The following is a 230,686-nucleotide window of genomic DNA, read 5'->3' as shown; positions in this document are numbered from 1 at the left end:
CCCCACAGGCTGTAACCGACGATCGTCGCGATGAACGCGAGGTAGAGAATCGCGAACACGGACACGAGCGGGATCGACGCGAGACTCGCTTCGATGCGCGCCGGCCCTTCGAAGATCAGCGAGAGCGCGAGGAACGGCAGCGGCGGAATCAGGCTGCCCCACACGACGAGCGAAAGCAGATCGACCTTGCCCATGCGCTTGGTCACGACATTGCCGAGCGCCCACATCGCGGCCGCGGCGAGCGTGAAGAGAAAACCAGCGAGGGTCATCGCGTGGCCGCCGCGCATGCCGATCAGCGCGAGCCCTGCCGCCGCGATCACGAGTCCGGCGACATTCGCCGCGCGGATGCGCTCGCCGAGAAACATCGACGCGAAGATGAGCGTGAAAAACGCCTGCGCCTGCAAGACGAGCGACGCGAGCCCGGCCGGCATCCCCACATACATGCCGTAGAAGAGCAGCGCGAATTGCCCGAGGGAAATGGTGAGGCTGTAAGCGAACAGCCAGCGCAGCGGGATTTGCGGGCGTTTGACGAAGAACACCGGTAAGGCGGCGAACGCAAAGCGCAGTGCGCCGAGCAGCATCGGCGGGACACCGTGCAATCCGAGTTTGATGACGACGAAATTGACGCCCCACGCGACAATGACCACCGATGCGATCAGCAAATCCTTTGGCGACATCGCCCTTCCCCTTGTGTCATGTGCATGTTGGCGAGTCGTAAAGTGTAGCGGAGCGCGCGGCGGCAGGCTTGTCGGATGCCGCGCGGCATGACGAAGGACGCAAAAAAACGCCCGCGCCGGTATCGGCGCGAGCGCTTTCTTCGGCGTGCCGGAACGGCGCTTACTTGCTCTGGCCGCTATCCGTCGCGGAGTTGTTTCCGGTTTCCGCGGCCGGCGTCTTCTTGGTCCCTGCATGCGCCGACTGCTTGTGCATCTTGTGCTTTTTCTGCGTCATGGGAGCCGCCGAATTATCGGTGGCATCGTTGCCCATCGCGCCCGACGAATTGCCCGACGACGTCTGCGCGAATGCGCCCGTCGCGGTGGTAGCGGCGACGAGACCCGCGGTAATGGCGATCAACAGCTTGTTCCTGTTCATGGCGAAGCTCCTATCGAGGTTGCGAAAGTTGCGTGAAGCCGCACGCGGACTGATGAGCGCGGCGACGTAAAAAACGAGAGCCTCGGCGGCACGCCTGCGCCGCCCGGAATCGGCCGGTAAAATCGACGATGACACTCGCGCCATTCCGGCGCGCGATCTTTCCATCGGAATTCGCCATGCCATCGCCGCTCCGCGCATTGCTCAAGCCTCACGAACACGACGTCGGCGGCCTCATGGTGCGTCGCGTGCTGCCCGCGCTCGCGGCGCGCACCGTCGGACCCTTCATTTTTTTCGACCACATTGGTCCCGCAACGCTCGTGCCCGGCAAGGGTCTCGACGTGCGCCCGCATCCGCATATCGGACTGGCGACGGTCACGTACCTCTTCGACGGCGCGATCATGCATCGCGACAGCGTCGGCTCGGTGCAGAAGATCGTGCCCGGCGACGTGAACTGGATGACCGCGGGCCGCGGCATCGTTCATTCCGAACGCACGCCCGATGAAGAACGCGCGTCCGGCCAGACGATGCACGGCATCCAGACCTGGGTCGCGATGCCGGCAGCGAGCGAGGACATCGAGCCTGCGTTCGAGCATCACGCCGCGTCAGCGCTGCCGCAGATCGAGCGCGATGGCGTCACGCTGCGCGTGATCGCGGGCACCGCGTTCGGCGCGAAGGCGCCCACGCGCACGTTCTCGCCAACGCTCTACGTCGCCGCGCAGTTCGCGGCCGGCAGCGCGATCACGCTTGATACCGAGCACGAGGAACGCGGCGTCTATCTCGTGAGCGGCGATCTGTCGATCGACGGCGAAGCGCTGCCCGAACAGCAGATGGCCGTGCTCGCGCCGGGCGCGAACGTGAAGCTGCACAGCACGAACGGCGCGGTCGCGATGCTGCTCGGCGGCGCGCCGCTCGACGGCACGCGCTTCATCGAATGGAATTTCGTGTCGAGTTCGCGCGAGAAGATCGACGCGGCAAAAATCGCATGGAGCGAGCAGCGCATGGGCCACGTGCCCGGCGAGACCGAATTCATTCCGCTGCCGCCACAGCGCCGCGAAAATCGCGCGCCCGAGGCATGACGCGTGCGTGCGCGCTTGAGAGTCACGCGGATCGTCCCCATCTGTTTGGGATAGACCGCAAGCATTAGGAGAAAACGCATGGATACGACCCTCGCCACCTTCGAGCACGACGTCATCAACGCGTCGATGCTCGCGCCCGTGCTCGTGGATTTCTGGGCGCCCTGGTGCGGCCCGTGCAAGACGCTCGGGCCGATGCTGGAGAAGCTCGAAGCCGAAGCCGCGGGAAAGTGGAAGCTCGTCAAGGTGAACGTCGATGAGAACCAGGAGCTGGCCGCGCATTTTCAGGTGCGCAGCATTCCGCACGTGGTCGCATTCGCGGATGGCCGCCCGGTCGATCAGTTCATCGGCGTGCTGACGGAAGGCCAGTTGCGCGAGTTTCTCGACCGCCTCGTGCCCGATGGCGCCGACGCCGAGCGCCACGCCGCGCAGAGCGCATGGGCCGCAGGCAACCGCAAGCAAGCGATCGATACGATCAAGGCGGCGCTCGCGCTCGATCCCGGTTACGACGACGCGCGTCTCGATCTGATCGAATGGCTGATCGCGGAGCGCCGCATCGACGAGGCGAAGGAAGAGGACAAGCTGCTGTCGCCGAAGACGACGCAAGGCATCGATGCACGCTACAACGCGCTGAAGACCGAGCTCGACGCCGCCGATGCGGCAGCGGACCTGCCGCCCGCCGACGCGCTCATCGACGCGGTCAACGCGAATCCCGACGATCTCGACGCGCGCTTCGCGCTCGCCAACCGCCTGATCGCGGGCCGCGATTACGGGGGCGCGCTGGAGCATCTGCTCGCGATCGTCGTGCGCGATCGCGCCTTCATGGACGATGTCGGCCGCAAGACGATGCTTTCCGTGTTCGAGCTTGCCGCGAATCAGCCCGATCTCGTGTCGCAATGGCGGCGCAAGCTGAGCGCGGCGATCAACTGATCGCGTGCTTCAATTGAAAACGGCCAGCTTTTGAAGCTGGCCGTTTTCGTTTCAGGCCGCGCGCTTCGCCAGATCGCGCAGCACGAACGCAGCGGCCGCGAAGCCGAAGCTCGCCGTCACGCACACGCTCGATCCGAATCCCGCGCAATTGAGGCCGACCGGCCCGGCGTAGCCCGCGCCCGTTTCGAGATGCTCCGCGCCTTCGCTGATATCGCACGCGGGTGCTTCGGGATAGATCAGCGGTTCGTCGGAATAGACCGCGCTCACCTTGAAACGCGCCTTCGGCCCGCGCGGAAAGCCGTGCATCTTGCGCAACTGGCCGCGCACTTTCGACAACAACGGGTCCTGAATCGTGAGCGCGAGATCGTCGATGCGAATGCGCGTCGGGTCCAGTTGGCCGCCCGCGCCGCCGACGGTGATGAGCGGCTGCTTGCGCGCCACGCACCAAGCGATGAGCGCGGTTTTCGTGCGCACGCTGTCGATCGCATCGACCACGTAATCGAAGCCGCCGCCGAGCGTCGCATCGAAATTGCCGGGCTCGACGAAGTCCTCGATCTGCCGCACGTCGCAGGCCGGATCGATCATTTTGATGCGCTCGGCCATCGCCGTGACTTTCGCCTTGCCGTAGTTGCCGTCGAGCGCGTGAATCTGCCGGTTCGTGTTGCTTTCGGCGACATTGTCGAGATCGATCAGCGTCAGCTTGCCGACAGCACTGCGCGCGAGCGCCTCGGCCACCCACGAGCCCACGCCGCCGATGCCGATCACCGCGACATGCGCCCTTTCGAACGCGGCGAGCGCGGGTGCGCCGTAGAGGCGCGCGATGCCGCCGAAGCGTCGGTCGCGATCGGCGGCGTCTTCGGCGGACGGCGTTACAGCAGTTTCGGATGAAGCGTTCATGGCGTGCGTGGATGAAACCGGGTACGTTGAAAGCAAACTAAAAGCCGGAAAAATGCAGCGCCGTTGTGCGGCGTCAATCAACGCTTACAGGCGGCTGTCGAGTGTGCAAAGTTGGGTGGTCGATCATGCAAAATGCGGGCGAATTGCGTATTCTGCCTTATCGAAACCCTGGACGTGATAGCTGCAAGCGCCGCACCGCCGGCCCGCAACAGGTCCATGGGTAATCAGGGCAAGATCGTTTCACCTTGGCTATACTGACCCGACTGTAGCGCTTGCATAAAATGACCACTCTCGCAGACCTTCGCAAAAACTATTCGCGCGACGCGCTCGATGCGACCGACGTCGACCCGAATCCGGTGAGCCAGTTCCAGACGTGGTTCGCCCAGGCACTCGATGCGAAGCTGCCCGAACCGAATGCCATGACGCTTGCGACCGTCGATTCGCAAGGCCGTCCGTCTGCCCGCATCGTGCTCATCAAGGGCGTCGATGAACGTGGCTTCGTTTTTTTTACCAATTACGATAGCCGCAAGGGCCGCGAACTCGCCGCCAATCCCGCAGCGAGCCTGCTGTTCCACTGGATCGAACTCGAGCGCCAGGTGCGCATCGAGGGCCGCGTCGAAAAGACGAGCGATCAGGAAAGCGATGCGTATTACACGTCGCGTCCGCTCGGCTCGCGCATCGGCGCATGGGCCTCGGATCAGAGTCAGCCGCTCGAAAGCCGCGAGGCGCTGGAAGCGCGCGAACGCGAGATGATCGCCAGATATGGCGACGCGCCGCCGCGTCCGCCGCACTGGGGCGGTTATCGCCTCGTGCCCGACAGCATCGAATTCTGGCAGGGACGTCCGTCTCGGCTGCATGACCGCATCGTCTATACGCGTGATGACGCGGGCGCAGCGTGGCGAATCATGAGACTCGCGCCGTAAGGCACAAGAGCGCGAGCACAGGAAGCAACCGAGATCGCAACGGCAACGAACATGAAGGCGCGAGCCTTCCCTTGATTTTCTTTAGCGCGGAGAAACAAGCATGTTCTGGGAGAAAAAGCTGACGCAGTGGGTTGAGGAAGTGCGCGACCGGGCCAATCTGCCCGCGCGGCTCGTGCTGTGGGATGGCCAGCAGCACGATTTCGGCCAGTTCGCCGCGCCTCAGGTGACGCTGCATGTGAAGAGCGCGACTGCGCTGCCCTATCTGCTCGAACCGAGTCTCGACAATCTCGGCGAAGCCTATGTGAAGGGCAAGATCGACATCGAGGGAAAGCTGTCCGACATCATCAACATCGGCTATTCGCTCGCGAAAAGCACGGTCACGAGCGCAAGCAAGCTCGCGCGCGTACGGCGCTACTTCAATCACTCGAAGACGTCGGACAAGAAAGCCATTCAGTACCACTACGATGTGTCGAACGAGTTCTATCAGCTCTGGCTCGACAAGAACATGGTCTACTCCTGCGCGTACTTCGAGAATGGCGACGAAGACATCGATACCGCGCAGCTCAAGAAAATCGATCACATCCTGACGAAGATTCAAGTTCAGCCGGGGCATCGTCTGCTCGATATCGGCTGCGGCTGGGGCGCGCTCGTGATCCGCGCGGCGCAGAAGTTCGGCGCGAAATGCGTGGGCGTCACGCTCTCCGAGAACCAGTTCAGGCTCGCGACCGAGCGCGTCAAGGCGGCGGGACTCGAAGACCGGATCGAGATTCGCCTGCAGGATTACCGCGACATTCCGGGGCAATTCGATCGCATCACGAGCGTCGGCATGTTCGAGCACGTCGGGCGCAAGAACCTGCCGGGCTACTTCGCGAGAATCCGCGAACTGCTCGTCGATGACGGCATCGCGATGAATCACGGCATCACGTCGTCGGATGCCGACAGCGGCGAGACTTCGCTCGGCGGCGGCGAGTTCATCGACAAATACGTGTTCCCGGATGGCGAGCTGCCGCACATCAGCCTCGCGCTCGAATGCATGCAGCGCGGCGGGCTGGAAGCGCTCGACATCGAAAGTCTGCGGCGCCATTACGCGCGTACGCTCGACATCTGGGCCGACAGGTTCGAGGAGCACGCGGAGAAAGCGAAGACGCTCGTCGACGATGAGCACTTCCGCATCTGGCGCGTGTATCTCGCGGGCTGCGCGTATGCGTTCGAAAACGACGACGTGTCGATCTATCAGGTGATCTGCCGCAAGGCGGGGCGCAGCGCGACGACGCTGCCGTGGTCGCGCCGATATATCTACGAGAAGGCGCTCTGAACCACGAGCCGATCCACATCGAAACGGGCGAGCCGGAAGATCAGTTCGATCTTTTCGGCGCGCCTGCGACCGCTTCGGCGGAGCCTGTAAAGGCACCGAAGCAAGCGAAACCACGCGGCGTCCTGCCCGCGCCTGTGCAGCCCGAACTCGAATCACTCGCGAAGCGTCTGCCCGACGCGATACACCTCGGCACATCCACGTGGTCCTTCCCGGGCTGGCGCGGCGTCGTCTATGGCGACGAGTATTCGAACACGAAGCTTTCCCGCGACGGACTCACCGCCTACGGCGTGCATCCGCTCCTGAAAAGCGTGTCGATCGACCGCTCGTTTTATGCGCCGCTGTCGCTGGCCGAGTACGCGCGCTACGCATCGCAGGTGCCGGAGCATTTTCGCTTCATCGTCAAGGCGCCCGCCTCCGTCATCGATGCCTTCATTCGCGGCGAACGCGGGACGCCCGACGCGGAGAACCCCGCGTTTCTGAACGCGCGGATCGCCATCGATGAGTTCGTGACGCCGTGCATCAGCGGTCTCGGCGGGAAGGCGGGCGCGCTCGTGTTCCAGTTCTCGCCGCTGCCCGATGCGATGATCGTCGATCCGGCGAGCTTCATCGAACGGCTGTCGGCGTTTCTGCAAGCGCTGCCGCCGCTCGAAGGCGAGTCGTGCTATGCGGTCGAAATCCGCGACGCGGTCATGCTGACGCCGCGCTTCATCCGCGCGTTGCGCGAGGCGAACGTGCGCTATTGCATCGGCGTGCATGCGCGCATGCCGGACGTGCGCCGTCAGGCGAAGGCGCTCGCGTTGCTGGACGAAGAAAGTATGGGACCGCTCATCGTGCGCTGGAGTCTGCACAGCGGCTTTCGCTATGAACAGGCGAAGGCGAAATACGAGCCGTTCGACAAGATCGTCGACGAAGACCGCGACACGCGCGAGGCGCTCGCCGAACTGGCGGCCCGCTATGCAATCGCGGGCCAGCCTGTGGTGATCGCGGCGAACAACAAGGCCGAAGGCTCGGCGCCGCTCACGTGCTTCGAGCTCGCGCGCGGCATCGCGGAGGAATGCGAGCGCGCACGGAGCGACTAGAAGCGCATCACGCTTTCAGCCGATGCGCGAACTTCTTGCGAAACTTCGCGACCTTTGGCCCGACGACCGCCGCGCAATAGCCCTGATTCGGATGCTGCGCGAAATAGTTCTGGTGATACGCCTCGGCCGGATAGTAGTCGTCGGCGAGCGGCACCACTTGCGTGACGATCTTGCCGCCGAAGACATCCTCGCGCTGCAGTTCGTCGATGACTTCGAGCGCGATCTTGCGTTGCTCGTCCGAATGCGTGAACACGGCCGAGCGATACTGCGTGCCGACATCGTTCCCCTGCCGGTTGAGCTGGGTCGGATCGTGCGTCGCGAAGAAGATTTCGAGCACTTCGCGATAGCTGATAACGGACGGATCGAACACCACCTTCACGACTTCCGCGTGACCGGTTTCGCCGTCGCAGACCTGCTCGTACGACGGATTCACCACCTTGCCGCCCGCATAGCCCGATTCGACCGACTCCACGCCCTGCACCGCGAGAAACACGGCTTCGGTGCACCAGAAACATCCGCCGCCGAGCGTCGCGGTTTCAACTCTCGCTTGTTGGCTAGTTTGGGTCATAAGGCGCAACTCCTCATCAAGTGCATGCGGCCATGCCGCGGATCATGCATATGGATGCATCCGGCCGTTTCTTCAACCATCCGGATACGATGAGTCGAGCTTACTGGGTTTGGCCGCGCGGCGCAGAATGCCCCCTCGCCGCAGAAAACTTGCTGCGGGAATACGGTCATTTGGCGGCCGGCGACTGCCGATTCCGATAGAATCGAGACAAATCTCCAGCTTTTACATGACTTCTGAAAAGGTTCTTCCGACTGAAGCGCGACGCGCGGCCGGCTCGGCAGCACACGACACACTCGACCGCCCATTTGCCTGCTCATCTGCCAAATGACACGCGCCAAAAGCCCTAATTTCGACCCGACCGCGTTTCGCGCCGCGCTCGGCCAGTTCGCGACCGGCGTCACGGTCATCACAACGCGCACCGAGTCCGGCCAGTTGATCGGCATCACCGCGAGTTCGTTCAACTCGGTATCGCTCAATCCGCCACTCGTGTTGTGGAGCCTCGCGACGAAATCGGCGTCGATGCCGGTATTCCGCGCGAACAGCCACTACGTGGTGAACGTGCTCGCGTCGTCGCAACTCGACCTGTGCCGGCGTTTCGCCACGGTCAAGGGTGACCGATTCGCGGGCGTCTCGCACGCCGCCGGCGACACCGGCATGCCGGTGCTCGACGGCGCGCTCGCGTGGTTCGAATGCCACAACCGCAGCCGCTACGACGAAGGCGATCACGTGATTTTCGTCGGCGAAGTGGAGCGATGCGGCGTGCGCGAAGACGCGACGCAAACGGCGCCGCTCGTCTTCCACGCGGGCGGCTTCCACACGCTGGGAACGCTGGAATAAACGCTCAGGGCGTGTGCGGGCGTCCCGGCTGCTCGATCAGCGCGACCGGCACGCCCGCGTCGTCTTTCATCGTCTGAAGCACGATGTTCGAGCGGATGTCGATTACGCCGGGCGCCTTGTATAGCTTCGACAGAATAAAGTCGGAGTAATGCTTGAGGTTGTGCGCGAGCACGCGCAGCACGTAATGCGTGTCGCCGGTGACGACGAACGCGCCGACCACTTCCGGCCATTCGCGCACGGCTGCCGCGAACTTCTCGTGCCAGTTTTCCTGGTCGTTGCGCATCGAGACATGGACGAACGCCTCCAGTTCGATGCCGAGCCGCTCGCGGTCGAGGCACGCGCGATAGCTCGCGATCACCCCTTCCTCTTCCAGCAGCCGCATTCGGCGCAAGCACGCTGACGGCGAGAGCGAAATGCGCTCCGCCAGGTCCAGGTTACTGATCCGTCCATCTTCCTGCAGTACCGCCAGAATTCGGCAATCTGTTGCATCGAGCGTGAAGCCGGTCATTTTTGAGTCCCCTAGCCCGTTTCATCGAATTATGTTCTAAGCGCGCCACTTTTGGGTGGTTATTTCGCAAGCACGTTTCGAGATAACGCGACTATGATTTGACGCATCTTCACAAATTCTGCTAGGGCGCGTCATGACGCTTCTGGACATTTCTCCGCCGATCGACACCGCCACGCCCGTCTGGCCGGGCGACACGCCGGTCGGCATCGAGCGCGTGTGGCGCATGGAGGCGGGCTCGCCGGTCAATGTCGCGCGTCTCACGCTCTCGCCGCACACCGGCGCGCATGCCGACGCGCCGCTTCACTATGACGAGCACGGCAAGCCGATCGGCGCAGTCGCGCTCGATACGTACATCGGCGAGTGCCGCGTTCTGCACTGCATCGGTGCTTCGCCGCTCGTCACGCCCGATCACGTCGCCGCGCATCTCGACGGCATTCCGCCGCGCGTGCTGCTTCGCACGTATGCGAACGCGCCGCTCGACGCGTGGGACAGCGCCTTCGCCGCCATCGCGCCGGAAACCATCGACTTGCTGGCCGAGAAAGGCGTGAAGCTCATCGGCATCGACACGCCCTCGCTCGATCCGCAAGACTCGAAGACGATGGACGCGCACAAGCGCATCCGCGCTCACGGCATGGCGATCCTCGAAGGCCTCGTGCTCGACGCCGTCGCGCCCGGCGATTACGAACTGATCGCGCTGCCGCTCAAATTCTCGACGCTCGATGCGAGTCCGGTTCGGGCCGTCCTGCGTCCGCTTTCCTGATGATCTTCAAATATATGGACTTTTCGATGAAACATCGTGACGAAGCAGCGGCGCTCGACCGCGACGATCCGCTCGCCGGCCTGCGCGACCAGTTCGCATTGGTCGACGGCGTGATCTATCTCGATGGCAATTCGCTCGGCGTGCCGCCCAAAGCGTCCGCCGCGCGCGCCGCCGACGTGATCGCCGCCGAATGGGGCGAAGGCCTGATCCGAAGCTGGAACACGGCCGGCTGGTTCGCGCTGCCCAAGCGTCTCGGCAACAAACTCGCACCGCTGATCGGCGCGGGCGAAGACGAAGTGGTCGTGACGGACACGATTTCCGCGAATCTTTTCAAGATTCTGTCGGCCGCGCTCAAGCTCGCGAACGAGCGCGATCCGAAGCGGCGCGTGATCGTCTCCGAACGTTCGAACTTTCCGACCGATCTGTACATCGCGCAGGGTTTGATCGAGCAGCTCGATCGCGGTTACGAGCTGCGTCTCGTCGACGATCCCGCGGAATTGCCTGCCGCAATCGACGAAAACACCGCGATCGCGATGATCACGCACGTCAACTACCGCACCGGCTACATGCACGACATGGCCGCGCTCACGCAGACGATTCATCGCGCGGGCGCGCTCGCCGTCTGGGATCTGGCGCATTCGGCGGGCGCGGTGCAGGTCGATCTGAACGGCGTCGGCGCGGACTACGCGGTGGGTTGCACGTACAAATATCTGAACGGCGGACCGGGCTCGCCCGCGTTCGTGTGGGTGCCGAAGCGTCATCAGAACGCGTTCTCGCAGCCGCTTTCGGGTTGGTGGGGGCACAAGAAGCCGTTCGAGATGAACCCGGTGTATCGCCCGGACGACGGCATCGGCCGCTTTCTTTGCGGCACGCAGCCGATCGTGTCGATGTCGCTCGTCGAATGCGGGCTCGACGTGTTCCTGCAAACGGACATGCAGACGCTGCGCCGCAAGTCGCTCGCGTTGAGCGATCTGTTCATCAGACTGGTCGAGGAACGCTGCGGCGAATTCCCGCTCTCGCTCGCGACGCCGCGCGAACACGCGCAACGCGGCTCGCAGGCGAGCTTCGAGCATCCGAACGGCTATGAGGTGATGCAGGCGCTGATCGCGCGCGGCGTGATCGGCGATTATCGCGAGCCGCGCATCCTGCGCTTCGGCTTCACGCCGCTCTACACGCGCTTCGTCGATGTGTGGGACGCCGTCGAAGTCCTGCGCGACGTGCTCGCGACCGAAAGCTGGCGCGCGCCCGAGTTCGCCGAGCGCGCATCGGTGACCTGAGAGGAACGTCGATATGAGTAATTCACAAGGTTGCCCTTTCGGACACGGCGCACCGGCCGCCACGCAGGAAAAAGGCTGGCACGACGCCAAGCTCGATTTCTCCGATTCGATGAGCTATGGCGACTACCTCGGCCTCGATTCGATTCTCAACGCGCAGCATCCGCTCTCGCCGGATCACAACGAGATGCTGTTCATCGTGCAGCATCAGACGAGCGAGTTGTGGATGAAGCTCGCGCTCTACGAGTTGCGCGCGGCGCTGGCGGCCGTGCATCGCGACGAACTGCCGCCCGCGTTCAAAATGCTCGCGCGCGTGTCGCGCATCTTCGAGCAACTGGTGCAGGCGTGGAACGTCCTCGCAACGATGACGCCCTCCGAATACACCGCGATGCGCCCGTATCTCGGGCAGTCGTCGGGATTTCAGTCGCATCAGTATCGGCAGATCGAGTTCATGCTCGGCAACAAGAATGCGCAGATGCTCAAGCCGCATGAGCATCGCCCGGAAATTCTCGAACAGGTGCGCGAGACGCTCGAAGCGCCCTCCTTCTACGACGAAGTGATCCGCCTGCTCGCCCGGCGCGGCTTCGAGATCGATCCGGCGCGGCTGAATCGCGACTGGTCGCAGCCGACGACGCACGATCCTTCCGTCGAGGCGGCGTGGCTCGCGGTGTATCGCGATCCGTCGCATCACTGGGACTTGTACGAGATGGCCGAAGAGCTCGTCGATCTGGAAGACGCGTTCCGGCAATGGCGCTTCCGGCATGTGACGACGGTCGAGCGCATCATCGGCTTCAAGGGCGGCACGGGCGGCACGGCGGGCGCGTCTTATCTGCGCAAGATGCTCGATGTCGTGCTGTTTCCGGAGCTTTGGCACGTCCGCACGGTGCTTTGAAGCTTCAGGCGAGACGCGCGGCCAGCGCCTTCAGCCTCGGGCCGATCGTCTCGCGAAAATACGCCTCGTCCATCGACGACGCCGGCCCGCTGCTCGACAGCACGAGCCAGCGTCCGTTGCGCAGATCGCGAAACGGCGCGGCGATGGCGTTGACGTCGTCGTGCCAGTCGCGGAACGAATAGCAGCAGCCGTCGCGCGCGAAATCCTCGATTGCGCGGCGGGCGGCATCGACCTTTGCCTCGCCTTCGTTTTTCCCGAGTTCGTCGAACAGCGCCTCGCGCGCCGCCGGTTCCTGCACGGCGAGATACGCGCGGCCCATCGAACTCGTGAGCATCGACAGGCGCGAGCCAGGCGCAAGCCCGAGCGTCAGCGCCGTCTCGCTGCGGATGGTTTCGAGATAGATCATGTCGAGCCCGTCGCGGCAGCCGAGCGATACCGCCGCGCCGATCTCCCGCGCGAGCGCGCGCATGTGCGGGCGGGCGAGTTCGAGCGTGTCGGCGCCCGCGAGCAACGTGAATCCGAGCGACAGCACGCCCGTGTCGAGCGCGTATTTGCCCGCGGGTTCGTCGAAGCGCAGATAGCCGAGCGTCGTCAGCGTGTAGGCGAGACGGTTCACCGTCGCCTTCGGCAAACCGGTGCGATCGACGAAATCGCGATTGCCCAACAGCGACTCGCCCGGGCGGAACGCGCGCAGCAAATCGAGCCCGCGCGCGAGTGCGACGACGAACTTGCGCTCGTCGATCTCTTCGGACGATAAATGGCGCGATGAAATCGACGCTGAATTTCGGTTGGAATCGGCTGGCATCGGGTGATAAACTCCAAACTGGATTTGCAAAACATTGTTTCGCTTAGCGGAACTCATGTCAAGCGCCCCGCGCGCCGGCGGAACGGACAGACCTGCATGGATCCCGACACGCTCCCGGCGCTTTTCGATGAAATCAGGAGATAGCACATGGCCGACGCCGCCCGATTCAACTGGGAAGACCCGCTCTTGCTGGATCAGCAACTGACCGAAGACGAACGCATGGTGCGCGACGCCGCGCGCGCTTACGCGCAGGACAAGCTACAGCCGCGCGTGATGCAGGCGTTTCGCGAGGAAAAGACCGATCCGGCGATCTTCCGTGAAATGGGCGAACTGGGTCTGCTCGGACCGACGATCCCCGAGCAATACGGCGGTCCGGGCCTCAACTACGTGTGCTACGGCCTGATCGCGCGCGAAGTCGAACGTGTGGATTCGGGTTATCGCTCGATGATGTCGGTGCAATCGTCGCTCGTGATGGTGCCGATCAACACATTCGGCAGCGAGGCGCAGAAGGAAAAATATCTGCCGAAGCTCGCACGCGGCGAATGGATCGGCTGCTTCGGCCTCACCGAGCCGAACGCGGGTTCCGATCCGGCCAGCATGACGACGCGCGCGAAGAAAGTGCAGAACGGCTTTTCGCTGTCCGGCACGAAGATGTGGATTTCGAACTCGCCGATCGCGGACGTGTTCGTCGTCTGGGCGAAGCTGGAGGAAGACGGCCGCGACGAAATTCGCGGCTTTATCCTCGAAAAAGGCTGGAAGGGTTTGTCGGCGCCGGCGATTCACGGCAAGGTCGGCTTGCGCGCGTCGATCACCGGCGAAATCGTGATGGACGAAGTGTTCGTCCCCGAAGAGAACATCCTGCCGGACGTGCGCGGGCTCAAGGGTCCGTTCACCTGCCTGAACTCGGCGCGTTACGGTATTTCGTGGGGCGCGCTCGGCGCGGCCGAAGCGTGCTGGCACATGGCGCGGCAATACACGTTGGATCGCAAGCAGTTCGGCCGGCCGCTCGCGGCGAACCAGTTGATTCAGAAGAAACTCGCCGACATGCAGACGGAAATCACGCTCGGCCTGCAAGGCGTGCTGCGCCTCGGCCGGATGAAGGACGAAGGCACTGCGGCTGTCGAGATCACGTCGATCATGAAGCGCAATTCATGCGGCAAGGCGCTCGATATCGCCCGGCTCGCGCGCGACATGCTCGGCGGCAACGGCATCTCCGATGAATTCGGCGTCGCGCGTCACCTCGTGAATCTCGAAGTGGTCAACACGTATGAAGGCACGCACGATATTCACGCGCTGATTCTCGGCCGCGCACAGACGGGCATTCAGGCGTTCTTCTGAACGAGCGTAGTTCGCAATCGGGAAGGGCCGGCGCGGTTGCGTCGGCCCTTTTGCTTTTCGTCGTTTGTAACTTTCGATTCGCGCCTGAAACTTTTACGGGTCAGATCGTATCCATTCCAGACGATGTCCATGCATCGTCGAGGCGCGAGCGACTGGAACGGAACCTGCGTAAATCCACGCGGCAGGATGCACGCCTCCTCGTCAGCGATCCCATCTTTGGTTACGATGCCCGTAGCCTTACCGATTGGAGCCTTTTATGTCAGAAATTAACAAGGAGCGATTCATGTCGGATATCAAATCTGTACTCGCTGACGCCGAAGATCTCTTGAAGCAAGCAGCTACCGCCACCGGTGAACGCGCTTCCGAATTGCGCGAGACAGCCCTTACCCGCCTGAAGCAAGCGAAGGAAAAAGCCGCGGACGCACAGGTCGTGGTGATCGAACGAGGCAAGAAGGCCGCGCGCGCCACCGACGATTACGTGCACGAGCATCCGTGGGCGTCCATCGGCATTGCGGCGGGACTCGGCATGGTGATCGGGCTTCTGATCAACCGCAAATAAAGCCGTCTTGCCGGGTCAATGGCCCGCGGATTGCTAACCCGCTTCTTGTCGCGGTCCCCGCTGGACTGAACCGCGAGCGCCCTGCCCGGGCGCGCGGCTCGACACTCGCACCGGCCGGCCGCTTCACGCGCCGACCGGACCCACAAAAAAGCGGCACCAACGCGCTCCTCGCATTCAAGCCATGACGACCGATCGGCCCACGCAGCAATCGTCCCCCGGACCGCTGCGACGAATTCTGAGCTCCGCCTTCGCCATCTTCGAGACGCGCCTTGAACTCATCGGCATCGAGCTTCAGGAGGAAAAGGAGCGGCTCATCGGCGTGCTTTTCCTCGGGCTCGCCGCCATGATGCTCGCGATGATGGCGCTCATATCTCTCACGGTGCTGATCGCCATCTTCTTCTGGGACACCTATCGCTGGCAGGCGCTCGGCGGCATCACCCTTCTGTATGCGCTGATTGCAATCGCATGCGGTCTGCGCGCGCGCAGCAATCTGCTCGATGCGCCGAACATGTTCGACGACACGCTCGCCGAATTCCGCAAAGACCGCGACACGTTCCGCTGATCTCCGCGCCCGACATAAGCCATGAGCCAAAACGACGACACCTTCAGAGCGCCCAAGCGCGACAAGATGCAGAAACTGCGCACGCCGCACATGCGCGCGCTGCGCAAGGAACTGCTGATCGCCCGTGCGGATGTCGAACGCATGGAAATGCGGCAAGCCACACTTGACCTCCGCGCGTCGGTCACGCACTTCAGTTTCCTGCGCTTTCTGATGCCGGGCGGCGGCGCGCGCCGGTGGGGCAAGCGCCGTGCGTCTCCGGGCGGTATCGGCGGCATCATCAGTTCGCTGCTCGGCTCGGGCAATATCGGCGTGCTGCTCAAGCAGTATCCGATCGTCGGCTCGGTCGCCTCGCTCGTGCTCACCAAGCCGGTGCGAACGAAGCTGCTGCGCAGCGCGAAGCCCGTGCTCAAATGGGGCGGCCTCGCGCTCGCCGGATGGGAAGGCTGGCGCATCTATCAGCAGATGAAGACCGCCACGCCCGACGCGCCCAGCGACGCCGCCGATCCCACCGTGTTCTGACATCGGCAATCAGCCCTTTCCCGCCCAGCACGTCGCCGACTGCGCCGCATCGAGCGGATCGGTCGTGCCCGGCGTGTGATTCCAGCGTAGTCCGGTGGCGTCGATGACGAAGGCGCCGCAGCCGTCCTCGTACATCGGGCCCGCCGCGATGGGCACGGCCTCGACCGCGTAGCCGCCGTTCGTCGACGATTCCGGCAGCACGGCGACGCCGATACACCGGTGCGCCATTCGAAGGCGCCTGATCGAGTCCTGCGCTCAGCGTGATGGCATCGACACTCTCCGATGTCTGCGCGAGCCGCGCCGTTTCGACGAACTGAACGGCCCGCGTCAACGCCGACGCGGCATCGACGCGATGCGCCTTCGCCACATGCGTCCGATACGCGGGAACGGCGAAAGTCGCGATGATCGCCGCGACGGCCAGCGCAATCATCAATTCAAGCAGGCTGAAGCCTTTCTCTTTCATGTCGATCCTTCAAAACGGCCGGGCGACGACGCGCCGCCAGTGACTTGTGCTCGTGCCGTCCGCAACCTCGATCCGAAGCTGTAGCCAGGCTTCGGAATCGGGCGTCGCGCCGAAACCGCGCGCGGTGATCAGATAGGACGTGGCCGTCCATGCTTCGATCAGGCACTGCGGCGCGCGGCGCGCGTACGGCCATGAGGCGAACGGCGCGATTGCGGCGGCGGAAGGTCCTTCGAACGATGTCTTCATGCGCCATCGCGATGGTTCGTCGTTCGGCGAGGGACTCGTCGCGGGCAACGCGAGCGCCAGCATCCGGCTGCATCGGATGAGCGCGCTGTCCGCTGCATGGAAGGCCTGCACGCGCTCGCGCGTCGCGACGGCCGCGCGTGTCGCCACGAGCGATGCCTGGAGCCAGGCGCTTGCGGTGACCAGCATCATCGCGGCGAGAACCAGGACGATCGGCAACGTGGCGCCGCTTGAACGTGAACGGCGCTTCACGGCGCGTCTCCGGATGCGCTCGCCGGCGCATTGCGAATCGCGACGCGCCGCCAGAATGTCTGGCGCGCGCGGCCGTCGTCGGCGAAAGCGGGCGCGCCGGTGCAATCGACGTAATTCGTTCTGCGCTTCGTCTGCGTGGCGAAACCGCGCACGAGCACGCAAATGTCGGCGGCGTAGGCATCGCGCCAGCGCTCGCGCGCGACCGCCGACGCGTCCAGCGCCGATGGCGAGCCCGTCAGCCAGTACATCACCCGAAGCCGCTCGATTCCTTCGACGACGGGTTGCGCCTGCCTGCCGCCGCCCTCGCAGTAAAGCTCGGGTTCGCCGGACGAACTGCTGGCCTTCGCGTAGAAGCGGTTCGTGACGAAAGCATCGGCCACGGTCTGGCCGATGCAATCCGTCGGCACGCCGCCGCTTGACGCCCACGTGGACACGACGTCGGCGGAATAGCGGATCTGCACGCCATCTGAACGGCTCGCAAGCGCTTCGCACGAGGCAGCCGTATCCGCGCCGACGACGCGGCCTTGCGCGCAACCGAAGATCGGTGCGTCGGCGTTGGGGCCAAGGTTCGATGCAAATCCCGCCATCTGGATCTGCTGGCCGAGCATGTCGAGCGCGATCGATCCGGCGTCATGGATGCGCGCGGCGTCAGTGGCGCGCTCGAACGCGACGCGCTGCGCCCGATAAAGCGCCAACGACGCGCTCACGATCACAATGCCGAGCGCGAGCGCGATCGTCATCTCCAGCAGCGTATGGCCGCGCGATCCGAAGAGGCGTGGAGTCATCGCGCGAACGCCACCGAAATGCACGACGTGAGCGGCCTGGCGAGCGGTTCGGGACACGGATCGGACCGGTCGTCGGCGCGCCAGCTCACCGTGGCGATGTGCACGCCGTCGGCGCGATCGAACACCGCGACGTCGCCTGCCGGCAGCATCGACGACGCCCTCGCCTGCCATTGCGGCACGATAGCCGCGCGGTCCGCATCGCCGCGCACGCCCTCCGCGACCGAATCCGCGATGAGCGCCGCGCGTTCCCGCAGCAGCGCCGCACGCTCGCCGCGCGCCAGTGCGCTCTGCACCGCGACCAGCCCGAGCGCGGTCACGGCCGTGAGCGCAAGCGCGATCATCACTTCGATCAGCGAGTCGCCGCATTGCGCGCGCTTCATGCCGCCGCTCCGCAACCGCCCGGCGTCATGCGCGCCCGGCCGCCTGCCGCGAGCCGTATGCATCGGCGCGACGCGGAATTCGCGGCGGAATCGGCGCCGCGCGGAGCGAAATCGAAGCTGCGAAATCCGCCGATCACCTGCCCGGCGGGCGGCGTGAAAGACAGTTCGGTCGATGTCGCGGCGACTGCAACCGACGTCATCGCCGGCTGCATGCGCAGAAGCGTCGAAACGCCGTCGCGATCCACGAACACGCCCCATCCGCACGACCAGTCCGTGACGCCGGCCTCGCAGCTTCGTCCCGCCGCGAGGCAATGACGCGACGCGTCGATCCGGCATAGCGTGACGCGCGCGCCGCGCCTGACCGATTCGGCACGCGCAAGCGAAAGCGTGGAAAAAAGCGAGCGCGCCCGCGCATCGACCTGATCGCGCACCTGCCACGCGACGAACGACGGCGCGGCGAACATCGCGAGGATCGCCATGATGGCGAGCACCACGCACAGTTCGACGAGCGTGAAACCTTGGTTTGAAGCGTTGAACATCTGCATTCCTCATCGATCTGATCGGGCCGAAAGACGCAATCTAGCGAGAAGGAATGCGCGCCGCCATTAGCCGAATGGCCGAGTGTTCACGCGATCCGATGCCCGGCACACTGCGCGAGCGAAGTGCAGGAATTCAGGCTTGGGAGAGAAACGATGCGGAAAGGATCAGCGCTTGCGCGAAGTCGATTTCTTCGGCGCGGCACGCCGGAATTCATCGAGCACGTCTTCGAATTCGGAGACGTCTTCGAAACGCTTGTAGACGGAGGCGAAACGCACGTAGGCGATGGTATCGAGCTGTCGCAACTCGTTCATCACGAGTTCGCCGAGACGTTCGCTCTGCACTTCGCGCTCGCCGCTGCCGAGCAACTGATACTCGATGCGGGACGCGGCGGCGTCGATCGCGTCGGCTGCGACCGGGCGCTTTCTCAGCGCAAGCTGCATGCTCGCGACGATCTTGCGACGGTCGAACTCGGTGCGGCTGCCGTCCTTCTTGACGACGGACGGCAGCGCCAGTTCGACACGCTCATACGTTGTGAAGCGCTTGTCGCACGAGGGACAGCGCCTGCGCCGCCGAATGGCCGCGCCATCCTCCGACACGCGAGAATCCACGACCTGGGTATCTTCGTGTCGGCAGAATGGGCAGCGCATCGGCGTTGGGCTCGCGAATTAACGGTAGACCGGGAAACGCTTGGTCAGATCGGCCACTTGCGCGCGCACGCGCTCGATGGTCGCCTGGTCTTCCGGATTGTCGAGCACGTCGGCGATCAGGTTGCCCACGGTCTCCGCTTCCTTCACGCCGAAGCCGCGCGTGGTCATCGCCGGCGAGCCGAGTCGCACGCCGCTCGTGACGAACGGCTTTTCCGGATCGTTCGGAATGGCGTTCTTGTTGACCGTGATGTGCGCGGCACCGAGTGCGGCTTCGGCGGCCTTGCCGGTGATCTTCTTGGCGCGCAAATCGACGAGCATCACGTGGCTTTCAGTGCGGCCCGACACGATGCGCAGACCGCGTTTCACCAGCGTTTCGGCCAGCACGCGCGCGTTATCGATCACGGCTTGCTGATACGTCTTGAACTCCGGCGACAGCGCTTCCTTGAACGCGACGGCCTTCGCAGCGATCACGTGCATGAGCGGTCCGCCCTGAATGCCCGGGAAAATTGCCGAGTTGATCTGCTTCTCGAACTCGGCCTTCATCAGGATCACGCCGCCGCGCGGGCCGCGCAGGCTCTTGTGCGTAGTCGTGGTGACGAAGTCCGCGTGCGGCACCGGGTTCGGATACACGCCCGCTGCGACGAGACCTGCGTAGTGCGCCATGTCGACCATGAAGTAAGCGCCGACACTCTTCGCGATCTTCGAAAGACGCTCGAAGTCGATCTTCAGCGCAAACGCCGACGCGCCCGCGACGATCAGCTTCGGCTTGTGTTCCTTGGCGAGCGCTTCGGTCTTTTCGTAGTCGATGTCTTCGGCTTCGTTCAGGCCGTAGCTCACCACGCTGAACCACTTGCCCGACATGTTGACCGGCGAGCCGTGCGTGAGGTGACCGCCTTCGGCGAGGCTCATGCCCATGATCGTGTCGCCCGGCTTGAGCACGGCGAAGAACACGCCCTGATTGGCTTGCGAGCCGGAATTCGGCTGCACGTTCGCCGCTTCGGCGCCGAAGAGCTGCTTCACGCGGTCGATCGCGAGCTGCTCGACGATGTCCACATATTCGCAGCCGCCGTAATAGCGCTTGCCCGGATAACCTTCGGCGTATTTGTTCGTGAGTTGCGAGCCCTGCGCGGCCATCACGGCCGGGCTCGTGTAGTTTTCCGACGCGATCAGCTCGATGTGATCTTCCTGGCGACGGTTTTCCTGCTCGATCGCCTTGAGCAATTCGGGATCGACATTGGCGAGGGTACTTTCGGCTCTGTCAAACATACGTTTTCCGTGAGTTCAAAACAGGTTGACCGGATCGCGCGTGCGCCACGTTTGATGCAGACGCAAAAGACGCTGGAAACCGATGGAGTCCAGGCGCGACGGATAGAGGATGAATCCGGTTTCGCGGAACGGACAGCCACCGGCAACGCAACGACGGCGTGCGGATCTCAGCTGCCCAGGCGAACGGCAAAACGACGCTCCGCGCTTCCTGGTGGGTCGCTCCACCTTGAATCCGAAGATTCTATCGCCAGTCACGCGGGGTTTGAGCGTTGTAGTTTAATGGGCGGGCAGGCTTTAGGCAACCGGCTTCCGGCGCGATCCGGCATGCCTGCAACCACGCTTAAAGCACGATCGTTCGCGCTCGCGATTGCTTGCCGCGCCGCATCAATGGAAGTACCCTTTGCGCCGTCGCCGGATGTGCTCCGGCTTTACTCATTTCACCCCATTCGGAGTCCGCTCATGATCGTTTTCGTCACCGGCGCGTCGGCCGGATTCGGCGCTGCCATCGCCCGCACTTTCGTGAAGGGCGGCCATCGCGTGATCGCTGCCGCGCGTCGCAAGGAGCGCCTGGTCGCGCTGTCGAACGAACTCGGCGACGCGCTCCTGCCGGTCGAACTCGACGTGCGCGATGAAGATGGGGTCCGCAACGCCATCGCCTCGCTGCCCGAGGCGTTCGCCCAGATCGACGTGCTCGTGAACAACGCCGGCCTCGCGCTCGGTCTCGAACCCGCGCAGCGCGCGAACCTCGACGACTGGAAAGGCATGATCGAGACGAACTGCACGGGACTCGTCACCGTCACGCATGCGATCCTCCCCGGCATGATCGAGCGCAATCGCGGGCATGTGTTCAATATGGGATCGGTGGCCGGCACGTATCCGTATATCGGCGGGAACGTGTACGGCGCGACCAAGGCGTTCGTGCGGCAGTTCAGCCTGAACCTGCGTTCCGACGTCGCCGGCACCGCCCTGCGCGTGACCGACATCGAACCGGGGCTCGTGGGCGGCACCGAATTTTCCAACGTGCGCTTCAAGGGCGACGACACCAAGGCGGCGACCGTATACAAGGACGTGCAGGCGCTGACGCCCGAAGATATCGCCGATGCGATCTACTGGATCGCCACGCGTCCGGCGCACGTGAATATCAATGCAATCGAGATGATGCCGGTCGCGCAGACGTTCGCACCGTTGCAAATTCACCGCGGCTGATTCGGGTATATGCCCAAGGTTTTGGCAGTCGTGCTTCCGGTTCCGGTAAAATGCCGCCGATGAATATTTGTCAAAAAGCGAGCCGGAGCGGGCCGATCAGCCTCCGCGCGAGCGGAGCGGCGCAAAGGTGAGTGATTCGTTGACTTTCGATTGGCCGGTTCGGGTGTACTACGAGGACACCGACGCCGGCGGCATCGTCTTCTACGCGAACTACCTGAAGTTCTTCGAACGGGCGCGCACCGAATGGCTGCGCGCGTGCGGCATCGACCAGCAGCGTCTCGCAGAGTCGAACGGCATCGTGTTCGTCGTGCGACGCACGTCCGTCGAATACGCGTCGCCGGCGCGTCTGGATGACGTCATTCGCGTCGTGAGCCGCATCGAGCGGCTCGGGCGTGCATCGGTGGATTTTCATCAGGAAGCGTGGCGCGACGGCGTGCTGCTCGCGAGCGGCGACATTCGCGTCGCTTCGGTGGATCGTGCGTCGATTCGTCCGGCCGCCATTCCCGACGGCGTGCTCGACGGGTTGAAGCGCGGCCCAAACGCCGCTCCCGTCATCGCGTCATGCGGCACGAATCCGGATCGGGCCTGAACGATGAACGCATCGCACCCCGAAGCGAACCAGGGCATCGGTAACAGAGGAAGCACTAACGAGCATGAGCCGGTCAAGGCACGGCTTTCGTTTGATTCACATCCCTTTCACGAAAGCATGATGCTTTGAGCGGACGCCCCTTGCGGGACGTAACAGCGGACCTTTATGAACAATACACAAGACCTGTCGATCATTTCTCTCGTCATTCACGCGAGCCTGCTCGCGCAGGCGGTGATGGCGCTGCTGCTGTTGCTGTCGCTGCTGTCGTGGACCTTCATCTTTCGCAAGTGGTTCGCGATTCGTCGCGCGCGCGCGCAAACCGAGCGTTTCGAGCGCGATTTCTGGTCGGGCGGCGACCTGCAGGCGCTGTATCAGAGCGCGGCGAATAATCGCCACACCATCGGTGCGCTGGAGCGTATCTTCGAATCCGGCATGCGCGAATTTCTGAAGGGCAAGGAGCGCCGCATCACCGATCCGGGCGCGATCCTCGACGGCTCCCGCCGCGCGATGCGCGCCGCGTTTCAGCGCGAAATGGACGTGCTCGAGGCGAATCTCGCGTTTCTCGCGTCGGTCGGCTCGGTGAGTCCGTATATCGGTCTGTTCGGCACCGTCTGGGGCATCATGAATTCGTTCCGCGGACTCGCCAACGTGCAGCAGGCGACGCTCGCGAACGTGGCGCCGGGCATCGCCGAGGCGCTCGTCGCGACCGCGATCGGCCTCTTCGCCGCGATTCCGGCCGTGGTCGCATACAACCGTTACGCGCACGATATCGACCGTCTGGCGATCCGCTTCGAAACCTTCATCGAAGAGTTCTCGAACATTCTGCAGCGTCAGGCGCACTAAGCAAGGAGTCCGCGATGGCAGGCCCCATTCGTTCCAGCATGCGCGGCAGCTCGCGCCGCGCGATGTCCGATATCAACGTCGTGCCGTATATCGACGTGATGCTCGTGCTACTCGTCATCTTCATGGTGACGGCGCCGCTCGTTTCGCCGTCCATCATCAATTTGCCGACGGTCGGCAATGCGCAGCCGCAGGAGCAGCAGCCGCCGCTCGTCATCAACATCAAGGCGGACGGCAGCATGAACGTCCGCTACAAGGAAGAAGGCGGCGCGACGCAGGAGCAGAAGATGTCGAAGGAAGAGCTGAACACCTTCGTGCTCAATCGTCAGGAATCGCATCCGGATCAGCCCGTCGTGATCGCGGCGGACAAGACCGTGAAGTATGAAGTCGTGATGAACGTGATGTCCGATATGAAGGCGCGCGGCGTGAAGCGCGTCGGATTGCTCGTCAAATCGCAATGACCCTTTTGCACAGGCAGACACGCGCATCGTCCGCGCGACCGATTCGCCCGCCGCGCGAGCGCGGCACGGGCAAGGCGTTCGCGCTCGCGGCGTTGATGCACCTGCTGCTCGGCTGGCTGCTGTACCACGGCATCAACTGGCAGAACAACACGCCCGCAGGCTCGGAAGCGGAAATCTGGACCGAGATTCCGGACACGTCCGCGCCGACGCCCCGCCCCGCTCCGCCACCGCCCACGCCGGTGAAGGTGCAGCCCGCGCCGCCGCCTGCAAAGGACGAGGACGCGGATATCGCGTTGCAGGAGAAAAAGCGCAAGCAGCAGGAAGCGGCCGCGCGTGAAGCGCAGCTCGCGGAGCAGCGTCGTCAGCAGGAGCAGGCGCGTCAGGAAGCGGAAGAGAAGCGCCAGCAGCAACTCGCCGCCGCGGCCGCTACCCAGAAGGCCATGCAGGACAAGCAGAAGCAGATCGAGCAGCAGCGTCAGGCCGAACTGCAGAAGCAGCAGCAACAGAAGGCGCAGCAGGACAAGCAGCGTCAACAACAGCAGGCCGAAGCGCAGAAGCAGGAACAGCTCAAGGATCAGAAGGAACAGCAGGAAGCCAAGGCGAAGGCCGATGCACAAGCCAAGGCCAAGGCTGAAGCCGACGCCAAGGCAAAGGCGGCTGCGCAGGCGAAAGCCAAGGCCGATGCGGAAGCGAAGGCCAAGGTCGATGCGGAACGCAAGGCGCGTCTCGCGCAACTGCAAGGTCAGTTGGGCGGAGGAACTGCGGGCAGCGGCGAAGGCCTCGCGAAGAGCGGCACGGGCAAGGGCGCGGGCGGCAATGCGACCTCGCCGGGATACGCCGAGAAGGTGCAGCGACGCGTGCGGCCGAATATCGTGTGGGCGGGCGAGACAGCCGGGCTCGAGACTGTCGTGTCGGTGCGTTGCTCGCCGACGGGCACGCTGCTGTCGGCGAACATCACCCGCTCGAGCGGCAACGAGCAGTGGGATCAGGCGGCCTTGCGCGCAGTGCAGCGCTCGGATCCGATGCCGGTGGACATCGACGGCAAGGCTCCGGACCGTTTCACGATTACGCTGCGTCCCGCAGGAGGCTGATCGTGCTTGAAAAGCTGCACTGTAAGCCGGCATTAAGCAGCGGGAACGAATTGTGCGAGCGCGGGTCTGTTCTGCAGTCCGCGGACACTTGAAAACGCTTTTATCTGGAACCTATACAGCATGAGTTTGATGACGAAGCTTGGCCTGAAAACGCTGGTTGCGTCCTGCCTGATCGCAGCCGGCACCGCCGCACACGCCCAGTTGAACGTACTCGTGACCGGCGTCGGTTCGACCCAGTTTCCGATCGCGACAGCCAATTTCGCCAATGAAGCGAGTTCTCCGCAGCAGGTCAGCGCGATCATTCGCCAGGATCTGCAACGAAGCGGCAAGTTCACGAATATCGACGCGGGCGGCACGCCGGTGTCGGAGACCGATTCGGTCGATCTCGGCGCATGGAAGGCAAAAGGCGCGGACGCGTTCGTGTCGGGCAGCGTGAACAAGCTGCCGAACGGCCAGTACGAAGTGCGCTTCCGCCTCTACGACACCGTCAAGCAGCAGAATCTCGGCGGCCTGTCGCTCGTCAGCGCCGAAAGCGGCCTGCGCATGAGCGCGCACAAGATCGCTGACTACATCTACGCGAAGCTGCTCGGCGGCCGCGGCGTATTCGCCACGCGTCTGTCCTATGTCATTCAGACGGGCGGCCGCTATCAATTGCAGATTTCGGATTCGGACGGACACGACGCGAAGATCGCCCTGTCCAGCCCGGAGCCGATCATCTCGCCGGCGTGGTCGCCGGACGGCACGAAGGTCGCATACGTGTCGTTCGAAAAGAAGAAGCCGGTGGTGTACATCCACGATCTGCCGACGGGACGTCGCGTGGTCGTGTCGAATCAGAAGGGCAACAACAGTGCCCCGGCGTGGTCGCCTGATGGCCGCAAGCTCGCGGTCGCGCTCTCGCGCACCGGCAACACGCAGATTTTCGAAGTCAACGCAGACGGCTCCGGCCTGCGCCGTCTGACGCAAGGCAGTTCCATCGACACCGAGCCGTACTACTCTCCTGATGGCAACTCGATTTATTTCACGAGCGATCGCGGCGGCCAACCGCAGATCTACAAGATGCCGGCGGCGGGTGAAAGCGCCGGCGCGGCCCAGCGGGTCACGTTTGCAGGCGCGTACAACACGAGCCCGCGCGTGAGTCCGGACGGCAAGCAACTCGCGTACATTTCGCGCACTGGCGGCGGCTTCAAGCTTTATCTGCAGGACCTCGCGTCCGGCACGGCGACGGGGCTGACCGACACGACGCATGACGAATCGCCGAGCTTCGCGGCGAATGGTCAGTACATCCTCTACGCCACCCAAGTGAACGGACGTGGCGTGTTGGCAGCCGTTTCGACCGACGGTCGTACGCGGCAAGTCTTGTCCGTACAGGGCGGTGTGGTGCGCGAGCCGTCCTGGGGTCCGTTCATGCAATAAGTCCAGCAATAACGTTTCACAAACAACGTTCAGCTACAACACAAGGAGAGGTACCATGATGTCGAAACTTCGTATCGGCCTGGCAGTTGCGATGGTCGGCGCATTGGCGGCGTGTCACTCGGGCGTGAAGCTCGACGAAGGCCAGAACAAGGGTGCAGTCGGCACGCAGCCGAACCCGACGGACGTGAAGCAGGTCAACATCGACCCGCTGAACGACCCGAACAGCCCGCTCGCCAAGCGCAGCATTTTCTTCGACTTCGACAGCTACGCCGTGAAGGACGACTATCAGCCGCTGCTGCAACAACACTCGTCGTACCTGAAGAGCCATCCGGAGCGTCACGTCCTGATCCAGGGCAACACCGACGAGCGCGGCACGAGCGAGTACAACCTGGCGCTCGGCCAGAAGCGTGCGGAAGCCGTGCGTCGCGCGATGTCGCTGATGGGCGTCGCCGATACGCAGATGGAAGCCGTGAGCCTCGGCAAGGAAAAGCCGACGGCGACGGGTCACGACGAATCGTCGTGGGCACAGAACCGCCGTGCGGACCTCGTGTACCAGCAGTAATCAACTTAACGTAACCAGTCACGGGTGAGTCGCCCTATGTTGTATCGCTTTCCCTTGCTGCGCCTGGCCGCAGCCGCGTGCGTACTCGGTTCGACGATGCTGAGCGTGCCTGCGCACGCCGGCGTCTTCGACGACACCGAAGCGCGTAAAGCCGTGCTCGACCTGCGCACGAAAACTGACAGCCTGTCCAGTCAGTTGCAGGCGGCCCAGCGCACGATCCTCGATCAATCGAACCGTATCGACCAGCTCAATCAGCAGGTCGCCACGCTTCGCGGCCAGAACGAGGATCTGGCCAATCAGGTCGGAACGCTGCAGAAGCAGCAGAAGGACTATTACGCCGACCTCGACGCGCGCTTGAAAAAGTTCGAGCCGCAGCAAGAGACTGTCGACGGCGTGACCGGTTCAGTGCAGCCCGGCGAGACGGAAGCGTTCAACGCAGCGTCGACTCAATTCCGTAACGGTGACTACAAAAATGCCGCGGCGTCGTTCAAGGCGTTCGTGGCGAAGTATCCGCAGAGCCCGTATCAGCCGACGGCGCGGTACTGGCTCGGCAATGCGCTCTACGCGCAGCGCGACTACAAGGGATCGACGGCGATCTGGCAAGACCTGGTGAAGAGTTATCCGACGCATCCGCGAGCGCCCGAGGCGTTGCTCGCAATCGCGAACAACCAGATCGAGCAAGGTCAGAAGGCGGCTGCCAAGCAGACGCTTCAGCAGATCATCTCGCAGTACGCCGGTACGGAAGTCGCGCAGACCGCGCAGAGCAAGATGTCGCAGGTGAAGTAAGCGAAGCGTCATCGTTTCGCGCCTCTCGAGGAGAATGCCCGCGGGCAATGAAGCCGCGGGCGTTTTTCTTTCGAGAATCAGGCTGTTCTTCGACGAACCGGGTTGACGGTTCTCGGAATTTGAGACTATAATTTTGCCTCTTTCGGGTCGTTAGCTCAGCTGGTAGAGCAGCGGACTTTTAATCCGTTGGTCACAGGTTCGAATCCCGTACGGCCTACCAAAGAAATCAAGCAGATAGCCCGGTCATTGCGACCGGGCTTTTTGTTTTTGTGCCTCCGCCTCAAGCCGGTCCATGCCCCGCGCATCGAGACACGAAATGTCTCAACCCTTCCTATAATCGGAGTCATTCCCGCCTATCCCCGCGCGCCATGACCTCCAGCCTCGACGAAGCCATCCTCCGCGTGTTGCCCACCGAACGGGACGCGACCGCCTGGCTCTCGACGCCCGAAATCCGCAGGCGTCTCGAAGAGCGCGGCCATCGCGTCGGCTATACGAAGAAGGTGCAGCGCCATCTGACCGCACTGGAAGCCGATGCGCGCGTCGTGTCGATGCTCAACGGCCGCGAGTTGCTCTGGCAGCGCAAGCCGTGGCTGCACGGCCTGCAGGAAGGCGTCAGCGGCCTGATGAGCGCGTCGGAAGCGGTGGCGTTCCACATCCTTCAGCGCTTCGCGGGCAACAAGCTGCCCAACGCCGTGACGCGCGACATCGATCCGCTCTTCAAGGCGGCCGAATCGCGGCTGTCGCAGGAAAAGGCGGACAGCCGCATCTATCGCGCGTGGGCGGACAAGATCGATTCCGTCGACGGCTCGTTCACGCTGATCCGTCCGAAGCTGCGGCCGGAAATCTTTCAGACTGTCGCGACCGCCACTTTCTTCGAGCGTGAATTGCTCGTGCAATATCGCCCGGCGTATAAGGCGGAGCAAAAGCCCGAACAAGGCAACGATCCGAAGACGAAAACACTCTGGCCGCTCGCGCTCGTCGAATCGGCCGGCGTGATGTACATGGTCGCGCAGGATCCGAGTCGCGCGCCGCGTCCGGAGAAAGGCGAGACGGAATGGATGCGCACGCTCTACCGGCTCGATCGCATTCGCTCGGTGACGGAGTCCGGCGAATCCTTCACGTACCCCGAAGATTTCAAGCTGCGCAAGTACATCGAGACGCAGCAGGTATTCGACTTTCTGCCCGAGCCGCCCGTGCTGCTCGAACTCGCTTTCGAAGGCAATGCGGGCAATCAGTTGCGCGAATCGCCGATGTCGAAGGATCAGCAGATCGACGCCCTTCCCGATGGCCGCATGAAAGTCACGGGCACGGTCACGCCGAGTCTCAAGCTGCGCTGGTGGCTGCGCGCGCTGGGCGCGGGCGTCGAGATTCTCGCGCCGCAAGGTCTGCGCGATGAATTCGCGGACGACTATCGCAAGCTCGCGAGCCGCTATGGTCAGGTAGACGCGCAATGAACGACGCCGCGTTTTTCGAGCAGGCGGCCGAATGGATTCGTCATGCCGACGGTCTGCTGATCACCGCGGGCGCAGGCATGGGCGTCGATTCCGGACTGCCGGATTATCGCGGTCCCGAAGGCTTCTGGCGCGCCTATCCGGCGTTGCGGCATCACGGATTTTCGTTCGAGGAGATGGCGAATCCCGAGGGCTTCGTTCGACATCCGCGGCTCGCGTGGGGCTTCTACGGGCATCGGCTCGCGCTGTATCGCGCGACCGCGCCGCATGACGGCTTTCACGTGCTGAAGCGCTGGGCCGCGCGCATGTCGCACGGCGCGTTCGTCTTCACGAGCAATGTCGATGGCCAGTTCCAGCGCGCGGGCTTCGCGCCCGAGCGCGTCGCCGAATGTCACGGCGCGATCGACTCACTGCAATGCATCGACGCCTGCACGAACGACATCTGGTCCGCCGACAGCTTCGATCCGATCGTCGACGAGACGCGCTGCGAGCTCGTCAACGCGATGCCGCGCTGTCCGCATTGCCACGCGCTCGCGCGTCCGAACATCCTCATGTTCGGCGACTGGAACTGGATCGACACGCATTCGGCGCGGCAGGAGCAGAGGCTGGCCGCGTGGCTGCATGACGTGGAAAACCTCGTGGTCGTCGAACTCGGCGCGGGCCGTGCGCTGCCGACGGTCCGGCGCTTCAGCGAGCGCAACGGGCCGCGCGTCATCCGCATCAATCCGCGCGAGCACGCGATTGCACCGGGCTCGAGCGTGGGCATCGCCGGCGGCGCGCGCGAGACGCTGATGCGCCTCGACCGCATGCTTCAGCCCATGTAACGCACGTTGACCTGCGGCCCGAACACGTCGCGCACGATATCGACCAGATGATCGTGGTGGCTCAGAAAAATCACCTGCGTGCGTTTCGCGATCTGCGCGAGCACGCGCAGGCCGGCGCGCGCGCGGCCATCGTCGAAATTGATGAACAGATCGTCGGCGACGAACGGCAACGCCGACGCCTTCTCACCATGCTCTTCCAGCGCCGCCAGCCGCAGCGCGAGATACAACTGATCGCGCGTGCCCTCGCTCATTCCGGCGATATCGACGTGTTCGCCGCTCGCACGAACCGCCGACAGCGCCATCGGCTGCCGGTCGTAATCGACGACGAGCCGCGAAAAGGTATCGAGCGTGAGCGCCGAAAATATCGCGCTCGCGCGTGAGAGCATCGGGCCCTGCCGACGCTCGCGATAACGGTCGATCGCCCACTTGAGCAGCGTCGATGCGGTCTCGACTTTCACGAAGCGCTCGGCGGCATCGGCCATTGCGGCAAGCGCTTCCTGGCGCTTCGCTTCGGCACGCGCTGCATTCGCTTCGCCCGAAATGGCGTCGAGTTCGCGACGTGCGGCATCGAACGCGGTCGTGGTTTCGTTCGCGATTCGCACCGACTCGGACAGCGCCGCCCCGATGCGCGAAAGCTCGGCAGGCACGTTCGGCATGTCGGCGCCCTCCACTTCCGCGACGAGTTCGTCGAGCGACAGGCCATCGCCGCCCTTGATGAGCGCGGCGCGCGCGTCGTCCACCGCCGCGATCAGCGCGCGCTTTTTCTGCGATTGCGCGATCAGCGCCTGAAGCACGTCCGGCGTATCGACGCCGGCCAGATCATAGAGCGGACGCAGTGTCTCCTTCGCCTGTTCGACGTCGGCACGCGTCTGGTTCACCTGCTCGCTCGCCGACGCATGCGCCTTCGTCAACCGCTCCCGCTCGGCATGCGCCGCGCATGCGCGATCGAGACGCGCTGACAGTTCCGTCGCGATTGTCTTCGCGCCTTGCGTCGCGAGCGATTCATCGAGTTCGCGCGCGAGCTGCGACGCATCGGCGTCGAGTGCGGCGAGCGCCGCGCGCATCGCGTCGATCTGGCCAGTGCGCGTGGTTTCGATCTGCGTCAATTGCTCGCCGATCTTCTTCACGATATCGATGGCCGCTTCGGCTCCGGCCAGCGAATCCGACGCGTTCGCGAGGCCCGCCTTCGCGATGGCCGCCGACCACTCGCGCTGCCAGCGCGCGTACGATTCTCGGGCCGCTTTCGCGACGCCCTGCCGCGCGATACGTTCGGCCTGGGCTTCGTCGAGTTGCGCGGCGACATTGCGGCGCGTCACCGTGGCTTCGTCGATGGCCGCGATATGCGCCTCGGCCATGTCGCACAGCATGTCGAGGCCGGCGTGCGCATCAGTGTGCGCGCCCGCCTCGAAAAGATGTCGCGCGAGCAAGTCGCGGCGCGTATCGGCGTCGGCGGATTCGCGCGCGAGTTCCTCGGTGCGCGCGTCGAGCGTCTGCGCCGCGAGCAGTGCCTTGTCGCGCGCGGCGATCCACGACGGCGCATCGTCGAGCGGCATGTCCGCGATCTGCGATTGCGCGGCGAGCGCGCGCCAGGCGTCGTCGAATGTCGTCAGCGCCGCTTCGGCTTCGCGCACGCTTTCCTCCCGCCGCGCGAGCGTCGATGCCTCGCTTGCGACACGCCGTTTCAGCGCCGCGAGCTGCGTCGCGTGACCGACCGATCCGAGCTGACGATCGGCGAGGTCGTCGGCCGCGTGCATCGTGCTTTCGAAGCCGGACGCGCCTTCATCGAGCGTGATATCGCCGGACCGGATCGCAGTCCACGCTGCATCGCGCGACGCGCGCGCGGCGTGAACCTGATCGCCCGTCACGACATCGTGCGCTTCGACGAGCGCATCGAGTTCGCTGCGCGTCGCGTGAAGCGTGTCCTGCGCTTCCTTCTCGCGATCCGTGGCAAGGCTCAGCCGCGACGCGAGTTCCTGACGCTGCGTGCGCAACGCGGCGATGCGCTCGGCCGCCGGCAGCGTCATCGTCTTCAATTCCGCGATTGGCCGCGACCATCGGCCAAGCGAGGCGATGCCCGCGTCGAGCGTCTGCTGCGCGTCGCGCGTCGCGTCTTCGAGGCGCTCTTTCGCCGCGCCCGAATCGCGATACTTTTGCGCGGCACGCAACGCGGCACGCAGACCCGGCGGCACATCGCCGCCCGCGATCGCCGCGAGCTTCGCTTTCAGCGTGTCGATCTGCGCAGCGCTTTCGTCGGCGGCCTGATCCGCGTTGCGCGCGGCGAGTTCGAGTTCGCCGCGTTCGAGCATCAGGCTCGTGACCGTCTGGAGCGCGAGCGCGCCGGGCATCGTGCGGCGCACGTCCGCTTCATCGTCCGGCCAGCCGAGTTGCGCGCCGTCCTGCGCGATCTGGCGCAGACGCATCGCGACTTCCTGTTCGAGCCGGGCAATATCGGTCGCGTGATGCATGCAGCGCTGCTGCGTGGCGTCGAGCGAACGGATGCGCGCCTCTGCGGCGAGCAGCGCGTGATCGATGTGAATCGCGCTCAGTTCGGCGTGCAATTGCCCGGCTGCTTTCGCGTGCACGTCGAGCGCGCCTTGCGCCGTCGCGAGCCGCGTGAGCGCGTTTTGCAGCGTCGCCTCGGCGTTCGCGGGCAAATCGACGACTTCGCCCAGTTCGCGCAACTCCGCCGCCTTCTCGCGCCACACGTTCAGAAACGGCGCGACACGCCGCACACGCTCCAGCTTGCCGCGCTGCGCTTCGAGTTCCGCGCGATGTGCGTCCTGCTCGCGGCGCTTTTCCTCTGCCTCTTCGACGGCGACATGCGCGCGCGTCCACTTCGCGGTTCGCACGCTGGCGAGCTTCAGTTCGTCGGTGGCTTCGTCGTATTGCTTCCGGCTGATGTTGTACGCGCAGCCTGACTTGCGCTTCGCCCACAAGCTGTCGGCTTCGTCCGCGAGACGCTGGCGCACGTCGCCGAGACTCGCGATGCCTGCCGCCGACTGGAACAGCACCTGCCCGACATCGCTCGACGCGTCGAGGATGCTCTGTCCGCCGCGAATCAGCGCCGTGTGATCGAGGCAGTACATCTGCTCGAAGAAGCTCTTGTCGGCGGCGCCGAGATACGTCGCGAGCGCATCGGCGGGAAGCGCGTCGCCGTTCGGCGCACTGAGCGACGATTTACGGCTCTTCGTGCGATGAAACGCGAAAGCTTCATCGCCCGTTTCGATCGACGCGCCGAGCCGCAAGTCGCTCTGCGGATGCACGAACGCGAGCGGCGAGCTGTGCGGCATGCCGAAGAGCAACTCGGAAATCGCGTTCTTGATGGTCGATTTGCCGGCCTCGTTCGGACCGACGACGAAGTGAAAGTCATGCTCCGCCGCCGGAAACTCGACGGCGTGATCGGTGAACTTGCCGTAGCGAATGAGTTCGAGCTTGCCGATGCGCATCGCTTACTCCGCGTCCGCCAGTTGCGCGATCAGCCCGGAGCGCACTTCGCCGACCAGCTTCGCGAGTTCGCCGTTGCGCACGTACTCGAGCTCGGGCACGGACTTCTGCAATTCGCTCGGCGCCTGCGATGCCAGCGCGATGAGTCTATCTTTCAGCATGCTCAAAAACTCCGGGTCGGACTCGGCTTCGATCAGCAGACCGTGAAGATCGGCGAGCGCATCGGTGCGGCCCGTCGACGGTTCGCTGTGCGCGAGCGGCTCGGTCGCGATCTTCACTTTTTCGAGCCACAGACGGTCGTGGCTGATCGCTGCGATCTGCGCGAGCACTTCGGCGCGCAGTTGCGTCTCCAGTCCGAACAGTTCGCCGTGCGCGCCGGTCGCGCCGGTGATCGTCACGCGCACCGCGTGCGGCACGGACGACGCCGCCGCTTCGACGAGCGCCTCAAGTGCGCGTCCGACCGCGAGCGCGACTTCATCGAGCGTGCTCGCCGACGATGCATCCACCGTGACCGCTTCCCAGCGCAGCACGTCGATGAAAAGCCGCTCGACGCTCACCTCTTCCGTGTCCGACACCGTGATGAGCACCGCGCCGCGCCGGCCCGTCTCGCGGATGTTGCGTCCTTGCAGATTGCCCGGAAACACGATGGTCGATGCGTCCTGCCAGATCGCGTAATCGTGGACGTGGCCGAGCGCCCAGTAGTGATATTCCTTCGCGTGCAGTTCAGCGACGGAGCACGGCGCGTAACTCGCGTGCATCGAGCCGCCTTCGAGCGCGGTATGCAGCACGCCGATGTTGAAGTACCCCGCGACAGGAGGCGGATACGCGGTGACGAGATTCGTCGTGACCGCCTTTTCCTTGAAGCTATGGCCGTGCAACGCGACCTTCAGATTGTCGATGCGAAAGGTCTGCGGCTTTCTCGTCGAGAACGTGTGGACGTTGTCGGGCAATTGAAGCTGACTCGTCATTTCGCTTTCGGCGTCGTGATTGCCGAACAGCACGTAGACCGGAATGCCCGCGCGGCGCAGGCGGCCCATTTCGCGGCAGAAGAAGATGCCCGTGTTGTGATCGCGCCAGGTGCCGTCGTACAGATCGCCGGCGATCACCATGAAATCGACCTGTTCATCGACCGCCACCGACACGAGCTTCGAAAAGGCTTCGCGCGTGGCGTTGCGCAGCATGTCGGCGGGTGCGTCCGTGTAGGCGGAAAGGCCGTGCAGCGGGCTATCGAGGTGAATATCCGCGGCGTGAATGAAGCGCATGCTGTCTCCGTCAAAGGATGTCTTTCTGCCCGGACGATGGGACGACGATCATAGCAGCCGATCCGGACACATCGCGTCCCGATCGAAGTTGCGCATCCGGGACGCCGAATGTCCCGCGCCGCTCGCAGAATCGGCCGTTCGGATTCAACGCGACACGAGGATAGCGATGAACGAAACACTCGAGCGGCACGCCACGATCACGAGCCCTTACACGCCGAGGAATGTCGATGCCGCGATCGTGCATCTGGAGCGCGTGCTGTCGGCGGAAGGCGCGAATTCGCTGTTCGGCCAGACCTACTGGCGCACGCGCGTCCAGCAGGTGAGCGCGACGCGCGGCCTGCAACACGGGCAGCGCGCGCGACTGGAACGGCTGATGAAATTGCTGTCGGATGTGGGCTGCGTTCAGGCCTTCGAGCGCTGAACCGTCTGCGCCAGCGTGACGAATTCCGCCACCGGCACTTCTTCGGCGCGGCGCGTGAGATCGAAGCCGAGGGCGTCGAAATCGATCGTGTCGCGATACGCGCTCAGGTTGTTGCGCAACACCTTGCGACGTTGCGCGAACGCGGCCTTCACGACATCGGACAGCACGGCTTCATCGACTTCGGGCAACTCGTGCGGCGCGAACGGAATCATGCGCACGATCGCGGAATTCACCTTCGGCGGCGGATTGAACGACTCGGGCGGCACGTCGATGAGCTTGTCCATCACGTAGCGGTATTGCAGCATCACCGAGAGACGTCCGTAGTCCTTGCTCGCGGGTTCGGCGATCATGCGATCGACCACTTCGTCCTGCAGCATGAAGTGCTGATCGATCACCTTGTGCGCGAACGCCGTCAGGTGAAACAGCAGCGGACTGGAAATGTTGTACGGCAGATTGCCGACGATGCGCAGCGTCGGCTTGTCGTTGTCCTCGCCTTCAAGCGCGAGCGACGCGAAATCGAAATCGAGCGCATCGGCGGAATGCACGACGAGCCTGTCGCCGAAACGCTTTTCCAGACGGCCGATCAGATCGCGGTCCAGCTCGACCGCGTGCAGCGGCGACTCGGGCGTGGCCAGCCGCTCGATCAGCGGTTCCGTGAGCGCCGCGAGTCCCGGCCCGATCTCCACCATGCGCTCGCCCCGCTTCGGCGCGATCACATCGACGATGGAATCGATCACGCCCTGATCGACGAGGAAGTTTTGCCCGAAGCGCTTGCGCGCGAAATGGCCTTGATGTTTGGTCGACATACTCGTTTGAATGAAGCGGCCGCGCAGCGCTGAATCAGGCCGCGCGTTTGTGGCGCGCCATGGTGACGGCGGCGTCGATCGCGGCGATCATGCTGCCCGGATCGGCGCGGCCCGTGCCGGCGAGATCGAGCGCGGTGCCGTGATCCACCGACGTGCGGATGATCGGCAAGCCGAGCGTTACGTTGATGCCCTCGCCGAACGTCGCGTATTTCAACACCGGCAAGCCCTGGTCGTGGAACATCGCGAGCACGCAATCGGCGTCTTTCAGATAGCGCGGCTGGAACAGCGTGTCGGCGGGATACGGCCCGGGCGCGTCGATGCCGAGCGCGCGCGCGCGTTCGAGCGCGGGCGTGATGACGTCGATTTCCTCGCGACCCAGATAACCGTTCTCGCCCGCATGCGGATTGAGACCGGTGACGAGAATGCGCGGCGCGCGCAAGCCGAAATGCGCGCGCAGATCGTGATCGATGATGGCGAGCGTTTCGACGAGGCCGTCGATGCTGAGCGCCGCGGACACATCCTTCAGCGGCAAATGCGTGGTCGCGAGCGCAACGCGCAACGGACGCTCGCTCGATCCCGCCAGCATCATCACGACGCGCGGCGTGTTCGTGCGCTCGGCGAGGTATTCGGTATGGCCGGTGAAGGGAACGCCGGCATCGTTGATCGTGCTCTTTTGCAGCGGCGCGGTGACGATGGCGTCGAAACGGCCGGAGACAGCGCCGTCGATCGCGGCATCGAGCAGAGTCAGCACGTAGCGTCCGTTCGCGGCATTCAGCTTGCCGGGTTCGGCGGGCATGGCGAGCGCGTGATGCTCGATTTCGACCGTGCCGTGCGCCTCGGGCCAGCCCGCTCCGGCGCGCGCTTGGAGCAGCGCGCGATCGCCGAGCACCGTGAAGTGCGCCGACGGCCAGCGCTCGCGCGCCTGCCTGAGCGCCGCCGCCGTCAGTTCCGGGCCGACGCCGGCCGGCTCGCCGGTCGTAATGGCGATGGCGAGCGGCCGGGCGTCGGCGGTGCTCATGTTGTTACTGCGGCAGGGCAGCGATGCCCTTGTACTGCACGTACGCGGTGTCGCGCAGTTCGCGCAGCCAGTCGGAATACGCCTGCTCGGCCTTGCGCTGGCCGATCGCCTGACGCGCGATGTCGAGCTGCTGCGACGCCGATCCTTCCGCTTCGCGACGGCCGAGCACCTGAATCAGGTGATAGCCGTACTCGCTTCGCACCGGATCGCTGACGGCGCCGTCCTGGAGATTGTTCATCGCGCGCTCGAACTCGGGCACGGTCTCGCCCGGGCTGATCCAGCCGAGATCGCCGCCCTGCGACGCCGAGCCGTCCTGCGAATACGTGCGCGCGAAGTTGGCGAAATCGCCGCCTGTCGCGACTTGCTGCTTGATGTCGAGCAGTTTCTGGCGTGCGGCTTGTTCGGACATGCCGTCCGACACGCGCAGCAGGATGTGGCGCACGTGCGTCTGCACGAGCTTGGGCGCATCGGCGGCGGTGCCCTGACTCGCGCGGCGATCCACCAGCTTGATGATCTCAAAACCGCCGTCGGTGCGCAAAAGCGTGGGGACGACCTGGCCCGGACGCAACGTCGACACGGCATTCACGATGCCCGTCGGCAACGTGCCGGGCGTGCGGAAACCGAGGTCGCCGCCCTTGCTGGCGTCGGTGTCCTGCGAGTTCTGCTTGGCGAGCTTCGCGAAATCCTCGCCGCCTTGCGCCTGCTTGAGCACGGCGTCGGCCTGGGCCTGCACCTTCGCGACTTCGCCTTGAGGCGCGTCCGACGGGAGCTTGAACATGATGTGCTGAAGGCGCAGATCGCTCGTATTGCGGGCGCCCGGCCCGCGCTGGCTGGCGATGTAGTTCGCCACTTCGCCGTCGGACACGGTGATCTTGCTGTCGACTTCCTTCTCGCGCAGCTTCGAAAGCGTGAGCTCCGTGCGTGCATCGCGCGTGAAGGTGGACCAGGGCACGCCCTGCGCCTCGATGCGCGAGCGATACACGTCGAGCGTCATCTGGTTTTGCTGCGCGAGACGCGCGAGCGTACGGTTGACGGTGGCATCGTCGATGGCGATGCCGTCTTCCTTCGCCTTCTGAAGCTGAATGCGCTCGAGCACCATCTGATCGAGCACTTGCCGCTGCATCTGGTCCGCGGGCGGCACGGGCGCGTTCTGCTGCTGGAGACGCTTGACGATGAGCGTCGTGCGGTCTTGCAGCTCGCGCTGCGTGATGACGCCGTCGTTCACCACCGCGACGACTGAATCGGCGACCTGCGCATTGCGATTCGACAACGCCTGCGCACCGGCCGGCGAACTCAGGATCAGCGCGCCAGCGAGCACGCCCGCTGCGATTGCCGTCGATCGAAACATATTCACGTTTGCCACAGATACTCCATCAAATACGGGCTTCACCCGTTCGTGTCCTGCTTGAATGTGCTGCACTGCGCGGCTCCTGGCCGCTCTTCACTGCCTGACGTTGGATGCCGCACGCGACCGCCCGTTCCGGCCTTACTCGTAATCGCTGTACCGGGAGAGCGGCGGCGCCGCTGGCGGCGGCGGCTGATAACCCTGGACGCTCGCGCGGAACGCGCTGACGAGACCGTTGTCGACGTTCGACAAGCCCTTGAACGTCAATTGCGCGAGCACGCGCGTGCCCGACGAAGGCTGGCCCTGCGTGTTCACGCCGTTGGCGTAACGCTGCATGCCGAAGCCCAACGCCCAGCAGTCGGCATCGTACTGGAAGCCCAGGAGCCCGTCGACGAGACGATGGCTCGCGAGATCGTAATTTACGCGGCCGACGGCATAGAGGCGATTCGTGAGCGGCCACTCGGCCGACAGCAGGATCTGGTTGATCGGCTCGTTCACCAGCGTGGTCTGGTTCGAACGCGTGTAGCGGTAGCCGATGTTGATCACCTTGCGTTCCGCCGGACTGAACGCAAAACCGACGCTCGAGCGCACGAGCTGGTTGTTGTCCACATTATATTGGAACGCGGTTTCCGAAGCGAAACCAGCCCCCAGCTTGATGGCCGCGCCCGCGATCAGATCCGAGTGCTTTGCCTGTTCGGGCAACTGGCCCGGCGTGATCGTGACGCGCTGACTCTGGAAATAATACTGCTGCGCGATGACGAAACGCGCGCGCTCGTCGCCCGTCGCCGGATTGATGAAGCGCGTCGTCAGGCCTGCCGTGATGCGGTTCGCGTCCGCGATGCGGTCGTTGCCGACGAATGTGTTCGGCGTATAGATCTCGGCGAGGCCGAAGTCGGCTTCGGCGGTATCGAAAATCGGCGCGAAGTCCTGATTGTGATACGGCGTGTAGACGTAGTAGAGCCGCGGCTCCAGCGTCTGGATGTAATCCTGGCCGAAGAGCCGCACCGAGCGGTCGAACACGAGGCCCGTGTCGAAGCTGACGGTCGGAATCGACTCGGTGAAATTCTTCGGCTGCCCCGTCACCGGCGGCGACGAGCCCGCCACCTGGGTCGTCGCGATATGGCTCAGGTCGTACGACGCGAAGTGCCATTGCACCTTCGGCGTGACGAAGTAACCCGGCGCGTTGATCCCGTAACTCAGATACGGGTTGAAGTACAGGCGGTTGCCGTCGGTGGCGCCGTCGGTCGTGATCGTGAAGCGCGTCGCGTCCAGTTCCGCGCCGTAGTCAAAGCCGCCGACGTTGTACTTGCTGTACTGAACGTTCACCTGCGGCTCGCGCGCGTAGGGCGGAACCGACGGCTGCAGCGTCTGCCAGCGCTGTTCGCGCGCGAGCACCGACCACGGGCCGTTGTTGTACGTGAGCCCTGCTTCCTGCTGATACAGCAACTGCGTGCCGTTCAGGAACTGATTCGACGCGTTGCCCAGGTCTTCCGGATATTGATCGTCCGAAACCTTGTTGTAATTGACATAGCCGCCGAAGCCACTGCCGAAGTTCTGTCGATGCTGCCAGAAGATCGCATAGCGATTCGTGTGCGTCTGGCGGTCGTCCGGCAGATAGTCGCCGGTGAACGACCCGGAATACGTGGGCGACAGATACCGGTACGTCGCCTCTCCGAGTACGCCGCGCCGCGTCATGATGCGCGGCGTGACGGTCAGATCGCGATTCGGCGCGATATTGAAATAGTACGGGATCGTCGCTTCGAAGCCGGTCGTCGAGCTGAGCGAGAAGGTCGGCGGCAACAGGCCGCTGCGACGATCGCTCGTGAGCGGAAACGACAGCCACGGGCTGCCGAAAACCGGCACGCCCTGGAAGAACAGCACGCCGTTATGCGCGACGCCCTCTTCGGCGCCGGTGTCGAAATCGAACGAGGTGCCCTTGATGTACCACGCCGGATCGGATTCGCACTGACAGGCGGTGTAGGTGCCGTGATCGATGCGCGCGCGCTCGTCGTCGATCATGTCGGCGCGCTCGGCGCTGCCCGAGCCGCCCGTCACGTTGAAATGGTACTTCGGGTTCGTCATGAACCCTTCGTTGGCCTCGACCTTCAGATGCGCTTCCGGACCGATGAACGACACGCCGTTGTTGATCAGCCTGACATTGCCGAAAGCATCGGCCATGTCCGTATCCTGGTCGTAATGCAGCGCGTCGCCCTTGATGACCGTCACCGTGCGCCGGATCTCCGCCGATCCCTTCGCCGCCATGTCTTCATCGGTGGTGCCCGTCGCCTTGTCGCTCAGGAGGAACGTCGAAGGCTGCTGGCCGTTCTGCAGCGGGCGCTCTTCGAGTTGCGGCGCGAGGCGCAGACTGCCGGGGCCGTCGAGCGGCTGAGGATACGCCGCGTCGCCCGAGAGCTGGGCGTGCGCGAGAGCCGGCATCAGGCCCGGAACGGATAGAAGCGCGACGACGAGCCGCCGCCTGCGTGGCTGAGCGTCGCCTTGGATTTTCGATACGGGAAACTGTCGTGGCGGCATGTATGGGTGGCGGTTCGATCCCGTTCGCGTCCCACGCGCCGATGCCGCCGGGCAGGCGGCCGCGCCCTTTCCGCAGTCACGAACTTGACGGTCCGTTGCTAAGCAGGGACGACACTCGATCGAACGGTGACGCTCACAGTCGTCGGGGGCCTGGCGCCAGGCGTGAAACGGATCGCTTAAAAAAGTCGTGGGGTATTATATGGCAAGATGTTTGGCCCCTCGAATTTATGACGCATATTCCTTCCGACGCCCGCCTGAATCAGCTCTGCTCGTGGCTTGAAAATTTCGCCGGACGCTACCGGCTGAATGTCGCCAGTCTCGCCCCCGCTTCCGCCGATGCAAGCTTCCGTCGCTATTTCCGGCTGGAGAGCGATTCGGAGCATGGCAAGACGCTCATCGCCGTCGATGCGCCGCCGCCCGAGAAATGCCGCGAGTTCGTGCAGGTTGCCGGGCTGCTCGAAGCGGCGAACGTGCACGTGCCGAAAATCCTCGAAGCCGATTTCGACGCCGGCTTCATGCTCGTGACGGATCTCGGCACCACGACTTACATGTCCGTTCTCGACGAAAAAAACGCGCGTCCGATGATGCGCGCCGCGATCGACGCGCTGATCCGCTTCCAGCAAACCGCGCGCGAAGGCGTGCTGCCGCCTTTCGACGAGGCGTTCCTGCGGCGCGAGATGGAGTTGATGCCCGAGTGGTTCATCGGCCGCCATCTGGGCCGCGAAGTCACCGCCGACGAACGCAAGACCCTCGACCACACCTTCACGCTGCTCGTCCAGAGCGCGCTCGCCCAGCCGCAGACCTTCATGCTGCGCGATTTCATGCCGCGCAATCTGATGGTGTGCGAGCCGAATCCGGGCGTGCTGGACTTTCAGGACGCGGTGTACGGGCCGATCACGTACGACATGGCGTCGTTGATGCGCGACGCCTTCGTCAGCTGGGAAGAAGCCTTTCAACTCGATTGCGTCGCCTATTACTGGGAACGCGCGAAGAAGGCCGGACTTCCCGTCGATGCGGATTTCGGCGAGTTCTACCGTCAGCTCGAATGGATGGGCCTGCAGCGGCACATCAAGGTGCTCGGGCTGTTCGCGCGCATCCATTATCGTGACGGCAAGCCGCAATATCTCGCCGATCTGCCGCGCTTCATCGGCTATGCGCGCAAGGTCGCCGAGCGCTACGCGCCGCTGTGGCCGTTCGCGCGTCTGCTCGATTCGCTGGAAGGCCGCGCGATCGAAGTCGGTTACACCTTTTGAGTTCACGATGACGCACGCTTTGAAAACGGCGATGATCTTCGCCGCCGGCCGTGGCGAACGCATGCGCCCGCTCACCGATACGTGTCCGAAACCGTTGCTCGAAGTTGCCGGCAAATCGCTCCTCGTGTGGCAGATCGAGCGCCTTGCGGCAGCGGGCGTCGGGACGATCGTCATCAATCATGCGTGGCTCGGCGAGCAGATCGAGGCCGCGCTTGGGAACGGTTCGCGCTGGGGCGTCGAGTTGCGGTATTCGCCCGAGACCGAGGCGCTGGAGACGGCGGGCGGCATCGCACAGGCGCGGCGTCTGATCGGGGACGGCGTGTTTATCGCGGTCAGCGGCGACGTATTCTGCGATTTCGATTATTCGACCTTGCGCGACCACGCCGAAGCACTGAGGGCGCGCGCGGAACCCGGCATGCATCTCGTGATGGTGCCGAATCCGCCGTTTCACCCCAAAGGCGATTTCGCCTTGCGCGACGGCGTGCTCGCACTCGAAGGCGAGCCCCGTTACACCTTCGGCAACATCGGCCTGTATGACACGCGCATGTTCCGCGATCTCGCGCCCGGCGCGCGCCGCGCGCTGACGCCGTACTACCGCGAAACGATCGCGGCCGGGCGCGCGAGCGGCGAACGCTACGAAGGCCGCTGGGAAAACGTCGGCACGCCCGCGCAACTTCGCGCACTCGACGACGAACTGCGGACCCGCTGAACGGCGGCGCGCGCCGGGGATTGGGACGCATCCGATGGTAAAATGCGCGGTTCTCCCGTCTTTTCCTTCCGGCCGCGCCCGCAATCATGTCCGATACCCGTCCCGATACCCTCTTCGCGCTCACCGCGCTCTCGCCGCTCGACGGCCGCTATGCCGCCAAGACAGAAGCCCTGCGCGAATGGCTCTCCGAAGCCGCGTTCATGCGGCATCGCGTGACGGTCGAGATTCACTGGCTGATCGCGCTGTCGCGTGCCGGTTTCGCCGAAGTGCCGCGCTTTTCCGAAGCGTCCGAGCAATTCCTGCTGAGCCTCGCCGAGCGTTTCACCGCGCACGACGCCGCGCGCATCAAGGACATCGAGCGTGTCACGAATCATGATGTGAAGGCCGTCGAATACTGGCTCAAGGAGTCGGTGAAGGGCCAGCCGGAACTGGAACGCGCGAGCGAGTTCATCCACTTCGCGTGCACGTCTGAAGATATCAACAACACGTCTCACGGCCTGATGCTCGCCGGCGCGCGCGAACACGTGATCCTGCCGGCGCTGCGCTCGGTGTACGAGCGCCTCGTGAAGCTCGCGCACGCGCAAGCCGAACAGCCGATGCTCTCCCGCACGCACGGCCAGCCCGCGAGCCCGACGACGCTCGGCAAGGAAATCGCCAATGTTGCGGCGCGTCTTGCGCGCGCGATCCAGCGCATCGAGAAGGTCGAACTCCTCGGCAAGATGAACGGCGCGGTCGGCAACTTCAACGCGCATTTGTCGGCGTATCCGGAATTCGACTGGGAGGCGTTCTCGAAGGATGTCGTCGAGAATCGGCTGAAGCTCACGTTCAATCCGTACACGATCCAGATCGAGCCGCACGACTACATGGCCGAACTGTTCGACGCGGTGGCTCGCGCGAATACGATCCTGCTCGACCTCGATCGCGACGTGTGGGGCTATATCTCGCTCGGCTATTTCAAGCAGAAGCTAAAGGCCGGCGAAATCGGCTCGTCGACGATGCCGCACAAGGTCAACCCGATCGACTTCGAGAATTCGGAAGGCAATCTCGGACTCGCAAACGCGACGCTGCGCCATCTCTCCGAGAAGCTGCCGGTCTCGCGCTGGCAGCGCGATCTAACGGATTCGACCGTGCTGCGCAATATCGGCGTCGCGTTCGGCTATTCGCTGCTTGCATACGACGCGCTGATCCGCGGTCTCGACAAGCTCGAAGTGAACGCCGCGCGCCTGAACGAGGACCTCGACAACACATGGGAAGTGCTCGCCGAGCCGGTGCAGACGGTGATGCGCCGTTTCGGCATCGAGAATCCGTACGAGCAGTTGAAGGAGCTGACGCGCGGCAAGGGCATCACGCGCGAGGCGCTGCAGACGTTCATCGCGGGTCTCGCGATTCCCGCCGACGCGAAGAAGCTGCTGCTGGAAATGACGCCGGGTTCGTACATCGGCAAGGCGGTCGAGTTGGCGAAGCGGATCGCCTGACGCCCGCCACGTCCCGGCAATGAGAAAGGCCCCACGTTTTGCGACGTGGGGCCTTTTCTCTTGCTGAATCGCGCGTTCAGCGCGTCTTCAGTTCCTCTATCACGATATCGACGATTTCCTCGGGCGTGTGCTCGATGCTCACGATGATCGCCTCGTCCTCGCCCGGCGGTTCGAGCGTTTCGAGCTGGCTCTTGAGCAGCGACGGATCGAAGAAGTGACCCGTGCGCGACCCGAGCCGATCATGCAGGACCTCGAACGTGCCTTCCAGATAGACGAAGCACACATCCTTGTCGTTCTCACGAAGGACGTCGCGATACGAGCGTTTCAACGACGAGCACGTAAACACCGCCGTTTCGCCCGCGCCCTGCTTCTCTTCGATCGCGGCGCGAATCGTCTTCAGCCACGGCCAGCGGTCTTCGTCGGTCAACGGTATGCCCTTGTGCATCTTCTCCTTGTTGGCGGCGCTGTGAAACGCGTCGCCGTCCGTGAACGAGCAGTGCAAGCGCTCCGCCAGCAATTCGCCGATGAGAGACTTGCCGGCCCCCGACACGCCCATTGCGATCAGAATCATCGAACTCTCCTTACACGAACGCCGCAAGCACGAAGGTCAAACCGAGTCCCATCAAGGAAATGATCGTTTCGAGCAGCGACCAGGTCTTGAACGTCTGTCCGACCGTCATCCCGAAATACTCTTTGATCAGCCAGAAGCCACCATCGTTCACATGCGAGAAGATCAGCGAGCCGGAGCCGGTGGCGAGCACCAGCAGTTCCGGGCTCGTATGGCCGCCCGCCGCGGCGGCGATCGGCGCGACGATGCCGCATGCGGTCGTCATCGCGACTGTCGCCGAACCCGTCGCGAGACGGATCAGCGCGGCGACGAACCAGCCGAGCAAGAGCGGCGAGAGGCTTGCCGACGACGCCGTCGCGACGATCTGCTGCGAGATGCCGCTATCGCGCAGAACCTGGCCGAAACCGCCACCCGCACCGACGATCAGCGTGATGCCCGCGATCGGCGCAAGGCACTCGCCGCAGAACTTCTGAATCTGCTCGCGGTTGAAGCCCTGCCTCGCGCCGAAGGTCCAGAAGCTGACCAGCACGGCGATCAGAAGCGCCATATCCGACTGGCCGATAAAGCGCAGCAAATCGTTCGGCAATGTTTTCGGCGTGAAGACCAGATCCGCCCAGCTTCCGATCAGCATCAGAATCACTGGCAGCAGGATCGTGAACAGCGTGATGCCGAAGCTCGGCAGATCGTGCTTTTTCTCGGTGTCACCGTGTTTTTGGGTGAACTGGTCGGCGAGCGCGTTGGCATCCGGCAGTTTGATGTATTTGTGAATCAACAGCGCGAACAGCGGGCCCGCGACGATTGCCGTCGGCACACCGACGATCAGACCGTACGCGATCGTCTTGCCGATATCGGCGTGATACGCCTGCACCGCGAGCAATGCGGCCGGGTGTGGGGGAATCAGACCGTGCACGACCGAAAGGCCCGCGACCATCGGCAAGCCGATCAGCAGCAGCGACTTGCCGGTGCGTCGCGCGACGTTGAACGCGATCGGAATCAGCAGCACGAAGCCCACTTCGAAGAACACCGGCAAGCCGACGATGATCGCGACGACCATCATCGCCCAGTGGATGTTCTTTTCGCCGAACAGATTGATCAGCGTATTGGCGATGCGCTCGGCGCCGCCCGATTCGGCCATCATCTTGCCAAGCATCGTGCCAAGACCCACGACGACGGCAATATGGCCGAGCGTGTTGCCGTTGCCGGTTTCGAACGACTTGACGATTTTGTCCATCGGCATGCCGACCGCGAGGGCCAGCAACACGGACACGATCATGAGGACGAGGAACGGGTAAACCTTATAGCGTGCGATCATCAGGATCAGAACCGCGATCGCGATCACCGCGTAGAGCAGCAGCATGCTCCCGTGGACGGCTGGCATAACGCCTCCTTGATTTTGTTGAGGTTTTTTGCGCTATGTATGCGTTTGCCGTCGCTGCACTGCACATACGAGCAATGTCCGGCAAGCGCGAACACGGCGCTGGGCAACGGAATTCTACTTGTAAGCGAGGCGATTGGCCGGGGAAATGGCCTTCTCGAAATTATGCGCGACTCGCACGGCTGTTCGCTCGAAGTACGCGACACGCGAAGCAAAAAAAAACCGACGTTCAACGAACGTCGGTTTTCAGAAGGACGATGCGAGCCGCAGCGGCTCGATCATTCGATACGCATCAAGCCGCCGGCTTCGATGGCGATCCGCCAGCGCATGTGAAGTTAAGCTCGCGCGCGCTGCTTCCACCCAGTCTGAGTTTCGAATTGTCGAGCGCCTCAACGACCATGACTTGTTGATCTTTGCAGATGCGTGAAGCCTCTGACATGCACGATTTTTGCGACTCGAATATGCCCGAGCAAGTGACGCGATATGCCTGCGGCTGCTGGGCGACATTCAGCTTGCGCGCCGTGTAAGTGATACCCGTATCCGTCGTGCAAGCAGACAGCACGCCGATAGCGGTAAAAACGGAGAGAAGAAGTTTGGACATCTTGATTAGCTACCTAAATCGGTTCAAAGAGCTCGGCTCCCGGGCGACCGCATGACTTCGCGGTCGCCCGGGCAGTCCCGAGCGTGAGCCCGGGACGTTCGCCTTACCACCGATACGACGCGTTGGCACCGTAGACCGTGCCGCTGCGGCTCGAACCCGCGCCGGCCTTCAGTACCAGGTTCTGGGTGACGCGCAGATTCAGTGCGACGGCTGCAGCCGCATAGCCCTGATACGTTGCACCGCCCACACCGACCGACATCAACTTGTCCTGATCGATGTTCGGGATCATCGCGAGGGCGGTGGCCGCCGCGATACCCGAGTAGGCGCTACGGCCCACTTCGGCGACCGCGCCTTGCATGCCGCTCACCATGCTGTCCGTGTAGCTGTTGGACTGCGCGACCGCATCGTTCAGTTGGTTGACGTTGACCAGATCCGTATCTTGCGTACCGATCGCCACGTTAGTGATCTGACGCTCGTGACCTGCTGAGCCGACCGAGACCGTGTTCGAACGATCCGCGACCGAGCTCGCACCCAGCGCGACCGAATCATCCGCGGTTGCATGGCTGCCCGCACCGATGGCTACCGCGCCAACACCGCTGGCGACCGCGCTTGCGCCGTGTGCAACCGAGTTCGCACCCGTTGCCTGAGCGTTCGTGCCGCTCGCCGTTGCATGCGTGCCGCTTGCGACTGCTGCTTCCGAAGCACGGTCACCGTCCGCGGCAAACATCGGGTCGTCTCCGACCGAGACATTGGCAACCTTACCGGCCAATGCGTCCAACTGGGCCTTGTTGATCAGGTCCGTCGGCGCAAGACCAGTAGAAACGCCGTGGATGACCGTGCCGTCCTTGCCCGCCAGCGTGATATTGCTGTAGTCGGTGCTTCCGTCCTTCAGCGTGTCGAACGTCACAGCCGTCTTCGGCTGGCCATTCGTGCCGTCCTTGTACAGGCTGGTTGCCTTCAACTGACCCACCGTCGCCACGTCGTCGTTGGCGATACCGTCGGCGATGTTCGTGATTTTCAGTTTGTCGGTCGAATTACCGAAGGACACGGTGTTCGCCTGATCCGCCACAGCGTTGGTCGCGAGCGCTACCGAGTTATCAGTTGTCGCACTAGCGTTACCGCCGATCGCGATCGAGTTCTTGCCAGTCGCCGAAGAGTCGGCCAGGACCGAGTTGGCGTGGAAGTACTTCATGCCCTCACCGTTGACCACGCTGCTCAGCGAGGTCGACATGCTCGTGACCCCACTGGCTACCGTGCTGATGCTCGTCGATATCGAGCTCAAGTTCGTCGACATCGAGCTCACGCCTGTGGACAGCGAACCAAGGCTCGTGGACATCGAAGTTGACAGCGAGCTGAAACCCGTCGACAGCGAGTTAATACCCGTCGACAGCGAGTTGACACCCGACGACACTGAGTCGATACCCGTCGACAGCGAGCTGGCACCCGTCGAACTCGACGTGGACAGCGAGCTGATGCCTGTGGACAGCGAGTTCACGCCCGTGGACAGCGAGCTGACCGCCGTGGAGGCCGAAGCCGACAGCGAGCTGACACTCGTGGACAGCGAGCTCACGCTCGTGGAGGCCGAAGTCGACAGCGAGCTGATGCCCGTCGACACCGAGTCGATACCCGTGGACAGCGAGCTGAGCGCCGTCGAGGCCGAAGCCGACAGCGAGCTGATCCCCGTGGACAGCGAGCTCACGCCCGTGGACAGCGAGCTGACCGCCGTGGAGGCCGAGCTCGACAGCGAGCTAATGCCTGCGGACAGCGAGCTGATGCCCGTGGACAGCGAGCTCACGCCCGTGGACAGCGAGCTGATCGCCGTCGAGCTCGACGCGGACAGCGAGCTGATGCCCGTGGACAGCGAGCTCACACCCGTGGACAACGAGCTGATGCTCGTGGAGGCCGACGCGGACAACGAGCTGATGCCCGTGGACAGCGAGCTCACACCCGTGGACAGCGAGCTGATGCCCGTGGAGGCCGAGCTCGACAGCGAGCTGACATTCGTGGACAGCGAGCTGACCGCCGTCGAGGTCGAACTCGACAGCGAGCTCACGCCTGTGGACAGCGAGCTGAGGCCCGTGGAGGTCGAAGCCGACAACGAGCTCATGCCCGTGGACAGCGAGTTGAGACCCATCGAGGTCGAAGCCGACAGCGAGCTCAACTGACCGAAGTTCACCGCGTCCGGATTCTCCGTGCCGTCAGCCACGTTCGTGAGCTTCACCGGCGCCGCGCCCGAGCCACCCAGCGTGATCTTCGAGTGCGAGGCGTCGTCGTAGATCACCGCGTTGGCCAGGCCCGTGGACAGCGAATTCACCGCCGTGGAGGCCGAACTCGACAGCGAGGTCAGACCCGTGGACAGCGAGCCAATGCCCGTGGAAGCCGACGCCGACAGCGAGCTCATCCCCGTGGACAGCGAATTCACGCCCGTGGACAGCGAGCTGATGCCCGTGGAGGTCGAAGCCGACAGCGAGCTGATGCCCGTGGAGGCCGACGCCGACAGCGAGTTCATACCGGTCGACAGCGAGCTGATGCCCGTCGAGGTCGACGCCGACAGCGAGCTGATACCCGTGGACAGCGAGCTGATGCCCGTGGAGGTCGAAGCCGACAGCGAGCTGATACCCGTCGACAGCGAGCTGAGGCCCGTGGAGGTCGACGCCGACAGCGAGCTGATACCCGTCGACAGCGAGCTGAGGCCCGTGGAGGTCGACGCCGACAACGAGCTGATGCCCGTGGACAGCGAGCTGAGGCCCGTGGAGGTCGAGGCCGACAGCGAGCTCACGCCCGTGGACAGCGAGTTGATGCCCGTGGAGGTCGAGCTCGACAGCGAGTTCATACCCGTGGACAGCGAGCTCACGCCTGCCGACAACGAACTCACGCCAGCGGAGAGCGAACTCACGCCGCTCGACAGCGAGCTAATACCCGTCGAGGTCGAGCTCGACAGCGAGTTCATACCCGTGGACAACGAGCTCACGCCTGCCGACAACGAGCTGATACCAGCCGAGAGCGAGCTCACGCCGCTCGACAGCGAGCTGATGCCCGTGGAGGTCGAAGCCGACAACGAGTTCATACCCGTGGACAGCGAACTCACGTTGGTCGACAGTGAGCTGATGCCAGCCGAGAGCGAGCTCACGCCGCTCGACAGCGAGCTGATGCCCGTCGAAGTCGAAGCCGACAACGAGCTCATACCCGTCGACAGCGAGTTCACGCCGGTGGACAGCGAGCTCACGTTGGTCGACAACGAACTGACGCTCGCCGACAACGAGCTCACGCCTGCGGAGAGCGAACTCACGCCTGCGGAGAGCGAACTCACGCCGCTCGACAGCGAACTCACGCCGCTCGACAGCGAGCTGATGCCCGTCGAGGTTGAGCTCGACAGCGAGTTCATACCCGTGGACAGCGAGCTCACGCCTGCCGACAGCGAGCTGATGCCTGCGGAGAGCGAGCTCACGCCGCTCGACAGCGAGCTGATGCCCGTGGAGGCCGAAGCCGACAGCGAGCTCATGCCCGTGGACAGCGAGCTCACACCTGCGGAGAGCGAGCTCACACCTGCGGAGAGCGAGCTCACGCCGCTCGACAGCGAGCTGATGCCCGTGGAGGTCGAGGCCGACAGCGAGCTCATGCCCGTGGACAACGAACTCACGCCGCTCGACAGCGAGCTGATGCCCGTGGAGGTCGAGGCCGACAGCGAGCTCATGCCCGTGGACAGCGAGCTCACGCCGCTCGACAGCGAGCTGATACCCGTGGAGGTCGAAGCCGACAGCGAGCTCATGCCCGTGGACAGCGAGCTCACGCCTGCGGACAGCGAGCTCACGCCGCTCGACAGCGAGCTGATGCCCGTCGAGGTCGATGCCGACAGCGAGCTCATGCCCGTGGACAGCGAGCTCACGCCTGCGGAGAGCGAGCTCACGCCTGCGGAGAGCGAACTCACGCCGCTCGACAGCGAGCTCATGCCCGTGGAGGTCGAGCTCGACAGCGAGCTCATGCCCGTGGACAGCGAGTTGATGCCCGTGGACATCGACGTGAAGCTGGAGGACAGCGAGTCGAAGTTACCGCTCGAGCTCGAGATGGCCGTCGACATCGAGTTGAAGCTCGTCGAGGTCGAGTTCGACAGCGAGCTCAACTGGCCGAAGTTCACCGCATCGGACTGGCTCGTGCCGTTCGCCACGTTCGTGAGCGTCACCGGCGAATGGCTTGAGCCACCCAGCGTGACCTTCGAGTGCGTGGCATCGTCGTACATCACCGCGTTGGCCAGGCCCGTGGACAGCGAGTTCACCGCCGTCGAGGTCGAGCTCGACAGCGAGCTGATACCCGTGGACAGCGAGTTCACGCCAACGGAGAACGAGCTCACGCCAACTGAGAGCGAGCTCATGCCCGTGGAGGTCGAAGCCGACAGCGAGCTGATGACCGTGGAGGTCGAAGCCGACAGCGAACTGATACCCGTGGACAGCGAACTGATGCTCGTGGAGGCCGAAGCCGACAGCGAGCTGATACCCGCGGACAGCGAGCTCATGCCCGTGGAGGTCGACGCCGACAGCGAGCTCATGCCCGTGGACAGCGAACTCACGCCCGTCGACAGCGAGCTGATGCCTGCGGAGAGCGAGCTGATGCTCGTCGAGGTCGAAGCCGACAGTGAGCTGATACCCGTGGACAGCGAGCTCACGCCAACGGAGAGCGAGCTCACGCCGCTCGACAGCGAGCTGATGCCCGCGGAGGTCGAGGCCGACAGCGAGCTCACGCCTGCGGAGAGCGAGCTCACGCCTGCGGAGAGCGAGCTGATGCCCGTGGACAGCGAGCTGATGCCTGTCGACAGCGAGCTGATGCCTGCGGAGGTCGAGGCCGACAGCGAGCTCACGCCTGCGGAGAGCGAACTCACGCCGCTCGACAGCGAGCTCATGCCCGTGGAGGTCGAAGCCGACAGCGAGCTCATGCCCGTGGACAGCGAACTCACGCCTGCGGAGAGCGAACTCACACCGCTCGACAGCGAGCTGATGCCCGTGGAGGTCGATGCCGACAGCGAGCTCACGCCTGCGGAGAGCGAGCTCACGCCTACAGAGAGCGAACTCACGCCGCTCGACAGCGAGCTCATGCCCGTGGAGGTCGAGCTCGACAGCGAGCTCATGCCCGTGGACAGCGAGTTGATGCCCGTGGACATCGACGTGAAGCTGGAGGACAGCGAGTCGAAGTTACCGCTCGAGCTCGAGATGGCCGTCGACATCGAGGTGAAGCTCGTCGAAGTCGAGTTCGACAGCGAGCTCAACTGGCCGAAGTTCACCGCATCGGACTGGCTCGTGCCGTTCGCCACGTTCGTGAGCGTCACCGGCGAATGGCTCGAGCCGCCCAGCGTGACCTTCGAGTGCGTGGCATCGTCGTACATCACTGCGTTGGCCAGGCCCGTGGACAGCGAGTTCACCGCCGTCGAGGTCGAGCTCGACAGCGAGCTGATACCCGTGGACAGCGAGTTCACGCCAACGGAGAGCGAGCTCACGCCAACTGAGAGCGAGCTCATGCCCGTGGAGGTCGAAGCCGACAGCGAGCTGATGACCGTGGAGGTCGAAGCCGACAGCGAACTAATACCCGTGGACAGCGAACTGATGCTCGTGGAGGCCGAAGCCGACAGCGAGCTGATACCCGCGGACAGCGAGCTCATGCCCGTGGAGGTCGACGCCGACAACGAGCTCATGCCCGTGGACAGCGAGCTCACGCCCGTCGACAGCGAGCTGATACCCGTGGAGGTCGAGGCCGACAGCGAGCTCATGCCCGTGGACAGCGAGCTCACGCCGCTCGACAGCGAACTGATACCCGTGGAGGTCGAAGCCGACAGCGAGCTCATGCCCGTGGACAGCGAGCTCACGCCTGCGGAGAGCGAACTCACGCCGCTCGACAGCGAGCTCATGCCCGTGGAGGTCGAGGCCGACAGCGAGCTCACGCCTGCGGAGAGCGAGCTCACGCCTACAGAGAGCGAACTCACACCGCTCGACAGCGAGCTCATGCCCGTGGAGGTCGAGCTCGACAGCGAGCTCATGCCCGTGGACAGCGAGTTGATGCCCGTGGACATCGACGTGAAGCTGGAGGACAGCGAGTCGAAGTTACCGCTCGAGCTCGAGATAGCCGTCGACATCGAGGTGAAGCTCGTCGAGGTCGAGTTCGACAGCGAGCTCAACTGGCCGAAGTTCACCGCATCGGACTGGCTCGTGCCGTTCGCCACGTTCGTGAGCGTCACCGGCGAATGGCCCGAGCCACCCAGCGTGACCTTCGAGTGCGTGGCATCGTCGTACATCACCGCGTTGGCCAGGCCCGTGGACAGCGAGTTCACCGCCGTCGAGGTCGAGCTCGACAGCGAGCTGATACCCGTGGACAGCGAGTTCACGCCAACGGAGAGCGAGCTCACGCCAACCGACAGCGAGCTCATGCCCGTGGAGGTCGAAGTCGACAGCGAGCTCATGCCCGTGGACAGCGAGCTGATGCCCGTGGAGGCCGACGCCGACAGCGAGCTCATGCCCGTGGACAGCGAGCTCACGCCGGCCGACAGCGAGCTCACACCGCTCGACAGCGAGCTGATGCCCGTCGAGGTCGAGGCCGACAGCGAGCTCATGCCTGCGGACAGCGAGCTGATACCCGTGGAGGCCGACGCCGACAGCGAGCTCATGCCGCTAGACAACGAACTGAGACCCGTCGAAGCGGACGCAGACAGCGAACTGATGCTCGTCGAAATCGAGTTCGACAGCGAGCTCAGACCCGTCGACAGCGAGCTGATGCCCGTCGAAGTAGACGCCGACAGCGAGCTCATGCCCGTCGACAGCGAGCTCATGCCCGTGGACAGCGAACTCACCCCGGCCGACAGAGAACTCACGCCCGTCGAGAGCGAACTCATGCTGGTCGACGTGGAAACCGACAGCGAGCTCAAGCCCGACGACAAGGAGGTGATGCCGGTCGAGACCGATGTCGACAGCGAGCTCAGACCCGTCGACAGCGAGCTGATACTGCTTGAGGTCGAACCCGACAGCGAGCTCAGACCCGTGGACAGCGAACTCGCCGTCGTGGAAGTCGAGATGGAGAGGCTGTTCAGACTGCTGTTGGTCGTGCTCAGACCCGTCGACAGCGAGTTGACGCTGCTCGACGCCGACACGGACAACGACGTGATCACTTCAGGACCTGATGTCGACAGAACGGTCGACAGCGAGTCGAACCCCGTCGAAATGGAGGTCGACAGCACGCTCAACTGGCCGAAGTTCACCGCGTCGAGCGGGCTCGTGCCGTCCGCCACGTTCGTCAGCGTCACCGCCGGCTTGCCGGAGCCACCCAGCGTGATCTTCGAATGAGCAGAGCTGTCATACATGACCGCGTCTTTGACCACGGTAGAAAGACCGCCGACGGTGCTGTTCGCGGTATCCAGGCCTGTCGACAGAACACTCACGTTGCTATCGGTCGTGCTCAGTCCCGTCGACAGCGAATTCGCCGCAGCGCTCAGGCCGCTCACCGTCGAGTTGACCGAATCGAGCGATGTCGACACGCTCGCGGTTCGACCGTTGACCGCGCCGAGACCGGTCGACAGCGTCGCGATGCCCGTCGAGGCGGAAGTCGACAACGTGTTCAAACCGGTGGAGAGCGTCGTGACCTTGCTGTTGGTCGTGCTGAGGCCGGTTGAAAGTGAACTGACCGCCGTGAAGACGGTGCTCAGTTCGGTCGACAGCGTGCCGGTACTGCTTTGCAGCCCAGTCACAGCGGTGGTGACCGTGCTCAACCCGCTCGAGACGCTCGCGACCGAACTATCCACCGTGCCCAGATTGGTCGAGAGATTACTGGCCGCGCTGTTGGTCATGCTCAGTGCGGTCGAGACCGAGTCGATGCCTGTCGATGCGGAACTGGACAACGAGCCCATGCCAGTCGACAAGCTGTCTACGATGTTCGTGGTGGTGCTCAATCCGGTCGAGAGGCTATCTGCTTTGCCACCGACCGTGCTGAGGCTTCCGGAAAGCGTACTCACCACGCTATTGGTCGTGCTCAGGCCCGTGGAAAGACCGCTCACCGACGAAGACAGCGAGCTGACGGTGCTGTTGGTCGTGCTCAGGCCGCTCGCCACGCTCGCCACCTGATTATTGGCCGTGCTTAGACCCGTGGACAACGAAGTCACATTGCTGTTAATCGTGCCTAGACCCGTCGAAAGACTGGTCACGCGGCTGGTCACGCTATTGAGCGATGTGGAAAGCGACGTGACGCCCGTCGACGTCGACGCCGACAGCGAATTCAGATTCGTGGAAAGCGTATTGACGTTCCCTTTGGTCAAATTCGAAGCGGTCGAAAGATTGTCGGCGCGCGTGGCGACGGTGCTCAGGCTCGCCGAAACAACACCAACCACACTGCTGGTCGTGCTCAGGCCCGTGAACAGCGCGTTCACAGTATTGGACTGGCTCGCCAGCGAGCTGTTGGCCGTGTTCAAACCCGTCGACATCGAATTCGTCGCGCTGTTGAGCGTGCTGACGCTGCTCGACAGCTGACTGACCGTGCTCAGCGTCGTGTTGACGCCAGTCGACATCGAGCCGACCGTGGACGACATGCTACCGACCGTGCTCACGGTCGTGCTGACGCTACCGGCCAGCCCCGCAACGGCACTGTCCGTATTCGCGAGACCAGGCGCGAGCGGGATAATTGCGTCGTTCGTCGTGCTCAGGCCGGTTGCGAGCGTATCCACGCTGCTTTTCGCCGTGCTCAGGCCGGTGGAAACGGATGCGACGCCCATGTAAGCGGACGTCGACAGTGAGTTCAGGCTCGAGGAGAGCGTGTTGACCGTGTTGCTGGCTGTGCCGACGTTGGTCGACAGCTGACTCACCGTGGAATTGGCCGTGCCCACGCCGCTCGAAAGCGAGTCCATCGACGTGGCGGCCGTGCCGAATCCGCTGGACAGGCTGGTCAGCGTGCTATTGGTCGTGCTCAGGCCGCCCGTTGTCGTGGCGACGGCGCCCTGAGTCGTACTCAGGCCCGTCGCAAGGGAGTTGACGCTCGTAGCGGCGGAACTGGACAAGGTATCCATGTTTGTCGAGAGCGTCGCAGCCTGGCTGTTCGCTGCGCTCAGACTTGTCGACAAACTGTTGACGTTGCTGTTGGTCGTGCTCAGGCCGGTCGACAGCGAACTCACCGCGCTGTTAGCCGTGCTCAGACCCGTCGACAGCGAATTCGCCGCGATATTGGCCGTGCTCAGGCCAACCGACAGCAAGTTCGTGGTGCCGAGCCCGCTCGACATGCTTGCCACCGCGCTGCTGACAGTGCTCAGACTGCCAGAGAAACCGCCCACTGCGCTATTCGCCGCGCTCAGACTGAGCGATACGCTGCCCACCCCGGTCAGCACCCCAGATTCGACTGTCGAGAGAGCTGCCGCAGAAGTCGAAACAGAATTCAACGCCGGAGACAGCGTGCTCACCGCGCCCTGGGTCGTGCTCAGTCCCGAGGAAAGGCTCGTGACCTGGCTGACGATCGTGCTCGCCGAGCTCGAGAGACTGCTGACTTTGGCTGTGGTCGTACTTACGCTCGTAGACAGGCCGGATACGGTGCTACTGAGCGAGCCGACGCCGATGGCGAGCGCGGCAGCGGTTGTGGAAACCGAACCCAGCCCGGTGGAAAGCGTTGAGAGGCCCGAGCTTTGGGACGACGAGAGCGACGTGACACCCGTCGAAATAGAGACGGACAGCGAGTTGAGATTCAAATCACTGCTGCTAATGGACGCACCCATCCCATTCGCCATCGAGGCAGAGTTGGCGATGGAACTGCCCAGCGTGCTCGCCACCGTCGACAGACTCTGCGACATGGAACTGAACGCCGTGGACAGCGAGTTCAGGCCGGGCGCAGGATCCTTCGTGAGCTGCGTGCTCAACGAGTTCACCATGGTCGAGGCGCTAGAAGACAGCGACGTCCAAAGGCCCGGGATCGGCGCCATAGCCGTTGATAACGTTGTGATTCTGGAGGAAGTCGATATTGAGACGCTTTGGAGCGCTGTCGAGACCGACGTCGACACGGAGAAGAGCTGGCTGCCATTGATCGCATCGAGACTACCGCCCACTATCGCGCCATTGCTCACGTTCGTTAATTTGCTTCCCGAGAATGAAATTACGCTCGAGTTGAAAGTAAGCGTCTTATTCGCGACGAGTCCCATTTGGATGGTACTGTAGAGATAAAGACCAGTTCCGGTTGCCTTGGCCCCGGTCGGAATGTAATTGGGCATGACTTCGCCGTCGCCAGCATTAACGGTGAAGGAAATTGGCCAATAAGTCGTGCTGCCGCCATTGCCATTCTCCGCCATGTAGCAATTAGCCCCTAGGCTACCCACGGCCGTGGTGCTACTCATCCCGTATCCGTATCCAGGGGTGCCTAAACATGTAGCGATCGACGGGGAGTTCCAATCCACGACGGCGTAAGCTGGCGCTGCCCCCCCGGTAAAACCGAATAGTGCCGCCACGGAGGCGCCAAGTCCGGCCGCCAAACGCGTCCTCTTTAACGGCATTTCCCCTGCCGCAACCTCTTCCAGGTCAACCGCCCCGCGGCCTACGCTGTCAGACGCCTGCTTACCACGAGCCATCGCCGTTTCGGCAACCGCGACAAACGTTCCTACACTCTCATTCCAAATACTGCGGTATGACTTATTCATAAACCGATTGACTCACTTCGTGCAAAGCGGCGCTTGCAGAAAGAAAAAAGGAAACACCTTTGACTGCGACACAGAATATGCCAACGCGTATGTGACCTGAAGCGGACATATCCTAAAACCCGCAAGCCTCCACGATCGCTAAATTCGGGAATTATCTGATTGCGAACTACCTGTGCTCGCACAATCAAACGATTGGCCAGCAATCCACTAGCGCGACTCATTTACACTTTTCGAATGCCATCAACATAACGGGACGCACTCGCACGTTCACTTGGAACCATCCTGCCCGTCGCTTACCTGACGTCTGCTTTGAAAGTAAAAATGCGATATATATACAAAACATATATATCGCAGGAATTGTTGGGTTTATTGCCCTTGTGAAGTCCCGAGCCGTTAATGGAACCAGGGCACGGCTGAATCATTGCACCGGCTGAACCCATGAATCGTGATTCAGAGTCTGGGCGATCGCACAACCGAACGACCGCCCAGACACGCTGACTTCCTACTTCAGACGACCTGTCTTACCACTGGTACGCAGCGCCGGCGCCGTACACGTTGCCATTGCCGCTGATACCCGCGCCCGCCTTCATCTTCAGGTTCTGCGTGATGCGCACGTTCACACCGAGGGCCGATGCACCGTAGCCCTGATAGCCAGCACCACCCACGCCAACCGCGATGACCTTGTCCTTGTCGACTTCAGGAATCATCGACAAGGCCGTCGCCGCAGCAACACCCGAGTAAGCCTTGCGCTGAACATCGGTGATCGCGTTTTGCAGTTGACCCACGCGCAAGTCGGTATAGGAATTGGCTTGCGTCGTTGCCTGATTCAACTGGTTCACGTTCACGGCATCCGTGCCTTGCGTACCGGCGGCCACGTTGGTGATCTGACGCTCGCCACCCGCCGAGCCGATCGACACCGTGTCCGCACGATCCGCCGTCGCGTTCTGGCCCAGCGCAACGGAGTTATCCGCTGTCGCCCGGCTGCCTGCGCCGACGGCCGTCGCACCGTTGCCGCTGGCGACCGCGCCTGCACCGTTCGCGACAGAGTTCGCGCCCGTTGCCTGTGCGTTCGCGCCGCTTGCCACTGCGTGCGTACCGCTCGCCTTGGCTGCTTCCAGCGCGCGATCACCGTCTGCGGCGAACATCGGGTTCGAGCTGACAGACAAGTTGGTGATCGCGTCGGTCACCTTGCCCAACTGACGCATGTTCACTGCATCCGTCGCGGCCGTGCCGTCAGCAACGTTGTGGATAGCCGTGCCCGAGGTGTCGTTACCCAACGTGATGCCGCTGTAGTTGGTCGTGCCGTCCTTGTTGACGTCGTACGTCACGGCAGTGCGCGCCTCGCCGTCCGGGCCAAGCAGACCGGTCTTCTTCAACTGGCCAACCGTCGCGGCATCGGTATCGGCGACACCATCGGCCACGTGCGTCAGACGAAGGTTGGGGCCGCTTCCGCCTCCGAACGACACGGTGTTCTCCTCGTTCGCTACCGAGTTGTTACCGATCGCCACGGAGTTGATTGCGTTAGCCTGAGCGTTGCTGCCGATCGCGATCGAGTTCACGCCCTTCGCTTGCGAGTCAGGCGCGTTTTCGTCAATGTTGGCGTGGAAGTACTTGATGCCCTTGCCGCCGCTGATCGAACTCAACGATGTCGAAATGCTCGAAATGTCGTTGATCACAGTGCTGACCGTGGTCGAGATCGAGTTGATTCCCGTCGATATCGAGTTAATGCCCGTGGACAGCGAACTGATGCTCGTGGACGTCGAGGTCGACAGCGAGCTGAAACCCGTCGACAGCGAGCTGATACCCGTCGACAGCGAGCTAATGCCCACGGACAACGAACTCACACCTGTGGACAGCGAGCTGATCGCCGTCGAGGTTGAGGTCGACAGCGAGCTCATACCGGTAGACAGCGAGTTCACACCCGTGGACAGCGAGCTGACCGCCGTGGAGGCCGAGCTCGACAGCGAGCTGACACTCGTGGACAGCGAGCTCACGCTCGTGGAGGCCGAAGTCGACAGCGAGCTGATGCCCGTCGACACCGAGTCGATACCCGTGGACAGCGAGCTGATCGCCGTCGAGGCCGAAGCCGACAGCGAGCTGATACCCGTGGACAGCGAGCTCTGAGATTGACCCGCCAAAACGGACACCTATCCTTTAGGAAAAAGGGGGTGCCAAAATGGGCAAGCATCGAGCACCGTACCCGGCGGAGTTCCGGGCTCACATCGTCGAGCTGGTGAAGGCGGGGCGAACACCCGAGGAGCTAGCGCGAGAGTTCGAGCCTAGTGTGCAGACGATAATCAACTGGGTGGCGCAGGCGGATATTGACGCCGGCGTGCGTCAGGAGGGGTTGACCACGGCTGAGCGCCAAGAACTCACCCGTTTGCGCCGCGAGAATCGGCAATTGAAGACGGAGCGCGACATTCTCTCTCACGCTGCAGCCTGGTTCGCCCGCGAGACAGGAGCCGTATCCTCGAAGGATACGGATTCATGAGAGCGAATCAGGCCCGTTGGCCCGTTGCCACGATGGCCCGGCTGCTGGGAGTCTCGACCAGCGGCTACTACGCGTGGCTGGTGCGGGAGCCATCAAAGCGGTCACGTAGCGATGCTCAACTACTGACGCGCATTCGTACGTTGCATGCGAGTTCACGAGGTACGTATGGGGCGCCGCGCATCCATGCGCAACTTGCGCGCGAGGGAGTGCACGTGGGACGCAAACGAGTCGCGAGCCTGATGCGCATCGCGGACCTACGGGGAGCAAGCCGACGGCGCTGGCCACGTACAACGCGCCAGCGTGCCGGGGCACGGCGCGCGCCGGACCTCGTGCGCCGGCACTTCAATGCGGAAGGGCCCAACATACTGTGGGTCGCAGATGCCACCTACATTCCGACAACAGAAGGCTTTCTCTTTCTGGCTGTGGTGCTTGATGTCTTCAGCCGGCGCATCGTCGGCTGGGCGATGTCGAACCACTTGTACACCGAACTGATGTTGCGCGCGCTCGACATGGCCCTCCAGCAGCGACGTCATGAGGGCGTGATTTTGCATTCCGACCAGGGGGCCCAATACACATCCATCGCCTTTGGGCGACGCTGCCGCGAAGCCGGCGTGCAGCCGTCGATGGGTACAGCCGGCGACGCGTACGACAATGCGATGTGCGAATCCTTCTTTGGGACACTTGAAGCAGAGCTCCTGTCGCGCGAACACTTCGCGACCCATGAACAAGCACGGAGGCGCATCTTCTCCTTCTTGGAAGGCTGGTACAACGTACGCCGCCTGCATAGCAGCATCGGCTATTGTTCGCCGCTCGAATTCGAAAACCTGAGCGCGAAGACAAAAACCGCATCACCCTACGAGTTGTCCACCGACGGGCAGCGTCGTGGTCGTGAGAAGCGACCCGCTGCCCGTCCGTGGACAACTCGCGACTCAACGCTTAAGGGAGGCCGGACCACGACAAATCTTTAACTGCAAATCTGTCCGTCGGACCGGGTCAATCTCACTCACGCCCGTGGACAGCGAGCTGACCGCCGTGGAAGCCGAGCTCGACAGCGAGCTAATGCCTGCGGACAGCGAGCTGATGCCCGTGGACAGCGAGCTCACGCCCGTGGACAGCGAGCTGATCGCCGTGGAGCTCGACGCGGACAGCGAGCTGATGCCCGTGGACAGCGAGCTGATGCCCGTGGACAGCGAGTTGATGCTCGTGGAGGCCGACGCGGACAACGAGCTGATGCCCGTGGACAGCGAGCTCACACCCGTGGACAGCGAACTGATGCCCGTGGAGGCCGAGCTCGACAGCGAGCTGACATTCGTGGACAGCGAGCTGACCGCCGTCGAGGTCGAACTCGACAGCGAGCTCACGCCTGTGGACAGCGAGCTGAGGCCCGTGGAGGTCGATGCCGACAGCGAGCTCATGCCTGTGGACAGCGAGTTGAGACCCATCGAGGTCGAAGCCGACAGCGAGCTCAACTGACCGAAGTTCACTGCGTCCGGATTCTCCGTGCCGTCAGCCACGTTCGTGAGCTTCACCGGCGCCGCGCCCGAGCCACCCAGCGTGATCTTCGAGTGCGAGGCGTCGTCGTAGATCACCGCGTTGGCCAGGCCCGTGGACAGCGAATTCACCGCCGTGGAGGCCGAACTCGACAGCGAGATCAGACCCGTGGACAGCGAGCCAATGCCCGTGGAAGCCGACGCCGACAGCGAGCTCATCCCCGTGGACAGCGAATTCACGCCCGTGGACAGCGAGTTGATGCCCGTGGAGGCCGAAGCCGACAGCGAGCTGATGCCCGTGGAGGCCGAGGCCGACAGCGAGTTCATACCGCTCGACAGCGAGCTGAGGCCCGTGGAAGCCGAGGCCGACAGCGAGTTCATACCCGTGGACAGCGAGCTGATGCCCGTGGAGGCCGACGCCGACAGCGAGCTGATACCCGTGGACAGCGAGCTGAGGCCCGTGGAGGTCGACGCCGACAGCGAACTGATACCCGTGGACAGCGAGCTGAGGCCCGTGGAGGTTGACGCCGACAACGAGCTGATGCCCGTGGACAGCGAGCTGAGGCCCGTGGAGGTCGAGGCCGACAGCGAGCTCACGCCCGTGGACAGCGAGTTGATGCCCGTGGAGGTCGAGCTCGACAGCGAGTTCATACCCGTGGACAGCGAGCTCACGCCTGCCGACAACGAGCTCACGCCAGCGGAGAGCGAACTCACGCCGCTCGACAGCGAGCTAATACCCGTCGAGGTCGAGCTCGACAGCGAGTTCATACCCGTGGACAGCGAGCTCACGCCTGCCGACAACGAGTTGATACCAGCCGAGAGCGAGCTCACGCCGCTCGACAGCGAGCTGATGCCCGTCGAGGTTGAGTTCGACAGCGAGCTCATACCCGTGGACAGCGAACTCACGTTGGTCGACAGTGAGCTGATGCCAGCCGAGAGCGAGCTCACGCCGCTCGACAGCGAGCTGATGCCCGTCGAGGTCGAAGCCGACAACGAGTTCATACCCGTGGACAGCGAGCTCACGCCTGCGGAGAGCGAACTCACGCCGCTCGACAGCGAGCTGATGCCCGTCGAAGTCGAAGCCGACAGCGAGTTCATGCCCGTGGACAGCGAGCTCACGTTGGTCGACAGCGAACTCACGCCTGCGGAGAGCGAACTCACGCCAGCCGAGAGCGAACTCACGTTCGTGGACAGCGAGCTCACGCCAGCCGAGAGCGAGCTCACGCCACTCGACAGCGAGCTGAGGCCCGTGGAGGTCGAGCTCGACAGCGAGTTCATACCCGTCGACAGCGAGCTCACGCCTGCGGAGAGCGAACTCACGCCAGCCGAGAGCGAGCTCACGCCGCTCGACAGCGAGCTGATGCCCGTCGAAGTCGAAGCCGACAACGAGCTCATACCCGTCGACAGCGAGTTCACGCCCGTGGACAGCGAGCTCACGTTGGTCGACAACGAACTGACGCTCGCCGACAACGAGCTCACGCCTGCGGAGAGCGAACTCACGCCTGCGGAGAGCGAACTCACGCCGCTCGACAGCGAGCTCACGCCGCTCGACAGCGAGCTGATGCCCGTCGAGGTTGAGCTCGACAGCGAGTTCATACCCGTGGACAGCGAGCTCACGCCTGCCGACAGCGAGCTGATGCCTGCGGAGAGCGAGCTCACGCCGCTCGACAGCGAGCTGATGCCCGTGGAGGCCGAAGCCGACAGCGAGCTCATGCCCGTGGACAGCGAGCTCACACCTGCGGAGAGCGAGCTCACACCTGCGGAGAGCGAGCTCACGCCGCTCGACAGCGAGCTGATGCCCGTGGAGGTCGAGGCCGACAGCGAGCTCATGCCCGTGGACAACGAACTCACGCCGCTCGACAGCGAGCTGATGCCCGTGGAGGTCGAGGCCGACAGCGAGCTCATGCCCGTGGACAGCGAGCTCACGCCGCTCGACAGCGAGCTGATACCCGTGGAGGTCGAAGCCGACAGCGAGCTCATGCCCGTGGACAGCGAGCTCACGCCTGCGGACAGCGAGCTCACGCCGCTCGACAGCGAGCTGATGCCCGTCGAGGTCGATGCCGACAGCGAGCTCATGCCCGTGGACAGCGAGCTCACGCCTGCGGAGAGCGAACTCACGCCGCTCGACAGCGAGCTCATGCCCGTGGAGGTCGACGCCGACAGCGAGCTCATGCCCGTGGACAGCGAGTTGATGCCCGTGGACATCGACGTGAAGCTGGAGGACAGCGAGTCGAAGTTACCGCTCGAGCTCGAGATGGCCGTCGACATCGAGGTGAAGCTCGTCGAGGTCGAGTTCGACAGCGAGCTCAACTGGCCGAAGTTCACCGCATCGGACTGGCTCGTGCCGTTCGCCACGTTCGTGAGCGTCACCGGCGAATGGCTTGAGCCACCCAGCGTGACCTTCGAGTGCGTGGCATCGTCGTACATCACCGCGTTGGCCAGGCCCGTGGACAGCGAGTTCACCGCCGTCGAGGTCGAGCTCGACAGCGAGCTGATACCCGTGGACAGCGAGCTCACGCCAACCGAGAGCGAGCTCACGCCAACTGAGAGCGAGCTCATGCCCGTGGAGGTCGAAGCCGACAGCGAGCTGATGACCGTGGAGGTCGAAGCCGACAGCGAACTGATACCCGTGGACAGCGAACTGATGCTCGTGGAGGCCGAAGCCGACAGCGAGCTGATACCCGCGGACAGCGAGCTCATGCCCGTGGAGGTCGACGCCGACAGCGAGCTCATGCCCGTGGACAGCGAACTCACGCCCGTCGACAGCGAGCTGATGCCTGCGGAGAGCGAGCTGATGCTCGTCGAGGTCGAAGCCGACAGTGAACTGATACCCGTGGACAGCGAGCTCACGCCAACGGAGAGCGAGCTCACGCCGCTCGACAGCGAGCTGATGCCCGTGGAGGTCGACGCCGACAGCGAGCTCATGCCCGTGGACAGCGAACTCACACCTGCGGAGAGCGAGCTGATGCCCGTGGACAGCGAGCTGATGCCTGTGGACAGCGAGCTGATACCCGTGGAGGTCGACGCCGACAGCGAGCTCATGCCCGTGGACAGCGAGCTTACGCCGGCCGACAGCGAGCTCACACCGCTCGACAGCGAGCTGATGCCCGTCGAGGTCGAGGCCGACAGCGAGCTCATGCCTGCGGAGAGCGAGCTGATACCCGTGGAGGCCGACGCCGACAGCGAGCTCATGCCGCTAGACAACGAGCTGAGACCCGTCGAAGCGGACGCAGACAGCGAACTGATGCTCGTCGAAGTCGAGTTCGACAGCGAGCTCAGACCCGTCGACAGCGAGCTGATGCCCGTCGAAGTGGACGCCGACAGCGAGCTCATGCCCGTCGACAGCGAGCTCATGCCCGTGGACAGCGAACTCACCCCGGCCGACAGAGAACTCACGCCCGTCGAGAGCGAACTCATGCTGGTCGACGTGGAAACCGACAGCGAGCTCAAGCCCGACGACAAGGAGGTGATGCCGGTCGACGCCGATGTCGACAGCGAGCTCAGACCCGTCGACAGCGAGCTGATACTGCTTGAGGTCGAACCCGACAGCGAGCTCAGACCCGTGGACAGCGAGCTCGCCGTCGTGGAAGTCGAGATGGAGGCTGTTCAGACTGCTGTTGGTCGTGCTCAGACCCGTCGACAGCGAGTTGACGCTGCTCGACGCCGACACGGACAACGACGTGATCACTTCAGCGCCAGCAGTCGACAGAACGGTCGACAGCGAGCCGAACCCTGTCGACACGGAGGCCGAAAGCACGCTCAACTGGCCGAAGTTCACCGCGTCGAGCGGGCTCGTGCCGTCCGCCACGTTCGTCAGCGTCACCGCCGGCTTGCCGGAGCCGCCCAGCGTGATCTTCGAATGAGCAGAGCTGTCATACATGACCGCGTCTTTGACCACGGTAGAAAGACTGCCGACGGTGCTATTCGTCGTGCTCAAACGTGTCGACAGGACACCCACGTTGCTATTGGTCGTGCTTAGTCCGGTCGACAGCGTGTTCACCGAACTCGAAAGCGCGGTGACATTGCTGTTGACCGTGCTGAAGCCGGTCGACAGGCTGGTGATTGCGCTGTTCGCCGTGCTGAGGCCAGAAGACAGGGAGTTGACGCCAGTCGACACCGACGTGGAAAGCGTTGCCTGGCTGGTCGAGAGGCCATCGACAGTGCTGTTGGTCGTGCTCAGGCCCGCCGACAGCGAATTCACGACGCTGCCGGTCGTGCTCAAACCTGTCGAGAGCGAGCCCACCGTGGAGGACAGGCTCGTGACCGTGCTGTTGGTCGTGCTCAGACCCGTCGACAGGCTACCGACCTTGCTGTTGGTCGTGCTCAGGCCCGTCGACAGGCTGCTGACCGTGCTGTTGGTCGTGCTCAGACCCGTCGACAGCGAGGTGATGCCTGTAGAGGCTGAAGTCGAGAGCGTGCTGAGACCCGCCGACAGGCTGGTGACCTTGCTGCTGGCGGCGCTCAGGCCCGTGGACAGACTGTCCACCTTACTGCCCGTAGTGCTGAGGCCGGTTGAAAGGCTGCTGACCGTGGTGTTGGTCGTGCTCAGACCCGTCGACAGCGTACTCACCGAGTTCGAGAGCGTGTTCACTGTGCTATTGGTCGTGCTCAGACCTGTCGACAGGCTGCCAACGTTGCTATTGGTGGTGCTCAGACCCGTCGACAACGAATCAACCTTGCCGCCGGCCGTGCTCAAACCGCTCGAAAGGCTGTCAACGTTGCTGCTTGCCGTGCTCAGACCGCTCGACAACGAAGTGACACCCGTCGAGGTGGACATCGACAAAGAATTCAGACCGGTGGAGAGTGTACTCACCGTGCTATTCGTCGTGCTCAGGCCCGTCGACAAGCTATCCACTTTGCTCGAGGTCGAGCTAAGGCCGGTGGACAGACTGCTGACCACGGTGTTGGTCGTGCTTAGACCCGTTGACAGCGAACCGACGCTGCTCGACAGGCTGGTGACGTTGCTGTTGGTCGTGCTCAGACCGGTCGACAGGCTGTCGACCTTGCCGCTGGCCGTGCTCACGCCGGTCGACAGCGAATTGACTGTATTGTTGGTCGTGCTCAGCGCTGTGGACATGCTGTTCACGCCGGTCGACATCCAGTTCACCATGCTGTTCGTGGTGCTCAACCCGGTCGACAGGGAACTGACGGTGCTCTTTGTGGTGCTCAAGCCGGTGGACAGCGAACTCACCGTGCTGTTGGTCGTGCTAAGACCCGTCGACAGACTGTTGACCGCGCCGTTGGTCGAACTCAGACCCGTCGACAGTGAGGCGATGCCTGTGGAAGCAGACGAAGAAAGCGAAGTGAGACCCGTGGACAAGCTCGTCACGGTGCTGCTGATCGTGCTCACGCCGGTTGAGAGCGAATTCACCGTGGCCGTGGTCGTACTCAGGCCCGATGAGAGGCTGCCTGCCTTGCTGTTGACGGTGCTCAGGCCCGTGGAAAGGCTGCCCGCCATGCTGTTCGCGGTGCTGAGACCCGTGGAGAGGCTACCGATGCCGCTGTTGGCGGTACTCAGTCCCGTCGAGAGGGAATTGACGCCCGTCGACATCGATGCCGACAACGTCGAAAGGTTACTCGACAAGCTGGTGACCTTGCTGCTCGTGGTGCTCAGGCCTGTGGACAGGCCGGATACCGTACTGTTGGTCGCACTCAGGCCAGTCGACAGCGAACTCACCGCGCCGCTGGTGGCACTCAGGCCAGTCGACAGCGAGCTCACCGTGCTGTTGGTTGTGCTCAAGCCAGTCGACAGCGAGCTCACCGCGCTGATGGTCGTGCTCAAGCCGGTCGACAGCGAGCTCACCGCGCTGGTGGCCGTGCTCACGCCCGAGGAAAGCGAATTTACGGTGCTGTTGGTCGTGCTCAGGCCAGTCGACAGCGAGCTAACCGCGCTGTTCGCTGTGTTCAGGCCAGTCGAGAGACTCGTTACGGAACCGGTCACGGTGCCGAGTCCCGTGGAAAGACTGCTTACCGAACTGTTGGTGGTGCTCAGGCTCGTGGAAAGAACGTTGACGGAGTTCTGCGTGGTACTCACGACGCTCGAAAGACTACCCACCGTGCCGGTGGTAGTACTAACAACCGTGGAAAGATTGTCAACCTTGCTCGACGCCGTGCTCACGCCGATGGAGAGGCTACTTACCACGCTGTTCGTCGTGCTCACGCCGGTCGAGAGCGAATTGATTCCGGCAGAAACCGACGTGGACAACGTGGTCAAGCCCGTGGAGGCCGAGGTAGAAAGGGAACTCAGGCTGGTGGACAGGCTCGTCACCTTACTGCTGGCAGTACTGACCGTGGTCGACATCGAGGCAACTGCCGTCGACACAGACGTCACCGTACCCGCTGTGCTCGTTGAAAGGCTGGTCCACGCCGTCGAAATCGAGTTGAGCCCGGTCGACGCGCTGGTCGAGACGGAGTTCAAGCCCGTAGACAACGAAGTCACCGCGGTGGACATGCTCGACGTCGCGTTAACCACGCCCGTGGACATGGAACTGACCGCCACGGACATTGAGTCGAAACCGAACGAGATCGACGAGATCGTCGTACTTACCGACGCAGACAAGCTGAACAACTGCCCACCGTTCACGGCATCCATGCTGGACGCATTAATCGATCCAATCCCAACGTTGCTCAGCGTGCGATTGCTGAATGAGATCGTGGGAGCATTGAACATGATAATGCCCTGTGTCTGCAGGACCATGTTTCCATCAGCGCCCACCCTGATGTAGTTGTTGGAGTCGCCCTCTAGCAAGACACCGCTAAAATTCGGGCCCAAGAAGCTCGCCGCACAATCGGTCGTCCCGGCCCCGAATCCAGTAGCGTTAAAGCCGTTACTTGATGGACTTGATCCACTTGAGCAGGCTGAGAAACTGGCGCCACCCGCCGCCCAGGCACTCGAACTGCCAAGCAGTAGAGCAGCGGAAGCGCCAACGCCAACCGCCGCAAGCAAGGCAAGCTTCGGGCCAGTGTCTCTGCCCTTACGGACGAACGCGTCAAGGGCTTCTTGACCGCCTTCCGGGTCGCATACCGCGCCGCCAGAACTCTTTTTGCCACGCGCCATCGAGGTCTCCGCGACCGCGACAAACGTCCCTACCTTCTCATTCCAGATACTGCGGTATGACTTATTCATAAACCGAATTGACCCACAAAAAAACGATCGTCTTTTACAAAACAAAAAAGGAAGCACCTTTGACCACGGCACAGAATATTCGGGAGCACAACGTCAATGAAGCGGACATGTCCTAAATTCAATAGACCGCAGCATCTGTGCAGCAAAACTGCGACACATTTTTTAGGATAAAACTTATTTACGGCGGTTAATTTGCATAACTTACTATTTGACTAATAAATCTCTGCTCTCGGTTCGCCAGATTCACAATTTCCCAATGAATCCGGCAAAAAAGGTGAATCGCTTTATTACGAAGCGGGTCCGCGAAGAACAAAATGCGCCATGTCTGATCGTCCGATCAGACATGGCGCATAGACAACTTTGAACGGTTGCTTAGAAAAACGTCGGTCTAGCGCATCGGCTTTTTGATGAGTGCGTCGAGCAATCCGGTGTAGCCACCGACCAGGGCAGCATTATCCGGCAGATAACGCGCGATCAGCGAACGCTGCTTATCCCGATATTGTGCGAGCTGCGAATCGTGTTGGTCGATGGCCTCGACGACCCGTCGCGCGCCGTCGTTCACGTCGTTATCCTTATAGTAGTAACCGAGATCCGTGCACAACGTGGCGTTGTGAACCAGCGGATATCCCTGCCAGCACACTTCCAGATAAAAATAGTTCAGCGGATTTTCCCACTGGTGCGACACGATGATGTCCGTGTTCTCGGCCAGAAACGTCGGCGTGTCGAAGCGGCCGAGAAACACCGCCTTGTGATTGCGCACGATATCCAGTTGGTTCATCAGCGCGATGAACTCACGACACTCTGTGGCGAGGTGTTGCGCGTTCGTCACCTGAAGCAACTGAATGTCGTTCGGCCGCTCTCGATACGCCATTTCCGCGATCATCGTCGGATAAAGACAGAATTTCACAACATTGATGTTCGGCTCCATCACGCTCAGGCGACGCGGTCCCGCTTTCGGCTGATACTCGCCCGAACGCGGTAACGACGCGGTGCGAGCGTTGAGGAACATCGGGCTCCAGATAAACGGCACGACCTGCGCCGTCTGACGACGCATCACCTCGAAATACGGCGCGCTGATGTTCGCTACCTGCGGAATCATCCAGATGTCGTCGTAGCGCTGGTTCACGAACAGGTTGTCGCCGAAGCTCGGCTTGTTGAACAGAATCGATTCCATCGCATGGACGTATTCGAAACCGCAGCAATACGAAACGAGGCGCGCGCCGCGTTGCTTCAGATATTCCGTAGCGTTCGAATCGATCTGACCGCCGAGCTCGATCAGCACGTCGATATTGTCTTTCGCGCCATCGAAAGTGACTGTGGGCCAGCGCTCCAGGTCCCACGGCAGTTGCTTCGTGATTGCCACATGTGTCGTATTGACGAGCACGACGCTCTCGACGTTCGGACAGTTCTTAAGTGCTTCAGCGAGAAAGACCGCGTTCTGCTTGATACCGTTGTTCCACAGCGTCTCGGCCTCGTGAAACAGACCGATGGTGATGCCAATTCGCAGCTTTTTCATTCCAAGTAACTCCATTGCCTTGCAGCAAAATGCCTGAATCTCGAACTCACGCTCTCGCGTAGACCGCTTCGATCGCCTCGGTATACGTCCGCACGTTTTGTTCGTTTTCCGGATCGAGCGTGTGAAGGAACTTCTTCGCCGTCGCGCGGTAACTGTCGAGATTGGCGTCATGCTCGGCAAAGGCGCGAAGCAACGCGCGACCACCCTCTTCGCAATCGAAATCGTGATAGCGGTATCCGCAGTCACCGATCAGATGCGAGTTGTGGATCAGCGGATAGCCGCCGTAGAGCGCCTCGTAATACACATAGTTCTGCGGGTTTTCCCACTGATGACTGACCACCGCGTCGACGGCACTCGGCACGATCTGAGCGAACGGAAAACGCCCTTCAAAATTGCCAAGGCCGTGCTTCACGTAATCGAGGCTCTGCGCGAAGCCTGCGAACGCCGCGTGATCCTTCAGCTTGAACGTGTTGTACGCCCACACACGTTCGAGCATGTCCGGATTCTCGCGATGCGCCACATCGCAAGACAGCATCGGAATGTAGCTCGTTTTCACCATGCAGACGTTGGGCTCGAAAATGCCCACTCGCCAGCGGCGGCGACCGGGCTGATAACCGAACTTCAGCCCGTTCGGCAGCTTCGCGGCTTCGCGGTCGAGGACGACTGGGCTCCACAGGTGCGGCATGAGCTTGACGGGCGCACGAAACAGCGTTTCAAAGTACGGTTTGCAGCTGACTTCGTATTCCGGCAGCGTCCAGACTTCATCGTAAGGCGCACCCGAAACGAGCAGCGCGTGCTGAAGGTTGAACACCATGCGTTCGATGTCGATGACGTAGTCGTTGCCCACGCGCATCGTAATGATCTTGCCGCCGCGCTCGCGGAACTTTACCGACCATTCCTTGTTGAGCTGCGCGCTCATTTCGATCATCACGTCGAGCTTCGACTGCGCCGTTTCCATGTCGATGAGCGGCACCGGCGAATCGGAAAGGAAGCGCTTCGCGTCTTCAGGACCACCGTCGCCGCCGCCCGTTACCAGATAGGTCGACTTCACGCGCGGCGAGCGCATCAACAACATCACGAGATAAAGACAATTCTGAAAAATGCCGTTTTCCCAAAGCGATTGCTCGCCCTTGCGGATGTAAATGGAAACGCCGACATTGATCCGCTCCGGCATGCGGGACTTGCTTTGCTTGTTCATACGCCTACCTCGAGCTTGCTTCCCTGGCAAAGATTGATCAACCGGTCTGCGAACGCATCCAGGTTTGCTTGATTGAACGGATTCACCGTATCGATGACGCGCTGCGCGTTCGCGCGATATGCATCCAGATTGCTGTCGTGCTCGTGGAAGGCGCGCAGCAATTGACGACCCCCCTCTTGCGCGTCGAATCCCGGGAAGTAGTAGCCCGCGTCCTTGAGCCACGGCGAGTTATGGATCAGCGGATAACCGCCGTAGAGCACATCGAGATACAGATAATTCTGGTCGTTGCCCCATTGATGCGACACGACTGCATCGGCGTATTGCGCCATGAAACCGGCGATGTCGTTGCGGCCGTGGAACGTCGCCTTGGAATCCTTTACGAGATCCAGCGAGTTGGCCATGTACATGAGCGTCGGGTGATCCTTCATGTGCATCGAATTGAGCACATGCATGGCTGATACGCTCGAACGATCCGCACGATAGGCTTCCTCGCAGGCGAGCATCGGAATGCTCGACGTTTTCACCACCGAAATATTCGGCTCGAACATTGCAACCCGAAAACCTTGCGGCTGGATGGCCGGCTGCGCCGACGCGTCCGAGCGGCGCTCATAGCCGTAGCGCAGACCATGCTCTTCGACCTCCGCGATACGCTTTTCGATGAACTGCGGATGCCAGATGAACGGAATGAGATGCACAGGGCAGCGATGCAGCGTACGCATCATCGGGACGGACAGACGGTCTTTCGACATCAGCCAGACCTGGTCGTAACGGTCCGGACGCATCACATGGACGGGCTTGTCAAACACCGGCGCCTCCACGAGTCCGACGTATGGCTGGCCGCAGCAGTAATACGCGACTTTCTTGCCACGCGCGCGCATCAGATCGAGCCATTGCGTGTCGAGCGCGCCGCCCATTTCGAAGATGACGTCGACGGCATCGGTCGCATCCGGAGTGCGCATGATGCGCAGGCCTTTCGACGCGGCGTCGACTTGCGGCGGCAATGCGTTCTGGTCGCCCACGTCGATCAGTGAAACGCTCTCGACGAAAGGAAGCTTCTGAAGTGCTTCCGACAAAAAAATCACGTTCTGACCCAGGCCGTTCTGCCAGATGTTTTGGCCTTGATGCGTGACGACTGAAATTCCGACTCGAATGGTCATCGGATTGGCATCCTGAAAGAAGACGAAACTACGCTTTTGGAAAAAGAGGTTCCGCGGTAACTTGATCGCGGCGACCCGCAAGGACTAAGGCAGCGGGCGGCGTGGCGTTGCTGGACATATGCAGCAGCGGCGGAAGTAAGGAGGTTTCACGCAAAGTGCGCTGAAATTTCCTAATTGAAACGCTTCCGCGTCTTGATATATCGGGGAACTTCTGAAACCTAAATATATAGAAGAAGCGTTGAAATTCCCAGCACATCCAAGACAATTGAGAACCTTCTTATCTCAGTCTTAAAGAAATTCAAACCGTCTTAATCGCCGTGATTTTTGCAATTCGAATTAATCCGATTCGCAAAACAAAAAAATGGTGAGCGAACTCCGAGGCTTCAGGCAGAGCGAGTGAGGGAATAGAGTCGAACAGGAAATCAGGCCGAAAAAAAAGCGCGCCGGACCGCTCACACGGTCACGACGCGCCTTCTGATGCCAGGACGGAAAGCTTACCGGTGCGGCGCCAACTCGCTGGCTGCGCGTGCAAGACGCGTGACTTCTTCCCAGTTCTGCGCGGCGAGCGCGGACTTCGGCGTCAGCCAGGAACCGCCGACACACACCACATTCGGCTGCGCGAGAAAGTTGGACGCGGTTTCAGCCGTGATGCCGCCCGTCGGACAGAATTTCAGATTCGGGAACGGTCCGTAGAAAGCCTGCAGCATCGGAATGCCGCCCGCCTGTTGCGCCGGGAAGAACTTGACGATCTCGTAACCCAGTTCCATCGCGGCGATGATATCGCTCGGCGTCATTACGCCCGGCAGCAGCGGCAACCCTGCGTCCTGCGCGGCCTTGTGCATGTCCTTCGTGAGACCGGGCGACACCCCGAACTGCGCGCCCGCCTTCTTCGCCTGCGCGCAATGCTCGGGCTTTGTGATGGTGCCCACGCCGACGACGATATCGTCCGCCAACTGGCTCGCGCGCTCGATCGCGCCGATGCCCGCTGGCGTGCGCAGCGTGATTTCCAGCACTTTCACACCGCCCGCATGCAGCGCGCGCGACACCTGTTCACCTTGCTCGACCGTTTCGAACGCCAGCACCGGAATCACCGGGCCCAGACGCACGATTTCGCTTACCGATTTCATTTGATGCGACTCCTGTTTTTGGTGCGGCGCCTTGTGGTCTATCCGCGGGTTCTCGACGTTGCGATGTTCAATGATGCGTGGCGTGCGCCTTGTTCAGCGCCGATGCCGCGGCGCGCGCGTTATCGCGAAGCGGATTCCTCTCCTGCGGGGCCGCCGCGCCGTTCGCCCCGTCGTGCGCGGACATTGCGCCGATCAGCGCGCCGAACACCGACGCGCCCTCTTCCGCCGGCAGCGCCGCGCTACGGAACACGCCGAACAGCTCGCGTCCGAATCCTGCTTCGTTGTCCGCCTGATGCAGCGGCGCCTGCACTTCGCGCGATGCCCACTCGTTCGCATCGATCTCGATGTCGAGCACGCCGGCGGGCGCGTCGATCACGAGCATGTCGCCGGTGCGGACTTTGCCGAGCGGCCCTTGGAGGAGCGCTTCGGGCGACACGTGAATGACCGCCGGCACCTTGCCCGACGCGCCCGACATGCGCCCGTCCGTGACCAGCGCGACATGGAAGCCCTGATCCTGCAGCACACCGAGCAACGGCGTCAAACGATGCAGCTCGGGCATGCCGTTCGCCCGCGCGCCCTGGAAGCGCACCACGGCGACGAAATCGCGCTTCAACTCGCCCTTGTCGAACGCTTCCTGCACTTCCTCTTGCGAGTTGAACACGATGGCCGGCGCCTTCACCACGCGATGCTCCGGCGCGACCGCCGAAATCTTGATGACGCCGCGCCCGAGCTTGCCCTGCATCAGACGCAGCCCGCCGTCCGGCTGGAACGGCTCGCCGATACCGCGCAGCACCTTGGTGTCGTGGCTTTCAGGCGCGCCGTCGACCCATTGCAATTTGCCGTCGATGAGCTTCGGCTCCTTCGTATAGTGCGAAAGTCCCTTGCCCGCGACCGTCTGCACGTCTTCGTGCAGCAAGCCGCCCTCGAGCAGATTGCGCACGAGGAACGCGACGCCGCCCGCCGCGTGGAAATGATTCACGTCGGCCTTGCCGTTCGGGTAGATCTTCGCGAGCAGCGGCACCACTTGCGAAAGCTCGTCGAAATCGTTCCAGTCGATCATGATGCCCGCCGCCCGCGCGATCGCCACGAGATGCAGCGTGTGGTTGGTCGAGCCGCCGGTCGCCAGCAGCGCGACGATGCCGTTCACGATCGCCTTTTCATCGACGACATGGCCGATAGGCGTGTAGTTGCCGCGTTCCAGCGTGATATCGAGCACGCGACGCGCGGCTTCGGCCGTGAGTGCGTCGCGCAGAGGCGTGTGCGGATGCACGAACGCCGCGCTCGGCAGGTGCAGCCCCATCACTTCCATGAGCATCTGATTGCTGTTGGCCGTGCCGTAAAACGTGCAGGTGCCGTGGCCGTGATACGCCGCCGATTCCGCTTCGAGCAGCGCGGCGCGATCGCATTTGCCGGTCGCGAATTCCTGACGCACCTTGGCTTTGTCGTCGTTGGTGAGGCCGCTCGTCATCGGGCCGGCGGGCACGAAAATGGTCGGCAGATGACCGAACTGCAGCGCGCCGATGGCGAGCCCCGGCACGATCTTGTCGCAGATGCCGAGGCACAGCGCCGCGTCGAACATGTTGTGCGTGAGCGCGACCGCAGTGCTCATCGCGATGACTTCACGCGAAAAGAGCGACAGTTCCATGCCGGCGTTGCCCTGCGTGATGCCGTCGCACATGGCGGGCACGCCGCCCGCGAATTGCGCGACGCCGCCGTGCTCGCGCGCCGCCTGCTTGATGATGTCGGGGAAGCTCTTGTACGGCGCATGCGCGGACAGCATTTCGTTATAGGACGACACGATGCCGATGTTCGGCTCGCGAATCGTCTTGATCGCTATCTTTTCCTCGCCTTCGAGCCCGGCGAAACCATGCGCCAGATTCGCGCACGAAAGCGCGCCGCGCGCCGGAAACTTGCCGTGCGCGGCATCGATGCGCGCCAGATATGCGGAACGCGTCGGCTTGCTGCGCTCGATGATGCGGTCGGTGACTTTTTTGAGTTGCGAATGCGGGGAAACCATCGAAGCTCCTTCGTCTAACGCCCGGCGCGCCTGCCGTCGAGGTTGGGTGGAATGTTGCAGGGAACGGCGTTCGAATCGTTGTCGTGCGATATTGCCGTGTTTCGCGATATTAGTAGAAAAACTACACGCTGACAATGAGGATTCGTGCCTCACTATTAAGTGACCGCATGGATCGAATCACTTATAGAGAAACGATCTACGGGAATTCCCTTAGTTTTCGACGGCACGTTCTGTAGTATTTGTACATGATCGATCTTCGGATATAGTCCAAGCAATTTTCAGCATAGGCGAGATTTCCGATGTTGCTGTCTCAAGTCGAAGCGAAGCGCGAGCAAATGCGGCCGTCGGAGCGCAAGCTGGCTGACTACGTGCTCGAAGCACCGCGCGAGGTACTCGACCTGTCGATGACCGATTTCGCCACGCGTGCCGGCGTCAGTCAGCCGACCATCGCGCGGTTCTGCCAGGCGCTCGGCTTTTCGGGCTTCCGGGAATTCAAGATCCGCCTCGCTCAAAACATAGCAGCGGACGTTCCCACCGTTTATCGCGATGTGCGCACGGACGAGCCGCCCGCAGGCGTCGCCGCGAAAGTGCTCGACCGGACCATCGGCGCGCTGATCGCCGTGCGCAATTCACTGTCGTCGGACAGCGTCGCGGCGGCTATCGCGATCCTCGCCGATGCGCGTCGCATCGAGTTCTACGGCGCGGGCGGATCGGGCATCGCCGCGCTCGATATGCAGCACAAATTTTTTCGGTTGGGCGTACCGTCTGTCGCATACTCCGATCCGCATACGTACACCACTTCCGCCGCACTGCTTGGCGCGGGCGATGTCGTCGTCGCGATTTCCAATACCGGGCGCACCCGAGACATTCTCGACGCGTGCAGATCGGCGTTGAACGGCGGCGCAAGGGTCATCGCGATCACGCACGGCCACTCGCCGCTCGCGCGCATGGCCACGGTTGGATTGTTCGCAAATGTCGATGAAGACACCGACATTTTTTCGCCGATGACATCGCGCGTATCGCATCTCGCGATCGGCGACATTCTGGCGGTTGGGCTGGCGCTGGCCCGCGGCCCCGCGCTGGCGGACAAGCTTGCCGAAGCGAAGGACGTGCTCGAAGGACGGCGGGTGGGAGCGTAGGCAGCGAAGGCTGCGTCCCCTTCAAATGAGGGGCGAATGATGGCCTATGCTGTCCATAATCTCGATCGTTTATCTGGATCCCCATGAACAGTTCGTTCTCCGTCGAGCGTTTCGAATCTTGCGTCCACGGCGGTAAGCCGGATGAAGCCATCGCGCAGCTTTCCGAGCTCAATGCATTGCTTCATAAAACACCGTCCGTTGATTTGCTGACTTTGACAGCGCCTTCCAAAGCATGGCCACGTCCGAGTAGAGAGTCGTTGCTTGAACGGTTCGCCTCTCGCATGGCGGCCGCCATCACCGCCTTTCTCGCGAATACCGAATTTTCGCTCACGGAAGCGCAACTCGCGCGTCTGTCAGGCTCTCGATCACTCATCCAGCACTTGCTCGGCGCCGCTCCCCTCAAGAATGCGGATCATGTCGCGCGCCGATTCCTTCCGGCCATTGAAGAAGACGGAACCGTTCGGCTCCCGTTTCCCGACGCGGTGAAGAGGCTCGGTCTTCTGTGCAATTCCGAATCCCTCCTGCCAATCGACTATTCCGCATGCATGCAGGTGGATCCGGTCGCCACGCTCAACCTGGCTATCGCGACGGCCGGTGAGATTCTTCCCGGCAGTGCCCACGCGCACCGCAAGCGCGAAGCACTTCTTGACTGGCTCGTCGAAGTTGTCGACGAACTGAACGATCTCCGGTGCATCGAGATGGGTGCATTGATCAACCTCTACATGTATTGCACCTATGCCGAGATCGAACACCGGCACGCGATCAAACGAAGCATCAATAAGCTCGTCCGCAGGACGCTCGCGAGCACAGGACTGGCTGATCTGGACACGGAACTCAGCGGCTCTCGACGCGCCGCCCGAGCGCGGCCGCTCATGCTCGTCGTGCTGGAATACTTTTCGGACGGCCATTCGATCATGCGCACTCATTCCCGCACGTTGTCGGCCGCACGCACCCATTTCGACGTTGTGGCGATGTGCGAAGCGGACGCTATCGGTAGTCTCGGACGCGAGGCTTTCACGCGCGTGATCGACTTGCCTAAGGACCAGGGCTTCGTGCCCAAGCTCGCCGCCGTTCGCAAATTCGCGGAGGCGGAATGCCCCGACGTTCTCTACATGCCCAGCGTGGGCATGTCATTATTGTCGGACTGTGTGTCCAACATGCGCCTCGCGCCGTTGCAGATCGCAGGATTGGGCCATCCCGCCACCACGCACTCGGAATGCATCGATTATGTGAGCGTCGAGGACGACTACGTCGGCGACCCAGCGTGTTTCAGCGAAGCCCTTCTTAGGCTTCCGAAAGATGGCCAACCCTACCGGCCTTCGCCGTTGATGGAAGCTGTCGCGCCCCGGAAGAAGAAGGCGGAAGGACGCGTCGATATCGGCATCGCCGCGAGCCTGATGAAACTCTCACCGAGCTTTATGGAGGCGTGCCGGCAGATTGCCGCACGCAGCAGCGTGCCGCTTCACTTCCATTTTCTGACGAGCGGCGGCGACGCCGTCACGATGATGCATCTGGCGAAGGTGGCCAGACAGGCGATCCTCACGAACAATGGAACTGTCGTGCCACATCAGGACTACATGGGTTACGTGAACTATCTCAACGACATGGACATGTTCCTGAGCCCGTTCCCTTTCGGCAACACGAACGGCATCGTGGACGCGTTCTCAGTGGGACTGCCGGGCATCTGCAAGACGGGCCGTGAAGTGTTCGAGCGGATCGACGGCGCGATGTTCATGCGCGCCTATATGCCCGGCTGGATGGTCGCGGAAACCGTCGAGGAATACGTCGAAGCCGCAGTGCGACTCGCGAACAATCACGAAGAGCGAGAATCGCTGCGCCGCTACATGCTCGAAAAGAACGTGGTGCAGCGATTCTTCGAAGGGCGTCCGGAAGTCTTCGGTGAAATGGTGCTCGATCTGGTCAACGAACAACGCCTCAAAACGGCTTGATCACCACGAGCAAGGTCGCGCCCAGCAGTCCAAGCACCGGCAGTTCATTGAACATTCGATACCACTTGTCCGAGCGCTTGTTTTCGCCACGCTGAAACGTGTGCAGCAAGCGCCCGCAATACGCGTGATAAGCGATCAGCAGAACGACGATGGTCAGCTTCGCGTGCAGCCAGCCCTGTCCCGCGCCGATCCCGACGACGAGCCACAGCCACAGCCCGCACGCGAGCGCGGGCACCGCGATGAACGTCATGAACCGGAACAGCTTGCGCGCCATCAGTAACAGACGCGCGGTGGCGGCGGAATCGGTTTCCATCGCGAGGTTCACGAAAATACGCGGCAGATAGAAAAGCCCCGCGAACCACGAAGCGACCAGCACGATATGCAGCGATTTGATCCAGAGCATCGTTCTTCTTGTCGACTCGCGCTTATTGACGGACTTCGCCGCGCCCCAGCACCACGTACTTGAGCGATGTCAGCCCTTCGAGACCGACCGGGCCGCGCGCGTGCAGTTTGTCGTTCGAAATGCCGATCTCCGCGCCGAGGCCGAATTCGAAACCATCGGCGAAGCGCGTCGATGCGTTCACCATCACGCTCGCCGAATCCACTTCGCGCAGGAAGCGCATCGCGCGGTCGTGATCTTCGGTGACGATCGCGTCGGTGTGATGCGAGCCGTAGGCGTTGATATGGTCGATGGCTTCATCGAGGCCGCCGACGATCTTGATCGACAGCACCGGCGCGAGATATTCCGTGCTCCAGTCTTCCTCGGTCGCATCGACGAGCCCGCCGATTTTCGCCGCTTCGAGCACGGCGCGCGCTTGCCCATCCACGCGCAGTTCGACTTCCTTCGCCTGATAAGCGCGGGCGAGTTGCGGCAACGACTGTTGCGCGATGCCGCGCGCGACGAGCAGCGTTTCCATCGTGTTGCAGGTGCCGTAACGATGCGTCTTCGCGTTGTCGCAAATGACGGCTGCCTTCGCGAGATCCGCGCGATCGTCCACGTACACGTGACAGATGCCGTCGAGGTGCTTGATCATCGGCACGCGCGATTCTTCCATCAGTCGCGCGATCAGGCTCTTGCCGCCGCGCGGCACGATCACGTCGACGAATTCGGTCATCGTGATGAGCTTGCCGACCGCCGCGCGATCCGCCGTCCCGACGACCTGCACCGCATCCTGCGGCAAGCCCGCCGCTTCCAGTCCGACGCCGATCAGCTTCGCCAGCGCCGTGTTGCATTCGAGCGCCTCGGAGCCGCCGCGCAGAATGGTCGCGTTGCCCGATTTGAGGCACAGCGCGGCCGCGTCGATGGTCACGTTCGGCCGCGATTCATAGATGATGCCGATCACACCGAGCGGCACGCGCATCTGACCGACCTGAATGCCGCTCGGACGGAATTTGAGCCCGCTGATTTCGCCGATCGGATCGGCCAGTGCAGCCACTTGCCGCAAGCCTTCGACCATCGTATCGATCGCTTTGTCCGAGAGCGTCAGGCGGTCGATGAACGCCGCATCGTGGCCCTTCTCGCGCGCGCGCGCGAGGTCGCGGCCGTTCGCTTCCTTGAGCGCTTCACGCTCGCGTTCGATGGCGTCCGCCACCGCGTTGAGCGCCGCATTTTTCGCCGCCGTCGACGCCCGCGCCATCGCGCGCGACGCCGTGCGCGCGCGTCGACCGAGGTCGGTCATGTATTGATCGATGTTCATCGTGAGTCTCTTCGGTGATCCGCTTTCTTGAGCCGCTTTCAGGGCCGAAGCGTCGGTGCATTCATTCTAAGCTGTTGCGCGGATTGCAACAGCGTGTGACAGAAGCGTTCTAGCGACGCGGTCGTGGCGCTGGCGCGGCCTGCCCCGGCTTGCCGCCGTGCGCGACCGCCATCGCGAGTTCGAACATGCCGGCCCACGGGTCCGGCGGTGGCTCGCTGCCGCGCTTTCCGGTGCTTCCGGAAAGCCCTTTCACCTGACGGTCCAGTCGCGCCGCGAGCGACAGCGCCTTTTCGAGCGCCTCGTCCGTCACGCGCGAGAGCGCCGGGCCGATCAGCCGTTCGCGCGGCCCCCACACGCGGTTCTCGCGCATGAGCGTGGCGAGCGGCTTGCCCGCCGCGACGCCGCGCTTGATGCGCAACAGCGTGCGCACTTCCTCGACGAGCGCCCACAGCACGAGCACGGCGGCTTCGCCTTCGCCCTTCAGACCGTCGAGCATGCGCGCGAGGCGACCGACATCGCCCGTCAGCATCGCTTCGTTGAGCTTGAACACGTCGTAGCGCGCGACGTTCAGCACGGCGTCGTGAATCTGCTCGAACGTAAGCACGCCTTCGGGATACAGCAGACCAAGCTTCTGAATTTCCTGATGCGCGGCGAGCAGATTGCCTTCCACCCGTTCCGCGATGAACGACAGCGCGCGCCGCCCTTCCTCGCCGGGCGCGACGCGCTGCCCTTGCTGCGCGAGCCGCTGACCGACCCACATCGGCAATTGCACGCGTTCGACCGGATCGATCTTCAGCGCGACGCCCGCGCCGAGCAGCGCGGTGAACCACGCCGACTTCTGCGTCGCGCCGTCGAGACGCGGCAGGGTGACGAGCGTCACGACGTCCGGATTATCGGCACCGGCGAGCGTCTTCAGCGCTTCCGCGCCTTCCTTGCCGGGCTTGCCGGTTGGAATACGCAGCTCGATAAGCTGACGGTCGCCGAAGAGCGACATCGACTGCGTGGCGCCGATGAGCGCGCTCCAGTCGAAACCGCGCTCGACAGTGAACACCGTGCGATCCGTGAAGCCGCCCGCGCGCGCGGTGGCCCGGATGCGGTCGCACGCTTCCTGCGCGAGCAGATGCTCGTCGCCGTAGACGACGTACAGCCCCTTCAGGCCTTTCGCGAGGTGCGCTTCGAGCGCGTCGAGCTTCAGTTGCATGATGCTGGCGAGCGCGCGATCAGAGCGGCGGCACCGGCAGCGGCGCGCGCGGCGCGACGCCTGGCGTCTGCTCGCCCGGCGCCGGATGCAGCGAACGCACCGTCGCGAGACGGCGGGTCAACTGGTCGACGGCGTCGTTGCGCATGTCGTTGTAAAGCAGTACGGATTCCTGGCCCTTTGCAAGCGTGTATTGATCGCTGTAGGTCATCGAACGATTCAATACGATGGCGCTCGGCGGAATCAGCAGCGTGCCGTCCGCGCCCATCAGCGAGTAATTCACGCTGTACACGAGCTCGTATTCCTGCACGACGCCCTGCGCGTTCAGGCTCAGCGTGCGCAGACCCGTCCCTTCGGACAAATTGAGCGTCGCGTCCGGCTTCTCGAAAGGCTTGACGATCACCGTGTCGCTGCCGCCCTGAACCATGCGCTCGAGGCGCGCGACCATCTGCGGCGCGCCGCCCGTGATCGCGAGCCGCTTGAACGCATAGTCCTGCTGCCCACGCAGTTGAAAGCCGCATGCCGACAGCGCGGCCGCGCCGCCCACGAGCGCAAGGAACGAGCGCCTGCTTACGCCTTTCTCGACGGCTTTCCCGGTCACATCGACTCCCCTGGTTTTGCGCATCAGACGACCACGTTGACGAGACGCCCCGGCACCACGATCACCTTCTTCGGCGCGCGGCCCTCCGAAAACTTCGCAAACATTTCGTGCGCGATCGCGGCCTTTTCGATGATTTCGCGCGATGCGTCCTTCGCGACCGTCAGCGCGCCGCGCACCTTGCCGTTGACCTGCAGCACGAGCTCGATCTCCGATTGCTCGAGCGCGGCCTCGTCGACCTTCGGCCAAGGCGCGTCGAGCAGCGGGCCGAATTCCTTTTCGTAGCCGAGTTCCGACCACAACTGGAACGTCACGTGCGGCACAACGGGATACAGCACGCGCAGCAGCACGCCGAAGGTTTCATTCAGCACGCCGACGCCCGCGTTCTTCGCGCCATCGACCGCGTTGAGCATCTTCATCGCCGCGGACACCACCGTGTTGTACTGCAGGCGGCCGTAGTCGAAATCGGCCTGCTTGAGCACGGTGTAGATTTCGCGGCGCAGCGTTTTGTCCGCATCGTTGAGCGCCGATGCATCGAGCTTCGCGTGCTGGCGCAGCGCATCGGCGTTGTCGTGCGCGAAATGCCACACGCGGCGCAGGAAGCGGCTCGCGCCTTCCACGCCCGCGCCCGACCATTCGAGCGACTGCTCCGGCGGCGCTGCGAACATCACGAAGAGGCGCGCGGTATCCGCGCCGTACTGATCGATCAGCGTTTGCGGATCGACGCCGTTGTTCTTCGACTTCGACATCTTCTCGACGCCGCCGAGCACGACCGGCTGACCGTCGGCGTTGAGCGTCGCGCCGGTCGGACGGCCCTTGTCATCGTGCGCGACGGTGACATCGAGCGGGTTGTACCAGGTCTTCTTGCCGGCCGCGTCTTCGCGATAGAACGTTTCGTTCAGCACCATGCCCTGCGTGAGCAGATTCTTCGCGGGCTCGCCGAACTTGATGAGGCCCATGTCGCGCATGACCTTCGTCCAGAAACGCGAATACAACAGGTGAAGAATCGCGTGCTCGATGCCGCCGATGTACTGATCCATCGGCATCCAGTAATCGGTGCGCTCGTCGACCATCGTCTGCGCGTCCGGCGCGCTGTAGCGCGAGAAGTACCAGGACGAATCGACGAAGGTGTCCATCGTGTCGGTTTCGCGCTTCGCCGCCGCGCCGCATTTCGGGCACGCGCAGTTCAGGAACGCTTCGGACTTCGCGAGCGGATTGCCCGAGCCGTCCGGCACGAGGTCTTCCGGCAGCACGACAGGCAGATCCTTTTCCGGCACCGGCACGTCGCCGCAGCTCGGGCAGTGGATGATCGGAATCGGTGTGCCCCAGTAACGCTGGCGCGAGATGCCCCAGTCGCGCAGGCGCCAGGTGATCTGCTTGTCGCCGAAATCCTTCGCCTTGAGATCGGCGGCGATCGCGTCGATCGCTTCCTCGGTGGTCATGCCGTCGTACTTGCCGCTGTTGATGAGACGGCCCGCGGTCTTGTCGCCGTACCACTCTTCCCAGGCATCGGTCGAATAGGACTTGCCTTCGATGTCGATCACCTGATTGATGGCCAGGCCGTACTTCTTCGCGAAGGCGAAATCGCGCTCGTCGTGCGACGGCACACCCATCACCGCGCCTTCGCCGTAGGACATCAGCACATAATTGCCGATCCAGACTTCGACCTGCGCGCCCGTCAACGGATGCGTGACGAAAAAGCCGGTGGGCACGCCCTTCTTTTCCATCGTGGCGACATCGGCTTCCGCCACGCCGCCGCGCTTGCATTCGTCGATGAACGCCTGCAGATCCGCGTTGTCGCGCGCGAGGCGCGTGGCGAGCGGATGTTCCGCCGCGACTGCCGCGAACGTGACGCCCATGATGGTGTCGGCGCGCGTGGTGAAGACGCGCAGCAGTTTCGCTTCGCCGTCGATTTCATACGGAAAGCCGAAGTTCACGCCGAAGCTCTTGCCGATCCAGTTCTGCTGCATGATCTTGACGCGCTCGGGCCAGCCGAGGCCTTCGAGATCGTCGAGCAACTGGTCCGCGTAATCGGTGATACGCAGGTAGTACATCGGGATTTCGCGCTTTTCGACGAGCGCGCCCGAGCGCCAGCCGCGCCCATCGATGACCTGCTCGTTCGCGAGCACGGTCTGATCGACCGGATCCCAGTTCACCGTGCCGGTCTTCTTGTACGCGATGCCCTTTTCCAGCATCTTCAGGAACAGCCACTGGTTCCACTTGTAGTAGTCCGGCGAGCACGTGGCGACTTCGCGCGACCAGTCGATGGCGAGGCCCATCGACTGCATCTGCTTCTTCATGTACGCGATGTTCTCGTACGTCCACTTCGCCGGCGGCACGTTGTTCGCCATCGCCGCGTTCTCGGCAGGCATGCCGAACGCGTCCCAGCCCATCGGCATCAGCGTGTTGTGACCGTTCATGCGCAGATAACGGTACATCACGTCGTTGATGGTGTAGTTGCGCACGTGACCCATGTGCAGCTTGCCCGACGGATACGGCAGCATCGAGACGCAATAGAACTTGGGCTTGGCCGACGTCTCGGTCGTCCGATAGACGTCGTTCGCACGCCAGTTGCTCTGCGCGGCGGATTCGACGTCGGCGGGTACGTATTTATCGTGCATGGTGTGGTTTGGCTTTCGGCAAATGCTGGGAACGGACATTGGAACCAGCCGCATCGATATGAGCGGCGAGTCCAGGCGCTGCGGCATTGCTGACACGGCGCGGCGTCGGAATTCGGGTCTGCCGGCTTCTGCAAGGCCCGCCGAACGGGGAAAAACGCGATTATACCGTTCGATGCGCGGCAACTCGCGCGCTTATCGCGCGGGCGCCTGTGCCTGCGACCGCGCGGGCTGCGTGACGAAGCCTATGCGCTCCAGCCCCGCCTGCTGCGCCGCGCCCATCACCTGCGCGATGATTTCGTAGCGCGTCGCGCTCGACGCTCGCAAATGCAGCTCGGGCTTTTGCGCCGTCTTGCCCGCATCGGCGAAACGCGCACGCATCTGGTCGAAGCTGACGGGCGTGTCGTTCCAGAAGAGCTTGCCGGCGTCGTCGATGGAAAGCGTGATGGTTTGCGGCGTCTCGCGCGCGGGCTGCGACGCGACTTTCGGCAGATCCAGCCGGATCGCGTGCGTGAAGAGCGGCGCCGTGATGATGAAGATGACGAGCAGAACGAGCATGACGTCGATGAGCGGCGTCATGTTGATGTCGGCCATCGGCTGGCCGTTGGATTTCTTGTCGAGTCCGCCGAAGGCCATCGCCGCGCGCTCCTAGTCGGCCGGACCGCAGACGAACGCGTGCAGATCGTGCGCGAAGCCGTCGAGCTCCTCGGAAATCTGCCGCACGTAGCGGCCGAGCACGTTGTAGGCGAGCACGGCGGGAATCGCGACGACCAGCCCGAACGCCGTCATGATGAGCGCCTCGCCGACCGGCCCGGCGACGTTTTCGATCATCGCCTGCCCGCTCGACGCGATGCTGACCAGCGCGTGATAAATGCCCCACACGGTGCCGAGCAGGCCGACGAACGGCGCCGTGCTGCCCACCGATGCGAGCAGAACCTGGCCGAATTCGAGTCTGCGTTGCGAGCGGAGCAACGCATGACGCAGCGCGCGCAGGACGCGTTCGCTGCGCTCCACGCGAGCGAGCAGCGCGCCGGGCATTTCAGCTTCCGACGCGCGCCACGCGGCTTCGGCGAGCGGCAGAAACACGCGCTCGCGATCGGCGCGCTGCAATGCGCCGATCCCGTCTTTCAGACTGGACGCCTGCCAGAAACGCTGTAGCGCACGCGGGCCTTGCCATTTCGCACGCGCGAGAATCCACGCCTTCACGAGCAGGAAGCACCAGCTCGCGAGCGACATCGCGAGCAGCAAGCCCGCGACCGCGTGCGTCACGGCATCGCCGGATTGCAGATAGTGGATTACGCCCGTTGCGGCCATCGTCGCGAAGATGAATCAGCGCAGGCCGAGGACGTCCTGCATGTCGAAGAAGCCCTTGTCGTGCCCTTGCAGGAAGCGCGCGGCGCGCAGCGCGCCTTGCGCATAGGACAGACGGCTCGCCGACTTGTGCGTGATCTCGATACGCTCGCCGATGCCCGCGAAGAGCACCGTGTGATCGCCGACGATATCGCCGCCGCGAATCGCGGAGAAGCCGATGGTCGACGGATCGCGCTCGCCCGTCACGCCTTCGCGCGCGTACACGGCGCAGTCCTTCAGATCGCGGCCGAGCGCTTGGGCGATCACCTCGCCCATCGCGAGCGCGGTGCCGGACGGCGCGTCGACCTTGTGCCGGTGATGCGCCTCGATGACCTCGATGTCGTAGCCCTGCGCGAAATGCTTCGCCGCAAACTCGAGCAGCTTCAGCGTGACGTTCACGCCGACGCTCATGTTCGGTGCGAACACGACGCCGATCTTCTCGCCCGCCTGCTTCAACTGCGCCTTCTGCTCGTCCGAGAAACCCGTCGTGCCGATGATCATCTTCACGTTGTGGCGCAGCGCGGCTTCGAGATGCGCCATCGTGCCTTCGGGGCGCGTGAAGTCGATCAGATAATCGGCGTCGGCGAACACGCGCTCGATGTCGTCGGTCAGCAAAACGCCCGTGGTTTTGCCAAGGAAAGCGCCCGCGTCCTGCCCGAGTTGCGGCACGCCGGGCCGGTCGAGCGCGCCGGCGAGCTGCGCTTCGGAATCGTTGAGAACGGTTTCGATCAGCATCCGGCCCATGCGGCCCGACGCCCCGGCGATGGCGATCTTCATGGCAGTCTCGTGTTGAACCGCGCGCAACACGCGCGATGGATGATGCGGATTGACGATGCGGCTGAAGCGGCGCGGCGTGAAAACGCGCAGCGCGGCTTCAGCTTCAAACGGCTGAACTGCTTACTGGCTTTGCTGCGGCAGATAGAACTGCGCCTGGCCGCCCGCATTGGCCGGCGCCGGCGATGTACCCGCCGGACCGACCGCGCTGCTGTCCGGAATGTTGATCGTCTGCGGGCGGCGCTGCAATTGAATCTGCGAGTTGCTGCCGCTCTGGCCGCTCGATCCGGGCGCGCCACCCGCCGTCTGCGGCACGTTCACGCGCACCGACGACTGCGTGCGGCCCGTCGGCGTGTCGATCTGCGCCGTTGCGCGATTGGCTGCCTGCGCGGCTTGCTGATTGGCGTCGCCCGCAAACGCGGCCGCGGTATTCGGCTGCGTGGACGGCTCGCCGGAAGGCGCGGTCACCGCCGCCGTCGATGCCACCGCCGCCGATGCCGCCGCGGGCGCGGCCGCCTTCGCGACCTTGACGCCCTTGTCGCCGTCGATCTCCGCGAGCAGTTCGAGGTTGGACGGCAGGTTCTCGCCGCCCGACCAGCTCACGACGCGATCGCTCGCGAAGTTTACGACGAAGTCACGCTGCTGGACGATGGACGTCGATCCGCGTTTGAAATAGAACACATAGTCCCAGCGATCGGCGTGGAACATGTCGGTCAGAAGCGGCGTGCCCAGAAGCTGCTTCACCTGATCACGCGACATGCCGACCTGCATCTGGCTCGCCGCTTCCTGCGAAACGAAATTGCCTTGCACGACCGTGATCCGATACGGTGTGATGCTTTGCGCGATCTTCTGCGTGACGCTGTCGTACGCCGAGCAGCCGGCGAGCAATGCGGCCAAGGTTGCTGCGATCACGGTTCCCCGCATGCGACGGCTCTCCCTGCAATTCGATAAAGATTTGGAAAACATTTCACCTTTCACGCGAGGCGCTCCGAGGTCGCGCTCTTTTCATCCAATTCTCCTTGCGTCCGCACGGGATGTCGGGAATTGGAAAAACGCATTACTATGAGAACCTTGAATTGTACTCTAGGGATGCCTAGCCATGACCAATCCCGCCGATCTCAAAAATATCGGGCTCAAGGCGACCCTGCCCCGCCTCAAGATTCTCGAAATTTTTCAGCATAGCCCGGTGCGCCATCTGACCGCCGAAGACGTGTATCGAAGCCTGCTCAACGAAGAGCTCGATATCGGTCTCGCGACGGTTTATCGCGTGCTCACGCAGTTCGAGCAAGCCGGCCTGCTGTCGCGAAGCAATTTCGAATCGGGCAAGGCCGTGTTCGAGCTCAACGAGGGATCGCATCACGATCACCTCGTGTGCATCGACTGCGGCCGCGTGGAAGAGTTCTTCGATGCCGAGATCGAACGCCGTCAGCAATCGATCGCGAAGGATCGCGGCTTCAAGCTCCACGAGCATGCGCTCGCGCTGTACGGCGCATGCACGAAGGAAAACTGCCCGCACCGCAAGCATTGAGGTTCGCGCGCCGCTCGTCGGCGCGTGGATGTGAAAACCGCCGTCCATCGGCTCGATGGACGGCGGTTTCGTTTCGTCTATACGTTTCGTGTCCTGCGTCTGCGATCGATTCGCAGTTGCATTACGATTCGCGCGACGTGTCTCAAGCGGCGTGCACTTCGTGTTCGATCAGTGTGTATCGCTCCGGCAGATCGATCTCGTCGCAATTCGGCAGATCGCCACCGCGATCCACGACGATGAAATCCGCCGCTTTGTCGAGCACTATCAGCGGGTGATGCCAGACGCCGCGCGCATAGTTCACGCCCTGCCAGCCGCGTGCGTAAAACGCGCGCATCGCGGCGGGATCGAACTCGCCCGCAGGCGCGACGACCACGAGATAGCGCACGTCCGCGAGCGGCACGAACGCCTGACTGCCGAGCGGATGCCGCTCCATCATCGAGATCACGACGGGCTGCGGGCGCGGTTGGCCGCGAAACACGTTGATGAGCGGCCGCCCTCCGCTTTCGAAACCGACCTCCACGTTGGCAAGATCGTGGAAGCGCTCGGTCGTGCCCGCGTTGATCGGAAAATGGCGCGCGCCTTCGAGTTCGATGACATCGCCGAACGGGGCGAAGGCTTCGCGCGTCAGCGGTTCCAGCGTCAGCGTTCTCATTCGATCTCTCCGAAGATGCGCAGCCGCGACACCCCGCCATCCGGATAGATATTGAAGCGCACGTGCGTCACCGGTCCGAGCGCGGCGATCTCGTTCTCGAAGCGATGCACGTTGTCCATCGAGAGCTTTTGTTCGCCGAGCAGCACGGGCCAGAACATCGCCTGCGTGACGAGCGACTCATCCGTGCCGCCTTTCACGCGTGCCGCCTGCAGCGAGCAGCGATCCGGATAGTTGCCCTTGAAGTGCGCCGTATCGACTTCGATCGCGCGGATCACGCCGGGATTCGCCAACGCGACGATCGCCCAGTCATTGCCCGGCTCGCGACGCCGACGCGTTTCCCAGCCGTCGCCCATGTTCACGCCGCGCCCAGGCATCAGCATCTGCGACGCGGGACCGAAGTGCTGATTGTTCGCCGCGACGAGATACGCGCCGTTTTCGATCGCCGCGAGATCGAGCAGCGTGCCGCGTTCCACGCGCGAGAAATCCGTCTTCGGCTGTCCGTAGACGCGCAGCCGCGCGATGCCGCCATCGGGATAGATGTTCACGCGCAGATGCGTGTATGCGCGCGTATCGCCGATCTCGACATAGTGATGATGATTACCCTGCAGCGTCGTCGCCGGCACGATCTCGCGCCAGTCGCCGTCTTCCTGCGGATTGCCGCGTTCGCTGTAGCACGCTTCGATCGACGCAGCCGGCGGGAAATTGCCGGTGAAGTGGCTCGTATCGATATCGATGCCGTGAATCACGCCCGCACGCGCGAGCTTGACGATGCAGTAGTCATAGCCCGTCGTGCGCTTGCGGCGCGTCTCCCAGCCGTCCATCCACTTGCCGTGCTCGTCGTACTTGCCGGGAATGAACACCGCGGGTTGCGGCTCCAGCATGCGCTCCTTCGGCGCGAAGAATTCGTCGGTGGCGAAGAGCGCCTGCGCGCCGAGCCGCGGGTCCGCGAGGTTCATGTAGCGGCGGGCGAAAGCGGGAGCGTCTGCGTCGAGAATCGGGTTGGCCATTTCAGTTTCCTTCGGTTGCGGTGAATCAAACTGCGTGTGCGTTTTCATGACCGTGACCGTGCGCGGCTTCCGGCGCGGCGGGCACGAAGCGGTATTCGGCGTCCTGGTCGAGCACGCGCTTGGCGCGCGCCCGGTCGATGTCTTTCTCCCACACGGCGACGACCACCGTCGCCACGCAGTTGCCGATCAGGTTGGTCACGGCACGCGCGATGCCGACGAACCAGTCGACCGGCAGGATCAGCACGAGGCCGAGCACGGGAATCGCGGGAATCGCGGAGAGCGTCGCGGCCAGGATCACGATGGCCGAGCCGGGAATGCCGTGCGCGCCCTTCGAGGTCACCAGCGACACGAGCACGACGACGATCAGGTCATGCAGCGACAGCGGCGTGTTGGTCGCCTGCGCGATGAAGATCACCGCGAGCGTGAGATAGATCGAGAAGCCATCGAGGTTGAACGAGTAGCCGGTCGGAATCACGAGACCGACGGTCGAATCCTTCACGCCCATCCATTCGAGCTTGCGCATGATCTGCGGCAGCACGGCATCCGATGAAGCCGTGCCGAGCACGATCGAGAGTTCTTCACGCAGATAGCGAATGAGCTTGAAGATCGAGAAGCCCGCGAGGCGCATCACCACGCCCAGCACGACGAACACGAACAGGAAGCAGCTCGCGTAGAACACCATGACGAGCAGACCCAGTTGCTTGAGGGACGCGACGCCGTACTGGCCGGTCGTGAACGCGATCGCGCCGAGCACGCCGAGCGGCGCCAGCTTGATGATGAACGCCATGATGCGGAAGAACACGTTCGACAGTTCGTCGATGAAAACCGTCACGCGTTGCGCCTTGTCGCCGAGCATCGAGAGCGCCGCGCCGAACAGGATGGCGAACACGAGCACTTGCAGGATGTCGCCTTTTGCGAAGGCATCGATCGCGGTGTCGGGGATGATCTTCAGCAGGAAACCCGCGGTGTCCTTCAGGCTCTTCGCGTGCTCCGTGTACGTGGCGAGCGACGCCGCGTTGAGCGTATGCAGATCGATATTCATGCCGACGCCCGGACGCGTCACCCACGCGAGAATCGCGCCGATCACGAGCGCGATGGTCGTCATGATCTCGAAGTAGATGACCGCCTTCAGTCCGACGCGCCCGACCTTCTTCAGATCGCCCGCGCTCGCCATGCCGCTCACGACCACGCAGAACACGATCGGCCCGATCACCATCTTGATGAGCTTCAGAAAGCCGTCGCCCAAGGGCCGCAACGATTGGCCGAACTGCGGAAACAGCGCGCCCACCACGATGCCGATAACCAGCGCAATCATTACCCTGCCGAACAGCGAATTTAGAAATCTCGACACGACCGTCTCCTCGTGTAATGTCTCAGGACCCGAGCAACTGTTCCGACTGGTCGGACCAGTGCTGTGATGTGGAATATTAGAAAGCCGATATATCCCCGTCAAGGAAGCATTCGTAGCGGTATACCCTGTTCGATCCGGGCACGAAAATGCGCGCGAAACGGTCGTTCACACGCGCTCGCGGCACGCGCATACAATGGCGGTCAGACCGGCCAATACTGTTTTCTTCCTATGAAAAACGTCCCGCATACCGTGACCGACGCCGCGATCGCAACCATTCGCGAACGCATCGAATCGAGCATGTACCCGGTCGGGAGCTTGCTGCCGGCGCAACGGCAACTATCCGAGGAACTGTCGATCAGCCGGGCGTCGCTGCGCGAGGCGCTTTCGACGCTCGAAGCGCTCGGCATGCTGCACATACGGCCGGGCAAGGGTGTGTATGTCAACAACGCGCAGGCGAGCACCGCGCATCCGTGGCGTTTCGCGGATCAGGCATCGCTGCCCGACACGTATCAGATGCGCTTCGCGCTGGAAGGATTCGTCGCGCGGCTCGCGGCGCATTCGATCGGCGATTCGGACATCGACTGGCTCGACGACAATCTCGATTCGCTGCACGGGGCGCTAACGGAATCGGCGCTCGAAGAAGCCGCGCAACTGGACTTCGCGTTCCACATGCGCATCGTGAGCCTCGCGGGAAACGCTGCGATCGAATCGATCCTGCGCGGCAGCGCCGACATCATGAAGGAAAGCCAGCGCCTGCCGTTTTATCGGCGCGAACTGGTGCTGTCGACGTATCACGAGCACGCGATCATCATCGAAGCGTTGAAGGCGCGCGACGGAGAGAAGGCCGGCCGCGCAATCGAAGGGCACATCGTCAATGCGGCGCAGCGCGCGGGCGTGCATTTTCCGGTGCCGAACAGATAAAGCACGGCACTTCCCGATGGGTTCGCGGTCTCAGCAAGGGCCGTGCGTGATGGAGGTTTCTATCCGCTTGCGCTGCCCTGCAATTGGCGAACATCAAGAGGAGCAGCGTCGATGGACATGCAACAACTCGTTTCAGAATTTCTATCTTCAGAGCACGGCGCGCAGGCCACACAAGCGCTGACCGACCAGGGCTTCAGCCCAGAAGACAGCCAGCAAATGCTCGGCACGGCTGCGGAAACCGCACATGCGCACGCCGAAGAGCAGAGTCAGGGCTTGCTCGGCGATCATCCCGGCAAGAGCTTTTTCGCCGCGTTCGCCGCAGGGCTCGTGCGAGGCGACGGCTTTCTGAAATCGATGGAAGAAGGCGGCGAAGGCGTACTCACGGGGCGCATCGCCGAATCGATCGCGGCGCGCATGGGAATCGATCCCGGCACGGCATCGAGGGTTGCGGCAGCGGCGACGCCTTACGTCGTGTCGTTCCTGCGAGAGAAGCTCGCCTGAAGCAGTCACGCAGACCGAAGCACCAAAAACAAAGCCGCTCCGAGGAGCGGCTTTGTCGTTTCAGCGGGCTGAAACTTACCTGGCCTTACTTGGCGTTGGCAAGCGCGACAGCCGTATCCAGCATGCGGTTCGAGAAGCCCCACTCGTTGTCGTACCAGCTCGACACCTTCACGAGACGGCCCGAGACCTTCGTGAGCGTGGAGTCGAACGTCGACGAAGCCGGGTTGTGGTTGTAGTCGATCGATACGAGCGGCGCATCGTTGTAGCCGAGCACGCCCTTCAGCGCGCCTTCCGACGCTTCCTTCATGATCTTGTTGACTTCCTCGACCGTCGTGTCGCGCGCGGCGATGAACGACAGATCGACCACCGACACGTTGATCGTCGGAACGCGGATCGCGTAGCCATCCAGCTTGCCGTTCAGTTCCGGCAGCACGAGGCCGACCGCGGAAGCCGCGCCCGTCTTCGTCGGAATCTGGCTATGCGTGGCCGAGCGCGCGCGGCGCAGGTCTTCGTGATACACGTCCGTCAGAACCTGATCGTTCGTGTAGGCGTGGATCGTGGTCATCAGGCCATTCACCAGACCGATCTTGTCGTTCAGCGGCTTGACGAGCGGCGCGAGGCAGTTCGTCGTGCACGATGCGTTCGAGATGACCGTATCGGACGCCTTCAGCACGTTGTGGTTCACGCCGTACACGATGGTCGCGTCCACATCCTTGCCGCCCGGCGCCGAGATGATGACCTTCTTCGCGCCGCCCTTGATGTGCGCGCTCGCCTTTTCCTTCGTCGTGAAGAAGCCCGTGCACTCCATCACCACGTCGACCTTCAGCTCGCCCCACGGCAGTTCGGCCGGGTTGCGGTTCGCCAGCACGCGGATCTTGTCGCCATTGACGACGAGGTAATCGCCGTCCACCGACACTTCGCCCGGGAACTTGCCGTGCGCCGTGTCGTATTGCGTCAGGTGCGCGTTGGTCTTGGCATCGCCCAAGTCGTTGATGGCGACGATCTCGATGTCATGCTTCTTGCCGTTCTCATAGAGGGCGCGCAGCGTGTTGCGGCCGATACGGCCGTAGCCGTTGATTGCAACGCGAATCGTCATGGTCTATCTCCTTGGCTTAAAAAAACCTTGCTTCGCTGAGATCAATGCTTACGCGGCGAGAACGGCCTTTGCCGTCTTGACCACGTTCTCCACCGTGAAGCCGAAATGTTTGAACAGCGCACCCGCCGGGGCCGACTCGCCGAACGTGTCGATGCCGACCACGCCACCTTCGAGGCCCACGTACTTGCGCCAGAAATCCGTCACGCCCGCCTCGATCGCCACGCGCGCCACGCCCTTCGGCAGCACGCGCTCGCGGTATTCGGCGTCCTGCTTGTCGAAGACGTTCGTGCAGGGCATCGATACGATGCGCGCGCCGATGCCTTCCTTCGCCAGCGCCTCGACCGCTTCCATCGCGAGCTGCACTTCCGAGCCGGTCGCGATGAGGATGATCTTGCGCGCGGGGATATCGTCGTTCCAGTCGCGCAGCACGTAGCCGCCCTTCGCGATGTTGGCGATCTGAATATCGTTGCGCGTCGAGAATTGCAGATTCTGGCGGCTGAAGATCAGCGTCGACGGACCGTGATGCGCGATTGCATGCGTCCACGCGACAGCCGTTTCGACGGTATCGGCCGGGCGCCACGTCTGCAGATTCGGGATCAGGCGCAGGCTGGACACGTGCTCGATCGACTGGTGCGTCGGACCGTCTTCGCCGAGGCCGATGGAATCGTGCGTGTACACGAAGATCGAGCGCGACTTCATCAGCGCGGCGACGCGCAGCGCGTTGCGGCTGTAGTCCGAGAACGTCAGGAACGTGCCGCCGAACGGACGATAGCCGCCATGCAGCGCGATGCCGTTGATGGCCGCACTCATACCGAACTCGCGCACGCCGTAATTGATGTGATTGCCCCACTGGATGCCCGAAGGATTCGCGTTTTCCGCGTCTCCTGCGGCACGCACCGCTTTGGAAGCCTTCCAGTTGGTGAGGTTCGAGCCGGTCAGGTCGGCCGAGCCGCCGAGCAGTTCCGGCAGCGCCGCAGCCAGCCCTTCGATCGTGTTCTGCGACGCCTTGCGAGTCGCGATCGTCTCGCCCTTCTGGTTCGCATCCTCGATGATCTTCGCGGCCGCTTCCGCCCAGTTCGCCGGCAGCTCACCGGTCATGCGGCGCGCGAATTCGGCGCCTTCGCCGGCGTACTTCGCCTTGTATGCGTCGAATGCCTTGTTCCACTCGGCTTCGGCGTGCGTGCCTTGTTCCTTCGCGTCCCACGCCGCATACACTTCCTGCGGAATTTCGAACGGACCATAGTTCCAGCCGATGGCCGCGCGCGTCGCCGCGATTTCCTTGTCGCCGAGCGGCGCGCCGTGCGCGTCGTGGCCGCCCGCCTTCGTCGGCGCGCCCTTGCCGATGACCGTGCGGCAGCAGATCAAGGTCGGCTTGTCCGACTTCTTTGCGGCGGCGATGGCGGCATCGACCGCATCGACGTTGTGGCCGTCCACCGCGCGGATCACGTTCCAGCCGTAGGCTTCGAAGCGCTTCGGCGTGTCGTCGTGGAACCAGTGCTCGACGTGGCCGTCGATCGAGATGCCGTTGTCGTCGTAAAGGGCGATCAGCTTGTTCAGCTTGAGCGTGCCCGCGAGCGAGCAGGCTTCGTGCGAGATGCCTTCCATCAGGCAGCCGTCGCCGAGGAACACGTACGTGTAATGGTCGACGATCTTCGCGTCAGCCTTGTTGAATTCAGCGGCGAGCAGCGCTTCGGCGAGCGCCATGCCGACCGCATTGCCGACGCCCTGGCCGAGCGGGCCCGTGGTCGTCTCGACGCCGGCCGTGATGCCGTATTCCGGATGGCCCGGCGTCTTCGAATGCAACTGGCGGAAGTTCTTCAGTTCGCTCATCGGCAGGTCGTAGCCGGTGAGGTGCAGGAGCGAATACAGCAGCATCGAACCGTGACCGTTCGACAGAACGAAACGGTCGCGATCGAACCAGTGCGGGTTCGTCGGGTTGTGCTTCAGATGGCGCGACCACAGCGCGACGCCGATTTCGGCCATGCCCATCGGCATGCCGGGGTGACCGGAATTGGCTTGTTGAACGGCGTCCATGGCGAGCGCGCGGATTGCGTTGGCCATGAGGGCGGTCTGGCTGGAGGTCGGGAGCGTCATGTCGAGTCTGGGCAGGTCCTGAAATGATCCGCGGTGCTTCTCTGGCAGTACTTCTCACTCGAGCCGGACCCGCAGGACACAACGTTTTCAGGACCGGAACGACGAGAAACGACGAGGATCGGGAGGCCGTCATTCTAACAGACCGGTCCGATTGACACGCGCCTGTAAGGCGCGAGTCCGGTGCGGCCGGACGTCCCGGCGCGCTGGCATGTTCCGTGCAAAACACCGTCGGCGATTTGCGGGAACCGCTGCGCGTCGCGTGCGTCGCAAGCGAAACCACAGTGTCACGACATCGTGACAACGCGTGACATTACACGGTAACGCGCGCCGCCAACGGACGTTCATCCGGCGAAATCCGTCCGGCGCGCCGACTTTTTGCAAGTTGCCTGCCGCTCCATTGTTCGTACGGCTTCATGGCAAAATGTTTCCCATGTGCAGCAAGGCTTCAAGGAGTGCTTTCGATGACCGACCCTCGCCCCGCCGACGTGCCCTGGCTGACTCCGTATCTCACCGTGCGCGACGCACGCCTGAGCATCGCGTTCTACGAGAAGGCGCTCGGCTTCGCGGTGCGCGACAGCGTGAACGACGACGGCACTGTCATCCATGTCGAGATGACGTATCGCGGGCAGTTGATCGTGATGTTCGCGCCCGAAGGCGCATACGGTTCGCAGGCGCGCACGCCAAAGAGCTCGGGGCAGATGGCGCCGCAGTCGTTCTATCTTTATGTCGATGACGTCGACGCGACTTTTCAGCAGGCGCTCGCCGTCGGCGCGAAGCCGCTCATCGAGCCGCAGGATCAGTTCTGGGGCGACCGTTTCGCCCAGATCGAAGACCCGGACGGCTATCGCTGGGCGATCGCGCGCCATCTGCGCTGAAGCGCCGCGTCGCCGGCAGGCGTCACCACTATCCGCGGACAGAACGTTCGCGATCGACCATTCATGCCACGTTTTCATGTCGACGGTCCGCTCTTCGTGGGCCAAACCCTCTCTCTTCCCGATGACGTCGTGCGTCACGTGCAGGTGCTGCGCCTGCAAACCGGCGATCCCGTCACGCTCTTCGACGGACGCGGCGGTGAATATCGCGGCGAGCTGATCGATATCGCGAAGCGCGCCGCGACCGCGCGCATCGACGAACACAGCGATCGCGAAGCCGAGCCGCCGTATCGCCTGACGCTCGCGCAGGGTGTCGCAGGCGGCGACAAGATGGACTGGCTCATCGAGAAGGCGGTGGAACTGGGCGTGGCGACCATCGCGCCGATCACCGCCGAACGCGGTGTCGTGCGCCTATCCGGCGAACGCGCGCTCAAGCGCCAGGCTCACTGGCAGGCGCTTACGCGCGCGGCATGCGAGCAGTGCGGACGCAACCGCGTGCCCGATGTCGCGCCGCCACGCGATCTCCACGCCTGGCTCGCCGATCTCCCCGCCGCCATCGATGGCGAACTGCGCCTGCTGCTCTCGCCGCGCGCCGACGTGAGCTTCGCCTCGCTGTCGGCCGATGCGCCGCGCGGCCCCGTCACGTTACTGATCGGACCGGAAGCGGGTTTCTCGCCCGGTGAAGAAAGCGCGATCATCGATGCGGGATTCTCCGCGCTCGGACTCGGCCCGCGCGTGCTGCGCACTGAAACGGCGGGCATCGCGGTGCTCGCGGCGCTGGCCGCGCGTTGGGGCGGATGGTGATCCGCCCGGCGCACACAAACGAAAACAGCCCGATGGACGCGCGTCGCCGCGTCCATCGGGCTGTTGCTTGTCTCGACCGGCGCGTTCGCGCCGGCCGCGCTGATCAGACGAACGAGTAGAAAACGCGGAAAGCCACTTTCCTTTCGGCCCAGAATTCCGCCGCGTCGCGGAAGACGTCGAGCAGGACTTCGCGGCCTTCCTTATCGAACTTCTGCGCGATAGGCAGTTGTTCGAGCACGATCACGAAACCCGGTTGCGAGCCCGCCTTGTGGACGAGATCGGTGAGCGAATCGTAGAGCGCGTCGTAGTTCTTGCCAAAGTGCTTCGGAAACAGAAACGACGTGGCGATGGTCTCCAGCACTTCCTGCTTGCTCTGCGCCTGCCCGAGATACGCGTAGAGGAAATGCTGGCCGAGGCGGTTCGCCTCGTCCGCGAGATCCTGCACGCGGAACGCGCGAATCGACTGAACGATATTCGGCCTCACCGTGGCGAACATCGTTTCCGGATCCTCGTGCGGATGGCCCTCCTCAGGCCTTGTCTCGTCGTCCGGTCTGTTGTCGTGTTCTGTCATGCGTAGCCGCAGTACTCGCTGAAACAGGTTGCCATCGCCGGTGGCGAAAAGATCACTCGCGACGCTGTGGTCGTGCGCGTAGATGTTGTCGCTCATGCCGTAAATCCTGTAGTTAATCCGCAATCCGTTTGAAAGTGGCGTAGTGGTCGTCTGTGTAGTAGCAGTCATCGACCTGCTTCTTCGGGCCGCCGCACACGATCCGGCGCGCGCCGCGATCCCTCGCGCGAGGCGTGGGAACCGTGTATTCGTGGTAGTAGCCGCGTGGATGCCGCGGAAGCAAACGCTCGCGATTGCCGAACACGACGCCGTCCTTCTCGTAAGGGAATGGGCCACCCGTTTCGATCAGCCGCAAGGTCGCGACCGCCTGCCTCGGCAACTGCGCAATCTGGACGGTGGCCAGTCCGTCACGCTTGCGCTCGCCGGTCGCGTCCGGTTGCCGTACCTGCGCCTCCCGGACCGGCTCTGCCGGCGAAACCGGCGCCGTACTCGTGGACGCAACCGGTTCCTGACCGCCGCTTCGAGGTTCATCCTTGCCGCACGCTCCCAGAAGGACGCTCAGAGCGACGAAAAAGGAGAGTCCTCGCGCGCGTGTCACCAAACGGCTGCCCTCCCGTTGCACCAGAATCCGGCGACCATGAAAGATGTAAGGGTATCGCTAATGACAGGGCGAAGCAACGTTGGGCGGAAAATCGGAATTTTTTTCTCAGTTTGGCGGAAGCCTGCCATTTCCGGTCGACCTGCCATTCGACAATTTAGCCCAATTCTGAGAGATTTTTATCTTAAACAGGATAATACTTTGTTCGTGGGATCTTGAAGCCTCTGGATGAGCCGCCTCACTCATCGCCAGCTTCACGGCATTGCGCTCCGCCGACGATCCCGCGTTTCGCGGGTTAAAGCAGATACCCCCTTTTGCTTTTTCTCGGGCGTGCCGTGGACACACGGCACGCTTCTTTTTCGCCCAGACAAAAAAACGCGGCGGGCAAGCCCGCCGCGTTTCATCTCTTACCCAAGCTCCGATCAGCGCGCCGCCGACGCATCCGCCACCAGCAACGCCGTCATATTGACGATCCGCCGCACGGTCGCCGACGACGTCAGCACGTGAACCGGCTTCGCCGCGCCGAGCAGGATCGGCCCGATCGCGATGCCGCTTCCCGCCGCCGTCTTCAGCAGGTTGTACGAGATATTCGCCGCGTCGATGTTCGGCAGGATCAGCAGGTTCGCGTCGCCTTCGAGCGTCGATTCGGGCAGCACTTCCTTACGCAGACGCGCATCGAGCGCGACGTCGCCGTGCATTTCGCCGTCCACATCGAGATCGGGCGCGCGCTCCTTCAGGATCGCGAGCACGTCGCGCATCTTCTGCGCGGTCGGCGCGTTGCTCGTGCCGAAGTTCGAATGCGACAACAGCGCGATCTTCGGCACGATGCCGAAGCGCTTCACTTCTTCCGCCGCAAGCATCGTGATTTCGGCGAGCTGCTCGGGCGTCGGATCGACGTTCACGTGCGTGTCGACCAGGAAAATCTGGCGGCCCGGCAACACCAGCGCGTTCATCGCCGCGTAGACCTTCGCGCCTTCCTTCTTGCCGATGACCTGATCGATGAAGTGCAGATGACGATGCGTCGTGCTCACCGTGCCGCAGATCATGCCGTCGGCTTCGCCCTTTTGCACCAGCATCGCGCCGATGAGCGTCGTGCGGCGGCGCATTTCGAGCTTCGCCATCTGCTGGCTGATGCCCTTTCGCGCCATCATCTTCGCGTACGACTGCCAGAAGTCGCGATAACGCTCGTCGTGATCCGTATCGACGACCGAGAAATCGACGCCCGGCGCAAGACGCAGCCCGAACTTCTGGATGCGCTGCTCGATGACCGCCGGCCGGCCGATGAGTATCGGCTTGGCGATCTTTTCATCGACGGCGATCTGCACCGCGCGCAGCACGCGCTCCTCCTCGCCTTCCGCGAACACGATGCGCTTCTTCTCCGACTCCACGCTGCGCGCGAGCTGGAACACGGGCTTCATCGTCGTGCCGCTGTGATAGACGAACTGCTGCAGATGCTGCTCGTAGGCTTCCATGTCCTCGATGGGACGCGTCGCCACGCCGCAATCCATCGCGGCCTTCGCCACCGCCGGCGCGATCTTCACGATGAGGCGCGGATCGAAAGGCTTCGGAATCAGATATTCCGGACCGAACGACAAATCCTGAATGCCGTAAGCCGTCGCGACGATATCGCTCTGCTCCTGCCGCGCGAGTTCCGCGATCGCGTTCACCGCCGCGATTTCCATTTCCTTCGTGATCACAGTCGCGCCGACATCGAGCGCGCCGCGGAAAATGAACGGGAAGCACAGAACGTTGTTGACCTGGTTCGGATAATCCGTGCGGCCGGTGGCCAGCACCGCGTCCGGACGCACTTCGAGCGCGAGTTCAGGCAGGATTTCCGGCGTCGGATTGGCGAGCGCGAGAATCAGCGGCTTCGCGGCCATCTGCTTGACCATGTCCTGCTTGAGCACGCCGCCAGCCGAGAGACCGAGGAACACGTCGGCGCCTTCCATCACTTCGGCGAGCGTGCGCGCGCTGGTTTCGCGGGCGAACAGTTCCTTGTCCGGGTCCATGAGCTCGGCACGGCCCTTGTAGACCACGCCGGCAAGGTCGGTCACGTAGATGTTCTCGCGCTTCATGCCGAGATCGACGAGCAGATTCAGGCACGCCAGCGCCGCCGCGCCCGCGCCCGAGGCGACGAGCTTCACTTCGCCGATGTTCTTGCCGACCACCTTCAGACCATTGGTGACCGCCGCCGCGACGACGATCGCGGTGCCGTGCTGGTCGTCGTGGAACACGGGAATCTTCATGCGCTTGCGGCATTCCCGCTCGACGATGAAGCAGTCCGGCGCCTTGATGTCTTCCAGATTGATGCCGCCGAAGGTCGGTTCGAGCGCGGCGATCACATCGACGAGCTTGTGCGGATCGCTTTCGTTCAGCTCGATATCGAACACGTCGATGCCCGCGAACTTCTTGAAGAGCACGGCTTTGCCTTCCATCACCGGCTTCGACGCGAGCGGCCCGATGTTGCCGAGACCCAGCACGGCCGTGCCGTTCGACACGACGCCCACGAGGTTGCTGCGCGCGGTGAACCGCGCGGCGTTCAGCGGATCTTCAACGATCGCTTCACACGCGAACGCGACGCCCGGCGAATAGGCCAGCGCGAGGTCGCGCTGGTTGATCATCTGCTTGGTGGGCGCGATCGCGATCTTTCCGGGGACCGGGAATTCGTGATAGTCGAGTGCAGCTTCGCGCAACTTGGTATTGGCGTCAGTCGTCATAAGGCGGGCTAGCAGTGCGGGATTTAGAATGGAAGTTCGAACGCATTGTAGCGCCATTCAGAGACGGTTTCGGACCGCGCTCCATGCATTTCGGCTACAAGTGCCATGACCGGAAAAGGTCTGATCGCCTCGCGGGGCAAGGCTCGCGGCACATCGTTCGATTTTTTCGAGATGCAGGACGAAGGCTTTCGGGCTTTCCTGCACGTCCTGCGCTTTTCTCTTGCAGCGCACAAAAAACCTATTCATCGCCGACGATGCTCTCCGAGTTTTCACTGATCGACCGATTCTTCGCACGCCGCGCGACGGCGCCCTCGCCACGTCATGACGACGAGGCCGCGACGCCGCTCGGCATCGGCGACGACTGCGCGCTCATCGCGCCGCCCGCCGGCCATCAGCTCGCCATTTCGACGGACATGCTGGTCGAAGGCCGCCACTTCTTTGCCGATGTCGATCCATACGCGCTCGGCCACAAGGCGCTCGCGGTGAATCTGTCGGACCTCGCCGCGATGGGCGCGAAGCCGCACGCATTCACGCTCGCGCTCGCGTTGCCGCGCGCCGATGAAGCATGGCTCGAAGCGTTCAGCAACGGCCTCTTCGCGCTCGCGGAGCGGCACGACTGCGCGCTCATCGGCGGCGATACGACGAGCGGTCCGCTCAACCTCTGCATCACCGTGTTCGGCGACGTGCCGCATGGCGCGGCATTGCGCCGCGACGCCGCACGGCCCGGCGACGACATCTGGGTGTCGGGCACATTGGGCGATGCGCGCGCGGGACTCGGCGCGATTCGCGGCGAATGGCGCGCGCCCGATGACGACGCCGCCGCGGACTGGAAGCGCGCGCTGGAGCGGCCCGAGCCGCGCGTGGCGCTGGGCCTCGCGTTGCGCGGCGTGGCGCACGCGGCGCTCGATATCTCCGATGGCCTCGCCGGCGATCTCATGCACATCCTGAAGCGCTCGGGCGTTCGCGCCGTCGTCGATGCCGATGCCGTGCCGTGCTCGGACGCCGTGCGCGCGCTGCCCGACGCCGCGCGCCGCGCCTGCACGCTCGCGGGCGGCGACGACTACGAGCTCTGCTTCACCGCGCCCGTCGATGCGCGCGACGCGCTCGCGAATATCGCGACGAGCGTGAAAGTGCCGCTGACCCGCATCGGTACAATCGAATCATCCGGTGCGCCGGGTATCGCGTCTATCGCCTGGCGCGATGCCTCGGGCGCCCCGCTCTCTCTGACGTTGCAAGGCTTCGATCATTTTCATGCAGACTGACCCGACACTCGCGGGCGAATCGAACGATTCGCGCAACCCGCCGCGCGCCGCGCCGCGCAAGGCGAGCGCGCGCTTCATGCTCACCCATCCGCTTCATATTCTTTCGCTCGGCTTCGGCAGCGGCCTGTCTCCCATCGCGCCCGGAACGGTCGGCACGCTGTTCGCGTGGGTGTCGTTCGTCGTGTTCAATCCGCATCTGACGGTCGCCGAGTGGGGCGCGCTGATCGTCGCCGGTTTCATCGCCGGATGCTGGTTCACCGGCTTCACCGCGAAGAAGATGGGTATCGCGGACCCGTCGCCGGTGGTGTGGGATGAGATCGTCGCGTTCTGGCTTGTGCTGCTGCTCGTCACGCCCGCGACCTTCACCGGTCAGTTGTGGGCGTTCATCGTGTTCCGTTTCTTCGACATGGTGAAGCCGCCGCCCATCCGCTATTTCGACCGCCATTTGAAAGGCGGTTTCGGCATCATGTTCGATGACCTCGTCGCGGCGTTCTTTACGCTGCTCGTGATCGCGCTCTGGCGCATGACCGCCTGATATTTCAATTTTTCGAGAAGACCGCCATGCCAACCGACACCGTCGTTCACCAACTTGCGATTCGCGTCGGCAACAAGCTGCGCGACGAACGGCTGATGCTCGCCACCGCCGAGTCGTGCACGGGCGGCATGGTCGCGACCGCCATCACCGATATTTCCGGCAGCAGCGCGTGGTTCGAGCGCGGCTTCGTCACCTATTCGAATCTCGCGAAGGTCGAGATGATCGGCGTGCCGGCCGCGTTGATCGAGCAGCACGGCGCGGTGAGCGAGCCCGTCGCGAAAGCGATGGCCGAAGGCGCGCTGCGCAACAGCCGCGCGCAGGTGTCGGTCGCGATCACCGGCGTCGCGGGTCCGGCGGGAGGAAGCGAAGCGAAGCCGGTGGGCACGGTGTCGTTCGCGTGGAGCAACCGGCTGGACACCGGCGTCGAAACGCAACTGTTCAAGGGCGATCGCGAACAGGTGCGCGCGCAGGCGGCGGCGCATGCGCTGCGCAAGCTGCTGGAGTTTCTGGATCGGAACGAACGGTGAAACGCAGCGACATCGCATGACAGAATCAAACAGCGAGATGGCCGATCCGGCCACATACACCAGAGATCAGGTGGCCCGCTGGATGGGCCCGAAGACCATCGGCAAGGCGCTCGGCTACGTCCGCGATGTCGGCGATATCGTCTTGATGGGGAACGTCCTGCAAGCGGAAGTACAGGGGACGCAACCGGAGCCGTACCAGGTAGAGATCGAATTGAGGAAGAGCCGGCCGTACGGCTACTGCTCCTGCCCGGTCGGATACGAGTGCAAGCATATCGCGGCGACGTTGCTCGCCTGGCTGGAGCGAAAGGAAGCCGCTGAGCGAAGCGGCTTGAGCCCGGGCGTCGAGCGGTGGCTGTCGGGCGTTCGCGCCAAGGTCGAGGCGACGCGGCTGGCGCAGGCGAAAGCGGCGCGGCCCGCAACCGGCGCGGTGTATCAGATTGTCTACGCGCTCGTGCCGTCCCTGCGCGGTAGCTTCGGTTTCGAACTGGTGACGCTCAAGGCGCGGCTCAACGTCAATGGTGAGATTCGCGCGACAGAAAGCTGGTACCCGAACTATGCCGCCTGGAAAAGCCCGCCGAAATTCGTGAACGCGGAAGACGAAGCGATCATTCGTGCGCTCAGAACCGAGCGCGGCTTTTCGAGCAACTGCTACGAACTACTCGGCAAGCGCGGCGCGGTGGTCTGGCAGATGATGCTCGCAACGGGCCGTCTCTACTTCGAGTCGAACGCGAATGCCCTGCAGTTGAAACAGCCCTTGCGCGAAGGCGCGCGCCGCCGCGGGACCGTCGAATGGATTCCGCGCCACGACGACATGATTTTCGCGGCGCTCGAAACCGAGCCGGAAGGCGGCATCGTGCTGCCGACCGAACCGCCGTGGTATTTCGACGGCATCGCGAAGGAAAGCGGACTCGTCGAAACGCAGATTCCCGATGAACTGCTCGCCGACTATCTGGCGATGCCGATGCTGACGCTCGAGGAAGCGAACATCGTGCGCGCGACGCTCGCCGAATTCGCGCCTGAGCTGCCCGCGCCGCCCGGCGACGGCGACACGGGAACCCGCATGATCGACGTCGCGCCGGTGCCCGTGCTCACGCTCGACACGCTTCTGCTCGACGCGCCTCGCAGGCTGAATACGCCGCCGGCGGAACTCGACATCGCCCGACTGGATTTCGACTACGACGGCATCACGATTTCAGCGCACAGTTCCGAGACGATCCTGCGGCTGCCGGACGGCCAGCGCGTTCGCCTCGCGCGCCGGGACGATTTCGAGAACGCGTGCTGGAATCGTCTGGCCAAGGCTGGGCTGAAGTCCATTGGTGGCGTGCAAGACCTTCACGACGATTCGCCCGACGCCGGCGGCTTCATCATGCCCGCGCGCGACGCATGGACTGCGTTCATCGCGGAACAGTTGCCTGCAATGCGCAAGGCGGGCTGGCGCGTCGTCATCGTGCCAAATTCGCGTTTCGATGTCGTCGAGATCGACGAGATCGAGGCGGCCGCGCGCGCCGCCGAGAACGGCTGGTTCGATCTCGAACTGGGCATCATGGTCGAGGCGGAACGCGTTCGGCTCGAACCGCTTCTCGCGGAACTCTTCGCCCGCGACCGCCGCTGGCTCGGCGGCGCGATCGACAAGATCGACGATGCGCACGCCGTCGAATTCCGCACGCATGCGGGCAGGCGCTTCAGCGTGCGCGCCGCGCGGATCAAGCCGCTCGTGCGCGCGCTGATCGATCTGTTCGACCGCGCCGACTTCAACGCGGATACGCCGCTGCGTATCTCGGCGCTCGAAGCCGGCCGTCTCACCGACGCCGATGAAAAAGTGCGCTGGCAATTCGACGGCGATACATCGATGGTCGGACTCGTGCAACGGCTGCGCAAAGCCGCTGGCCCGCGCCGGATCGACGTGCCGCGCGGCCTGCAAGCGACGCTGCGCGATTATCAGCGCGAGGGCGTCGACTGGATGCAGTTCCTGCGCGAGCACGAACTCGCCGGCGTGCTCGCCGACGACATGGGCCTCGGCAAGACGGTGCAGACGCTCGCGCACATCCTCGTCGAAAAGGAAGCCGGTCGGCTTACGCAGCCGGCGCTCATCGTCGTCCCGACCACGCTCGTCAACAACTGGCAGGAAGAAGCACGGCGTTTCGCGCCCGGACTCAAGGTGCTCGATCTGCACGGGCCGCAGCGGCACGAACGGTTCGCGAGCATCGCGGAGCACGATCTCATCGTCACGACGTATCCGCTCGTCTGGCGCGATCACGAGGCGCTGTCCGCGCACGACTATCACCTGTTGATACTCGACGAAGCGCAGTACGTGAAGAACGCTTCGAGCAAGGCGGCGGGCGTGATCCGCACATTGCGCGCGCGGCATCGCCTGTGTCTTACCGGCACGCCGCTCGAAAATCATCTGGGCGAGCTCTGGTCGCAATTCGATTTCCTGCTGCCCGGTTTTCTCGGCACGCAAAAGGACTTCGCGGCTCGCTGGCGCAAACCGATCGAGAAGTACAACGACCCGACGCGCCGCGACCTGCTCGCGCGCCGGATTCGCCCATTCGTGCTTCGTCGCCGCAAGGACGATGTCGCCACCGAACTGCCGCTGAAGACCACGATCGTGCGCAGCGTCGAACTGGAGGGCGCGCAGCGCGATCTCTATGAAACCGTGCGCGCGGCGATGCAGAAGAAAGTGCGGGACGCCATCGAGAAGCAGGGTTTCGCGCGCAGCCATATCCTGATGCTCGACGCGCTCCTGAAGCTGCGGCAAGTGTGCTGCGATCCGTCGCTCGTCAAGCTGCCGGGCGCGAAGAAGACGCAGGAATCGGCCAAGCTCGCGCTTTTGCTCGAGATGCTGCCGAATCTCATCGAGGAAGGCCGGCGCGTGCTCGTGTTCTCGCAATTCACGGGCATGCTCGCGATCATCGCCACGGCGCTCGATGAAGCCGGGCTCACGTACGTCACGCTGACCGGCGAGACCGCCGATCGCAAGACGCCCGTGCAGCGCTTTCAGGCGGGCGAGGCGCCGATTTTCCTGATCAGCCTGAAGGCAGGCGGCGTCGGACTGAACCTGACCGCCGCCGATACCGTGATCCACTACGATCCGTGGTGGAATCCTGCCGCCGAGAATCAGGCGACGGATCGCGCGCATCGCATCGGGCAGGACAAGCCGGTGTTCGTGTACAAGCTCGTCGCGACCGGCAGCATCGAAGAAAAGATATTGTCGATGCAGGAACGCAAGGCAGCGCTCGCGGCGGGCATCCTGTCCGAGGACGCGCGCGCCGTGGAGAAGTTCTCAGCCGAGGACATCGACGCGCTGCTCGCGCCGATTCCCGATGCCTGAACCGGCGCTCAGCGGTAGGCGTTGATCGTGTCGCGTGTCTTCTTCGCCGCTTCGGCGGCGGCTTGCGCGTAGTCGTCGTCCTTGCCCGCGTAGATGATCGCGCGCGACGAGTTGATCAGCATGCCCGCGCCGCTCGCGGTGCGGCCCGCGCGCACGGTCGCTTCGACATCGCCGCCTTGCGCGCCGATGCCCGGAATCAGCAAGGGCATATCGCCGACGATCCCGCGCACCGTTTCGATTTCCTTCGGAAACGTCGCGCCGACGACCAGCCCGAGCTGGCCGCTCGCGTTCCACTTTTCCGCCGCGAGCGTCGCGACGACCTGATACAGCGGCTTGCCATCGGTGGTGAGGAATTGAAGATCCGAGCCGCCCGGATTCGACGTGCGGCACAGCACGATCACGCCGCGGCCTTCATGCGCGAGATACGGCTCGATCGAATCGAAGCCCATGTACGGATTGACCGTCACGGCATCCGCGTCGTAGCGCTCGAACGCTTCCTTCGCGTACTGCTCGGCCGTGCTGCCGATATCGCCGCGCTTCGCATCCAGAATCACCGGAATGCCGGCGTGCTTCTCGTGGATGTGCGCGATCAGCGCTTCGAGCTGATCTTCCGCGCGATGCGCCGCGAAGTACGCGATCTGCGGCTTGAACGACGACGCATACGGCGCAGTCGCATCGACGATGGTCTTGCAGAACTCGAAGATCGCGTCGGCGCGTCCGTTCAGGGCGCCGGGAAATTTGGCGGGTTCCGGGTCGAGGCCGACGCAAAGAAGCGATTGCGTCCGCGACCACGCGGCGTTGAGGGTCTGGATGAAGGACATGGCGGGATTTTGTTGAACGTCGATGCCACGCATTTTAACGTGCGCGGCATCGCTTCCCTTTTGCGATCAGCGCGCAGCGTCCCGCGCCCGCGCCTTCGCTCCGGCTCGCGTGCGCGGCCTCGAGCGCCGCGCCGCTTCCCCGGTGCGCTCGACGGTGAACCGAAACTCGCGCGACAGCCGCTCGCCCGGTTCGAGCACGGTCATCCCGTGCGCTTCGCCGCCGCCGGGCAGATTCACCGCGTTGATCGGATGATCGACCGGCTCGAAGCAGAAAAAGCTCTCGCCGGGCGGCGCATACAGCACGTAGTAATCGGTGTCCGCGGCGATCGTGAGCGACAGGCGGCGCTTCGGCCACAGCACGCTCGTGCGGCCGCTCCAGCCGGTGAACGCGTTGTTGACCATCTCCGACGGCATCGGATACGCGACGCCGAATTGCCACGCGGGCGGCGCGGGCACGTGGCGCACCGGCAGCCAGTCGTCGCCGCAGAGCCACACGCCGCCTGCCGCCGCGGACAACTCCGTGTCCGCCTCGCGCATCAGGAACGGATGCAGCCCGAGGCCGAACGGCAGCGCTTCGTCGCCGGTATTTTCCACGTCGAGCGTCACGGCGAGCGTGGCTTCGTCGAGCGTGTAAGTCTGCGAGGCGCGAAAGGCATACGGCTTGCCGTCGCTGCGATCGAGCGTGAGACGCACGCGCGCGGACGTTTCCTCCGCGACCTCCCACGCGCCGAGCCAGCCATCGCCATGTAACGGCAGCGGTTCGCCGGCGCGGTTGCACGGCACGTCGATCGATCGTCCTGAAAACTGAAAGTGCCCATTGCCGATACGGTTCGAGTACGGCAGAAGCGGATAGCACGCGAGCTGATTCGGGTCCGTGTCCGGACCGGGATCGACGCACGGCCGGAAGATCGGCACCAGCGTGCCCTGATGGCGCCAGTCGAAACGCGTGATCCCGCCGCCGAGCGACGGCGCGAGTTCGAGCCGCAGATGCGCGTTGGCGAGCGTGATGCAGCCATCGACATCGCGGCCGCCCATTGCGACCATCGCGGTGCCGGGGCCGGGGCGGATCGGTGGTTCGGTTGCGGCGGCGAGCCTCGAACGCCGCGCGTTCGCCTGTGCCTTGGACTTCGATGCAGGATTCGGTCTTTGCTCTGTGCGCGCAACAGCCATGACTCGTGCTCCATCGAGAGGCGAAGAACCCGGCGTCGCCGGGGTGTGCCGGGCGGCGCGTCGGTCGCGCGCCGCCTCGCTATTTTTCGTTACGCCTTGCCTGCAAATACTGCTTCGGCGATGCCACGCGCGCCGGGTGTCGCGACGAACACGCCGCCTGCGTGCGCATCGCTTTTCAGCGCGTCATCGGCGAGTCCGATGCGCGCGCTCGTGATGAACAGCGTGCCGAAGTCCGCGCCGCCGAACGCGGCGCAACTCGGCTGCGCGGTCGGCACATCGATGCGCGCGGTCTCGCGGCCATCGGGTCCATAGCGCACGACGCGCGCGCCGCCCCACTGCGCGTTCCACAGGCCGCCATCGGCATCGACGATCGAGCCATCGGGCACGCCCGTGGCATCCGTCAGCTCGACGAACACGCGATCGTTGGCGAACGTCGGATAGTCGCAGACGCGGATCTGGCGCGTCGGCGAATCGCAGTAGTACATCGTCGCGCCGTCGGGCGAAAAGCCGATGCTGTTCGAAATCGCGCAATTGCCGAGCGGCAGGCGCTCCAGCGACAGATCCCGGTTCAGCCGATAAAACCCGCCGATCGCCTGCGCATCGTCGATATCGTGCTTCGTGCCGAACACGAAGCGCCCTTCGCGGTCGCAGCGGCCATCGTTGAGACGCGTCGGCAGATCGGCTTCGACTTCCATGATGGTGTCGATGTTACCCGTCGCGATCTCGTAGAACGCGAGCCGCGACGCGAGGCCGAGGAGCAGAAAACGCGTATCGGCGCAGGGCGTGAAGCAGCCGAGCCGCTCGGGCATCGCGAACGATTCGCTCGCGCCGTCGCGCGGATCGTAGCGCCACAGCTTCTCGCCTTCGATATCGGTCCACCAGAACGTGTCGCTCGCGGCGCACCATGTGGCGCCTTCGCCGAGCGAGCATTGGCTGTCGATCAGAAGCTGCGCGCGAGTCGAGTTCATCAGGCCCATCCTCCGTCGACGACGATGTCTTGCGCCGTCATCATGCTGCTGTCGTCCGAAGCGAGGAAGAGCGCTGCGCGCGCGAGATGCACGGGCAGCAGTTCCCCGCCGATGCACTGGCCCTGCTTGATCGCTTCCTTGCCGGCCTCGTCGAGCCACAGACGCTTTTGCTTCTCGGTCATCACCCAGCCCGGCACGAGCGTATTCACGCGGATGCCGAACTTGCCGAGATCGCGCGCGAGGCCGCGCGTCATGCCCTGCACCGCCGATTTCGACGTCGTGTAGACGGGAAAGTTGCCTTGCTTGAGCATCCAGCTGATCGAGCCGAGATTGATGATGGAGCCGCCGCCCAGGCGCTTCATGTCTTCGATCACGGCCTGAGCCGCGAAGAACTGATGGCGGATGTTGACCGCGATGGCTGCATCGTACGATTCGGGCGTGACGTCCTCGATAGCATGGCGCTTGTCGTTGGCGGCGTTGTTGACGAGCACGCCGATTGGGCCGAATGCTGCGCGGACGTCTGCGATGCCTTTTCTCAATGCGTCGATGTCGGTGAGGTCGACGCGTAGGAACATCGGGCGGGTCTGGTTTGGTGTCAGGGCTGCGCCCAGACGGTCGGCCAGCGCTTCGCCCGCGTCAGTGTCGATGTCGAAGAAGGCGACTTTCGCGCCCTGATCGAAGAAATGTTCGACGAAGCCCTCGCCGATGCCGGTTGCGCCGCCCGTTATCAGGACTGTTTTGCCTTCCAGGCTTGGGTATCTTGCTAATGATTTGTTGATGGGGGGCATGGGGGTTCGTCTCTTTTGCTTGCGCTTCTGTGGTGGAATCCTGCGTTCGTGTCGGTTTATTAGCTCTGCCCCTCCCCGGGGCGGGGGTCACTTTCTTTGCTGCTGTGTATAGACCGGAGACATGGGTAACAGGTGTGTCAGGACATGGGTAACACATTTAGCTCCTTTTGCCGCGTCCCTTCAAGCTGATGGTATCGATTCGTTGATGAGCGAAGTACACGTCGTAGCAGCCGTCGGTTTCGCTACAGGCGCGCAACGCGATGGGCAGCTCAGCCAGCGCACTTGAAACCTTGAAGCATTGCGACTTGAAGCGCACCTCGCCGTTGATGCCCACGCGAAGCACCACGTCTGCGTCGCCGTACTCGATCGGCGGCAGACGCTCCGGATACGCTCGCGGGCTGGGTTGATAGCGCGAGATCGGCGTGGCCATGCCCAGCGCCTGATGCGGGCGCTCGTGGTTGTACATCTGGCGCCACGTATCGAAGGCTTGCTGGATACTCTTCAGGCTCTTGAAGTGTCGACCCGCGAGCAGTTCCGCCTTCAGCGTCCGATGAAACCGTTCGTCTTTACCGTTGGTCTGCGGATGCCCGGGCCGGCTGTACGAAGGTCGGATGCCCAGGCGGATCAGCCAGATCGCCAGCGCAGTCAGTTGTCCGGGTCGCGCAGGGCTGCCCCATGGCGGACCGTTGTCCGCATTGATGCGCAGCGGCAACCCGTAACGGCGAAACACCGCGCGCAAGTGCTCACGCACGACCCGCGTGGGCGTGCTGCCACACGCATCGAGCGCCAGATCGAAGCGCGAATGATCGTCCAGCACCGTGAACGGCAAGCAGCGTCGTCCACTGTCGAGTTCGATATAGCCCTTGAAATCCATCTGCCACAGATCGTTGGGATGCTCGTGTTCAAAGCGCTGCCAGCGCAAGGCCTCGGTGCTGCTCTCAGCGGTGATCAGGCCTTGCCGATGCAGGATGCGCGTCACGGTGCTCGGCGAAGGCGTCTGAGCGCAACCCAGATCGCTCAGGCGCCTGGCAAGCTTGGCCGCCCCCCAGGCGGGATGCGCTTGACGCAGTTCGACCACGCGTGCCTCTACTTCGGCATCGGTACGCGAGGGGCTATGCACGGGCCGTCGGCCCTGATCGGCCAAAGCGGTGTCGCCTTGCTCGAAGCGCCTGATCCACTTGTACCCCGTCTTCGCGCTGATGCCGTACTGGCGACACAAGGCGCGCCGATTGGCCCCTTCTCGGGTGGCGAATTCCACGAATTCAAGCCGCAGTTCCATGATGTCTTTGCTATCCCAGGTCATGATCTACTCCGGACGAACCATTCGTCCGAAGTGTTACCCATGTCCTGGAACAGGTGTTACCCATGTCTCCGGTCCATACACTGCTGCAAAGAAAGTAACCAAAGAAAGCAGCTCGTTTAAGCCCGCGGTCACACGCACGTTGACCATGCTTGCCAGCCCGCGGTGGCCCTCGCCTAAGTGTCGCCCTCGTAGGACTAACTGGGCTTGGCTCGCGCACGGTCTGTCGCCTCGTGCCGCTCCACTGACCGGTTCAGCACCAAATAGCTCCGGCCCGCTACGCGGCCGATGGGTCAATCGGGTTTGCGTGCGCTTCTTCTTCGACGGTTTCCCTTGCATACCCGGCGGCAGCGCGTAGCGCTGTGCCGAAGCTCTTTCGTGCTGAACCAGCGCCGTAAAACACCTAGCTTGTCAGACCGTGCGCGAGCCAAGCCCGGTAAGTCCTTCGAGGGCGACACTTAGGCGAGTGCCACTGCGGGCTGGCACGCGTGGCCAAACTGCGTGTGACCGCGGGCGGTGAGAAGCTGCTTTCTTTGGTTACTTTCTTTGCAGCAGCAAAGAAAGTAACTGCCGCCCCGCACAGGGGCAGTGCTAATAGACCACCGCGAAAGCAAGCTTCCACGAACCCGAAGCACACTAAAACCAAAAACCCTCAATCCCTCGACCCACGATTCTTCAACTGATCGAGCAACACGGCAGCGAGCAAGATCGCCCCCCGCACGAGGTACTGATAGAACGCATCGATATTCAAAAGATTCATGACGTTCTCGACCGTGCCCATAATCAGCACCCCGATCACGACACCCGAAATCGTCGCCCGGCCGCCGAGCAGCGAAACGCCCCCCAGCACGCAAGCCGAAATCACGTTCAGCTCAAAACCCTGAGCAGCATTCGGCTGCCCCGAAGTGATCCGCGAAGCGAGAATGACACCCGCCAGCGCCGTCACCGCGCCCTGAATCAAAAAGATCCAAACCCGCGTGCGCTCGACATTGATACCCGCGAGCCGCGACGCTTCAGGATTCCCGCCGATCGCCAATGTATTACGTCCATACACCGTCTGGTTGAGCAATACGCCAAAAACGATGAAGCACGCAAGCGTCACCCAGATAGGCAGGGAAATCCCGACCATCGACAAACTGCCGAGCGCGATGAACGTATCCGACGAAACACCCACCGCCTGCCCGTGCGACACGATGAACCCGAGCCCGCGCACGATCTCCATCGTCGCCAGCGTGGTGATCAGCGCGTTGATGCGCAGATAGGCGATCACCGCGCCGTTCACGAAGCCGATCACCGCGCCCGCCGCCACCGCCGCGACGATCGCGATCGCGGTGTTGTCGGTCGCGTTGAGCACCATCGCGCAGAGCACGCCGGCGAACGCGATCGTCGAACCGACCGACAAGTCGAAGTCGCGCGACGCGAGACAGAACATCATCGTGCACGCGACCATGCCGATCTGCGAGATCGACAACGCCAGACCGAGCATGTTCTCGATCGAGAAGAAGTGATCGACGGTCAGCGACATCGTCAGGAACATGACGACGAAGATCACAATCAGGCTGTATTCCGTGATCTGTTGCCACCACTTCTGCTTGTCGTTCTTTTGCGGGATCAGCGCGTTCGCGACGGTCTCGGTCGCCTGCCCCACGATGTTTTCTCTTGCTTCCATGATTCGCTCCTCTTGTCCTTACGCCGCTTCGGCGACGCTATCGCTCTGCGGCAGCGCGAGACTCAGCACCGCCTGTTCATTCGCCCTGTCGCGCGGCAGTTCGCCCGCGATCCGCCCCTGCCGCATCACGACGATCCGGTCGGACACGCCGAGCACTTCCGGCAACTCCGACGAAATCATCACGATCGCGCAGCCGCGCTCGGCGAGCTGATAGATCACGTTATAGATTTCATGTTTCGCACCGACGTCGATGCCGCGCGTCGGTTCGTCGAGAATCACGACCTTCAGATCCGGCTCCGCGAGCCAGCGCGAAAGAATCGCCTTCTGCTGATTGCCGCCCGACAAAAAGCGGATGCGCTGCTTGCGGCTCGGCGTCTTGATCTTCAGAAGCTGAATGAAGCGCTCGGCCGTCTGCGCCTCCTTCTTGCGATCGAGAAACAACCCGCCGCGCAGATAGTGACGGCGGCACGAGATGTTGATGTTCTCCGCGACCGTCGCCATCGCGACAATGCCTTCTTCCTTGCGATCCTCCGGACACAGCACGATGCCGTGGCGGATCGCCTCGCCGGTGCTGCGAACCTTGATCGGCTGGCCGTCGAGCGTGATCGTGCCGTCCTTCTTCTTGTCCGCGCCGTAGACGAGATGCATCAGTTCGCTGCGGCCCGCGCCGACCAGACCGAAGAAACCAACGATCTCGCCGCGCTTCACCTCGAAGCTCACGGGCGCGCTCAATGCGTCACCCAGCACGTTCTTCACCCCAAAACGCACCTCGCCCAGCGGCCGCGCGCGATAGTCGTAGATGTCGCTGATTTCGCGGCCGACCATTTCCTGCACGAGCGTTTCGCGCGGCACGTCCGCAAGCGCCAGATGCGACGCGATCTTGCGGCCGTCGCGGAAAATCGTGCACGCGTCGCACAACTCGTAAATCTCGTCCATGCGATGCGAGATGTAAATCAACGCGCGGTTGTCCGCCTTGAGATCGCGCACGAGCTTGAACAGCACTTCCGTCTCGCGATGCGACAGCGAACTCGTTGGTTCATCCAGCGCGATCACGCGCGCGTTGCGCAACAGCGCCTTGCAGATTTCCACCATCTGCCGCTGCGCGATCGACAGCTTGCGCAGCTTCGCGTTCGGATCGAGATCGACGCCCATCGCCGTCAGCCGCTCGCGCACGTGCGCTTTCGCCGCGCGCTTGTCGACCCAGCCGAGCCGGTTCGGCAGCGCGCCGAGCAGCAGGTTCTCGGACACGGTCAGGTCCGGCACGTACTGCAATTCCTGGTGAATCACCGCGATGCCCGACGCGATCGAAGCCGCCGCGCTCGCGAAATGTACTTCGTTGTCGTCGATGAGCACGCGCCCCGAATCGGGCTGATACTCGCCGCCGAGAATCTTGAGCAAGGTCGATTTACCCGCGCCGTTCTCGCCCATCAAGCCGTGAACTTCGCCGGCGTTGACGTCGAACGACACGCCGTCGAGCGCGCGCACGCCTGGAAACACCTTGCCGATATTGTCAAAACGCAGCGTCGCTGACACATCGCCTCCTGGTTTCTTGCGGGCCGCATCGTCGAGACGCGGCCCGCCATTGCACTTTTAGTTCGACGCCAGACCCATTTGCTGGCGGACCGAGGCCACGTTCTCACGCGTAGCCAGCATGCCGGTCGTGAGCGTGAGCGGCGGCGGCGCCTTGCCGTCCTTGATCCACGCGTACATCAGCTCGGACGTCTCTTCGCCGTGGCGCTTCGGGCTGATGATGACGGTGCCGTAGAAGCCCGTCGGATTCGGCTTCTTGAACTCGTTCAACGCCGAGTCCGAACCGCCGATGCCGATGCCGATCATGTTGTCCGCCTTGAAGCCGCGCCCTTCCGCCGCGCGCACGGCGCCGAGCACGCCCTCGTCGTTGAGCGCGTAGGCAACCCAGTGCTTGTACTGCGGGTTCTTCGTGAGCGCGATGTTCGCGGCATTGAACGCGTTCTCGGTGTCGGTCTTCGCCTGCGGCGCGGCGACGATGTTCGCCTTCGGGAAGCCCGCGGCGACGAGCGCATCGGTCGCGCCGCTCGTGCGGTCATGCGCGGTCGGCAGTTGCTCGTAGGTCACGTCGATCGCGCCGACATCCTTCATGTCCCAGCCGCGCTTCTTGATTTCGGCGGCGATGCCGTCGCCGACCTGCTTGCCGATGTTGTAGGCCGAAATGCCCATGTGCGGCACGGCTTCGATCGGCTTGCCCGAACCGTCGACGAGGCGGTCATCGACCGTCATCATCTTGAGCTTGTCGGCCTTCGCCTTCGCGACGATGCCCGGCCCGAGCTTCACATCCGGCGTGCAGATGATGAAGCCCTGCGCCTTTTGCGCGGCGAGGTTGTCGATCGCGCTCATCACCTTTTCACCCGACGGCGCGCCGATCTTCACGAGCGTGAAGCCCTTCTCCTTCGCGGCCATTTCGGCGAATTTCCACTCGTCCTGGAACCACGGTTCTTCCGGCTGCTTCACGAGGAAGCCGATCTTGACGTCGTCGGCGGCCTGCGCGACGGGCGCCGCGATCATGGACGCGCTCGTGGCCGTGGCCGCGGCGATCAGCGTGAGGAACAGTCTGCGTTTCATCTTTTGTCTCCCGACTTTTTCCGTTATCTCAAAGATGCCCGTATGCGGGCGCTACGAAGGTGTGTGGCCGCGTCTTGTTGTCGTGATGTCGCACCGCGGCCAGTGCGTCATTCTTTTGTGCCTAGTCGTGATAGAGAGCGGAGCGCCCGCCATCGACCGTGATGCAGCTCGCGTTGATGAACGGCGCCTCGTCCGATGCGAGGAACACCGCCGTCATCGCGACTTCCTGCGGCTGGCCGATACGCTTCATCGGCTGAAGATCGAGCGTCGCCTGGCGCGCGGCCTTCGGATCGGCTTGCGAATCCCACCAATCCAGCGTCAATTGCGTTTCGATGTAACCCGGCGCGATCGCATTCACGCGCACGTTGTTCGGCGCGTATTCGATGCCGAGCGCGCGCGTCAGTCCGATCACGCCGTGCTTCGCCACCGGATACGGAAAGCAGCCGGGAATGATCTTGAAAGCGTGCGTCGACGCGATATTCACGATGCTGCCGCGCTCGCGAGCGACCATGCCCGGCAGCACCGCGCGGCAGCCGTTCCACACGCCGTCGAGATCGACGGCGAAACAGCGGCGCCAGTCGTCGTCGGTCATCGTGAGCGGATCGCAGAACACGTTGATGCCGGCGTTGTTCACGAGCACGTCGAGCGGTCCCAGCGAAGCTTCGATATGCCCGACGGCCTCTTTCACCTGCGCGCTCTGCGTCACGTCGGTCTGCACCGCGATCACGCGCGCGCCGCTCACTTCCGACGAAATGCGTTCGGCCGTCGCGCGCGCCGTTTCGATATCGAGTTCCGCCAGCGCCACCGACGCGCCCTCGCGCGCGAACGCCAGCGCGATCGCCGCGCCGATGCCGCGTCCCGCGCCCGTGACCATCGTCACTTTGCCGGCGAGCCGGTTCATTTGATTTCGCCTCGCGCTTTCGCGAGTCCGTCGATGAACGCCTTCGCGTGCGACGCGGTCACTTCCGCGCTCTGGCCCGGCTTGTACAGCGCGGAGCCGAGGCCGAAGCCGTTCGCGCCCGCGCTCAAAAACGGGCCCATGTTGTCCGGAGAAATGCCACCGACCGGCACGAGCGGCACTTGCTGCGCGATCACCGCGCGCCATGCCTTCGTCACGGTCGGGCCGAGTTGCTCAGCGGGGAACATCTTCAGCACGTCCGCGCCGTTCTTCAGCGCGAGAAACGCCTCGTTCGGCGTCGCGACACCCGGCGCGCACGCGAGACCTTGCGCCTTCGCGGCGCGCACGACATCGGCGTCGCTGTGCGGCATCACGATGAGTTCGCCGCCGGCGGCTTTCACGCTGTCGACGTAACTCGGATGCAGCACGGTCCCCGCACCGACGATCGCATCGGCGGGCAGCGCCTGACGGATCGCCGCGATGCTGTCGAACGGCTGCGGCGAATTGAGCGGCACTTCGACGATGCGAAAGCCCGCTTCGTACAGCGCGCGGCCCTGATCGGCGGCATCGGCCGGCGTCACGCCACGCAGAATCGCGATCAGCGGGCACGCGGCGAACGCCTTCGCGAGACCGCCGTGCATGCCGTACGGCGCGGGCAAATTGATGGGAGGCTGCATTGTGTCGACTCCTTTTCAGGCCGTGCGCACGGGCGCGGCGACGAGCCCGGCGCGCGCTGCAATTCGATAAAGGCCGCGCTCGGTGGCCTGCGCGACGGTCGGCGCGTCGTGGCAACCGAAGCGCGCGAGCGCGGCGCGATAGCGGTCGCAGAGCGCGTCGTTGCCGATCAGGCGCAAGGTCTTGCCCGCGAGCGCGGATCGTTCGCGCGTGAGCACTTCGTTCAGGCCGCGCAGCTCGTGGCCGATCAACAGCCCCGACAGATAATCCGGCTGCTGCTCGCCCGTCAGCTGACCGGTGAGGCCGAGCGTGCGCGTGGTGAAGATCGTTGCAAGCACGCCTGCGTGACCGGCATCGCGCGCCGTATCGACGCCGCGAATGAACGCCTGCTCGTCGTGCGACGCGCCCGGCTGCATCGTGCGGCCGAGAATCGAGTGATCGCGCAGCGCAGCGAAGGTCTCGCCCGTCATGAAGGTGTAGAAGCGCTCGATGCGCTCGTCGCTCACGAACGCCCATTTCGCGTGCGTGCCCGGCAGGCCGATCAGCGCGCCGCCCGACGTTCCGAGCGACGGCTCGCTCGCCAGCGCCCCGAAAATCTGCGTCTCTTCACCGCGCATCACGTTGGGCAACACGCCGCGCTCCAGCACGCCCGGCACGACATGCACCTCGACGCCACGCGCCGCCTTCACCGTGACGATGCCCGCGACGAGCGCATCCGCGCCGGCTGGCGTTTCGACGTACGGCGCTTCCACCCAGCCCTGCGCGCTGCCGACCATGCCCGCCGCGATGACGGGCAACGGCGCGGCAAGCGTCGCATGCGCATCGAGCCACGCGCCGCAGGTTTCCTCGAACGCCTGATCGAAGCGGCCCGCGGGCAGATTCATGATGCCGGCCGGCGATGCGCGCGTGTCGAGCACGGCGCCGTCCGCGCCCAGCAGATAGGCGCGCAGCGATGTCGTGCCCCAGTCGAGCGCGATGAGCGCGGGCGTGGAAACAGATGCGTTCATCGCTTGATCCTGCGGGCCGCCAGCGGGGCGCGCCAGCCAAGTTCCTCGGAAATCGCGCGCGCCTCGCGCTGCACGACCGGAATCAGTTCTTCCATGCGTTCATGCGGCATATAGGGAATCGTGCTCGCCACCGACAAGGCCGCGACGATCGCGCCCGACGCATCGCGCACCGGCGCGGCGACGCAGCGGATCGATGCCTCGTTTTCTTCGAGATCGAACGTGAAGCCGCCTTGCGAATAACGCGTCATGCGCTGCAGGAAGGTGTCGAAGTCAGGGCGGTTGTCGGGCTTGAAGCTCGTTTTCGCGAGCACGCGATGCGACGCTTCGAGCAGCTTTTTCCACGTGTTCGATTCGAGGTCGAGCATCATCGCCTTGCCGATGCCCGTCGATGCGAGCGGCATGCGATGCCCGACGCGCGAGCGCATCTCCAGGCCGCGCGTGCCGGGAATCTTGTCGATGTAGAGGACGTCGTCGCCGTCGCGCACGCCGAGGTGAATGGTGTCGTGCGTGTGTTCCGCAAGCACTTGCAGATGCGGGCGCGCGACCGCCGTGAGCGGCATCTGTTCGAGCGCGATCGTGCCCAGTTCGATGAGCTTCGGCCCGAGCAGATAGCCGCCCTGCACCTGGCGAAGATAGCGCGCCTGCACGAGCGAGCTGACGAGCCGATGCGTCGTGCTGCGCGTCGTGCCGAGCGCCGCGCCGAACGAGCGCAGATCGCGCGCGCCGTTCGCGGCGGCTTCGAGAATTGCGAGACCGCGCAGGAGCGTTTGCGTGCCGGCCTGCTGCGGCGTGACATCGACAAGCGCGCTCGGCAATGCGATCGCATCGGGATCGGGCGTGTGCTTCGTCCCGCTTGCGCCGTTGCGCTTCACGTTCGGGCCGCTCGCGTGCGCGGATTGCGCTTCGGCGGCATCGGTTTCAGGGTTCTGGAATTTGGTCATGGCGCGGTTCTCGATCACGATGCGCGTCGGCTGGCGCTAGCGGGCGCCGTGGCGCGCACTGCCGGACGAACGTGCGAATCGTGTGAAGAGGCCCGCGAGCGCGGACAGGCGATCGAGTGCATGACGTGTCTCCGTTGTTCTGGTCGTGCGCGCCGCAGAGTCTCTCCGGTCGTCGCTCGCATGTGCCGTTCAGGCTTTGGTCGGATTGTAGTTCGGGCTCTTCAAATTATTCAATATGTGATCGTCATGCTCAGATAATGGGAGAAAATCTGACCGCCGATAGCACTCCAAACACAAAAAAGCCCTGATATATCAGGGCTTTACATTGTTTAGTTTCGCAAACTGAATTTCATTGCGGCAACTCCGCCGCACCCATTCGGCGCGCGATGACGCGTGAACGCTGCGACAGATACGGCGCGTTGCGATGATCGTCGAAATACTTGGGCCGCGGCAGCATCACAGCGAGCCGCGCGCTCTGTCCGACCGACAGATTCGCCGCCGACGTCTTGTAGTAATACTGCGCCGCCGCCTGCGCGCCGTACACGCCGTTGCCCCACTCGACCGAATTCAGATAGATCTCGAAGATGCGTTCCTTGTCCATCCAGAATTCGAGCATCCACGTGATGACGAGCTCCTCCGCCTTGCGCACATAGCTCTTCTCGCGCGACAGAAAGAGATTGCGCGCGAGCTGCTGCGAAATGGTCGAACCGCCCGCGACGATTTTTCCGCGCGCCTTGTTCTTCTCCCACGCCTGAAGAATGGCGTCGGTTTCGTAGCCGTTGTTGTTGACGAAGTTGGCATCTTCCGACGCGATGATCGCGCGCTTCAGGTTGCGCGAAATCTGGTCGTACGGCACCCAGGTGCGCTGCAGCGACACGCCGGGATGCGTCTTCGCGAGCGTCCATGCATCGGAGCGCATGAAGGCCGTCGGGCCGGGATTCACGACCGTCCAGATGCCGATCTGCGCGAAGAAGTAGAGTTGCGTCGCAATGAATGCGATGCCGAGCACCGACACGCCGTACAGGATCCATCGCGCCGGGCCGAGACGCACCGCCTTGTGCACGCGTGGCGCGCGGCTCCCGATCGGCGCGGTGGTCATATCAGGCTTTGGCTGCGAGCGTCTGGCGCAATTCGCGCAGCACCGCGCCGCCGTCCGGGCGCACGCCGCGCCAGATAAAGAACGATTCGGCGGCCTGCTCGACCAGCATGCCGAGGCCGTCCGATGCGCGCGCGCCGAGCTTCGACGCGTGCTGCATGAAGACGGTCGGTTGCGCGCCGTACATCATGTCGTAGGCGAGCGTGCCCGCGCCGAACGCGCTGTCGTCGCAATCGGGCAAGGCTGCGTCGAGGCTGCCCGCGGTCGCGTTGACGATCACGTCGTAGCGGCCCGCTTCCGCGCTGTCGGCGCCGCCGCCCGCGAAGCGCACGCCGCATTCGGCCGCGTTTTGCGCGAACTGCTCGACGAGCTGATGCGCCTTCGCCGCCGTGCGATTGACGATCGTGAGCGCCGCCGGTGCGCGATCGAAGATCGGCAGCACGACGCCGCGTGCCGCGCCGCCCGCGCCGAGCAGCAGAATGCGCGCGCCCTTCAGGCTCACGCCGAGATTCACCTCGATGTCGCGCACGAGGCCGACGCCATCGGTGTTGTCGCCGCGCACGCCATCGGGACCGAAGGCCAGCGTGTTCACCGCGCCCGCCGCCGCCGCGCGCGGCGACAGCGAATCCGCGAGCGCGTGCGCTTCGAGCTTGAACGGCACCGTGACGTTCATGCCGCGTCCGCCCGACGCGACGAAGTTCTTCACCTCACGCTCGAAGCCGTTGAGCGGCCCGAGAATGCGCCCGTATTCGACAGGCTCGCCGGTCTGCTCGGCGAACTTCGCGTGAATCCACGGCGATTTGCTGTGCTCGATCGGATTGCCGATCACCGCGTACTGATCTTTCATGGCGTCGGTTCCTGCGCGTTGTCCGGCGTTTCCGGTTGTGGCTGTTCCGCCGACGCTTCCGCCTGCGCTTCGGCTTCGCTTTCGGCGGAAAGATCGTCGGTCTCGATGATCTCCTCTTCGGCTTCCTCTTCCTCCACCGGCGCGCTCGCGGACGGCGCATCGATGACGTGCAGCAGACGGCACGACGCCTCGACGGTCAGTTCATCGATCGACACGACTTCCAGCATCAGACGCGTGCCGCGCGCATGCACGCCGAGGCCCGGCACGTGCAGGATCAGCGGAATTTCTTCGAGCCGGACGAGATCGTCCTTGATGACCGACGCAGGAACCTGCTTCCGGTTCTCCTGCTTCAGCCAGCGCAGACACCAGAAATACTCCATGCGGCGCTGATGATCGGCGTACGCGGTGTAGGTGTCGTCGAAGCCCTGCACGACGGCGAACAGATCCGCGTCCTTCGGCTTGAACGGCGCGGCGAGCTTGGCCGTCACGCCGTGCTGCACGCACGCGAGCAGTTGCCATTGATTGACGAGATCGACGTAGCGGCGCAGCGGCGACGTGCTCCACGCATATTGCGCGACGCCCAGCCCTTCGTGCGGCGCGGGCGTCGTCTGCATGCGCGTGCGCTTCGGACCGGGACCGCCGAAGCCGCGCTGCGAGCGATAGATGCCCGGCACGCCGTGATCGTCGAGGAATGCGCCCCACGACGAATTAGCGAGAATCGCGAGTTCCGCGACGATCAGATCGAGCGGCGAACCGCGACGGCGCGGCGTGATCGTGATGTGCTCGCCATCGACATAAAAATTGAAGTCGTTGTTGCGCTGCACTTCGCGCTTGAGACCGTAACTCGCACGCGCCTGCTGACGCTTTTCGAAGAGCGCCTGCGCGAGCGGCCACAGCACCGCGATATCCGCCTTGTGCGCGTAATCGCCCGTGCCGGCGGCGAGGCTTTCCTCGGTGACGAACGCATCGAGATGGTTGTGGCGCAGATTGCTCTTCACGAACACGCGTTCGGCGCGCGTTTCCGTCGCGACGATTTCCTGCGTTTCGCGATTCACGATGATGTACAGCGACAGCGCCGGACGCAGCCCGCCTTCGCCGAGCGTGAACACATCCACGACGTTGTCCGGCAGCATCGTGATCTTGTCGCCGGGCATGTAGACCGTGGAGAGACGCCCGCGCGCGATCGCATCGATCATGTCGCCGCGCGTGATGCCGAGCGCCGGCGCCGCGATGTGGATGCCCACGCGCACGCGGCCATCGGAGAGATGCTGGACGGAGAAGGCGTCGTCGATTTCGGTCGTGGTGACGTCGTCGATGGAAAAGGCTTCGACATTCGCTTCCGGCAAATCTTCGGGCAACGGACCCGGCTGCACCGACGGAAAGCCGGTGCCGTGCGGAAAGTATTCCGACAGAAAGCGCGCCTCGTGCAACGCGCGCGGCGACGCGATGCCGCCGCATTCGAGCATCAGCCGCGCCTGCGAAATGCCGCGCGCGGCCGCCGCTGCTTCGAGCGCCTTGTACTCGATGGAATTCTTGTCGGGCTTCGTGAGCAGGCCGAGCGCCTTGTCCTTCAGCGCGTCGGGCAGCTTGCCCGCCTTCAGGTCGTCTTCGTAACCCTGCTGCACGAGCGCCTGCTGACGCTTGCGCTCCAGCCCTGCGAGCGCCATCTGCAATTGTTCCTGCGGCGCGCGCTGATACTGGCCGCGCCCCTTGCGTCGGAAATAGACCGGCGCGCCGTGCATGCGCAGCACGAGCGCCGCGCGTTCGGTCGGACCGAATTTGTCGCCGAAATAGTCCGCGCCAAGTGCAGCGAACGGAAATTCGTCTTCGGGCGCGCATTCCCACAGAAAGTCGAGATCGATTTCCTGCGCGATGGCGTCGGCTTCCTGCATCAGGTCGCCGGCCGCGGGTTTGTCGAATTCGATCAGCACGTCTTTCGCGCGCACCTTGGCGCGCCGCCCGCCCGGCAACTCGACTTGGAACGCGTCGCCCTGCTTGGACAACACCGATCCGGCCTTGAAACTACCCGATTCCTCGAAGAAAACGTTCACTCAATACTCTCGTAAGACGGTGGACCGGGCCGCGTGATTTGCGCCGGTGGTTGAATTGGTGTGACGCCGCGTGCTCACGCCGCCGCCGGCGCGACGAGCGGTGGCGGCGCCTGATCGCAAAACGCGATGACATCGGCGAGATAGGCCGGGAAGTCGCTGATCGCGTGATCGCCGCCCTGAATCAGCGTGGTCCGCACGCCGGGATAGTGGTCGAGCATCGTGCGGTAATCGAGCACTTCGTCGCCCGTCGCCGCGATCAGATAGTAGCGCTCCGGCCGCGTGATCGAGTCGATCGCGAGCGCGCGCAGTTCGTCCAGATGACTCGGCAATACGGTGATGCTGCCGTCGCCGTGCCACAACGGCTGCTCGCCGAGATAGTGGCTCAGATCGCGATCGGGCATCACCGCCGGATTGAGCAGCACGGCGCGCCAGCCGTGTTTCTCGGCAAGATACGTCGCGTAGTAGCCGCCGAGCGAACTGCCGACGACGGTCACATCGCCCGGCTTCTCGTCCGCGACGAGCGATTCCGCCAGCGCGACGGCATCGAACGGCGACACCGGCAGCATCGGGCACTGCCATTCGCCGAGCCGCCCGAGTTCCGCGAGACGCGCGTGCATCACGCGCGCCTTGAAGGATTCGGGCGACGAGCGAAAGCCGTGCAGATAGAGAATCACGAATGTCCTCCCGCGCCACGCGCGGATAGCGCGTCGAGCAGCTTCTGATGGACGCCGCCGAAGCCGCCGTTGCTCATCACGAGCACGTGGTCGCCGGGGCGCGCGGCGGCCGTGACCGCCTTCACCAGAGGTTCGATCTCGTTGAATGCCCGCGCCTTGTCGCCGAGCGGAGACAGCGCCTCGGCGAGATCCCAGCCGAGCTTGTCGCGGCCTTCACGCGCGCCGTAGCCGAATACCAGATCCGCGCTTGCGAGACTCGCGGGCAATTGCGCCTTCATCGTGCCGAGCTTCATCGTGTTGGAGCGCGGCTCCAGCACGGCGAGGATGCGCGCATCGCCGATTCGCGTCCTCAATCCGGCGACGGTGGTGTCGATCGCGGTCGGATGATGCGCGAAGTCGTCGTAGACGGTGACGCCGTCCACGCTGCCCTTCACTTCCATGCGCCGCTTCACGTTGCGGAAGCTAGAAAGCGCCTTGACCGATTGCGCCGCCGGCACGCCGACCGAGCGCGCCGCCGCGATCGCCGCGAGCGCGTTCATGCGGTTGTGCTCGCCCTGCACCTGCCAGTCGACGACGCCCTGCCGCTCGCCCTCCCAGTACACGGCGAAATGCTCATCGACGGTCGCGCCCTGCTCGACGGGCAACGCCTGCCAGCCGCCGTCGACGCCGAAGCGCTCGACGCCCGACCAGCAGCCGCGCGTCAGCACGCGTTCGAGCGCGGTCTCGCGCCCGTTCGTGACGATGCGCCCGACGCCCGGCACGGTGCGAACAAGGTGATGGAATTGCGTTTCGATGGCGGCGAGATCGGGGAAGATATCGGCGTGATCGAATTCGAGGTTGTTGAGCACCGCCGTGCGCGGCCGATAGTGGACGAACTTCGAGCGCTTGTCGAAAAACGCGGTGTCGTACTCGTCGGCTTCGATGACGAAGAAGCTCGAATCGGTCAGACGCGCCGAGATGCCGAAATTGAGCGGCACGCCGCCGATCAGAAAGCCGGGGTTCATGCCCGCGTCTTCGAGCAGCCACGCAAGCATGGAGCTCGTCGTGGTCTTGCCGTGCGTACCCGCGACGGCGAGCACCCATTTACCGTTCAGCACGTGCTCGCCGAGCCACTGCGGGCCGGACGTATATGGCAGCCCGCGATCGAGAATGGCTTCCATCAGCGGATTGCCGCGCGTCACGACATTGCCGATGACGAATAAGTCCGGTTCGAGCGCGAGTTGCTCGACGCGGTAACCTTCGATCAACTCGATGCCCTGCGCTTCGAGCTGCGTGCTCATCGGCGGGTAGACGCCTGCGTCGCAGCCGGTGACCTTGTGGCCCGCCTCGCGCGCCAGAACGGCCAGTCCGCCCATGAAGGTGCCGCAGATGCCGAGGATGTGGATGTGCATAAACCGTGTCGCGCCGCGCGGGCGATTGAGATGCAAAAACAGGAACGGCGCCGTTCGTGGGCAAACCCGTGCAGAAAGGCGCCTGAAGGCGCATATTGTAACCGAGCACGCCTGGCGCTCTTTCGCTGGCGCGAGCGTGCCGCACCGAGTCCGCAAAAGGGCCGTCCGAGCTTATCTAGTATCATTCCGGCATGGTTCGCAAATCACATTTCGATCCGCAGCGCGTGCGCGAGGAAATCGCGATTGCCGCCGCGAGAATGATCGCCGAGGACGGGCTCGACTACTCGACCGCCAAGCGCAAGGCTGCGCGGCAGGTCGTCGGCGAGGCGAAGATCGGCGGCGAGTTTCTGCCCGATAACGATCAGATCGAAGAGGAAATCCGCGAATATCAGGCCATTTTCCAGAGCGAGAGCCAGCCGGTCGTGCTGCGGCGCATGCGCGAAGTCGCACTCGAATGGATGGAACGCCTGAAACCCTTCGACCCGTATCTGACGGGCGCGGTGCTCAACGGCACGGCGGGCGAGCATTCCGATGTCCATCTGCAATGCTTTTGCGACAATCCGAAGGAAGTCGCGATTTACCTGCTGAACGCAAACATACAGTACGACGTGTCGGAAACGCGGCATTTCGCCGGTCGCGGCTATGTCGAGACGCTGAGTTTTCTTCATCGGGTGCGCAACGAGGAGCCGACCGGCGTACACATTGCGCTCTACGGCACCGATGATCTCCGTGGCGCCGTGCGCGCGGACGGTCGCGGACGCCTTGCGCGCGCGAACGCCGCGGCGGTGCGCACGCTGCTCGATCATCGCGATGATGCCCCGCCGCTGGAAATCGGCGGCTGATCTTTTCTCTGGACGCTCATGAAAAGCATACGCATTCTGGCGGCCCTCGTGGTCGCGGTCGCCGCGACCGTCGGCGGCTTTTACGCGGGTCACGTATTTACCGGCGGCGATAGCGTCGCCGCGACCCCGGCGAGCGGGAACGCCGTCGATCAGCTCTGGAAAGCAACGCCGCCGGGCGCTTCGGGCACGTCCGTGCCGCTCGCGTCGTTCAAGGGCAAACCGGTCGTCGTCAATTTCTGGGCGTCGTGGTGCGGACCGTGCGTGAAGGAAATGCCCACACTCTCCGCCATGCAGCGCGACTACGAGAAGAAAGGCATCAAGTTCATCGGACTTGGCGTGGATAGCGAGAAGAACGTCAACGACTTCCTGAAAAAGGTGCAGGTCGCGTATCCCGTCTATGTCACCGGTTTCGGCGGCGCGGATCTTGCGCGTAGCTTCGGCAATAACGCGGGCGGCCTGCCTTTCACGGTCGTGATCGACGCGAAGGGGCAGATCCGCTCGACAAAACTGGGCGAAGTCGATCCGGCGGAGTTGAAGCACACACTCGACAGCCTGTAAAAATTCGCTGTCTGTAGGCTGCGACTTGCATTAAGTAAGCCGCAAGTTAGGGTACAGTACACCGATCTTGCGGGAAATTGAGTCGGTCATGCGGCGTGGAGCGGTAATTTGTCCCACAGTTTCGGAAGGCGCCGCACGGGAAAACTAGACAAAATTCTCTAAACGGCGCTAAAGTGCGCCGAATTCCGCACAACCCGAAGCGACTATGACAACTCTGCCGGTGCCGCGTGGCCACCTCGCCGTCAAGTCCGACATCCGTGAAAACGATGACGGTCGCCGCAGGGCATCCGCAGGCGTCGTGCGCTGGCAGTTCGGGCGCGCACATCAAAGCGACCACGCCGAAGCGTTCGACATGAACGCCCGCGGTGTGCCGACCGATTCCGCCGCCGTCGTTTCCGTCGGCGCTTGCACGGGCGCGGGAGTGCGTGCGCGCGTCGGCCTGCTGGCCGCGCAGGCTCGCGGCTGAGCAGTTCAGAACACCCACAAATCAAGTCAAGCACCGGGCAACCCCGGTCTCCAAGTATTGAAAGGGGATTTTTCGATGGACCTTCGTAAACTGAAAACGCTGATCGACCTCGTCTCGGAATCCGGCATCTCGGAGCTGGAAGTGACGGAAGGCGAAGGCAAGGTTCGCATCGTCAAGAACGCCGCGCCTGTCTACATGCAGGCGCCGCAACAGTACGCGCCGCAAATGCAGGCGCCGGCCGCGCCGCACTTCGCGGGCGCGGGAGAAGGTGCGCCGGCCGCAGCGGCCGCGCCGGTGGCAGCCGTGCCGCAAGGTCACATCGTGACCTCGCCGATGGTCGGCTCGTTCTACCGCGCGCCGTCGCCGGGCGCGGACCCGTTCATCCAGGTCGGCGATACGGTGAAGGAAGGCCAGACCCTGTGCATCATCGAAGCGATGAAGCTCTTGAACGAAATCGAATCGGATAAGGCCGGCGTCGTGAAGGAAATCCTCGTCGAGAACGGACAGGCGGTCGAATACGGCCAGCCGCTCTTCGTGATCGGCGACTGAAGGCGCATCGGGCCGTGCGGCGGATGCGGTCTGCATCGCCGTCGCACAGCTTCACCGCGCCGGCGCGCAGAGCAGCATCGATCCGTCGAGAAGCGCGCCGCCGATTGGATCCCCGAGGGCCGCTCGCGCGAGCCCGTTGATGAGCCGACCCACTATGTTTGAAAAAATTCTCATTGCGAACCGCGGCGAAATCGCGCTTCGCATCCAGCGCGCGTGCCGCGAGCTGGGCGTCAAGACAGTTGTCGTCTACTCGGAAGCCGACAAGGAAGCGAAGTACGTCAGGCTGGCCGACGAAGCCGTCTGCATCGGACCGGCGCCATCCAACCTCTCGTACCTGAACATGCCGGCGCTCATCAGCGCGGCCGAAGTCACCGACGCCGAAGCCATCCATCCCGGCTACGGCTTCCTCTCCGAAAATGCCGATTTCGCCGAGCGCGTCGAGCAATCGGGCTTCACGTTCATCGGTCCGCGTCCCGAGACCATCCGCCTGATGGGCGACAAGGTCACCGCCAAGCAAACGATGATCAAGACCGGCGTGCCGTGCGTGCCGGGTTCGGAAGGCGCATTGCCGGATGATCCGCGCGAGATCGTGAAGATTGCGCGCACGGTCGGCTACCCCGTCATCATCAAGGCGGCGGGCGGCGGCGGCGGGCGCGGCATGCGCGTGGTGCACACGGAAGCGGCGCTCGTCAACGCGGTCAACATGACGCGCGAGGAAGCGGGCCGCGCCTTCGGCAACCCGCAGGTGTACATGGAGAAGTTCCTCGAAAATCCGCGCCACATCGAGATCCAGGTGCTGTCGGATTCGTTCCGCAACGCGATCTGGCTCGGCGAGCGTGACTGCTCGATGCAGCGTCGTCACCAGAAGGTGATCGAGGAAGCGCCGGCGCCGGGCATCGCGCGACGTCTCATCGAGCGTATCGGCGACCGCTGCGCCGACGCCTGCAAGAAGATGGGCTATCTCGGCGCGGGCACCTTCGAGTTCCTGTACGAGAACAACGAGTTCTACTTCATCGAGATGAACACGCGCGTTCAGGTCGAGCATCCGGTGACGGAACTCATCACGAGCGTCGATATCGTTCAGGAACAGATTCGCATCGCGGCGGGCGAAAAGCTGTCGATCCGCCAGAAGGACATCCAGTTCCGCGGCCACGCGATCGAATGCCGGATCAACGCGGAAGATCCGTTCAAGTTCACGCCGTCGCCGGGACGGATCACGTCTTGGCATACGCCGGGCGGCCCGGGCATCCGCGTGGATTCGCATGCGTACGCGAGCTATTTCGTTCCGCCGAACTACGATTCGATGATCGGCAAGCTGATTGCCTACGGCGCGACGCGCGAGCAGGCGATCAACCGCATGCGCATCGCGCTGTCGGAAATGGTCGTGGAAGGCATCTCGACCAACATTCCGCTGCATCGCGAGATGATGATCGACGCGAAGTTCGTCGAAGGCGGCACGAGCATCCACTATCTCGAGAACAAGCTGGCCGCGCGTCAGGCGGCGGTCGCCGAAGAGTCCTGAAGCACAGCGAAGCAAGAGAGCACGAGACACGAGCATGAGTTACCGGGAATTGATCGCCGAGCTGGATCGCGAGCACGCGGAAGCGCTGTCGGACGCGCTGCTTGACGTCGGCGCCTTGTCGGTGTCCGTCGAGGACGCCGACGCCGACACGCCCGACGAGCAGCCGCTCTTCGGCGAGCCGGGGCTCGTGCCCGAGAAGCGTGCGTGGAACCGCTCGCGCGTCGTGGCGTTGCTCGCCGAGGACGCCGATCCCGACGTGCTGCTCGCCGCGGCCGCGAACGAAATCGGCCTGGCGGCGACGCCCTCTTTCACCGTGCGCGACGTCGAGGAACAGGACTGGGTGCGTCTCACGCAGGCGCAGTTCGATCCGATTTCCATCGGCGAGCGTATCTGGGTCGTGCCTTCGTGGCACGACGCGCCCGACCCGAGCGCGCTCGTGCTCGAACTCGATCCGGGGCTCGCATTCGGCACCGGCAGCCATCCGACTACGCGCCTGTGCATGGAATGGCTGGAGCAATCCGTGCGTCCGGGGCAATCGCTGCTCGACTACGGCTGCGGCTCCGGCATCCTCGCGATTCTCGCGAAGAAGTGCGGCGCGGACCCGGTCGTGGGCATCGACATCGATCCTCAGGCGGTCGAGTCGGCGCGTCAGAACAGCGAGCGCAATCGCGCGGACGTGACCTACGGTTTGCCCGACGCGTGCCCCGCCGGCGAATTCGATATCGTCGTCGCGAACATCCTCTCGAATCCGCTCAAGCTGATGGCGTCGATGCTGTCCGCGAAGGTGAAGCCGGGCGGCAGAATCGCGCTGTCGGGCGTGCTCGCACGGCAGGCCGACGAGGTCGCGGCGGTCTATGCCAAGTGGATCGACATCGGCGTCTGGCGCGAGCACGAAGGCTGGGTATGCCTCGCGGGAACGCGGCGCGAAAGCCTTTAGAATAGCGCCATCTTCCACGAATAGGCCGTCAGGCCAACGGCACTTCTATATGGCGCTGGCAACCCGCTGCCCTCACTGCGAAACCGTGTTCAAGCTGGACCCGCACCTGCTCGCGCCGCACGACGGCCGCGTGCGCTGCGGCCACTGCCAGGAAGTTTTCGATGCCGCGCATCATCGCTTCGAGCTTCCCGATGAACCGGCTGCGGCAAGTGTCGCTCAGCATGCCGCGATCATCGACGATGATGTCGCCGTCGGCCCCACGACCAGTTCGGGCGCCGGCCCCGCTCCCGATGCGCCGACGCACGTGACGGCCTTGCCCGACGCTCCGCTGAAACCGCGGCCCTTCGCACCGCGCAATCTCGATCTCAACGCAACCGGGCCGGCAAGACATGCCGCTACGCCTTCTCTGCCGGCGGGCGCCAAACCCTCCGGCGTGGATAGCGAGCGCACGATCTACGGCGATTCCCCCGCGTTCGCGGGTGCCTCGGGGCAAACGCGGCCTACGCCGCCGCGCACGGAGCCGGCGCCATCCGATGCCGCGAACGAGCCGTCCGCGCTGCCCGGCGAAGCGGGACGCCTGAAGCAGTTCATCCGCGTGGGCGCGCCGCATGCCGATGCCGCGAATTCCGCGCAAGGCGGCGTCGATGCGCCGCTCGGCGAGCCGCCCGTCGCGCCCGTTGCGCCGTTCGCTCCTGTCGACGATCGCGCCGAGCCGTTCATCGGACCGGTTCATGAGCAGGACACACCGCCCGTGCAGCCGACGCCGGAACCGCCCGCGGCACCCGCATGGCGCGACGACGCGGAACCGGGCTTCGTCGGCAAGAAACCGCCCGCGCCGGTTCGCCGTGTCAGCGCGAACGAAGCGTTTCCGGTCATCCGCGAATCGCGCGAGCAGCGAGAGTTGCGCGCGCCGGCGCGTGTCGGCTCGGGGAAAGCCATGCGCGTCGTGGGCATCATCGTCGCCGTGCTGCTGGCGTTGCTGTTGCTCGTGCAACTCGCGTGGTGGCAACGCGAATCCGTGATGGTCTTTGTGCCCGCCTCGCACGCGCTCTATTCGGACGTCTGCGATCAGATCGGCTGCACGATCTCGCCGCCGCGCGACATCGACGGATTGCAGATCGAGAGCTCCGGTCTGCGTCAGGTCGACGGTCCGCACAAGCTCGAATTGAAGCTGTCGCTGCGCAATCGGCTGGATGTCGCGCTTGCGTATCCGGCGCTCGAACTCACACTGCTCGACGACAAGAACAACGTCGCGATCCGTCGCGTGCTCTGGCCGCAAGATTACGCGCGAGCGGGTACGATATTCGCCGTCGGCCTTCCGCCGCAAAGCGCGCAGCCGGTCGTCGTCCGGCTGGATACCGGCGACGCGGTCGCCGCGAATTACCGGGTTCAGGTCTTTTATCCGTGATCACGGCCTCGCGCCGTTCATCGCGCGCAAGGCTCCGAACCGAGTGCCACACGACGCGCGTCCCTGCCCTCACGGCTCGGCACGCGCGATTTTCCCGTCAGCATCTGACAATTCTCTGGAGCGCAACATGAGTCAAGTTACCCTCGGCGGCAATCCCATCGACGTCAGCGGCACCTTTCCGGGCGCAGGCCAGCAAGCGTCCGAATTCACGCTCGTCGGCGCCGATCTCGGCGACATCAAGCTCGCGAACTTCGCGGGCAAGCGCAAGGTGCTGAACATCGTGCCGAGCCTCGACACGCCGACCTGCGCCACCTCGACGCGCAAGTTCAACGAAGCAGCCGCCGGCCTGAACAACACGGTGGTGGTCGTCGTTTCGGGCGACCTGCCGTTCGCGGCGAAGCGTTTCTGCACGACCGAAGGCATCGAAAACGTCGTGACGGCCTCGACGTTCCGCGGCCACGAGTTCGCGCAAGCGTACGGCGTCGACGTGACGAGCGGCCCGCTCAAGGGCCTGACGGCCCGCGCGGTGGTTGTTCTGGACGAGAACAACAAAGTGCTGCACTCGGAGCTCGTGCCTGAAATCAAGAACGAGCCGAATTACGACGCAGCGCTCGCCGCACTGAAGTAATTCTTTCGGCGGACCGCTCTCGACCGGAGCGGTCCGCGCATACGAGGCGCGGGGAAAAGCTCGCCGCGCCTCGTATGCGCATTTTTTCCTCGGCACCTATTCTTAAGGACGTTCGCCTTGGCTACGCTCATCTGCGGCTCGCTCGCCTACGACAACATCATGACCTTCCAGGGCCGCTTCGGCGACCATATCCTGCCGGATCAGGTGCACATGCTGAACATCAGCTTCCTGGTGCCGACGATGCGGCGCAACTTCGGCGGCTGCGCGGGCAATATCGCCTATGCGCTGAAGCTCCTGGGCGGCGATCCGAAGATCATGGCCACGCTCGGCGCGGCGGATTCGCAGCTCTACGTCGACCGGCTCGACGCGCTCGGTCTGTCGACGGAATACGTGCGCGTGCTGCCCGATCAGCACTCGGCGCAATGCTTCATCACCACCGATCTCGCGAACAACCAGATCACCGCGTTCCACCCCGGCGCGATGATGGAATCGCACCTGAACCGCGCCGATGAAACGCGCGGCATCTCGCTCGGCATCGTCGCCCCCGACGGCGCGCGAGGCATGCGCGAACACGCCGAAGGACTGGCCCGCGCCGGCGTGCCGTTCGTGTTCGATCCGGGTCAGGGACTGCCGATTCTCGACGGTGTCGAACTTTGTCGCATGATTGAACTCGCCACCTACGTGGCGGTCAACGATTACGAAGCCAAGCTGTTGAGCAACAAGACCGGCTGGTCGATCGAAGACATCAAGAGCCGTGTCGATGCCCTCGTCGTCACACGTGGCGAACACGGCGCGCAGATCTATCATGACGATGGCGTGCTCGACGTTCCCTCCGTGAAGGCGCATCAGGTGGTCGATCCGACCGGCTGCGGAGATGCATTCCGCGGCGGCCTGCTGTACGGCATCGAAAACAAGCTTGGCTGGGAGAAAACGGGTCGTCTCGCGAGTCTGATGGGTTCGCTGAAAATCGAACATCAGGGACCGCAAACCTACGCGCCGACGCGCGCCGAAATCGAAGAACGTTTCAAACAGGCTTTCGGAAACAGCCTGTTCTGAGTGATTGGAGTGAAGGAATGAAAACGGTAAGTCGTATCGCGCTTGCAATGGCGCTCGTCGGCTCGGTCGCGCTGACGGGCTGCGCCTACAACAGCAGTTCTTCGGACGTTTATACGGCGTCGCAGGCGCAGCGCGAGGAAACGGTGCGCATGGCCACCGTCGAAAGCGTGCGCGGCGTGAAGATCAGTTCGAACAACGGCCAGCCGACCGGCCTCGGCACAATCGGCGGCGGCGCGCTCGGCGGCGTCGCGGCGGCCAGCGCGATCGGCGGTGGCAATGGCTCGATCATCGCGGGCATCATCGGCGGGCTGGCCGGCGCTGTTGCGGGTAACGCGGTCGAGAACAGCGTCGCGATGAAGAACGGTCTGGAGATCACCGTGCGCCTCGATAACGGCGACATGCGCGCGATCACGCAGACCGCGAACGGCGAAGTCTTCCAGGCGGGCGAGCGGGTGCGTCTGCTGTCGAGCGGCGGCGTCACGCGCGTGACTCACTGAACTGAGGCGGCACTGACGTATTCGGCGGACGAATAGCCGCCGCAAGGCGAGCACGTCGTCCGGCGCGAGCGCATGTATCGAAAGATGCATGCGCTTTTTCTTTGGCCGCGCGAAACGAGCGGAAGGCGCGCGATGAAATTCGTTCGCCGAAACGAAAAACCCGCCGCCAGATTTCCGGCGACGGGTTCAGGCCGGGTAGGCTTACCCGGACTAAGGGCACAGCGCGCTGTGCCTGGGTGTCGCGTACTGCGAGAGCTTACGGACGGCTGCCCGTCGGGAACGGCCATGCCGCTGCCGGGTTCAACGCCGTCTTGACCGCAGCGGCCGGAGCCGGAGCAGGCGCCGATACGGTCGTTGCCGTCGTTGCGGGAGCAGCAGCCGTAGTCTTCTTCGCAGCAGCGGCCTTCTTGGCCGGAGCTTTTTTCGCGGGGGCCTTCTTCGCAGCGGGAGCGGCAGCAGGGGCAGGCGCAGCGGCTGCGGTCTTCGCAGCAGCCTTTTTCGCAGGAGCCTTTTTCGCAGCGGCCTTCTTCGCTGCGGCCTTCTTCGCGGGCGCCTTCTTCGCCGCGGCCTTCTTCGCAGGCGCCTTCTTGGCTGCGGCCTTCTTCGCGGCTACCTTCTTGGTCGCGACTTTCTTCGCAGCGGCTTTCTTCGCAGGCGCCTTCTTCGCCGCGACCTTCTTCGCTGCAACCTTCTTCGCCGCTACTTTCTTTGCTGCGACTTTCTTGGTTGCCACTTTCTTTGCTGCAACCTTCTTCGCCGCGACCTTCTTGGCCGCTACTTTCTTCGCTGCAACCTTCTTCACAGCGACCTTCTTGGCGGCAACCTTCTTCGCCGGTGCGGCCTTCTTTGCGGTGACTTTCTTCGCTGCAGCCTTTTTGGCGGCGGGTTTTTTCTTGGCAACTGCCATGGTTTTTCTCCTTCAGGTTTTCAGATGAGAGTCAGTTCAAACTACACCCTTCGTCAAAACCCGCTTCCCACGCGTCGCCTCTCACAGCGCACGCTACGAAGCGGATTATTCATCGGCGTACGCTGATCCCACCTGCTTACGCTAATGAATACGGCAAGGCGCGCCGTGCCCCGAGGCACCGCGCGCCAAATTGAGTCAGCACCGCATCTTCGCGGCGCCGGCCATCGCTTGATCGAGCCAGCGCGCATGCCGCTGGCATTTTCCGGGGGGAAGTTTGCCCATCCCATTGAAGGGATCGCAAAACGCCTGTCTTTCATTCGTGCCGATAATCGGCTCGCCAAGTCAGTAGGCGCACTTTGCATCGGGCGACCGTTCTCCTAAACCTTGTCGATCAGGCGCGCGTGAGCGACACGCTGCTGCCTGACCGTCCCATCGATTTCGTCTGCAACACGTCCTGGATTTTTATTATTCCCAGGTCAGCGCGCCGCCGGTTTGATACTCAATCACGCGTGTCTCGAAGAAGTTGCGTTCCTTCTTCAAGTCGATCATTTCGCTCATCCACGGGAACGGGTTTTCCTCGTTCGGGAAGAGCGGGTCAAGCCCGATCTGCTGGCAGCGCCGGTTGCAGATGAAGCGCAGGTAGCTCTTGAACATCGACGCGTTCAGGCCGAGCACCCCGCGCGGCATGGTGTCTTCAGCGTAGCGATATTCGAGCTCCACCGCCTCCTTGAAGAGCTCGCGGATCTCGGCCTTGAATTCGGCGGTCCACAGTTGCGGCTCTTCGAGCTTGATCTGGTTGATGAGGTCGATGCCGAAGTTGCAGTGCATCGACTCGTCGCGGAGGATGTACTGATACTGCTCCGCCGCGCCCGTCATCTTGTTCTGGCGACCCAGCGCCAGAATCTGCGTGAAGCCGACATAGAAGAACAGACCTTCCATGATGCAGGCGAACACGATCAACGACTTCAGCAATTTCTGGTCCGCTTCCAGCGTGCCGGTGGTGAATGCCGGATCGGTCAGCGTCTGGATGAACGGAATGAGGAACTCGTCCTTGTCGCGAATCGACTTGACTTCGTGATACGCGTTGAAGATCTCGCTTTCATCGAGACCCAGCGATTCGACGATGTACTGATACGCGTGCGTGTGGATCGCCTCTTCGAAGGCCTGGCGCAGCAGGAACTGGCGGCACTCCGGAGCGGTGATGTGACGGTACGTGCCGAGCACGATGTTGTTCGCGGCGAGCGAGTCCGCCGTGACGAAGAAGCCGAGGTTGCGCTTGACGACGCGACGCTCGTCGTCCGAGAGACCGTTCGGGTCTTTCCACAGGGCGATGTCGCGCGACATGTTCACTTCCTGCGGCATCCAGTGGTTCGCGCAGCCGGCGAGGTACTTCTCCCACGCCCACTTGTACTTGAACGGCACGAGCTGATTGACGTCGGTCTTGCCGTTGATGATGCGCTTGTCGGCGACATTGACGCGCGCTTCGCTCTGCGCGGCGATCACGCCGGCGGACGGTGTAGCGGCTGCGGGCGGAACGAAGCCATCGGAGAAGATGTTCGTCGAGTTAGCCTGAGCAGTCTGATGGGTAGCTTGATGAGCTTGCGCGAATTGCGCCGTGCCTTGAGCGTTGCGCAACGTGTTCTGTTGCGAAGCGCTCGAGGGAGCTACGGCAGTGGTCTCGTCATCCCAGTTGAGCATAAATTCTCACCATCAATTTAGATCGGTTTGTACCATCTTTTCATGAGCGATAAAAGAGTTTGCTCATGAAAATTCTCGTTTTCATGCGATTTAGATTCGACGTTGCTACCTGCATACAACACTTGGCTCGCAGCCGTGTGTGTGAAGCTCGATGCGACATCTGTTGAATCGTGTGTGAAGCGGTCCTGATCGAGTGACTTCGAAGGCATCGCAACGTGCTTGCGCGTGGCTTCATCGATGTCTTGAAAGCCTTGTCCCACGGTGCTTTGCGGCCGACGTGCGATGCATGATGCGAAGCACGTCGTGTTTTGCTGCGAGCATGAGCGCGATGACGAGTGTGCGATCTCGAACGCATCGAAGCGTGGCTCGCTTCGCTCATCGATCGATGTCTCTCGACGACACTCGATGCGATGCAAAACATGTGTCGAGAAGCGAGCGGCTTGCTACCTTCACTCGCGCTCTTCGATGAGCTTCGATGCTGTTCATCGAACACGCGCCGCGTCACTCGAAACACCCTCGGACGAGTACGTCGAGGCGCCTGCTCTTGCCTGCCGCGTGCTTCGAATTCGTTGCCGAAGTTTAGCATTTGGCGTCTCTTGTTTCCACAATATCTTGTGCTTGCAAAACGTGTCGATACAACCTATAGCGCGTTTACGCGGCGATCCGTTTCGACGAAAAAACTCATCGGCCTCGCAACGGATCGAGCAGCGAGCGCAGGTTGTTATGGTCGATCTCATGCATCAACGCGAGCAGCTTGCCGAGCTTGCCCTCTGGAAAACCCTCACGCGCGAACCACGCGAGATAGTGACCGGGCAGATCCGCGATGAGCCGATCCTTGTACTTGCCATAGGGCATCGTCTGCGTGACGAGCCGTTGCAGATCCAGCGGGTCCATCGTTTCTTCACTCCTCGTTCAATGTTCATCGCAGCACGCAACGCGCTTCGATCGCTCAGCGACTGCTCCATATCGGTGCCATAATCGCCGCTCTTGCCGCCAAGAGTTGATCGCGATTCACCATGCCGCTTGCCGTCAAAGCTTTCATTGCCCCTCTCATCGTCGCGTGCGCGATGTTCATGGAAAGCGTCGACGCCAACGTGATCGTCACCGCGATTCCTGAAATGGCGCGTGCCTTCGGACGCGATCCCGTCACATTGAAAGTCGCCGTCACGAGCTATGTGCTCGGGCTCGGCGTCTTCATACCGATCTGCGGCTGGGTCGCTGACCGCTTCGGCGCACGCGCCGTGTTCCGTACGGCTATCGGCGTGTTCGTCGTCGGCTCGCTGCTCTGCGCGGCCTCCACGTCGCTCGGCCCCTTCACCGTCGCGCGCTTCATCCAGGGCGTCGGCGGCGCGATGATGGTGCCGGTCGGCCGCATCATCATCTTCCGCTCGGTGCGCCGCTCGGAGTTCATTCGCGCGATGAACTACCTCTCGGTGCCCGCAATGCTCGGACCCGCGGTCGGTCCGTTGCTCGGCGGCTTCATCACCACCTATCTGCACTGGCGCCTGATCTTCTTCATCAACATTCCGATCGGCATCGCCGGCATCTATCTGACCAACCGCTACATCGCCAACTCGCACGAGGACCATCCGGGCCGGCTCGACTGGTTCGGCTTCTTCCTCTCCGCGAGCGCGGGCGTGCTGCTGTTGCTCGGGCTCTCGCTCGTCGGCGGCGAACTGATACCGCAACGCACGGCATTCGCGATGTGCGTAGCCGGCGCGCTGATGGTCGTGCTGTACTGCATCCACGCGCGCCGCTCGGAGAAGCCGCTGCTCGACTTGCGCTTCTTCCGCGTGCCGACGTTTCAGGCGAGCGTCCTCGGCGGTTCGATGTTTCGCATCGGGCTCGGCGCGGTGCCGTTTCTTCTGCCGCTCGCGCTGCAGGAAGGTCTCGGCATGACCGCGTTCAAGTCCGGCGCGATCACCTGCGCGTCGGCGTTCGGCGGCATGTTCATGCGCTCGCTCGCGTCGCGCGTGCTGCATCGCTTCGGCTTCCGTCAGACGCTCTTCTATAACGCGGCGCTGTCGGGCATCGCCATCGCGGCGTGCGGCTCGTTCTTCCCCGGCACGCCGACCTGGGTAATCTGGGCTGTCGTGCTGCTCGGAGGCTTCTTCCCTGCGTTGCAGTTCACGAGCCTCAACTCGCTCGCGTATGCGGAGATCGAAACGCGCGATGTCGGGCGCGCGACCAGCCTTGCCAGCTTCGTGCAACAGGTGTCGCTTGGTCTTGGCGTGACCATCGCGGGGATCACGCTCGAACTCTCGCAATATCTGAACGGTCATGCGAGCGTGCAATGGTCCGACTTCTGGCCTGCGTTCGTTGTCGTCGGGTTGTTCTCTTTTCTTTCGATGCCGATTACCGCGCGGCTCGCGCATGATGCAGGGACGGAGATTTCGCGTGGCACGCGGGGGTGAGGTTGTTGCTTCTTTTGCGGTCTTGCTTCTTCCGTTACCTCGCCGCTTGCTCAGTAGCCGCCTCCCCGGCGGAGGGGTCACTTTCTTTGCTGCTGCAAAGAAAGTAACCAAAGAAAGCAGCTATCCCCAGCCTAAGCACTTCACACCGGCCGCGGCACAGGCGATTGGCCTAATGGCCCGGCAGTAGCGAGTGCCCCCACAAGCAGATAAGGGCTTGGACCGCGCACGGTCTGACTCATCGCGCCGCTTGCTTCACTGGTTCAGCACCAAATAGCTCCGGCCCGCTTCGCGGCCGACCGATTAATCGGGTGCGCGCGCGCTTCTTCTCGACGGCTTCCCTCGCATACCCAACGGCAGCGCGTAGCGCTGTGCCGAAGCTATTTGGTGCTGAACCAGCGCCCGAAAACAACTGGCTTGTCAGACCGTGCGCGAGCCAAGCCCGATTGGGCCTGTGGGGGCGACACTTAGGCGAGTGCCACTTGCGGCTGGCAAGCATGGCCAACGTGCGTGTGACCGCGGGCGGTGAGAAGCTGCTTTCTTTGGTTACTTTCTTTGCAGCAGCAAAGAAAGTAACCCCCGCCCCGGGGAGGGGCAGTGCTAATAGACCGACACGAAAACGGGATCCGGCGAAAACAACCGCGAAACCAACGGCGAAAAAAAACCGGCACCGACCACTTCCCTCACGAAGAAGAAAGCACCCGGCACCGGTCCTCAGAGACCGCTTCAACCCACGCTTATTGGCAAGCCTCGCACTCGTCGAAGCCAGCATCCCCCGGACGCATCATGCAAACGGGACCATCGGCTTCGGGCGCCGGCGCTGCTTCCACTGCAGCGGCATTGAAGCCACCCGCGTTCGACGCGCCACCCGACACGCCACCGAACCCGCCCTGCGCACCCGATGCGCCCGACCCGCCATCGCCCGACGGCACGGCATTCAGCGCACCGTGCGCCACGGTCGACTTCTCGACGTGCGTCGCCGCCATCGTACGGAGGTAATACGTGGTCTTGAGGCCGCGAATCCACGCGAGCTTGTAGACCTCGTCGAGCTTCTTGCCCGACGCGCCCGCCATGTAGATGTTCAGCGACTGCGCCTGATCGATCCACTTCTGACGGCGCGACGCCGCTTCGACCAGCCACTTCGGATCGACTTCGAACGCCGTCGCGTAGATTGCGCGCAGATCCGCCGGAATGCGGTCGATGCGCGAGAGCGTGCCGTCGAAGTACTTCAGGTCCGACACCATCACTTCGTCCCACAGCCCACGCGCCTTCAGGTCACGCACGAGGTAGTCGTTCACGACCGTGAATTCGCCCGACAGATTCGACTTCACGTACAGGTTCTGGAAGGTCGGCTCGATGCACGCCGACACGCCGATGATGTTGGAGATCGTCGCCGTCGGCGCGATCGCCACGCAGTTCGAGTTGCGCATGCCGTAGGTCGAGATGCGCGAACGCAGTTGCGCCCAGTCCATCGACTCCGACGAATCCACTTCCACGTAACCGCCGCGCGCGTCCGCCAGCAGCTTCAGCGAATCCTGCGGAAGAATGCCGCGATCCCACAGCGAACCGCGATACGTCGCGTAACGGCCGCGCTCTTCCGCGAGTTCCGTCGACGCGTAGTACGCGTAGTAGCAGACGGCTTCCATCGAACGATCCGCGAACTCGACCGCTTCGCCCGACGCATACGGCGTGCGCAGCAGATGCAGGCAGTCCTGGAAGCCCATGATGCCCATGCCGACCGGACGATGCTTCAGGTTCGAGTTACGCGCCTTCGGCACCGCGTAGTAGTTGATGTCGATGACGTTGTCGAGCATGCGCATCGCCACGCTGATGGTGCGCTTCAACTTCGCGTGATCCAGCGCGTAGCTGCCGTCGGCCTGCTTCACCATGTGCGCCACGAGGTTCACCGAGCCGAGGTTGCAGACGGCGATTTCCGTCTCGCTCGTGTTCAGCGTGATTTCCGTGCACAGGTTCGACGAATGCACGACGCCGACGTGCTGTTGCGGCGAGCGCACGTTGCACGGATCCTTGAACGTGATCCACGGATGGCCCGTCTCGAACAGCATGCCGAGCATCTTGCGCCACAGTTGCGCGGCCGGCAGCTTCTTGAACAGCTTGATCTCGCCGCGTGCGGCTTTCTCTTCGTAAGCCACATAGGCCTTCTCGAAGTCCGCGCCGAACAGATCGTGCAGATCCGCGCAGGTCGACGGCGAGAACAGCGTCCAGTCGCCGCCTTCGACGACGCGCTTCATGAACAGATCGGGAATCCAGTTCGCCGTGTTCATGTCGTGCGTGCGGCGACGGTCATCGCCCGTGTTCTTGCGCAGTTCGAGAAATTCCTCGATGTCGAGGTGCCACGACTCCAGGTACGCGCACACCGCGCCCTTGCGCTTGCCGCCCTGATTCACCGCGACGGCCGTGTCGTTCACGACCTTCAGGAACGGCACGACACCCTGCGACTTGCCGTTCGTGCCCTTGATATGCGAGCCGAGCGCGCGCACGCGCGTCCAGTCGTTGCCGAGGCCGCCCGCGAACTTCGAGAGCAGCGCGTTTTCCTTCAGCGCTTCGTAGATGCCGTCGAGATCGTCGGCGACGGTCGTCAGATAGCACGACGACAACTGCGAGCGATGCGTGCCCGAGTTGAACAGCGTCGGCGTCGACGACATGAAGTCGAACGACGAGAGCACGTTGTAGAACTCGATCGCACGCGCTTCGCGGTCGATTTCGTTGAGCGACAGGCCCATCGCGACACGCATGAAGAATGCCTGCGGCAGTTCGATGCGCGTGCCTTCGACGTGCAGGAAGTAGCGGTCGTAGAGCGTCTGCAGGCCGAGGTAGCCGAATTGCAGATCGCGGTTCGCGTCGAGCGCGGCGCCGAGGCGCTTCAGGTCGAATTGCTGGAGCTTGTCGTCGAGCAGGCCGGCTTCCACGCCGCGCTTGATGAAGAGCGGGAAGTACTCGGCGTAACGCTCGCCCATTTCGGCTTGCGTTACTTCATCGACGAGAATTTCGCGGCGGATCGTGTGCAGCAGGATGCGCGCGGTGACCTGGCTGTACGCCGGGTCCTTTTCGATCATCGTGCGCGCGGCGAGGATGGCCGAGTCGTAGACCTGGCTCATCGGCACGCCGTCATACAGGTTCTTCACCGTTTCGGCGACGATCGGCTCGGCCGACACCGCGTCGCCGAGGTTCGCGCATGCGGAGACGATCAGCGCCTTCAGCGCGTCGAGATCGAGCGGACGCGTGACGCCGTTGTCCGTCACGTTGATCGCGCCTTCGTGCGGCTGCGCGCTCTGCGCTTCCGAGCGCTCTTGCGAACGCTGCTGCGTGCGCTTCTCGCGATACAGCACGTACGCCCGCGCGACGTTGTGCTCACCGCCGCGCATCAGCGCGAGCTCGACCTGATCCTGAATGTCTTCGATATGGAACGTGCCGCCATGCGGACGGCTGCGCACGAGCGCGCGCACGACGGCTTGCGTCAGTTGCTCGACGAGTTCGCGCACGCGCGCCGAAGCCGCGCCCTGGCCGCCGTTCACGGCGATGAACGCCTTCGTCACGGCGATCGCGATTTTCGTCGGCTCGAACGACACCACGCTTCCGTTGCGACGGATGACCTTGTAGTCGGCATACGTCGTGTTCGGCGCGAGCGCTTGTGCCGCGCCCGTGGCCTGCGCACCGCCCATCGGCTGTGCGGATGCGCCTTCGAATGAAGTCGTGGCGTTGTCGGTGGTTTGCATGTGCAAAACTCCTGGTGTTCGAATGGTGCGGATGATCCGCGGATTTATCACTTATGCCGCGCGCGTCACGAGTTCGTCATGAAGGTCACGCGGTGTTTTGGCGGTAAGCCAGGCTGTGAGTACAGCAGGCTGGAAACACGAATCGCGGCGCTTACGGCCCGCATTGTTATTGGCGTCTCATGCGGTGCCCGCGTTGGCGCGCGGTGTCGGTCGACGCAATTCGCGCTTGCTTGCATGCCTTCTTCACGGTGCTGCTCGCTGGCGCCCGATGCGCCCGACGCCTCTCTCCTCGCAAAGAGAAACCGTCTCGCGCATCGCCCCGGGCCAGCCAAACTTCTCTACGCCGGAAAGCTGGCGGCGCCGGCTCATGGGAGCGGGCGCCGCTTCAACAACACAAGATATAGTGCAAAGTACGTCTTTCGGCACCAAGTATAGTGGACATCCACGCAGTCTCAAAAAGGTTTATTTGCCTCTGGTCCGGCGTTGCGGGGTTGACTTTTGCTAGCGCAAAGCACGGCAAGGCATCGCGCGCGACCCTGCTGCGCCGCAACGAGAAAGACCTTACGCAGCGCTCAGATGTTGAACTGAAACGGGAAGAATGAAGGCGGCAGCGCGCTGTCGTGGCGCAGGCGCGGCCAGTCGAAGTGCGGACCGGGGTCCGTCTTGCGGCCCGGCGCGATGTCGGAATGTCCGGCCAGCGCGTCGATCGGATAACGCTTCACGACGATGCGCACGAGCGCGACGAGCGCGTCGTATTGCGCGTCTTCGAACGGCATGCGATCGCTGCCTTCGAGCTCGATGCCGATCGAAAAATCATTGCAGCGCTCGCGTCCGCAGAACGACGAAACGCCCGCATGCCACGCGCGTTCGTCGCAGGAGACGAACTGCTCGATCGCGCCGTCGCGACGGATCACGAAGTGCGCCGACACGCGCATGCCGCGCAGATGATCGAAGTACGGATGCGCATCGTGATCGAGCTTGTTGAGGAAGAAATCAGCGATCGAGTTCGTCGTGAAATCGTCGGGCGGCAGGCTGATGTTGTGCACGACGATGAGCGTCGGCGCCGCGTCGCCGGGACGCGCCTCGAAGTTCGGCGACGGCAGTCGCGTCGCGCTCGTCAGCCAGCCTTGCGCGTCGATATGCGGATCGCCTTTCCTGACGACGTGCATGTTCATCGCGCGTCGCGGCCGGTCGGACGGCTCGCGTAATGGCGCGCGTGATCGGCGCAGCAGAAGCGCTCGCCCGCGACGACGATCGACTCGCTGCGCGGCGTGTGCACGCCGCATTGCGCGCAACGGATGAGCGGATCAGCAAGTTGCGGCGCGCTCGCGGCCGCGCCATTGTCGTTGCCGTTGCCATTGCGCGCACGATGCGCGCCGCTGGCGCCGCCCGCGGTCGCGCCGCCGGCTTGGGCCTCGCCCTGTTGCGCGCGCTCGTTGGCGCGGCGCAGCTTCTTCAGGACCCACTGGCTCACGAAGAAGAGGACGATCAGAAAGAAGAAATTTCGCATCGAATGAATGCCGTTAAAGAGTGCGTCCGTTCAGACCTTCAGGCGCTCAGACGACCGCGCGATGCAGCAGCACTTCGAACACGAAGCGGCTGCCGACATACGCGAGCAGCAGCGCGGCGAACGAGGCCAGCACCCAGCGCAATGCCGCGCGTCCGCGCCATCCCGAGATGCGGCGCGCGGTGAGCAACGCGCCAAACATCAGCCAGGAGACGAAGGCGAACACGGTCTTGTGATCGAAGCGCAGCGCGCGATCGACCAGTTGCTCGTTGAACGCGATACCCGACACGAGCGTGAGCGTGAGCAGCACGAAGCCGGCCGCGATCAGGCGGAACAGCAGCTTTTCGAGCGTCAGGAGCGGCGGCAGCGTATCGAGCCAGCTCGTGAGCCAGCCGTTGCCCGTATGACGCGTCGCCATGCCGCGCATGCGCTGCAGACGGCGTTCGAGCATCAGCATGAGCACGGCGTGCAGCGCGGCGATCGCGAAGAGTCCGTACGCGATGTTCGCGATCAGGAAGTGCAGCTTGAACATCGGCGCGGCGGAGTACGACAGCACGCGCACGCCGCCGAAGATGAGCGGCAGCAGCGACGCCACGCACGCGAGCGGCAGCACGAGCAGCCGCAGGCCGTCGAGCGGAAAGAAAAAGCTTTCGATCCAGTAGATGCCCGCGCCGAGCCAGAACATCGCGGACAGCGCGAACGCGAAGCCGAAGACCATCGCGTTCTGGGGAAAGATCGTCGTGTGCAGCAAGAGGCCGTGCACGAGCAACGCTACTAATAATAGAGCGCGGCCCAGTCCGCCCATGTCCGGCGACATTTTCCGCGCCGGTGCCATGCCCGAAGGCACGCCCGCCAGCGCCGGCTCCACGGCCGTGTGGCGATGCGCGCGCCACCCCGCTACGGCAAGTCCGCCGTAGAGAAGCGCAGTGAGGGCATACAGTACAATATCCATGTTCGAAGTTTACACTAGGCCCTTGAATCGCGACGTTTTCCCCCTTGCGGCGACGCGGGGCGCAGAGTCGTTTTGCGCTGAAAAAGGGCCGCATTCTCTACCTTTCCCCCATGCTCGATAATCTCACTCAACGGATGGCGCGCGTCGTCAAGACGCTGCGCGGCGAGGCCCGGCTCACCGAGGCCAATACGCAAGAGATGTTGCGGGAAGTGCGGCTCGCGCTGCTCGAAGCGGACGTGGCGCTGCCGGTCGTGCGCGAGTTCATCGCGAAGGTGAAGGAAAAGGCGCTCGGCGAAGAAGTCGTGTCGAGCCTCTCGCCGGGTCAGGCGCTCGTCGGCGTCGTCCAGAAGGAACTGACGGCGGTGATCGGCGGCGATTACGAAGGCAAGGCCGCCGAACTGAATCTCGCCGTCGCGCCGCCCGCCGTCATCCTGATGGCCGGACTGCAGGGCGCGGGCAAGACCACCACGACCGGCAAGCTCGCCAAGCTTCTGCGCGAGAAGAGCAAGAAGAAGGTACTCACCGTTTCCGTCGACGTGTATCGCCCTGCCGCTATCCGCCAGTTGCAGACGGTGACCGAGCAGGTCGGCGCGGACTTCTTCCCGTCGGAGCCGGATCAGAAGCCTGCCGACATCGCGCGCGCGGCGATCGACTGGGCGAAGCGCCACTATCACGATGTCGTGATCGTCGATACGGCCGGCCGTCTCGGTATCGACGAAGCGATGATGAACGAGATCAGCGAGTTGCACGCGCTGCTCAAGCCCGCTGAGACGCTCTTCGTCGTCGATGCCATGCTCGGTCAGGACGCGGTCAACACCGCGAAGGCGTTCAACGACGCGCTGCCGCTCACCGGCGTCGTGCTCACGAAGCTCGACGGCGATTCGCGCGGCGGCGCGGCGCTTTCCGTGCGGCACGTCACCGGCAAGCCGATCAAGTTCGTCGGCGTCGCGGAAAAGCTCGACGGGCTCGAAGTCTTCCATCCGGATCGCATGGCGAACCGGATTCTCGGCATGGGCGACATTCTCGCGCTCGTCGAGGAAGCGCAACGCGGCGTCGACAGCCAGGCAGCGCAAAAGCTCGCCGACAAGGTCAAGAAAGGCGGCGACTTCGACCTGAACGACTTCAAGGCGCAACTCTCGCAGATGAAGAAGATGGGCGGCCTCTCGTCGCTCATGGACAAACTGCCCGCGCAGTTTCAGCAAGCCGCGCAAGGCGCGGACATGAACAACGCGGAAAAGCAAATGCGCCGCATGGAAGGCATCATCAACTCAATGACGCTCCAGGAGCGCGCGAAGCCGGAACTCATCAAGGCCGCGCGCAAGCGCCGCATCGCCGCGGGCGCGGGCGTGCACGTTCAGGAAGTGAACCGCATGCTCAACCAGTACGAACAAATGCGCGGCATGATGAAGAAGCTCAAGGGCGGCAATCTGCAGAAGATGATGCGCGGCATGAAGGGCATGTTGCCTGGCATGCGCTGATCTCAGTACCTCGAACCCGCGTTTTCGCGCGTCGCCCGACGCGAAGGAAGCGCGGGTTTATCATATGGCGCACGCCGCCGTTTTTTTCCACACTAAGAAGTCAGCCTCTCCCCCGCTTTCCCTATGAATCGCGAAGAAGCTCTCCATATTTTCAGCCACTCCGAAGAGATCGTGACGGCTGACGAAGTCAACGCATCGATCGGCAAGATGGCCACGGCCATCAAGTCGGCGACGCAAGACGACTTCCCGCTCGTGCTCTCGGTCATGGGAGGCGCGGCCGTGTTCACCGGCATGCTGCTGCCGCATCTCGACTTCCCGCTCGAGTTCGATTACATCCACCTGACGCGCTATCGCAACGCCATCAAGGGCGGCAGCGAGATGCAATGGCGCGTGGCGCCGGCGGAATCGGTGAAGGACCGCGTCGTGCTCGTGCTCGACGACATCCTCGACGAAGGCGAAACGATGGCCGCGATCCGAGACCGCATCATGGCGATGGGCGCGAAGACGTTCCTGTCCGCGGTGCTGTGCGAAAAGATCATCCCGAAGGCGAAGCCGCTGCGCCCGGATTTCTGCGGATTCGAGGTGCCGGATCGCTACGTGTTCGGATGCGGGATGGATGCGAAAGGTTACTGGCGGAATTTGCCGACGATTCGCGCGCTGACGGAAGGCGCGTAAGCGCTCTTCGAAGCGACGTAAAAAAAGCGGCCTCGGCCGCTTTTTTCATAGCTGATGCACGAAAGTGCGTATTCCCGTGAGAATCATCTCGACGGAAATCGCCACGAGCACGAGTCCCATCAACCGCTCGAACGCCGTGACCGCACGCTCGCCGAGCCACTGCTGAATCTTCTCCGCGAGGATCAGCACGATCGCGCAGACGATCATCGTCACGGAAAGCGCGCCGATCCATTCGAGCATCTTGCCGGGTGCCTGCGAAGTCAGCAGCATCACCGTCGCGAGCGCGGACGGACCCGCCAGCGCCGGAATCGCGAGCGGCACGATCAGCGGCTCGCCGCCGCGCGAATCGCCGCCCATCGGGCCATCGGGATGCGGAAAGATCATCCGCAGCGCGATGAGAAACAGCACGATCCCGCCGCCGATGCGCAACGACAGATCCGTGAGGTTCATCGCGCGCAGAAAGCGATCGCCCGCCAGCATGAACACCAGCAGGATCACGAACGCGATCGCGACTTCCCGCAGGATCACCACGCGGCGCCGCTCTTTGGCGACGCCGCGCAGCGCGTTGATGAAGATCGGAATGTTGCCGAGCGGATCGGTGATCAGCAGCAGAAGGATCGTCGCCGACAGGAAGTTGTACTGCATTACTTCCCGAGCGCGGCCCGCACTTTGGCCATCACGACGTCGGCCGCTTCATCGACCGGCAGCAGCGTGGCTTCGGTATCGCGACGGCTCTGATACTCGAGCTTGCCTTCCTTCAGCCCGCGATCGCCGATCACGATCCGATGCGGCACGCCGATCAGTTCCCAGTCCGCGAACATCACGCCAGGACGCTCGCCGCGATCGTCGAGGATCACGTCGATGCCCGCTTGCTGCAGCGTCGCGTAGAGCTTGTCGGCCTGCTCGCGCACGGCGTCGCTGCGGTCATAGCCCATCGGGCAGATCACGACTTCGAACGGCGCGATGGCCTCCGGCCAGATGATGCCCTTGTCGTCGAAGTTCTGTTCGATCGCCGCGCCCAGCACGCGCGTCACGCCGATGCCGTAGCAGCCCATCTGCATCGGCGCGGGCTTGCCGTTTTCGTCGAGGAACGTCGCGCCCATCGAATCCGAATACTTCGTGCCGAGCTGGAACACGTGACCCACTTCGATGCCACGGCAGATTTCGAGCGTGCCCTTGCCGTCCGGCGACGGATCGCCCGCGACGACGTTGCGGATGTCCGCCACTTCCGGCTCGGGCAGATCGCGGCCCCAGTTCACGCCGGTCGTGTGGTAATCGACCTCGTTCGTGCCGACGACGAAGTCGCTCATGTTCGCGACCGTGCGATCCGCGATCACGCGCACCGGCTTCTTTGTGCCGATCGGACCGAGATAGCCCGGCGGCGTGCCGAACCATTCGATGATCTCGGCTTCCGTCGCGAAGCGATAGCCCGCGAGGCCGGGCAGCTTGCCCGTCTTGATGTCGTTGAGCGAATGATCGCCGCGCAGCATCAGCAGCCAGATCGTGGGCTTGGCGCCTTCGTTGTCGGTTGCGAGAATGATCGACTTGATGGTCTTTTCGAGCGGAATGTTCAGAAGCTGCGCGACCGCCTCGCATTTCGCGGCGCCGGGGGTCGGCGTCTTCTTCAGTTCTTCCGTGGGCGCGGCGCGCTGCGCGATGAGCGGCAACGCATCCGCGGCTTCGACGTTCGCCGCGAAGTCCGAGCTCGGGCAATAGGCGATGTCGTCCTCGCCCGTGTCCGCGATCACGTGGAATTCGTGCGAGCCGCTTCCGCCGATCGAGCCGTTGTCCGCCGCCACCGCGCGGAACTCCAGGCCGATGCGCGTGAAGATGCGGACATAGGCTTCGTACATCTTGCGATACGACTCGGCGAGACCGTCGCGGTCCTTATCGAAGGAATAGGCGTCCTTCATGATGAACTCGCGGCCGCGCATCACGCCGAAGCGCGGGCGGATCTCGTCGCGGAACTTCGTTTGAATCTGATAGAAGTTCACCGGCAACTGGCGATAGCTCTTGATCTCGCGGCGCGCGATATCGGTGACGACTTCCTCGTGTGTCGGGCCCATCACGAAATCGCGCTCGTGGCGATCCTTGAAGCGCAGCAGTTCGGGGCCGTACTGCTCCCAGCGGCCCGACTCCTGCCACAGTTCGGCGGGCTGCACGGCGGGCATCAGCAGTTCGAGCGCGCCCGCGCGGTTCATCTCTTCACGCACGATGGCTTCGACCTTGCGCACCGAGCGCAGCCCGATAGGCATGTAATCGTAGATACCGCCCGCGACACGGCGGATCATGCCGGCGCGCATCATCAGCTTGTGGCTGACGATCTCGGCGTCGGCGGGAGCTTCTTTCAGGGTGCCGATGAAGAAACGGGATGCTTTCATTCAAATTTTCCAAATGCGGCGCGCGCTTCGGAGCCGTTGCGGCGCCGGAGCAGGCGAAACGAGGGTGAACGACGGAAACGGTCGACGGCTCTTGCAAGGAAGAAGATTTTGCCGTCTTCCTCGTGGCCTGGCAAAGCGCCTTGCACCCTGCTCGGGAAACGTGCCCCGAATTCGGGTTCGTGCCGGTGCGCGGGGTCCGTTAACTGTTTATAATCAAAGCAATTTTAAAGGATTTGAAGGTGGCTGTATGCTGGATCGTGAAGGCTTTCGCCCGAACGTCGGCATCATCCTCTTGAACGCGCGCAACGAAGTGTTTTGGGGCAAGCGGCTGCGTGAACATTCCTGGCAGTTTCCGCAAGGGGGCATCAAATACGGTGAGACCCCTGTGCAAGCGATGTATCGGGAGTTACACGAAGAAACCGGCCTGTTACCGGAGCATGTGAAAGTTGTCGGTCGCACGCGCGACTGGCTGCGTTATGAGGTGCCGGACAAGTTCATCAAGCGCGAGGTGCGCGGACACTATCGCGGTCAGAAACAGATCTGGTTTCTGCTGCGCATGGTTGGACGCGATTGCGACATCTGCCTGCGTGCGACGGACCATCCGGAATTCGATGCCTGGCGCTGGAACGAGTATTGGGTGCCGCTGGACGCGGTCATCGAGTTCAAGCGCGACGTTTATCAAATGGCTCTCACCGAGCTGTCCCGCTTTCTGCGGCGAACCAACTCCCGCGGCGAACGCGGCGAGCGAGCCGCGCATCATGGGCCGCGCTATCCACGCGTGCTCCAGACGATGACCATCGAAGCACCTGCCGTTACTGCCTCCGGCGCGGCGGTTCAGGCAGAATGCACGGTCAGCGAAGAAGTGCATCTGATCGTGCAGCGCTCATCGTGAAACCGAGCGTACGACTGATCGCTGCGGTTCATCGCGCACTTTGACACTCAGCACGACTTCGATCGATGGCACGGCGAACTTCTCGCCGTGCCGTCTCGCTTTGTTCCGCCGGGCGGGCGCTTCGCGTCCCGCGCGCATGTTTCCGGGAAGACCCAATTGAAAGTGAATGCCTCACTCGCGGTAATCGCGGCATCCGCGGCAGCGCTTGCCGTGCTCGCCGGCTGCTCCAGCAACAAGAGCCCGTCCACACAGGACGACGGCGTCTTCACCTATCTGCTCGACCGCAAGTCGACCTGGGCCGAAGATAAGATCGACACGATGCCGCCTCTGCCGCAAACGTCGAATCTGATCGCGTTCAACGTATCGCAGAACACGCCGCTCACCTTTGCCGTCGACAAGACGACGCTTACGGTCGGCAAGGATGGCGTCGTGCGTTATGTGATCGTCGCGACGAGTCCGGCGGGCGCGCGAAACGTCAACTACGAAGGCATTCGTTGCGACACCTACGAATGGCGCCGCTACGCGAGCATCAACGACGATCAGAACGGTTGGGATCAGGGTTCCGCGTTCGACTTCAAGCGCATCGAGAACGGCGAGCTGAACGCATATCAGGCGGCGCTCTATCAGGACTACTTCTGCGCAAGCAAGCTGCCCGCCGGCGATGCGAAGCAGATCGTCAACAACATCCAGTACAAGCGCACGCAGACCTCGATCAATCTGCGCTGATTTCAGAGCGCGCCAGAATGCAAAAGCCCGCTGGATCAGCGGGCTTTTTTGTATCAGACGAGCACCAGGTTGTCGCGATGGATCAGCTCGGGCTCCAGCATATAACCAAGCACCGTTTCGATCTCGCCGCTCGGCCGCCGATGAATCAGCCGCGCCTCCGAACTGCTGTAATTCGTGATGCCGCGCGCGACTTCCTGCCCCTGATCGTTGACGCAGGCGATGACCTCGCCGCGATCGAACGCTCCCTTCACGTCGATCACGCCGATCGGCAGAAGGCTCTTGCCGTCGGCGGTGAGCTTCTGCACCGCGCCGTTGTCGATCACGACGTGGCCGCGCACCTGCAAGTGATCCGCCATCCACTGCTTGCGCGCCGCGATGCGCGCGGTGCGTGCGATGAGCTGCGTGCCGATCATCTCGCCCGATGCGAGGCGCGTGAGCACATCGGCTTCGCGACCGCTCGCTATCACCGTGTTCGCGCCGCTGTGCGCCGCGCGCTTCGCCGCGAGAATCTTGGTCAGCATGCCGCCGCGTCCGAGGCTTGAACCCGCGCCGCCGGCCATCTGCTCGAGCTCGGGCGTGCCGGCATCTGCCTGCTCGACGAGCGTCGCGTTCGGGTCCTTGCGCGGATCGGCGGTGAAGAGACCGCGCTGATCGGTGAGGATGACGAGCGCATCGCCTTCGATCAGATTCGCGACGAGCGCGCCGAGGGTGTCGTTGTCGCCGAACTTGATTTCGTCGGTGATGACCGTGTCGTTCTCGTTGATGATCGGCACCGCGCCCAGACGCAGCAGCGTGAGCAGCGTCGAGCGCGCGTTAAGGTAGCGTTCGCGATCGGCGAGATCGGCGTGCGTCAGCAGAATCTGCGCGGTGCGGATGCCGTGCGCGCCGAAGCTGCTTTCGTAGACCTGCGCGAGACCCATCTGTCCGACGGCGGCCGCGGCCTGCAATTCGTCGATTTCACGCGGCCGTTTGGTCCAGCCGAGCCGATGAATGCCTTCCGCGATCGCGCCCGAACTCACGAGCACGACTTCCTTGCCCTGCTCGCGCAGCGCCGCGATCTGCGACGCCCAGCGCGAGATGGCCGCATGGTCGAGTCCGCGTCCGTCGTTGGTGACGAGGCTGGACCCTACTTTCACTACGATTCGCTTCGCAGCGGCGATGACGGAACGCATCGTGCGCTTTCTCCTCGTGGTTGCTTTATTCCTTCGCTGCGTCGTCGCGGAAGCGCACGTCGGCGGCGAGATCTTCCGCTTCCGCCGCGCGTGATGCGTCCGAATGCTGCGAGATGTAGTCGTAGATCGCGTACGTGAGCGCCTCGCAGCCCTGGCCCGTCAGCGCCGAAATCTCGTAGACCGGACCGTCCCACTCGAAGCGCTCGACGAAATCGGCGATGCGCGCTTCGCGCTCATCCTCCGGCACCATGTCGAGCTTGTTCAGCACGAGCCAGCGCGGCTTCTCGTAGAGCGCCTCGTCGTACTTGCGCAGTTCGTTGACGATGGCCTTCGCTTCCGCGACCGGATCGACGTTTTCATCGAACGGCGCCATGTCGACGAGATGCAGCAGCACGCCGGTGCGCTGCAGGTGACGCAGGAAACGATGCCCGAGCCCCGCGCCCTCCGCCGCGCCTTCGATCAGGCCGGGGATGTCCGCGATCACGAAGCTCTTGCTCGGACCGACGCGCACCACGCCGAGATTCGGCGCGAGCGTCGTGAACGGATAATCCGCGATCTTCGGCCGCGCGTTCGACACCGACGAGATGAACGTGGATTTTCCCGCGTTCGGCATGCCGAGCAGACCGACGTCGGCGAGCACTTTCAGCTCGAGCCTGAGCATGCGGCGCTCGCCCGGCTTGCCGTCGGTCTTCTGACGCGGCGCGCGGTTCGTGCTCGACTTGAAATGCAGGTTGCCGAGGCCGCCCGCGCCGCCCTGCGCGATCAGCACTTGCTGATTGTGCTCGGTCAAATCGGCGATGATTTCGCCCGTTTCCTGATCCGAAATGATGGTGCCGACCGGCATGCGCAGCGTAATGTCGTCGCCGCCCTTGCCGTAGCAATCCGCGCCGCGGCCGTTTTCGCCGTTACGCGCCTGATGCTTCTTGGAAAACCGATAGTCGATCAGCGTATTGATATTGCGATCGGCGACTGCGTAGACGCTGCCGCCGCGACCGCCGTCGCCGCCGTCCGGCCCGCCGAACGGGACGAACTTTTCGCGGCGCATCGACGCGCTGCCATCTCCTCCGTCGCCGGCGATGACTTCGATCCTCGCTTCGTCAATGAACTTCATGCGTTGCTCCGTCCCGTGTATTGCAGCTATTTTGCCGTGACCTGACGTTGCCGGTCACCGATATCCTTGAATTCGCCCGATGCGCTTCTTTTCAGTGCATCAAATGAAAAAGGCCCCGCGAACTTCGCGGGGCCTTTTTTCGGTCCTGAAGCCCGTGCGTAAAATTTACGCTGCCGGGACGACGACGACCGTGTGCTTCTTCGCAGCGCCCTTGGTCACGAACTTGACGTGACCGTCGGCGAGCGCGAACAGCGTGTGATCCTTGCCGATGCCGACATTCTCACCCGGATGCATGCGCGTGCCGCGCTGGCGAACGATGATACCGCCCGCGTTGATTGCCTGGCCGCCGTACACCTTCACGCCGAGGCGTTTCGACTCGGAGTCGCGGCCGTTGCGGGAAGACCCGCCTGCTTTTTTGTGTGCCATTTCATTAGCTCCTTAACCGATATCTGTGCGGAACGATCACGCCTTAGGCGTTGATCGCGTCGATGCGCAGTTCGGTGTAGTTCTGGCGATGGCCAGCGTGCTTTTGATAGTGCTTCCGGCGACGCATCTTGAAGATGGTCACTTTCTTGTGACGACCTTGCGACACGACGGTAGCCTTGACGGAAGCCCCACCCACCAGCGGCGTACCGAACTTAATCGATTCGCCTTCGCCTACTGCGAGAACCTGGTCGAGCGTGATTTCAGCGTCAATGTCTGCCGGTATCTGTTCTACTTTCAATTTTTCGCCAACGGCAACCTTATACTGCTTGCCGCCGGTTTTTATGACCGCGTACATTGAGAACCTCACTCAAAATTCTTTTTCCACGCACCACGCGGGGAAAACACGCGATTATACATAGGGTTACGCTCGACGTCAAAGTCCTGTGACGTCTCCCGCGCGCGGGAAGCGCCGCGCGATCCGGATCCCAACCTCGGCGAAAACGAAGCGAATCGTGTCCGAATTCCGCCGACGTCGCGCGAATCGACACAGCCGAGTCCCGTCGTCTGTCGGATTCGCCTTATAATCCGCCGGATTACCTTTACTGCCGATCATGTCGTCCACCGCCACTTCCTCCCCCAACGCCGCCGCGCTGCTCGCCCCGATTGCCGAGGACATGCAGCACGTCAATCGCGTCATCCGGCAGCGCCTGGCATCAGAAGTGATGCTGATCAACCAGATTTCGGAGTACATCATCGGCGCGGGCGGCAAGCGGCTGCGTCCGGCGCTGCTGCTCCTGGTTTCCGGCGCGCTGGGCGACACGACCGGACATCGCCACGAATTGGCCGCCGTGGTGGAGTTCATCCATACGGCGACGCTGCTGCACGACGACGTCGTCGACGAATCCGATCTGCGCCGCGGCCGCAAGACGGCGAACGCGCTGTTCGGCAACGCGGCGAGCGTGCTGGTCGGCGACTTCCTGTACTCGCGCTCGTTCGAAATGATGGTGAGCGTCGGCAAGATGCGCGTGATGGAAATTCTCTCCGTCGCGACCAACATCATTTCCGAGGGCGAAGTCCTGCAGTTGCTCAACATGCACGATCCGGACGTCGACGAAGCGCGCTACATGCAAGTGATCCGCTACAAGACGGCGAAGCTGTTTGAAGCGGCCGCGCAGCTCGGCGCGGTGCTCTCGGGCGCGGATGCGCGTACCGAGGCGGCGGCGGCGGAATTCGGCCGGCGCATCGGCACGGCGTTCCAGATCATGGACGACTGGCTCGACTACACGGGCACGCCCGAATCGATGGGAAAAAACGCCGGCGACGACCTTCGCGAAGGCAAACCCACTTTGCCGCTCATCTATCTGATGGAGCACGGCACGCCGGAGCAGGCGGCGCTCGCGCGCGAGGCGATCGAACAAGGCGGCACGGATCGCTTCGAGACGATCTTCGACGCGATCACCACGTCCGGCGCGCTCGACCACACGCTGGAACGCGCGCGAAAGGAAGCCGAGGCAGCGGCGAACGCGATTTCTTTATTTCCCTCTTCCATCTATAAAGAGAGCCTGCTAGAATTATGTTCTTACTCGACGTCGAGGCAGTCTTAAACGAGACTGAAACAACGTAAGAGTCCAAGTTGGTCGGATTCGGGGTGTAGCTTAGCCTGGTAGAGCGCTACGTTCGGGACGTAGAGGCCGGAGGTTCGAATCCTCTCACCCCGACCAGAATTGCAAAAACCCGCATGGTCCGCCATGCGGGTTTTTTATTTCCGGCAGCGAAACCGCGTACGCTTGCCGAACGGCCAGAGCGGGCTTTCCTGCCCCGTCTGATATATTGCCTCCCATCTCCGCCCCTACTCGATCACCGCGTGGACAACCTTCCCTTATGGGCGCAAATTTGCGCCATTTTTCTGCTTCTCTTCCTTTCCGGCTTCTTCTCGATTTCCGAAACGTCGATGATGGCGCTCAATCGTCATCGCTTGAAATATCTTGCGAGCCAGGGGTCGCTACGCGCGCGCACGACACAAGGGCTGCTCGCAAAGACTGACCAGCTTCTCTCCGTGATCCTGATCGGCAACAACCTGATCAACACGATCATCCCGGTGCTCACGACATCGATCGCGCTGCGCACCTTCGGTCATAACAATCTCGTTCTCTCGATCACGACGGGCGTCATCGCGTTTCTGATCATCGTGTTCGCTGAAATCGCGCCGAAGATCGTCGGCGCAACGTATCCCGAGAAAGTGGCGCTGCCCGCGAGCCTCGTGCTCGCGCCGCTCATGCGCATCGGGCGGCCGCTGATCTGGTTCGTCAATCTGTTCGCCAACGCGATTCTCGCCGCGCTCCACATCAACACGAAAAACAAGCGCGATCAGCGGATTTCGCCCGAAGAACTGCGCACCATCGTGCTGGAAACCGGCAGCTTCATGCCGACCAAGCACCGCAGCATCCTGCTCAATCTGTTCGATCTGGAGAACATCACCGTAGACGACGTGATGATCCCGCGCCGGCGCATCGAAGCGCTCGACTTCGACGCGCCCTTCGAGCAGATCCTGCATCAGCTCGAGACGTGCTATCACAACAAGCTCGTCGTCTTTCAGGGCGATATCGACCGGGTGCTCGGCATCCTGCATGTGCGCAAGACGCTGTCGGCGCTGCATAATCAGGAGCTCGAGCGCGATACGCTGCGCGAACTGCTCACCGAGCCTTATTTCGTGCCGGCCGGCACGCCGGTGTTCCAGCAACTGCAGTACTTCCAGGAAAGCGGCCACCGCATCGCGATCGTGGTCGACGAGTACGGCGAGTTGCAAGGGCTCGTCACGCCCGAGGACATCATCGAGGAACTGATCGGCGAGTTCACGACGACGATTCCGCGTGGCGCCGGTTCGCGCGGCGGCTGGGACGAGAATGGCGAGTGCATCGTCGCGGGCAGCATGCCGCTGCGCGAACTGAACCGCTGGCTGCATCTGACGCTGCCGACGGACGGCCCGAAGACGCTCAACGGTCTGATTCTCGAAACGCTCGAAGATATTCCGGACGGCGACGTGTCGGTACGCATCGCGGACGTGACCGTCGAAGTCATGCGCAGCGACGATCAGGCGATCCGCACCGTCAAGATTTTCAAGCCGCTCGGGCCGCCGAAACGCGCGCTGCGTTAGCCATTCGGACGACTGGGCGCGAGCGATCGCGGGCGGGATGATCGGATCATCTCGACCCCGACGTCCCGACGCCCATGACTGCCCCTTCCCGCGACGCTTTCGACACCTTCGCACGCCCGGCCCGTGCGGCCGAATCCGCACGCGACAACGCATCCGATCAAGAAACGCCCGCCGTCTCGCTGCTCGCCGAAACCTTGCGCGAGGCCGCCGAGCGCGGCGCATCCGATATCCACGTCGAGCCATCGGAGCACGACTGGCGCATCCGGCTGCGCGTCGATGGCGCGCTGCATGTGTTGGGGCGTCCGCCGCCGCACTTGCGCGACGCGTTCCTCACGCGCATCAAGGTGCTGGCGCGCATGGACATCGCCGAGCGGCGCGTGCCGCAGGACGGCCGGCTGCGTCTGAAACTTCCGGGCGGGCGCATCGGCGACTATCGCGTCAATTCGCTGCCGACGCTCTTCGGCGAAAAGCTCGTGCTGCGGCGGCTCGACGCGTTGCCGCCCGATCTGTCGCTCGCCGCGCTCGGTCTCGACGATGTGCAAAGCGGCGCGGTCGAATCGGCGATTCGCGCGCCGCACGGTCTCATCCTCGTGACCGGACCGACCGGCAGCGGCAAGACTCTTTCGCTCTATTGCTTCCTTCAGATGCTCAATGCCGAAGCGCGCAACGTATGCTCCGTCGAAGATCCCGTCGAGATTCAGCTCGCGGGCATCAATCAGGTGAGCGTGCGCGAAAAAGCGGGGCTGACGTTCGCCGTGGCGCTGCGCGCGTTCATGCGACAGGATCCGGACGTCATCATGGTCGGCGAAATTCGCGACGCTGAAACCGCCGATGTCGCGGTGGGGGCGGCGCAGACGGGACACCTCGTGCTCTCGACCTTGCACACCAACGACGCTCCGGCCGCGATCGCGCGGCTCATCGATATCGGCGTGGCGCCCTACAACCTCGCGTCCGCGCTGAGGCTCGTAACCGCGCAACGGCTCGTGCGCAAGCTGTGCGAGATTTGCCGCGCGCCATCGGCGTTGCCGCTCGCGGGCGGGTTTCATCCATTCGAAGCGCGCGGCTGTGCGGCGTGTCATGGCATCGGTTATCGCGGGCGCGTCGGCGTGCATCAGGTGATGCCGGTATCCGATGAACTACGCGAACTGATCGTATCGCGCGCGGCAACGCATGCAATCTCGCGAGCGGCGCAGGCGCGTGGCATGCCCTCATTGCGCGATGCAGCCTTCGCCCGCGTGCGCGACGGCGTGACGAGCGTCGCCGAGGCAGCCGAAGCAACGGAGATCGAATGATGAGTCACGCGCTCGAATTGCGATTCGCCTGGCGCGGAATGGACGCCGAAGGCCGGCCGAAGCAGGGAAAGATCATCGCCGCCGATGCGCTTTCGGCACGCGCCTCGCTGCGTCGGGAAGGCGTAATCGTCACCGGACTCGAAACGCTCGGCGCCGCGCCGTTGCCGAAAGCGAAGACCGCCGATGTAACCGTCTTCACACGGCAACTCGCCGGGCTGCTGCGAGCGGGCCTGCCACTCGCGGGCGCGCTCGAATTGCTGGCTGGCAGCGCGACAGGCGGCGGACTGCCGCGCATCGTGCGCGCGCTCGCCCGCGACATCACGCGCGGCGTGTCGTTTTCAGCCGCACTCGCGCAGCATCCCGCGGCGTTCGGTGCGCTGTACTGCCAGTTGGTCTCGGTCGGCGAAGTGGCGGGCGCGCTGCCGGCCGTGCTCGCGCGACTCGCCGACGATCGCGAGCGCGCGGCGTCGCAACGTGCCCAACTGCGCGCCGCCCTCACCTATCCGGTCATGGTGCTGCTGCTTTCGCTCGCGATCACCGCGGGTTTGCTGATCGGCGTCGTGCCGACCTTCAAGACGATCTTCGATGGCTTCGGCGCCGCGCTGCCCGCGCCGACGCGCTTCGTGCTCGCGCTGTCGGACGGCGTCGCGCATGCCGGCGTGCCGTTCGTCATCGCGTGTGCGTGTGCGGTGATCGTCGTGTCGCGCTGGATGAAGCGATCACCCGATGCCCGCGAGTCCGCCGATCGCGCCGCGTTGCGCATGCCGCTCGCAGGCAAGCTGCTGCGCTCCCTCGCTGTCGCCCGCTGGAGCCGCGCGCTCGGCACGCTGCTCTCGGCAGGCACGTCGCTGTCGGATGCCTTCGACTCGCTCACGCACGCGACGGGCAATCGCGTCTTCGACCGCGCCACGGTCGACATCGCCGCGCGCCTGCGCAACGGCGAGCGCCTCGCGGTCGCCATGCGCGCCGCCGGCTGCTTTCCGCAAGACGTCGTGCAGCCGATCGCGGTCGCCGAAGAATCGGGCTCGCTCGATGCGATGCTCCTCGATCTCGCCACACTGGCCGATCGCCAGGTGGACGAGCGCATCGGCGTGTTCGCGAGCCTCTGCGAGCCGATCGTCATCGCGGTGCTGGGCGCGCTCGTGGGCGGCCTCGTCATCGCGATGTATCTTCCTATCATTCAGCTCGGCAACGTGGTGTAGCATCGCGGGCCAAAGCAACCGTTCGTCCATCATGCAGCCTTCGTTCGATCCGTCCGCCGCGCATTTCGCGAGCCGCTATCTGGCGGCGTTCGCCGCGCTTCCTGTCGCCGTGCAGTACGGGTTCGCCGTCGTGTTCGGTCTGGTGATCGGCAGTTTTCTCAGCGTCGTCGTGCATCGCCTGCCTGTCATGCTCGAACGCGCGTGGCGCGCGGAAGTCGATTCGGCCATGCCCGAAGCGTCGAAACCTTCCGCCGATCCGTACCCGGAACGCTTCAATCTCGCCGTGCCGCGCAGCGCGTGTCCGCATTGCAAGCATGTGCTGCGCGCGTGGGAAAACATTCCCGTAATCAGTTATCTCGCGTTGCGCGGGCGATGTTCGGCGTGCGGCGCGCGCGTGAGCCCGCGCTATCCGCTGGTGGAACTCGCGAGCGGTGCGCTCGCGGCGCTCTCGCTGTACGCCTACGGTCCCACCTGGCCCGCGCTGGCGGCGTTCGGACTGTGCGCGACCTTGCTGACTGCCGGTCTCATCGACTACGACACGCGCTATCTTCCCGATGTGCTGACGCTGCCGCTGCTGTGGGCGGGGCTGATCGTGAATTTCGGCGAAGGCGGATTCGCGACGCTGCACGACGCCGTGACAGGCGCGATCGTCGGCTACCTCTTTCTCTGGTGCGTGTACTGGCTCTTCAAGCTCGTGCGCGGCGTGGAAGGCATGGGCTACGGCGACTTCAAATTGCTCGCCGCGATCGGCGCGTGGCTCGGCTGGTCATCGCTCGCGCAAGTGGTCCTGATCGCGGCCGTCGCGGGCGCGGCGTTCGGCATCGTAGCGACGTGGCGCAAGCGCATGCGTTTCGAGGAGCCGTTGCCGTTCGGGCCGTTTCTCGCGGCGGGCGGCGCGATCACGCTCTTCGTCGGCACTCCGCTCTATTCTTTGTTGGGATGATCGAAGGGAGCAACGGATGTTCAGCATTGGTCTCACCGGCGGCATCGGCAGCGGCAAAAGCACGGTCGCGGATCTGTTCGCGGCGCGCGGCGTGCCGCTGATCGACACGGACCTGATCGCGCACCGGATCACTGCGCCGGGCGGCGTCGCGATGCCGCTCATCGCAAGCGAATTCGGCGACGATTTCACCGCAGCGGACGGCTCGCTCGATCGCGCGAAGATGCGCGCGCTCGTCTTCGCCGACGACACCGCGAAAGCGCGCCTCGAACGCATCGTGCATCCGTTGATTAGCGCCGAAACGGAGCGCCAGCGGCTTGCGGCGCAAGGCGCGTATCACATCGTGGCCGTGCCGCTGCTGGTGGAATCGGGCGAATGGGCCGCGCGCGTGTCACGCGTACTCGTGGTGGACTGTCCTGTCGAAACGCAGATCGCACGCGTCATGCGGCGCAATGGCTTCACGCGCGAACAGGTGCTGGCGATCATCGCGAAGCAGGCGTCCCGCGAAGCGCGGCTCGCGGCAGCGGACGATATCGTCATTAACGACGAAACCGCCACGCACGACGCCCTCGCGCAGCAAGTCGACGCGTTGCACGCCCGTTATCTGTCGCTGTCATCCGCATGAAAAGGCTTGATCGCCTGAGTTGGCGAAATCGTCGGAAAGTTCCCTGATTTGCGCCGAAACAAGCAGTTTGGCGAGCGATTATGCCGCGATTTGCTAGGGTGAGGATGCGGCATTAGAATGTGCTCACTTCCGCTCATGGAAGCAACCGACCCACGCCGAGGCGAGCGCGCTTGATCCTTTACGAGTATCCCTTCAACGAGCGAATCCGGACGCTGTTGCGCCTCGAAGACCTGTTCGAGCGCTTCACGTTCTTTCTGACTCAGGAAGACGCGCGAGAACACCACGTCGCGCTCACGACGCTCTTTGAGATCGCCGAAGTCGCAGGCCGCACGGATCTCAAGGCCGACCTCATGAAGGAACTGGAGCGGCAGCGTCAGACGCTCGCGCCGTTCCGTGGCAATCCAGGAATCGAACAGGAAGCGCTCGAAGCCGTGCTCGGTGAAATCGAGCAGACGCTCGGCGGCCTCACCGACATGCACGGCAAGACCGGTCAGCATCTCGCCGACAACGAATGGCTCGCGAGCATCCGCAGCCGCACGATCATTCCGGGTGGAACGTGCAAGTTCGATCTGCCGTCGTATTACGCCTGGCAGCAATTGCCAGTTGAAGAACGGCGTCAGGACATCGCGAAATGGGTCATGCCGATGCTCGCGTTGCGCGACGCGGCGGCCATCGTGTTGCGGCTCGCGCGTGAATCAGGTCAGGCATCGAAAGTGATGGCCATGCAGGGCAGCTATCAGCAGATGTTGTCCGGCCGCACCTATCAACTGATGCAGGTGCGCGTATCACCGGACACGCGCGTGATTCCCGAAGCGAGCGCGAACAAGTACATGCTGTGGGTACGCTTCACGGTGCAGGACGGCGATCTGAAGCCGCGCGCCGTCGATGTGGACGTCCCGTTTCATCTGACGCTTTGCAGCCTTTGAATAGAATCAGCCGGCCCAATATGGATCAGATGTTGATCAACGCCGGCGCGATTCGCCACGTCTTACCGTCATGACCACTGTCGTCAAATGCCCGACCTGCGGCAAGGATGTCCGCTGGGTTCCGGAAAACCGCTTTCGCCCGTTCTGCTCCGAGCGCTGCAAGCAGATCGATCTCGGCGCGTGGGCGGCCGAGAAGTACAAGATTTCGGGTAATTCACAGGAAACGCCGCCGGACGACGATTCGCACGGCGGCCTGAACTGACTTTCACTCGCGCTTATTCGCGCTCTTCCTCTTCGAGCCATTCGAGGATCGGAATCGCCGCGGGCAGAAGCGGAGCGACATCGACAGGAAGTGTCTGCCAGGCAATCGCCTGACCTTCACGCCCGAGCGGCGTGCCCTTCCATTCCGTCACCTTGCAGAAAAAGAGACGCACGTACGCGTGCGGGTAATCGTGTTCGATCGTGCGCCAGAGCTGACACGCGGTGACGTCGATACCCAGTTCTTCGTGCAATTCGCGCCCGAGCGCCGCCTCGATGCTTTCGCCCGGCTCGAGCTTGCCGCCGGGAAACTCCCAGTAACCTTCGTACGGTTTGCCAGCGGGCCGCTGCGCGAGCAGATAGCGCCCGTCGTGCTGCACCATCACACCGACGGCCACTTCCGTCACCTTGCGGCCATCGGGCGCGATGTCGGTCTGCGATTCGGTCATTGTTTGCGTCCCGACCAGTCGCGCGCGAATTGCCACGCGACGCGTCCGGACCGCGACCCGCGTTCCAGCGCCCACACGAGCGCATCGCCGCGCGCGCTTTCGACTTCCGCTTCATCGCAGCCGAAGTGCTTCAGCCAGTGCCCGACGATCGACAGATAGTCGTCCTGCTTGAACGGATAGAAGCTGACCCACAACCCGAAGCGCTCGGACAGCGAGATCTTTTCCTCGACCACTTCGCCGGGGTGAATCTCGCCATCGGACGTGTGCTTGTACGTCTCGTTGTCGCTCATGTACTCAGGCAACAAATGACGGCGGTTCGACGTCGCGTAGATCAGCACGTTGTCCGATTGCGCCGCGACCGAACCATCGAGCGCAACCTTCAGCGCCTTGTAGCCCGACTCGCCTTCCTCGAAGGAAAGGTCGTCGCAGAACACGAGGAAGCGCTCGGGCCGCGTCGAAATCAGATCGACGATATCGCCGAGATCGTGCAGATCGTCCTTGTCGACTTCGATGAGACGCAGACCGTCCTTCGAATAAGCGTTCAGACACGCCTTGATCAGCGACGACTTGCCCGTGCCGCGCGCGCCCGTCAGCAAAACATTGTTTGCGGGCAGCTTGTTCACGAACTGCTGCGTGTTCTGCTGTATCAGGCCTTTCTGACGGTCGATGTTCCGAAGGTCGTCGAGCGAGATTGTCGAGATCGCAGGCACGGGTTGCAGGAAACCGCGCCCCTGACGCTTGCGCCAGCGAAACGCCACCGCGGATTCCCAGTCGATATCGGGCGCCGCCGGCGGCAACATGCCTTCGATGCGCGCGAGCACTGCCTCGGCGCGCGTGAGAAATTGTTCGAGCTTGTCCATGGTCGTATCGATGCGCGCCGCTTTTACGAGCGATAGTCGGCGTTGATGCTCACGTAGTCGTGCGAGAGATCGCAGGTCCAGATCGTCGCGTTCGCGTTGCCGCGTCCGAGCAGCACGCGGATCGCGATTTCGCTTTTCTTCATCACACGCTGGCCGTCTTCTTCCTTGTACTCGGGATTGCGTCCGCCCGCCTTCGCGACGAGCACGTCATCGAGATAAAGATCGATCTTGCCGACGTCGAGATCCGTCACGCCCGCATAGCCGATCGCCGCGAGAATGCGGCCGAGGTTCGGATCGGATGCGTAGAACGCCGTCTTCACGAGCGGCGAATGGCCGATCGCGTACGCGATCTGGCGGCATTCCGCCGCGTCCTTGCCGCCTTCGACCGTAATCGTCATGAACTTGGTCGCGCCCTCGCCGTCGCGCACGATAAGCTGCGCGAGTTCCTGCGCCACTTCGGTCACCGCGTCGCGCAGTGCCGCGTACGCGGGCGAATCCGTCGACGTGATCGCGGGCAGGCTCGATTTGCCCGACGCGATCAGGATGAACGAATCGTTAGTGGACGTATCGCCGTCGATCGTGATGCAGTTGAACGAGCGGTCCGCGACATGCTTCACGAGCTGGTCCAGCACCGGCTGCGCGACCTTGGCATCGAAAGCGAGGAAGCCGAGCATCGTCGCCATGTTCGGCTTGATCATGCCCGCGCCCTTGCTGATGCCCGACAGCGTGACGACGTGACCATCGATCGTCACCTGACGCGACGACGCCTTCGGCAGCGTGTCCGTCGTCATGATGGCTTGCGCTGCGTCGAACCAGTGCGCGGCCTGCTGATTCGCGAGCGCGGCGGGCAGGCCGGCCTTCAGACGATCGATCGGCAGCGGCTCGAGAATCACGCCCGTCGAGAACGGCAGGATCTGTTGCGCATCGAGACCTTCGAGGCGCGCGAGCTCCGCGCACGTCTCGCGCGCGTGCGCCATGCCCGGCTCGCCCGTGCCGGCGTTCGCGTTGCCGGTGTTCACGACGAGCGCGCGAATGCCCTTGCCGCCCTTGCCCACAGCCGCGAGATGCTCGCGGCACACGGTGACGGGCGCGGCGCAGAAGCGATTCTGCGTGAACACGCCCGCGACGCTCGCGCCTTCATCGACGCGAATGACGAGAAGGTCCTTGCGATTGGGCTTGCGGATATTCGCCTCGGCCCAGCCAAGCGTGACGCCGGCGACGGGATGAAGCGCTGCGGGATCGATCGAAGGGAAGTTGACGGCCATGTTCGCGTCTCGCTGAAGGTGGCGAGTGCCGGTTTTCGGACCGGCACGCTTTGAAAGACTGACGCCGCTTTCGCTGAGCGAGACCGGCGCCGTGAAGAGTTGAGACCTGCAAAGACAAACGACGCATCGCTGCGTCGCCTGTTCATCTGTCACTAGCCGATTAAGCCAGCTTGCCGTGACAGTTTTTGTACTTCTTGCCGCTGCCGCACGGGCACGGATCGTTGCGGCCGACCTTCGGCACGTCGTCCGAGGGGCGCGTCGCGACGCTGATATCGTCGCCGGCGGCCATCGCCTGACTGACCATCTGTGCCGTGGCGCTCGCCGCGGCGGTGGCGGGCGTCGGTTCGGCGGCCGGCGCGTTGAAGTCCGCGTGCGTGAACGACACGTTCTCGAGGTGGCTGCCCTTCTCTTCGTACTGCTCGGCGGCCTCCTCGAGTTGTTCGGGCGACTGAATCTGCACGTTCATCACGACGCGCGTGACTTCCTGCTTGACGGCATCGAGCATCGCGGCGAAGAGTTCGAACGCCTCGCGCTTGTACTCCTGCTTCGGGTTCTTCTGCGCATAGCCGCGCAGATGGATGCCCTGACGCAGGTGATCGAGCGCGGCGAGGTGCTCGCGCCAGCGGCTGTCGAGCGTCTGCAGCATGATCGAGCGTTCGAACGCGCTGAACGACTCGCGACCCACGAGCGTGACCTTCGCTTCGTACGCTTCGTCGGCGGCGGCGAGCACGGCTTCGCAGATCTCTTCGGCGTCGATCGAGTTCGACTCGTTGATCATCTCCTGCACGGCGAGATCGAGCGACCAGTCGTTGCGCAACACTTCTTCCAGTTCCGGCGCTTCCCACTGCTCTTCGATGCTGCCTGCCGGCACGAACGTGCGCACCACGTCGCCGATCACGCTCTGGCGCATCGCGGCGATGGTTTCCTGCACGTCGTTCGCTTCGAGCAGTTCGTTGCGCTGCTGGTAGATCACCTTCCGCTGATCGTTGGCGACGTCGTCGTATTCGAGCAGTTGCTTGCGGATATCGAAGTTGCGCGCTTCGACCTTGCGCTGCGCGCCTTCGATCGAACGCGTGACCATGCCCGCTTCGATCGGCTCGCCTTCCGGCATCTTCAGGCGATCCATGATCGCGCGCACGCGGTCGCCCGCGAAAATGCGCAGGAGCGGATCATCCAGCGACAGATAGAAGCGCGACGAACCCGGATCGCCCTGACGGCCCGCGCGGCCGCGCAACTGGTTGTCGATACGGCGCGACTCGTGACGTTCGGTGCCGATGATATGCAGACCGCCCGCGGCCTTCACGTGATCGTGCAGCGTCTGCCATTCGTCGTGCAGTTTCTGGATGCGCGTGGCTTTCTCGTCTTCGGGGATCGACAGATCCGCCTCGATGAACGACGCCTGCTTCTCGACGTTGCCGCCGAGCACGATGTCCGTACCGCGGCCGGCCATGTTCGTCGCGATCGTGACGACGCCCGGACGGCCCGCTTCGGCGACGATCGCCGCTTCGCGCGCGTGCTGCTTCGCGTTGAGCACTTCGTGCTTCACGCCCGCCTGACCGAGCAGGCCGGACAGCAACTCGGACGCTTCGATCGACGTCGTGCCGACGAGCGTCGGCTGACCGCGCTCGACGCAATCGCGGATGTCGCGAATCACCGCGTCGTAGCGTTCCTTCGACGTCTTGTAGATCTGGTCCTGCTTGTCGACGCGCTTCGGCGGACGGTTGGTCGGGATCACGACCGTTTCGAGGCCGTAGATCTCGTTGAATTCATACGCTTCCGTGTCCGCGGTGCCGGTCATGCCGGACAGCTTCGCGTACATGCGGAAGTAGTTCTGCAGCGTGATGGACGCGAGCGTCTGGTTCTCCGCCTGAATCTGGACGTGTTCCTTCGCCTCGACGGCCTGGTGCAGACCGTCCGACCAGCGCCGGCCGTTCATCATGCGGCCCGTGAATTCATCGACGATCACAACTTCGCCGTTCTGCACCACGTAGTGCTGATCGCGCAGGAAGAGCGTATGCGCGCGCAACGCGGCATAGATGTGGTGCATCAGCGTAATGTTCTGCGGCGCGTAGAGGCTCTCGCCTTCGCCGATCAGGCCCCACTCGGCGAGCAGCCGCTCGGCTTTCTCGTGGCCCGATTCAGTCAGGAACACCTGGCGCGCCTTTTCGTCGAGCGTGTAGTCGCCCGGCTTCTCGACGCCCGTGCCGTCCGCCTTTTCCTCGCCGATCTGCTGTTCGAGCAGCGGCGGCAGCGCGTTCATGCGCACGTAGAGGTCGGTGTGATCTTCGGCCTGACCAGAAATGATGAGCGGCGTACGCGCCTCGTCGATAAGAATCGAGTCCACTTCATCGACGATCGCGAAATTGAGCGGCCGCTGCACGCGCGCGGTGGTCTCGTAGACCATGTTGTCGCGCAGATAGTCGAAGCCGAACTCGTTGTTCGTGCCGTAGGTGATGTCCGCCGCGTACGCTTCCTGTTTCTGCGAGTGCTCCATCTGCGACAGATTCACGCCGCACGAGAGCCCGAGGAAGTTGTAGAGACGCGCCATCCATTCGGCGTCGCGCTGGGCGAGGTAGTCGTTCACCGTCACGACGTGCACGCCACGGCCCGACAGCGCGTTCAGATACGCGGCGAGCGTCGCGACGAGCGTCTTGCCCTCGCCGGTGCGCATTTCGGCGATCTTGCCGTAGTGCAGGACCATGCCGCCAATGAGCTGGACGTCGAAGTGGCGCATCTTCAGGACGCGCTTGCTGGCTTCGCGGCAGACGGCGAACGCCTCGGGCAGGATCACGTCGAGCGATTCACCGCCCGCGACACGTTGGCGAAACTCGTCGGTCTTGGCGCGCAGCTGGTCGTCCGAGTACTTCTCGACGGTCGGCTCAAGGGCATTGATCGCCACAACGGTCTTTTGATACTGCTTGACCAGCCGCTGATTGCGGCTGCCAAAAATCTTCTGAAGGAAACCGGTCGTCATCGGATCAGTGTCTGCGTCGCGGCTTCGGACGGGCGCATGTGCAAGCTGCGTCCGGGCTCGGAGAACCTCGGCGACTTAAGTCCATAAGGTGAAATTGTCGGGTAGCCCGACCTTCTTGCGAAGATCGGGCCCCCCGAGAACCGTACGTGCGAGTTTCCCCGCATACGGCTCAAATCTACAAACAAAGTTCTGACTTACGTCAGAACCGGCTTAGTTACTACCAAGTTTCCTGCATGCACTCGCTGATGACAGAAGGGATGTAGCAGAACCCGGTTGGACAGCGCGTCGGAACCCCCATGCATCCGGTACTGCAGATGATGTTCGTGCCAACCCGTTTCGTCCGTCAGGCCGCCACCGCAGTGCGCACACAACCCGCCCTGCGACATATACAGCTTCGCCCACTGCTTACGATAGCGCATTGATTCCCACATGCGCGTCTGTCGCAGATGCTCGCCATATGCCTCCCACTTCGGATCGAAGGGGTTGTAGTCCCCCTGGATCTTCGTGTGGTATTTGATGCTCATCGCGCTCAGTGAAAACAACTCACTCAACTCCCACGTTCCATCGTCAGACAGCGAACGGCAAGCAAAAACCCACTGTCGAGAGCCAGAGGTGTGGAAGTACTTCCTTCGCACCCAACCAGCACTCTTGCGTGGATGTCGCCTGCGGGACCACCACCAGAGCTTCCGAAAAACCAGATGCTCCGTGCGGCTGTACGCCTTCTTAGCCGAGACGGACCGATGATACTGTGCCCATCCCCGCAACATCGGGTTCAGCAACCGGATTAGGTCCGCTTGCGTAACCGCTTTATTGCCGCTGATCGTCTCCGCAACCTTGCGATAGAACGCTTGCACGTTCTTCCGGCACGGTTTCGGGAAGAACTTTCCGTTGTACTTCCGAAAATTCCACCCTAGGAAGTCGAACCCGTCGTCAATGTGCGTAATACGCGTTTTCTCCTCGGACAGTTGCAGCCCCCGCTCAGCGAGGAATGCCTCGACCCAAGGAAGGACGGCTTGTGCTAGCAACTCACGGGAGTTACCCGTGATCACAAAATCGTCCGCGTATCGCACCACATTTACCTTCAGCGTTCGAGCCTTCGCCTTGCCCAACTTTGCACGGAGGTGCATTGTCAGGCCTTCTTCCAGCCCGTCCAGCGTCATATTGGCCAATGTCGGGGAGATAATTCCTCCCTGCGGCGTACCAGCCTCCGTCGCCCGCAACTGTCCTTTGTAAATCAGGCCAGCCTTCAACCACTTCCGTAGGACGCCGATGTCCATAGGGACATTGGCGATCAGCCAGTCGTGGTTGATCCAGTCAAAGCAGCCCTTAATGTCCGCCTCAAGTACCCAAGAGGCCGAGGCCTCACGAGCAAGGCACACACGAAGTTGACCCATGGCATCGGCCGTGGAACGATTTTTCCGGAACCCATACGAGTTCGGATCGCCCCGCGACTCTGCCACCGGCTCCAATGCCAGCAGATACAGGGCTTGCATCGCCCTGTCCCGCATGGTCGGAATACCCAATGGGCGTTCCTTTCCATTGGCCTTGGGGATAAAGACTCTCCGTAATGGCAGAGCCTTGTATCCGCGTCGCTTCAACTGGCCGACAGCTTCCCATCGGCTCTCAGGCGAGTCCCACAGTTCGCGATCGACTCCTGCCGTTCGCGCACCTTGGTTTTGCGTAACACGTCGCACCGCATACAGCTTCGCGGACAACGTGCGAGTCAGCATCCGTTGTAGGGCCTTCACCCTGCGCCAGTTACCTTCCCGCGTCGCCTTCGCAATTCGAATCTGCATCCCTCTCACGTTCCGTTCAACGAGCCGCCAATCTACGGCTTGCCAATTGTCAGGGACGTGGGAAAGCGCAGACCCGGTCTTCCGACCAGATACTCTCATGCTGCTCTCCTACCTTGGGTTAGACCCCGGCAGAAGGCGCATCTCCCCCAGCGGGGCAGATACACCCCGCTGGGGAACAACAAAACTCATACGACAGGCGCAAAGCACCTGCATCTAACCAAGCTTCAGAGGGTAGTCAGCCATCTTGCGACGGTAGACCAGACGGAAGTCTGCCCGCTTTCGCGTGGAGTGATGTTCCAACTCCTATCCGAACCATTACAGCTCAGCTTTCGCTTTCTCCGTCCTCCCATACCCGCACCATCAACAGCGTTCCTCACGGTTCGCCTGCCGAGCAACCGCCCGGCAACAATACGGGCTTACCACGTTCCCGTTGTGTCACACGACTGACGTAGGTTCTGCCTATTCCCCGACGGCCCAGCGACGACGTGTCTCGAGATTCGAGCGAGACAACCGGCCGCATACCTTTTGGTCAATGCCTAACAGCAGCTTTGGCACCACAATTCTAACGAGGTTTATCAGCAGTTCACTTGCGTTAACCGTATCAGTCAGCCTAGCTCCGTACCCCGTTGCTGCTAGGAGTACCACGCCCTTCCTCGCGGACCGGCGCGCCCGAGACTTCCGGGAGGCTACGTTGTCAGAGAAGCTTCATACCCTGCCGTTGCCAGCAACGCATGTTCTCCTAGGCTACTGTTAGCCGTATAACAGGTTCACTAGCCGCATCTGTATCACAGACGTGGGTCGAACAATGACACAACGAGCTTGTCACTCGTACCGATAGCGAATCCCTGAGCTTGTGGCTTGGGACTTGCAAACAACAATCCGCTTGTCAGCGGAGTTGAAGCCGCTGACAGGGCGGAACTCGGTGGTAACCGAGCTAATGCAGTGCGTTCCCCGGCAGGCGCAGCACCGGAGATCGCCTATGGCGATACCCAGTACTACCCTTCTGAGTATCGCTTCACTACAAATCACCGGCCTCAAGGTGCCAGCGCTATGGTCAGCAGAGCAGTCAGGACCGCGACCCCAACTGATTTCCGACGGTCGATGCCCCTTGTCGTGGGGCGGCCGGACACGAGTGTGCGTGTCGCACCGAATCGGGAATTTTAGCACGCGAGTTTGGCAGACCTTGCGTTGGCGTGCCCGCGCGGGCGTCGGCGCGGCGCGACAGTCAACGGGGTGAAAGCTTTTCGGCAAACATCGCCCGAAACGGCCAACGACCGGGCACTGCGGCTCTCCTCGCGTACAATCGAGCCGTTCCATCGGGCGTCCGCCTAAGCAAAAATGAGCCGCTTTTCTACAAATTCAAGGTCGCGTTTCGATCCACGCAAGCCGCAAGCCGTCGCCGACGTGCTCGATCGCACCGATGCGTTTCGCGCGCTGCGTGCCGGGGTCGAGCAGGTGGCGGCGCTGCAGCGCGACTTGAGCTCGCTCCTGCCGGATTATCTGGCGTCGAACGTGGAACCGGGATTCATCAAGGACGGCGTACTCGCGCTCTTTGCGGCGCATAACGCGCTGGCCGCGCGTTTGCGGCATCTGGAGCCGCGTCTGCTTTCGGATCTTCAGCAGCGCGGCTGGGCCGTCAACGCGCTGAAAATTCGCGTGCGTCCCCAATCGATGAAAGAGCCCGTGCCGCCCAAGCAGGCGCGCATGTCGCCAGCGGGCGCGTCCGCGCTACAGGAACTGGCCGAAGCGCTCGAGCCGTCGCCGCTGCAGGAAGCGCTCGCGCGAATGGCTTCGCGTCATCAAGCGCGCGCGCAAAAAAAATGAGCGGCGGTTTCGCTGCCGCTCATCTCTGACTGCCGAATAATTGCGTTTTATCAGGCAAATGCCGTCTGCGTATCGAATGCGAAACCGCGCGGCGCCTTTTGCGTGTCCTCGAACGTGACGATTTCATACGCGTCTTCGTTCGCGAGCAATTCACGCAGCAGCATGTTGTTCATCGCGTGGCCGCCCTTGTACGCCTTGTACGACGCCAGCAACGGATGGCCGACCACGTAAAGGTCGCCGATCGCGTCGAGCATCTTGTGCTTCACGAACTCGTCGTCGTAACGCAGGCCGTCATTGTTCAGGATGCGGTATTCGTCCAGCACGATCGCATTGTCCATGCTGCCGCCGCGCGCGAGTCCGAGTTCGCGCATCATCTCGACTTCGTGCGCAAAGCCGAACGTGCGGGCGCGTGCGATCTCACGCACGTAGGAAGTCGTCGCGAAGTCCACTTCGAGCGCCTGACCGGTCTTGTCGACGGCCGGATGGCGGAAGTCGATCGTGAAGCTCAGCTTGAAACCGAAGTACGGTTCGAGACGCGCGAACTTGTCGCCGTCGCGCACTTCGACAGGCTTCGTCACCTTGATGAACTGCTTCGGTGCGTTCTGCTCTTCGATGCCCGCCGACTGGATCAGAAACACGAACGAAGCCGCGCTGCCGTCCATGATCGGAATTTCTTCGGCGGTCACATCTACGTACAGGTTGTCGATGCCAAGACCCGCGCACGCCGACATCAGGTGCTCGATGGTCGACACGCGCGCGCCGTCCTTCTGCAGCACGGACGCGAGACGCGTATCTCCGATCGCCATTGCGGACGCCGGAATGTCGACGGGTTCGGGCAGGTCGACGCGCGAAAATACGATGCCCGTGCCAATGGGTGCGGGGCGCAAAGTCAGATTGACCTTGCTACCGGAGTGGAGCCCGATCCCCACGGTTTTGACGACGGTCTTGATTGTTCGCTGCTTCAACATGATGTTCTTTCCGATTTATGTTCCCTATAAAGAGAATCAATCGTGCGTTAAATTCTAATAGCTCGAAGTATACTCCATTCGTCGCGCGTCGTCCTGATCCAGGTGGTATCAACTGTTTCCCTGTGTTACGTCGCGGCGGCCAGATTATGAAGTAGATCGGGCCGATGCCCGGAATGGAGGCATTTCCGGTCATCGGCCCCAAGCTGCAACTCAATGCGAGGGCGCTTCAGGCGTTGCGCAAAGGCAACGCCGCGCCGCTGCAATCAGCGCAACGTCGCCAGGATGCTTTGAGCGTCGCTGACTTCGAACTTGCCAGGCGCTTCGACTGACAACGTCTTGACCACGCCGTCGTCGACCACCATCGCGTAGCGCTGGGAACGAATTCCCATGCCACGCTCGGACAAATCCTGATCCAGTCCGAGTGCCTGAGTGAAACGCGCACTGCCGTCCGCGATCATCTTCACCTTGCCCGAGGCTTGAAGATCGCGTCCCCACGCGCTCATGACGAACGCGTCGTTGACGGAAACGCACCAGATTTCGTCGATTCCCGCGGCGGACAGATCCGCAGCGGCTTCGACGTAGCCAGGCACGTGTCTGGCGGAGCATGTCGGCGTAAACGCGCCCGGCAATCCGAAGATCACCACGCGCTTGCCGGCGCACCGCTCGCGCACCGGGAACGCATTCGGTCCCACGGCGCAGCCCTCGGTGGCCTCCTCGATGAACTCGAAGAGACGCACGTCGGGCAACGTATCACCCACTTTGATCATGCTCGGTCCTTCCCTCATCAGTGCTCGCGGACATCCTCGCGATTGCATCGTCCCGCAACCGTGCCGAACATCATTGCGGCGATTTCGGCTTCAATCTGCCTTCCTCGACGTCAGGGGCAGAATCGTGGGGGTCGGCTGGCCACGGCCCGGCGTCCATTGTGCATCCAGGACGCGGCCTTGGACAGTCGCCCCACGCGAAGCCTGCATCATCCGCACGACATGTTCAGCGCGTGCACGCGGTGTGCCGCGTCGTCATACCTCACTCAGCAGCAAATAACGTGCGCCTGCTCAGTCCGCTTGCTTGCGCAGGAACGCCGGAATGTCATACGTATCGACGCCCTTTTCCTGCAGCGCCTGCACGTGCGATGCCGCGGTTTCGCGCGTCGAACGCCACACGGCCGGGGTGTCGAGCTGACCATAATCCGTCGTCGATTGCCCATGCTGCGCGCCGTACGTGTTGTGCGAAGGCTGATGGCCGTGCGCGATCGGCTGATTGTCGGTGCCCGTGCGCAGCAGGGTCATCGGCGCTTGCTGCTGCTTCTTGGCCGCGCGGCCCAGACCAGTTGCCACCACCGTCACGCGCAGTGCATCGCCCATTGCGTCGTCGTACACGGCGCCGAAGATCACCGTTGCGTCATCGGCTGCGTAGCTCTTGATGGTGTTCATCACTTCACGCGTTTCCGACAGACGCAGCGAACGGCTCGACGTGATGTTCACCAGCACGCCACGCGCGCCCGACAGATCCACGCCTTCCAGCAGCGGGCTTGCGACAGCCTGCTCGGCGGCGAGACGCGCGCGATCGACGCCGGCGACCGTCGCCGTGCCCATCATCGCCTTGCCCTGCTCGCCCATCACCGTTTTCACGTCTTCGAAGTCGACGTTCACGAGACCATCGACGTTGATTATTTCCGCGATCCCGGCCACTGCGTTATTCAGCACGTCGTCCGCGCACTGGAAGCACTTGTCCATCTCGGCGTCATCGCCCATCACCTCGAACAGCTTGTCGTTGAGCACGACGATCAGCGAGTCGACGTGATCCTCCAGTTGCTGCGAGCCGGCTTCCGCGACGCGCATGCGGCGGCCACCTTCGAACTCGAACGGCTTGCTCACCACGCCGACGGTCAGAATGCCCATTTCCTTGGCGATCTGCGCGACCACCGGCGCCGCGCCCGTGCCCGTGCCGCCGCCCATACCCGCGGTGATGAACACCATGTGCGCGCCGCGCAGTGCATCGGCGATACGCTCGCGCGCGTCTTCCGCGGCTTCCTTGCCCTTATCCGGTTTCGCACCTGCGCCGAGACCAGTCATGCCGAGTTGCAGAACTGCCGGCGCGCGGGAACGCGCGAGCGCCTGAGCGTCGGTGTTCATCACGATGAAGTCGACGCCCTGCACACCACGGTTGATCATGTGCTGAACCGCGTTGCCGCCAGCACCACCAACGCCCACGACCTTGATGATCGTTCCGTTGGTTTCCGTTTCCAGCATTTCGAAATCCATGTTGCCTCCGTCAAGAATGAAGATCGGCGTTATTCGATGAAAGATCGGGCAACCTTTCGTCGCGCGCCAGCCGCCGGTACCAGCGCGTAATTCTTTTTATTGCCTGTTGCTTAAAAGTTTCCGAGGAACCAGTCCTTCATCCGCGAGAAGACTTGTCCCATCGAACCGTTTTGCACTGCGACCTTGCGGCCGCGCATGCGTTGCGAGCGTCCTTCGGCGAGCAAGCCCATCGCCGTCGAGTAGCGCGGATTGCGCACCACGTCGGCGAGACCGCCCGCGTATTCCGGCACGCCGATGCGCACCGGCTTCAGGAAGATGTCTTCGCCGAGCTCGACCATGCCGGGCATCATCGCCGCGCCGCCGGTCAGCACGACGCCGCTCGACAGCAGCTCTTCGTAGCCCGACTCGCGCACGACCTGCTGCACCAGCGAGAACAGCTCTTCGACGCGCGGCTCCACGACCGCCGCCAGCGCCTGGCGCGACAGCGTGCGCGGACCGCGCTCGCCGAGGCCCGGCACTTCGATCATTTCGTCCGGATCGGCGAGCGCCTGCTTCGCGATGCCGTAGCTCACCTTGATGTCTTCCGCGTCGGGCGTCGGCGTGCGCAGCGCCATCGCGACGTCGCTCGTGATCTGGTCGCCGGCGATCGGAATCACGGCCGTATGACGGATCGCGCCTTCGCTGAAGATGGCGATGTCGGTCGTGCCGCCGCCGATATCGACCAGCACCACGCCGAGTTCCTTCTCGTCCTCGGTCAGCACCGCGAGCGACGACGCCAGCGGTTGCAGGATCAGGTCGTTCACTTCGAGCCCGCAGCGGCGGACGCACTTCACGATGTTCTGTGCCGCGCTCACCGCGCCCGTCACGATGTGCACCTTCACTTCGAGGCGGATGCCGCTCATGCCGATCGGCTCGCGCACGTCTTCCTGGCCGTCGATGATGAATTCCTGCGTCAGGATGTGCAGCACCTGCTGATCGGTCGGGATGTTGATCGCCTTGGCCGTCTCGATCACGCGCGCGACGTCCGCCTGCGTGACTTCCTTGTCCTTGATCGCGACCATGCCGCTCGAATTGAAGCTGCGGATATGGCTGCCCGCGATCCCGGTGAAAACGTTCGTGATCTTGCAATCGGCCATTAGTTCGGCCTCCTCCAGCGCGCGCTGGATGGACTGCACCGTGGCCTCGATGTTGACCACGACGCCCTTCTTCAACCCCTTCGAGTCGCTCTGACCGAGTCCGATCACCTCGTAGTGGCCTTCGCCCTTCAGTTCGGCGACGATCGCGACCACCTTCGACGTTCCGATGTCGAGGGAAACCAGCAGGTCTTTGTAGTCTTTGCTCATAGCGTGCTCATGCCTGTGATGTCTGCTTACTTCTTGGCCTTATCGGTGTCGTTGATGAAGCGCATGTTCGCGGCTCGTATGGCGAAGCCGTTCGGGTACCGCAAATCCGCATATTCGATGTCTTTCCCCCATCGTCCCGTAACGGACGTCCACGACGCGACAAAACGCTTGCAACGGTCATTCAGCGTGTCCGGATTGCGCTCGCGGCCGAGTTCGATCTGCGTGCCGTTCGAGAGCTTGACCGTCCACGCGAAACGCGGCGACAGCGTCACTTCCTCCGGCTTCGCGTCCAGCGGCGCGAACCACTTCTGAAAATCGCGATACCGCGCGACCACTTCCTTCGCCGTGCCCTCGGGACCGTCGAACGCCGGCAGATCGTCGTCGAGTTCGCCCTGATTCGCCGTGAAGAGATCGCCTTCGACGCTCACCAGTTGATCGTTGCCCCACGTGCCGAGCGGCTTGTATTCCTCCAGCGTCACCGCGAGCGCGTTCGGCCACACGCGCCGCACGCTCGCGTGGCGCACCCACGGCACCTGCTCGAACGCGGCGCGCGCCGCATCGAGATCGACGGTAAAGAAGTTGCCCTTCAGATGACCGACCACGCTCGCGCGCACGACCGGCGAACTGACGTGCGTGGTGTCTCCGTCGATCTGAATTTCGCGCAGGCGAAACTCGGGACGCTGGATCGCCCAGTAACCCGCGGCGCCCAGAAGCAGCAGCACGAGCACGACGTGCAGCGCATTGGCGGCGAGGTTGAGTTGGCGAACGTTGTTCCACATGGTTTCGCTTCTTCGTGTCCTGTGTGTGATCGACCTAATTCTTCAGCGTGAGCGACAGCACCTTCACGACGAGATCCTTGTAGCTGATGCCGACCGCGCGCGCGGCCTTCGGCGGCAGCGAGTGATCGGTCATGCCGGGCGCCGTGTTCACTTCGAGGAAATACGGGTTGCCGTCCGAGTCGAGCATGAAGTCGGCGCGGCCCCAGTCGGTGCAGCCGAGAATCTCGAACGCGCGCTTGGTCAGTTGCTTCATGCGCGCTTCTTCGGCTTCGGTCAGGCCGCACGGAATCAGGTACTGCGTGTCGTCGGCGACGTACTTCGCGTGGTAGTCGTAGAACTCGCCCGCCGGCACGATCTTGATGACCGGCAAGTCGAGATCGCCCGCGATGCAGCACGTGAACTCGCCGCCGCCTTCGATGCTTTTCTCGACGATCACGATCTTGTCGAAGTTCGCCGCTTCGGCGAGCGCGGGCACGAGCGTTTCCGCGCTCTTCACCTTGATGACCGCGACACTCGATCCTTCGCTTGCCGGCTTCACGAAGAGCGGCAGCCCGAGCTTCGCGATGATGTCCTGCGCACGCGCCGCGTAGTCTTCGCCGCGGAACACGGTTTCGAACGGCGGCGTCGGAATGCCGGTCTGCTGCCACACGAGCTTCGTGCGCAGCTTGTCCATGCCGAGCGCCGAGCCGAGCACGCCGCTGCCCGTATAACGGATGCCGTAGAAATCCAGCGCGCCTTGCAGTTGCCCGTTCTCGCCGTAGCCGCCATGCAGCGCGATGAACGCGCGCACGAAGCCTTGCGCCTTCAGATCCGAAAGCGGATGCCGGGCCGGATCGAAGGGATGCGCGTCGATGCCTGCGTCGCGCAGACCTTCGAGCACGAGGCGCCCGGAATTGAGCGAGACCTCGCGTTCGGCGGAATTTCCACCGAGCAGCACCGCGACTTTGCCGAACACGGCCGGATCGATTTGATTCACTTGATTGCTCGTTACGTCTGTCATTTCAGTTCTGGCCGTTGGCCACATTGGCCAGCTTTCCGCACACACCGCCGATGGAACCCGCGCCCATTGTGATCACCACATCGCCGTTGCGCGCGATCGTCGTCACCGCGTCGGGCACTTCGTCGATCGTTTCGACGAACACCGGCTCCACCTTGCCCGCGACGCGAATCGCGCGCGCCAATGCCCGGCCGTCCGCCGCGACGATGGGCGCTTCGCCTGCCGCGTAGACATCGGTGAGCACGAGCGCATCGACCGTGGACAGCACTCTCACGAAATCCTCGAAGCAATCGCGCGTACGCGTATAGCGATGCGGCTGGAACGCGAGAACGAGACGGCGATCGGGAAAGGCGCCGCGCGCCGCCGCGATCGTCGCAGCCATTTCGACCGGGTGATGACCGTAATCGTCGATCAGCGTGTACGCGCCTTCGCCGGTGCTCGCGTTCACTTCGCCGTAACGCTGGAAGCGCCGGCCCACGCCGTTGAATTCGGCGAGCGCACGCTGGATATCGGCATCGGCGACTTCGAGTTCAGTTGCGATTGCAATGGCCGCGAGCGCGTTCTGCACGTTGTGCGTGCCCGGAAGATTCAGCACGATGTCGAGCGACGGCGCATCCGCGCGCAGCGTCGTGAAATGCATGCGGCCATCGCGCGCCTCGACGTTCACCGCGCGCACTTCGGCTTCAGCGCCCAGGCCGTAGCGAATGATCGGCTTCGACACGAACGGCAGAATCTCGCGCACGTTCGGATCGTCGACGCACAACACCGCTATGCCATAGAACGGCAGACGATGCGTGAACTCGATGAACGCCTGCTTCAGCCGCGCGAAATCGTGGCCGTAGGTGTCCATGTGATCGGCGTCGATGTTCGTGATGACTTCGATCACCGGGAAGAGATTCAGGAACGATGCGTCCGATTCATCCGCTTCCGCGACGATGAAATCGCCCGTGCCGAGACGCGCGTTCGCGCCCGCGCTGTTCAGGCGGCCGCCGATCACGAAGGTCGGATCGAGCCCGCCCGCGGCGAGCACGCTTGCGACGAGCGAAGTCGTCGTGGTCTTGCCGTGCGTACCGGCGATCGCGATGCCCTGCTTCAGACGCATCAGCTCCGCGAGCATCACGGCGCGCGGCACGATCGGCACGCGGCGATGGCGCGCGGCGAGCACTTCGGGATTGTCGGAACGCACGGCCGTCGACACGACGACAGCATTGGCGCCTTCGATGTTCTGCTCGTGATGGCCGATCTCGACACGCGCGCCGAGCGCACGCAGCCGCTCGGTCACGGCGCCGTTCGCGAGATCCGAACCGCTCACGTGATAGCCGAGATTGAGGAGCACCTCGGCGATGCCGCTCATGCCAGCGCCGCCAATCCCGACGAAGTGAATATGCTTGACGATATGTTTCATTTAATGTGCCTCCCGAGCTTGCGCGTTCACACGCGCGCCGGCCACGTCGGCGCATATGCTCGCGACCTTCTCGGTCGCGTCCGGTTTCGCGAGTGCGCGCGAGCGCTCGGCCATTTGCTCGAGCGATGCGCGCGACTGTGCGCGTAGCCAGTCGGCGAGCTTCTGCGCCGACAAATCGCGTTGTTGTATCAATTCAGCCGCGCCGTTCTTCGCGAGAAAGGCGCCGTTGGTCGTCTGGTGATCGTCGACGGCGAACGGGAACGGCACGAAGAGCGCGGCAACGCCGACCGCGGCGATCTCCGACACCGTCATTGCGCCCGAGCGGCAGATGACGAGATCCGCCGATGCGTACGCGAGCGCCATGTCCTCGATGAACGGCACGAGTTGCAGGTCTTCACCGCGTGTGAGACCTGCCGCCGCGTAGTTCGCTTCCAGTGCTTCGATATGCTTCGCGCCCGCCTGATGAACGACGCGCGGACGCTCTTCCGGAGAGAGCATCGCGAGCGCCTTCGGCACGGTTTCGTTCAATGCGGCCGCGCCGAGACTGCCGCCGACGACGAGCACATTCAGACGCCCGGAACGCGCGGCGTAGCGTACTTTGGGTGGCAACGCGCTCGTTAGTTCCGCGCGGATCGGATTGCCGGTCCATTCGGCATTCGGCAGAGCATTCGGGAACGCGACGAGCACGCGTTTGGCGAGATGCGCGAGCACCTTGTTCGCGAGTCCCGCGATCGAATTTTGTTCGTGCAGCACGAGCGGGCAGCCCGCGAGCTTCGTCATGATGCCCGCCGGAAACGTGATGTAGCCGCCCATGCCGAGCACGACGTCCGGCTTCACGCGACGCAGCGCGGCGAGACTCTGCGAGCACGCGCGCAGCAGATTCACCGGCAGCATCAGCTTCGTCTTGATGCCTTTGCCCCGCACGCCGCCGAAGCGCACGTATTCCATCGGAATGCCATGCTTCGGCACGAGCGTCGCTTCCATGCCGTTCGCATTGCCGAGCCACACCACGCGCCAGCCGTGCGCCTGCATCCAGTGCGCGACCGCGAGCCCCGGGAACACGTGGCCCCCGGTGCCGCCTGCCATCACCATCAAGGTGCGGTCGCGTTGCGCGGTCATACTTTTCCTCCGCGCATGAGCACCCGGTTCTCGTAATCCACGCGCAGCAAAACAGCCAGCGCCACGCAGTTCAGCAAAATGCCCGAGCCGCCGTAGCTGACGAGCGGCAGCGTGAGACCTTTGGTCGGCAGGAGGCCGAGATTCACGCCCATGTTGATGAACGTCTGCGCGCCGAACCAGATGCCGACGCCCTTCGCCATCAGACCGGCGAACGTGCGATCGAGCGCGAGCGCCTGGCGGCCGATCTCGAACGCGCGGCGCACGATCCAGTAAAACAGCAGGATCACGCAGATCACGCCGACGAATCCGAGCTCCTCGCCGATCACCGCGAGAATGAAGTCGGTATGCGCTTCCGGAAGATAGTTGAGCTTTTCGACGCTCCCGCCGAGGCCGACGCCGAGCCACTCGCCGCGTCCGAACGCGATCAGCGAGTGCGTCAACTGATACGCCTTGCCTTGCGCGTAACGGTCGTCCCACGGATCGAGGTAAGCGAAGATCCGCTCGCGACGCCACGGCGATGCCCACACGAGCAGCGTGAACGTGCCGACCGCCGTCGCCACCAGTCCGCCGAACAGCTTGCCGTTGACGCCGCCGAGGAACAGCACGCCCATCGCGATGGCGGCGATCACCATGAACGCGCCCATGTCGGGTTCGAGCAGCAGCAACGCGCCGACAGCGCCGACCGCGACGGCCATCGGCAGAAAGCCCTTGCCGAAGCTGTGCATGAATTCCTGCTTGCGCACGGTGTAGTTCGCGGCGTAGATCGTCACCGCGAGCTTCATGATTTCCGACGGCTGCATGTTCGTGATGCCGAGCGGAATCCAGCGGCGCGCGCCGTTCACGCCTTTGCCGACGTGCGGAATCAGCACGATGACGAGCAGCACCAGCGCGAAGAGGAACAGCTTCGGCGCGTACTTCTCCCAGGTCTTGATCGGAATCTTGAACGCGATGATCGCGCCGACGAGCGCCGTCGTGATCGAGACCAGGTGGCGCACGAGGAAGTGATAGTCCCGATAGCTCGCGTACTTCGGAGAATCCGGCATTGCGATGGACGCCGAATACACCATCACGATGCCCAGACCGAGCAGCGAGATCATCACCCACAGCAGCGAATAGTCGTAGTCGAGCATGCGCGAGCGCGCGGGGCGCACGCCGTTCACCGCGCTCGAAATGCCGCCGCGCGTGCCGGAGCCGGAATTCGAGCGGCCCGCGAGCGAGTCGCCCGGCATCGCGTTGCGCTGGCCCGTGAGTTTCGATCCGAAGCGGTCCGACCAGCTCATAGCATCACTCCCCGCGCGGCGGCGATTTCTTCGACCGCGCCGCGAAACACATCGGCGCGGTGTGCGTAGTTCTTGAACATGTCGAGGCTCGCGCACGCGGGCGAGAGCAGCACGGCGTCGCCGGCTTCCGCGATGCGCGCAGCGGCGTTCGTCGCGGCTTCGAGCGTCGCGTGGTCTTCGAGCACGACACCTGTAGACGCGAGCGTTTCGCGGATGCGCGGCGCGTCGCGACCGATCAGCATGACCGCGCGCGCCCAGCGTGCGACAGGCGCTTCGAGCGGCGAAAAGTCCTGGCCCTTGCCGTCGCCGCCGGCGATCAGCACGATGCGTTGCGCGAGGCCATCGAGCGCTGCAACCGTCGCGCCGACGTTGGTGCCCTTGCTGTCGTCGACGTAATCGACGCCATCGATTTGCGCGATCACTTCCACGCGATGCGGCTCGCCGCGATACTCGCGCAGGCCGTGCAACAGCGCGGCGAGCGGCAGATCGATCGCACGCGCGAGCGCGAGCGCCGCAAGCGCGTTCGCCGCGTTATGGAGACCGCGAATGCGCAGTGCATCGACCGGCATCAGCCGCTTAGAGACGACGTTCGGCTCGCTGAATTCCTGCTTGCGACGACGCGAAGGTGCGGGTTCGTCGGCGGCATCGCGATCGACACCGATGACGAGCCACGTCATGCCGTTGTCGCGCAGCAAACCATAATCGCCGACATGACACGGCTCGTTCAACCCGAACGTCACGACGCGGTCCTGCGCGATGTTTTTCGCGAGCGCCATCGTGCGGGCGTCGTCACGGTTCAGCACGCGCGTCGTGCGCAGACCGAAGATGCGTCCCTTGGCGGCGGCATACGCGTCCAGGCCGCCGTGCCAGTCGAGATGATCCTGCGTGATGTTGAGCACCGCGGCCGCGTGCGGGGCGAAGGTATGCGAGGTTTCCAGCTGGAAGCTCGACAGTTCGAGCACCCAGACATCCGGAAGCGCGGTTTGATCGATGGCTTCGGTCAGCTTGTCGAGCATCGACGGGCTGATGTTGCCCGCAACCGCGACCGACTTGCCCGCACGCTCGCACAAAAGGCCGGTGAGCGCGGTGGTCGTGGTCTTGCCGTTGGTGCCGGTGATCGCGATGACCTTCGGCGCGTAACCGTTCAGGCTCAATCCGGCGAGCGCCTGCGCGAAGAGCTCGAGTTCGCCCCACACGGGAATACCGCGTTCGTTCGCTGCGGCGATCAACGGCGCGAGATCGGGCGCGAGCGGCGAAAGCCCCGGACTGATCGCGACGAGTTCGATGCCGCCATCGAGCAAAGCGGGCGTGAACGCGCCGCCGATGAAATCCGCATCGATCTTGTGAACCGCGAGTTCGGAAAGATTCGGCGGCGTTTCGCGCGTGTCGGCGATCTTCAGGCGGCAACCGTGCCTGGCGCACCAGCGCGCCATCGCCAGACCGGATTCACCCAGTCCCAGCACGAGCACCATCGGACTTTGCCGACCGACAAACTTCTCGCCAAACATCGCTTTACCTTTCCCAAAAACCTGAAACCGCGAAAACGCAAAAAGATCAACGCAACTTGAGCGTCGACAAGCCGAAGAGACACAGCATCAACGTGATGATCCAGAAGCGCACGACCACTTGCGTCTCGGTCCAGCCGGACAACTCGTAGTGGTGATGCAGCGGCGCCATCTTGAAGAAGCGTCGGCCTTCGCCGTAGCGGCGCTTCGTGAACTTGAACCAGAAGACCTGCAACATCACGGAGAGCGTTTCCGCGACGAAGATGCCGCCCATGATGAAGAGCACGATCTCCTGACGGACGATCACCGCGATCGTGCCGAGCGCGCCGCCGAGCGCGAGCGCGCCGACATCGCCCATGAAGACTTGCGCGGGGTGCGTGTTGTACCAGAGAAACGCGAGACCCGCGCCTCCCATTGCGGAACAAAAGATCAAAAGTTCGCCTGCGCCGGGAATGTGCGGGAACAGCAGATATTTCGAGTAGACCGAGCTGCCCATCACATACGCGAACGCGCCAAGCGACGCACCCACGAGCACGACGGGCATGATGACGAGACCGTCGAGGCCATCGGTGAGATTCACCGCGTTGCTCGAACCGACGATCACGAAATACGTCATCGCGATGAAGCCCCACACGCCGAGCGGATAGGTGATCGACTTGAGGAACGGCAGCATCAGGTCCGCGCGCGCGGGCAGGCCCATCGACAGGCCGCTCTTCACCCACGCCATGAAGAGATCGAACACGCGCGCGTTGTTCGCCTCCGAGACGCTGAACGCGAGATACACGGCCGCGAAAATGCCGATCACCGATTGCCAGAAATACTTCTCGCGCGATGACATGCCGCGCGGATCCTTATGCACGACCTTGCGATAGTCATCCACCCAGCCGATCACGCCGTAGCCGAAAGTGACGAGCATCACGATCCACACGAAGCGGTTCGTGAGATCGGCCCAAAGCAGCGTCGATACCGCGATGCCGATGAGAATCAGCACGCCGCCCATCGTCGGCGTGCCAGACTTGACGAGGTGCGTCTGCGGGCCATCTTTGCGCACGGCCTGGCCGACCTTGAGCGAGGTCAGCTTGCGGATGACCCACGGGCCGCAAACGAGGCCGATCAAAAGCGCCGTCGCCGTGGCTCCCACGGCGCGGAACGTGATGTAGGTAAACACGCGCATGAAGCTGGCGTCATTCTGAAGCCATTGCGCGAGTGCGAGTAGCATACGGGTCCTTCTCTTTCAGTGAATCAATGTGCCGCGGGCGCATTGCCCGCAGCGGGTTGGTGTGGAGTCGTCAAGGCGTCCACCACACGCTCCATCTTCATGAAGCGCGAGCCTTTGGCGAGATACGTTGCGTTGTTGCCGTAACCTGCGCGTTCGAGCCCCGCGACCATTTCGGTGACGTCACCGAAATGCTGCGCGGTTTGCTTCGATGCCTGCGCGTTGAATGCGTTCACCGAATCGACACTGGCGGCGCCGAGCGCGAAGAGCGCATCGATGCCGCGCTCGGCTGCATACGCGCCGACTTCCCGATGAAACGCCGGACCTTCTTCGCCGACCTCGCCCATGTCGCCCATCACGAGCACGCGGGGCGCCGCCTGCGATGCGAGCACGTCAATTGCAGCGCGCATCGAATCGGGATTCGAGTTGTACGTGTCGTCGATGACGGTCGCACCCGCGAGCGCGCCGAGGATCGCACGCTTCACCTGCAGGCGGCCCTTCACCGGCTGAAACGATTCGAGGCCGCGCTTGATCGCATCGAGCGAGACGCCCGCGGCGAGCGCGGCAGCGGTCGCGGCCATTGCATTGCGCGCGTTGTGTTCGCCGAGCACGCTCAACGCGACGTCGAGCGCGCCTTGCGGCGTCTGCATGCGCACCGTCGTGCCTTCGAGCGTGCCGGTGACGGCTGCTTTCGACGCGTCGTCCGTCAGCGCGAAGTCGATGATTGCGTTGTCCGTCGCGGCCGTGCGCCAGAAGACGGCGTATTGATCGTCGGCGGGGAACACGGCGGTCCCTGTTTCGCCGAGCGCGTGAATCACCGACGCATGCTCGAGCGCGACCGCTTCGACCGTCGCCATGAACTCCTGATGCTCGCGCTGCGCATTGTTGACGACGGCGACGTCCGGCGCGGCGATCTTGCCGAGCGCTTCCGTTTCGCCCGGATGATTCATGCCGAGTTCGACCACCGCTAGCTTGTGCGACGCATTCAGACGGAACAGCGTGAGCGGCAAGCCGATGTCGTTATTGAAGTTGCCAGCCGTCGCGAGACGCGATTCCTCGCCGACCGCAGCCGCGAAGATCGAGGCGATCATCTCCTTGACTGTCGTCTTGCCGTTGCTGCCAGTGACAGCGACGAGCGGCATCGTGAAGCGCTTGCGCCAGCCGTGCGCCAGCGCACCGAGCGCGGCGCGCGTGTCCTTTACCTTGATGACAGGAAGCGGCCAGGCATCGACGTTGCTCGGGTCGCGTGACACGAGCGCCGCAGCCGCGCCGCTCTTCGCTACCTGATCCAGGAAATCATGCGCATCGAAGCGATCGCCCCGCACCGCGACGAACAGGTCACCGGCCTGAACACCGCGGCTGTCCGTGACGATGCGCTCGATGACCACGTTTTCATCGCTCTTCAGGACGGCGCCGGGAATCATCGCGGCGGCTTCGCGCAAGGTGAACATCGTCATTCGCCACCTCCGCGCTGTTGCGTGGCGCGTGCGGCAAGTGCGAGCCTCGCGTGATCCTGATCCGAGAACGCGCGCTTCTTGCCCATGATTTCCTGCGTCGCTTCGTGTCCTTTTCCCGCGAGCACGACGACATCCTCGCGTGCCGCCGAGCGGATCGCCTGCAGGATCGCGCTCGCGCGGTCCTCGATACGGCGTGCCTTGGCGGCGTCGGTCATGCCGACTGCGATCTGATCGATGATGGCTTGCGGGTCTTCGCTGCGCGGGTTGTCGCTCGTGATGACGACCTGATCAGCGAGGCGCTCCGCGATCGCGCCCATCAACGGGCGCTTGGTCGCATCGCGATCGCCGCCGCAGCCGAACATGCAGACGAGCTCGCCGCCGCGCGCCTGAGCGATCGGGCGCAGCGCGCTGAGCGTTTTGTCGAGCGCATCGGGCGTGTGTGCGTAGTCGATCACGACGAGCGGTTCATCGCTCTGAACGCGTCCGCCGAGACGCTCCATACGGCCGTTGACGGATTCGAGCTTCTCGATGCGCGCGACGGCGGCGGCGAACGGTACGCCGACTTCGAGCAGCACGCCGAGCACGGAAAGCAGATTGCTCACGTTGAACGTGCCGAGCGTGCCCACTTCGACATCGGCCTCGCCCCAGTCGGACGACAGATGAAACGCGGTGCCCGTCGCGGTCGCGCGGACTTGCGTCGCGAGCAGCATCGCGTCGGCGCTCGGCACGGCATCGGCGGGCATTTCGACGCCGTAGGCAATCGTGCGCACGTTGCCGCGCAACGATTCGATCAGACGCCGGCCCGCCGCATCGTCGCGATTGACGATCGCCGTCTTGAGCGACGGCCACGAGAACAGACGCGCCTTCGCGGCTTCATAAGCGTCGAAGGTGACGTGATAGTCGAGATGGTCCTGCGTGAGATTCGTGAAAATGGCGATGTCGAAATCGACGCCATTCACGCGGCCCTGATGCAGCGCGTGCGACGACACTTCCATCGCGACGCCTTCCGCGCCCTGCACCTTCAGTTGCGCGAGATTGCGCTGCAATTGCGGCGCGTCGGGCGTAGTGAAGCCGCTATGCACGAGCTTGCCCGGCATGCCGATGCCGAGCGTTCCGACGATCGCGCACGGACGGCCGAGCGCCGTCAACGCCGTGGCGATCCACTGGCTGCACGAGGTCTTTCCGTTCGTGCCCGTCACGCCGACGGTCAGCATCGATGCCGTGGGCTCGCCGTACCACGCGGACGCGATCGGGCCCGCGAGCTCGTTCAGCGCCTTCACGGCGAGCGTCTTCGATGCATCGGGCTTGCCCGCGAACTTCTCCGGCTGATACAGCGCCGCAGCCGCGCCCGCGGCGAGCGCGGCGTCGAGATACGGGCGGTTGTCCGCACCGTCGACCGCATAGGCGAGGAACACGTCGCCGCTTTTGAGCGAGCGCGTGTCGGCGTGCAGTTGCGCCTCGGGCTGCGCGTGCGCGCGCAGCCATTGAACGGCATGTGATACGTCCTTTTGCATCTTGCTCTGTCGGGCTTGCGCGCTCATCGCACGACTCCCGGGTGCGTCTTCGTGTTGCTCGACACCGCCACTTTCTTCGCGGTGTTCGCGTTGTTTCTGTTCGCCGGCTGCTGGGCGGCCGGTTGTGCTGCGGAGTTCGAGTCGTCCGTCACGACCATCTGCTTGACCGGCATGTCGGGCGGCACGTTGAGCGCGCGCAAGGTATCGCCGACGATGCCCGAGAACACCGGACCCGACACCTGACCGCCGAAGTGGCTGCCGACCGTCGGTTCGTCGACCGATACCGCCACGACGATGCGCGGATTCGGCATCGGCCCCATGCCGACGAACGATGCGCGGTACTTCGAATGGTCGTAGCCGTGACCGCCGTGCTTGTACGCCGTGCCCGACTTGCCGCCGACGCGATAACCCGGAACAGCCGCATCCGGCGACGTGCCGCCCTTCGCCGTCACGGTTTCGAGCATCGCGCGCACTTGTCGTGCAGTTGTGGGCGCGAAAACCTGCTGACCGATTGGCGGCTGATCGCCGGGCGTGCGGAAAATCGAGACCGGCAGGATGGTGCCGTCGTTCGCGATCGCCGTGTACGCGCGCGCGAGCTGGAATAGCGACGCCGACAAGCCGTAGCCGTAGGACATCGTCGCCTGCTCGATACGCCTCCAGCTTTTCCACGGCCGCAAACGCCCCGTCACCGCGCCCGGAAAACCGACCTTCGGCGCCTGACCGAGCCCGATGCTCGTGTACATGTTCCACATTTCTTCGGGGCGCAATTGCATCGCAATTTTGGTCGCGCCGATATTGCTCGACTTCTGAATCACGCCGCCGACCGTGAGCGTGCCGAACCCGGAATCGTCCGTGATGCGCGCGCCGTCGAGCACGAACACGCCGCCGCCCGTTTCCACGAGCGTATTCGGCGTCACCCGGTGCAGATCGAGCGCGAGCGAAACAGTGAACGGCTTCATGATCGAGCCCGGCTCGAATGTGTCCGTGAGAATGCGGTTGCGCAACTGCTCGCCCGTCATGCGCGCGCGGTCGTTCGGGTTGTAAGTGGGATAGTTGACGAGCGCGAGCACCTCGCCCGTTTTCACGTCGATCACGATCGCCGCGCCTGCCTTCGCCTTCGACTTCTCGACGGCCGCCTTCAGGTTCGTGTACGCGATGTACTGAATCTTGCTGTCGATCGAGAGTTCGACATCCGCGCCGTTGTGCGGCACGACCTGCTCGTCGACGTCCTCGACGATGTGGCCCATGCGGTCCTTGATGACGCGACGCATGCCCGGCGTGCCGGCGAGGACGTTCTGGTCGCCGAGTTCGACGCCTTCCTGGCCCTTGTCTTCAATATTAGTAAAGCCGATCAGGTGCGCGGTGATTTCGCCTTCCGGATAGAAGCGCTTGTATTCGCCGCGCGAATAAATGCCGGGAATATCGAGCGCGGCGACTTTCTGCGCGACTTCGAGCGACACCTGGCGCTTCACGTAGACGAAGGTCTTGTCCATCGAGAGCTTCGCGCGCAGCTCTTTTTCCGGCATTTCGAGCAGTTTGGACAATTGCGCGAACTTGTCCGCGCCGAGATCGTTCGGCACGGCTTCGGGAATCGCCCAGATGGCCTTCACCGGCAGGCTCGTCGCGAGCACGAGGCCGTTGCGGTCGCGGATCTGGCCGCGCGTCGCCGGCATTTCGAGCGTGCGCTGATAGCGGCTCTCGCCCTGCTTTTTGAAGAACGCGTTGCCCGGACCCTGAATCCAGAACGCGCGTGCGGCGAGCGCGACGAACGCCATGAAGAGCAGGAACACGACGAACTTCGAGCGCCACATCGGCAGGCGCACGGCGAGAAGCGGGTTCGGCGTATGAGCGATATCTTTCTGCTTCGCGGATTTTTTCATCGCTTGGCTCCGCGGGCAGGCGGCGCCGACGCCGGCAGCGGCGGCGGCATGGGTGCGTCGGCGGCCTTGCCGGTCGCCGTGTCGTAGGTGAGATATTGCGTGCGGCCGGTCGTCACGGGCTGCATTTTCAGTGAGTTAGTGGCCAACTGCTCGATGCGCGACGTCTTCGAAAGCGCGCTCTGCTGATACTGCAACTGCGCGTAATCCTGCTGAAGCTGACGCTCCTGCGACTGCGCGCGCTGCAGGTCGATGAATATCTCCCGCTGCTGATTGGTGGAGCTGACGACCGACAGCGCGCACCCGAGCACGATGATCAGCAGGAAGATATTGAGACGGTTCATGGCGCGATCCGCTCAGCGATACGCATCACAGCGGACCGCGCGCGCGGATTGTCGGCGACTTCGGCATCACTCGGAAACACGCGTCCTACCACGCGCAGCGGCGGGCTGGGAAGATCGACCGCACGGATCGGCAAGCGACGATCCACCGCCGGCGCGTTCGCGTGCGCCTGCATGAACCGCTTGACGATCCGGTCTTCGAGTGAATGAAAGCTGATCACGACCAGCCGCCCCCCTTGCTCCAACAATGCCAGTGCCGACTCAAGTACTACCTGCAGCTCCGCAAGCTCTTGATTGACGTGAATCCGTATAGCCTGAAAGGTGCGAGTTGCCGGGTCCTTGCCCTTTTCACGGGTTTTGACGACGTGACCCACGATTTCGGCAAGCTCGCTCGTGCTGTCGAGAGGCCCAAGACGGTCGGACTCTGCCCGGCGAGCAACAAGCGCCTTTGCAATCTGAAAAGCAAACCGTTCTTCCCCATAATCTCTGATGACCTCCGTGATTTCCTGCACCGTGGCCCGTGCGAGCCACTCAGCCGCCGACTCGCCGCGAGTCGGATCCATCCTCATGTCGAGCGGACCTTCTGCGCGGAAGCTGAAGCCGCGCTCCGGGTCGTCCACCTGCGGCGACGACACGCCAAGGTCCAGCAACACGCCCGACACCCGCCCGATCCCACGCTCGCTCGCCGCATCGCGCAACGCCGCGAAGCTGTCGTGCACGATCGAAAAACGCGAGTCTTGAATCTGTTGCGCCGTGGCGATTGCAAGAGGATCCTTGTCGAAGGCGATGAGCTGCCCCGCTTCCCCCAACTGCTGCAAGATCGCCCGACTATGACCGCCGCGCCCGAACGTGCCATCTATATAGATGCCGTCCGTGCGCGTGATCAGCCCGTCCACCGCTTCGTTCAGCAACACCGTTCGGTGCTGCAGCTCATTTCCCGACTTCGCCATGTTCTTCAGCGCCGCGTCAGAAAGTGAAATTCTTCAGCGCGTCGGGCATGCCCTGCGCCATCGCCGCTGCTTCCTTCGCCGCGTATGTCTGCGAATCCCACAACTCGAAGTGCGCGCCCATGCCGAGCAAGGTCACTTCTTTTTCCAGCGACGCGGCAGCGCGCAGCTCGGGCGAGACCAGCACGCGCCCGGCGCTGTCGAGTTCGACATCCATTGCATTACCGAGAAAGATGCGCCGCCACCACATGGCTTCCATCGGAAGCGCGGCGACCTTGGCGCGAAAGACTTCCCACTCCGGGCGAGGAAAGAGCAACAGGCATCCATCCGGGCTCTTCGTGAGCGTCACCCGGCCTTCTGCCTGCCCTTGCAGCGCTTCCCGATAGCGAGACGGAACCGACATCCGTCCTTTCGCATCGAGCGTCAGCGCCGACGCCCCTTGGAACACTCACCCTCTCCCCGTTTCGGACGCCCACCCTGACGCCCGTCCCACCCAGTTTTGCTCGAAAATGGCTTCTGAATCACACAAAAGACCACTTTCTCACACTGTCTCCCACTTTAGAGGAACGCATTTCCTCGGTCAAGACGCGTAACTTTTTTTCGAGTGCTTTTTATTCGCTAGAACAAGGACTTAGCGCGGGAGCTTGAAGTGACGGTGAAAGAGAAAACCGTTATGAATTAGAGAGCTAGTGCGGGATGTGAAGGTAGTACGTGAAATGAGCAGGCGAAATGAGGGAAATGTAACGGTTCTTCGGGTCGTTTCGTGGTCTGCTATCGGGTTCCGGCGGGATGCGCCTCGGGCCGACCGGCTGCGCGATCGGTCGAGGCGTTCAATGCTCTATATGTAGTAGGCCGTGCCGGTCATCACTTTGGAAGCCGCGCGCATGAGCGCGCGAACCGGAAACGGCACTTCGCTTCCACCCGCGCCGATCGCCGCGGCGGCGTGCGCGCTTTCATCGAGACGCATCTGCTCGACGATCGCGCGCGACGCGTGATCGTTCGCCGGCAACGTCTTCATGTGGCCATCGAGATGTTGCTCGACCTGACGCTCGGTTTCAGCCATGAAGCCGAGACTCGCGCGATCGCCAAACCGGCCCGCGACGAAACCGATCGCAAGCGCGCCCGCATACCACAGCGGGTTCAGCAAGCTTGGCCGCGACTCCAGATCCTTCAGCCGCGTCGACGTCCACGCGAGATGATCTTCTTCCTCGCGAGCCGCTCGCTCGAAGCCCGCCTTGAGCTCGGGCGAATTCGTGGCGAGCTTTTGCGCCTGATAAAGCGCCTGTGCGCAGACTTCCCCCACGTGGTTCACACGCATCAAGCCGGCCGAATGAGCGCGCTCTTTCTCGGTGAGTTGCGATTCTTCGGAGAGATCTCCGCCTTGCAGATCGGAGCCGGAGATCGTCGATTCGGGAATCGGCCGCGACATGCGACTTACGCCGGTCATGGAGCGCAAGCCTCGATCGAACTCGCTGATGACTTCATCGAGCGTCATGTTGTCACCTCTCTTCATAGTCCGTGGTCACGGCGTTTGCACGTTGCGGCAAACCGTAGTCGCAGGCTCGTCGGAACTGATTTCGTGCTGCGATCAATGGCCGAGCGAGCATGCGAGGGAAAACGCGGATTCTAGCGCACATCGACAGGCCGCGACGCCGCGCAGGCTTGCCAGAACGGGCTTGCGGCAGTCCGGAGAGCGTGCAGGTTCTTCCATGGAAACCGTCGCGAATGCGTCGCGGTTTAGCGCGCCGACAAATTTTGACGAAGCACTTTCGGCCCACGGAACTGCACCCAAATCGCCCCTTCGCAAGCACCAGTTTTGGTAATTAGGGCAAACACGAGTCGCAAAACTCCTGCAAAACCAACATTTTAGCGCTGTTGCGTAAACGTCACATTAGTCCGGCGGATCACCCCTTTTCCTTTGTCCGCCAAAGCCTCTTTGTTACATTACGTCTCAACTTCAATTTAGAAGCCCGGCAGGGACCGTCAACACACTGGCGCTAGAACAGTGACCTTGCCACAAAGTCGCAAACACTCCCTGGAGATCTATTCAATGAAAAAGTCGCTTCTCGCTCTCGCCGCATTGGGCGCATTCGCAGGCGCCGCACATGCGCAGAGCAGCGTGACGCTGTACGGCATCATCGACGCAGGCTTCGCCTACAACAACAACAGCAACGGCCAGAAGCTGTATGCAATGAACAGCGGCAACCTGCAAGGTAGCCGTTGGGGCCTGCGCGGCACGGAAGACCTCGGTGGCGGTCTGAAGGCCATCTTCGTGTTGGAAAACGGCTTCAACGTGTTCAACGGTCAGCTGGGCCAGGGCGGCGACATGTTCGGCCGTCAGGCTTATGTCGGTCTGTCGACGGCGCAATTCGGCACGGTCACCCTGGGTCGCCAGTACGACTCCGTGGTTGACTACACCGGCGCATTCGAAGTCGGTAGCCAGTGGGCGTCGTACTTCGGCGCGCACCCGGGCGACCTGGACAACATGAACAACTCGAATCGCGTGAACAACGCGGTCAAGTACACGAGCGCAAACTACGCCGGCTTCACGTTCGGCGGCCTGTATAGCCTCGGCGGCCAGGCTGGTCAGTTCAACCGCAACCAGATCTGGTCGGTTGGTCTCGGCTACTCGCAAGGTCCCCTGCAATTGGGCGCGGGCTACTTGAACGTCAAGGATCCGAACTATTCGTTCTTCGGCAACAACGCGACGAGCCGCAACGCAGCCACGACGCCTACGGCTTCGAACATGACGAGCCGCGTGTACTCGGGCTTCGCATCGGCCAAGACGCAGCAAGTCATCTCGGCTGGCGGTGCTTACACGTTCGGCGCAGCGACCATCGGCGCAACGTATAGCAACACGCAGTTCAAGGACGTCAACAATGAAGCAGGCGCTGGCCTGAACCCGGCTGGCTTCACGGGCGGCTCGGGCAAGTTCCACAACGCCGAAATCAACTTCAAGTATCAGTTGACCCCGGCCCTGCTGCTCGGCGTCGCATATGACTACACGAAGGGTTACGGCCTGACCGACGCCAAGTACCATCAAGGCATGCTCGGCGCCGACTACTTCCTGTCGAAGCGCACCGACGTGTACATCGACGGTATCTACCAGCACGCGAGCGGCACGGACTCGACGAACCGCACCGCGGTTGCGAACATCAACGGTCTGTCGCCGTCGTCGACGTCGAACCAGGTTGCTGCTGTTGTCGGTATCCGTCACAAGTTCTAATAAGTCGTAACAAAGCGGTATCCTCTGAAAGGCGCCTTCGGGTGCCTTTTTTTCGTTCGCGACCGGGAAATTGCAATGTCATTGCGTCGCGCGCGCCCAACAAAAAAGCCATCGCGTCTCACGACACGATGGCTTTTTCGCTTCGGACGATTCGAACGCTACGCGCGGCCGTCGCGCAATTCGCGTCGCAGAATCTTGCCGACATTGCTCTTTGGCAACTCGTCGCGGAATTCGATCATGCGCGGGCGTTTGTAGCCGGTGAGCCGCTCCTTGCAGAAGGCGATGACATCGGCTTCCGTCAGACTCAGATCCTTGCGCACGATGAATAGCTTCACCGCCTCGCCGGACGCCTGGTCCTTCACCCCGACCGCGGCGACTTCGAACACGCCCGGCAACATGGCGACGACATCCTCGACTTCGTTCGGATACACGTTGAAGCCCGACACGAGGATCATGTCCTTCTTGCGATCGACGATCTTCACGTAGCCGCGCTCGTCCAGCACGCCCACGTCGCCCGAGCGGAAAAAGCCGTCGTGCGTCATCACTTTCGCCGTTTCGTCGGGACGGTTCCAGTACCCCGCCATCACCTGCGGACCGCGAATGCAAATTTCGCCGGGTTGGCCGAGCGGCACTTCGCGGTTGTCATCGTCGCGGATGGAGACTTCCGTCGATGGAAGCGGCAAGCCGATCGTGCCCGTATATTCGGTCGCGGTCACCGGATTGCAGGTCACGCACGGAGACGTCTCGGACAAGCCGTAACCCTCGATGATCGGCACACCGGTCGCGGCAAACCAGCGTTTTGCGACGGCCTCCTGAACCGCCATGCCGCCGCCGTTCGCCGCGATGAGTTTGGAGAAATCGAGCTTGCCGAAATCGGGATGATTCAGCAGCGCGTTGTAGAGCGTGTTCACCGCCGGGAACGTGTTGATGGGAATGCCCTTCAATTCCTTGATGGTCCCGGCGATGTCACGCGGATTCGGGATCAGCACGCCCAGGCCACCAGTCCGGATCGTCAGCATCCCGCACACCGTAAGCGCGAAGATGTGATACAGCGGCAGCGCGACCACGCAAACGAACTGATCGATATCGGGGCGGCGCTTGCGTGCCGGATCGAGCCAGACTTCGGACTGCAGCGTGTTCGCGATGATATTGCGGTGCGTAAGCGTCGCGCCCTTCGCGACGCCCGTCGTGCCGCCTGTGTACTGCAGGAACGCGACGTCGTCAGGGCTCTGGCTGACAGGCTGGAGCGCGATGCGGCCGCCCTGGTCGATCGCATCGTTGAAGCGAATGCTGCCGGGCAGGCTCCACTCGGGCACCATCTTCTTCACGCGACGCACGACGAAGTTGACCAACAGCCCTTTCAAGCCCATCAGATCGCCCATCGACGCGACCACGACATGTTTGATTGCCGTGTTCTTGACGACTGCCTGAAGCGTGCCGGCGAAGTTCTCCAGAATGACGATCGCTTCCGCGCCGCTATCCTTGAGTTGATGCTCGAGCTCGCGCGGCGTGTAAAGCGGATTCACGTTGAGGACGATGTAGCCGGCGCGCAGCACGGCCGCAATCGCGACGGGATATTGCAGGACGTTCGGCATCATCAGCGCGACGCGTGCGCCGGGCTTCATCCCCCGCTGCTGGAACCACGCGGCCAGCTTTCTCGACATTGCGTCGAGCTCGGCGTATGTAATCGCCTGGCCCATGCACACGAACGCGCGGCGATCGCGATTCTTGCGAAAACTATCCTCGAGCAATTCGGGAACTGACCGATACGCGGAGGCATCGATGGACGCAGGCACGCCGGCCGGGTAAGACTGCAACCAGGGTTTCTCCATACGGCGTCTCCTTTATATGATTTTAGAATGGTCGTGCGGAAGCGAGATCGTAGCTTTTCGCCAAGCCTCCGACAACTGGGTTAGACGCCATACACCATGCATGGACGCCCCCGGTTTGCCAAGCTCTCATCTGCGACGGTGTGAAGGTTAAGATTGCAGCCATGCATCCGGACTTCGCTGTCCGGCGCAAGCCGGCGGTCCCTGATGGAATTTGCTGGTCGGGGTCTCATCAGATTTGCGTGCTGTCGCGCACACCGGTGTTTTCAGACTTTCCCGACCACGGTCTAACCTGTTCTGCCATCACGTAATGATTGCCCAGGCAATCGGCTGAAGTCTCCTGCTGTTCGTTATTCGATGCGGGTATTGCTGAGGTTAAACTGCCATTTTTGCCGCCGCGTAATCGCTCTCGAACTCGCGACTGCGGGCCAGGAGTGCCCATACGATCCGTGCATTTTTGTTTGCGAGTGCCACGGCTGCGACATTCGGGTTTCGCCGCTGTAACAGGCGCTGCAACCAATAATCTTTCTGCTCCTTGCGACTGGCAGCCTGAATTACTGAACGCGCGCCGTGAATCAGCAACGTTCTCAAATAGGTGTCGCCTCTTTTACTGATACCGAGTAGCACGGTCTTGCCGCCGCTGGAGTTCTGCCGGGGCACCAGACCAAGCCATGCCGCGAGCTGACGCCCGTTTGAAAAACTCTTTGCGTCGCCGATCGAGGCAATCAATGCACTCGCGGTAATCGGCCCGATGCCGGGCACCTTCGCGAGCTTGCAACTGGCTTCGTTCTCGCGGTGCCACGTTTGAATCTGCACCTCCAGCTCCCGGACCTGACAGTCGAGCTCTTTAAGGTGTTCCATCAGGCGCTGAATCAGCAGCCGGAACGATCCCGTCAACTCGTTGGTCGCATCTTCGAGCAACTCGGGTACCCGTCGGGCAATGTGGGAGATCCCTTGCGGGACAACCAGTCCGAACTCACTAAGCAGACCGCGTATCTGGTTGGCTTGCGCAGTACGTGCCCGCACGAAGCCTTGCCGGACACGATGTAGCGACAGCACCGACTGCTGCTCAATGTTCTTGACCGGCACGAAGCGCATATTCGGCCGCGCGACGGCTTCGCAGATCGCCTCGGCGTCGGCCGCGTCGTTCTTGTTCGTCTTCACGTAAGGCTTGACGAATTGCGGTGGGATCAGTCGCACGGCATGCCCCATGGTCTCGAGTTTGCGAGCCCAGTAGTGCGCGCTCCCACAGGCCTCCATCCCGATCAGACAGGGCGACAGGCACATTCGACGCCGGCTACGCAGCTCACCCGATCTGAACGAACACAGCTTCATCTTTACTTAACACGATCACCCAACTGGTTTTGCGACGACTGAAAATTGATGACGTGAACGGCTCAGCGGCCTGCCGAAGAACCTGAGTGCCAAAGAGGCTTTTCGAAGCCGATCCACTGTTAAGGATCGTCAGGCGCGAATCTCATCGTGGCGCGGGGAGCGATCCCCACAATGACGCCGAATAGATTTAAGCAAGCCAACTCGCCATCGAAGATCAGGGTTGCAAAAACGGGGTGGACCATAGATTTGGCACATCGATGCCGTTTCGGGTGGGGGCGTCCATTCCATTAGACCCGTTCGAGTTTGCTCGTCCGATGCACGTCAATCCAACTGCTCGACTTCGACGAGGCAATCGTAAAAGGTCGCGGAGCCTCCGAGGTCGGTCAACGCCTGACTGGTTACCTGATTCGCGTTGCAGCCATCCGGCGACAGCTTCTTCCACCAGATCGACAATCCGACAACGACGCCTTCGCGCGCGCGGTCCGTCACGCGCGCGCGGGCCTGCATCGAGCCGCGATCGTTGAAGATGCGCACCAGCGCGCCATCCACAACGCCTCGCGCTTTTGCATCGACAGGATGAATATCAAGATGAGGTTCGCGTTCCGCCGCGCGCAGGCTCTCGATGTTCACGAAACTGCTGTTCAGGAAGTTGCGGGCGGGCGGAGAGATCATCGCGAGCGGATAACGCGCGGCCAGTTCCGGCGAGCCGTCCGCGGATTCGTACGGAGGCAGGTAGTCCGGCAGAGGGTCGAGGCCTTCGAGTTTCAGGCGTTCGCTGTAGAACTCGCATTTTCCGGATGGCGTGCGGAACGCGCCGTCGGCCAGTGGCGCGTCGGCGATGTCGAGCTTCAACCAGCCGGACGCCTTCAGCTTGTCCCAGCTCTGGCCCTCGAGTGTTTTGTCGTCCCAGCGGAAAGCCTTCGACGCGATCTGCTCGTCGGATTCGAAAAGCGCGGGTTCGGTGAGATCCATCGCGCGGGCGAGGCCGCGGAATATCTCAGTGTTCGGACGCGCTTCGCCGACGGGTTGAATCGCCGGAAGATTGGCCATCACATGGGTATGACCGTACGACTTGTGGACGTCCAGATGTTCGAGTTGCGTCGTCGCGGGGAAGATCAGGTCGGCGTAATCGGCGGTATCGGTCTGAAAGTGTTCGAGCACGATCGTGAACAAATCCTCGCGCGCGAAGCCCGCCTCGACCTTCGCCGAGTCGGGCGCCACCGCGACAGGATTCGAGTTGTACACGATCAGCGCTTCGATCTTGGGACCGAAATTCTCGTCACCAGGATGGAGCAGCGCATCGCCGATCGCATTCATGTTGACCGCACGGGGCAATTTCGAAGGCCAACCGGGCAGCAAATCGGGACGCTCCAGCGCACTGCCGTTGACCGGCGTCCAACCCGACGAAGAAAGCAGCAAGCCTCCGGCGCGTTCGCGCCACGTGCCGGTCAATGAGGGCAAGCAGGCAATTGCGCGGACCGCGTTGCCGCCACCGCGCACGCGCTGCATGCCGTAGTTGAGCCGGATTGCAGCCTTCTTCGTCGATCCGAAAGCGCGAGCGAGTTCCACGACGACGTTCTCTTCGATGCCGCATATCTGCGCAACCCGCGAAGGCGGATACTGCGCCGCGCGCGCCGCAAGTTCTTCGAAGCCGACCGTATGCGCGCTTACATATTCGTCGTCGATGAAATTCTCGCGGATCAGCACGTCGATCATGCCGAGAGCGAGCGCGGCATCGGTGCCCGGGCGCAGCGCGACGTGCTGATGACACTTTTCCGCCGTGAGCGACTTATAGGGATCGATCGCGATCAGCTTTGCGCCGCGACGCTTCGCTTCTTGCGCGCGCGTCCAGAAATGCAGGCTCGACGCGATCGGATTCGCTCCCCAGATCAGGATAAGTTCGCTCTCTTCGTAGAACTCCGCGTGCATGCCGAGGCTGGCGCCGTACGTGTAGTGCAGGCCAGCCGCACCCGCGGCGGCGCAAATGGTGCGCTCGAGTCGTGAGGCGCCCAGCACGTTGAAAAATCGAGCAGCGATGCTTTCTCCCTGCACCAGACCCATCGTTCCAGCATAACTGTATGGAACGATGGCTTCGGGCGCACGCTGCGCGATCGGCTTCAGGCGTTCGGCGGCGAGTTGCAGTGCCTTGTCCCACGTGATCGGCTCAAAGCGGCCCTCGCCCTTCTTACCGATTCGCCGCAGCGGCGTCAGAAGCCGATCTTTGTGATGTGTACGCTCGGCGTATCGGGCGACCTTCGTGCAAAGAACGCCCTGCGTCGGAGGATGATCCGGATCGCCGCTGATTTTGATCGCTTTGCCGTCTCTGACCGTTACGCGCATCGCGCAGGTATCGGGGCAATCGTGTGGGCATACGGCTCGGGCGAACTCGGCTGGAGCGTTCATTGGAAGTCCGGTAAATCAGAACAAAAGGCGGCAGATGACGGAATTCTATTACGGCCGCTATGCGATCGACCGTCCGATGCCGCAAATAGTGGCGGCGTAGAATGGAGCGACTAACGCGTTCAATAAGCGCGATCCGAATTCAAACGTGAGAGCGGTTCAAATGAATCTGATCCCAGAAATCGAAGCATCACACGACGAAATCAAAACGCTCCGACGAACGATCCATGCCCATCCCGAATTGCGTTACGAAGAGGTCGGCACCGCGAAACTCGTGGCCGAGAGCCTCGAGCGTTGGGGAATCGAGGTGCATCGGGGATTGGGAAAGACGGGCGTCGTCGGAGTACTGAAGCGCGGCACTGGCGGCGCATCGATCGGGCTGCGCGCGGACATGGATGCGTTGCCCGTTCAGGAACTCAATACGTTCGGACATCGATCGACGAACGACGGCCGCATGCATGCCTGCGGCCACGATGGTCACACTGCAATGCTGCTTGGCGCCGCGAAACATCTCGCCGAGCATGGCAAATTCGACGGGACCGTCGTTTTCATTTTTCAGCCGGCCGAGGAAGGCGGTGCGGGCGCGAAGGCAATGATCGAGGATGGTCTCTTCAAGCGATTTCCCGTCGATGCCGTGTTCGGCATTCACAACTGGCCCGGCATGCCCGCCGGCAGTTTCGGCGTGGTCGAAGGGCCGATCATGGCGTCGAGCAACGAGTTTCGCATCACGGTTCGCGGAACTGGTTCACACGCAGCCTTGCCGCATAACGGACGCGATCCGGTATTTACGGCGGTTCAGATTGCGAACGGACTTCAGAGCATCATTACGCGAAACAAAAAGCCGATCGATACCGCGGTGCTTTCCATCACCCAGATTCATGCTGGGGAAGCAGCGAACGTGGTGCCCGATCAGGCGTGGCTCGGTGGCACTGTGCGCACCTTCACCGTTGCAACGCTCGATCTGATCGAAGAGCGCATGCACAAAATCGTCGAAGCAACTGCTGCGGCGTACGATTGCGAGGTGGAATTGCACTTCAACAGAAACTATCCGCCGACGATCAACGCGGCTGAAGAGACGAGATTCGCGGCGGAAGTCATGGCCGAAGTCGTAGGAAAAGATAAGGTCGACAACGCCGTCGAACCGACGATGGGCGCGGAAGATTTCTCGTTCATGCTTCTCGAGAGGCCCGGATGCTACGCGTTCTTGGGTAATGGCGATGGTGGACATCGCGAGAGAGGACATGGCGCTGGCCCATGTATGCTGCACAACGCCAGTTATGACTTCAACGATGATCTGCTGTCCGTCGGATCGTCGTATTGGGTGCGTTTGGTAGAGCGATTCATGGCTCGTTGATGAGCTGCGGCGGCGAATAGCCATCGCTCTTCGCGTTGGAGCGTCGCGCTGCCAAATTTGCCACGCCAACGCAAAAACCCCACCTTTGCGGGGTGGGGTTTTTGTTTGCGGCATGAGGAGCCTGACGATTACCTACTTTCACACGGGTGATCCGCACTATCATCGGCGTGGAGTCGTTTCACGGTCCTGTTCGGGATGGGAAGGGGTGGTACCGACTCGCTATGGTCATCAGGCATGACTTGTTGTTGTGTCGCCTGTGGGGCGCTACAACCAATCTGGGAAGAAGTAGTAGTGAATTCGGGTGGTGACTGTTGCACACACGGTACTCAACCAGTGGTGCCCCCTGCGGGGGCGAGATGCTCGTAAGTGCTGAAGCACTGACGATCATCGCGAAACACACTGGTTATAGGATCAAGCCTTACGGGCAATTAGTATCAGTTAGCTCAATGCATTACTGCACTTACACACCTGACCTATCAACGTCCTGGTCTGGAACGACCCTTCAAGGGGCTCGAAGCCCCGGGGATATCTCATCTTAAGGCGAGTTTCCCGCTTAGATGCTTTCAGCGGTTATCTCTTCCGAACATAGCTACCCGGCGATGCCACTGGCGTGACAACCGGTACACCAGAGGTTCGTCCACTCCGGTCCTCTCGTACTAGGAGCAGCCCCCTTCAAATATCCAACGCCCACGGCAGATAGGGACCAAACTGTCTCACGACGTTTTAAACCCAGCTCACGTACCTCTTTAAATGGCGAACAGCCATACCCTTGGGACCGGCTACAGCCCCAGGATGAGATGAGCCGACATCGAGGTGCCAAACACCGCCGTCGATATGAACTCTTGGGCGGTATCAGCCTGTTATCCCCAGAGTACCTTTTATCCGTTGAGCGATGGCCCTTCCATACAGAACCACCGGATCACTATGACCTGCTTTCGCACCTGCTCGACTTGTCGGTCTCGCAGTTAAGCACGCTTATGCCATTGCACTATCAGCACGATTTCCGACCGTACCTAGCGTACCTTCGTACTCCTCCGTTACACTTTGGGAGGAGACCGCCCCAGTCAAACTGCCTACCATGCACTGTCCCCGATCCAGATAATGGACCAAGGTTAGAACCTCAAACAAACCAGGGTGGTATTTCAAGGACGGCTCCACCGAAACTAGCGTTCCGGTTTCATAGCCTCCCACCTATCCTACACAGATCGGTTCAAAGTCCAATGCAAAGCTACAGTAAAGGTTCATGGGGTCTTTCCGTCTAGCCGCGGGGAGATTGCATCATCACAAACACTTCAACTTCGCTGAGTCTCGGGAGGAGACAGTGTGGCCATCGTTACGCCATTCGTGCAGGTCGGAACTTACCCGACAAGGAATTTCGCTACCTTAGGACCGTTATAGTTACGGCCGCCGTTTACCGGGACTTCAATCAAGAGCTTGCACCCCATCATTTAATCTTCCGGCACCGGGCAGGCGTCACACCCTATACGTCCACTTTCGTGTTTGCAGAGTGCTGTGTTTTTATTAAACAGTCGCAGCCACCAGTTTATTGCAACCTCTTCACCCTTCTGGCGCAGGCCAGTCAAGCTACAGAGGCGTACCTTATCCCGAAGTTACGGTACCAATTTGCCGAGTTCCTTCTCCCGAGTTCTCTCAAGCGCCTTAGAATACTCATCTCGCCCACCTGTGTCGGTTTGCGGTACGGTCACTATTAGACTGAAGCTTAGAGGCTTTTCTTGGAACCACTTCCAATTGCTTCGCTTCCGAAGAAGCTCGCGCCACACCCTTGAATTATGTGCCCGGATTTGCCTAAGCACCTTCTCCAATGCAGCGACCGGGACGTCCAACACCCGGACAACCTTCCGCGATCCGTCCCCCCATCGCATCTAACAATGGTGCAGGAATATTGACCTGCTTCCCATCAGCTACGCATTTCTGCCTCGCCTTAGGGGCCGACTCACCCTACGCCGATGAACGTTGCGTAGGAAACCTTGGGCTTACGGCGAGGGGGCTTTTCACCCCCTTTATCGCTACTCATGTCAGCATTCGCACTTCCGATACCTCCAGCACGCTTTTCAACGCACCTTCGCAGGCTTACGGAACGCTCTCCTACCACACACGTGTCTTTCAACGTGTATCCGCAGCTTCGGTGACTGGCTTGAGCCCCGTTACATCTTCCGCGCAGGACGACTCGATCAGTGAGCTATTACGCTTTCTTTAAAGGGTGGCTGCTTCTAAGCCAACCTCCTGACTGTTTTAGCCTTCCCACTTCGTTTCCCACTTAGCCAATCTTTGGGACCTTAGCTGGCGGTCTGGGTTGTTTCCCTCTTGACACCGGACGTTAGCACCCGATGTCTGTCTCCCGTGATTGCACTCTTCGGTATTCGGAGTTTGCTATGGCGTAGTAATCCGCAATGGACCCCACAACCATGACAGTGCTCTACCCCCGAAGGTGATACACGAGGCACTACCTAAATAGTTTTCGGAGAGAACCAGCTATTTCCAAGTTTGTTTAGCCTTTCACCCCTATCCACAGCTCATCCCCTAACTTTTCAACGTTAGTGGGTTCGGTCCTCCAGTACGTGTTACCGCACCTTCAACCTGGCCATGGATAGATCACTTGGTTTCGGGTCTACGCCCAGCAACTGATCGCCCTATTCGGACTCGCTTTCGCTACGCCTGCCTTAATCAGTTAAGCTCGCTACTGAACGTAAGTCGCTGACCCATTATACAAAAGGTACGCCGTCACCCCTTACGAGGCTCCGACTGTTTGTATGCATGCGGTTTCAGGATCTATTTCACTCCCCTCCCGGGGTTCTTTTCGCCTTTCCCTCACGGTACTGGTTCACTATCGGTCGATCACGAGTATTTAGCCTTGGAGGATGGTCCCCCCATCTTCAGACAGGATTTCACGTGTCCCGCCCTACTTCTCGTACCCCTAGTTCTTCCAAGCTGTTTTCGTCTACAGGGCTATCACCTGCTATGGCCGCACTTTCCAGAGCGTTCGACTAACAATTCAGATAAAGAGTACAGGCTGATCCCATTTCGCTCGCCACTACTTTGGGAATCTCGGTTGATTTCTGTTCCTGCGGTTACTTAGATGTTTCAGTTCACCGCGTTCGCTTCACGTAACCTATGGATTCAGTTACGGATGACCCATACGGGCCGGGTTTCCCCATTCGGATATCGGTGGATCAAAGCTCGTTTGCCAGCTCCCCACCGCTTTTCGCAGGCTACCGCGTCCTTCATCGCCTGTGATCGCCAAGGCATCCACCACATGCACTTGTTCGCTTGACCCTATAACGAGTGTGTCTCGCAACACCCTCGTCATAGGCTGAGTATTCGCGTTGTGCCGTATTCCAAAGCAATCTTTCGATCACCTTTTCATACTTGATACAATCACTACCCTGATGCCCCTACTCACACCCATCTCTAAGTGCTTTCAGCGCATCTCTTTACTACTTCTTCCAGATTGTTAAAGAACGTTTAGCCGATCGGGTCACTTCACTACCCAACAGCATCAACTGGCTATAGTCGCCAATGCACAACGTTGAATCACCATTCAGCGCTGTGCATTGAGGACTTGGTGGAGGATGACGGGATCGAACCGACGACCCCCTGCTTGCAAAGCAGGTGCTCTCCCAGCTGAGCTAATCCCCCTACGTGGCCTGACCATGAGCTGTTGCCCCATCAGCACGCTTTTCGGGTGGTGGGTCTGGTTGGATTCGAACCAACGACCCCCGCCTTATCAAGACGGTGCTCTAACCGACTGAGCTACAGACCCTTAGCCTGTCTTAAACAACAGCCGATAAGCGTGAGCGCTTAATGTTGCGTGCGAAGCTCGAGAAAGGAGGTGATCCAGCCGCACCTTCCGATACGGCTACCTTGTTACGACTTCACCCCAGTCATGAATCCCACCGTGGTAAGCGCCCTCCTTGCGGTTAGGCTACCTACTTCTGGTGAAACCCACTCCCATGGTGTGACGGGCGGTGTGTACAAGACCCGGGAACGTATTCACCGCGGCATGCTGATCCGCGATTACTAGCGATTCCAGCTTCACGCAGTCGAGTTGCAGACTGCGATCCGGACTACGATCGGTTTTCTGGGATTGGCTCCACCTCGCGGCTTGGCAACCCTCTGTTCCGACCATTGTATGACGTGTGAAGCCCTACCCATAAGGGCCATGAGGACTTGACGTCATCCCCACCTTCCTCCGGTTTGTCACCGGCAGTCTCCTTAGAGTGCTCTTGCGTAGCAACTAAGGACAAGGGTTGCGCTCGTTGCGGGACTTAACCCAACATCTCACGACACGAGCTGACGACAGCCATGCAGCACCTGTGCGCCGGTTCTCTTTCGAGCACGTCCACCTCTCAGCAGACTTCCGACCATGTCAAGGGTAGGTAAGGTTTTTCGCGTTGCATCGAATTAATCCACATCATCCACCGCTTGTGCGGGTCCCCGTCAATTCCTTTGAGTTTTAATCTTGCGACCGTACTCCCCAGGCGGTCAACTTCACGCGTTAGCTACGTTACTAAGGAAATGAATCCCCAACAACTAGTTGACATCGTTTAGGGCGTGGACTACCAGGGTATCTAATCCTGTTTGCTCCCCACGCTTTCGTGCATGAGCGTCAGTGTTGGCCCAGGAGGCTGCCTTCGCCATCGGTATTCCTCCACATCTCTACGCATTTCACTGCTACACGTGGAATTCTACCTCCCTCTGCCACACTCAAAGCCTGCCAGTCACCAATGCAGTTCCCAGGTTAAGCCCGGGGATTTCACATCGGTCTTAACAGACCGCCTGCGCACGCTTTACGCCCAGTAATTCCGATTAACGCTCGCACCCTACGTATTACCGCGGCTGCTGGCACGTAGTTAGCCGGTGCTTATTCTTCCGGTACCGTCATCCCCCTCAGGTATTAACCAAGAGGTTTTCTTTCCGGACAAAAGTGCTTTACAACCCGAAGGCCTTCTTCACACACGCGGCATTGCTGGATCAGGGTTGCCCCCATTGTCCAAAATTCCCCACTGCTGCCTCCCGTAGGAGTCTGGGCCGTGTCTCAGTCCCAGTGTGGCTGGTCGTCCTCTCAGACCAGCTACAGATCGTCGCCTTGGTAGGCCTTTACCCCACCAACTAGCTAATCTGCCATCGGCCGCCCCTATAGCGCGAGGTCCCGAAGGAGCCCCCGCTTTCTTCCGTAGATCGTATGCGGTATTAATCCGGCTTTCGCCGGGCTATCCCCCACTACAGGACACGTTCCGATGTATTACTCACCCGTTCGCCACTCGCCACCAGGGTTGCCCCCGTGCTGCCGTTCGACTTGCATGTGTAAGGCATGCCGCCAGCGTTCAATCTGAGCCAGGATCAAACTCTTCAGTTCAAACCTGTTACTGTTTTTCGGTTCCGTTAGAAACCGGTCGCTCACTCAACGTTCTGACGATGATTGTTCATCCAAAGATGAAAAACCTTCCTCTGATACTTCGTGTGAGACTCTTGATACTTTTGCTTGTTGTCTCAGCCTAAAAAGACTGAAACCGCACTCGCCATCAAGCGCCCACACTTATCGGCTGTTAGTTTTTAAAGAGCACATCGCAAGACATTCACTACATCAACTTCCGTCTTGCGTCGCTGCATCAGCAGCAGAGAAACGAGATTATGAACAACGTTTCGGTTCGTGTCAACAAGATTCGAAGCATTTTCTCTTCTTGCCAACCGCGCTTAGCACCTTCTACAACCGATCCCAAGCGCATCACCGATACCGCCTACTCCCGCTTCCTTCGCGTTCATCGAATCGCGAAGGAACGGAATTCTAGTGAGTGAGATCGAGAAGTGCAAGCGCTTTCTCGAAGAAGATCACCGATGCTTGAACGTTGGCTTCCGCTTTTCGACAAACGCCGCCATGCCTTCCTTCTGATCTTCGGTGGCGAACAGCGAATGGAACAAGCGCCTTTCGAAATGCACACCTTCGGCAAGCGTCGTCTCGTAAGCGCGGTTGACTGCCTCCTTGGCCATCATCACGGCGGGAAGCGAGAATCCGGCGATGATCGTCGCGGCTTCGACGGCCTCGTCGAGAAGGCGATCGGCCCCTACGACACGCGACACCAGCCCCGCACGCTCAGCCTCGCTCGCATCCATCATGCGAGCGGTCAGGCAGAGATCCATCGCCTTCGCCTTGGAGACGGCGCGCGGCAAGCGCTGCGTCCCTCCTGCGCCGGGAATCACACCAAGCTTGATCTCGGGCTGACCGAACCTGGCCGTATCGGCGGCGATGACGATGTCGCACATCATCGCAAGTTCACAGCCGCCGCCGAGCGCGAAGCCGGCAACCGCCGCGATGATCGGCTTGCGAATCGTGCGGATCGTTTCCCAATTGCGCGTGATGTAGTCGCCCTTGTAGACATCCATATAGGAATAGCTGGCCATCATGCCGATGTCGGCCCCGGCAGCGAACGCCTTCTCGCTGCCCGTCAGGACGATCGCGCCGATGTCCTCGTCGGCGTCGAAGGCCTTGAGGGCGGTGCCCAGTTCGTCCATCAGCGCGTCGTTCAGCGCATTGAGCGCTTTCGGACGGTTCAGCGTGATCAGCCCAACCCGACCGCGCGTTTCGACCAGCAGATTCTCGTATGCCATTCGCTCCCTCCTTGGGATCCTCAGGTAAGCCCTAATGAAAAGACGTCGTCACATCATCTCGATAATGCTACCATTACCAACCAACCGGTCGGTTAATTATTCGGCCCGGCAACTTCCCCTCGTTCTCTTCTCGCGACCATGACACATCCGCTATTCACGAAGCACGAAGCGACGCTCGACAAAGCGCTCGCAGCCATCGAAACGCGCGGCTACTGGAGCCCGTTTGCCGAAATGCCAAGCCCCAAAGTGTACGGGGAAACGGCCAACGCCGATGGAGAGGCCGCGTTCAAAGCCCACTTCGGCAAAACCTTCGAACTCGATCAGCCTTCGACTGGCGAGACAATCGGCAAAGAGCGCTCGCCGTTCGGCCTTTCGCTCGACATCAGCTATCAAAAAGCCGACCCTGACACGCTCATTCGCGCCGCGGCCGACGCGCAAGCGAAATGGCGCGCCGCTGGCCCGCAGGCGTGGGTCGGCGTGAGCCTCGAAATCCTGTCGCGTCTGAACCGCGCCAGCTTCGAAATTGCCTATAGCGTGATGCACACGACCGGCCAGGCGTTCATGATGGCTTTCCAGGCTGGCGGCCCGCACGCGCAAGACCGCGCGCTCGAAGCCGTCGTCTACGCGTGGGACCAGCTGCGCCGCATTCCTTCCGAAGCGCATTGGGAAAAGCCGCAAGGCAAGAATCCGCCGCTCGCGATGCAAAAGCGCTTCTCCATCGTTCCGCGCGGCACGGGGCTCGTGCTCGGCTGCTGCACCTTCCCGACCTGGAACGGCTATCCCGGCATGTTCGCCGATCTCGCGACTGGCAACACCGTCATTGTCAAGCCACACCCCGGCGCGATCCTGCCGCTCGCAATCACCGTGCGAATCGCGCGTGAAGTGCTTCGCGAGGCGGGATTCGATCCGAACGTCGTCACCCTGTTCGCCACCGAACCCAACGACGGCGCCCTGGTTCAGGAACTCGCCGTGCGTCCCGAAATCAAGCTGATCGATTTCACGGGCAGCACGCAAAACGGCACCTGGCTCGAACGCAACGCGCATCAGGCGCACGTGTACACCGAGAAGGCGGGCGTGAATCAGATCGTCATCGACTCCGTGGACGACATGAAGGCCGCCGCCCGCAACATCGCCTTCTCGCTCGCCCTCTATTCCGGTCAGATGTGCACAGCGCCGCAGAACATCTATGTTCCTCGCGATGGCATCCGTACTGCCGACGGCCAACTGAGCTTCGATGACGTCGCGAAAGCACTTGCGAGCGCCGTCGAAAAACTGGTATCCGATCCGGCACGCGCGGTCGAATTCATGGGCGCAATCCAGAACGAAGGCGTCGTGGAGCGCGTCGCCGAAGCGCGCAAACTCGGCGACATTCTGCTCGACAGCCAATCACTCGCGCACCCGGCGTTTCCCGACGCGCGCGTGCACACCCCGCTCGTGCTCAAGCTCGACGCGCGCACGGACGAAGCCAAGTTCACCAAGGAATGGTTCGGTCCGATCTCGTTCATCGTCGCCACCGACTCGACCGCGCAGTCGCTCGAACTCGCCGGCTCGATCGCGCGCACGCACGGCGCGCTGACGTTGTCGGTCTACAGCACGGATGACAAGGTGATCGAAGCCGCGCATGAAGCAGCCATCGAAGGCGGCGTCGCGCTCTCGATCAACCTCACGGGCGGCGTGTTCGTCAATCAGACGGCTGCGTTCTCGGACTTCCACGGAACGGGCGCGAATCCGGCAGCCAACGCCGCGCTCTCCGACGCCGCTTTCGTCGCCAACCGCTTCCGCGTGGTGCAGAGCCGAGTTCATGTTGCCCCGAAGGCCGCGCAAGCGGAAGTCGGCCAGACGGCATAAGCCAAATTACCGACGCGTAAAGGCCGAATCGCCGTGCAAACGGCTTATGCCATTCGGCCTAATGGAAAGCAGCGGGCCGCGCGGCTAGTATCGGCATGTAAGGAAACCGGTCAGCACAGCCGCCGCGGCCAGATTCGGCGACAGAGGAGAAGCAATGACAGAGAAGTCCGTGTTGTTCCACGTCGATGTCGAAACGCGCGTCGCGACGTTGACGCTCAATCGACCCGACAAGCTGAACAGTTTCACGCGCGAGATGCATCGCGAACTGAATCAAGCGCTCACTGAAATCGAGGCGGGCAACGCGCGCGCGCTGGTCATTACCGGCGCCGGCCGCGGATTTTGCGCGGGCCAGGATCTCGCGGATCTGGATTTCACGCCCGGTTCGATGTCGGATCTCGGCGATCTGATCGACGAGTACTTCAATCCGCTGGTGCGAAGACTGCAAGCCATGCCGCTGCCTGTCATCGCAGCTGTGAACGGCACGGCCGCGGGCGCGGGCGCGAATCTCGCGATGGCGTGCGACCTCGTCGTCGCTGCGCGATCGGCGAGCTTCATTCAGGCATTCGTGAAGATCGGCCTCGTGCCGGATTCGGGCGGAACATGGCTCCTGACGCGCCGCGTAGGCGAAGCTCGCGCGCTCGGTCTCGCACTGACCGGCGAAAAGCTCAGCGCGGAAAAAGCAGAGGCCTGGGGCATCGTGTGGCGCGTCGTCGAAGACGCCGAGTTGCAACAAGCGGCAGCGCATCTGGCCGCGCAACTCGCGCAACAGCCAGCGCGTGCGGTCGTCGCAATCAAACAGGCGATCCGCGCGAGCGCGAACAAGACTTTCGACCAGCAACTCGATCTCGAACGCGACCTGCAGCGCGAGCTGGGTGCTTCGCCCGACTACATCGAGGGTGTCGCCGCGTTCAAGGAGAAACGCGCGCCGCGCTTCGAAGGCCTGTGAGAATCGAATCAACCTGGAGACACCTGTGACGCCACAACAACTCGCGGAAGCCACGGCCAACGCCATGTACGAAGCGGACGCATGCACGCGCGCACTCGGCATCGAGCTGATCGAAGTGCGGCCAGGCTATGCGCGACTGCAAATGGACGTGCGCTCCGATTTTCTCAACGGTCATGCGATTTGCCACGGCGGCCTGATGTTCACGCTGGCGGACTCCGCGTTCGCCTTCGCGTGCAATTCGTACAACATCAGCACGGTCGCCGCAGGTTGCTCGATCGAGTTTCTACGTCCCGTGCGTGGCGGCGATCGGTTGACTGCCGAGGCAATCGAGCAGACCTTGAGCGGCCGCACCGGAATATACGATATCCGCGTCACGAATCGGGAAGGCGAAGCGGTCGCGATGTTTCGCGGCAAGTCGGCGCAGATCAAAGGCACCGTGATCCCCGCGTGACGGGACTCGTCCATATAACGGACGTGGCATGAAAAGCCGCGCCGCACAGTCAGCATCAAGGAGACAGCAATGACCACACCGCTGCCGCTCGATCCCATCGAGAAGGCGAGCCGCGACGAACTCGCGGCGCTGCAACTCGAGCGCCTCAAATGGTCGCTCAAACACGCCTACGAAAATTCGCCGGTCTATCGGCGCAAGTTCGACGAAGCCGGCGTGCATCCGGATGATGTCACTTCGCTTTCGGACCTCGCGCGATTCCCCTTCACGACCAAGAAGGATCTGCGCGACAACTATCCGTTCGGCATGTTCGCCGTGCCTCAGGAGCGTGTTTCGCGCATTCACGCGTCCTCCGGCACGACGGGCAAGCCGACAGTCGTGGGCTATACGGCGCAGGATCTCGACAACTGGGCGAACCTCGTCGCACGCTCGATTCGCGCGGCCGGCGCGCGACGTGGCGACAAGGTTCACGTGAGCTACGGTTATGGACTCTTCACGGGCGGTCTCGGCGCGCATTACGGTGCGGAGCGCGCGGGCCTCACGGTGATCCCGTTCGGCGGCGGCCAGACCGAAAAGCAGGTGCAACTGATTCAGGACTTCCGTCCTGACATCATCATGGTCACGCCGAGCTACATGCTCTCGATCGCCGATGAACTCGAACGCCAGGGCATCGAGCCGGCGACTTGCTCGCTGCGCATCGGCATCTTCGGCGCGGAGCCGTGGACGAACGACATGCGTCGCGCGATCGAGACGCGCATGGGCATCGACGCCGTCGACATTTACGGGCTCTCGGAAGTGATGGGGCCGGGCGTGGCGTCCGAATGTGCTGAGACCAAGGACGGTCCGACAATCTGGGAAGATCACTTTTATCCCGAAATCATCGATCCGGAAACCGGCGAAGTGCTGCCCGATGGCGAATTCGGTGAGCTCGTGTTCACCTCGCTCACGAAAGAAGCGCTGCCGATCATCCGCTATCGCACGCGCGATCTGACGCGCCTCTTGCCCGGCACCGCTCGCACGATGCGTCGCATGGAGAAAATCACCGGTCGTTCTGACGACATGATGATCGTGCGCGGCGTGAACGTCTTCCCGACGCAGATCGAAGAGTTGTTGCTCAAGCGTCCGGTGCTCGCGCCGCACTATCAGATCGTGCTCACCAAGGAAGGCCCGCTCGATGTTTTCACGCTGAACGTGGAGCCTTGTCCGGAATCGGCGCCGGATGCCGTGGCGCTCGACAGCGCGAGGGCCGCGCTTGCCTACGACATCAAGGCGCTGATCGGCGTGAGTGCCGTGGTAAACGTGCTCGGGGTGAACGGCATCGAACGTTCGGTTGGAAAGGCGCGGCGCGTGATCGATCGCCGCAACATGACGTCATGACGCAAAAAAGCTCGCGAGCCATAAGAGCCGCGAGCTTTTTTATCGCCCGAAAGGGACGCGGGAATCAGGAGTTCGGCAATAGCAGCCACATCCTGCCGCCCTGCTTCATGCGTCCGGCGAGATCGCCGGCATCGTCGCCGAGACCCCAGAAGTAATCCGCGCGCACGCCGCCCTTGATTGCCGTGCCGGTGTCCTGCGCGAACACGAGACGGTTCATCGGCTGATTGCTGAGCGGACGCGTCGTCTGAAGAAAGACGGGCGTGCCGAGCGGGATGGCGGAGGGATCGACCGCGATCGAGCGTTCCGGCGTCAAGGGCACGCCGAGCGCGCCGACGGGTCCATCGCCCAGACTCGCGGGCATCGTTTCGTTCGCGGGCATTTCGCGGAAGAACACGAAGCGCGGATTCACGTCCAGCAGCGCGTCGACACGCGCCGGGTTCGCTTTCGCCCAGGCCTTGATGCCTTGCATCGTCGCCTGTGCGGGCGTGAGCTCGCCGCGATCGAGCAATTCCTTGCCGATCGATCGGTACGGCTGATTGTTCGTGCCGCCGAAGCCGACGCGCATTACGCTGCCGTCTTCCATCGTGACGCGTCCGGAACCCTGCACCTGCAGAAAGAACACTTCGATCGGATCGTCGACCCACACCAGTTCGTTGCCGTTCAATACACCCGAACGTTCGAGTTGCGCGCGAGCAGGCAACGCGGAACCGGGCTTGTAGCGATACGGCCAGCGATACAGCGGGTACTGATACGGTCCGTGACGCGTGCGCGAGCCGCGCAGCAGCGGCTCGTAATAGCCGGTCACGAGACCATCGAGCGTGCCGTCGGTGTTGGCAAGCTGGAAGGGCGTGAAATAGGTTTCGAAGAACCTGCGCGCCGCCGACATATCGAGGTCGTCGAGCCGAAGCGCCGCCGAGCACGCCTTCTGCCAGTTGGCCTGCCGCGAGAGCCGGCTGCAATTCTGACGAAGCGCGGCTGTCGCGCCGATCAGCGAATCGTCCTGCCAGCCCGGCACCTGCTGCCAGCTCACTGCGGTGAGCCGCGATGCGGCGCGCTGTCCGGGGACGGTCGGCGTGCCGGTCGCCGTGCCCGGACCCGGCTTCACGTAGTTTCCGCCGCCGCACGAGGCGAGCAGGACAGCGGTTGCAATCGATGCGGCCCAGGCCGCTGCTCGCGCGGTCGGCCGCACGAAACGCATACAATGCTCGTTCTTGATGGGAACCGCCATGTCTGATCTGTTCGACGAATATCCAATGCTTATTTTTGCGCTCGAGTCGCTCGTGGCGCTCGCCTTGCTGATCTTCATCGTCGTGTGGACGGCTTCGGGCAAGAAGAAGAACCAGAATCGCTCGAACGATCCGGCGAAACGGCGCTGATACGCGCCGCGTGCCGCCGGTTTCTCAATGGAGCGTGCGCGGCATATGCAATGCAAATTCCGCTACAGGCGCCTCGAAACGCTCGCCATCTTCGGCCACGCAGAAATACTCGCCGCGCATCGTGCCGACCGGCGTCGCGATCACTGCCCAGCTCGTGTACTCGAACTGCTCGCCCGGAGGCAGAAGCGGCTGATGTCCGACGACGCCGAGCCCCTTCACTTCCTGCACGTGATCGTTGCTGTCGGTGATGATCCAGTGTCGCGAAATCAATTGCGCCGCGACCTGGCCGGTGTTGCGGATCGTCAGCGTGTAGGCGAATGCGTACTGCCGGCTATCCGGGTCGGACTGCTCGGGCAAATACCGCGTCTCCACGGAAACGCTGAATTCGTACTGGCTCATCGTCGCTCCAATTCCAGTTCAACTGCTCGCTGCGTCGCCGGACGAAAGCGCGGATAAAAGCGCGCGGACGCGCCGCCATTGGTCTGGCATTCTGCTTGATGCGAGCGGCGCCCGCAACACGATTGGCGCCCGAGCCCATCCGTTGGCCATTCGGACGAGGGACTTGAACGAAAACGCGGGTTAAAATCACCGCTTTAGGCCGCTACCCGCATACGTCCATGGCGCAATTCCACATCGCTCCCAGCATCCTTTCCGCCGACTTCTCCCGCCTTGGCGAGGAAGTCCGCAACGTCGTCGCCGCCGGCGCCGACTGGATCCACTTCGACGTCATGGACAACCACTATGTGCCGAATCTGACGATCGGTCCGCTGGTGTGCGAAGCCATCCGGCCACACGTGGACGTGCCCATCGACGTGCATCTGATGGTGCGCCCGGTCGACCGCATCGTGCCCGATTTCGCGAAAGCCGGCGCCAATGTGATCAGTTTTCACCCGGAAGGTTCGGATCACATCGACCGCACGCTGTCGCTGATCCGCGATCACGGCTGCAAGGCGGGCCTCGTGTTCAATCCCGCGACGCCGCTCAATTACCTCGATCACGTGATGGACAAGGTCGATCTCGTGCTGATCATGTCGGTGAATCCGGGATTCGGCGGGCAATCGTTCATTCCCGAGGCGCTCAACAAGGTGCGCGAGGCGCGTGCGCGCATCAATGCGTATCGCGATCGCACCGGCCGCGAGATCCATCTGGAAGTCGATGGCGGCGTGAAGATCGACAACATCGCGGAAATCGCCACGGCGGGCGCCGATTCGTTCGTCGCGGGCTCCGCCATTTTCGGCAAACCCGACTACAAGCAGGTCATCGACGCGATGCGCGCGGAACTGGCCAAGGTCGAATCGGGAGCGAAGGCATGAGTGAAATCGCGGCGGCGCAGTCGCCTTTCGTGAACCGCCCGATCCGGGCGGCCATCATCGACCTCGACGGCACGATGGTCGACACAGCGGACGATTTCGTCGCCGCGTTGAACGCGATGCTCGCGCGCATCGGCGTCGAACAGCCGGTCACGCGCGATGAAGTCACGGGCTACGTCGGCAAGGGCTCGGAGAATCTGATTCGCAGCGTGCTCGCGGTGCGCCTGTCGCCGTCGCAAGCGGTCACGCAATTCGATGACGCGCTCGCGATCTATCAAAGCGAATACGCCAAGGTCAACGGCAAGCATTCGGCGCTCTTCCCGGAAGTGAAGGAAGGCCTCGAAGCGATGCGCGAAAGCGGTATCGTGCTCGCGTGCGTGACCAACAAGCCGCATCGGTTCGCGGTGGAGTTGCTCGCGCACTTCGGCATCGCGGATTTCTTCAAGGTGATTCTCGGCGGCGATTCGCTGCCCGCGAAGAAGCCCGATCCGCTGCCGATGCTCACCGCATGCGAACGCCTGGACGTACTGCCGCGCGAAACCGTAGCGGTCGGCGATTCGGAGAACGATGCGCTCGCAGGCCGTGCCGCCGGCCTCGCAACCCTTACCGTTCCGTACGGCTACAACCACGGGAAACCTGTGCAATCGGTGAAATCCGATGGTATAGTTTCCTCGCTGCGCACCGCAGCACTGGCGATTGCTGCCACCTTGGCGCCGCCAGATGCCACACTCACTGAATAAGTCCATCCATTCATGTTTCTCAACAGAAAACGGAGTCTGAGCAGCATCGACCGGGGAGCCTGGCCCTGGCGTCGCTGGTCGCGCTAACCTCGCTCGAGGTTCGCTGAAGCCATGTCGCGATTCGCTTCATCCGCTTCAGCATCCGTTTTTTGTTTCGCTGCGCATTCCCGCGCCGTCCCGTTGATTCGTCGTATATCGAGCCTCGCTCAGGCACGTCTGGTGTCGTGCTGCGCGAGTCGCCTTTTCCGCTTCGACAATTCGAAGCGGCGGGGTCGCCGTATGCGATCATCACGGGATTCGACCGACCGCAGCGCCCTGCACTCCCCGATGCCGCGCCACCCTGAAAGCGCGCGTCGCTCAAGGATCGCAACATGACCGAACTCGAATTCCAATCGCTGGCGAACGAAGGCTACAACCGCATTCCGCTCATCGCCGAAGCCCTCGCCGACCTCGAAACGCCGCTCTCGCTCTACCTCAAGCTCGCGCAGACCGAGCGCAACGGCGCGAACTCGTTCCTGCTGGAATCCGTCGTGGGCGGCGAGCGCTTCGGGCGCTACTCGTTCATCGGGCTGCCGGCCCGCACGACCGTGAGCGTGCAGAACGGCAAGACGCAAGTCGTCACGGACGGCAACGTCGTCGAGACGGATGAAGGCGATCCGCTCGCGTTCATCGAGCAATATCAGAAGCGCTTCAAAGTCGCGACGCGTCCGGGCCTGCCGCGTTTCTGCGGCGGTCTCGCCGGCTACTTCGGTTATGACGCGGTGCGCTACATCGAGAAGAAGCTCGCGCACACCGCGCCGCCCGACGATCTCAACCTGCCCGACATTCAACTGCTGCTGACCGAAGAAGTCGCGGTCATCGACAACCTCGCGGGCAAGCTCTATCTGATCGTCTACGCGGACCCGACCCGGCCCGAAGCGTATGCCAAGGCGAAGCATCGTCTGCGCGAACTGCGCGCGCGTCTGCGTACGACGGTTCAACCGCCGGTGACGTCCGCGAGCGTGCGCACTGAAACCTTCCGCGAGTTCAAGAAGGACGACTATCTGAACGCCGTGCGCCGCGCGAAGGAATACATCGCGGCCGGCGAACTGATGCAGGTGCAGGTTGGCCAGCGCCTCATCAAGCCGTTCCGCGACAACCCGCTTTCGCTGTATCGCGCGCTGCGTTCGCTGAATCCGTCGCCGTACATGTACTACTACAACTTCGGCGGCGAAATGCACGTGGTCGGCGCGTCGCCGGAAATTCTGGTGCGTCAGGAAAAACGCGCGGACGATCGCATCGTGACGATTCGTCCGCTCGCAGGCACGCGTCCGCGGGGCAACACGCCCGAGCGCGATGCCGAACTCGCCACCGAACTGCTGAACGATCCGAAGGAAGTCGCCGAACACGTGATGCTGATCGACCTCGCGCGCAATGACGTCGGCCGCATTGCGCAGACGGGCTCGGTTTCCGTGACGGACAAGATGATCATCGAGAAGTATTCGCACGTGCAGCACATCGTGAGTTCGGTCGAAGGCAAGCTCAAAGACGGCATGAACAACTACGACGTGCTGCGCGCGACCTTCCCCGCCGGCACGCTGTCCGGCGCGCCGAAGGTCCGCGCGATGGAACTCATCGACGAACTGGAGCCGGTCAAGCGCGGTCTGTACGGCGGCGCAGTCGGTTATCTGTCGTTCAGCGGGGAAATGGATCTCGCGATCGCGATTCGTACCGGCCTGATCCACAAGGGCAATCTCTACGTTCAGGCGGCAGCGGGCGTCGTCGCCGATTCGGTGCCCGAATCCGAATGGCAGGAAACGGAGAACAAGGCGCGCGCCGTGCTGCGCGCAGCCGAGCAAGTGCAAGACGGCCTCGACAGCGACTTCTGAGGAGACAAGACCATGCTGCTGATGATCGACAACTACGATTCCTTCACCTACAACCTGGTCCAGTACTTCGGCGAACTCGGCGAGGACGTGCACACGTATCGGAACGACGAAATCACGCTCGATGAAATCGCGAAGCTCAACCCGGAGCGCATCTGCCTTTCGCCGGGGCCGAGCAATCCGCAACATGCGGGCATCACGCTCGACGTGCTGCGCGAATTCTCCGGCAAGCTGCCGATTCTCGGCGTATGCCTCGGCCATCAGGCGATCGGCGAGGCGTTCGGCGGGCGCGTCGTGCGCGCGCAGACCATCATGCACGGCAAGGTGAGCCAGATCGAGACAGACTGTAAAGGAGTGTTCGCCGACCTGCCCAAACACTTCAACGTGACGCGCTATCACTCGCTGGCAATCGAGCGCGAGTCTTTGCCCGACTGTCTGGAAGTGTCCGCATGGACGCCGGACGGCGAAATCATGGGCGTGCGCCACAGGGAACTCGAAGTGGAAGGCGTGCAGTTCCATCCGGAATCGATTCTTTCCGAGCACGGCCACGCGCTGCTGGAAAACTTCGTGAAGCACTCTTCGTCCGGGAAGCGGGCCTAAGCATATGACCATCACCGCACAGGAAGCGCTGCAACGCACGATCGAGCATCGCGAGATCTTTCACGACGAGATGCTGCACCTCATGCGCCAGATCATGCGCGGCGAGATGTCGCCCGTCATGGCGGCCGCGATCATCACCGGCTTGCGCGTGAAGAAGGAAACCATCGGCGAGATCGCCGCCGCCGCGACCGTGATGCGCGAGTTCGCGAATCACGTCGAAGTCGAGGACAACTCGAATTTCGTCGATATCGTCGGCACGGGCGGCGACGGCTCGCACACGTTCAACATCTCCACCGCGTCGATGTTCGTGGCCGCCGCGGCGGGCGCGAAGGTCGCGAAGCACGGCAACCGCGGCGTGTCGAGCAAATCGGGCAGCGCGGACGTGCTCGAAGCGCTCGGCGTGAACATCGATCTGACACCGGAACAAGTGGCCGCGTCGATTGCCGAAACCGGCATGGGCTTCATGTTCGCGCCGAACCATCATCCGGCGATGAAGAACATCGCGCCCGTGCGCCGCGAACTCGGCGTGCGGACCATTTTCAATATTCTCGGCCCGCTGACGAATCCGGCCGGCGCGCCGAACCAGCTTCAGGGCGTGTTTCACGAAGATCTTGTCGGCATTCAGGTGCGCGTGATGCAGCGTCTCGGCGCGAAACACGTGCTGGTGGTGTACGGCAAGGACGGCATGGACGAAGTGTCGCTCGGCGCCGCGACGAAAGTCGGCGAACTGAAGAACGGTGAAGTGACCGAGTACGAGATTCATCCGGAGGATTTCGGCCTGCAGATGGTGTCGAATCGCTCGTTGAAAGTGCAGGACGCGCAGGAATCGAAGGCCATGCTGCTCGGCGCGCTGAACAACAAGGCGGGCGTCGCGCGCGAGATCGTCACATTGAATGCCGGCACGGCGCTCTATGCTGCGGATATCGTCGATTCGATCGCCGTCGGCATGGCGGCCGCGCGCGAAGCGATCGAAAGCGGCGCGGCGCGCGAGAAAATCGAAACGCTCGCGAAGTTCACGCAGCAGTTCGCGAAGAAATAACGGAAGCCAATATGAGTGACATTCTGGAACGCATCATCGCGGTCAAGCGCGAGGAAATTCGCGCCGCCGAACAGAGCGCGCCGCTCGAAGAGCTGAAGCTCGAAGCCAGTTCGCGCGACCTGCGCGATTTCGTCGGCGCGTTGCGGGCGAAGCATGCGGCGAATCAGGCGGCGGTCATTGCCGAAGTCAAGAAAGCGAGTCCGTCGAAAGGCGTGCTGCGCGAGAACTTCGTGCCCGCCGACATCGCGCGCTCTTACGAGCAAGGCGGCGCCGCGTGCCTTTCCGTGCTCACCGACGTGCAGTTCTTCAAGGGCAGCGTCGCGTATCTGCAGGAAGCGCGCGCCGCGTGCAGCCTGCCGGTGCTGCGCAAGGACTTCATCGTCGATCCGTATCAGATCATGGAAGCGCGCGCGATGGGCGCGGACTGTATCCTGCTGATCGCCGCCGCGCTCGAACTCTCGCATATGCAGGATCTCGAAGCCTACGCGCATTCGCTCGGGCTCGCGGTGCTGGTCGAAGTGCACGACGCCGACGAACTGCGTGACGCGCTCACGCTGAAGACGCCGCTCATCGGCATCAACAACCGCAATCTGCGCACGTTCGAGACGACGATCGACACGACCATCGGCATGCTGGAATCGGTGCCGGATGACCGCATCGTCGTGACGGAATCAGGCATTCTGTCGCGCCTCGATGTCGAACGGTTGCGCGCGATGCGTGTGCATACGTTCCTCGTCGGCGAAGCGTTCATGCGCGCCGACGACCCCGGCGCGGAACTCGCGCGCATGTTCTTCTGATTTCATCGACAGGAACCGCATGGGCATCGAACGGGAACTCAAACTCGCGCTCGCGCCGTCGCAACACGATGACGTCGCGCGCTTCTTCGACGAACGCACCGGCGCGGGCAAGCCGATCGAGCTTGCCAACGTCTATTTCGATACGCCGGACTGCGCGCTCGCGAAGGCGAAGTCCGCGCTGCGCCTGCGCCGCACGCCGGAGCAATGGCTGCAGACGTTCAAGACGCTCGGCAAATCGGTCGCGGGTTTGAGCAACCGTCACGAGTGGGAACTGCCCGTGAAAGGCGAAGCGCTCGAAATCGACGCGCTGATCGCCGCCTGCGACAACGACGCCGCACGCCAGGCGCTGGAACGCGCCGCGCCCGATCTGATCGCGCTTTTCAAGACCGACTTCAGGCGCATCGTGTGGGACATCGAGCGCGAGGGTTCGCAGATCGAAGTCGCGCTGGATCTCGGCCAGATCACCGCCGAAGTGGACGGCGAGACGCGTCGCGCGGACATCAGCGAGCTGGAACTGGAACTGAAATCCGGCGAAGAAAGCGCGCTTTCGATGCTCGCCGCGGAATTGCGCGGCGCGTTTCCCGAGATCGTCCCCGAGGATCTCAGCAAGGCCCAGCGCGGATATCTCCTGCGCGAGCCCGAAAAAGCCCGCAACGCCCGAGCATGAGCCGACAGCCTTCCCTCTTCGCGGATAACGAATCCGCGGCAGCATCGGCTTTCACGACGCTCGAAAGTCAGTTCGAGGCGCTGCCCGCCGACTGGCGCCGCCATCTGAAGCCTTTCATCGACGGCAAGCATTACGCGGCGTTGTGCGCATTCGTCGATGCCGAGCGCGCCGCCGGCAAGACGGTTTATCCCGCCGATGTCTTCCGCGCGCTGCGTCTCACGAGTCCCGGCGACGTGAAGGTCGTGATTCTCGGGCAAGACCCGTATCACGGCGAGGACAAGGGCGCGCCGCAAGCGCACGGCCTGGCATTCTCGGTGCCCGCGCCGGTGCGTCCGCCGCCGTCGTTGCGCAACATCTTCAAGGAGATTCACGCGAGTCTCGGTCTTCCCGCGCCCACGCACGGCTGTCTCGATTCATGGGCGAAGCAAGGCGTGCTGTTGCTCAACACGTCGCTGACCGTCGAGCGCGATAAGGCCGGCAGTCATGCGAAACGCGGCTGGGAGCAATGCACCGATACGCTGATCCACGAAATGGCGCAGCGTCACGACGGGCTCGTGTTCATGCTTTGGGGCGCGCACGCGCAGGCGAAGCGCGGTTTGATCGAAGGCACGGGGAAAGCGCATTGCGTGCTGGAGTCGGCGCATCCTTCGCCGCTGTCGGCGTATCGCGGATTTTTCGGCTGCGGGCATTTCGCGCTCGCGAACGAATACCTGACGAAGCACGGCCGCGAAGCGATCGACTGGCGATTACCCGCCGAGCCGGAATTGCTCGCCTGAAAACCAAAAACCCCGCATCAGCGGGGTTTTTTATCGAAGCGGAGACGCTTAAACAGCAGCAATCGCCTCACGCGCCGACGCGAGCGCCGCGCCAGCCGCTTCCGGCCCCATGTTCAGGCCTTCGGCGTAGATGAAGCTCACGTCGGTCATGCCGAGGAAACCGAGGAACGTCGTGAGGAACGGCGTCTGCGAATCGTTCGGCGTGCCCGCGTACTTGCCGCCACGCGCCGAGACCACGTACACCTTCTTGCCCTTCACGAGGCCTTCCGGACCGTTCGCGGTATAGGTGAACGTGATGCCGGCACGCGCGATCCAGTCGAAATACGTCTTCAGTTGCGACGAAATGCCGAAGTTGTACAGCGGCGCTGCGATCACGACGATATCCGCCGCTTGCAGCTCGGCGATCAGCGCTTCGCTCTTCGCATTGATCGCGGTTTGTTCCGCGCTGCGCTGATCGGCGGGCGTGAAGAACGCGCCAAGCGTGGCGTCGTCGAGGTGCGGCAGGCTGTCGCCTAGCAGATTGCGCACGACCAACTTTGCGCCCGGGTTGCTTTGTTGCAGCTTCGCGGTCAGTTCGTCGGCGAGCAGCGTCGATTGAGCACCTTGCGAACGGGCGGCGGAGTTGATTTGCAGAATCGTCGTCATGATGGCTTCCTGTTCCTTGATCGGGTTTCGGGCACCGTCGGCACCCGGCTTAGGAAGCATTCTTCGTTTTTCGACGCCCGAGAAAAAGCCATCCAGTCATGACGGATTGTTGCATCGGTAGAACAATCCGCCACACTTTACCGACTCAGCCTTTCAGCCAGCGCTCGCGCCATTGTTTCGACGGGCCGCGTCCGTCGATGGCCGTCAGCACGTAGCGCGCGATTTCCGGCCCGTCGAGCTTGACCTCGGTGCGGCGCAGCTCGTCGCGGCGGAACGCGTGTACGTCCACCTTCGCGCCCGGCAAATAGCGCGACAAAAGCGCGTCGAGATTGGAGCCGGTGACGCGCAGTCCGTCGATCGCGACGAGCACATCACCCGCCGACAATCCCGCTTTCTGCGCCGCGCTGCCTTCATGGACGACGGCGAGCGTGCAATCCGCGCCGCCCCGCACGCGCGCGCCGAGCGAAGGCTTGACCGACGCGCCGTTGCCCGGCAAATCGGGCGTCATCGCGATGCCGAACGGCTCGAATAGCGCGTCGAGCGGCAGATCGCGCGTGCCGCGCACGCCGTCGCGGAAGAGCGAACGCAGGTCCGCGCCGGTCGCTTCGGCGAAGAGCGCCTCGACGTCTTCCTCCAGAATGCCGCGCGCCCGGCCGTTGTAGAACTCGCGCCCGTAGCGCTGCCACAGGAGGCGCATCACATCGTCGAGCGATTTGCGGTTGTCGGTTTGCGCGCGAATCGACAAATCGAACGCCAGCGCGACGAGCGAGCCCTTCTGGTAATAGCTGACGATCGCGTTCGGCGCGTTTTCGTCGGCGCGGTAGTACTTCACCCACGCGTCGAACGAGCTTTGCGCGACGGACTGCTTGAGCCGCCCCGTGCCGCGCAGCACGCCGCCGATCGTCTTGCCGAGCAGATTGAAGTAGTCGCCCGCCGAAATGAGGCCGCTGCGCACGAGCAGCAAATCATCGTAGTAGGACGTGAAGCCTTCGAAGAGCCACAGCAGCGTCGTGTAATTCTCCTGCGACAGATCGTACGGCGCGAACGCAGCCGGCTTGATGCGCTTCACGTTCCACGTATGGAAGTACTCGTGGCTGCACAGGCCGAGATAGGTGCGATAGCCTTCGGTCGTTTCCGGGCGGCCCTGCACGGGGAGATCCGTGCGATTGCAGATCAGCGCCGTCGATGCGCGATGCTCCAGCCCGCCGTAACCATCGCTGACGGCGACGGTCATGAACACGTAGCGGTCCACCGGCGCCTTCTTCGTACGCGGCTCGAACAGCGCGATCTGCGCTTCGCACACGCGCTTCAGATCCGCGGCGAGCCGGTTCATGTCGAGATTGACGACGTGCCCCGAGATCACGATGTCGTGCTTCACGCCGTGCGCGGTAAAGCTGCCGAGCGCGAATTCACCGAGTGTGACAGGTTGATCGACGAGTTCGTCGTAATTCGCCGCTTCATAGCTGCCGAAGCTGTAGCGCTTCGTGCCGCGCGCTTCGGCGAGCGCCGTCGCGACGCGCCAGTTGCGATACGCGCCGCCCGGCGGCGGTTCGATATCGACGATGCACGGCGCCGCCGACTGCCCTTCCACCGCGAGGAACGTGCTCGTCCCGTTGAAGAAGCCGATAGTGTCGTCCAGATGCGCCGCGCGCACCGACATGTCCCACGCGTAGACCTCGTAACGCAACGTGATCGGTCCGTCGACCGGCGCGGCCTGCCACGCGTGCTTGTCGGTCTTTTCGATCGCGATCTTGCGACCCGCCGCGTTGAACGCCTGCAGCGTCACGATGTTGCGCGCGAACTCGCGGATCATGTAGCTGCCCGGAATCCAGACCGGCAACATGAACCGCTGGCCGGCCGGATCCGGCTCTGCGACGGTGAGCGTCACTTCGAAGAGATGCGCGGCGGGATTTTTTGGAACGATGCGGTAGCGGACGGGCTGCATCGTTTGCGTGAGCGTAGTCATCTCGATGTCCTTGTTCTTGTTCTGGGCGCGCCTGGCCACGCCCGGCGCCTTGCTTCTTTACGCTGCGCTTTCGCAAAAGCAAGGCGGTAAAAACACAGGAGGCGCATCACGCGCCTCCCTTCTTAGTTCGAGCCGCGCTCAGTGCGTGGCTGACAGTTCCTTCTCGAGCCGATCGGCGGGCACTGCGCCCGGCAGACGCCGGCCATCGGCGAGAAACACGGTCGGCGTGCCGGTGACGTTCATCGAGCGGCCGAGCTTCAGGTTCTTGTCGATGGCGGTCGTGTCGCACGACGCCGCCATGGTCGGCGTCTTGCGGTCGAGCATCCAGCCTTCCCACGCGTTCGCGCGATCCTGCGAGCACCAGATCGATTTCGACTTGGCCGTCGAATCGGGCGAGAGCACGGGGTACAGGAAGGTGTAGACCGTCACGTTGTCGATCGATTTCAGCGTCGATTCGAGCTGCTTGCAGTACGGACAGTTCGGATCGGAGAACACCGCGATCTTGCGCTTGCCGTTGCCCTTCACGACCTTCACCGCGTTCTCGAACGGCAGCTTCGCGAAGTCGATCTTGTTTGTTTCCGAGAGCCGCGCCTCGGTGAGGTTCTGGCTGCTGCGCGTATCGACGAGATCGCCGATCAGCACGTAGTTGCCGGTCGCATCGCTATAGACGATCTGCGAGCCGAGATTCACTTCGTAGAGCCCCGGCACGGGCGTCTTCTGGATGCTCTTGATGGTGGCGTCGCCCATGCGCGCTTCGAGCGTCGACTTGATCTTGTCGGTGGTTTCATCGGCCTGCGCCGAACAGCCGATGCTGAGCGTCACGGCGAGCGCGGCAGCCGTCGCGAGGGCGATACGAAAAGTGGTTTTCATGCGGTTTCCTGTGAGTCGCTTGAGCGTGGCGCCAATGGAGTATCGATAGACTGTTTCAACCAAGTGCCGCCGACACCAGCCAGCGCTTGATGAGCGGCTGCGCGCCGACGAACGCCATGCCCGTGTTGCGGACCGCGCGCGCGAGCGTGCCCGGCACGGAAAAGAGCCGCTGCAGGCCGTCGGTCGCGAACATGAGCTTCTGGATGTCTTCGCGGCGCGCGCGTTCGTAGCGGCGCAGCAGAATCGGATCGCCGAGATCGCGGAACGACTCCTTGTTTGCGATGACATCCGCGAGCGCGGCGACGTCGCGCAGGCCGAGGTTCATGCCCTGCCCCGCGAGCGGGTGAATCAGATGCGCGGCATCGCCGACGAGCGCGACGCGCGGCGCGATCAGCTTGTCGACGGTCTGCAGCCCGAGTGGAAAACCCTGCGCGGGCGTCACGCAATCGAGCGTGCCGAGCATGTTTTGCGTCGCCTGTTCGACCTGAGCCGCGAGTTGGGCGGGATCGAGCGCGAGCAGTTCATCGGCGTGTTCCGTGCGCGCCGACCACACGAGCGAAGCGTGATCGCCGGGCAACGGCAGCAGCGCGATGATTTCCGTATCGCGGAACCATTGATACGCGGTTTCGCCGTGCGGCCGCTCGGTCCGAAAATTGGCGACGACACCCGTTTGCCGGTAATCGCGACGATTCATCTTCGCGCCCATCTGCGCGCGCACCCAGGAATGCGCGCCATCCGCGCCGACGATCAGATCCGTTTCGAGCATTTCGCCGCTCGCGAGCGCGACATGCGCCGCGTCGGTTTCGATCGTCATGCCCTGTGCGCGCGACTCGAACCACGAGAGGCTCGGCTGGAAGCGCAACGCGGCATCGAGCGACTGTTCGATCAGCGACGATTCCGCGATCCACGCGAGCTGCGGCACCGACGCCTGGAACGCCGAAAAGTGCAGTTCCGCGTGGGCATCGCCGAAAACACGCATGTCGAGCACCGGACCGAGACGCGCGCGATCGAGCGCCTGCCAGACGCGCAGCCGCTCCAGCAGCGCCTGCGAGCTGGAAGACAGCGCGTAGATGCGCGAATCGAACGCCGCGCCCGGCGGCAGGCCGAGGGCACGCGACGCGACAAGCGCGGTGCGCAGGCCGGATTGCGCGAGCGCGAGCGCGGCCGTCTTGCCGACGAGCCCGCCGCCGACGACGACAGCGTGAAATCTGAGGGGATGCGGAGTCATGCGGGCATTATAGCCGTGGGGTTCGAACGGGTTTGCGGGCCGAGGGCGGCGCTTGCGCGTGCCAGCGCGGCGTTACAATAGCGGTTTGCCCGGCCGTCTGACGCGGCCGCAGCGTGGCGGGCGGTTCTCGCCCGCTCTTTGCGCGCCATTTTTGACGAAACCCGCGCGGCCCGCGCCGTCTCACCAGTTCGAAGGATCCCATGAGCCTCCAATGCGGCATCGTCGGCTTGCCCAACGTCGGTAAGTCCACACTTTTCAATGCTTTGACCAAGGCGGGCATCGCCGCCGAGAACTATCCGTTCTGCACGATCGAGCCGAATGTCGGCGTGGTCGAAGTGCCGGACGCGCGTCTGAACGCGCTCGCCGAAATCGTGAAGCCCGAGCGCATCCTGCCGGCGGTGGTCGAGTTCGTCGATATCGCGGGGCTCGTCGCGGGTGCGTCGAAGGGTGAAGGCCTCGGCAACCAGTTCCTCGCGAACATCCGCGAAACGGATGCGATTACGCATGTCGTGCGCTGCTTCGAGGACGAGAACGTGATCCACGTCGCGGGCAAGATCGACCCGATCGCGGATATCGAAGTCATCAACACCGAACTCGCGCTCGCCGATCTGGCGACGGTCGAAAAGGCATTCACGCGCTATTCGAAGGCGGCGAAGTCGGGCAACGACAAGGAAGCGGCGAAGCTCGTCGCCGTGCTCGAGAAGGTGCGCGCGCAACTGGATCAGGCGAAGCCGGTGCGCGGTCTCTCGCTGACCGACGAAGAGCAGTTGACCATCAAGCCGCTGTGCCTGATCACGTCGAAGCCGACGATGTACGTCGCGAACGTGAAGGACGACGGTTTCGAGAACAACCCGTATCTCGACGCGGTGCGCAAGCACGCGGAAGCGGAGAACGCGCCGGTGGTCGCGGTGTGCGCGGCGATCGAAGCGGAAATCGCCGACCTCGAAGATGCCGACAAGATCGAATTCCTGGCTGACATGGGCATGGACGAGCCGGGCTTGAATCGCGTAATTCGCGCGGGGTTCAAACTGCTTGGTTTGCATACGTACTTCACGGCGGGCGTGAAGGAAGTGCGCGCGTGGACGATTCATATCGGCGATACGGCTCCGCAAGCCGCTGGCGCGATTCACACGGATTTCGAACGCGGCTTTATCCGCGCGCAGACGATTTCGTTCGATGACTACATCGCTTATAAGGGCGAGCAAGGTGCTAAAGAGGCTGGGAAGATGCGGGCGGAAGGGAAGGAGTACGTCGTGCATGACGGCGATGTCATGAACTTCCTGTTCAACGTGTAAAGCGTCAAGAACAGTCACAGCTGCTTGCCTCGCGAAGCGGAGTACCCGATAAAGGGACTCCGCTTTTTTCTTGCGCGGATGAGGCAGCGCAGCGATGCGCGATAAACAACAACAACGAGAGAGAACAAGAAGATGAAGCGACACGCATCGATGCGCGTGCTGCGTGCGTTCGCGGTCACCGCGCTGATCGCGGCGAGCGTCGTGTGTACACCCAGCGCTTTCGCCTATCGCAGCGATCATTATCAGTACCAGCCGCAACCCGACGAATCCGACCTCGACAACCACGGCCACTACGTCAATCACGACGGCAACGTCATCCATTCACCCGCACACTCGCGCTCCGGCACCGTCCCCGCGGGCGCAACGGCCCAATGCCGCGACGGCTCCTACAGCTTCAGCCAGCACCACAGCGGCACATGCTCCCGCCACGGCGGCGTGGCGAGCTGGGAGTGACGGAAACGCACCGCGAAGTACAATGCCATTTGATCCCGCCCGCGCCAGGCGCAGCGGCAGGAACGCGCGAAACCGCGCGACCGGACATCCTCGCGCGCCGAACCGTACGCGCCGCGTTCATACCCTCAATCAATCACGGACAACATGGCCCAATACGTCTTCACCATGAACCGCGTCGGCAAGATCGTCCCGCCGAAGCGTCAGATCCTGAAAGACATCTCCCTCTCGTTCTTCCCCGGCGCGAAAATCGGTCTGCTCGGCCTGAACGGTTCCGGCAAGTCGACGCTCATCAGGATCATGGCGGGCGTCGATAAGGACATCGAAGGCGAAGCCACGCCGATGCCGAACCTGAACATCGGTTATCTGCCGCAGGAACCGCAACTGGATCCGCAACAGACCGTGCGTCAGGCCGTCGAGGAAGGTCTCGGCGATGTCTTCCAGGCGCAAAAGAAGCTCGACGAAATCTACGCCGCCTACGCCGAGCCCGACGCCGACTTCGACGCGCTCGCCGCCGAACAGGCGAAGTACGAAGCGATTCTCTCGACGAGCGATGGCGGCAGCCCCGAACAACAGCTCGAAGTCGCCGCCGACGCGCTGCGCCTGCCGGCATGGGACGCCAAAATCGAACATCTGTCGGGCGGGGAGAAGCGCCGCGTCGCGCTGTGCAAGCTGCTGCTGCAAAAGCCCGACATGCTGCTGCTCGACGAGCCCACCAACCACCTCGACGCCGAGTCCGTCGAATGGCTGGAGCAGTTCCTCACGCGCTATCCGGGCACCGTCGTCGCGGTGACGCACGATCGCTACTTCCTCGATAACGCCGCCGAATGGATTCTCGAACTCGACCGCGGCCACGGCATTCCTTGGAAGGGCAACTATTCGAGCTGGCTCGATCAGAAGGAAGACCGCCTGAAGCAGGAAGAAGCGAGCGAATCCGCGCGTCAGAAGGCGATCAAGAAGGAACTCGAATGGGTGCGCCAGAACCCGAAGGGCCGTCAGGCGAAATCGAAGGCGCGTATCGCGCGGTTCGAGGAACTCAACAGCCAGGAATACCAGAAGCGCAACGAAACGCAGGAAATCTTCATTCCGGTCGGCGACCGACTGGGCAATGAAGTCATCGAGTTCAAGAACGTCAGCAAGGCATACGGCGATCGTCTGCTCATCGACAATCTCAGCATGAAGATTCCGGCGGGCGCGATCGTCGGCATCATCGGGCCGAACGGTGCCGGCAAGTCGACGCTCTTTCGCATGCTGACCGGCAAGGAACAGCCGGATTCGGGCGAGATCGTCAAGGGACCGACCGTCAAGCTCGCCTATGTGGATCAAAGCCGCGACGCGCTCGCCGCCGATAAAACCGTGTTCGAGGAAATCTCCGGCGGCGCCGACGTGCTCACGGTCGGCAAGTACGAAACGCCGTCGCGTGCGTATATCGGCCGATTCAACTTCAAGGGTGGCGATCAGCAGAAGCTCGTCGGCAATCTGTCGGGCGGTGAACGCGGCCGTTTGCATCTGGCGAAGACTCTCATCGCCGGCGGCAACATGCTGCTGCTCGACGAACCGTCGAACGACCTCGACGTCGAAACGCTGCGCGCGCTCGAAGACGCGTTGCTGGAATTCGCCGGCTCGGTGATGGTGATCTCGCACGATCGCTGGTTCCTCGACCGCATCGCGACGCATATCCTCGCGTTCGAAGGCGATTCGCATGTCGAGTTCTTCGACGGCAACTACCAGGAATACGAAGCCGACAAGCGCACGCGTCTCGGCGAAGAAGCCGCGAAGCCGAAGCGGCTGCGCTACAAGCCGATCACGCGTTGAGCGCGTCAAACATCTGACGATTTACCGCGCGCCAATGCGGGCGCGCGCACCGACGTCAGGCATAAAAGTGGCGACTGTGTAGGACGCAGTCGCCACTTTCATTTTCGAGCGGCACTTTCCGAAAAGCCGACACGGGAGACACACGAAGATGGCGGGATCGAGCGCGAGGCGGGGGGCGCTTTGGGCAATCGGAATCGTCGTGGCGCTCGCCGTCGTGGCGGTCGGCGGCTGGCTGATCGCCGTGCATCAGATCAAAGAGCGCATCATCGAGACGCTCGGCCCGAACGGTTCGGTGGAAGAAATCGACGTCGGCTTCGGTCACGTGACGCTCTCGCGCGTGCGCCTGCGCGGCCCGAAAGACTGGCCGGCGAGCGACGCCATGCGCGCCGAGCGCATCGTGCTCGATGTCGATATGCATTCGCTCATAACGAAGCCGATTCATCTGCGCAGCGTGAGCGTCGACAACTACTATCTGTCGATCGTCCGTTCCGCCGATGGCCGCGTGCGCATCCTGCCAGGGCTCAGGGAAACCGCGCAGGAAGCCAACGCCACGCCCGACAGCAAGGAGCGTGAGGAACATGCGCGCGAGGAAAAGCTCATCGATCGCGTGTCGTTCGAGCGTGGTTCGATGGAGTTCTTCGACGGCTCGGTGCAGAACCCGCCGTACCGCGTGCTGATCGGCGATGCGCGCGCCACCGTCGATCACATTCATCTGCCCGCCCTCACCGACCGCACCGAGCTTTCGATGACCGGCTCGATCAAAGGCCCGTCGCATACGGGCAATGTGACGTGGGCCGGCTGGATGGTCATCGCGAACAAGGATTCCCAGACGCGCGTAACACTGCGCAACGTCGATGTCGCAACGC

General features: G+C 62.9%; 195 protein-coding genes, 4 tRNA genes, 3 rRNA genes, 9 pseudogenes and 1 riboswitch (2 of these 212 cut by a window edge). Of the genes and pseudogenes, 91 read left to right on the top strand and 120 right to left on the bottom strand.

Features of this window, described 5'->3' with window-relative positions:
* A protein-coding gene (locus ACEN42_RS03530) for an EamA family transporter (protein ID WP_371880636.1) crosses the window boundary here: on the bottom strand, positions 1 to 677 show its 5' portion. The gene continues 202 nt to the left of window position 1, outside the view; the window shows 677 of its 879 coding nt (coding positions 1–677); the start codon lies at positions 675 to 677; its stop codon lies off the left edge, out of view.
* Between the two features lie 160 nt (positions 678 to 837).
* Positions 838 to 1,092 (bottom strand): hypothetical protein, encoded by a 255-nt coding sequence (locus ACEN42_RS03525; protein WP_250484089.1) that lies wholly within the window; start codon positions 1,090 to 1,092, stop codon positions 838 to 840.
* Between the two features lie 176 nt (positions 1,093 to 1,268).
* Here ACEN42_RS03525 and ACEN42_RS03520 point away from each other — a divergent pair, with 176 nt between their 5' ends.
* Positions 1,269 to 2,168: a pirin family protein gene (locus ACEN42_RS03520; protein ID WP_250484090.1), complete on the top strand. Its 900-nt coding sequence runs from the start codon at positions 1,269 to 1,271 to the stop codon at positions 2,166 to 2,168.
* A gap of 78 nt (positions 2,169 to 2,246) precedes the next feature.
* Entirely contained in the window at positions 2,247 to 3,095 is an 849-nt protein-coding gene (gene trxA / locus ACEN42_RS03515; RefSeq protein WP_187605995.1) for a thioredoxin, read from the top strand.
* Positions 3,096 to 3,146: 51 nt separating this feature from the next.
* Here trxA and ACEN42_RS03510 read toward each other — a convergent pair whose 3' ends face one another.
* Positions 3,147 to 3,992 carry a ThiF family adenylyltransferase gene (locus tag ACEN42_RS03510; protein WP_238288351.1) on the bottom strand — a complete coding sequence of 282 codons (846 nt, stop codon included), beginning with the start codon at positions 3,990 to 3,992 and terminating at the stop codon, positions 3,147 to 3,149.
* Between the two features lie 281 nt (positions 3,993 to 4,273).
* On the opposite strand from ACEN42_RS03510, the gene pdxH reads away from it, so the two are divergent.
* The 3 genes from pdxH to ACEN42_RS03495 all read left to right on the top strand — a co-directional run bounded on the left by pdxH (position 4,274) and on the right by ACEN42_RS03495 (position 7,309).
* Positions 4,274 to 4,915: a pyridoxamine 5'-phosphate oxidase gene (gene pdxH, locus ACEN42_RS03505; protein ID WP_371880635.1), complete on the top strand. Its 642-nt coding sequence runs from the start codon at positions 4,274 to 4,276 to the stop codon at positions 4,913 to 4,915.
* Between the two features lie 100 nt (positions 4,916 to 5,015).
* On the top strand, positions 5,016 to 6,230 hold the full coding sequence (locus ACEN42_RS03500; RefSeq protein ID WP_371880634.1) for a class I SAM-dependent methyltransferase: 1,215 nt from the start codon (positions 5,016 to 5,018) through the stop codon (positions 6,228 to 6,230).
* 11 nt (positions 6,231 to 6,241) lie between these two features.
* Positions 6,242 to 7,309 carry a DUF72 domain-containing protein gene (locus tag ACEN42_RS03495; protein ID WP_371881059.1) on the top strand — a complete coding sequence of 356 codons (1,068 nt, stop codon included), beginning with the start codon at positions 6,242 to 6,244 and terminating at the stop codon, positions 7,307 to 7,309.
* A 7-nt stretch (positions 7,310 to 7,316) separates the two neighbouring features.
* On the opposite strand, the gene msrA is transcribed toward ACEN42_RS03495, so the two are convergent.
* Positions 7,317 to 7,877 (bottom strand): peptide-methionine (S)-S-oxide reductase MsrA, encoded by a 561-nt coding sequence (gene msrA, locus ACEN42_RS03490; protein ID WP_309881323.1) that lies wholly within the window; start codon positions 7,875 to 7,877, stop codon positions 7,317 to 7,319.
* 324 nt (positions 7,878 to 8,201) lie between these two features.
* Here msrA and ACEN42_RS03485 point away from each other — a divergent pair, with 324 nt between their 5' ends.
* On the top strand, positions 8,202 to 8,714 hold the full coding sequence (locus tag ACEN42_RS03485; protein ID WP_187606000.1) for a flavin reductase family protein: 513 nt from the start codon (positions 8,202 to 8,204) through the stop codon (positions 8,712 to 8,714).
* Positions 8,715 to 8,718: 4 nt separating this feature from the next.
* Here the strand turns inward: ACEN42_RS03485 and ACEN42_RS03480 are convergent, their stop codons facing one another.
* On the bottom strand, positions 8,719 to 9,222 hold the full coding sequence (locus tag ACEN42_RS03480; protein WP_035500753.1) for an Lrp/AsnC family transcriptional regulator: 504 nt from the start codon (positions 9,220 to 9,222) through the stop codon (positions 8,719 to 8,721).
* Positions 9,223 to 9,355: 133 nt separating this feature from the next.
* On the opposite strand from ACEN42_RS03480, the gene kynB reads away from it, so the two are divergent.
* From kynB to kynA, 3 genes are read left to right on the top strand one after another with little or no spacing between them, the layout of a single operon-like run.
* Complete coding sequence (gene kynB, locus ACEN42_RS03475; RefSeq protein ID WP_371880633.1) at positions 9,356 to 9,982, top strand: arylformamidase; 627 nt, start codon at positions 9,356 to 9,358, stop codon at positions 9,980 to 9,982.
* Positions 9,983 to 10,008: 26 nt separating this feature from the next.
* The gene (gene kynU / locus ACEN42_RS03470) at positions 10,009 to 11,259 is read left to right on the top strand and encodes a kynureninase (protein ID WP_371880632.1); all 1,251 of its coding nucleotides are present in this window, start codon (positions 10,009 to 10,011) and stop codon (positions 11,257 to 11,259) included.
* A 13-nt stretch (positions 11,260 to 11,272) separates the two neighbouring features.
* The gene (gene kynA, locus ACEN42_RS03465) at positions 11,273 to 12,148 is read left to right on the top strand and encodes a tryptophan 2,3-dioxygenase (RefSeq protein ID WP_250484097.1); all 876 of its coding nucleotides are present in this window, start codon (positions 11,273 to 11,275) and stop codon (positions 12,146 to 12,148) included.
* A gap of 4 nt (positions 12,149 to 12,152) precedes the next feature.
* Here kynA and ACEN42_RS03460 read toward each other — a convergent pair whose 3' ends face one another.
* A complete protein-coding gene (locus ACEN42_RS03460) occupies positions 12,153 to 12,953 on the bottom strand; it encodes an IclR family transcriptional regulator (RefSeq protein WP_187606004.1) in 801 nt (266 codons plus the stop codon).
* A 147-nt stretch (positions 12,954 to 13,100) separates the two neighbouring features.
* On the opposite strand from ACEN42_RS03460, the gene ACEN42_RS03455 reads away from it, so the two are divergent.
* The 4 genes from ACEN42_RS03455 (at position 13,101) to ACEN42_RS03440 (ending at position 15,931) form a co-directional block, all read left to right on the top strand.
* A complete protein-coding gene (locus ACEN42_RS03455; protein ID WP_238212737.1) occupies positions 13,101 to 14,291 on the top strand; it encodes an acyl-CoA dehydrogenase in 1,191 nt (396 codons plus the stop codon).
* 256 nt (positions 14,292 to 14,547) lie between these two features.
* Positions 14,548 to 14,850 (top strand): YqjD family protein, encoded by a 303-nt coding sequence (locus tag ACEN42_RS03450; RefSeq protein WP_035500744.1) that lies wholly within the window; start codon positions 14,548 to 14,550, stop codon positions 14,848 to 14,850.
* Between the two features lie 181 nt (positions 14,851 to 15,031).
* Positions 15,032 to 15,412: a phage holin family protein gene (locus ACEN42_RS03445; RefSeq protein ID WP_187606005.1), complete on the top strand. Its 381-nt coding sequence runs from the start codon at positions 15,032 to 15,034 to the stop codon at positions 15,410 to 15,412.
* Positions 15,413 to 15,433: 21 nt separating this feature from the next.
* Positions 15,434 to 15,931: a DUF3318 domain-containing protein gene (locus tag ACEN42_RS03440; RefSeq protein ID WP_250484098.1), complete on the top strand. Its 498-nt coding sequence runs from the start codon at positions 15,434 to 15,436 to the stop codon at positions 15,929 to 15,931.
* Between the two features lie 9 nt (positions 15,932 to 15,940).
* On the opposite strand, the pseudogene ACEN42_RS03435 reads toward ACEN42_RS03440, so the two are convergent.
* From ACEN42_RS03435 to glyA, 7 genes and pseudogenes are all read right to left on the bottom strand, one after another.
* Positions 15,941 to 16,394, bottom strand: a pseudogene (locus ACEN42_RS03435) (type IV pilin protein).
* A 9-nt stretch (positions 16,395 to 16,403) separates the two neighbouring features.
* On the bottom strand, positions 16,404 to 16,889 hold the full coding sequence (locus ACEN42_RS03430; RefSeq protein ID WP_371880631.1) for a hypothetical protein: 486 nt from the start codon (positions 16,887 to 16,889) through the stop codon (positions 16,404 to 16,406).
* Complete coding sequence (locus ACEN42_RS03425) at positions 16,886 to 17,674, bottom strand: PilW family protein (protein WP_371880630.1); 789 nt, start codon at positions 17,672 to 17,674, stop codon at positions 16,886 to 16,888. Before ACEN42_RS03425 ends, ACEN42_RS03430 begins: the two co-directional genes overlap by 4 nt.
* Positions 17,671 to 18,054: a prepilin-type N-terminal cleavage/methylation domain-containing protein gene (locus tag ACEN42_RS03420; RefSeq protein ID WP_371880629.1), complete on the bottom strand. Its 384-nt coding sequence runs from the start codon at positions 18,052 to 18,054 to the stop codon at positions 17,671 to 17,673. Before ACEN42_RS03420 ends, ACEN42_RS03425 begins: the two co-directional genes overlap by 4 nt.
* Positions 18,051 to 18,599 carry a GspH/FimT family pseudopilin gene (locus ACEN42_RS03415; RefSeq protein ID WP_371880628.1) on the bottom strand — a complete coding sequence of 183 codons (549 nt, stop codon included), beginning with the start codon at positions 18,597 to 18,599 and terminating at the stop codon, positions 18,051 to 18,053. Before ACEN42_RS03415 ends, ACEN42_RS03420 begins: the two co-directional genes overlap by 4 nt.
* A 159-nt stretch (positions 18,600 to 18,758) precedes the next feature.
* A complete protein-coding gene (gene nrdR / locus ACEN42_RS03410) occupies positions 18,759 to 19,241 on the bottom strand; it encodes a transcriptional regulator NrdR (RefSeq protein ID WP_035500727.1) in 483 nt (160 codons plus the stop codon).
* Between the two features lie 18 nt (positions 19,242 to 19,259).
* The gene (gene glyA, locus ACEN42_RS03405) at positions 19,260 to 20,507 is read right to left on the bottom strand and encodes a serine hydroxymethyltransferase (RefSeq protein WP_371880627.1); all 1,248 of its coding nucleotides are present in this window, start codon (positions 20,505 to 20,507) and stop codon (positions 19,260 to 19,262) included.
* A gap of 166 nt (positions 20,508 to 20,673) precedes the next feature.
* Positions 20,674 to 20,772: riboswitch (ZMP/ZTP riboswitch) on the bottom strand.
* A gap of 194 nt (positions 20,773 to 20,966) precedes the next feature.
* Here glyA and ACEN42_RS03400 point away from each other — a divergent pair.
* The 11 genes from ACEN42_RS03400 to ACEN42_RS03350 all read left to right on the top strand — a co-directional run bounded on the left by ACEN42_RS03400 (position 20,967) and on the right by ACEN42_RS03350 (position 29,730).
* On the top strand, positions 20,967 to 21,713 hold the full coding sequence (locus ACEN42_RS03400; RefSeq protein ID WP_238212746.1) for an SDR family NAD(P)-dependent oxidoreductase: 747 nt from the start codon (positions 20,967 to 20,969) through the stop codon (positions 21,711 to 21,713).
* Positions 21,714 to 21,840: 127 nt separating this feature from the next.
* On the top strand, positions 21,841 to 22,302 hold the full coding sequence (gene ybgC, locus ACEN42_RS03395; protein WP_371880626.1) for a tol-pal system-associated acyl-CoA thioesterase: 462 nt from the start codon (positions 21,841 to 21,843) through the stop codon (positions 22,300 to 22,302).
* Positions 22,303 to 22,467: 165 nt separating this feature from the next.
* Complete coding sequence (tolQ, locus tag ACEN42_RS03390) at positions 22,468 to 23,145, top strand: protein TolQ (protein ID WP_061121284.1); 678 nt, start codon at positions 22,468 to 22,470, stop codon at positions 23,143 to 23,145.
* Positions 23,146 to 23,159: 14 nt separating this feature from the next.
* Complete coding sequence (tolR, locus tag ACEN42_RS03385) at positions 23,160 to 23,603, top strand: protein TolR (protein ID WP_035500719.1); 444 nt, start codon at positions 23,160 to 23,162, stop codon at positions 23,601 to 23,603.
* Positions 23,600 to 24,694, top strand: a complete 1,095-nt coding sequence (tolA, locus tag ACEN42_RS03380; protein ID WP_371880625.1) for a cell envelope integrity protein TolA — start codon at positions 23,600 to 23,602, stop codon at positions 24,692 to 24,694. Before tolR ends, tolA begins: the two co-directional genes overlap by 4 nt.
* Before the next feature lie 120 nt (positions 24,695 to 24,814).
* On the top strand, positions 24,815 to 26,107 hold the full coding sequence (gene tolB, locus ACEN42_RS03375; RefSeq protein WP_371880624.1) for a Tol-Pal system beta propeller repeat protein TolB: 1,293 nt from the start codon (positions 24,815 to 24,817) through the stop codon (positions 26,105 to 26,107).
* 55 nt (positions 26,108 to 26,162) lie between these two features.
* The gene (gene pal, locus ACEN42_RS03370) at positions 26,163 to 26,669 is read left to right on the top strand and encodes a peptidoglycan-associated lipoprotein Pal (RefSeq protein ID WP_035500712.1); all 507 of its coding nucleotides are present in this window, start codon (positions 26,163 to 26,165) and stop codon (positions 26,667 to 26,669) included.
* Between the two features lie 36 nt (positions 26,670 to 26,705).
* On the top strand, positions 26,706 to 27,455 hold the full coding sequence (gene ybgF, locus ACEN42_RS03365; protein ID WP_371880623.1) for a tol-pal system protein YbgF: 750 nt from the start codon (positions 26,706 to 26,708) through the stop codon (positions 27,453 to 27,455).
* Between the two features lie 144 nt (positions 27,456 to 27,599).
* Positions 27,600 to 27,675 (top strand) — tRNA-Lys (locus tag ACEN42_RS03360).
* 148 nt (positions 27,676 to 27,823) lie between these two features.
* Positions 27,824 to 28,909 (top strand): YafY family protein, encoded by a 1,086-nt coding sequence (locus tag ACEN42_RS03355; RefSeq protein ID WP_238212752.1) that lies wholly within the window; start codon positions 27,824 to 27,826, stop codon positions 28,907 to 28,909.
* On the top strand, positions 28,906 to 29,730 hold the full coding sequence (locus ACEN42_RS03350) for an NAD-dependent deacetylase (RefSeq protein WP_371880622.1): 825 nt from the start codon (positions 28,906 to 28,908) through the stop codon (positions 29,728 to 29,730). The genes ACEN42_RS03355 and ACEN42_RS03350 overlap by 4 nt, the downstream gene beginning before the upstream one ends.
* Here ACEN42_RS03350 and ACEN42_RS03345 read toward each other — a convergent pair.
* A complete protein-coding gene (locus ACEN42_RS03345; RefSeq protein ID WP_371880621.1) occupies positions 29,718 to 33,176 on the bottom strand; it encodes an AAA family ATPase in 3,459 nt (1,152 codons plus the stop codon). The genes ACEN42_RS03350 and ACEN42_RS03345 overlap by 13 nt on opposite strands.
* Before the next feature lie 3 nt (positions 33,177 to 33,179).
* Positions 33,180 to 34,436, bottom strand: coding sequence for an exonuclease SbcCD subunit D (locus ACEN42_RS03340; RefSeq protein ID WP_371880620.1), 1,257 nt, complete (start codon positions 34,434 to 34,436; stop codon positions 33,180 to 33,182).
* A gap of 166 nt (positions 34,437 to 34,602) precedes the next feature.
* On the opposite strand from ACEN42_RS03340, the gene ACEN42_RS03335 reads away from it, so the two are divergent.
* Positions 34,603 to 34,857, top strand: coding sequence for a hypothetical protein (locus ACEN42_RS03335; RefSeq protein WP_035500939.1), 255 nt, complete (start codon positions 34,603 to 34,605; stop codon positions 34,855 to 34,857).
* On the opposite strand, the gene rsmA is transcribed toward ACEN42_RS03335, so the two are convergent.
* The 4 genes from rsmA to ACEN42_RS03315 form a co-directional block, all read right to left on the bottom strand.
* Positions 34,839 to 35,663 carry a 16S rRNA (adenine(1518)-N(6)/adenine(1519)-N(6))-dimethyltransferase RsmA gene (rsmA, locus tag ACEN42_RS03330; protein ID WP_238212762.1) on the bottom strand — a complete coding sequence of 275 codons (825 nt, stop codon included), beginning with the start codon at positions 35,661 to 35,663 and terminating at the stop codon, positions 34,839 to 34,841. The genes ACEN42_RS03335 and rsmA overlap by 19 nt on opposite strands.
* A gap of 34 nt (positions 35,664 to 35,697) precedes the next feature.
* Positions 35,698 to 36,681, bottom strand: a complete 984-nt coding sequence (gene pdxA, locus ACEN42_RS03325; RefSeq protein WP_371880619.1) for a 4-hydroxythreonine-4-phosphate dehydrogenase PdxA — start codon at positions 36,679 to 36,681, stop codon at positions 35,698 to 35,700.
* Positions 36,682 to 36,685: 4 nt separating this feature from the next.
* Entirely contained in the window at positions 36,686 to 38,029 is a 1,344-nt protein-coding gene (locus tag ACEN42_RS03320; RefSeq protein ID WP_371881058.1) for a peptidylprolyl isomerase, read from the bottom strand.
* A 138-nt stretch (positions 38,030 to 38,167) separates the two neighbouring features.
* Positions 38,168 to 40,558, bottom strand: a complete 2,391-nt coding sequence (locus ACEN42_RS03315; protein ID WP_371880618.1) for an LPS-assembly protein LptD — start codon at positions 40,556 to 40,558, stop codon at positions 38,168 to 38,170.
* A gap of 227 nt (positions 40,559 to 40,785) precedes the next feature.
* On the opposite strand from ACEN42_RS03315, the gene ACEN42_RS03310 reads away from it, so the two are divergent.
* The 3 genes from ACEN42_RS03310 to purB all read left to right on the top strand — a co-directional run bounded on the left by ACEN42_RS03310 (position 40,786) and on the right by purB (position 43,995).
* Positions 40,786 to 41,811 carry an aminoglycoside phosphotransferase family protein gene (locus ACEN42_RS03310; protein ID WP_371880617.1) on the top strand — a complete coding sequence of 342 codons (1,026 nt, stop codon included), beginning with the start codon at positions 40,786 to 40,788 and terminating at the stop codon, positions 41,809 to 41,811.
* A gap of 7 nt (positions 41,812 to 41,818) precedes the next feature.
* Positions 41,819 to 42,520, top strand: a complete 702-nt coding sequence (gene murU, locus ACEN42_RS03305) for an N-acetylmuramate alpha-1-phosphate uridylyltransferase MurU (protein ID WP_371880616.1) — start codon at positions 41,819 to 41,821, stop codon at positions 42,518 to 42,520.
* An 86-nt stretch (positions 42,521 to 42,606) separates the two neighbouring features.
* On the top strand, positions 42,607 to 43,995 hold the full coding sequence (gene purB, locus ACEN42_RS03300; RefSeq protein ID WP_187606026.1) for an adenylosuccinate lyase: 1,389 nt from the start codon (positions 42,607 to 42,609) through the stop codon (positions 43,993 to 43,995).
* A 76-nt stretch (positions 43,996 to 44,071) separates the two neighbouring features.
* Here the strand turns inward: purB and ACEN42_RS03295 are convergent, their stop codons facing one another.
* Positions 44,072 to 44,566 carry a gluconokinase gene (locus ACEN42_RS03295; RefSeq protein ID WP_238288324.1) on the bottom strand — a complete coding sequence of 165 codons (495 nt, stop codon included), beginning with the start codon at positions 44,564 to 44,566 and terminating at the stop codon, positions 44,072 to 44,074.
* Positions 44,567 to 44,576: 10 nt separating this feature from the next.
* Positions 44,577 to 45,941, bottom strand: a complete 1,365-nt coding sequence (locus tag ACEN42_RS03290) for a GntP family permease (RefSeq protein WP_371880615.1) — start codon at positions 45,939 to 45,941, stop codon at positions 44,577 to 44,579.
* Between ACEN42_RS03290 and ACEN42_RS03285 the strand changes: the two genes are divergently transcribed.
* On the top strand, positions 45,927 to 46,271 hold the full coding sequence (locus ACEN42_RS03285) for a hypothetical protein (protein WP_371880614.1): 345 nt from the start codon (positions 45,927 to 45,929) through the stop codon (positions 46,269 to 46,271). The genes ACEN42_RS03290 and ACEN42_RS03285 overlap by 15 nt on opposite strands.
* Here the strand turns inward: ACEN42_RS03285 and ACEN42_RS03280 are convergent.
* Positions 46,231 to 46,539 carry a hypothetical protein gene (locus tag ACEN42_RS03280; RefSeq protein ID WP_371880613.1) on the bottom strand — a complete coding sequence of 103 codons (309 nt, stop codon included), beginning with the start codon at positions 46,537 to 46,539 and terminating at the stop codon, positions 46,231 to 46,233. The genes ACEN42_RS03285 and ACEN42_RS03280 overlap by 41 nt on opposite strands.
* Positions 46,540 to 46,642: 103 nt before the next feature.
* Positions 46,643 to 47,770, bottom strand: coding sequence for a YadA family autotransporter adhesin (locus ACEN42_RS03275; RefSeq protein ID WP_371881057.1), 1,128 nt, complete (start codon positions 47,768 to 47,770; stop codon positions 46,643 to 46,645).
* Between ACEN42_RS03275 and ACEN42_RS03270 the strand changes: the two genes are divergently transcribed.
* Complete coding sequence (locus ACEN42_RS03270) at positions 47,730 to 48,704, top strand: hypothetical protein (RefSeq protein ID WP_371880612.1); 975 nt, start codon at positions 47,730 to 47,732, stop codon at positions 48,702 to 48,704. The genes ACEN42_RS03275 and ACEN42_RS03270 overlap by 41 nt on opposite strands.
* Here the strand turns inward: ACEN42_RS03270 and ACEN42_RS03265 are convergent.
* A pseudogene (locus ACEN42_RS03265) lies at positions 48,695 to 53,761 on the bottom strand (beta strand repeat-containing protein); the annotation flags it as partial. The gene ACEN42_RS03270 and the pseudogene ACEN42_RS03265 sit on opposite strands and share 10 nt — an antisense overlap.
* A gap of 112 nt (positions 53,762 to 53,873) precedes the next feature.
* Between ACEN42_RS03265 and ACEN42_RS03260 the strand changes: the two are divergent.
* The 4 genes from ACEN42_RS03260 to ACEN42_RS03245 all read left to right on the top strand — a co-directional run bounded on the left by ACEN42_RS03260 (position 53,874) and on the right by ACEN42_RS03245 (position 55,502).
* Positions 53,874 to 54,632 carry a hypothetical protein gene (locus ACEN42_RS03260; protein WP_371880611.1) on the top strand — a complete coding sequence of 253 codons (759 nt, stop codon included), beginning with the start codon at positions 53,874 to 53,876 and terminating at the stop codon, positions 54,630 to 54,632.
* 51 nt (positions 54,633 to 54,683) lie between these two features.
* On the top strand, positions 54,684 to 55,034 hold the full coding sequence (locus ACEN42_RS03255) for a hypothetical protein (protein ID WP_371880610.1): 351 nt from the start codon (positions 54,684 to 54,686) through the stop codon (positions 55,032 to 55,034).
* 48 nt (positions 55,035 to 55,082) lie between these two features.
* Positions 55,083 to 55,280: a hypothetical protein gene (locus tag ACEN42_RS03250; RefSeq protein ID WP_371880609.1), complete on the top strand. Its 198-nt coding sequence runs from the start codon at positions 55,083 to 55,085 to the stop codon at positions 55,278 to 55,280.
* An 87-nt stretch (positions 55,281 to 55,367) separates the two neighbouring features.
* Positions 55,368 to 55,502: a hypothetical protein gene (locus ACEN42_RS03245; protein ID WP_371880608.1), complete on the top strand. Its 135-nt coding sequence runs from the start codon at positions 55,368 to 55,370 to the stop codon at positions 55,500 to 55,502.
* A gap of 1,049 nt (positions 55,503 to 56,551) precedes the next feature.
* Here ACEN42_RS03245 and ACEN42_RS03240 read toward each other — a convergent pair.
* Positions 56,552 to 57,175 (bottom strand): annotated as a pseudogene (locus tag ACEN42_RS03240) (ESPR domain-containing protein); the annotation flags it as partial.
* A 521-nt stretch (positions 57,176 to 57,696) separates the two neighbouring features.
* On the bottom strand, positions 57,697 to 58,818 hold the full coding sequence (locus ACEN42_RS03235; protein WP_371880607.1) for a YadA family autotransporter adhesin: 1,122 nt from the start codon (positions 58,816 to 58,818) through the stop codon (positions 57,697 to 57,699).
* On the opposite strand from ACEN42_RS03235, the gene ACEN42_RS03230 reads away from it, so the two are divergent.
* Positions 58,790 to 59,299: a hypothetical protein gene (locus ACEN42_RS03230; RefSeq protein WP_371880606.1), complete on the top strand. Its 510-nt coding sequence runs from the start codon at positions 58,790 to 58,792 to the stop codon at positions 59,297 to 59,299. The genes ACEN42_RS03235 and ACEN42_RS03230 overlap by 29 nt on opposite strands.
* A 52-nt stretch (positions 59,300 to 59,351) precedes the next feature.
* Positions 59,352 to 60,487, top strand: a pseudogene (locus tag ACEN42_RS03225) (IS3 family transposase); the annotation flags it as partial.
* Between the two features lie 108 nt (positions 60,488 to 60,595).
* Here the strand turns inward: ACEN42_RS03225 and ACEN42_RS03220 are convergent.
* The 8 genes and pseudogenes from ACEN42_RS03220 to edd form a co-directional block, all read right to left on the bottom strand.
* A complete protein-coding gene (locus ACEN42_RS03220) occupies positions 60,596 to 63,583 on the bottom strand; it encodes a beta strand repeat-containing protein (protein ID WP_371881056.1) in 2,988 nt (995 codons plus the stop codon).
* 1,068 nt (positions 63,584 to 64,651) lie between these two features.
* A pseudogene (locus ACEN42_RS03215) lies at positions 64,652 to 67,748 on the bottom strand (beta strand repeat-containing protein); the annotation flags it as partial.
* Between the two features lie 477 nt (positions 67,749 to 68,225).
* Positions 68,226 to 68,282 (bottom strand): annotated as a pseudogene (locus tag ACEN42_RS03210) (ESPR-type extended signal peptide-containing protein); the annotation flags it as partial.
* Between the two features lie 388 nt (positions 68,283 to 68,670).
* Positions 68,671 to 69,798, bottom strand: coding sequence for a DUF2827 domain-containing protein (locus ACEN42_RS03205; protein WP_371880605.1), 1,128 nt, complete (start codon positions 69,796 to 69,798; stop codon positions 68,671 to 68,673).
* Positions 69,799 to 69,844: 46 nt separating this feature from the next.
* The gene (locus tag ACEN42_RS03200; RefSeq protein WP_187606033.1) at positions 69,845 to 70,996 is read right to left on the bottom strand and encodes a DUF2827 domain-containing protein; all 1,152 of its coding nucleotides are present in this window, start codon (positions 70,994 to 70,996) and stop codon (positions 69,845 to 69,847) included.
* A complete protein-coding gene (locus ACEN42_RS03195) occupies positions 70,993 to 72,153 on the bottom strand; it encodes a DUF2827 domain-containing protein (protein ID WP_309296208.1) in 1,161 nt (386 codons plus the stop codon). Before ACEN42_RS03195 ends, ACEN42_RS03200 begins: the two co-directional genes overlap by 4 nt.
* Before the next feature lie 494 nt (positions 72,154 to 72,647).
* The gene (gene eda, locus ACEN42_RS03190) at positions 72,648 to 73,280 is read right to left on the bottom strand and encodes a bifunctional 4-hydroxy-2-oxoglutarate aldolase/2-dehydro-3-deoxy-phosphogluconate aldolase (protein WP_371880604.1); all 633 of its coding nucleotides are present in this window, start codon (positions 73,278 to 73,280) and stop codon (positions 72,648 to 72,650) included.
* A 67-nt stretch (positions 73,281 to 73,347) separates the two neighbouring features.
* Entirely contained in the window at positions 73,348 to 75,297 is a 1,950-nt protein-coding gene (gene edd / locus ACEN42_RS03185) for a phosphogluconate dehydratase (RefSeq protein WP_371880603.1), read from the bottom strand.
* A gap of 299 nt (positions 75,298 to 75,596) precedes the next feature.
* Here edd and ACEN42_RS03180 point away from each other — a divergent pair, with 299 nt between their 5' ends.
* The 3 genes and pseudogenes from ACEN42_RS03180 (at position 75,597) to ACEN42_RS03170 (ending at position 78,385) form a co-directional block, all read left to right on the top strand.
* Positions 75,597 to 76,436, top strand: coding sequence for a MurR/RpiR family transcriptional regulator (locus ACEN42_RS03180; RefSeq protein ID WP_371880602.1), 840 nt, complete (start codon positions 75,597 to 75,599; stop codon positions 76,434 to 76,436).
* Between the two features lie 83 nt (positions 76,437 to 76,519).
* Positions 76,520 to 77,173 (top strand): annotated as a pseudogene (locus ACEN42_RS03175) (hypothetical protein); the annotation flags it as partial.
* A 177-nt stretch (positions 77,174 to 77,350) separates the two neighbouring features.
* A complete protein-coding gene (locus ACEN42_RS03170) occupies positions 77,351 to 78,385 on the top strand; it encodes a hypothetical protein (RefSeq protein ID WP_371881140.1) in 1,035 nt (344 codons plus the stop codon).
* On the opposite strand, the gene ACEN42_RS03165 is transcribed toward ACEN42_RS03170, so the two are convergent.
* From ACEN42_RS03165 to ACEN42_RS03125, 9 genes are all read right to left on the bottom strand, one after another.
* On the bottom strand, positions 78,372 to 78,788 hold the full coding sequence (locus ACEN42_RS03165; protein WP_187606038.1) for a CopD family protein: 417 nt from the start codon (positions 78,786 to 78,788) through the stop codon (positions 78,372 to 78,374). The two genes, ACEN42_RS03170 and ACEN42_RS03165, sit on opposite strands and share 14 nt — an antisense overlap.
* 22 nt (positions 78,789 to 78,810) lie before the next feature.
* Complete coding sequence (locus ACEN42_RS03160) at positions 78,811 to 80,082, bottom strand: glutamate-5-semialdehyde dehydrogenase (RefSeq protein WP_371880601.1); 1,272 nt, start codon at positions 80,080 to 80,082, stop codon at positions 78,811 to 78,813.
* Positions 80,083 to 80,191: 109 nt separating this feature from the next.
* Positions 80,192 to 81,283: a DNA polymerase III subunit delta gene (gene holA / locus ACEN42_RS03155; protein WP_371880600.1), complete on the bottom strand. Its 1,092-nt coding sequence runs from the start codon at positions 81,281 to 81,283 to the stop codon at positions 80,192 to 80,194.
* A gap of 19 nt (positions 81,284 to 81,302) precedes the next feature.
* Positions 81,303 to 81,905 carry an LPS assembly lipoprotein LptE gene (gene lptE, locus ACEN42_RS03150; RefSeq protein ID WP_051627115.1) on the bottom strand — a complete coding sequence of 201 codons (603 nt, stop codon included), beginning with the start codon at positions 81,903 to 81,905 and terminating at the stop codon, positions 81,303 to 81,305.
* Positions 81,905 to 84,499: a leucine--tRNA ligase gene (leuS, locus tag ACEN42_RS03145; protein ID WP_371880599.1), complete on the bottom strand. Its 2,595-nt coding sequence runs from the start codon at positions 84,497 to 84,499 to the stop codon at positions 81,905 to 81,907. The genes lptE and leuS overlap by 1 nt, the downstream gene beginning before the upstream one ends.
* 192 nt (positions 84,500 to 84,691) lie before the next feature.
* Entirely contained in the window at positions 84,692 to 85,132 is a 441-nt protein-coding gene (locus tag ACEN42_RS03140) for a biopolymer transporter ExbD (protein WP_035507629.1), read from the bottom strand.
* Positions 85,133 to 85,144: 12 nt separating this feature from the next.
* Positions 85,145 to 85,810 (bottom strand): MotA/TolQ/ExbB proton channel family protein, encoded by a 666-nt coding sequence (locus ACEN42_RS03135; RefSeq protein ID WP_238288310.1) that lies wholly within the window; start codon positions 85,808 to 85,810, stop codon positions 85,145 to 85,147.
* A 15-nt stretch (positions 85,811 to 85,825) separates the two neighbouring features.
* Complete coding sequence (dapB, locus tag ACEN42_RS03130; protein WP_371880598.1) at positions 85,826 to 86,623, bottom strand: 4-hydroxy-tetrahydrodipicolinate reductase; 798 nt, start codon at positions 86,621 to 86,623, stop codon at positions 85,826 to 85,828.
* A gap of 120 nt (positions 86,624 to 86,743) precedes the next feature.
* Positions 86,744 to 87,544 carry an outer membrane protein assembly factor BamE gene (locus tag ACEN42_RS03125; protein WP_187606044.1) on the bottom strand — a complete coding sequence of 267 codons (801 nt, stop codon included), beginning with the start codon at positions 87,542 to 87,544 and terminating at the stop codon, positions 86,744 to 86,746.
* A gap of 175 nt (positions 87,545 to 87,719) precedes the next feature.
* Between ACEN42_RS03125 and fur the strand changes: the two genes are divergently transcribed.
* Positions 87,720 to 88,148 (top strand): ferric iron uptake transcriptional regulator, encoded by a 429-nt coding sequence (gene fur / locus ACEN42_RS03120; protein WP_035507641.1) that lies wholly within the window; start codon positions 87,720 to 87,722, stop codon positions 88,146 to 88,148.
* Positions 88,149 to 88,290: 142 nt separating this feature from the next.
* Here the strand turns inward: fur and ACEN42_RS03115 are convergent, their stop codons facing one another.
* From ACEN42_RS03115 to ACEN42_RS03105, 3 genes are read right to left on the bottom strand one after another with little or no spacing between them, the layout of a single operon-like run.
* Positions 88,291 to 88,800, bottom strand: coding sequence for an ureidoglycolate lyase (locus tag ACEN42_RS03115; RefSeq protein ID WP_371880597.1), 510 nt, complete (start codon positions 88,798 to 88,800; stop codon positions 88,291 to 88,293).
* Positions 88,797 to 89,807 carry an allantoicase gene (gene alc, locus ACEN42_RS03110; protein WP_371880596.1) on the bottom strand — a complete coding sequence of 337 codons (1,011 nt, stop codon included), beginning with the start codon at positions 89,805 to 89,807 and terminating at the stop codon, positions 88,797 to 88,799. The genes ACEN42_RS03115 and alc overlap by 4 nt, the downstream gene beginning before the upstream one ends.
* Positions 89,808 to 89,832: 25 nt before the next feature.
* Positions 89,833 to 91,158 (bottom strand): C4-dicarboxylate transporter DctA, encoded by a 1,326-nt coding sequence (locus ACEN42_RS03105; RefSeq protein ID WP_371880595.1) that lies wholly within the window; start codon positions 91,156 to 91,158, stop codon positions 89,833 to 89,835.
* Between the two features lie 228 nt (positions 91,159 to 91,386).
* On the opposite strand from ACEN42_RS03105, the gene ACEN42_RS03100 reads away from it, so the two are divergent.
* Both ACEN42_RS03100 and ACEN42_RS03095 read left to right on the top strand, forming a co-directional pair.
* Positions 91,387 to 92,079, top strand: a complete 693-nt coding sequence (locus ACEN42_RS03100) for a FadR/GntR family transcriptional regulator (protein WP_035507653.1) — start codon at positions 91,387 to 91,389, stop codon at positions 92,077 to 92,079.
* A 111-nt stretch (positions 92,080 to 92,190) separates the two neighbouring features.
* Positions 92,191 to 92,580 (top strand): hypothetical protein, encoded by a 390-nt coding sequence (locus ACEN42_RS03095; protein ID WP_371880594.1) that lies wholly within the window; start codon positions 92,191 to 92,193, stop codon positions 92,578 to 92,580.
* Positions 92,581 to 92,665: 85 nt separating this feature from the next.
* Here the strand turns inward: ACEN42_RS03095 and gap are convergent, their stop codons facing one another.
* Together gap and tkt are read right to left on the bottom strand one after the other, a co-directional pair.
* Entirely contained in the window at positions 92,666 to 93,676 is a 1,011-nt protein-coding gene (gene gap, locus ACEN42_RS03090; protein ID WP_035507658.1) for a type I glyceraldehyde-3-phosphate dehydrogenase, read from the bottom strand.
* Between the two features lie 48 nt (positions 93,677 to 93,724).
* Entirely contained in the window at positions 93,725 to 95,737 is a 2,013-nt protein-coding gene (gene tkt / locus ACEN42_RS03085) for a transketolase (protein WP_371881055.1), read from the bottom strand.
* 494 nt (positions 95,738 to 96,231) lie between these two features.
* Here tkt and ACEN42_RS03080 point away from each other — a divergent pair, with 494 nt between their 5' ends.
* Together ACEN42_RS03080 and ACEN42_RS03075 are read left to right on the top strand one after the other, a co-directional pair.
* A complete protein-coding gene (locus tag ACEN42_RS03080) occupies positions 96,232 to 96,645 on the top strand; it encodes a glyoxalase/bleomycin resistance/extradiol dioxygenase family protein (RefSeq protein WP_187606051.1) in 414 nt (137 codons plus the stop codon).
* A gap of 63 nt (positions 96,646 to 96,708) precedes the next feature.
* Entirely contained in the window at positions 96,709 to 97,446 is a 738-nt protein-coding gene (locus ACEN42_RS03075) for a 16S rRNA (uracil(1498)-N(3))-methyltransferase (protein WP_371880593.1), read from the top strand.
* A gap of 103 nt (positions 97,447 to 97,549) precedes the next feature.
* On the opposite strand, the gene ACEN42_RS03070 is transcribed toward ACEN42_RS03075, so the two are convergent.
* From ACEN42_RS03070 to ACEN42_RS03060, 3 genes are all read right to left on the bottom strand, one after another.
* On the bottom strand, positions 97,550 to 98,113 hold the full coding sequence (locus ACEN42_RS03070) for a barstar family protein (protein WP_187606053.1): 564 nt from the start codon (positions 98,111 to 98,113) through the stop codon (positions 97,550 to 97,552).
* A gap of 16 nt (positions 98,114 to 98,129) precedes the next feature.
* A complete protein-coding gene (locus tag ACEN42_RS03065; protein ID WP_238288601.1) occupies positions 98,130 to 98,612 on the bottom strand; it encodes a ribonuclease in 483 nt (160 codons plus the stop codon).
* Positions 98,613 to 99,034: 422 nt separating this feature from the next.
* Positions 99,035 to 101,329: an NADP-dependent malic enzyme gene (locus tag ACEN42_RS03060; RefSeq protein WP_187606055.1), complete on the bottom strand. Its 2,295-nt coding sequence runs from the start codon at positions 101,327 to 101,329 to the stop codon at positions 99,035 to 99,037.
* A gap of 254 nt (positions 101,330 to 101,583) precedes the next feature.
* On the opposite strand from ACEN42_RS03060, the gene thiL reads away from it, so the two are divergent.
* From thiL to ACEN42_RS03040, 4 genes are read left to right on the top strand one after another with little or no spacing between them, the layout of a single operon-like run.
* A complete protein-coding gene (thiL, locus tag ACEN42_RS03055; RefSeq protein ID WP_371880592.1) occupies positions 101,584 to 102,591 on the top strand; it encodes a thiamine-phosphate kinase in 1,008 nt (335 codons plus the stop codon).
* Entirely contained in the window at positions 102,581 to 103,126 is a 546-nt protein-coding gene (locus ACEN42_RS03050) for a phosphatidylglycerophosphatase A (RefSeq protein ID WP_187606057.1), read from the top strand. Before thiL ends, ACEN42_RS03050 begins: the two co-directional genes overlap by 11 nt.
* A gap of 26 nt (positions 103,127 to 103,152) precedes the next feature.
* Positions 103,153 to 103,653, top strand: coding sequence for a CinA family protein (locus ACEN42_RS03045; protein WP_187606058.1), 501 nt, complete (start codon positions 103,153 to 103,155; stop codon positions 103,651 to 103,653).
* Between the two features lie 37 nt (positions 103,654 to 103,690).
* A complete protein-coding gene (locus ACEN42_RS03040) occupies positions 103,691 to 106,984 on the top strand; it encodes an SNF2-related protein (protein WP_371881054.1) in 3,294 nt (1,097 codons plus the stop codon).
* A gap of 8 nt (positions 106,985 to 106,992) precedes the next feature.
* Here ACEN42_RS03040 and pyrF read toward each other — a convergent pair whose 3' ends face one another.
* The 17 genes from pyrF to mpl form a co-directional block, all read right to left on the bottom strand.
* Entirely contained in the window at positions 106,993 to 107,805 is an 813-nt protein-coding gene (gene pyrF / locus ACEN42_RS03035; RefSeq protein WP_371880591.1) for an orotidine-5'-phosphate decarboxylase, read from the bottom strand.
* 66 nt (positions 107,806 to 107,871) lie between these two features.
* Positions 107,872 to 108,975 (bottom strand): aldose 1-epimerase, encoded by a 1,104-nt coding sequence (locus ACEN42_RS03030; RefSeq protein WP_371880590.1) that lies wholly within the window; start codon positions 108,973 to 108,975, stop codon positions 107,872 to 107,874.
* A gap of 89 nt (positions 108,976 to 109,064) precedes the next feature.
* On the bottom strand, positions 109,065 to 109,952 hold the full coding sequence (locus ACEN42_RS03025; protein WP_371880589.1) for an SMP-30/gluconolactonase/LRE family protein: 888 nt from the start codon (positions 109,950 to 109,952) through the stop codon (positions 109,065 to 109,067).
* Positions 109,943 to 110,731, bottom strand: a complete 789-nt coding sequence (locus ACEN42_RS03020; RefSeq protein ID WP_371880588.1) for an SDR family NAD(P)-dependent oxidoreductase — start codon at positions 110,729 to 110,731, stop codon at positions 109,943 to 109,945. Before ACEN42_RS03020 ends, ACEN42_RS03025 begins: the two co-directional genes overlap by 10 nt.
* A gap of 157 nt (positions 110,732 to 110,888) precedes the next feature.
* The gene (locus ACEN42_RS03015; RefSeq protein ID WP_371880587.1) at positions 110,889 to 112,034 is read right to left on the bottom strand and encodes an IS481 family transposase; all 1,146 of its coding nucleotides are present in this window, start codon (positions 112,032 to 112,034) and stop codon (positions 110,889 to 110,891) included.
* A gap of 649 nt (positions 112,035 to 112,683) precedes the next feature.
* Positions 112,684 to 113,700, bottom strand: a complete 1,017-nt coding sequence (araH, locus tag ACEN42_RS03010; RefSeq protein ID WP_187606063.1) for an L-arabinose ABC transporter permease AraH — start codon at positions 113,698 to 113,700, stop codon at positions 112,684 to 112,686.
* 18 nt (positions 113,701 to 113,718) lie between these two features.
* Entirely contained in the window at positions 113,719 to 115,233 is a 1,515-nt protein-coding gene (gene araG, locus ACEN42_RS03005) for an L-arabinose ABC transporter ATP-binding protein AraG (RefSeq protein ID WP_371880586.1), read from the bottom strand.
* Between the two features lie 57 nt (positions 115,234 to 115,290).
* On the bottom strand, positions 115,291 to 116,298 hold the full coding sequence (locus ACEN42_RS03000) for an arabinose ABC transporter substrate-binding protein (RefSeq protein ID WP_035507702.1): 1,008 nt from the start codon (positions 116,296 to 116,298) through the stop codon (positions 115,291 to 115,293).
* A 121-nt stretch (positions 116,299 to 116,419) separates the two neighbouring features.
* Complete coding sequence (locus tag ACEN42_RS02995) at positions 116,420 to 117,199, bottom strand: SDR family oxidoreductase (protein ID WP_371880585.1); 780 nt, start codon at positions 117,197 to 117,199, stop codon at positions 116,420 to 116,422.
* Positions 117,196 to 117,873 carry a 2-dehydro-3-deoxy-6-phosphogalactonate aldolase gene (locus ACEN42_RS02990; RefSeq protein ID WP_371880584.1) on the bottom strand — a complete coding sequence of 226 codons (678 nt, stop codon included), beginning with the start codon at positions 117,871 to 117,873 and terminating at the stop codon, positions 117,196 to 117,198. Before ACEN42_RS02990 ends, ACEN42_RS02995 begins: the two co-directional genes overlap by 4 nt.
* A gap of 15 nt (positions 117,874 to 117,888) precedes the next feature.
* A complete protein-coding gene (locus tag ACEN42_RS02985) occupies positions 117,889 to 118,878 on the bottom strand; it encodes a 2-dehydro-3-deoxygalactonokinase (RefSeq protein WP_238212793.1) in 990 nt (329 codons plus the stop codon).
* Positions 118,875 to 119,819: an IclR family transcriptional regulator gene (locus ACEN42_RS02980; RefSeq protein WP_187606068.1), complete on the bottom strand. Its 945-nt coding sequence runs from the start codon at positions 119,817 to 119,819 to the stop codon at positions 118,875 to 118,877. The genes ACEN42_RS02985 and ACEN42_RS02980 overlap by 4 nt, the downstream gene beginning before the upstream one ends.
* Before the next feature lie 349 nt (positions 119,820 to 120,168).
* Positions 120,169 to 120,918: a monofunctional biosynthetic peptidoglycan transglycosylase gene (mtgA, locus tag ACEN42_RS02975; protein ID WP_187606069.1), complete on the bottom strand. Its 750-nt coding sequence runs from the start codon at positions 120,916 to 120,918 to the stop codon at positions 120,169 to 120,171.
* Position 120,919: 1 nt separating this feature from the next.
* Positions 120,920 to 121,762, bottom strand: coding sequence for a shikimate dehydrogenase (gene aroE / locus ACEN42_RS02970; RefSeq protein ID WP_238288282.1), 843 nt, complete (start codon positions 121,760 to 121,762; stop codon positions 120,920 to 120,922).
* Complete coding sequence (locus ACEN42_RS02965) at positions 121,759 to 123,813, bottom strand: ribonuclease catalytic domain-containing protein (protein WP_371880583.1); 2,055 nt, start codon at positions 123,811 to 123,813, stop codon at positions 121,759 to 121,761. The genes aroE and ACEN42_RS02965 overlap by 4 nt, the downstream gene beginning before the upstream one ends.
* Positions 123,814 to 123,887: 74 nt before the next feature.
* A complete protein-coding gene (locus ACEN42_RS02960) occupies positions 123,888 to 124,487 on the bottom strand; it encodes a YqiA/YcfP family alpha/beta fold hydrolase (protein WP_238212797.1) in 600 nt (199 codons plus the stop codon).
* Positions 124,484 to 125,920, bottom strand: a complete 1,437-nt coding sequence (gene mpl / locus ACEN42_RS02955; RefSeq protein ID WP_371881053.1) for a UDP-N-acetylmuramate:L-alanyl-gamma-D-glutamyl-meso-diaminopimelate ligase — start codon at positions 125,918 to 125,920, stop codon at positions 124,484 to 124,486. Before mpl ends, ACEN42_RS02960 begins: the two co-directional genes overlap by 4 nt.
* 149 nt (positions 125,921 to 126,069) lie before the next feature.
* Between mpl and ACEN42_RS02950 the strand changes: the two genes are divergently transcribed.
* From ACEN42_RS02950 to ACEN42_RS02905, 10 genes are all read left to right on the top strand, one after another.
* Complete coding sequence (locus ACEN42_RS02950) at positions 126,070 to 126,720, top strand: UDP-N-acetylmuramate--alanine ligase (RefSeq protein WP_187606074.1); 651 nt, start codon at positions 126,070 to 126,072, stop codon at positions 126,718 to 126,720.
* Between the two features lie 18 nt (positions 126,721 to 126,738).
* Positions 126,739 to 127,278, top strand: a complete 540-nt coding sequence (locus ACEN42_RS02945; RefSeq protein WP_371880582.1) for a TlpA family protein disulfide reductase — start codon at positions 126,739 to 126,741, stop codon at positions 127,276 to 127,278.
* Positions 127,279 to 127,483: 205 nt separating this feature from the next.
* Complete coding sequence (locus tag ACEN42_RS02940) at positions 127,484 to 127,744, top strand: hypothetical protein (protein ID WP_250484147.1); 261 nt, start codon at positions 127,484 to 127,486, stop codon at positions 127,742 to 127,744.
* A 75-nt stretch (positions 127,745 to 127,819) separates the two neighbouring features.
* Entirely contained in the window at positions 127,820 to 128,293 is a 474-nt protein-coding gene (accB, locus tag ACEN42_RS02935; protein ID WP_187606077.1) for an acetyl-CoA carboxylase biotin carboxyl carrier protein, read from the top strand.
* 154 nt (positions 128,294 to 128,447) lie between these two features.
* Entirely contained in the window at positions 128,448 to 129,815 is a 1,368-nt protein-coding gene (gene accC / locus ACEN42_RS02930) for an acetyl-CoA carboxylase biotin carboxylase subunit (protein ID WP_035507740.1), read from the top strand.
* 34 nt (positions 129,816 to 129,849) lie between these two features.
* Positions 129,850 to 130,752: a 50S ribosomal protein L11 methyltransferase gene (gene prmA / locus ACEN42_RS02925; RefSeq protein WP_035507744.1), complete on the top strand. Its 903-nt coding sequence runs from the start codon at positions 129,850 to 129,852 to the stop codon at positions 130,750 to 130,752.
* Between the two features lie 85 nt (positions 130,753 to 130,837).
* Positions 130,838 to 132,160 carry a DUF3426 domain-containing protein gene (locus ACEN42_RS02920; protein ID WP_371880581.1) on the top strand — a complete coding sequence of 441 codons (1,323 nt, stop codon included), beginning with the start codon at positions 130,838 to 130,840 and terminating at the stop codon, positions 132,158 to 132,160.
* A 127-nt stretch (positions 132,161 to 132,287) separates the two neighbouring features.
* Entirely contained in the window at positions 132,288 to 132,788 is a 501-nt protein-coding gene (gene tpx, locus ACEN42_RS02915) for a thiol peroxidase (RefSeq protein ID WP_035507749.1), read from the top strand.
* Positions 132,789 to 132,905: 117 nt separating this feature from the next.
* Positions 132,906 to 133,844 (top strand): carbohydrate kinase family protein, encoded by a 939-nt coding sequence (locus ACEN42_RS02910; RefSeq protein ID WP_035507752.1) that lies wholly within the window; start codon positions 132,906 to 132,908, stop codon positions 133,842 to 133,844.
* Between the two features lie 17 nt (positions 133,845 to 133,861).
* The gene (locus tag ACEN42_RS02905) at positions 133,862 to 134,341 is read left to right on the top strand and encodes a glycine zipper 2TM domain-containing protein (RefSeq protein WP_035507755.1); all 480 of its coding nucleotides are present in this window, start codon (positions 133,862 to 133,864) and stop codon (positions 134,339 to 134,341) included.
* A gap of 256 nt (positions 134,342 to 134,597) precedes the next feature.
* Here the strand turns inward: ACEN42_RS02905 and ACEN42_RS02900 are convergent, their stop codons facing one another.
* The 4 genes and pseudogenes from ACEN42_RS02900 to ACEN42_RS02885 all read right to left on the bottom strand — a co-directional run bounded on the left by ACEN42_RS02900 (position 134,598) and on the right by ACEN42_RS02885 (position 137,840).
* Complete coding sequence (locus ACEN42_RS02900; protein WP_035507757.1) at positions 134,598 to 135,248, bottom strand: histone H1-like DNA-binding protein; 651 nt, start codon at positions 135,246 to 135,248, stop codon at positions 134,598 to 134,600.
* 31 nt (positions 135,249 to 135,279) lie between these two features.
* Positions 135,280 to 135,610 (bottom strand): annotated as a pseudogene (locus ACEN42_RS02895) (hypothetical protein).
* Positions 135,611 to 135,713: 103 nt separating this feature from the next.
* On the bottom strand, positions 135,714 to 136,946 hold the full coding sequence (locus ACEN42_RS02890) for a ribonucleotide-diphosphate reductase subunit beta (protein WP_187606080.1): 1,233 nt from the start codon (positions 136,944 to 136,946) through the stop codon (positions 135,714 to 135,716).
* Between the two features lie 681 nt (positions 136,947 to 137,627).
* Complete coding sequence (locus tag ACEN42_RS02885) at positions 137,628 to 137,840, bottom strand: DUF3820 family protein (protein WP_250484151.1); 213 nt, start codon at positions 137,838 to 137,840, stop codon at positions 137,628 to 137,630.
* Between the two features lie 122 nt (positions 137,841 to 137,962).
* On the opposite strand from ACEN42_RS02885, the gene ACEN42_RS02880 reads away from it, so the two are divergent.
* Positions 137,963 to 139,360, top strand: a complete 1,398-nt coding sequence (locus ACEN42_RS02880) for an MFS transporter (RefSeq protein WP_238212806.1) — start codon at positions 137,963 to 137,965, stop codon at positions 139,358 to 139,360.
* Positions 139,361 to 140,094: 734 nt separating this feature from the next.
* On the opposite strand, the gene ACEN42_RS02875 is transcribed toward ACEN42_RS02880, so the two are convergent.
* From ACEN42_RS02875 to ACEN42_RS02860, 4 genes are all read right to left on the bottom strand, one after another.
* Positions 140,095 to 143,094, bottom strand: a complete 3,000-nt coding sequence (locus ACEN42_RS02875; RefSeq protein WP_371880580.1) for a ribonucleoside-diphosphate reductase subunit alpha — start codon at positions 143,092 to 143,094, stop codon at positions 140,095 to 140,097.
* A gap of 572 nt (positions 143,095 to 143,666) precedes the next feature.
* The gene (ampD, locus tag ACEN42_RS02870) at positions 143,667 to 144,269 is read right to left on the bottom strand and encodes a 1,6-anhydro-N-acetylmuramyl-L-alanine amidase AmpD (RefSeq protein WP_371880579.1); all 603 of its coding nucleotides are present in this window, start codon (positions 144,267 to 144,269) and stop codon (positions 143,667 to 143,669) included.
* The gene (locus ACEN42_RS02865; protein ID WP_371880578.1) at positions 144,266 to 144,604 is read right to left on the bottom strand and encodes a PP0621 family protein; all 339 of its coding nucleotides are present in this window, start codon (positions 144,602 to 144,604) and stop codon (positions 144,266 to 144,268) included. Before ACEN42_RS02865 ends, ampD begins: the two co-directional genes overlap by 4 nt.
* Positions 144,605 to 144,650: 46 nt before the next feature.
* The gene (locus ACEN42_RS02860) at positions 144,651 to 145,553 is read right to left on the bottom strand and encodes an inner membrane protein YpjD (protein ID WP_371880577.1); all 903 of its coding nucleotides are present in this window, start codon (positions 145,551 to 145,553) and stop codon (positions 144,651 to 144,653) included.
* A gap of 110 nt (positions 145,554 to 145,663) precedes the next feature.
* On the opposite strand from ACEN42_RS02860, the gene ffh reads away from it, so the two are divergent.
* Both ffh and ACEN42_RS02850 read left to right on the top strand, forming a co-directional pair.
* Positions 145,664 to 147,031: a signal recognition particle protein gene (gene ffh, locus ACEN42_RS02855; RefSeq protein WP_035511281.1), complete on the top strand. Its 1,368-nt coding sequence runs from the start codon at positions 145,664 to 145,666 to the stop codon at positions 147,029 to 147,031.
* A 123-nt stretch (positions 147,032 to 147,154) separates the two neighbouring features.
* Positions 147,155 to 147,706: a hypoxanthine-guanine phosphoribosyltransferase gene (locus tag ACEN42_RS02850; protein WP_035511284.1), complete on the top strand. Its 552-nt coding sequence runs from the start codon at positions 147,155 to 147,157 to the stop codon at positions 147,704 to 147,706.
* Positions 147,707 to 147,751: 45 nt separating this feature from the next.
* On the opposite strand, the gene ACEN42_RS02845 is transcribed toward ACEN42_RS02850, so the two are convergent.
* Positions 147,752 to 148,351: a MarC family protein gene (locus tag ACEN42_RS02845; protein ID WP_035511285.1), complete on the bottom strand. Its 600-nt coding sequence runs from the start codon at positions 148,349 to 148,351 to the stop codon at positions 147,752 to 147,754.
* Entirely contained in the window at positions 148,351 to 150,087 is a 1,737-nt protein-coding gene (locus tag ACEN42_RS02840) for a proline--tRNA ligase (protein WP_371880576.1), read from the bottom strand. The genes ACEN42_RS02845 and ACEN42_RS02840 overlap by 1 nt, the downstream gene beginning before the upstream one ends.
* A gap of 247 nt (positions 150,088 to 150,334) precedes the next feature.
* Here ACEN42_RS02840 and ACEN42_RS02835 point away from each other — a divergent pair, with 247 nt between their 5' ends.
* Both ACEN42_RS02835 and ACEN42_RS02830 read left to right on the top strand, forming a co-directional pair.
* Complete coding sequence (locus ACEN42_RS02835) at positions 150,335 to 150,979, top strand: RNA pyrophosphohydrolase (RefSeq protein ID WP_035511291.1); 645 nt, start codon at positions 150,335 to 150,337, stop codon at positions 150,977 to 150,979.
* A gap of 162 nt (positions 150,980 to 151,141) precedes the next feature.
* The gene (locus ACEN42_RS02830; RefSeq protein WP_187606142.1) at positions 151,142 to 151,705 is read left to right on the top strand and encodes a CNP1-like family protein; all 564 of its coding nucleotides are present in this window, start codon (positions 151,142 to 151,144) and stop codon (positions 151,703 to 151,705) included.
* Positions 151,706 to 151,758: 53 nt separating this feature from the next.
* On the opposite strand, the gene proB is transcribed toward ACEN42_RS02830, so the two are convergent.
* The 4 genes from proB to rplU form a co-directional block, all read right to left on the bottom strand.
* The gene (proB, locus tag ACEN42_RS02825; protein WP_187606088.1) at positions 151,759 to 152,877 is read right to left on the bottom strand and encodes a glutamate 5-kinase; all 1,119 of its coding nucleotides are present in this window, start codon (positions 152,875 to 152,877) and stop codon (positions 151,759 to 151,761) included.
* A 25-nt stretch (positions 152,878 to 152,902) separates the two neighbouring features.
* The gene (gene cgtA / locus ACEN42_RS02820; RefSeq protein ID WP_035511296.1) at positions 152,903 to 153,988 is read right to left on the bottom strand and encodes an Obg family GTPase CgtA; all 1,086 of its coding nucleotides are present in this window, start codon (positions 153,986 to 153,988) and stop codon (positions 152,903 to 152,905) included.
* 165 nt (positions 153,989 to 154,153) lie between these two features.
* Entirely contained in the window at positions 154,154 to 154,414 is a 261-nt protein-coding gene (rpmA, locus tag ACEN42_RS02815; RefSeq protein WP_008342952.1) for a 50S ribosomal protein L27, read from the bottom strand.
* Positions 154,415 to 154,457: 43 nt separating this feature from the next.
* The gene (rplU, locus tag ACEN42_RS02810) at positions 154,458 to 154,769 is read right to left on the bottom strand and encodes a 50S ribosomal protein L21 (RefSeq protein WP_035511298.1); all 312 of its coding nucleotides are present in this window, start codon (positions 154,767 to 154,769) and stop codon (positions 154,458 to 154,460) included.
* Positions 154,770 to 155,025: 256 nt separating this feature from the next.
* Here rplU and ACEN42_RS02805 point away from each other — a divergent pair, with 256 nt between their 5' ends.
* The 9 genes from ACEN42_RS02805 (at position 155,026) to yacG (ending at position 162,815) form a co-directional block, all read left to right on the top strand.
* A complete protein-coding gene (locus ACEN42_RS02805; RefSeq protein WP_238212815.1) occupies positions 155,026 to 156,018 on the top strand; it encodes a polyprenyl synthetase family protein in 993 nt (330 codons plus the stop codon).
* Positions 156,019 to 156,058: 40 nt separating this feature from the next.
* A tRNA-Pro gene (locus ACEN42_RS02800) sits at positions 156,059 to 156,135 on the top strand.
* Between the two features lie 143 nt (positions 156,136 to 156,278).
* Entirely contained in the window at positions 156,279 to 157,568 is a 1,290-nt protein-coding gene (locus ACEN42_RS02795) for an HlyC/CorC family transporter (protein ID WP_035511302.1), read from the top strand.
* A gap of 74 nt (positions 157,569 to 157,642) precedes the next feature.
* Positions 157,643 to 158,860: a GspE/PulE family protein gene (locus ACEN42_RS02790; RefSeq protein WP_371880575.1), complete on the top strand. Its 1,218-nt coding sequence runs from the start codon at positions 157,643 to 157,645 to the stop codon at positions 158,858 to 158,860.
* Positions 158,857 to 160,062: a type II secretion system F family protein gene (locus tag ACEN42_RS02785; protein ID WP_371880574.1), complete on the top strand. Its 1,206-nt coding sequence runs from the start codon at positions 158,857 to 158,859 to the stop codon at positions 160,060 to 160,062. The genes ACEN42_RS02790 and ACEN42_RS02785 overlap by 4 nt, the downstream gene beginning before the upstream one ends.
* A 31-nt stretch (positions 160,063 to 160,093) precedes the next feature.
* Positions 160,094 to 161,005 carry an A24 family peptidase gene (locus ACEN42_RS02780; protein ID WP_371880573.1) on the top strand — a complete coding sequence of 304 codons (912 nt, stop codon included), beginning with the start codon at positions 160,094 to 160,096 and terminating at the stop codon, positions 161,003 to 161,005.
* Positions 161,006 to 161,021: 16 nt separating this feature from the next.
* Complete coding sequence (coaE, locus tag ACEN42_RS02775) at positions 161,022 to 161,627, top strand: dephospho-CoA kinase (protein ID WP_371880572.1); 606 nt, start codon at positions 161,022 to 161,024, stop codon at positions 161,625 to 161,627.
* A gap of 170 nt (positions 161,628 to 161,797) precedes the next feature.
* A complete protein-coding gene (gene zapD / locus ACEN42_RS02770; protein WP_035510226.1) occupies positions 161,798 to 162,553 on the top strand; it encodes a cell division protein ZapD in 756 nt (251 codons plus the stop codon).
* A gap of 70 nt (positions 162,554 to 162,623) precedes the next feature.
* Positions 162,624 to 162,815, top strand: a complete 192-nt coding sequence (gene yacG / locus ACEN42_RS02765; protein WP_187606093.1) for a DNA gyrase inhibitor YacG — start codon at positions 162,624 to 162,626, stop codon at positions 162,813 to 162,815.
* 13 nt (positions 162,816 to 162,828) lie between these two features.
* Here the strand turns inward: yacG and ACEN42_RS02760 are convergent, their stop codons facing one another.
* The 5 genes from ACEN42_RS02760 to ltrA all read right to left on the bottom strand — a co-directional run bounded on the left by ACEN42_RS02760 (position 162,829) and on the right by ltrA (position 170,254).
* Positions 162,829 to 163,260, bottom strand: a complete 432-nt coding sequence (locus ACEN42_RS02760) for an NUDIX domain-containing protein (RefSeq protein WP_371880571.1) — start codon at positions 163,258 to 163,260, stop codon at positions 162,829 to 162,831.
* On the bottom strand, positions 163,257 to 164,120 hold the full coding sequence (locus ACEN42_RS02755; protein WP_371880570.1) for an ATP-binding protein: 864 nt from the start codon (positions 164,118 to 164,120) through the stop codon (positions 163,257 to 163,259). The genes ACEN42_RS02760 and ACEN42_RS02755 overlap by 4 nt, the downstream gene beginning before the upstream one ends.
* Positions 164,121 to 164,143: 23 nt before the next feature.
* On the bottom strand, positions 164,144 to 165,385 hold the full coding sequence (argJ, locus tag ACEN42_RS02750; RefSeq protein WP_371880569.1) for a bifunctional glutamate N-acetyltransferase/amino-acid acetyltransferase ArgJ: 1,242 nt from the start codon (positions 165,383 to 165,385) through the stop codon (positions 164,144 to 164,146).
* A gap of 160 nt (positions 165,386 to 165,545) precedes the next feature.
* Positions 165,546 to 168,359 carry a preprotein translocase subunit SecA gene (gene secA, locus ACEN42_RS02745; protein ID WP_187606097.1) on the bottom strand — a complete coding sequence of 938 codons (2,814 nt, stop codon included), beginning with the start codon at positions 168,357 to 168,359 and terminating at the stop codon, positions 165,546 to 165,548.
* A gap of 194 nt (positions 168,360 to 168,553) precedes the next feature.
* Positions 168,554 to 170,254, bottom strand: coding sequence for a group II intron reverse transcriptase/maturase (gene ltrA / locus ACEN42_RS02740; RefSeq protein WP_371880568.1), 1,701 nt, complete (start codon positions 170,252 to 170,254; stop codon positions 168,554 to 168,556).
* Between the two features lie 1,239 nt (positions 170,255 to 171,493).
* Between ltrA and ACEN42_RS02735 the strand changes: the two genes are divergently transcribed.
* Positions 171,494 to 171,979 carry a DUF721 domain-containing protein gene (locus ACEN42_RS02735; RefSeq protein ID WP_238212831.1) on the top strand — a complete coding sequence of 162 codons (486 nt, stop codon included), beginning with the start codon at positions 171,494 to 171,496 and terminating at the stop codon, positions 171,977 to 171,979.
* Between the two features lie 50 nt (positions 171,980 to 172,029).
* Here ACEN42_RS02735 and lpxC read toward each other — a convergent pair whose 3' ends face one another.
* The 18 genes from lpxC to coq7 all read right to left on the bottom strand — a co-directional run bounded on the left by lpxC (position 172,030) and on the right by coq7 (position 192,486).
* Complete coding sequence (lpxC, locus tag ACEN42_RS02730) at positions 172,030 to 172,947, bottom strand: UDP-3-O-acyl-N-acetylglucosamine deacetylase (RefSeq protein WP_187606099.1); 918 nt, start codon at positions 172,945 to 172,947, stop codon at positions 172,030 to 172,032.
* A gap of 263 nt (positions 172,948 to 173,210) precedes the next feature.
* Positions 173,211 to 173,714 carry a peroxiredoxin gene (locus tag ACEN42_RS02725; protein WP_035510237.1) on the bottom strand — a complete coding sequence of 168 codons (504 nt, stop codon included), beginning with the start codon at positions 173,712 to 173,714 and terminating at the stop codon, positions 173,211 to 173,213.
* Positions 173,715 to 174,002: 288 nt separating this feature from the next.
* Positions 174,003 to 175,211 (bottom strand): cell division protein FtsZ, encoded by a 1,209-nt coding sequence (gene ftsZ, locus ACEN42_RS02720; protein ID WP_035510206.1) that lies wholly within the window; start codon positions 175,209 to 175,211, stop codon positions 174,003 to 174,005.
* A 110-nt stretch (positions 175,212 to 175,321) separates the two neighbouring features.
* A complete protein-coding gene (gene ftsA, locus ACEN42_RS02715) occupies positions 175,322 to 176,554 on the bottom strand; it encodes a cell division protein FtsA (protein WP_008342980.1) in 1,233 nt (410 codons plus the stop codon).
* Between the two features lie 26 nt (positions 176,555 to 176,580).
* On the bottom strand, positions 176,581 to 177,333 hold the full coding sequence (locus tag ACEN42_RS02710; RefSeq protein ID WP_371880567.1) for a cell division protein FtsQ/DivIB: 753 nt from the start codon (positions 177,331 to 177,333) through the stop codon (positions 176,581 to 176,583).
* Between the two features lie 34 nt (positions 177,334 to 177,367).
* A complete protein-coding gene (locus ACEN42_RS02705) occupies positions 177,368 to 178,309 on the bottom strand; it encodes a D-alanine--D-alanine ligase (protein WP_035510201.1) in 942 nt (313 codons plus the stop codon).
* Between the two features lie 25 nt (positions 178,310 to 178,334).
* Positions 178,335 to 179,735, bottom strand: coding sequence for a UDP-N-acetylmuramate--L-alanine ligase (gene murC / locus ACEN42_RS02700; RefSeq protein WP_187606100.1), 1,401 nt, complete (start codon positions 179,733 to 179,735; stop codon positions 178,335 to 178,337).
* A complete protein-coding gene (murG, locus tag ACEN42_RS02695) occupies positions 179,736 to 180,854 on the bottom strand; it encodes an undecaprenyldiphospho-muramoylpentapeptide beta-N-acetylglucosaminyltransferase (protein WP_371880566.1) in 1,119 nt (372 codons plus the stop codon).
* Positions 180,851 to 182,134, bottom strand: coding sequence for a putative lipid II flippase FtsW (gene ftsW / locus ACEN42_RS02690; protein WP_187606102.1), 1,284 nt, complete (start codon positions 182,132 to 182,134; stop codon positions 180,851 to 180,853). Before ftsW ends, murG begins: the two co-directional genes overlap by 4 nt.
* Positions 182,131 to 183,642: a UDP-N-acetylmuramoyl-L-alanine--D-glutamate ligase gene (gene murD / locus ACEN42_RS02685; protein WP_371880565.1), complete on the bottom strand. Its 1,512-nt coding sequence runs from the start codon at positions 183,640 to 183,642 to the stop codon at positions 182,131 to 182,133. Before murD ends, ftsW begins: the two co-directional genes overlap by 4 nt.
* Before the next feature lie 46 nt (positions 183,643 to 183,688).
* Positions 183,689 to 184,858 carry a phospho-N-acetylmuramoyl-pentapeptide-transferase gene (gene mraY, locus ACEN42_RS02680; protein ID WP_187606104.1) on the bottom strand — a complete coding sequence of 390 codons (1,170 nt, stop codon included), beginning with the start codon at positions 184,856 to 184,858 and terminating at the stop codon, positions 183,689 to 183,691.
* Positions 184,859 to 184,881: 23 nt separating this feature from the next.
* A complete protein-coding gene (gene murF / locus ACEN42_RS02675; RefSeq protein ID WP_371880564.1) occupies positions 184,882 to 186,312 on the bottom strand; it encodes a UDP-N-acetylmuramoyl-tripeptide--D-alanyl-D-alanine ligase in 1,431 nt (476 codons plus the stop codon).
* A complete protein-coding gene (locus ACEN42_RS02670) occupies positions 186,309 to 187,853 on the bottom strand; it encodes a UDP-N-acetylmuramoyl-L-alanyl-D-glutamate--2,6-diaminopimelate ligase (RefSeq protein WP_371880563.1) in 1,545 nt (514 codons plus the stop codon). Before ACEN42_RS02670 ends, murF begins: the two co-directional genes overlap by 4 nt.
* Complete coding sequence (locus tag ACEN42_RS02665; protein ID WP_238288259.1) at positions 187,850 to 189,706, bottom strand: penicillin-binding protein 2; 1,857 nt, start codon at positions 189,704 to 189,706, stop codon at positions 187,850 to 187,852. The genes ACEN42_RS02670 and ACEN42_RS02665 overlap by 4 nt, the downstream gene beginning before the upstream one ends.
* Positions 189,703 to 190,047 (bottom strand): cell division protein FtsL, encoded by a 345-nt coding sequence (gene ftsL / locus ACEN42_RS02660; protein ID WP_035510177.1) that lies wholly within the window; start codon positions 190,045 to 190,047, stop codon positions 189,703 to 189,705. Before ftsL ends, ACEN42_RS02665 begins: the two co-directional genes overlap by 4 nt.
* Complete coding sequence (gene rsmH, locus ACEN42_RS02655) at positions 190,044 to 190,994, bottom strand: 16S rRNA (cytosine(1402)-N(4))-methyltransferase RsmH (RefSeq protein WP_187606109.1); 951 nt, start codon at positions 190,992 to 190,994, stop codon at positions 190,044 to 190,046. The genes ftsL and rsmH overlap by 4 nt, the downstream gene beginning before the upstream one ends.
* A gap of 16 nt (positions 190,995 to 191,010) precedes the next feature.
* A complete protein-coding gene (gene mraZ, locus ACEN42_RS02650) occupies positions 191,011 to 191,439 on the bottom strand; it encodes a division/cell wall cluster transcriptional repressor MraZ (protein ID WP_035510172.1) in 429 nt (142 codons plus the stop codon).
* A gap of 390 nt (positions 191,440 to 191,829) precedes the next feature.
* Entirely contained in the window at positions 191,830 to 192,486 is a 657-nt protein-coding gene (gene coq7 / locus ACEN42_RS02645) for a 2-polyprenyl-3-methyl-6-methoxy-1,4-benzoquinone monooxygenase (RefSeq protein ID WP_238212843.1), read from the bottom strand.
* A 555-nt stretch (positions 192,487 to 193,041) separates the two neighbouring features.
* Here coq7 and ACEN42_RS02640 point away from each other — a divergent pair.
* Positions 193,042 to 194,217, top strand: a complete 1,176-nt coding sequence (locus tag ACEN42_RS02640) for a porin (RefSeq protein WP_187606110.1) — start codon at positions 193,042 to 193,044, stop codon at positions 194,215 to 194,217.
* 158 nt (positions 194,218 to 194,375) lie between these two features.
* On the opposite strand, the gene ACEN42_RS02635 is transcribed toward ACEN42_RS02640, so the two are convergent.
* From ACEN42_RS02635 to ACEN42_RS02625, 3 genes and pseudogenes are all read right to left on the bottom strand, one after another.
* The gene (locus ACEN42_RS02635; protein WP_371880562.1) at positions 194,376 to 196,049 is read right to left on the bottom strand and encodes a long-chain fatty acid--CoA ligase; all 1,674 of its coding nucleotides are present in this window, start codon (positions 196,047 to 196,049) and stop codon (positions 194,376 to 194,378) included.
* 372 nt (positions 196,050 to 196,421) lie between these two features.
* Positions 196,422 to 197,327: pseudogene (locus tag ACEN42_RS02630) on the bottom strand (IS110 family transposase); the annotation flags it as partial.
* A 375-nt stretch (positions 197,328 to 197,702) separates the two neighbouring features.
* Positions 197,703 to 199,784 (bottom strand): molybdopterin-dependent oxidoreductase, encoded by a 2,082-nt coding sequence (locus ACEN42_RS02625; RefSeq protein WP_371880561.1) that lies wholly within the window; start codon positions 199,782 to 199,784, stop codon positions 197,703 to 197,705.
* 160 nt (positions 199,785 to 199,944) lie between these two features.
* Here ACEN42_RS02625 and ACEN42_RS02620 point away from each other — a divergent pair, with 160 nt between their 5' ends.
* On the top strand, positions 199,945 to 201,135 hold the full coding sequence (locus ACEN42_RS02620) for a M20 aminoacylase family protein (RefSeq protein WP_371880560.1): 1,191 nt from the start codon (positions 199,945 to 199,947) through the stop codon (positions 201,133 to 201,135).
* Between the two features lie 119 nt (positions 201,136 to 201,254).
* Here the strand turns inward: ACEN42_RS02620 and rrf are convergent.
* The 6 genes from rrf to ACEN42_RS02590 form a co-directional block, all read right to left on the bottom strand.
* Positions 201,255 to 201,368 (bottom strand): 5S ribosomal RNA (gene rrf, locus ACEN42_RS02615).
* A 174-nt stretch (positions 201,369 to 201,542) separates the two neighbouring features.
* Positions 201,543 to 204,429: ribosomal RNA gene (locus ACEN42_RS02610) — 23S ribosomal RNA — on the bottom strand.
* Positions 204,430 to 204,716: 287 nt separating this feature from the next.
* A tRNA-Ala gene (locus ACEN42_RS02605) sits at positions 204,717 to 204,792 on the bottom strand.
* A gap of 47 nt (positions 204,793 to 204,839) precedes the next feature.
* Positions 204,840 to 204,916 (bottom strand) — tRNA-Ile (locus tag ACEN42_RS02600).
* 62 nt (positions 204,917 to 204,978) lie between these two features.
* Positions 204,979 to 206,512: ribosomal RNA gene (locus ACEN42_RS02595) — 16S ribosomal RNA — on the bottom strand.
* Together the 16S, 23S and 5S rRNA genes with 2 tRNA genes alongside form the textbook arrangement of a ribosomal RNA operon.
* 473 nt (positions 206,513 to 206,985) lie before the next feature.
* The gene (locus tag ACEN42_RS02590) at positions 206,986 to 207,762 is read right to left on the bottom strand and encodes an enoyl-CoA hydratase (protein ID WP_238217926.1); all 777 of its coding nucleotides are present in this window, start codon (positions 207,760 to 207,762) and stop codon (positions 206,986 to 206,988) included.
* Between the two features lie 138 nt (positions 207,763 to 207,900).
* Between ACEN42_RS02590 and paaN the strand changes: the two genes are divergently transcribed.
* The 4 genes from paaN to paaK all read left to right on the top strand — a co-directional run bounded on the left by paaN (position 207,901) and on the right by paaK (position 212,381).
* Positions 207,901 to 209,610 (top strand): phenylacetic acid degradation protein PaaN, encoded by a 1,710-nt coding sequence (gene paaN / locus ACEN42_RS02585; RefSeq protein WP_371880559.1) that lies wholly within the window; start codon positions 207,901 to 207,903, stop codon positions 209,608 to 209,610.
* A gap of 154 nt (positions 209,611 to 209,764) precedes the next feature.
* Positions 209,765 to 210,556 (top strand): 2-(1,2-epoxy-1,2-dihydrophenyl)acetyl-CoA isomerase PaaG, encoded by a 792-nt coding sequence (gene paaG / locus ACEN42_RS02580; RefSeq protein WP_371880558.1) that lies wholly within the window; start codon positions 209,765 to 209,767, stop codon positions 210,554 to 210,556.
* 64 nt (positions 210,557 to 210,620) lie between these two features.
* Positions 210,621 to 211,007, top strand: coding sequence for a hydroxyphenylacetyl-CoA thioesterase PaaI (gene paaI, locus ACEN42_RS02575; protein ID WP_371881052.1), 387 nt, complete (start codon positions 210,621 to 210,623; stop codon positions 211,005 to 211,007).
* A gap of 69 nt (positions 211,008 to 211,076) precedes the next feature.
* The gene (gene paaK, locus ACEN42_RS02570; RefSeq protein WP_371880557.1) at positions 211,077 to 212,381 is read left to right on the top strand and encodes a phenylacetate--CoA ligase PaaK; all 1,305 of its coding nucleotides are present in this window, start codon (positions 211,077 to 211,079) and stop codon (positions 212,379 to 212,381) included.
* A 64-nt stretch (positions 212,382 to 212,445) separates the two neighbouring features.
* On the opposite strand, the gene ACEN42_RS02565 is transcribed toward paaK, so the two are convergent.
* Both ACEN42_RS02565 and apaG read right to left on the bottom strand, forming a co-directional pair.
* Positions 212,446 to 213,687 (bottom strand): murein transglycosylase A, encoded by a 1,242-nt coding sequence (locus ACEN42_RS02565; RefSeq protein WP_371880556.1) that lies wholly within the window; start codon positions 213,685 to 213,687, stop codon positions 212,446 to 212,448.
* A 94-nt stretch (positions 213,688 to 213,781) separates the two neighbouring features.
* Positions 213,782 to 214,156, bottom strand: coding sequence for a Co2+/Mg2+ efflux protein ApaG (apaG, locus tag ACEN42_RS02560; RefSeq protein WP_035510926.1), 375 nt, complete (start codon positions 214,154 to 214,156; stop codon positions 213,782 to 213,784).
* A 218-nt stretch (positions 214,157 to 214,374) separates the two neighbouring features.
* Between apaG and rpe the strand changes: the two genes are divergently transcribed.
* The 8 genes from rpe (at position 214,375) to ACEN42_RS02520 (ending at position 221,551) form a co-directional block, all read left to right on the top strand.
* Entirely contained in the window at positions 214,375 to 215,070 is a 696-nt protein-coding gene (gene rpe / locus ACEN42_RS02555) for a ribulose-phosphate 3-epimerase (RefSeq protein WP_187609518.1), read from the top strand.
* On the top strand, positions 215,067 to 215,807 hold the full coding sequence (locus ACEN42_RS02550) for a phosphoglycolate phosphatase (protein ID WP_371880555.1): 741 nt from the start codon (positions 215,067 to 215,069) through the stop codon (positions 215,805 to 215,807). Before rpe ends, ACEN42_RS02550 begins: the two co-directional genes overlap by 4 nt.
* Positions 215,808 to 216,178: 371 nt before the next feature.
* Positions 216,179 to 217,675, top strand: coding sequence for an anthranilate synthase component I (gene trpE, locus ACEN42_RS02545; protein ID WP_187609516.1), 1,497 nt, complete (start codon positions 216,179 to 216,181; stop codon positions 217,673 to 217,675).
* Between the two features lie 12 nt (positions 217,676 to 217,687).
* The gene (locus tag ACEN42_RS02540; RefSeq protein WP_035510930.1) at positions 217,688 to 218,272 is read left to right on the top strand and encodes an aminodeoxychorismate/anthranilate synthase component II; all 585 of its coding nucleotides are present in this window, start codon (positions 217,688 to 217,690) and stop codon (positions 218,270 to 218,272) included.
* 4 nt (positions 218,273 to 218,276) lie between these two features.
* Complete coding sequence (trpD, locus tag ACEN42_RS02535) at positions 218,277 to 219,311, top strand: anthranilate phosphoribosyltransferase (protein WP_187609514.1); 1,035 nt, start codon at positions 218,277 to 218,279, stop codon at positions 219,309 to 219,311.
* Positions 219,312 to 219,322: 11 nt separating this feature from the next.
* Positions 219,323 to 220,108, top strand: a complete 786-nt coding sequence (gene trpC, locus ACEN42_RS02530; protein WP_187609513.1) for an indole-3-glycerol phosphate synthase TrpC — start codon at positions 219,323 to 219,325, stop codon at positions 220,106 to 220,108.
* A 19-nt stretch (positions 220,109 to 220,127) separates the two neighbouring features.
* Positions 220,128 to 220,775, top strand: a complete 648-nt coding sequence (locus tag ACEN42_RS02525) for a CYTH domain-containing protein (protein ID WP_371880554.1) — start codon at positions 220,128 to 220,130, stop codon at positions 220,773 to 220,775.
* The gene (locus ACEN42_RS02520; protein WP_371880553.1) at positions 220,772 to 221,551 is read left to right on the top strand and encodes a uracil-DNA glycosylase; all 780 of its coding nucleotides are present in this window, start codon (positions 220,772 to 220,774) and stop codon (positions 221,549 to 221,551) included. Before ACEN42_RS02525 ends, ACEN42_RS02520 begins: the two co-directional genes overlap by 4 nt.
* A 48-nt stretch (positions 221,552 to 221,599) precedes the next feature.
* Here the strand turns inward: ACEN42_RS02520 and ACEN42_RS02515 are convergent, their stop codons facing one another.
* The 4 genes from ACEN42_RS02515 to ACEN42_RS02500 all read right to left on the bottom strand — a co-directional run bounded on the left by ACEN42_RS02515 (position 221,600) and on the right by ACEN42_RS02500 (position 226,260).
* Positions 221,600 to 222,196, bottom strand: a complete 597-nt coding sequence (locus ACEN42_RS02515) for an FMN-dependent NADH-azoreductase (RefSeq protein WP_371880552.1) — start codon at positions 222,194 to 222,196, stop codon at positions 221,600 to 221,602.
* Between the two features lie 145 nt (positions 222,197 to 222,341).
* Complete coding sequence (locus ACEN42_RS02510) at positions 222,342 to 224,141, bottom strand: M61 family metallopeptidase (protein ID WP_371881051.1); 1,800 nt, start codon at positions 224,139 to 224,141, stop codon at positions 222,342 to 222,344.
* Positions 224,142 to 224,300: 159 nt separating this feature from the next.
* Complete coding sequence (locus tag ACEN42_RS02505) at positions 224,301 to 225,032, bottom strand: DsbC family protein (RefSeq protein WP_187609509.1); 732 nt, start codon at positions 225,030 to 225,032, stop codon at positions 224,301 to 224,303.
* A 55-nt stretch (positions 225,033 to 225,087) separates the two neighbouring features.
* Entirely contained in the window at positions 225,088 to 226,260 is a 1,173-nt protein-coding gene (locus ACEN42_RS02500) for a UbiH/UbiF family hydroxylase (protein ID WP_371880551.1), read from the bottom strand.
* Between the two features lie 200 nt (positions 226,261 to 226,460).
* On the opposite strand from ACEN42_RS02500, the gene ychF reads away from it, so the two are divergent.
* From ychF to ACEN42_RS02480, 4 genes are all read left to right on the top strand, one after another.
* Positions 226,461 to 227,555, top strand: coding sequence for a redox-regulated ATPase YchF (ychF, locus tag ACEN42_RS02495; protein WP_187609508.1), 1,095 nt, complete (start codon positions 226,461 to 226,463; stop codon positions 227,553 to 227,555).
* A 132-nt stretch (positions 227,556 to 227,687) separates the two neighbouring features.
* Positions 227,688 to 228,008, top strand: coding sequence for a DUF3761 domain-containing protein (locus tag ACEN42_RS02490; RefSeq protein WP_371880550.1), 321 nt, complete (start codon positions 227,688 to 227,690; stop codon positions 228,006 to 228,008).
* Positions 228,009 to 228,152: 144 nt separating this feature from the next.
* A complete protein-coding gene (ettA, locus tag ACEN42_RS02485; protein WP_187609507.1) occupies positions 228,153 to 229,820 on the top strand; it encodes an energy-dependent translational throttle protein EttA in 1,668 nt (555 codons plus the stop codon).
* Between the two features lie 148 nt (positions 229,821 to 229,968).
* A protein-coding gene (locus ACEN42_RS02480; RefSeq protein ID WP_187609506.1) for a DUF748 domain-containing protein crosses the window boundary here: on the top strand, positions 229,969 to 230,686 show its 5' portion. 410 nt of this gene lie beyond the right edge of the window; the window shows 718 of its 1,128 coding nt (coding positions 1–718); its start codon is at positions 229,969 to 229,971; its stop codon lies off the right edge, out of view.

The sequence above is a fragment of the Caballeronia sp. S22 genome (assembly GCF_964261745.1).
GTDB lineage: Bacteria > Pseudomonadota > Gammaproteobacteria > Burkholderiales > Burkholderiaceae > Caballeronia > Caballeronia jiangsuensis.
The sequence above is the reverse complement of the archived record's forward strand: the minus strand, read 5'-3'. Positions and strand labels throughout refer to the sequence as shown.

Bases quoted from the DNA above. Each gene is read 5' to 3' on its own strand.
- dapB (WP_371880598.1), bottom strand. From the start codon at position 86,623: ATGAAGATCGCCATCGCCGGGGCGTCGGGCCGCATGGGCCGGATGCTG.
- mtgA (WP_187606069.1), bottom strand. From the start codon at position 120,918: ATGACCACCGCGCCGATCGGGAGCCGCGCGCCACGCGTGCACAAGGCG.
- ACEN42_RS02500 (WP_371880551.1), bottom strand. From the start codon at position 226,260: ATGACTCCGCATCCCCTCAGATTTCACGCTGTCGTCGTCGGCGGCGGG.
- glyA (WP_371880627.1), bottom strand. From the start codon at position 20,507: ATGTTTGACAGAGCCGAAAGTACCCTCGCCAATGTCGATCCCGAATTG.
- ACEN42_RS02885 (WP_250484151.1), bottom strand. From the start codon at position 137,840: ATGGACCCGCTGGATCTGCAACGGCTCGTCACGCAGACGATGCCCTAT.
- ACEN42_RS03195 (WP_309296208.1), bottom strand. From the start codon at position 72,153: ATGACCATTCGAGTCGGAATTTCAGTCGTCACGCATCAAGGCCAAAAC.
- ACEN42_RS03220 (WP_371881056.1), bottom strand. From the start codon at position 63,583: ATGTACGACGATGCCACGCACTCGAAGGTCACGCTGGGTGGCTCAAGC.
- ACEN42_RS03095 (WP_371880594.1), top strand. From the start codon at position 92,191: ATGGACATGCAACAACTCGTTTCAGAATTTCTATCTTCAGAGCACGGC.
- trpD (WP_187609514.1), top strand. From the start codon at position 218,277: ATGACCATCACCGCACAGGAAGCGCTGCAACGCACGATCGAGCATCGC.
- ACEN42_RS02590 (WP_238217926.1), bottom strand. From the start codon at position 207,762: ATGGCATACGAGAATCTGCTGGTCGAAACGCGCGGTCGGGTTGGGCTG.
- ACEN42_RS02635 (WP_371880562.1), bottom strand. From the start codon at position 196,049: ATGGAGAAACCCTGGTTGCAGTCTTACCCGGCCGGCGTGCCTGCGTCC.
- ACEN42_RS03015 (WP_371880587.1), bottom strand. From the start codon at position 112,034: ATGACCTGGGATAGCAAAGACATCATGGAACTGCGGCTTGAATTCGTG.
- ACEN42_RS03020 (WP_371880588.1), bottom strand. From the start codon at position 110,731: ATGCCCCCCATCAACAAATCATTAGCAAGATACCCAAGCCTGGAAGGC.
- murC (WP_187606100.1), bottom strand. From the start codon at position 179,735: ATGAAACATATCGTCAAGCATATTCACTTCGTCGGGATTGGCGGCGCT.
- ACEN42_RS03340 (WP_371880620.1), bottom strand. From the start codon at position 34,436: ATGCGCTTCATTCACGCCGCGGATATTCACCTCGATAGCCCGCTGCAC.
- paaK (WP_371880557.1), top strand. From the start codon at position 211,077: ATGACCACACCGCTGCCGCTCGATCCCATCGAGAAGGCGAGCCGCGAC.
- murF (WP_371880564.1), bottom strand. From the start codon at position 186,312: ATGACGATGTTCACCTTGCGCGAAGCCGCCGCGATGATTCCCGGCGCC.
- ACEN42_RS02990 (WP_371880584.1), bottom strand. From the start codon at position 117,873: ATGCAGCCTCCCATCAATTTGCCCGCGCCGTACGGCATGCACGGCGGT.
- pyrF (WP_371880591.1), bottom strand. From the start codon at position 107,805: ATGTCCTTCATCCAGACCCTCAACGCCGCGTGGTCGCGGACGCAATCG.
- ACEN42_RS03180 (WP_371880602.1), top strand. From the start codon at position 75,597: ATGTTGCTGTCTCAAGTCGAAGCGAAGCGCGAGCAAATGCGGCCGTCG.
- ACEN42_RS02945 (WP_371880582.1), top strand. From the start codon at position 126,739: ATGAAAAGCATACGCATTCTGGCGGCCCTCGTGGTCGCGGTCGCCGCG.
- nrdR (WP_035500727.1), bottom strand. From the start codon at position 19,241: ATGCGCTGCCCATTCTGCCGACACGAAGATACCCAGGTCGTGGATTCT.
- ACEN42_RS03500 (WP_371880634.1), top strand. From the start codon at position 5,016: ATGTTCTGGGAGAAAAAGCTGACGCAGTGGGTTGAGGAAGTGCGCGAC.
- ACEN42_RS03230 (WP_371880606.1), top strand. From the start codon at position 58,790: ATGCCCTTGCCGCCGCTGATCGAACTCAACGATGTCGAAATGCTCGAA.
- ACEN42_RS02995 (WP_371880585.1), bottom strand. From the start codon at position 117,199: ATGAACCGGCTCGCCGGCAAAGTGACGATGGTCACGGGCGCGGGACGC.
- murD (WP_371880565.1), bottom strand. From the start codon at position 183,642: ATGTTTGGCGAGAAGTTTGTCGGTCGGCAAAGTCCGATGGTGCTCGTG.
- ACEN42_RS03315 (WP_371880618.1), bottom strand. From the start codon at position 40,558: ATGCCGCCACGACAGTTTCCCGTATCGAAAATCCAAGGCGACGCTCAG.
- ACEN42_RS03275 (WP_371881057.1), bottom strand. From the start codon at position 47,770: ATGTCGACCTCGCTGAGCAGCGTGGTCAACGGTGAGGGCATGAAGTAC.
- trpC (WP_187609513.1), top strand. From the start codon at position 219,323: ATGAGTGACATTCTGGAACGCATCATCGCGGTCAAGCGCGAGGAAATT.
- ACEN42_RS02505 (WP_187609509.1), bottom strand. From the start codon at position 225,032: ATGAAAACCACTTTTCGTATCGCCCTCGCGACGGCTGCCGCGCTCGCC.
- ACEN42_RS02985 (WP_238212793.1), bottom strand. From the start codon at position 118,878: ATGAACGCATCTGTTTCCACGCCCGCGCTCATCGCGCTCGACTGGGGC.
- murG (WP_371880566.1), bottom strand. From the start codon at position 180,854: ATGACCGCGCAACGCGACCGCACCTTGATGGTGATGGCAGGCGGCACC.
- ACEN42_RS03460 (WP_187606004.1), bottom strand. From the start codon at position 12,953: ATGCCAGCCGATTCCAACCGAAATTCAGCGTCGATTTCATCGCGCCAT.
- ACEN42_RS03440 (WP_250484098.1), top strand. From the start codon at position 15,434: ATGAGCCAAAACGACGACACCTTCAGAGCGCCCAAGCGCGACAAGATG.
- ACEN42_RS03050 (WP_187606057.1), top strand. From the start codon at position 102,581: ATGCAGACTGACCCGACACTCGCGGGCGAATCGAACGATTCGCGCAAC.
- mraY (WP_187606104.1), bottom strand. From the start codon at position 184,858: ATGCTACTCGCACTCGCGCAATGGCTTCAGAATGACGCCAGCTTCATG.
- ACEN42_RS03400 (WP_238212746.1), top strand. From the start codon at position 20,967: ATGATCGTTTTCGTCACCGGCGCGTCGGCCGGATTCGGCGCTGCCATC.
- argJ (WP_371880569.1), bottom strand. From the start codon at position 165,385: ATGGCCGTCAACTTCCCTTCGATCGATCCCGCAGCGCTTCATCCCGTC.
- trpE (WP_187609516.1), top strand. From the start codon at position 216,179: ATGACCGAACTCGAATTCCAATCGCTGGCGAACGAAGGCTACAACCGC.
- prmA (WP_035507744.1), top strand. From the start codon at position 129,850: ATGAGTTACCGGGAATTGATCGCCGAGCTGGATCGCGAGCACGCGGAA.
- rsmA (WP_238212762.1), bottom strand. From the start codon at position 35,663: ATGTCGACCAAACATCAAGGCCATTTCGCGCGCAAGCGCTTCGGGCAA.
- paaN (WP_371880559.1), top strand. From the start codon at position 207,901: ATGACACATCCGCTATTCACGAAGCACGAAGCGACGCTCGACAAAGCG.
- tpx (WP_035507749.1), top strand. From the start codon at position 132,288: ATGAGTCAAGTTACCCTCGGCGGCAATCCCATCGACGTCAGCGGCACC.
- ACEN42_RS03040 (WP_371881054.1), top strand. From the start codon at position 103,691: ATGGCCGATCCGGCCACATACACCAGAGATCAGGTGGCCCGCTGGATG.
- ACEN42_RS03290 (WP_371880615.1), bottom strand. From the start codon at position 45,941: ATGCCAGCCGTCCACGGGAGCATGCTGCTGCTCTACGCGGTGATCGCG.
- ACEN42_RS03270 (WP_371880612.1), top strand. From the start codon at position 47,730: ATGCCCTCACCGTTGACCACGCTGCTCAGCGAGGTCGACATGCTCGTG.
- ACEN42_RS03205 (WP_371880605.1), bottom strand. From the start codon at position 69,798: ATGAAAAAGCTGCGAATTGGCATCACCATCGGTCTGTTTCACGAGGCC.
- ACEN42_RS03165 (WP_187606038.1), bottom strand. From the start codon at position 78,788: ATGCTCTGGATCAAATCGCTGCATATCGTGCTGGTCGCTTCGTGGTTC.
- ACEN42_RS02980 (WP_187606068.1), bottom strand. From the start codon at position 119,819: ATGACCAAATTCCAGAACCCTGAAACCGATGCCGCCGAAGCGCAATCC.
- ACEN42_RS03100 (WP_035507653.1), top strand. From the start codon at position 91,387: ATGAAAAACGTCCCGCATACCGTGACCGACGCCGCGATCGCAACCATT.
- ACEN42_RS03125 (WP_187606044.1), bottom strand. From the start codon at position 87,544: ATGCGGGGAACCGTGATCGCAGCAACCTTGGCCGCATTGCTCGCCGGC.
- ACEN42_RS02850 (WP_035511284.1), top strand. From the start codon at position 147,155: ATGAATCGCGAAGAAGCTCTCCATATTTTCAGCCACTCCGAAGAGATC.
- ACEN42_RS02525 (WP_371880554.1), top strand. From the start codon at position 220,128: ATGGGCATCGAACGGGAACTCAAACTCGCGCTCGCGCCGTCGCAACAC.
- ACEN42_RS03415 (WP_371880628.1), bottom strand. From the start codon at position 18,599: ATGCAGATGTTCAACGCTTCAAACCAAGGTTTCACGCTCGTCGAACTG.
- apaG (WP_035510926.1), bottom strand. From the start codon at position 214,156: ATGAGCCAGTACGAATTCAGCGTTTCCGTGGAGACGCGGTATTTGCCC.
- ACEN42_RS02860 (WP_371880577.1), bottom strand. From the start codon at position 145,553: ATGGATATTGTACTGTATGCCCTCACTGCGCTTCTCTACGGCGGACTT.
- tolR (WP_035500719.1), top strand. From the start codon at position 23,160: ATGGCAGGCCCCATTCGTTCCAGCATGCGCGGCAGCTCGCGCCGCGCG.
- ACEN42_RS02785 (WP_371880574.1), top strand. From the start codon at position 158,857: ATGATGAGTCACGCGCTCGAATTGCGATTCGCCTGGCGCGGAATGGAC.
- tolB (WP_371880624.1), top strand. From the start codon at position 24,815: ATGAGTTTGATGACGAAGCTTGGCCTGAAAACGCTGGTTGCGTCCTGC.
- purB (WP_187606026.1), top strand. From the start codon at position 42,607: ATGTCCGATACCCGTCCCGATACCCTCTTCGCGCTCACCGCGCTCTCG.
- ACEN42_RS03310 (WP_371880617.1), top strand. From the start codon at position 40,786: ATGACGCATATTCCTTCCGACGCCCGCCTGAATCAGCTCTGCTCGTGG.
- ACEN42_RS03520 (WP_250484090.1), top strand. From the start codon at position 1,269: ATGCCATCGCCGCTCCGCGCATTGCTCAAGCCTCACGAACACGACGTC.
- alc (WP_371880596.1), bottom strand. From the start codon at position 89,807: ATGGCCAACCCGATTCTCGACGCAGACGCTCCCGCTTTCGCCCGCCGC.
- ACEN42_RS03485 (WP_187606000.1), top strand. From the start codon at position 8,202: ATGACACGCGCCAAAAGCCCTAATTTCGACCCGACCGCGTTTCGCGCC.
- ACEN42_RS03345 (WP_371880621.1), bottom strand. From the start codon at position 33,176: ATGCGCATCGGCAAGCTCGAACTCATTCGCTACGGCAAGTTCACCGAT.
- ACEN42_RS03425 (WP_371880630.1), bottom strand. From the start codon at position 17,674: ATGACTCCACGCCTCTTCGGATCGCGCGGCCATACGCTGCTGGAGATG.
- ACEN42_RS03445 (WP_187606005.1), top strand. From the start codon at position 15,032: ATGACGACCGATCGGCCCACGCAGCAATCGTCCCCCGGACCGCTGCGA.
- ACEN42_RS02890 (WP_187606080.1), bottom strand. From the start codon at position 136,946: ATGCTCAACTGGGATGACGAGACCACTGCCGTAGCTCCCTCGAGCGCT.
- paaI (WP_371881052.1), top strand. From the start codon at position 210,621: ATGTACGAAGCGGACGCATGCACGCGCGCACTCGGCATCGAGCTGATC.
- ACEN42_RS02515 (WP_371880552.1), bottom strand. From the start codon at position 222,196: ATGACGACGATTCTGCAAATCAACTCCGCCGCCCGTTCGCAAGGTGCT.
- ACEN42_RS03295 (WP_238288324.1), bottom strand. From the start codon at position 44,566: ATGATTCTGATCGCAATGGGCGTGTCGGGGGCCGGCAAGTCTCTCATC.
- ACEN42_RS02540 (WP_035510930.1), top strand. From the start codon at position 217,688: ATGCTGCTGATGATCGACAACTACGATTCCTTCACCTACAACCTGGTC.
- murU (WP_371880616.1), top strand. From the start codon at position 41,819: ATGACGCACGCTTTGAAAACGGCGATGATCTTCGCCGCCGGCCGTGGC.
- ftsA (WP_008342980.1), bottom strand. From the start codon at position 176,554: ATGAGCAAAGACTACAAAGACCTGCTGGTTTCCCTCGACATCGGAACG.
- ACEN42_RS02735 (WP_238212831.1), top strand. From the start codon at position 171,494: ATGAGCCGCTTTTCTACAAATTCAAGGTCGCGTTTCGATCCACGCAAG.
- ACEN42_RS03075 (WP_371880593.1), top strand. From the start codon at position 96,709: ATGCCACGTTTTCATGTCGACGGTCCGCTCTTCGTGGGCCAAACCCTC.
- ACEN42_RS02490 (WP_371880550.1), top strand. From the start codon at position 227,688: ATGAAGCGACACGCATCGATGCGCGTGCTGCGTGCGTTCGCGGTCACC.
- ACEN42_RS02620 (WP_371880560.1), top strand. From the start codon at position 199,945: ATGAATCTGATCCCAGAAATCGAAGCATCACACGACGAAATCAAAACG.
- ACEN42_RS02670 (WP_371880563.1), bottom strand. From the start codon at position 187,853: ATGAGCGCGCAAGCCCGACAGAGCAAGATGCAAAAGGACGTATCACAT.
- ACEN42_RS02780 (WP_371880573.1), top strand. From the start codon at position 160,094: ATGCAGCCTTCGTTCGATCCGTCCGCCGCGCATTTCGCGAGCCGCTAT.
- lpxC (WP_187606099.1), bottom strand. From the start codon at position 172,947: ATGTTGAAGCAGCGAACAATCAAGACCGTCGTCAAAACCGTGGGGATC.
- pdxA (WP_371880619.1), bottom strand. From the start codon at position 36,681: ATGAGCACCGCCGACGCCCGGCCGCTCGCCATCGCCATTACGACCGGC.
- ACEN42_RS02625 (WP_371880561.1), bottom strand. From the start codon at position 199,784: ATGAACGCTCCAGCCGAGTTCGCCCGAGCCGTATGCCCACACGATTGC.
- ACEN42_RS02940 (WP_250484147.1), top strand. From the start codon at position 127,484: ATGACAACTCTGCCGGTGCCGCGTGGCCACCTCGCCGTCAAGTCCGAC.
- ybgF (WP_371880623.1), top strand. From the start codon at position 26,706: ATGTTGTATCGCTTTCCCTTGCTGCGCCTGGCCGCAGCCGCGTGCGTA.
- ACEN42_RS03080 (WP_187606051.1), top strand. From the start codon at position 96,232: ATGACCGACCCTCGCCCCGCCGACGTGCCCTGGCTGACTCCGTATCTC.
- rpmA (WP_008342952.1), bottom strand. From the start codon at position 154,414: ATGGCACACAAAAAAGCAGGCGGGTCTTCCCGCAACGGCCGCGACTCC.
- ACEN42_RS03420 (WP_371880629.1), bottom strand. From the start codon at position 18,054: ATGAAGCGCGCGCAATGCGGCGACTCGCTGATCGAAGTGATGATCGCG.
- ACEN42_RS02875 (WP_371880580.1), bottom strand. From the start codon at position 143,094: ATGCAAACCACCGACAACGCCACGACTTCATTCGAAGGCGCATCCGCA.
- ACEN42_RS03200 (WP_187606033.1), bottom strand. From the start codon at position 70,996: ATGAACAAGCAAAGCAAGTCCCGCATGCCGGAGCGGATCAATGTCGGC.
- ACEN42_RS02520 (WP_371880553.1), top strand. From the start codon at position 220,772: ATGAGCCGACAGCCTTCCCTCTTCGCGGATAACGAATCCGCGGCAGCA.
- ACEN42_RS02900 (WP_035507757.1), bottom strand. From the start codon at position 135,248: ATGGCAGTTGCCAAGAAAAAACCCGCCGCCAAAAAGGCTGCAGCGAAG.
- ACEN42_RS02840 (WP_371880576.1), bottom strand. From the start codon at position 150,087: ATGAAAGCATCCCGTTTCTTCATCGGCACCCTGAAAGAAGCTCCCGCC.
- accB (WP_187606077.1), top strand. From the start codon at position 127,820: ATGGACCTTCGTAAACTGAAAACGCTGATCGACCTCGTCTCGGAATCC.
- ACEN42_RS03450 (WP_035500744.1), top strand. From the start codon at position 14,548: ATGTCAGAAATTAACAAGGAGCGATTCATGTCGGATATCAAATCTGTA.
- tkt (WP_371881055.1), bottom strand. From the start codon at position 95,737: ATGGCCAACGCAATCCGCGCGCTCGCCATGGACGCCGTTCAACAAGCC.
- aroE (WP_238288282.1), bottom strand. From the start codon at position 121,762: ATGAAAGATCAGTACGCGGTGATCGGCAATCCGATCGAGCACAGCAAA.
- ffh (WP_035511281.1), top strand. From the start codon at position 145,664: ATGCTCGATAATCTCACTCAACGGATGGCGCGCGTCGTCAAGACGCTG.
- ACEN42_RS03280 (WP_371880613.1), bottom strand. From the start codon at position 46,539: ATGTCCAAACTTCTTCTCTCCGTTTTTACCGCTATCGGCGTGCTGTCT.
- ftsW (WP_187606102.1), bottom strand. From the start codon at position 182,134: ATGAGCTGGTCGGACCGCTTCGGATCGAAACTCACGGGCCAGCGCAAC.
- ACEN42_RS02865 (WP_371880578.1), bottom strand. From the start codon at position 144,604: ATGCGAAATTTCTTCTTTCTGATCGTCCTCTTCTTCGTGAGCCAGTGG.
- ACEN42_RS03480 (WP_035500753.1), bottom strand. From the start codon at position 9,222: ATGACCGGCTTCACGCTCGATGCAACAGATTGCCGAATTCTGGCGGTA.
- ACEN42_RS02565 (WP_371880556.1), bottom strand. From the start codon at position 213,687: ATGAAGATCAGCAAGGCGAGCGCCACGAGCGACTCGAGCGCAAAAATA.
- msrA (WP_309881323.1), bottom strand. From the start codon at position 7,877: ATGACCCAAACTAGCCAACAAGCGAGAGTTGAAACCGCGACGCTCGGC.
- coq7 (WP_238212843.1), bottom strand. From the start codon at position 192,486: ATGACGCTCGATGAAGTCATCAGCGAGTTCGATCGAGGCTTGCGCTCC.
- secA (WP_187606097.1), bottom strand. From the start codon at position 168,359: ATGACGACCGGTTTCCTTCAGAAGATTTTTGGCAGCCGCAATCAGCGG.
- edd (WP_371880603.1), bottom strand. From the start codon at position 75,297: ATGGTTTCCCCGCATTCGCAACTCAAAAAAGTCACCGACCGCATCATC.
- ACEN42_RS03070 (WP_187606053.1), bottom strand. From the start codon at position 98,113: ATGAGCGACAACATCTACGCGCACGACCACAGCGTCGCGAGTGATCTT.
- ACEN42_RS02905 (WP_035507755.1), top strand. From the start codon at position 133,862: ATGAAAACGGTAAGTCGTATCGCGCTTGCAATGGCGCTCGTCGGCTCG.
- accC (WP_035507740.1), top strand. From the start codon at position 128,448: ATGTTTGAAAAAATTCTCATTGCGAACCGCGGCGAAATCGCGCTTCGC.
- ACEN42_RS03140 (WP_035507629.1), bottom strand. From the start codon at position 85,132: ATGGCCTTCGGCGGACTCGACAAGAAATCCAACGGCCAGCCGATGGCC.
- tolQ (WP_061121284.1), top strand. From the start codon at position 22,468: ATGAACAATACACAAGACCTGTCGATCATTTCTCTCGTCATTCACGCG.
- ACEN42_RS03320 (WP_371881058.1), bottom strand. From the start codon at position 38,029: ATGTTTCGATCGACGGCAATCGCAGCGGGCGTGCTCGCTGGCGCGCTG.
- ACEN42_RS02710 (WP_371880567.1), bottom strand. From the start codon at position 177,333: ATGTGGAACAACGTTCGCCAACTCAACCTCGCCGCCAATGCGCTGCAC.
- ACEN42_RS03025 (WP_371880589.1), bottom strand. From the start codon at position 109,952: ATGGGCCTGATGAACTCGACTCGCGCGCAGCTTCTGATCGACAGCCAA.
- ACEN42_RS02835 (WP_035511291.1), top strand. From the start codon at position 150,335: ATGCTGGATCGTGAAGGCTTTCGCCCGAACGTCGGCATCATCCTCTTG.
- rsmH (WP_187606109.1), bottom strand. From the start codon at position 190,994: ATGGCGAAGTCGGGAAATGAGCTGCAGCACCGAACGGTGTTGCTGAAC.
- ampD (WP_371880579.1), bottom strand. From the start codon at position 144,269: ATGAACATGCACGTCGTCAGGAAAGGCGATCCGCATATCGACGCGCAA.
- ACEN42_RS03455 (WP_238212737.1), top strand. From the start codon at position 13,101: ATGGCCGACGCCGCCCGATTCAACTGGGAAGACCCGCTCTTGCTGGAT.
- holA (WP_371880600.1), bottom strand. From the start codon at position 81,283: ATGCAACTGAAGCTCGACGCGCTCGAAGCGCACCTCGCGAAAGGCCTG.
- ACEN42_RS03115 (WP_371880597.1), bottom strand. From the start codon at position 88,800: ATGAGAACGCTGACGCTGGAACCGCTGACGCGCGAAGCCTTCGCCCCG.
- ACEN42_RS02665 (WP_238288259.1), bottom strand. From the start codon at position 189,706: ATGAAAAAATCCGCGAAGCAGAAAGATATCGCTCATACGCCGAACCCG.
- ACEN42_RS02845 (WP_035511285.1), bottom strand. From the start codon at position 148,351: ATGCAGTACAACTTCCTGTCGGCGACGATCCTTCTGCTGCTGATCACC.
- ACEN42_RS02805 (WP_238212815.1), top strand. From the start codon at position 155,026: ATGTCGTCCACCGCCACTTCCTCCCCCAACGCCGCCGCGCTGCTCGCC.
- gap (WP_035507658.1), bottom strand. From the start codon at position 93,676: ATGACGATTCGCGTTGCAATCAACGGCTACGGCCGTATCGGCCGCAAC.
- proB (WP_187606088.1), bottom strand. From the start codon at position 152,877: ATGCGTTCCGTCATCGCCGCTGCGAAGCGAATCGTAGTGAAAGTAGGG.
- ACEN42_RS02880 (WP_238212806.1), top strand. From the start codon at position 137,963: ATGCCGCTTGCCGTCAAAGCTTTCATTGCCCCTCTCATCGTCGCGTGC.
- ACEN42_RS02725 (WP_035510237.1), bottom strand. From the start codon at position 173,714: ATGATCAAAGTGGGTGATACGTTGCCCGACGTGCGTCTCTTCGAGTTC.
- coaE (WP_371880572.1), top strand. From the start codon at position 161,022: ATGTTCAGCATTGGTCTCACCGGCGGCATCGGCAGCGGCAAAAGCACG.
- eda (WP_371880604.1), bottom strand. From the start codon at position 73,280: ATGAAATCGGTAAGCGAAATCGTGCGTCTGGGCCCGGTGATTCCGGTG.
- pal (WP_035500712.1), top strand. From the start codon at position 26,163: ATGATGTCGAAACTTCGTATCGGCCTGGCAGTTGCGATGGTCGGCGCA.
- cgtA (WP_035511296.1), bottom strand. From the start codon at position 153,988: ATGAAGTTCATTGACGAAGCGAGGATCGAAGTCATCGCCGGCGACGGA.
- paaG (WP_371880558.1), top strand. From the start codon at position 209,765: ATGACAGAGAAGTCCGTGTTGTTCCACGTCGATGTCGAAACGCGCGTC.
- ACEN42_RS03060 (WP_187606055.1), bottom strand. From the start codon at position 101,329: ATGACGACTGACGCCAATACCAAGTTGCGCGAAGCTGCACTCGACTAT.
- ftsL (WP_035510177.1), bottom strand. From the start codon at position 190,047: ATGAACCGTCTCAATATCTTCCTGCTGATCATCGTGCTCGGGTGCGCG.
- rpe (WP_187609518.1), top strand. From the start codon at position 214,375: ATGGCGCAATTCCACATCGCTCCCAGCATCCTTTCCGCCGACTTCTCC.
- rplU (WP_035511298.1), bottom strand. From the start codon at position 154,769: ATGTACGCGGTCATAAAAACCGGCGGCAAGCAGTATAAGGTTGCCGTT.
- tolA (WP_371880625.1), top strand. From the start codon at position 23,600: ATGACCCTTTTGCACAGGCAGACACGCGCATCGTCCGCGCGACCGATT.
- ettA (WP_187609507.1), top strand. From the start codon at position 228,153: ATGGCCCAATACGTCTTCACCATGAACCGCGTCGGCAAGATCGTCCCG.
- ACEN42_RS03355 (WP_238212752.1), top strand. From the start codon at position 27,824: ATGACCTCCAGCCTCGACGAAGCCATCCTCCGCGTGTTGCCCACCGAA.
- ACEN42_RS03160 (WP_371880601.1), bottom strand. From the start codon at position 80,082: ATGAACATCGATCAATACATGACCGACCTCGGTCGACGCGCGCGCACG.
- ACEN42_RS03525 (WP_250484089.1), bottom strand. From the start codon at position 1,092: ATGAACAGGAACAAGCTGTTGATCGCCATTACCGCGGGTCTCGTCGCC.
- ACEN42_RS03135 (WP_238288310.1), bottom strand. From the start codon at position 85,810: ATGGCCGCAACGGGCGTAATCCACTATCTGCAATCCGGCGATGCCGTG.
- trxA (WP_187605995.1), top strand. From the start codon at position 2,247: ATGGATACGACCCTCGCCACCTTCGAGCACGACGTCATCAACGCGTCG.
- lptE (WP_051627115.1), bottom strand. From the start codon at position 81,905: ATGCGCAAAACCAGGGGAGTCGATGTGACCGGGAAAGCCGTCGAGAAA.
- ACEN42_RS02510 (WP_371881051.1), bottom strand. From the start codon at position 224,141: ATGCAGCCCGTCCGCTACCGCATCGTTCCAAAAAATCCCGCCGCGCAT.
- araH (WP_187606063.1), bottom strand. From the start codon at position 113,700: ATGGAAGCAAGAGAAAACATCGTGGGGCAGGCGACCGAGACCGTCGCG.
- ACEN42_RS03030 (WP_371880590.1), bottom strand. From the start codon at position 108,975: ATGGCTGTTGCGCGCACAGAGCAAAGACCGAATCCTGCATCGAAGTCC.
- ACEN42_RS02755 (WP_371880570.1), bottom strand. From the start codon at position 164,120: ATGGACAAGCTCGAACAATTTCTCACGCGCGCCGAGGCAGTGCTCGCG.
- ACEN42_RS02950 (WP_187606074.1), top strand. From the start codon at position 126,070: ATGGTTCGCAAATCACATTTCGATCCGCAGCGCGTGCGCGAGGAAATC.
- ACEN42_RS03510 (WP_238288351.1), bottom strand. From the start codon at position 3,992: ATGAACGCTTCATCCGAAACTGCTGTAACGCCGTCCGCCGAAGACGCC.
- ACEN42_RS03000 (WP_035507702.1), bottom strand. From the start codon at position 116,298: ATGAAACGCAGACTGTTCCTCACGCTGATCGCCGCGGCCACGGCCACG.
- leuS (WP_371880599.1), bottom strand. From the start codon at position 84,499: ATGCACGATAAATACGTACCCGCCGACGTCGAATCCGCCGCGCAGAGC.
- ACEN42_RS03335 (WP_035500939.1), top strand. From the start codon at position 34,603: ATGAACGAAACACTCGAGCGGCACGCCACGATCACGAGCCCTTACACG.
- fur (WP_035507641.1), top strand. From the start codon at position 87,720: ATGACCAATCCCGCCGATCTCAAAAATATCGGGCTCAAGGCGACCCTG.
- thiL (WP_371880592.1), top strand. From the start codon at position 101,584: ATGCTCTCCGAGTTTTCACTGATCGACCGATTCTTCGCACGCCGCGCG.
- kynA (WP_250484097.1), top strand. From the start codon at position 11,273: ATGAGTAATTCACAAGGTTGCCCTTTCGGACACGGCGCACCGGCCGCC.
- ltrA (WP_371880568.1), bottom strand. From the start codon at position 170,254: ATGAGAGTATCTGGTCGGAAGACCGGGTCTGCGCTTTCCCACGTCCCT.
- ACEN42_RS03350 (WP_371880622.1), top strand. From the start codon at position 28,906: ATGAACGACGCCGCGTTTTTCGAGCAGGCGGCCGAATGGATTCGTCAT.
- kynB (WP_371880633.1), top strand. From the start codon at position 9,356: ATGACGCTTCTGGACATTTCTCCGCCGATCGACACCGCCACGCCCGTC.
- ACEN42_RS02640 (WP_187606110.1), top strand. From the start codon at position 193,042: ATGAAAAAGTCGCTTCTCGCTCTCGCCGCATTGGGCGCATTCGCAGGC.
- ACEN42_RS02760 (WP_371880571.1), bottom strand. From the start codon at position 163,260: ATGACCGAATCGCAGACCGACATCGCGCCCGATGGCCGCAAGGTGACG.
- ACEN42_RS03170 (WP_371881140.1), top strand. From the start codon at position 77,351: ATGCGCACTCATTCCCGCACGTTGTCGGCCGCACGCACCCATTTCGAC.
- ACEN42_RS03045 (WP_187606058.1), top strand. From the start codon at position 103,153: ATGCCAACCGACACCGTCGTTCACCAACTTGCGATTCGCGTCGGCAAC.
- ACEN42_RS02550 (WP_371880555.1), top strand. From the start codon at position 215,067: ATGAGTGAAATCGCGGCGGCGCAGTCGCCTTTCGTGAACCGCCCGATC.
- kynU (WP_371880632.1), top strand. From the start codon at position 10,009: ATGAAACATCGTGACGAAGCAGCGGCGCTCGACCGCGACGATCCGCTC.
- ACEN42_RS03260 (WP_371880611.1), top strand. From the start codon at position 53,874: ATGACCGCGTCTTTGACCACGGTAGAAAGACCGCCGACGGTGCTGTTC.
- ychF (WP_187609508.1), top strand. From the start codon at position 226,461: ATGAGCCTCCAATGCGGCATCGTCGGCTTGCCCAACGTCGGTAAGTCC.
- ftsZ (WP_035510206.1), bottom strand. From the start codon at position 175,211: ATGGATTTCGAAATGCTGGAAACGGAAACCAACGGAACGATCATCAAG.
- ACEN42_RS02790 (WP_371880575.1), top strand. From the start codon at position 157,643: ATGACTGCCCCTTCCCGCGACGCTTTCGACACCTTCGCACGCCCGGCC.
- pdxH (WP_371880635.1), top strand. From the start codon at position 4,274: ATGACCACTCTCGCAGACCTTCGCAAAAACTATTCGCGCGACGCGCTC.
- yacG (WP_187606093.1), top strand. From the start codon at position 162,624: ATGACCACTGTCGTCAAATGCCCGACCTGCGGCAAGGATGTCCGCTGG.